The sequence below is a fragment of the Microbacterium proteolyticum genome, assembly GCF_030818075.1.
Lineage (GTDB): Bacteria > Actinomycetota > Actinomycetes > Actinomycetales > Microbacteriaceae > Microbacterium > Microbacterium proteolyticum_A.
On sequence record NZ_JAUSZZ010000001.1, the window covers coordinates 1,835,752 to 2,065,113 of the forward strand.

The following is a 229,362-nucleotide window of genomic DNA, read 5'->3' on the forward strand; positions in this document are numbered from 1 at the left end:
CGGGCACGGCTCCGGATGCCGCCCCCTCGGCCAGGCACAACGGCGACGCCTCACCGAAGGCGCTGGTGAGGGCGACGACGTCGGCGGCGCGGTAGAGCTCGGGCATGTCTTCGCGGAGCCCCAGCGGATGCAGATTCGCTCCGGCATCCACGCCGCTCTCCGCCCGCAGGGCGAGGAAGGCGGGATTGTCGGTGGTCATGCCCGCCCCGCAGACGACGTAGTGCGCCGCCGGTGTGCGGCGCGCGTGGCGGGCGACGGCCCGCAGGAACAGCCCCGGGTCCTTCATCGCGTCGAAGCGCGCGGCGAGCATGATGACGGGCGCGGCTTCCGTGATGCCGAGGTCGGCGCGGATGCGTCGACGCTCGGCGCGCGTGCCCGGGCGGAAGCGGCGCGTGTCGATGCCGTTGCCGATGACCCAGGAGTTCTCGGCGGCGACGCCCGCGCGGGCGTACGCGGCGGCGGTGGACTCCGCGCACGCGATCGTGGCCGTCACGGCGCCCGACGCGGCCGCATCGCCCAGCCAGCCGAGGGCGGGACCCGAATGGGTCGGGTCGGAGCGGTGGAGGCACGCGGCCACGGGGCGGTCGGGGAGAAGCCCCGCGCGCTGCAGGGCGACGACGAGGCTCAGGGGCTGCTCCTTGAGCGACAGGACGACGTCCGCCTCGGCGATGAGCGCCGCGGCGCGGTGCAGTTCCTCACGCGTGAACTCCTCGGGAGCGAGGGGACGGTCCCCGGCGATGCGATCGAAGGTGTCGATGGACACCCCCGCGGCGCGCAGCCGGCGGAAGCGGGTGTCGTCACGCGCGAGTTGCAGGGAGGCGTCGCGTCGGGCCGCCGACGTCAGGGAGAGCACGCGGTGCTGTTGCCGCCCGTCGCGGGCCAGGCCCGCCACCACGTCGGAGTGCAGGATGCGGGCGCCTCCGGCGAAGAAGCCCTCGTACAACGACAGCACACGGACGGGTCGAGTCATCGGGGCGCCTCCGGGGTGGGGATCCAGCACCGCGGTCGCGGTCGTCCCATGCTGCGGTCTCGGCCCCGAGTCGTGGGTTACGCCCGGACGACCATCCAGTGAACGCCCGGTCACGCCCCCGTGCACCGCGAAAACCGACGCGCCGACCCCCGGGGAAAGGGGGCCGACGCGTCGGGGGCGGCTGGTGGGTCAGGTGCGGCGCGTGGGCGCCTCCGCGTCACCGACGACGCGGCGACGCGGCCACGGCCGGCGCGACCGCGGGACGCCGGCACAACACGTACCGGCGTCCCGCGGCGCCCCTCACGCGTCGCGGACGGTGCCCCCGGCATCCTGCGCGCGGTCGCGCACGGTCGAGGCGGCGTCCGCAGACTCGTCTTTGACGTGTGCGACGGCTTCGGTGGCGCGGTCCTTCACAGCGGCCGCGGCATCCTGCACCGGCTCCTTCAGGTCGTCGGCGATCTCCCGGGCGACGTCTTTCGCCTGGTCCACCAGCGGCTGCGCCTTGTCCTTCGCCTTCGCGGCCGCGTCGCGCTCGGCGCTGCTGGCCGGGATGAGCGACGCGAGCACGAGACCGGCGCCGAACGCGACGAGTCCGACGGCGAGAGGATTGCCCTTCGCCTTGTCGGTCGCGTGGTGGGCTGCGTCGCCGGCATGGTGGACGAGATCGGATGCCGCCGACCCGGTGTCGTCGGCGACGCCCATCACGTGATCCCGCACCCGGCCCACAGCGGCCTGCACCTTGTTCTTCTGGCGCTCGACGATCTTCGCGGGCGTCACCTTGTCGGCGAGGGCGTCCACATCGGACCCCAGCTCGGCGCGCGTGCGCTCGATGTCGGCGCGGATGGCCTCCGGTGAATCGGTCATCGGTTCTCCTCGTTCCTGGTGAATGTTTCCGGGATCTCCTGCAGGGTCGCCGCCGTCTGCGGCACGCCCTGCACCTTCTTCAGCTGGGTGCGACCGACCGTGAACAGGATGGCGCCGATCACGGCCCAGATCACGGCGACGATCACGGCCGACCAGCCCTCGCCCACGAGAGTCGCGAGAGCGGCCCACAGGGCGATCGACAGGAAGAGCACGGCCATCCCGGCGGCGTACCCGGCACCGCCCAGCAGGCCTGCGCCCTTCGCCGACTGCGTCGCCGACTCACGGACCTCGGCTTTGGCGAGCGCGAGTTCCTGCCGCATGAGCGTCGACATGTCGCGGGTGACCTCGCCGACGAGCTCGCCGAGCGACGTGGTCGCGGCGCGTCGTTCAGACGGTGTCGGATCGGTCATGCGATCCCTCCTCACGGGTGCCCTCGAGCCGGGCCGCCGACTCGCTGTACAGCGGCGGGTCGCCCCCGTCGACGTCGGCGATCAGTCCGGTGTCGTCCCGGCCCGATCCGACGAACGCGGTGTCGCCGACGACACCGTCGGGGGCCGTGGCCTCGAACGGCGGGGTGCTCGTCGCGACGCCGCCGGCAACGGGCGCCGCTGCGCCGGGCAGCGGAGGCGGGTTCCCGACCGATCGTGCTGCCGCGTCGGCCTGTGCGAAGCGGGGACCACCCAGAGAGCCCGACTCACCCGACGACGACCCGGATGCCGCGCCGGCGGCGATGGCGCGGCTGAGGCGCCCCACCACCACGCCCGCGATGGCGGCGACGGCGATGAAGGTGCCGGGGCGGCGCCGCGCGAACGACGTCACCTCCTGCAGCAGCTGCTGCGGGTCGCGGTCGCCCAGCCATCCGCCCACCGTGGAGAGGTGTCCTGCGGCCCGACGGACCAGGTCACCCGCCATTCCGCCGTTCTCGTCGGCGTCTGCCATGCGTGACAGGTCGCTGCCGATCGAGCCCAGCCCGTCGGCCAGCCGACGCTGCTGGGTCGCCGCCTGGTCCGACAGCTCCCTGCCCGACTGGGAGACGATCTCGCCGAACCTCGCCTTGGCCTCGCCCGCGACGGCGGCCGCCTCGTGCTTGCCGGTCTCGGCGACGCCGCGAGCGGCGTCGCCCGCGGTGCGGGTCACCTCCGATGCCTCGTGCGCAGCGGTCTTCGCCTTCGCGGCCCCGCCGGTGTCCTCGTCGTTCGACATGTTGATCTGCGACATGGTCGCTCCTTCCGTCTGTCTGACGGGCTCCGGTTTAGGGGCGCGAGCAGTGGTCTGCCGCGGGCCTTGCGTCGCCTCCGGTCGCGTGCAACGCGCGAGACGGCCGTCCGTCAGCGCCATCCGGCCAGCGCCATGCCGACGCGCCGGAGCGCAAGCGGCGCGTGCTCCAAGCGGAACTGGGTACGATCGGGCGTCGTGCACACCTCATCCGGGACTTCCGCGTCACCCGTCATCGGGTCGACGCTCGGGCGTGCCCTCCTCGCCTACGGGGAGGCGCGCCGCATCGCCGCGGCCGAGGCGCGCCGCGAGCTGGCCCTCAACGAGCTGGACGCACGCGCTCTGCTCTTCGTCGCCGAGAATCCGGGGGCACGCCCCTCGCACGTGCGCGACCACCTGGGCATCACCTCGGCCGGCGTGACGACCTTGATCGACCGTCTCGTCCAGCGCGGCGCGGTCCGGCGAGACCTCGACGACGACGACCGTCGCGTCAACCACATCACGGCGACGGTCGACCTCGACACCCCGCCCTGGTGCGCGCTGCGCGCCTTCGACGCGCGCATCGAGGAGGCGATCGCCGACGTCGATACCGCCGACGCGAGACGGATGGCCGCCCTCCTGGCTCTGATCGTCGAGGCCGTGGGGCGCTGACGACGTCTTCGGCCGCCCGGTCCTCAGGCCGCCGAGGGGTCGGCCGGGTCCTGCGGTCACCGAGGGTCAGCCCGGTCTTCCGGTGGCCGAGGGGTCAGCCGGGTCCTGCGGTCGCCGAGGGTCAGTCGCGAGCCGCGGCGAGGAAAGCTTCGGAGCGCGCCTGCAGGAAAGAGCAGAGCGCTGCAAGGGTGGAGAGTTCGCCGGCCAGGGCCATCACGCGGCCGGCCGGCAGGGGAGCGGCGTCTTCACGCGGCTCGAAGGTGACGGCCCACTGCGTCGATCCCTCCTCCGCACCGGGTGCGACGTAGAACGTCGTCGACACGCTCCGTAGACGCGCGGCGATCAGACCGGCGTCCTCCCCGTCTTCGCTGTCCTGGGGGATCACGCGGAGAATCGCCGCATCGTCGAAACCGAGGGCGCGGAAATCATCGACCCATGTCTGCAGCGTCGTCATTGTGCGAAACGGCATGGGAATCCCTTCGAGGCGAGTGCCGCGTCGCGGCGCTCCTCATTATGACGGGACAGCTGCGCCTCGACCGGCGTCACGCGCTTCGCTTTGATATCCCACGCTCGGCCTCCCCGGCAGATCTCGCCGCGGAGCCCGCCCGGCAGGTGCGCCCGGCGGACGCAGGCCAGAGCGCGGTCAGGGGCACGGGAATTGCGCGTCGCGGACGGTTCCTCGCGTGTCGCGTCCCTCTTATGCGAAATACGCACCAAAGTCGACGCACAGGTTACGGTGGAATGCGGGTGCGGGGGCGTGGGCTCGATCCGGGGCCCGTTGCGACGACGGCGTGAGAGCGTTCCCATACCTTCTCCACCGGGGCGGCGCAATGGACTTGCCGCACATTCTCGGACGATTTAGGAAACACCCGTGGAGCACACCAACATCGAAACGCGCGACGCGGAGACCGTCGAGCATCTCTGGCAGACCATCGTCCCGGGGGCGCGCATCTCGCGCGCCGAAGCCATCCAGCCGGCGCTCGCCTGGCACGCGGTGTCCGATCCCGGATTCGGTTTCTGCGACTACACGGTGGGCTCCACGATGCTCGTCGAGAACGACCCGCGAGACCAGGTCGTGGTCGGCCGCATCGCAGGTCCCCGGGTGGCGGGGACCTACCGGCGGGAGCGTATCGACACGGCGGTGCCGTTCATGGTCGTAGACCGCCCTCTCGAGGTCGCGTTCACGGGCCGCATCGCCGGCACCGCGGTGTCGTTCGCGCGATCGGAGTTCGACGATGCTGCGCGCCGACTGTCGGGTGACGACACCCTCCGCGTGCGCCCCACCGGCTACGCCCCCGTGAGCGAGCAGCGATTGCGGTACTGGACGCGCACGTGGGAGTTCGCCCGCGACGTGCTGCTGCGCTCGCCCGAGCGCACCCCGATCATCGAACAGCAGGCGCGCGCCTTGATCCTCGAGGCATCCCTCCTCACCTTCCCGACCACGTTCACCGACGCGCTCGCCGCGGGTCGCCCGTCGCGGCCGCTTCCGGCACCGGTGCGTCGCGCCAAGGCCTTCGTCGAGGCGCACGCGGCGGAGCCGGTCGTGCTCGCCGACATCGCCCAGGCGGCGCGCCTGTCGCCTCGCGGCCTGCAGTACGCCTTCCGCGCGGCGACCGGGCGCACCCCCATGCAGTACCTCCGCCGGGTGCGACTCGACGCCGCGCGCGCGGAGCTGCGCAGCGCCGACCCGTCGGTCGAGACCGTCGCCGCCGTCGCGGCCCGATGGGGCTTCTCCAACCTCGGTCGCTTCGCCGCGATGTACCGCGCCGAGTTCGGCGAGACCCCGTCCACGACGCTCCGCTCCTGAGCCGCTCACGACATCGGCGAGGGCAGGACCGGACTGTTCGCTGTCAGTCGGGCCAGCACGCGGTGTGCGAGCTTCATGAACTCGGTCGTGGCGGGGGAGACGGCTCCACCGCGCCGGGTGATGAAGGCGTAGTGCTCGTTGAATGCCGGCGTCAGCGTCGTCCACTGCAGTCCTCGCTCGGCGATCACCGATCGCCCGACGTGGTACGACACGAGAGAGTCGCCCACCCCCTGCGCGGCGAGCTCGAGCGCATGTGTCTGGAACTCGACCTCGATGATGGGGGTCAACGCCCGCCCGGCGGCCTGGGCGCGTTGGAGGATCGACACTCGCAAAGGGTCATCCTGTGACCAGCGCGCCTCGGAAAGGATGAGGGGGCGGGACGCGAGGGTCTCGATCGCGACCGGCTCTGCGGTGTGAGAGGGGTTCCGGGACACATAGACGACCTGGTCGACGAAGACGCTCTGCGAGACGACGAGGTCGCGGTCGTCCACCGGCAGCTGGACCAAGCCCGCCTCGAGCTCGCCCCCTCGCACGGCGTCGGCGACCTCCGCCGAGTTCAGCCCGGTCACACGGATGCGCACTCCCGGGTGCTGCTCATGGAACTCGCGGATGAGGTCGGTCAGCAGATACAGGTGTGCGCTGTTGAAGGTGCCGAACGATACGGTGCCCTCTTCGATGCTCTTGACGCGCCGACCGAAGTCGGCCAGTTCGACCACGTCGTTCACCGCGCGTTCGGCCAGCGGCAGCAGCTGTCGGCCCGCCTCGGTGAGGGTCAGTCTCCGCCCCGTGCGGCTGAATAGGCGCAGACCGAGGTTCTGTTCCAGCACCGCGATCTGCTCCGAGAGGCTGGGTTGTGCAATGCGGTGCTCTGCCGAAGCCGCGGCGAACGTGCCGACGCGGGCGGCGGTGACGAAGTACTCCAGCTGTCGAACGGTGGGGAGGGGCATGCGTGTACTCCAAGGTTTTTCCTGTGCTCACCATAGCGAAACAAGTCTGGCTCTAACGCCGCGTCGTTGGTGCACTGGTTCCAGGTCGTAACCGATACGAACGGAGATAGGGAATGCACGGAACGGCGGGTGTCGCCCTCATCACCGGCGCCGCGAGCGGGATGGGCGCGAGCGCCGTGGCCCTTTTTCTCGAGCGGGGGTACCGGGTTCTGGGAATCGATGTGACGTCGACCTCGGCGCCGCGCGGGTTCGACGCGTCGTACGTCTCGGTCGTCGCCGACGTGCGGTCCCGTCCCGCGCTCGAGCAGGCCATCGACGGCGCCCTCGAACTCGAGGACTCCATCGATGTGGTCGCCAATATCGCGGGCGTCTACCCGCCGACGACGCTCGAGACGTACGACGAGGAGACTTTCCACCGCATCTTCGACATCAACGTGCTCGGCATCCTGAACGTCATCGCCGCGGCCCGTCCGCGGCTGGTCCGCGGGGCCTCGATCGTCAACTTCGCCTCGGTGGACGCGTTCGAGGTCTCGCGCGGACAGCTGCTGTATGGCGCCTCGAAGGCGGCGGTGGTCATGCTCACCAAGTCGCTCGCCCTGGAGCTTGCGGGTGACGGCATCCGCGTCAACGGCATCGCCCCCGGGTGGGTCGCGACCCCGGGGAACGCCGCGACGGGACGAATGGATGCCGCTGCGGCATCCATTCCTCTCGGACGGGTGGCTCAGCCCGAGGAGATCGCCGCGTGGGTGTGGCTCGTCTCACAGCCGGACTACGGCGCCTTCCTGACGGGGGAGACCATTGTGCTCTCCGGCGGGGATGTCCTGCGATGACGGCCCCGCTCGTCGTGCTCACCGGCGCCGCCCGGGGACAGGGGGCTGCCCACGCCGAACTGCTCGTGGGCCGGGGGTACGCCGTCCTCGTCGCGGACGTCCGCGACGAAGAGGGTGAAGCGACCGCGAGAGGCCTGCGCGCCGTGGGAGCCGACGCGACGTACCGGCACCTCGACGTGACGTCCGAGGCCGACTGGTCCGCGCTCGCCGCAGACATCCGCACCAGTGGGGCGTCACTGCGCGGCCTCGTGAACAACGCGGGCATCCTGCGCCATCACGTCATCGCCGAGACGTCTGTCGACGAGTGGGAGCAGCAGTTCGCGGTGAACGCCCGCAGCGCTTTCCTCGGCATCCGGGCTCTTGCTCCGCTCATGGCCGACGGAGGCTCGATCGTCAACGTCTCGTCAACGGCTGCGCTGGTCGGCGCGACCGGCTACGCGGCGTACTCCGCGTCGAAGGCTGCGCTGCTCGGCCTGACCCGCGCCGCCGCCGTCGAATTGGCGCCTCGGGTCCGGGTCAATGCCATCTGTCCCGGCGGCGTCGCCACCGCGATGAACGACGACGAACCCGCGGGAGGGTCGAGCTCGGCCGCTCCGCTCGGCCGGCGCGCCCGGGTCGATGAGATCTCTCCCCTCGTGGCTTATCTCATCAGCGACGACGCCGCTTTCATGACCGGCTCCGCCCTCACCATCGACGGCGGTCTGACCGCCGCGTGAGAACCGCACCACCCGCACCTCGCACCCGACTGCTTCACCCGAACCGCTCCACCCGACCCGAAGGAACAGCACGATGACTCGCCCCCTGCCCCGCCGCTCCATGCTCCGTCGCCCCCTCCCCGCCCTCGCCCTGCTGGCCGTGGCTGGTGTCGCTTTCACCGGCTGCGCGTCTGCCGCTCCTGCCTCCACGGTCGCGGCTGACTGCACGCCGGCGGACGAAGGGCTCACGACCTTCACGGCCGGAACCCTCACCGTCGGCGTTCCTGAGAACCCGCCGTACACCCAGACCGATGGCTCCGGTGGGGCCTCCGGCATCGAGATCGACATCATCGAGAAGCTCGCCGATGCCGAGTGCCTCGCCGTCAGCTACGTGCCGATCACCTACGCCAACGGCATCCCGATGATCACCGAGCAGAAGAAGACCGACATCATCACCGGCGGATGGTACGTCACGCCCACGCGTGCCGAGCAGGTCGGGTTCACCACCCCGACGATGTACGACACCATGGGCGTCGTCTCCAAGGCCGGCATCGACACCGTCGACGAGCTCGAGACGGTCGGCACCGTCGGCACCGGCACGGGCTTCTCGTGGAACGAAGAGCTCGCACCCCTGCTCGGCAGCACGCTGCAGCAGTACCCCGGCACCGTGGAGATGAAGCAGGACCTCGTCGCCGGTCGCATCCAGGCCGCCCTCGACGGCTACGCGGTCGCCGTGGCCGCGTACGCCGACACCGACTACAAGGTCGAGCCCATCCAGGCCGACCCCCGTGTGTCGATCACCCAGTCGAAGCCGCTGATCGCCTTCCCCGTCTCGAAGGACAACTCCGCGCTGTCCGACGCCTTCAGCGCGCTCATCGACGAGTACCGCACCGACGGCACGCTCGCCGACCTGCTGGCCGCCTACGACCTGCCGGCCGACCTGCTGGTGCCCGCCGACGCCGCGGCGACCTCCATTCGATGACCCGCCGGGGCGCCCACCGCGCGCGGGCGCCCCGTTCCCCCAGAGAGGTACCGCATGCCCCAGCTGATCACCGAGGTCAACGAGCTCGCCACCGCGGGCGTCACGATCTCGCACCTGTCGAAGAGCTTCGGCAGCAACCTCGTCCTCGACGACATCTCCATGACCGTCGCGCCCGGGAGCGTCACGGCGCTCATCGGCCCGTCGGGGTCCGGCAAGAGCACGCTCCTGCGGTGCGTGAACCTGCTCGAGCAGCCTGACCGTGGCACGATCACGGTCGGGTCCACGACCATCGAGGCCGGCGCCAAGGTCACCGACCGTGCGCTGCTCGCGCTGCGACGTCAGGTCGGCATGGTGTTCCAGTCCTTCAACCTCTTCCCGCACATGACGGTGCTGCGCAACGTCGCCTACCCGCAGGAGAAGATCCTGGGCCGCTCGCGTGCCGAGGCCGAGGAGCGGGCCCTCACCCTGCTGGAGCGGGTCGGCCTGCGCGACAAGGCGCAGCAGCACCCCGGCCGCTGTTCCGGCGGGCAGCAGCAGCGCATCGCCATCGTGCGGGCGCTCGCCCTGAACCCCCGCGCGATGCTGTTCGACGAGCCCACGAGCGCACTCGACCCCGAGGTGGGCGTCGAGGTCCTCGCGGTGATGCGCGAGCTCGCCGACAGCGGCATGACGATGATCGTCGTCACCCACGAGATGCAGTTCGCGCGGGACGTGTCCGACCACCTCGTGGTGATGGCCGACGGCCACATCATCGAGGAGGGCGACCCTCGCGCGATCATGGCCGCGCCGAGCCAGGAGCGCACGCGCCGCTTCCTCTCGGCCGTCCTGGAGCGCTGAGGTGGAGGCCGTCGTCGCGGTCCTGCTCGGACTGCCCATGACCCTCCTCGTGACCGCCGCCGCTTTCGCGATCGGTCTGGTCGGGGGCATCCCGTTGATGCTCGGCCTGCGCTCGCGCCACCGCGTCGTGCGCCTGGCCGTGCGCTTCGTCGTCGACCTCATCCGCGGCATCCCGCCGATCGTGTGGCTGTTCGTGCTGTTCTTCGGGGTCTCGATCGGTGCGTTGCGGTTCAACGCCCTCGCGGCCGCGATCGTCGGTCTCGGGATCATCTCGGCGGCCTACCTCGCCGAGATCTACCGCGGAGGCTTCGCGACGCTCCCCGCCGGCCAGACCGAGGCGGCCCACGCGCTGGGTCTCGGACGCCGCTCGACCTTCGTCCGGGTGCTGGCGCCCCAGGCGGCCCGCACGGCCCTGCCCTCGGTCACGACGTTCCTGCTCGCGCTACTGAAGGACTCCTCCATCGCCTCCACGATCGGCGTCACCGACATGGTCTTCGCCGCCAACACGTTCGTGCGCCAGAACCCCATGACGGCCGGCCTCACCCCGTTCTTCGTCGCCGCCGCCGTGTACGTGGCGATCAGTATCCCGCTGGCCATCGTCGCTCGCCGGCTCGATGCGCGCATGAGAAGGAGCGCCTGATGGACCTCTCGCTGTACCTGCCGCGCCTGCTCGACGGACTCGGCGTCAGCCTGCAGCTCACCGCTCTCTCGGTCGTCTTCGGGTACGCCCTCGGACTCGTCTTCGCGCTCGGGGTGTCCTCGATCCACCGGGGCCTGCGCTGGCCCGCGCTCGTCGTGGTCGAGGTCGGGCGCGGCATCCCGTCTCTCGTGGTGCTGTACATCGTCTACTACGGCCTGCCCGCGGTGGGGGTGCTCTTCACCAACTTCTGGGCCGCGGCGGCGGGTCTGACCTTCACCGTCGCCGCCTATTCGTCCGAGATGATCCGCGCCGGCATCCAGTCCGTGCCGCGCGGTCAGGGGGGAGGCGGCGGCAGCGCTCGGGCTCTCGCGGCTGCCGACCTTCGCCCGGGTGATCCTCCCGCAGGGTCTGCGCTCGTCGATCCCGGCCCTCATGGGCCTGGCGATCCAGTCGTTCCAGGGGACGTCGCTGGCGTATTCGATCTCGGTCAACGAGCTGATGAGCCAGGCGTACCAGGTGAGCTCGCTCACGTTCGCGTACCTCACCGTCTACGTCGTGACCGGTGTCATCTACGCCGTGGTCGCGGTTCCCGCCACGTGGGCGTCGGTGTGGGTCGAGCACCGTCTCGCGCGAGGTCACGCATGATGCGCCTGACCTGGATCGAGGCGACGGTGGGCGACCCCGCCCACGCGCCCCTGTGGGAGCTGCTCGCACGCCACGTCGAGCGACTGGCCGCCGGGCGCGCGCAGGTGCGTCTGCGTCACGTCGGCACTGACGCCGGCGGCATCCGCACCCCGGCCAACCGACTCCTCAGCGATGCGGCCGTGCTCGCGACGGCTCTCGACGCGCAGGGCGCGAGCGACGCCCTCGTCGTGGGCTGCTGGGGCGCGCCGACCGCGGCCGTCCGAGACGCGGTGTCGGTCCCGGTGTCGACCCTGACGGATGCCGTGGCACGCACCGCCGGCTCTCTCGCCCGGCGCGCGGCCGTCATCACCGTCGCCCCCGTCCTCGCGCCCTTGTTCGCCGACGACCTCGCGGCGCACGGCGCGAGCGGTCCGACCGTGCGGGCCTACGCGCCCGAGTCGACCCTCGCCGACGTCACGCGCGCGGTCATCGACCCCGGTGACCTCATCGCGCGGTTCGACACCGCGGCGCGCTCCGCCGTGGAGGAGGGAGCGGATGCCGTCATCGCGGGCTGCGCCTACCTCGGCGCCCTCTTCGCGGCGCACGGCTATACCGCCGTCGGCGGCGCCCCCGACGTGCCGGTGTGGGACCCCAACGCGCTCGCGATGGAGCACGTGCTCTCGCTCGCACGACTCGCGGAGGCCGGTATCCGCCCGACCGACCGCGGTTACCCCCGACCCCACGGCGACCGGGCGAGAGCGCTCGCCGCCGCCGCCCGACGCCTCGACGGAATCCCGTCACCCGAAAGGACACCCGCATGACCCGTTACTGCGTGATCGGAGCCGGCGCGGCCGGCATCTCGACCCTCCAGCGCCTGCGCGCGGCCGGCTACGACGCCGACTGCTTCGAGAAGACCGACCGGGTCGGCGGTCACTGGCACACCGACTACGACGCGCTGCACCTCATCACCTCGCGCGACATGACCGGCTTCGAGGGCTTCCCCATGCCGAAGGAGTACCCGCACTTCCCGCGCCGCGACCAGGTGCGCACCTACCTCGAGTCGTACGCGCGCGAGCACGGCCTGTACGACGTCATCCGCTTCGAGACCGCGGTGGTCTCGGTCGTGCCGCGCCCGAGCGACGGGCCCACCGGCTCGGCCGGGTGGACGGTCACGCTCCACACCGGCGAGAGCATCGACTACGACGGCGTCTTCGTCGCGAACGGTCACCTCTGGGATGAGAAGGTCCCCGCCATCGCGGCGGACTTCATGGGGACGCAGGTGCACTCCGGCTCGTACCGCAACACCGGCGACATCGAGGGCACGCGTGTGCTCGTGGTGGGAGCGGGCAACTCCGGATGCGACTTGGCCGCCGACGCCGCCCAGCACCGACTGGAGGTCGACATCGTCATCCGCGAGGGCGTGTATTTCCAGCCGAAGAGCTACTTCGGGGTGCCGCGCCAGGAGATCCCCTGGATGGGGCAGTTCGCACCCGATGAGCAGGACCTCATCGCCCGTCTCCTGGCCCGCGTGTCGATCGGCGAGGCGAAGGACTACCCGGGCCTGCCGGAGCCGGCCTACCGCACGCTCGCCGAGGGCCGCACGGTCGTGAACGAGCTGCTGCTGTACTGGGTGCAGCACGGCCGCATCGGCGTGCGCCCGGGCATCGAGCGCATTGAGGGGCGCACCGTGCATTTCGCCGACGGCGAGGCGCGCGAATACGACACGATCCTGTGGGCGACCGGCTTCCACGCCTCGCTGCCGTTCCTGGACGACTCGCTCGTGCCGCGGCGCAACGGCGTTCCGCTGCGATTGGCGGCCGGGATCGTCCCGGTCGGGCTCGACAAGCTGTACTACATCGGCCTCTCCGCGCCGCGCGGTCCGCAGATCCCCGTTTACGGGGTGCAGGCCGCACTCGCGCTGCGCATGCTCGCGCTCCACGAGGCCGCACCGGCCGGGTCCGTCCCGCTGGCGGCGTACCTCGCGGGGCTGCAGGACGACGACGACCGCATCGACATCGTGCGCGCGATCTGGAACGACCAGCTCGCCGACACCGAGCGTCTGCTCGACGCGTTCGTGCTCGCCCAGGCGGAGCCCGCGGTCAGCCCGGTGTGACGCGGCGCCGGGCTTAGTGCCCGGCGCCGAGCCCGCCGGTCAACCGCCCGTGGAACGCCGCGGCAGCCGCGTTCATGCCCTCGAGCTCCACGGTCGTGCCGAGGTGCGCGTACTTGGTCTGCACGGCATCCAGGGCTGCGACCGTCGAAGCGTCCCACACGTGGGAACGCGAGAGGTCGATGACGACGCGCGCCGGGTCGCGGTGGTACGCGAACTTGGTGGTCAGGTCGTTGCTCGACGCGAAGAACAGCTCGCCCTCGACGACGTAGCGGGCGGTCTCGCCGTCAACGGTGCGGGTGACGCTCGTCAGCGAAGCCACACGTCGGGCGAACAGCACGGCGGCGGCGACCACGCCCACACCGACGCCGATCGCGAGGTTGTGCGTCCACACCGTGACCGCCACGGTCAGCAGCATCACGACGGTCTCGCTGACCGGCATCCGGCGGAGGGTCGAGGGGCGGATGCTGTGCCAGTCGAAGGTCGCGACCGACACGACGATCATCACCGCGACGAGCACGGCCATCGGGATGATGGCCACGACGTCGCCGAACACGAGCACGAGGATCAGCAGGAACACGCCCGCGAGGAATGTGGAGATGCGGGTGCGGGCGCCCGAGGCCTTCACGTTGATCATGGTCTGGCCGATCATCGCGCAGCCGCCCATGCCGCCGAACAGGCCCGACAGCACGTTCGCGGCGCCCTGACCGAGCGACTCGCGCGTCTTGGATGACGGGGTGTCGGTGATGTCGTCGACGAGCGCGGCGGTCATGAGCGACTCGAGCAGTCCGACGATCGCCATCGCCACGGCGAAGGGGAAGATGATCCCCAGCGTGTCCAGGGTCAGCGGCACGTTCGGCACCAGCAGGGCGGGAAGGCTCTCGGGCAGCGCGCCCTGGTCGCCGACCGTCGGCACGGAGATGCCGAAGACGACCGCGGCGCCGGTCAGCAGCACGATCGCCACGAGCGGCGCGGGCACGGCCTTCGTCAGCCGCGGCATCAGGTACATGATCGCGAGCCCCGCCGCGGCGATCGGGTAGACCGCCCACGGCACGCCGATCAGCTGCGGCACCTGGGCCGTGAAGATGAGGATCGCCAGCGCGTTCACGAATCCGACCATGACGCTGCGCGGAATGAAGCGCATGAGCTTGGCGACGCCGAGCAGGCCCAGCGCCACCTGCAGGATGCCGCCGAGGATCACTGTCGCGAGCAGGTAGTCGACGCCGTGCTCGCGCGCGACGGGCGCGATGACGAGCGCGATCGCCCCGGTCGCCGCGGAGATCATCGCGGGGCGTCCGCCGAGGAAGGCGATCGCGACCGCCATGACGAACGACGAGAACAAACCCAGCCGCGGGTCGACGCCCGCGATGATCGAGAACGCGATGGCCTCGGGGATGAGGGCGATCGCCACGACGAGTCCGGCGAGCACCTCGCGGGTGAGTAGGCGGGGCGAGCGGAGGGCCTGCAGCACGGTCGGTTCGGGGCGTGCGGCGACGTCTGTCATGGGGAGCTCCCGGGGAGGATGGAACCCGCGCGGAGGCGGGGAAGAATAGAGGGGTCGCGCTCGCGACCGAGAGAGACTCTACCGTAACGAGAGGGTTGCGGGATGGGGGATGCCATGACCGCCGCGCGCCCGATGCAGATCGGTGAGCTCGCCGAGCGCACGGGGCTGTCGATCCGCACGCTCCGTCACTACGACGAGATCGGCCTGCTCCGTCCTTCCGCGCGCAGCGACGGCGGCTTCCGCCTCTACACCGCCGACGACGAGTCACGCCTGCTGCTCATCCGCCGCATGAAGCCGCTGGGCTACTCCCTCGAGCAGATGGGGGAGCTGCTGTCGGTCGTCGACGGGCTGGATGCCCACCCCGCCGACGCCGCGCTCTCCGCACGCCTCGACGACATCCGCGAAGAGGCGGTGCTGCGCCGCGACGACCTGCGTCGCAAGCTCGCCGCCGCCGAGGAGTTCGTCGCCCAGCTGGAGGCGCGATGACCGCCCACGACCTCACGCTCGCGGGCCACGGCATTCGCCTGACCCCCGTGCACCCCGACGACGCCGCCGAAGCCTGGGCGTTGACGGATGCCGCGATGTGGGCCGGCATGACGACCCCGTGGCCCGCGTCGGCGGAGGCGTACGCCGCGCACGTCGAGCGGCAGCGGGCGACGCCGGGGACGCTCGCCTTCGTAGTTCGGGATGCCGAGACCTCCGGCATCCGCGGGTCGACGACGTTCTACGACCACGCGCCCGCGCAGGGGCGGGTCGAGATCGGCACGACATGGTACGGCCGTGCCTTCCAGGGCGGGCGGACGAATCCGGCGACGAAGCTGCTGCTGCTGGAGCACGCGTTCGACGTGTGGGGCCTCAACCGCGTCGCCCTGCGGTGCGACAGCCGGAACGACCGGAGCGCGCGGGCGATCCAGCGTCTCGGCGCCACGCCGGAGGGGCGGCTGCGGCGGCACCGCGTCAACGGCGACGGCAGTGTCGGCGACACCCTCTACTTCTCGATCCTCCGTGAGGAGTGGCCCGCGGTCCGTGCCGGGCTCGAGGAGCGCCTGCGCGACTGAGTGCCGCTTTGCGCGCGCCCGCGTCCGCGCCTGCAGCGCTCCGCGCGCGCCCGCGCCTGCAGCGCCTCCCGCCCGCGCAACGGCATCCCCTCTCGGGTCGCCGACGATCCGCAGCGGAGTCGCCAGGGGTGTGCCGACTCGCGCGATCGGGATGCCGAGGCCCCGCATCCGGCCCCCGCGACCCGGGTGCCTCAGCCCGGCGTCGCGGCCACCCGGCGTCGCGGCCACCCGGGCGCTTCAGTTCGCTGCCGCGGGTGCTCGGCGTCCCGCGCTCGACGCCCCTCAGCCCGCCGCCCGGTCGCCCGGCGTCCGCGCTCTGGGTGCCTCAGCCCGCGGCTGCGGCCGCGCGCCGCCGCGCGATCTCCCGCGCCTCGGCGAACAGCTCGAGGTCGATCTGCACATGCCGGCGTGCGAGTTCCGCGGCCTCGTCGGGGGTGGCGGCGGCGATGGCGGCGACGATCGCATCGTGCTCGCGCGCGGCGCGCGATTCCATGCGCCGGTGGCTCTCGCGGTCGCCCCACGGGTGCGCCGGCGCCGACAGCGAGAGGTGCCGTTCGTGCTCGAGGAGGATGTCGCGCAGCGCCGTGTTGTGCGCGGCGTCGATGATCGACAGGTGCAGCAGGCTGTCGGCGCGCTGCTTGGGGTCGCCCGACTCCGCCGCGTGGAAGTCGGCCAGGCGTGCGCGGATCGCCGTGATGTCGGCATCCGTCCGTCGTTCGGCAGCGAGACGCGCGAGCGAGGCGTGCAGCATCGAGCTGGCCGTGCACGCGTCGACGAGGTCGTCCCACCGCTCGGCGAACCAGCGGTCGACGCCGACGACGACGGCATCCGGCCACTCCTCGACGACGAACGTGCCGCCCGCCCGCCCGCGGCGGCGCTCGATCAGCCCCCGGGTCGACAGATCGTCGAGGGCGGCCCGCACCGTCGTGCGCCCCACGCCCAGCAGCGGCGAGAGGTCGCGCTCGGCCGGGAGGCGCGTGCCGGGCAGGAACTCGCCCACCGCGACCGCGGTGATGAGGCGCTCGGTCACGCGCTCCACCAGGGAGGCGTCGTCGGTGTCGGCCATGGGCTCCCGTCGTTTCCTCCATGTTAATTCCGCTCAAAAGGTTTGCCAACGCACCTTTAAGCGGTCCACGATGACTCCATGCAACACGAGATCACCGTCCCGTTCCGCGACGGATTCACCTGGGCCCGCGTGACCGAGCCCGCTGAGCCCACCGGCAAGGCACCGCTGTTCGTGCTCCACGGCGGCCCGGGGATGGCGCACAACTACGTCGCGAACCTCGACGCGCTCGCCGACCTCACCGGACGCACCGTGGTGCACTACGACCAGATCGGGTGCGGCAAGAGCTCGCACCACCCCGACGCCCCCGCCTCGCAGTGGGTGCCGCAGCTCTTCGTCGACGAGTTCCACAACCTGCGCGAGGCCCTCGGCTTCGACGAGTACCACGTGCTCGGCCAGTCATGGGGCGGCATGCTCGGCGCCGAGATCGCCGTGCGGCAGCCGGAGGGGCTGAGAAGTCTCGAGATCTGCAACTCCCCGGCATCCATGGCCCTTTGGCTCGCGGGCGCCGCGCGCCTGCGCTCCGAGCTGCCCGCCGAAGCCCGCGAGGCGCTCGACCGCCACGAAGCCGACGGCACGCTCGACCACCCCGACTACGTGGATGCCACCCGCGTCTTCTACGAGCGGCACGTGTGCCGCGTGACGCCCATGCCGCAGGATTTCGTCGACAGCGAGCAGCAGATGCTCGCCGACCCGACGGTGTATTTCACGATGAACGGTCCGAACGAGTTCCACGTCGTGGGAACGGGCCGCGACTGGACGATCATCGACCGTCTGCCCCAGGTCGCCGTGCCGACGCTGGTCGTCGCCGGCGAGTTCGACGAGGCCACCCCCGAGACGTGGGAGCCGTTCGTCGAGCACATCCCCGGTGCGACGTCGCACGTGTTCGAGGGGGCCAGCCACTGCACCCACCTCGAGATGCCCGACGTCTTCCGCGGCGTCATCGCCGACTTCCTCGCCCCCTTGCCCTGACGCCTCGCGGCGCATTCCGCGACGCGCCACCCGAACCGGCTCGCCCGCCGAATCCGGCCCACCCGACGCCCCACCCGCACCGCCCGCCCGCACGCAGAACCCCTCACCCCGATCCAGGAGATTCGATGTCGCACACCGCCCCCGAGGCCCAGCAATCGCTGGAGTCCTTCGGCTACAAGCAGGAGCTCAAGCGCTCCATGTCCACTTTCGACCTCGTCGTGTACGGCCTGGTCTTCATGGTGCCGATCGCCCCGTGGGCCATCTTCGGCGTCGTCTACAACGCCGCGAGCGGCATGGTGCCGCTGGTCTACCTCACCGGCGTCGTCGCGATGATCTTCACCGCCCTCGCGTACGCGCAGATGTCGAAGGCGTTCCCCATCGCCGGCTCCGTCTTCTCGTACGTCGGCCGCGGCATCCACCCCACCGTCGGCTTCTTCGCGGGCTGGGCGATCCTGCTCGACTACCTGCTGGTGCCGACCCTGCTCTACGTCTTCGCGGCCTCGTCGATGGCGGGCATCTTCCCCGACGTGCCGCAGTGGATCTGGGCCGTCGCGTTCGTCATCATCAACACCGTCATCAACGTGCTGGGCATCGGCTCGATCAAGATCGCCAACCGCGTGATGCTCGGCATCCAGCTGCTCTTCGTGGTGATCTTCGTCGTCATCGCGATGGTGGCGCTGAGCTCCGGCACGATCCCGGGAGCCGAGTTCACGATGGCGCCGCTCTGGGATGCCGAGAAGGTCAACCCGGCGCTGATCGCCACCGCCCTGTCGATCGCGGTGCTGAGCTTCCTCGGCTTCGACGGCATCTCCACGATGGCCGAGGAGTCCACGGGTGACCGGACCTCCGGCGGACGCGCGATGATCATCGCCCTGCTCGTCGTGGCCGTGCTCTTCATCACGCAGACGTGGTTCGCCAGTGCGCTCGCCGCCGGCACCGTCTCGTTCGGCGACGATGAGGTCAATAACGCCTTCTTCATCCTCGTCGCGAAGGCCGCCGGCTCCGGCTGGGCGACCGCCTTCCTCGCCGTCAACGTCATCGCGGTCGGCATCGCCAACGCGATCGCCGCGCAAGCCGCGACCTCGCGCCTGCTGTACTCGATGAGCCGCGACCGGCGCCTGCCCGCCTTTCTGTCGAAGGTCACCGCGCGTCAGGTGCCCATGGCCGCGATCCTGCTCGTCAGCGGCATCTCGCTCGTGCTCGTGCTGTTCTTCGTCGGTCAGATCGCCGTGATCTCGTCGCTGGTCAACTTCGGCGCGCTGCTCGGCTTCCTGCTCCTGCACGTCTCGGTCGCGGTGTACTACCTCGGCAAGAAGAAGTCGAAGAACTACCTGCTGCACCTCGCGGTTCCGCTGATCGGTTTCCTGATCATCGGCTACGTGCTGCTGAACGCCGACATCACGGCCAAGGTCGGCGGCATCCTGTGGCTCGTCGTCGGCGGCATCGTCTACGTCATCTTCGCGCGCAAGAACGGCGGCGCCACCGGCCCCCTGCCCGAGCACGCCACGGCCACCGCCGGCGAGGGCGGGGGCGAGGTCGCTGCTCGATGACGATCGACCACGTGCTCGGCGCGGAGCTCGGGCGACCGGGCTTCCGCGCCGACGTCGCGCCCGTGCTGCGGCTTCGGCCCGGCACGGGCGCGACGGTGGCGTTCCACACCGACGACGCCGTCTACCGGGAGCTGCACGAGCACGGCGACCTCGCGAAGCTGGCAGCTCCCATCAACCCGGTGACCGGCCCGGTGTACATCGAGGGCGCCGAGCCCGGTGACGCGCTCGCGGTGCACGTGCACGACATCCTGCTGCCGGAGTACGGATGGTCGCAGAGCCTGCCCGGCGCCGGTGCCCTGGCGCACCGCATGCCCGACAGCGTGATGAGCCGGCGCATCCCGATCGACGCCGAGGGGGTGCACGTCACCGACCGCCACGTCGTTCCCCCGCGCCCGATGATCGGCTGCATCGGCACGGCGCCGGCCGCAGGGGTCGGCTCGACGATCATGCCGACGACGGCGCTCGGCGGCAACATGGACCTCACCGACGTCGCCCCGGGCGCGACGGTGTACCTGCCGGTGGAGGTCGAGGGCGGCCTGCTGTCGATCGGCGACATCCACGCGGTCATGGCGCGGGGCGAGTCCTCGTTTGTCGCGATCGAGGCGGCGGGTGTGGCGATCGTCTCGATCGATCTGGTGAAGGATGCCGGCTACCGTGCGCCTCGGGTCGAGACCGCCGACGAGTGGATCTTCGTCGGCCTCGGCGACCCGGTGCAGGAGAGCATCCGCCGCGGCTACGAAGACGTGTTCGACACGCTCGTCGACGTCCACGGCTGGGATCCGATGGACGCCTATGCCGTCATGAGCGCCGTCGTGCACAGCGAGCTGGGCGGGCCCACCGGTTCGGAGGCGCCGGATCCGTTGCATCCCTTCCGCGCGGTCGGCGCGGTGACCCTTCACCGCCTGCCCAAAAGCGTGCTCTGACAGAATCCTCCCGTGACCGACGAGACCACCCCGAGAACTCGACGCACCGCCCGCGTCCTCGTGTTCGACGAGAACGGTGCCCTGCTGCTGATGAAGCAGCACTGGGGTCGGCGGGTGCGCCCGCCGCGCTGGCTCACAGTCGGTGGCGGAATCGATCCGGGGGAGGATGCCGCGACCGCGGCCGTCCGCGAACTGTACGAGGAGACCGGGCTCACGGTGGATGCCGTCGGCGAGCCGGTCGCGTACCGCGACATCGCGCTGCCCCCGGCCGAGGAGTACGAACGTCGGACCGCCGTCTACTTCGTGCTGCGCACCTCGCGCTTCGAGATCGCCCGGGATGCCTGGACGGAGAGCGAGCAGGACGACATCGTCGACGTGCGCTGGTTCACGCCGGCCGAGCTCGCCGCCTCGGACGAGGACTTCGACCCCGAGGACGTGCGCGGCATCCTGGCCGAGCTCGAGGCGGCCGGTCTCGCCTGACGGCGCCCCGCGACGGACGGCGGCGGGGAGAGGGTCGCGCCCGTGTAAGATCGTCTGTTGGAAGTGTGTCCGAGCGGCCTAAGGAGCATGGCTGGAATCCATGTAGGCGGGGTAACTCGCCTCGCAGGTTCAAATCCTGTCACTTCCGCAGAAGAGGCCCCCGGTGAGCGATCGCTCGCCGGGGGCTTCTGCGTGGGGCCTGTCCGGCCGTCACCCGGAGTCCTGGGCCGTGGCCGGGGGCTCACCGGCGGCGCGACGGGGGGCACGTCTTCGCGCTGCACGCTCGACGGCATCCTGCTCAGGCGCCGACCGTCTCGCGCTCCTGCTCCACCGCGCCCGGACGCACGACGAGCGAGCGCGGGAAGAGACGTGCCAGCGCGCGGCGCACCGGCGGAGCCTCGGATCGCAGCCGCGCCGTGGCTCGGTCGACAGCCGCGACGAGCGCGGGCCCGCTCGCGGGGTCGATCGCGTCCTCGGCGTAGCTGACCCGCTCCACCGCCGCGCGCAGCAGGCCGACGTCGTCCTCGTCGACCCCGTGGTCCGCGCTCAGGCGTGCGGCGAACGCGCGCGGGGAATCGGCCCCGGATGCCGGGATGCCGAGGTCCACCGCCTCTTCCTGCAGCGCCCGCCAGGCGGCGACCGGGTCGCCGTCGCGGGCGGCGGACAGCCGTCGACGTCGGCGCGCCGTGCGCACGAGCGACGGCACGATGAGCGTCAGCAGCAGAGCCAGGCCGACGAGGGTGGGCGTCAGCCACGCCGTGGAGGTGCGTCCCACGCCGGTCGAACCGGCGCCGTTCTGGGCGTCGACGTCGGGACGCGCGGCCTGCGACGGCGCGGTCGAGGGCTGCTGCTCGGGCACCGCGGCATCCTGGCCCGGCGTGTCGGGGGTCGTCGAGCCGCCGGAGCCCGAACTGGAGGTGAAGGTCGTCGGCACGCCGAGGCTGTTGGTCGGCTCGAACGGCACCCACCCGATGCCCTCGAAAGACACCTCGGGCCACGCGTGGAGCTGGCCGGAGGTCACGGTGTACTCGGAGCCGCCCTGCTGCGGGCTTCCCGAGGCGGTGCCGGGGAGGTAGCCGATCACGATGCGCGCGGGCAGGCCGAGCGAGCGCGCCATGACGGCGAACGCCGAGGCGTAGTGCACGCAGTAGCCCGCGCGCACCTGCAGGAAATCGGCGACGGCATCCAATCCCGCGCCGTCGAAGCCGGAGTCGACGGGGGCGTCGAGCGAGTAGCGGAACTCGCTGCTGCGGAACCACGTCTGAAGGGCCGCGAGCTGGTCGTACGGCGACTGCGCGCCGGCGGTCACCTCGCGGGCCGTGTCGCCGATGACGGCGGGCACATCCTCGGGCAGGCCGGTCAGGGCCGGGTCGATGTCGGGGCCGCCCGCCGCGCGTGCGCGGATCTGCTCGAGCGTCGGTTGCGGAACGTCGGCCCGCACCTCGTAGACCTGTTCGCGCGTGGACCCCGCGCGCGTGACGACCGTGCGATTCTCCGGCATCCCGAGCCAGTCCCCGGTCAATCCGGTCACCGCGGATGCGGGGTAGGGGACCGGCAGCCAGGGGCTGTCGAGCTGGTCGACCGTCACGGTCGTCGTCTCCTCGTCGACCGCGATGCCCTCGTCGACGGCGACGGGACCGAACACGTCGCCTCCGGTGGGGACGGCGACGGTGTCGGCGCTGTCGGGCTCCCAGACGGCGCCGTCGAAGCGCGAGAGCGTCACCGCGCGCAGGTAGGGGGCGGTCGAGCCGCTCGTGCGCACGCTCAGCACCTCCACCTCGCGCGGTTGGCGCAGGTCGTTGCCGAGTTCGAGGTTGGGGTTGATGGTCGTGCCGATGCCGCCCGTGCCGCCGGTCGCGAAGCGGAGACCCGGCTGCGGCAGGAGCGGGGTCGCGACGACCGCGACGATCACCGCGACGGCGGCGACACCGAGCGCGGTCGCCGACACGCCCACGACCCGCGGAGAACCGGCGCGCGGGGGCGGCGCCGTCGCGGGCGCGGTGCGCGCTCGCGTGTCGACGCGCAGGAGGAACAGCAACGCCGCGGCCAGCAGCACGAAGGCCGCGATGTCGATGTCGGAGGGGATCGCGATCGTGGGGATCAACGACACCGCCACCAATCCGACCCCCGCCAGAAGGGGCATCCGCGCCGTCAGCACGACGTGATCGAGCACCACCGCGAGTCCCGCGACGGCGGCCACCAACAGGAACGACAGGCCCGTCTCCGCGGCCACCGGTGCGACGCCGATGCGGATCTCCTCCGCCGCGCCCGCGAGCAGATCGGGCACGGTGGCGAAGGTGGCCGGCACCGGGATGACCCCCAACAGCGCCGAGGACCGGCCGAAGATCGCCGTCAGCAGCACGACGGCGACCACGATCTCGGCGATGCTCGCGTACACGGCGGGGAGCCGGGCCAGGCGCACGAGCAGGCCCGCGCCCAGCACGGCGGCGCTGACGAAGACCGCCCCCACGGCCCACGCGCCGGGAGCGATGACCGAGAACACCGGCAGCATCGCGGCGACGATCCCGGCGAACAGGCCGATCGTCAACAGCAGCGCATCGCGCCGGCGCCGGTGCGTGCGCAGCACCGTCACGTCAGTGGCCGTCACGGGCGTACCCCTCCTGCATGGCGTCGTCCCACGCGGCGGCGATGTCGCCGCCGGGACGCAGGACGGCCACACGCCACCCCCCGGTGCGGAGCGCGGAGAGGTCGGCGTCCTCGCTCACGACCAGCAGCACCGGCAGCGCCGAGTGGTGGGCCACCCCGCCCAGGGCGATCCGGTCGTCGGTCTCGAGCGCGCCCGTGATGACCACGACGGGTCCCGCGAGGGCCGCGGCGGAGGCCGGCACGACGCGGCGTGCGGAATCGTCGGCGCGGCCGCGCAGCGTGGCGAACTCCGCCGCCGCGGCACGGGCCTCGCCGTCGTCGCCGCCCTCGACCGTATCGATCAGCAGCGTTCCGTCACTGTCGACCACGTCGACGGTGTACCCCTCGTGCACGAGCCGGGCGACCGCCGACACGCACGCCGTCACAGCCGTCTCGAAGCCCGGGTCCGAGCCCGGGGCGTGCGCCGCGAGCGGCGTCCACCGCGAGAGCGCGCGGTCCAACACCACGGTGGCGGCCGGACTCGCCTCCTGCTCCTCCTGGCGGACCATCAGGGTGTCGCGATGCGCGGTGGCCCGCCAATGGATGCGCCGCATCGAGTCGCCCGGAGCGTAGGGCCGCGCGACCAGGTTGTCGGCCCCCTGCCCCAGCTGCAGCGTTGTCGTCTGACGGCTCCCGCCGGCCTCGCCCGCTGCGGGTGGGAGCACGGCCAGGTCGACGATCGCGGGGGCCACGGTGACCGGTGTCGTGCGGCCGAGCGCGAGACGCCGTCGCAGCAGCCCGAACGGATCGGTCACCGTCACCTCGAGCGGGCCCAGAGAATGGATGCCGCGCGTGGCACCGACCACGTCGTAGCGCACCTGCACGGTCGCTCCACCAGCCGACAGCGTCGGGCCCAGGGCCGGCGACGACCCTTCCGCGCGGCCCGCCAGACCCGGCGGCAGGGCGTCGATCCAACGCCCGGGGCCGGTCGGCAGGGCGCTGCGCAGCCCCGCGCGCACCAGCACGGACGCCGGAGCGCCCACCTCCGGCACGTCGGGGGAGACGGCACGCGTGACGGTTCCCGCCCCGCGCGTGAGCAGCAGGGCGATCGCCGAGGCGACCAGGAGGGCCGACAGCAGCGTGGCGAAGTAGAGCACCTCCGGGATGCCGGCGCGCTCGGCGATCACGAAGGCCGCGACCGCGAGCAGCAGCGCCCCCGTTCCCCGCAGGGTGAGAGGCCACCAGCGCCGCACCGCCGAGCTCACTGTCGCGACGCGAGGGGCACCCGCACGCTCGCGGCGATGCGCTCGAGCGCCTCGACCACGACGGCGGCGCCGGCCCGCCCGCCCGCCGCGGAACGGTTCGGGATGAGGCGGTGCGCGAACACCGGCGACAACAGCTCCGTGATGTCGTCGGGGATGACATAGGACCGGCCGTCGAGGGCGGCGCGCACCTTCGCAGCGCGCACGAGCTGCAGCGTCGCGCGGGGGCTCGCCCCGAGGCGGATGTCGGGGTGGGTGCGCGTGGCCTGGGCCAGGGCGACGACGTACTCCTCGAGCGCAGGGGCGACGTGCACGCCGCGCGCCCAGGCGATCATCGCGGTGACGTCCCTGGCCGTCACGACCGGCGTCAGAGCGTCGAGCGGGTTCGTCACGTCGCGCTGGCGCAGCATCAGCGCCTCGGCCGCGGCATCCGGGTATCCCATCGAGATACGCAGCAGGAAGCGGTCGCGCTGCGCCTCGGGGAGCGCATAGGTGCCCTCCATCTCGAACGGGTTCTGCGTCGCCACGACGAGGAACGGCGAGGGCAGCACGTGCGTGCGTCCGTCGACGGTCACCTGCCGTTCCTCCATCGCCTCGAGGAGCGAGGACTGCGTCTTGGGTGAGGAGCGGTTGATCTCGTCGGCGATCACGATGTGCGCGAACACCGCGCCCTGCGTGAACTCGAACTGACGCTGCACGGGGTTGAACACCGAGACGCCGGTGATGTCACCCGGGAGCAGGTCGGGAGTGAACTGGATGCGACGCACGTCGGCGTCGATCGTGGCGGCCAGCGCCCGCGCGAGCATGGTCTTGCCCACGCCCGGCACGTCTTCGATGAGCAGGTGGCCTTCGGCGAGCAGGGCGATCAGGGCACTGCGCACGGCGTGCGGTTTGCCGTCGATCACGCGTCCGACGGATGCCAGGATCTTCCCGGTCAGGCGGGCGAACGCGTCCGCATCGAGCGGGGCATCCAGCACCGCGCGGGCCGGTGCGGAATCGTTTCGGCGCAGCCGTGATGCCGCCTCGGGCGTGACCGTCTCGTCCATGGCATCCCTTGTGTCGCGGGTCGGGGGTGTGGCGCGGGCTGGGCGCGCATCGTCGCCGCCGTGACCTGATCGTAACCTGCACCGCGGACACCCGGGCTCGAATTCGCGGAGCATTCAGCCGTCACTCGGTCGATGCACCGGCCCCTAGGATCGGGGAGCGTTGGTCCACCCGAGGAGCCCGCGCATGTCCGATGCCACCCCGTCCCTGCCCGCCCACACCCACGTGCTCGCCGTCGACATCGGCGGCACCAAGGTCGATGCGGCCGTCGTGTCGATCGACGGGACGGTGGTCCGCGAGAGCGTCTCGCGCCGGACCACCGGCCGACGGGCCGACCGGGCCGAGATCGCGCGCCACGTGCGCGAGGCCGCCGAGGCGGCCCTCGCTGCCGCCCCCGGTTTGAGCGTCGGAGCGATCGGCGTCGGCAGCGCCGGGCCCGTCGACCTCCCCTCGCGCACCGTTTCGCCCTTGAACCTGCCGCTGGCGGCCGGTCTGCCGATCGACGAGGTCCTCGGCGGTCTCGTCGACGGTCCGCTTCACCTCGCCCTCGACGGCACGTGCATCGCGCTGGCCGAGCACTGGCGCGGCGCACTGGTGGGCGCCGACAATGCGATGGCGATCGTGGTGTCCACCGGTGTCGGCGGGGGCTTCGTGCTGGGCGGTCAGCCGGTCACGGGCGCCAGCGGCAATGCCGGACACCTGGGCCAGACGTTCGTGCGCTCGATCGAGGGCGACGAGGTCGTGGCATCCACCCTCGAAGCGGTCGCGGCCGGCCCCGGAACCGTCGCCTGGGCCCAGGCGCAGGGCTGGGTGGGCGAGACCGGTCTCGACCTCGCCGCCGCGCACGCAGCCGGTGACGCGATCGCCATCGCCGCGGTCAGCCGCTCGGCCACCGCGGTCGGACAGGCCATCGCCGCCGCCGCGACCCTCTGCGACCTCGAGGCCGTCGCCATCGCGGGCGGGTTCTCGCAGGTGGCGCCCGACTACATCGATCAGGTGCGCGCGGCGGCGCAGGCCGCCTCGCTGCACGCCTATGCGCGTCGGTGCCGGATCGTGGGGTCGGGGCTCGACGGGGACGGTCCGCTGCTGGGAGCCGCGGCCCTGGCGCTGCAGGCCTGACGGCCCGCGCGTCGCGCGGGCGCCCTGCGCGCTCGGCGGGCGGGCGTGCCGTTGGGCGTACGCTGTGACACGGGTCCGCGCCGCGGTCCAGTGAGCAGGACGGGGGGCCCATGCGCACGGGATCCAACCTGCCCGCCGTGGGCGAATACAACCAGACCCTGGTGCTCGACCTCATCCGCCGCTCGCCCGAGGGTCTCAGCCGCGTCGAGCTGACCGCGCGGACGGGGCTGAGCGCGCAGACGCTGAGCAACGTCACGCGCCGCCTCGCCGACGAGGGGCTCATCGCCGAGGCCGGCAAGGTGATCTCCGGGCCGGGCAAACCGCGCACGCTGCTCAAGCTCGAGCCGAGTTCGCGTTTCGCGGTGGGCGTGCACCTCGACCCCGTCGTCGACACGGCCGTCGTCGTCGACATGGCCGGTGAGGTCGTGGCTCACGACGAGATCGACCGGGTGCAGGGCGCGAGCGCCGCCCAGCTCGTGGCCGGGGTGGGCGAGGCGGTGGATGCGATCGTGAAGCGCGCCGGCATCCCGCGTGCGCGCGTGCTCGGGGTGGGAGTCGCCGCCCCCGGTCCGTTCGATGCCCGCGGGGGACGCCTGCTGAACCCGCCGCTGCTCCCGCAGTGGCACCACGTCAACGTGCGCGAAGACCTGGGCGCGGTGACGGGTCTCCCGGTCATCGTCGAGAAGGACGTCACCGCCGCGATGGTCGGCGAGATGTGGTTCGACCGCTCCGACGTGCTCGCCGACGCGATGTTCCTGTACTACGGGGCCGGCGTCGGTCTGGGCGTCGCCATCTCGGGCTCGCCCGTCCGCGGTCGCACCGGCAACGCCGGGGGCATCGCGCATATCGTCGTGGACGCCCGCGGACCGCGATGCGAGTGCGGATCGCGGGGGTGTCTCGGCGTGTCCATCGAACCCCGGGCCCTGCTCGCGGAGGCCGGGTACGACGCGGTGTCGGGTTCCGACTCCCGTCCCGACCTCGACCGGCTGGTCGCCGACGCGCACGCCGGTCGCGAGCCGGCGGGCACGGTGCTGCGTCGCGCGGGGGAGCGGATCGCCCGCGCTCTCGTGGTGGCGAACAATCTGCTCGACGTCGACGAGGTCGTGCTGGGCGGCCCCGTCTGGGAGCGCCTGGCGGGCGTGTTGAGCGAGACGGTCGCCCGTCGCGTGTCGACCGATCCCGCGTCGACGTCGACCCGGGCGATCGTGGTGCGTCACTCCCGTGTGGGTCCCGATGTCGCCGCCGTGGGCGCGGCGTGCCTCATGCTCGACGGTGCCTTCGCCGCACGACCCGCGCGCATGATGATCGCCATCTGACGCCGCGACCGGCACACGGGAACCCGTCACCGGATCGTTACGGGTGTTCCCTCGGGTTGGACTTGCCGAGTTAGTCAATTTGATTTATAAAAGTTCCTGGCGACGCGGTGTCTCCACCCGAGCAAGGGAGCTTTCATGAAGAAACTGACGATGGCGACCGGTCTTCTGACCGCCACCGCCCTGACCGTGGCCCTGGCCGGCTGCTCCGGCGGCAGCGGCGACGCGGGCGACGGCAAGACCATCCGCGTCGCGTACCAGACCACGGCGACGTTCGACCAGATGCAGACGCTGATGGAGAACGCCAAGAAGCAGTACGAGGCCGCGCACGAGGGCATGACGGTCGAGCTCGTCCCGATCCAGGCCGAGGGCGCCGACTACTACACGAAACTCGCGCTGATGAACAAGTCGGCCAGCACCGCCCCCGACGTGCAGTACGAAGACACGTTCAAGATCCAGTCCGACGCCGCTGCCGGGTACCTGCTTCCGCTGGACGACTACCTCGCGAAGTGGGAGGACTGGTCGCAATTCGCCGAGGGTGCCAAGCAGGCCGGCCTCGGCGCCGACGGCAAGACCTACGGCGTCTCGCTCGGTACCGACACGCGCGGCCTCTGGTACAACAAAGCCATCTTCGCCAACGCCGGCATCTCCGTGCCGTGGCAGCCCAAGACCTGGGCCGACGTCCTCTCGGCGGCTGAGAAGGTCAAGGCCTCCTCGCCCGACGTCGTCCCCCTCAACATCTACTCGGGCAAGGCGGCCGGCGAGGCCGCCTCCATGCAGGGGCTCGAGATGCTCATGTACGGCACCGAGGACACCCTGTACGACACCGACAGCAAGAAGTGGGTCGTCGGCAGCCAGGGCTTCAAGGACTCCCTGCAGTTCGTCTCCGACGTCTACCAGGGCGGCCTCGGTCCCTCGCTGCAGCAGGCGCTCGACCCGAACATCTTCACCAGCGTCACCGCCGACTGGCTGCCCTCGAGCAAGCTCGCCATCGCGATCGACGGCTCGTGGCAGTCGGCCGCCTGGGTCGACGGCGGCACCGCGCCGTGGCCCGAGTGGAGCGACGCCCTCGGCATCGCCGCCATGCCGACGCAGGACGGCCAGGCGCCCGGCACGACGAGCATGTCGGGGGGATGGACGCTCGCCCTCGGCAAGAACTCCAAGAACCCCGACGCCGCGTGGGACTTCCTCTCCACCGCGGTGAACAAGGACAACGCGACCGCGTTCAGCATCGACAACAGCCAGATCGCCGTCCGCGCGGACGTGGCCGAGTCGCCCGAGTACCTCGACGCGAACCCCAGCTTCGAGACCTTCTCCGGCTTCGTCGCCACCACGCACTTCCGCCCGGCGACCGAGGACTACGACAAGATCTCCAACCAGATCCAGGTCGCGATGGAGGCCGTCATGACCGGCCAGTCCAGCGTCTCCGACGCGGCGGCCGCCTACGACCAGGCCGTCATCGGCATCGTCGGCGAAGAGAACACCCAGAAGGGCTGATCGTGACCGCCCTGGCTTCCACCGGGGCGACCGGAACCGACCGGGGGTCGCGCGCGAAGACGCGCGGCCTCCGGTCGTCGGCCCGGGCGCTCCCTCTCCTTCCCGCAGCGATCCTGCTCGCGATCTTCCTGCTCGGCCCGATCCTCGTGTCGCTGTGGGGCTCGCTCACCAACGCCACTCTCTCGGGCTCGACCGCGGTCGCGAGCGAGTTCATCGGGTTCGACAACTACACCCAGCTGTTCAAGGCGCCCGACTTCCCCGTCTCGGTGATCAACACGATCGTCTTCGTGTTCTTCTCCGCCGTGATCGGCCAGAACATCCTCGGCCTCGCTCTGGCGCTCATGATGCGCTCGGGCAACCGCATCGTCGCCGGCGTCGTCGGCACGATCGTCGTGACCGCGTGGGTACTCCCCGAGATCGTCGCCGCGTTCGCCGCCTACGCCTTCTTCCGCGACAACGGCACGCTCAACGCCATCCTCGGCGTCTTCGGCGCGGAACCGGTGAGCTGGCTATTCACCATGCCCGTGCTCATGGTCATCCTCGCCAACATCTGGCGGGGGACCGCGTTCTCGATGATGGTCTACTCGGCGGCCCTCGCCGACGTCCCGCCCGAGATCACCGAGGCTGCCGAGGTCGACGGTGCCGGCGGCATCAAGCGTCTGTTCTTCATCACCATCCCGATGATCCGCTCCACCATCGGCACCAACTCGATGATCGTGACGCTGCAGACCCTCTCGGTCTTCACGCTGATCTTCGTCATGACCGGCGGCGGCCCCGGCACCGCGAGCACGACCCTGCCGATCCTCGCGTACCAGCAGGGTCTGAAGTTCGGCGAACTGGGCTACGGCACCGCGATCGCCACGATCATGCTGCTCATCGGCGCGATCTTCTCCTTCTTCTACGTCCGCGCGCTGCGCGAGGAGGTCTCGTCGTGAGCGCCCTCACATCCGTCTCCGTCTTCTTCTCCGTCCGCGCGCTGCGCGAGGAGGTCTCGTCATGACCGCCACCACCACGCTCACCGAGGTCGCCGGCCCCCACGCCGCCCGGCGCTCGCCGGCGCACACGAAGGCGTCGCTCTCATCGCCGCGCACCCGCGCCCTGCGGGTGCTGAGCAACACGCTGCTGATCGTCATCGGCATCCTGTTCGTGGTGCCGCTGATCTGGCTCGTCACCGCGTCGCTGGACGCGCAGCCGACGCTGGCGATCAAGATGCCCGAGGTCGTCACGCTCGACAACTTCGCGGCCGTGATGAAGCCGGATCTGCTGTTCCTGCCCCTGTGGAACAGCGTGCTGCTGGCCGGCGGCACCGCCGTCGCGACCGTCGTGCTCGCCTCGCTCGCCGCGTACCCGCTGTCGCGGTACAAGATGCGCGTCGGCAAGCCGTTCCTCTACGCCGTGCTGTTCGGCACGTGCCTGCCGATCACGGCGATCATGGTCCCCGTCTACAGCCTCTTCGTGCAGCTGAACCTCATCGACTCCGTCGGCGGCACCATCCTGTTCCTCACCGCGAGCGCGCTGCCGATCGCCATCTGGATGATGAAGAACTTCATGGACGGCGTCCCCGTCGAACTCGAGCACGCCGCCTGGATGGATGGCGCGGGCTCGATGCGCACGCTCGTGCAGATCGTGCTGCCGCTCATGCGCCCGGGCATCGCGGTCGTGTTCATCTTCACGTTCATCCAGGCGTGGGGGAACTTCTTCGTGCCCTTCGTGCTGCTGCTCAGCCCCGACTACCAGCCGGCGGCCGTCAGCATCTTCAACTTCTTCGGGTCGTTCGGAGCCGTGGCCTACGGCCAGCTCGCCGCGTACTCGATCGTCTACTCCCTGCCCGTCCTCGGCCTGTACGTCCTCGTGCAGCGCGGCCTCGGCGGCCCGTCGGCACTCGCCGGCGCGGTCAAGGGCTGACCCTCCTCTCGCCCGCTTCCCCCCACGCAAGGAACCCACTCATGCACGACCGCACCGCGCTCATCGAGATGCGCATCGAACGCTTCATCCGCGAGCGTCTGCTTCCCGCCGTCTATCGCAGCCGTCAGCCGCTCGAGGTGTCCGCGTGGGAGGCCCCGGGCGAGCCCGTGACCTTCGCGGAGGCGCGGGATGCCGACTACCGGCCGTTCGCGATCGGGACGCCGTGGGGCCGGGCGTGGGGGACCACGTGGTTCGCCGTCTCCGGAGAGGTGCCGGCCGCGTGGCGCGACGCCGGTGGCGCCCTGCCCGAGGGAACGATCGCCGAGCTGGTCATCGATCTCGGCTTCACCGCCGGTCAGAGCGGCTTCCAGTGCGAGGCGCTGGTGTGGAACCGCGACGGCGCGCCCATCAAGGGCGTGTCGCCGTTCAACAACGCCACCCCCGCCGCCCTCGACGCCGAGGGCCGCGTCGACGTGCTGGTGGAGGCGGCGTCCAATCCCGACGTCGGAAGCCTCTTCACGTTCGAGCCGACGCACCTGGGCGACCCGGCGACGGCCGGAGACACTCCTCTCTATACGCTGCGCGAGATGTCGATCGGTCTGCGTGACCTCGCGGTGTGGGAGCTGCTGCAGGACTTCCGCCTGCTCCACGGCCTCATCGCCGAGCTCGACGCGACCTCCGCGCGGCGCGCGACCTTGGTGGAGGGGATGGATGCCGCGATCGACGCGGTCGACCCGCACGACGTCTCGGCCACGGCGCAGGCCGGCCGCGACGTGCTCGCCCCGCTGCTCGCCGCGCCCGCGGCATCCAGTGCTCACGTGCTGCACGCCGTCGGTCACGCGCACATCGACTCGGCGTGGCTCTGGCCCGTGCGCGAGACCGCCCGAAAGGTCTCGCGCACGTTCAGCAACGTTCTATCGCTCATGGATGAGGACCCCGACTTCGTCTTCGCGAGCTCGTCGGCCCAGCAGTTCGCGTGGATGAAGGAGCACTACCCGGCGCTCTGGGAGCGACTGAAGGAGCGCGTCATCGAGGGGCGCTTCGTGCCCGTCGGGGGCATGTGGGTCGAGTCCGACACCAACATGGTGGGCGGCGAGGCCATGGCCCGACAGTTCGTCGAGGGCAAGACCTTCTTCCTCGAGGAGTTCGGCATCGACACCGAAGAGGTGTGGCTGCCCGATTCGTTCGGCTACAGCGGAGCGCTCCCGCAGATCATGAAAGCCGCCGGCGCCCGGTGGTTCCTCACGCAGAAGATCTCGTGGAACGAGACCAACCGCATCCCGCACCACACGTTCCGTTGGGAGGGCATCGACGGCTCACGCATCTTCACGCACTTCCCGCCGGTCGACAAGTACAACTCCGAGGTCAGCGCCGCCGACCTCGCGCACGCCGAGCGCAACTTCGCCGACAAGGGGCGCGCCCGCACCTCACTCCTGCCCTACGGATTCGGCGACGGCGGCGGCGGACCCACCCGCGAGATGACCGCGACGATCGCGCGCACGCGCTCGCTCGAGGGCGCGCCGATCGTGAAGCACTCGACCCCGCGCGAGTTCTTCGAGACCGCCGAGGCGGAGTACGCCGACCCGGCCGTGTGGGCGGGGGAGCTGTACCTCGAGTTCCACCGCGGCACGTACACCAGCCAGTTGCGCACGAAGCAGGGCAACCGCCGCAGCGAGCACCTGCTGCGCGAGGCCGAGCTCTGGGCGGCGACCGCGACCGTGCGGACGGGCGCCGAATACCCCGCCGAGGCGTTCCGACGCCTGTGGCGTCTGGTGCTGCTGCAGCAGTTCCACGACATCCTCCCCGGCACCTCGATCGCCTGGGTGCACCGGGATGCCGAGCGCAACTACGAAGCCATCGCCACCGAGCTCGAGCAGATCATCGCCGACAGCCTCCGCGCGCTCGTCGGCACCGGTGAGCGGGCGGTCGTGGCGAACGCCGCACCGCACGCCCGCGTCGGCGCGCCCGCGCTCGCCATCGCCCCGGCCACCGCGGCCGGCGACGTGGCACCCCGCGCCGAGGGAGAGGGATGGGTGCTCGACAACGGCATCGTCCGCGCCGAGGTCGACGGCCGCGGCCTGATCACGTCGCTCGTCGAGGTGGCATCCGGTCGCGAGGTCGTTCCGGCAGGGCAGGTGTCGGGCCAATTCGAGATCTTCCGCGACACCCCCACCCAGTGGGATGCGTGGGACATCGACGAGACCTACCGCCGCCACGCGACCGCCCTCGACAGCGCCGACGCGGTGCGGGTCGACGGCGCGGCGATCGTGGTGGAGCGTACGGTGGGCGACTCCACGATCGTGGAGCGCATCGCCCTCGCGGCGGGCTCGCGCACGGTGCGCCTGTCGCTCGACGTGGACTGGCACGAGCAGCAGAAGCTGCTCAAGCTCCGCGTGCCCGTCGACGTCCACACCGACCGCGCGGCATCCGAGATCCAGTTCGGTCACATCGTGCGCCCGACCCACACGAACACCTCGTGGGACTCCGCGCGCTTCGAGACGGCCGCGCACCGCTGGGTCCGTGTCGCCGAGACCGACTTCGGAGTGGCCGTCACGAACGACTCCACCTACGGTCACGACATCACGCGCCACGAGCGGGAGGCCGGCGGCACGTACTCCCTCGTGCGGTTGTCGATCATCCGTTCGGCGATCTTCCCCGACCCGGGGCAGGACCAGGGCGCGCACCACCTCGAGGTGGGCATCGTCGTGGGAGCCGAGGTCGTGGATGCCGTCACCGAGGGCTATCGGACGAACCTGCCGACGCGTGTCGTCACCGACGCCGCCGAGGAGTCGGTGGCCCCGCTGGTGTCGATCGATGCGCCCGGGGTCGTCGTCGAGGCGATCAAGCTCGCCCAGGACGGTTCCGGAGACGTCGTCGTGCGTCTCTACGAAGCGCTCGGCCAGCGTGCCCACGCCCGCCTCGAGGCCGGGTTCGAGGTCACCGGCGTCATCGAGACCGATCTGCTCGAGCGTGCGGTCGACGCGGCCGCGGTGTCGAGCGCAGCGGGTGGCGTGGTCGATCTCGACCTGCGCCCGTTCCAGCTGGTGACGCTGCGCCTGGCGCGCTGATCCGGGGCCGCGGTGCGGTCGGGGAGGGAGTGCCCTCGGCCGCACCGTCGTTCTCCCCACGAGACCGCGGTGCGGTCGGGACATCGGAGTCCCGGTCGTGCCGTGTTTGCCCGCGAGGCGGGCCCTCCGCGTGATCGGCGGAGGGCCGGGGGCGAGCGGAGGACGAATGCGGCGGCGCACTCAAGTGGTCAGTGCAACACCCTGATTGAGGGGGTGGGCGGTGTTCAGTGTGTTGCGGAGTGTGAAGCGGGAGTTTTGGCGAGGTATCGCGGCGGGATTGTCGACGGCGGATGCGGCGGGGGCGGCGGGCGCGTCGCGGCAGGGTGCGGAGAGATGGTTTCGGGATGCTGGCGGTATGTCACCGTTGTCGTTGTCTGATCCCTCGGGTCGGTTTCTGACCCTTCTCGAGCGTGAGCAGATCGCTGTTGGAGTGGCGCGGGGCGAATCGATCCGTCAGATCGCTCGGGGCCTTGGCCGGCATCCCTCGACGGTGCTGCGGGAGTTGCGTCGCAATCGCGGCAATCTGCCGCGCTACCGGGCGAAACGCACGATGCGCCCGCCCACCCAGTCGGTGTTCTACTCACCCTCGACCGCGCAGGGCCGCGCGGATCGGCGCCTATCGCGCCCTAAGCCATCCAAGCTCGCTTCGCAGCTCTCGCTGCGGGTCGAGGTGCAGCGGCGGTTGAGGCTGGGACACTCCCCGCAGCAGATCAGCCGACGCCTGCGGGTGGACTTCCCGGATGATGAGAGCATGCGCATCTCGCACGAGGCGATCTACCGGTCCCTGTTCGTGCAGGGTCGCGGTGAGTTACGCAACGAGCTCACACGGGCGCTGCGCTCAGGCCGCACCACCCGCAAGCCCCGCGCCCGAACCCAACGTCAAGCGGCCGCAGCGGCCGGGCCAGGAAAGATCCCCGGGATGGTGATGATCTCCGACCGTCCCGCCGAAGCAGAAGATCGCGCCGTCCCCGGCCACTGGGAAGGGGACCTCATCATCGGCAAGGACGGTCTGTCACAGATTGGAACCCTGGTCGAACGCGCCACCCGGTTCGTGATCTTGCTGCACTTGCCCGCCCGCCGAGACGCCGAGACTGTCGCCGATCAGATGATCCAACAAATGCGGCGACTGCCCGACCTGCTGCGACGATCCATCACCTGGGACCAAGGCAAGGAGCTGTCCGCCCACGCCAGGATCACCGTCGAAGCCGACCTGCGCGACGGGGTCTTCTTCTGCGACCCGCACTCACCCTGGCAGCGCGGAACGAACGAGAACACAAACGGCCTGCTCCGGCAATACTTCCCCAAAGGCACCGACCTCTCCGGCTACACCGCCGACTACCTCGACTACGTCGCCACCCAACTCAACGACCGCCCCCGCATGACCCTCGACTGGGCCACCCCCACCGAAGCCCTTGAACGACTACTCTCAACCCCACCAGACAACGGTGTTGCACTGACCGCCTGAAACCGCCGGCGAATCGGTCCTCCGCTCGCCTCTCGTCCTCCGCTCGTCACTCGTCGCGCGCGGGCTCCCGCGCCGTCACACGGCGGCGATCGCCATGAGGCCCACCGACACCGCCATCGCGGCGATCTGCGCGCGGTCCAGCCGCGCCGGCATCCGTTTCGCGACCACGACGGACAGACCCGCGTAGCCGACCGCGATCGCGAGGAGGAACGGAGCCAGAGCCACCCCGTGGGAGTGGCCGGGGGAGCCTCCGTGCGCGCCCATCCCGATCTGCAGCGCGGCCATCACCACCATGCCGAGCGTCGTGTGCAGTGTCATGAGCGCGGGCACGTTCGGCGCGCGGCGCTGGCGTGGCCGGCGCCACACCGCCAGTCCCAGGGCGGCCGCCACCAACAGCGCGGTCCACGCCACCGGTGCGACCACCCCGAACACCGCGGCATCCAGCATCGCAACGAGCATCAGCACGGAGGCCGCGACCTCGGGCGGCCGCACCCGCGCGCGGTCGGCGGCCAGGCAACAGGCACCGACGGCGGCGGGGGCGACCGCCCAGGCGTGGAGGATCTCGCTCATCGCCTCAGCAGTGGCAGCTGGATGCCGGCGCTTCGCCCGCGTGGGGGCCGTGGCCATGCTCGGGCGCTGCGGGCGCGCAGTGCGCCGACGCCGGCGCGGGCACGTTCAGCACGGGGTTGCGCTCGAAGAAGTTGTACGGCTTGAGCGTGAACTTCGCGTAGTCCATCGGCATGACCGGCCAGTCCTCGTTGCGCGGGAAGTGCGTGAGGCCGAAGGTGTGCCAGAGGACGACGTCTTCGCCCACGAGCGGCTCGTCGCCCGCGATGAAGGCCGGGATGCCGGCACCACCGGGGTGCTGGTTGACGAAGTCGCCCGCGGCGTAGCGCTCGTCGGGGTCGTACTTCGTGACGAAGAGGTTCTTCGTGGCGAAGGCGGCACGCGAGGCGATCGAGGAGGCGTCGTCGGCGAGCAGCACGGGCGTCTCGGTCGGAAAGAGCACGTACGAGGTCGCCTGTCCGCGCTCGGTCGTCTTCTCGGTCGAGGCGATCTGCCACACGCGGTTGAGCGCACCGTCGGCGACGCGGCCCGACACCTTCTCGGACGTGATCGGCGTCACTTTCTTGGTGAAGGCGTTGCCGGCCGGGTTGGTCTCGGAGATCGGCACGCGCACGGCGTCGATCTCGTTGACGACGTTGGCGACCCCGTCGACGGTCATGTCCAAGCGTGCCGAGAACAGGTGCTGGTGGTACGGCGCGCCGAGCCCCGGGGCGACCTCGGAAGCGAAGGGGTAGTCCTCACCCGGGTACGCGGAGGTGAACAGGATGCCGGTCAGCTTCGCCTCGCACTCGATGGTGCCGTCGAGGTAGAGGTACCAGTAGAAGCCGTAGTCGTAGTTGCCGACCGTGGTGAAGAACGAGATGACGAGGCGCCGCGAGCGACGGACCTCGCTGGATCCCGTGAAGATGTCGGTGTGCTTCCAGAGGGTGCCGAAGTCCTCCTCGTGCATGCAGACCGCGTTGCGGACGGTGCGCGGCATCCCGTTCTCGTCCGACAGCACGGCGTCGACGTAGGTGATGTCGCCGACGCAGTCGCAGCCGAGCTCGAGCTCGTTCGTGTAGCGGCCGAAGAGGTACTCGCCGGTGTCGAAGTAGTTCTGCCAGAAGCGGTTGGGGGCGGGGTCGGCGTAGGGCACGACCATTTCGCTGATCGAGCCGCGGTACATCACGGGCCGTTCGGCGAACGACAGCTGGCGCAGGATCAGGCCCTCACGGGTGTCGAAACCGATGCGCAGGTCCCATTCGCCCCACGTGACGTGCTCGCCGTCGACGGTGAAGCTCGAGCCCTCGGGCTGGGTGATGACGATGGGCTTCAGGCCCTCCAGCGGCGGGCCCTGCAGCTCGGGGTCGTCGAAGTTGCCGTGCGTCTCGGGCACGGCGAACCCAGGGGTGTCGACGATCTCGATGATCGTGCGGGCGGCGACGTCGATGTAGGCGGTGAGGCCGTCGACGGGGTGCGCCCACGGGTGGTCGGCGGGGTGGTCCTGCCGGAACGCGAAGGTGCGCAGCACCCGGCGGCCCACCTCGTTCTCGTAGCCGTAGTGGCCGGCCGAGAGCGGCACGAGCACGACGTCGGTGGTGGTGAGTCCGCGCGCGGCGAGGGCCGCGACCCACTCGGCGCTCTCGTTCGCGATGATCCCGACCTCCTCGAACTCGGCGTCGAGGATCGGCAGCTGCCCGTCGGAGCCGTCGAGCTCGGTGGAGCGCAGCACCTCTCCGGTCGCGAGCGAGACGACGAGATCGAGCGAGTGGGCGGTGCGCAGGTTCAGCAGCTGCACCCGCGCGCGACGCTCGGGGAGGGCGGTCTCGCCGCGCTCCCAGGCGAGCACCTCGCCCTTCGGCGCTTCGTCGAGGCCGACGTAGGCGAAGCGGGTGGCCTCGTCGATGCCGTCGAGCCCGGCCACGATGGCGTGCACGGCGGTGATCTCTTCGGGGGAGAGGGATGCCAGGGGGTGGGCGGGCGCCGCGGGGGCGACGAAGGCGGTCGAGGTCGGGTCGGTGAGCGTCATGGTGTCTCTCTCAGGTGGAACGGGTGGGACGAGAAGAAGGGGACGGATGCCGCGGCGCGGGCGCGTGGTCACGGCGGCGAACCGTGGCGCGGGCCGCGGCGCCGAGGCCGCGGCGCCGAGGCCGCGGCATCCGGGATCAGCCCGCGATGGTGTCGGTGAGCTTGGCGTAGGCGGCGGGGCGGCGACGGCGGATCCACGCGGCCTGGGCGTAGCCGAGCAGGGGGAACACCGCGACCAGGGCCAGCAGGAACCAGGTGACGGCACCGAAGGTCGGCGCACCGTCGGCGTCGACGTCGCCGACCATGATCGGGAAGTACACGACGATGATCACGGCCGACACCGCGAGCCCCACGAAGCCGAGGGCAGGGGCGACGATCGTGTTCCACACGCGGCGGTCGGCCCGGGTGCGGGCGAAGTACACGATCACGGCGACCGAGGTCGCGGCCATGAGGATCGCGATGGCGAGGGTCGCGACGCCGGCGAACCAGGTGAACACCTGCAGCAGCGGGTCGAGGTTCAGCACCGCGAAGATCACCGTGAGCGCCGCGGCGGTGACCGTCTGCACGATCGACGACACGTGCGGCGAGAGGTGCTTCGCGTGGACGCCGGCCACGCGGTCGGGCAGCACACCCGCGCCCGCCATCGCGTGCTGGTAACGGGTGAGCACGTTGTGGAACGACAGCACGCACGCGAACATCGACGTGAGCAGCAGGACGTTGACGATGATCTCGCCCGCGGTGCCGAGGTAGATCGCGACCGTGCGGAGCATCAGCGTGCCGGGGTCTTCGGCGGCGGCCGCGAGCACGCCGTTCGGGCCCCACGCCATCACGAGGCCCCACGAGGCGAGGGTGTAGAAGACGCCGATGCCGATCACGGCGCCGTAGGTCGCGCGGGGGATCGTCCGGTCGGGGTCGCGGGCCTCGTCGCGGAAGATGGCGGTGGCCTCGAAGCCGATGAACGCCGCGATCGCGAACATGAGACCGACGCCGGGGGAGCCGCTGAGCACGTTCGCCGGTTCGAAGGGCGCGGCGCTCAGGCCCTCGGGGCCGCCGTTGAAGACGACCGCGGCGACGAGCGCGAGCACGATCGCGACCTCGGCCACCAGCAGCACGCCGAGCACCTTGCTCGAGAGGTCGATGTGGCGGTAGCCCAGGATGCCGACGAGCCCGACGACCGCGAATGCGTACAGCCACCACGCGAGGTCGGGTCCGCCGAGGGAGACGACGGTGATCTCGAGCAGGTAGCCGATGTAGCCGTACACCGACACCTGGATGGTCGTGTAGGTCAGCATCGCCGTCCAGGCCGCGGCCAGGCCCGAGGGGCGTCCGAGGCCGTAGCCGATGTAGGTGAAGAACGCGCCGGGGCGGGGGACGTGCCGCGTCATCGCTGCCAGGCCCACCGCGAACAGCAGCAGGATGACGGCGCTGATCGCGTACAGCGTCGGGAAGCCCGCGCCGTTGCCGATCAGGATGCCGAGGGGCGCGGCACCCCCGACGACGGTGAGGGGCGAGGCGGCGGCGACGACCATGAAGACGATCGCCGTGACACCGAGGGAGCCCTGCAGCGTCCGCTTCGCCGACGCCGCCACCCCCTTCGATTCGAGCTGGGTCATGTCGGTTCCTTACGGGTTCGGGTGTGCCACCGAGGTTCCTCCCGGCGCGTTGCCGCGTCGTTGAGCCGGTGTGAAGGTGCGGATGCCGTGAGTGAGACGCGGGCCCGGCGCCGTCTCATTCGGCGACACGCGTTGGAAACACGGGTGTCTCGACGGGGCAACCCCCGCGGCGTACCGTCGGCTGATCCCACGGAGACGACATGACCGCACTCTCCCGCGCCATCGCGCGGCCCACCCCCGTCGCCGGGTTCGGCGAACGCTCCCCGCTGCACGGGCTGGAACGCCGTCGCATCGGCATCGTCGACCTCGCCGCACAGTCGGTGGCGGCGGTCGCCCCCGCGGCGGCGGCCACCACCGTGGTGCTGCTGGTGGCCGGCGTCGCCCCCGGCATGACCGTGGCGGCGATCGTCGCGGCGGCGGTGCTCAGCCTCGCGGTCGCGCGAACCGTCGCCCAGTTCGCGCGGCGTTTCGCCGCGGCGGGGGGCGTCTACACCTACGCCGCTCGGGGTCTCGGCACACGCGCGGGTCTGGGAGCGGGCGCCGCGATCGTCACCGGCTACGCCGCCGTGGCGATGTTCGCGCTGGTCGGCGGCGCCTACTACGCGACGTACCTCCTCGCCGGGCTCTGGCCGGGCCTGAATCGCCCGCTCGCGGCCGCCGGGGCCATCTTCGTACAAACGGCGATCGTCGCGTTCGTGCTCGTGCGCGGCATCCACGTGTCGGCACGGGTCGCGCTCGTCGTCGAGGCGCTCTCGGTCGCGCTGATCGTGGTGCTGCTCACCGTGCTGCTCGTGCACGTCGGACCGATCGACATCCAGGTCGTCTTCGCCGTCCCCACGACCGGTGGTGAGATCCTCGCCATGGCCGCCGGCGCGGTGATCGCGGTGACGGCGTTCGTCGGCTTCGAGTCGGCGACCACCCTGGGGGTCGAAGCCGTGTCGCCGCTGCGCAACGTCCCCCGCGCGATCACCGGCACAGTGATCATCTCGGGGGCGCTGTACGTGCTGGCGGCCGTCACCCAGGTGGCGGGCTTCGACGCGCTCGGCGCCGACCTCGCCGCGAGCGCGTCACCCGTGAACGATCTCGCCACCGCTCACGGTCTGGGCGGGTGGGCCGTCGTCGCCGATGTGGGCATCGCCGCGTCGTTCGTGGCGTGCGCCATCGGGTCGACGACCGCGCTCGTACGCGTGCTGTTCGCGCTGAGCCGCGACGGGGTGCTGCCCGCGCGCATCGGCCGGACGCACCCGCGCTTCGGGACGCCCGCCACAGCCGTCGCGGTCGCGCTCCCGGTGATCGCCGTCATCCCCGTGCTGCTGATCGGCGGCGGTGCCGATATGCGTGACGCGATGCACGTGACGCTGTCGGTCGGAGCAGCCGGATACATCGTCGCGTACATCCTCGTCTGCGTCGCGGCGCCCGTCTTCCTGCATCGCATCGGCGAATCGACGCTCGGCCCCACGGTCGTCTCCGCGCTCGCGGCCGCCGCCCTGACCGCGGCGCTGGTGGCGTTCTTCATCGACGACACCGCGAGCGGCGGGAGCAGTCTGGCCGTGGTCGGGGCTCTCGCCGTCGTGCTCGTGGGAGTCGTGATCGTGCTCCGCCGCCGGCACGGTCCCGGCTCGATCGGCGCGTACGACGAGCCGATCGCGGCCCAGGTGCTCGGGGGCGTCCCCTCGCCGAGGCCCCCGCACGATGGGTGAGGGCGGGGGACCCGCGCTGACCGCACGACAGCCGGGTGCCGTGCATTCGGCGTTGTCGGTGCTCGAGGCCGTCGCGCACCTCGGGGCCGGTGTGACGGCGCAGCGCCTCTCGGCGGAACTGGGCCTGCCTCGCGCCACGACGTATCGCCTGCTGAACCTGCTCGTCGAGGACGAATACCTCGTGCGCACCCCCGATCTGTCGGGCTTCGCGCTCGGCGCGAAGGTCGCCCAGCTCGCTGCGGTGGCCGCCCCGCCGGCGCGACTGTCGTCGGCGGCGCGGGCCGTGGTCGCCGACGCGCGTCGGCGGGTGCGCGGGGGAGTGCACGTCGTGCTCTTCGTGGAGGGGCGCGTCGTCGTCCTCGACGCCGACCCCGACTTCCCCCTCTCCGACCACGCCCGCCTGGCACGCGAACCCGAGCGGTATGCGCTGGGTCGCCTCATGCTCGCCGACGACGGCCACGCGCACGGGCCCGCGGTCGACACCGCCCGCGACGACCTCGCCCGCTGGGGGGCGACCCGTCAGAGCGGTGAGGTCACCCCCACCGCCGGGTGCCTGGCCATCCCGCTGCGCGACGGCGCGGGCGTGCTCGCGGGGGCGGTGGGCTTCTCCGGCCCGCGCCACCGCATCGATGAGCCGGAAGCGGTGCTTTCGGCGCTGGGTCCGACGGCCCGCGAGCTGGGTCCGCTCGTGGTCTGAGAGCCCGCTCCGGCCACGGAGGAAGACGGGCCACGGCTTCGGGTAAGCTGTACACGGCTCTCCGCGTGGCGGCATCCAGGCCAACTCCCCCAGGACGGAAACGTAGCAAGGGTAACCAGGCTCTACCGGGTGCGCGGAGGGTCTTTTTCTTTGCCCCGGCGGTGTTCTGCATCAGCCCGTGCCGTGTGCAGCCGGTCGGGCGACGCGATCGTCGCCACTCCCTCCACACGCGTGATCCGCCCCCGTGCGTGCGTCCGCCGACACGCCCGTCGACACCGCGTTCGCCGTGCTCGCGCCCTCGAACCGCCCTCTCCGCGCTGGGATCAGCGGGGACGGATCTCGCCGGAGCCGCGTGGGATCAGGTCGACGGGCACGACGACACGGCGCGGTGACATCCGGGCGACCCCGTCGAGCGTCTCGAAGAGCATCTCGGCGGCGCGGATGCCGATCTCCTGCGGGCGCTGGGCGATCACGCTGATGCCCGGCTCCATCAGGTCGGCCAAGTCGACGTCGTCGAACCCGATGAGGGCGACGTCGTGGTGCCGTCCCAGTCGGCGCAGGGCGTGCACGGCCCCGATCGTGATGAGGTTCTGCCCGCTGACGATGGCCGTCGGAGGGGCCGGCAATGCCATGAGTTCCAGCACGGCCCGCTCCGCTGCGGCCTGATCGGTGAGATCGCGGACGACGACCGTCGCCGACTCCGGCAGACCGAATTCCGCGATCGCTTCGCGGAAGCCGCGCTCGCGCTCCCGGGCGGTCCAGATGTCGTGCCGGTCCAGAAGGAGGGCGATGGTGCGATGCCCGTAGCCGAGCACGTGACGCGTGGCGAGCGCGGTTCCGCCGACGTTGTCGGCGTGGACGAGGTCGGCGTCGAGGTCGGCGGGCTCGCGGTCGATGAAGACCACCGGCATGGTCGCGGGCACCATCTCTCGCAGATAGCCCTGGCTGCCGGCGATGCACGTGAGGATCAGACCGTCGACCTTGCGGCGCACGAAGGCGCCGACCGCGGCGACCTCGCGGTCCGGGTCGTCGTCGAGGCTCGAGGCGAACACCGCCACGTCGCGGTGGATCGCGAGATCCTCGACGGCGCGATGGATGGTCGCCGAGAACGGGTTCGCGACATTTCCCAGCAGCAGGCCCAGCGACTTCGTGCGCGTCATCGTGCGCCGGAGGTTCGCGGCGTGCGCGTCGGGCTCCCACCGGAGTTCCTCGATGGACGCGCGGATGCGCGCGGCCGTCGCCTTCGCCACGTTGGGCTCGTTGTTGATGACGCGGGAGACCGTCTTGATCCCGACGCCGGCGTGATGCGCGACGTCGCGGATCGTGACTGAGCCCCCGCGGGCATCGGGTCTGCCTGATAACGGTGTCATCGCCCCGCACTCGCTGGATCAATTAATGGTTGCACCTTATCTGTGACTGCGGTACACCTGTCACTGACACCGTTGTCAGTTCGGTTTCGACAGAGCAGTCTCAAACCACGAAGGATCACACCAATGCCGCTGCATTCGAAGTCCCGCGCCCTTCTCGCCGCCGTCGGTCTCGCCGCCGTCGCCGCACTCTCGCTCTCCGGGTGCTCCTCGCCCGCGGGTTCCGCGACCAGCGCCGAACCCGCCGGCGCCGACGAGCAGGTCGGCGTCACCCTCATCGTCAAGACCACCAGCAACCCCTTCTTCGTCTCGATGGAGGATGCGGCTCAGGCGGATGCCGAGAAGGCCACCAACGTCAAGCTCACTCTCGCCGCGGGCAAGAAGGACGGCGACACCGACAGCCAGATCCAGGCCATCGAGAACGCCATCTCGCGCGGCGACAAGGGCATCCTCATCACGCCCAACGGGCCCGCGGTCATCAACGAGATCGAGAAGGCGCGCAACGCCGGTCTGTACGTCATCGCCCTCGACACCGTGCCCGACCCGGCCGACTCCGTCGACATCACCTTCGCCACCGACAACTTCGCCGCGGGCGAGCTCATCGGCCAGTGGACCGCCTCCAAGCTCGACGGCAAGGATGCCAACATCGCGATGCTCGATCTCTTCAGCGATCAGATCGTCACCGTCGACACCGCGCGTGACCAGGGCTTCTTGAAGGGCATGGGCATCGACGTGCCCGACCCCAGCAAGAACGGGTCGGAGGCGCCCTCGGGCAGCTACACCGGCGGCAAGGGCGGCTCCTACACGATCGCCGGTCATCAGGCCACGCAGGGTGCGGAAGACGGCGGGCGCTCGGCGATGGAGACGCTGCTGTCGAAGGACCCGAACATCAACGTCGTCTACACGATCAACGAGCCCGCCGCCTACGGCGCCTACCAGGCGCTGAAGGCCGCGGGCAAGGAGAAGGACGTCATCATCGTCTCGGTCGACGGCGGCTGCACCGGTGTCGGATACGTCAAGGACGGCATCATCGGCGCCACCGCCCAGCAGTACCCGTCGAAGATGGCGTCGCTCGGCATGGAGGCCATCGCCGAGATCGCCCGCGGCGGCGAGGCCCCGCAGCCCACGGACGGCCTCGACTTCTTCAGCACCGGCCAGCAGCTCGTCACCGACCAGCCGCAGACGGGTCTGGAAAGCCTCACGTCCGCCGACGCCGCCAGCACCTGCTGGGGCGAGTGATCCCACGGGGGCGCGCCGCGAGGCGCGCCCCCGACCTCTCACCTGCGATCGGGAAGACCCTCATGTCACAAACGCCGACCCCCCAGACCTCTCCGCCGACATCCGCGCTGCACCTCGCTGACGAGTTCATCGCCCGCCAGACGCCCATGCAGCGCGTGCGCAACATCCTCTACCGCTACCCGGCGATCAGCCCGGCCATCGTCCTCGTCGTCGCCGTCATCGTCTTCGGCATCATCAATCCGCGATTCCTCGCGCCGGCCAACCTCTCGCTCATCACGCAGCAGGTCGCCGTCATCGGCACCCTCGGCGTCGCGCAAACCCTCGTCATCCTCACCGCGGGCATCGACCTGTCGGTCGGGGCGGCCATGATCCTCAGCTCGGTCGTGATGGGCAACGCCGCCGCCGGTCTCGGCGTCCCGGGACCCCTCGCCCTCGTGATCGGTCTGATCGCCGGGGTCCTGACCGGGCTGATCAATGGCATCCTGGTGACCCGGCTGAACCTGCCCCCGTTCATCGTGACGCTGGGCACGCTCAGCATCTTCACCGCCGTCCTGCTGCTGCTCTCCAACGGTGCGACCGTGCAGGGCAGGGACCTGCCCGAGATCCTCACCTTCACGGGCACCACGTTCCACATCGGCGTCGACGTCACCTTCGGCGTGTTCCTGATGATCGTGGTCTACGCCGTCGTCTCGTACGCGCTCGGCCGCACCGCCTGGGGACGCCACGTCTACGCCGTCGGCGACGACAAAGAGGCGGCCCGACTCAGCGGCATCCGGGTCAACCGCGTCCTGCTCAGCGTGTACCTCACGGCGGGCGCCATCGTGGCCGTCGCCGCCTGGATCCAGATCGGCCGTGACTTCGGCTCCAGCCCCAACGCCGCCGTCGACGCCAACCTCAACGCGATCACCGCCGTCGTGATCGGCGGGATCAGCCTCTTCGGTGGGCGCGGCAACGTCTGGGGCACCCTCCTCGGTGCGCTCATCGTCGGCGTGTTCCGCAACGGCCTCGCGCTCGCGGGTCTCGACGTGCTCTACCAGACCCTCGCCGTCGGCATCCTCGTGATCGTCGCCGTCTCGATCGACCAGTGGATTCGGAAGGTTCGCAAGTGAACGCCGCAGCAACCGACACGCGCACGCCCGTCCTCTCGGCCAAGCGCCTCGTCAAGACCTACGGACACGTCGTCGGGCTCGACGGCGTCAGCCTCGACCTGTACCCCGGCGAGGTGCTCGCCATCATCGGCGACAACGGTGCGGGCAAGACCACGCTCATCAAGTGCCTCACGGGGGCGGAGATCCCCGACGGGGGCGAGCTGAGCCTCGACGGCAAGCCCGTGCAGTTCCGCCGGCCCCAGGACGCGCGGGATGCCGGGATCGAGACGGTCTACCAATCGCTCGCGGTCTCGCCCGCGCTCGATGTGGCGGCCAACATGTACCTCGGTCGTGAGATCCGCCGCCCCGGCCCGCTCGGAACGGTCTTCCGCATGCTCGACACCAAGACCATGCGCAAGAACGCCCGTGCCGAGCTCACGCGTCTGGGCATCTCGACCCTGCAGGACGTCACGGTCGCCATCGAGAACCTCTCCGGCGGCCAGCGACAGGCCGTCGCGGTGGCGCGCGCCGCCGCCTTCGGCTCGAAGGTCGTCGTCCTCGACGAGCCGACCGCCGCCCTCGGCGTGCGCGAGTCGAATCAGGTGCTCGAGCTCATCAAGCGCCTGCGCGACAACGGCGTTCCCGTCATCCTGATCAGTCACAACATGCCGCACGTGTTCGAGGTGGCCGACCGCATCCACATCCAGCGTCTGGGCAAGCGGGCCGGCACGATCACCCCGCAGTCGCACACCATGAGCGAGGCCGTCGCCATCATGACGGGCGCGCAGACGCTGTGAGCGCGAAGTACCTGTACGCGGAGTTCCGGGCGCAGCCCGGGCACGCAGACGCGCTCGCCGCGTTGGTCGCGGGGTACGGAAGCGATGTGTCGGGGGAGTCGGGCAACCTCCGCTTCGATGCGCACCGCGTGAGCGAGGACCGCGACCGCTTCTTCGTGTACGAGCAGTACGTCGACGAGGCGGCCTTCCAGGCGCACCTGGCGACACCGCACTGCGCCGCGTTCAACGAGGCGATCGCCCCGCTCGTCGCGGGGGGCGGCTCGACGCTCACATGGCTGGACCCGGTGACGCCGTGAGCGGCGTCACCGGGGCGGTCCTCGTCGTCGGCGAATCCCTCATCGACATCGTCGAGGGCGACGGGGACTCACGGTCGTACGTCGGAGGGAGCCCGCTGAACGTCGCCGTCGGTCTCGCGCGACTCGGCATGACCGTCGACTTCGGCACCGAGTTCGGAGCCGATGACGCCGGCGCCCGCATCGCCGACCGCCTGTCCCGCGACGGCGTGACGCCCATCCAGACGGCGGCGGGCGCGTGGCCGACCTCCACGGCCCGCGCCCGGATCCGACCCGACGGCTCCGCGTCCTACGTCTTCGATCTGGAGTGGCGCTTCGACGCCCCGCCGCGCGCCGACGGGTACGCCATCGTCCACGTCGGATCGGTGGGCGCACTGCGCGAGCCCGGAGCGCACCGCGTGGTCGAGCTGATCGAGAGCCTGCCGGCCGACGTGCTGGTCACCTTCGATCCCAACGTGCGCCCCGCCCTGCTGGCCTCGTCCGAGCGCACGCGCGCCCTCGTCGAGCGCTACGCCGCCCGGGCGAACGTCGTGAAGCTCAGCGACGAGGACGCCGAGTGGCTCTACCCCGACGACCCCGCGTCCGCGCCTGAGCGTCTGCTCGCACGGGGGGCCGGGCTGGTCGTCGTCACGCGCGGCGGCCAGGGCAGCACGATCCACACACCCGCCGTCGAGCTCCCGGTGCCGTCCTTCCCGGTGGAGGTCGTCGACACGATCGGGGCCGGCGACTCGTACATGTCGGGCATCATCGCGGCCCTCGTCCGCGGCGTCGGTGTCGCGGGAGCGGCGACCGGGGCCTTCGACGAATCCGATCTCGCCGAGGTGGGGCGCTTCGCGGCGACCGCGGCCGGCCTCACGGTCAGCCGTGCGGGGGCCGCACCGCCGACCATCGCCGAACTCGACGCGGTCCTGCAGCGGCAGAACCTCGTCGCTCCCTGACCCCGCCCGGCGCGACGCTCCCGACCCGAAAGCGTCGTCGCGCCGGGCGGAACCACGTCGCTCGTTCATCGAGGGATGCCGCGTCGCCCGCAGGACGTGCAGTCCGGCGGCGAGGAGGTCGACGCATGTCACGTGCACACGCGGGTCGCGGTCGAGGTCGCGGCCGGTCCGGTGCAGGCCCGTCCGACCCCGGTCGGGGACGGTGGGTGCGGGCGGAGCCGTCGCGACAGTCATAGTGGTGGGACCAGACGCGGCGCTTGCGTTGACTCGACCTCGAAGCAACGCCGGTGCGATGTCCGGGGTCCGCAATAGGCTGATCGGGTGACGCAGAGCATCTACATCACGTCGGCCGAAGGTCATTCGGGAAAGTCCTCCGTGGCACTGGGCGTGCTCGACGCGCTCAGTCGCGTCACACCGCGGGCGGGGGTGTTCCGCCCGATCGCGCGCTCCACGGCCGAGCGCGACTACGTGCTCGAGATGCTGCTCGACCACGACAGCGTCGATCTCTCCTACGACGACTGCGTGGGCGTCACCTACGACGACGTGCGCGACGACGCCGACGCGGCCCTGGCCCGCATCGTCGAGCGCTACAAGGCCATCGAGGCGCAGTGCGACGCCGTCGTCATCATCGGCAGCGACTACACCGACGTCGGCAGCCCCGCCGAACTCGCGTACAACGCCCGCATCGCCGCCAACCTCGGTGCGCCGGTGCTGCTAGTGCTCGGCGGACGCGCGCAGCAGGGCCACAGCGAGACGCTCGGCCTGTCGGTGCCCCGTACTCCGCAAGAGGTCGGGCAGATCGCCTCCCTCGCGATCTCCGAGCTGCAGCACGAGCGCGCCGCGCTCTTCGCCGTCATCGCCAACCGCGCCGATTCCGATCGGCTCGACGAGGTCGTGGCATCCGTCCGCCACGTCGTCGACACCGCGGTGGTCGACACCGCGGTCGTCGGCGGATCCGCCGAGCGCCGGAGCGTGCCCGTCTGGGCGCTGCCCGAAGACCGGTTCCTCATCGCCCCGTCGATGCGCGGCGTCCTCCGCTCGGTCGAGGGGGAACTCATCAAGGGTGACCCGGCGCTGCTCACCCGCGAGGTGCTGGGCGTCGTCGTGGCGGGCATGTCGATGGTCAACGTGCTGCCGCGGCTGAAGGAGTCCGCGGTCGTCGTCATCCCCGCCGACCGCTCCGAGGTGCTGCTGGCCGCACTGCTCGCCAACGCATCCGGCACCTTCCCGTCGCTGGCGGGGATCGTGCTCAACGGCGGCTTCGAGCTGCCCGACGCGATCGTGCGGCTGATCGACGGCCTCGGGTCGCCGCTGCCGATCATCGCCACCGACCTCGGCACCTACGACACCGCCGTGCGCATCATGAGCACGCGCGGCCGCCTCGCCGCCGACTCCCAGCACCGCTACGACACCGCGCTCGCCCTGTTCGAGCGCCACGTCGATACCGAGCTCCTCACGCGCGAGCTGGGCGTCGCCCGCCCGAGCGTCGTGACCCCGCTGATGTTCGAGTACGGCCTGGTCGACCGCGCGCGCAGCGACAAGCGCCGTATCGTCCTGCCGGAGGGCAACGACGACCGCGTTCTGCGGGCAGCGGCCACGGTGCTCTCGCGCGGCATCGCCGACCTCACCATCCTCGGCGAGCCGATCGAGGTGCGCGGGCGCGCGATCGAGCTCGGCATCGACATCCGCGATGCCGAGGTGCTCAGCCCCTTCGACGCCGTCCACGTCGAGAAGTTCGCCACCGAGTACGCCCGGCTCCGTGCGCACAAGGGCGTCACGCACGCCCAGGCCGCCGACACCGTCACCGACGTGTCGTACTTCGGCACGCTCATGGTGCACCTGGGTCTGGCCGACGGCATGGTGTCGGGCGCGGCCCACACCACCGCCCACACCATCCGTCCGGCCTTCGAGATCATCAAGACCGCGCCCGGCGTCTCGGTCGTCTCGAGCGTGTTCCTCATGGCCCTCGCCGATCGCGTCCTCGTCTACGGCGACTGCGCGGTGATCCCCGACCCCACCAGCGAGCAGCTCGCCGACATCGCGGTCTCGTCGGCCGCGACGGCCGAGCAGTTCGGCATCGCGCCGCGCGTGGCCATGCTGTCGTACTCGACCGGCGAGTCCGGCACGGGTGCCGACGTCGAGAAGGTACGCACCGCCACGGCGCTGGTGCGCGAGCGCGCGCCGGAGCTGCTCGTGGAGGGCCCGATCCAGTACGACGCCGCCGCCGACGCGGCGGTGGCGCGCGCCAAGATGCCCGGATCGCAGGTCGCGGGACGCGCCACCGTGTTCGTCTTCCCCGACCTCAACACGGGCAACAACACCTACAAGGCGGTGCAGCGCTCCGCCGGAGCCGTCGCGATCGGACCGGTGCTGCAGGGGCTGAACAAGCCGATCAACGACCTGTCGCGCGGCGCCCTGGTCGACGACATCGTCAACACCATCGCGATCACCGCGATCCAAGCCCAGGGGAGCGACAAATGAGCGTGGTGCTGGTCGTCAACAGCGGATCCTCCTCCTTCAAGTACCAGCTGCTCGACATGGACCGCGAGCAGGTGCTCGCCTCCGGTCTGGTCGAGCGCATCGGCGACCCTTCGACAGGCTCAGGGACCGGGGGAACGGCGACGCACACGGTGAAGGCTGCCGCCCTCGCCGCCTCCGACGCTCCGGCGCCGACGGTGACGGATGCCACGTACACGATCGAGCGGGAGATCCCCGACCACACCGCGGGTTTCGCCGTCATGCTCGAGGCCTTCGCCGCGCACGGACCCTCGCTCGAGGAACGGGCTCCCGTCGCCGTCGGCCACCGGGTGGTGCACGGCGGAGCGCGGTTCTTCGAGCCGACCGTCGTCACGCCGCTGGTCGAGATCAACATCGACGAGCTGTCGGTGCTCGCCCCCCTTCACAATCCCGCGAACCTGGCGGGCATCGTCGCGGCGAAGAAGGCCTTCCCCGGCGTCCCGCACGTCGCCGTCTTCGACACCGCCTTCCATCAGTCGCTGGCGCCCGAGGCCTACACGTACGCCATCGACCGGGAGCTCGCCGAGGCGCACCGCATCCGGCGTTACGGCTTCCACGGCACGAGCCACAAGTTCGTCAGCGAGGCCGCTGCGGCCTTCGTCGGCCGCCCGCTCGGCGAGCTCAAGCAGATCGTCTTCCACCTCGGCAACGGTGCGTCCGTCGCGGCCATCGAGGGCGGCCGCTCGGTCGACACCTCGATGGGGTTGACCCCGCTCGAGGGCCTCGTCATGGGCACGCGCTCGGGTGATCTCGACCCGGCCGTGCTCTTCCATCTCGCGCGCCGCGCCGACATGTCGATCGCCGACCTCGACACGCTGCTCAACAAGCGCTCGGGGCTCAAGGGCCTCGCCGGTGTCAGCGACATGCGCGACATCGGCGAGCGGCGGGATGCCGGCGACCCGGCCGCGCAATTGGCTTTCGACGTCTACATCCACCGCCTCCGCGCGTACGCCGGCGCCTATCTGGCACAGCTCGACGGGGTCGACGTCATCTCCTTCACGGCCGGGGTGGGCGAGAACTCCATCCGTGTCCGGGAAGAGGCCCTGGCCACGCTCGGTTTCGCGGGCGTCGAGATCGACCCCGAGCGCAACGCGCGGCGCGAGCGCGGCATCCGTCGCATCTCCTCCGACGCATCGCGCGTGACCGTCCTCGTCGTCCCGACCGACGAGGAGCTCGAGATCGCCCGGCAGACCCTGTCGGTCGCGACCTGAGGGCGCGCCCGCCTCGCCTCACCGTGTGGGGCGGCGCGATGCCGGAACCGGTTCCCCCACGGGCCCACCATTACTCTGAGATCACGGCGCGCGAGCGCCGCCACGACCCACCGCGCGATCAGGAGCCGACCCGTGACCGAGACCGCCGATCTGCCCGACCTGACCACGTTCGACGGCGTGCTCTTCGACCTCGACGGGGTGCTCACGCCCACCGCCGAGGTGCACATGCGCGCGTGGAAAGAGATGTTCGACGAGCTGTTCGCGGCGTGGCAGATCGCGCCGGCCTATAGCGATCGCGACTACTTCGAGTACGTCGACGGCAAGAAGCGGTACGACGGCGTGGCGAGCCTGCTGCGCAGCCGCGACGTCGAGGTGCCCTGGGGCGACCCCTCCGACGACCCGTCCGAAGACACCGTCTGCGGCGTCGGCAACCGCAAGAACGAGGTGTTCTCGCGCATCCTGCGCAGCGAGGGCATTCAGCCCTATCCCGGTTCCCTCGCCCTGCTCGACGTGCTCGAGGCGGCCGGAACGCCGATCGCCGTCGTGTCGAGTTCGAAGAACGCGGTCGAGGTGCTGGAGGCCGCCGGCATCCGCGACCGGTTCCCGGTCGTCATGGACGGCGTCGTCGCCGAGCGCGACCACCTGGCCTCCAAGCCCGCTCCCGACGTGTTCGCCGAGGCCGCTCGGATGCTCGGCGTCGACCCCGCTCGATCGGCGGCCGTCGAAGACGCCCTCAGCGGCGTGCGCTCCGCCGCCGCCGCCGGCTACGCGGTGGTCGTCGGTGTCGATCGAGGAGTGGGCGCCGACGACCTGCGCGCCGCCGGCGCCACCGTGGTCGTGGACGACCTCTCGGCGTTCGTAGACTGAGCCGTCGGCTTCGGACGACGACTGCGCCGCACCCGCGGCACCCTCGAGTTCCACCCGCGCGCGGCTCCACCCGACACCGGTCGCGCGTCGACCCGTCCCTCGCCACCGGAAGGCATTCCCGATGATCGATCGCGATCGTTTCCCCATCGACGAGTGGCGCCTCGTCGAGACCCAGTTCTCGCTCGACGACGTGGGGGTCACCGAGACCCTCTTCGCCCTCGGCAACGGCTACCTGGGCCTGCGCGGCAACTCGATCGAGGGTCGGTTCGCCCTCGAGCAGGGCACGTACATCAACGGCTTCCACGAGACGTTCCCGATCCGGCACGCCGAGCAGGCCTACGGCTTCGCCGAGGTCGGCCAGACGATCATCAATGCTCCGGATGCCAAGGTCATGCGCGTCTACGTCGACGACGAGCCCCTCTCGCTCGACGTCGCCGACGTCCGCGAGTACGAGCGCGTGCTCGACATGCGCCAGGGCATCCTGCGCCGGAACCTCCTGTGGGTGACCCCCTCGGGCAAGCACGTGCGCATCGAGGACGAGCGCTTCGTCTCGTTCGACGAGAAGCATCTCGCGGTCCTCCGTCTCACCGTCACCGTGCTCGACGCCGACGCGCCCGTGACCGTGAGCAGCCAGTTGCTGAACCGGCAGGACGGCGAGGGCATCTACGGCGGCTCGCCGATGGCATCCAAGCAGGCCGGATTCGACCCGCGGAAGACCGAGAAGCTCAGCGACCGCGTGCTGCAGCCGCGCGAGTACTGGCAGGACGGCAACCGCTCGGCCCTGAGCTACGAGGTCAGCGAGTCGAAGATGACCCTCGCGGTGATCGCCGACCACCTCGTCGACACGGCGAACGAGTACACCTCGCGCCAGCTCGTCGAGCCCGACATCGCCAAGAACGTCTACCGCGTGCGCGCCCGCGCCGGCGTCCCCACCACGATCACCAAGCTCGTGAGCTACCACACGTCGCGCGGCGTGCCGACGGGTGAACTGCTCGACCGGTGCCGTCGCACGCTCGATCGCGCCGTCGAGACGGGCATCGACGCGCTCTTCGCGCAGCAGATCTCCTGGTACGCCGACTTCTGGGACCGCTCCGACGTGCGCATCGGCGGACACGGCGATCTGCAGCAGGCCACCCGCTGGTGCCTGTTCCAGCTCGCGCAGGCCGCGGCCCGCGCGGACGGTCAGGGCGTTCCCGCCAAGGGCGTGACCGGCTCGGGCTACAGCGGCCACTACTTCTGGGACACCGAGGTGTACGTCCTGCCGTTCCTGGCCTACACGTCGCCCGTCTGGGCGCGCAACGCGCTGCGCATGCGCTACCTCATGCTCCCGGCCGCGCGCAAGCGCGCCCACCAGCTGAACGAGGCCGGGGCGCTGTTCCCCTGGCGCACGATCAACGGCGAGGAGGCCTCGGCCTACTACGCCGCCGGCACCGCGCAGTACCACATCAACGCCGACGTCGCCTTCGCACTGGCGAAGTACGTCCGCGCCACCGGCGACGAGGAGTTCCTCGCGCGCGAGGGCGTCGACATCGCCGTCGACACGGCACGGCTGTGGTCGACGCTGGGGTTCTGGCGCTCCAGCGACGAAGCCTCCGACGGCGAGCACGACTCGTTCCACATCCACGGCGTCACCGGTCCCGACGAGTACACCACGGTCGTCAACGACAACCTGTTCACCAACGTCATGGCCCGCTTCAACCTCCGCTTCGCCGCGCGCACGGTCCGCGACCTCGCCGACACCGATCCCGACGCGTACGCCAAGATGGCCGAGCGGATGAACCTCGACCCCTCCGAACCCGAGCGGTGGGACAAAGCCGCCGAGGCGATGCACATCCCGTTCAGTGAGGCCCTCGGCATCCATCCCCAGGACGCCGTCTTCCTCGAGCGCGAGATCTGGGACCTCGAGAACACCCCGCCCGACCAGCGTCCCCTCCTGCTGCACTTCCACCCGCTGGTGATCTACCGGTACCAGGTGCTGAAGCAGGCCGACGTGGTGCTTGCGCTGTTCCTCCAGGGCAATCACTTCACGGATGCCGAGAAGCTCGCCGACTTCGAGTACTACGACCCGCTGACCACCGGCGATTCGACGCTGTCCGCGGTCGTGCAGTCGATCCTCGCCGCCGAGGTCGGCTACCAGGACCTGGCGCTGGAGTACTTCCGTCAGGCCGCGTTCGTCGACCTGGGCGATCTGCACCACAACGCCGCCGACGGGGTGCACGTCGCGTCGGCCGGGGGCGTGTGGACGGCGCTCGTGAACGGCTTCGGCGGTATGCGCGACCACTTCGGGCTGCTGACGTTCGACCCGCGCCTGCCCGCCGACTGGCCCGAGCTGTCGTACGTGCTGCACTGGCACGGCACCCGTCTCGACGTCACCCTCACCGCCCACGCCCTCACGCTGCGGGCGGGGGGAGAGGGCGCGACGGTGGCCTTCGCCGTGCGCGGCGTGGACTACAGCGTCGCGCCGGGCGAGACGGTGCGCGTGGTGCTGCACGGCCAGGGTCCGGTGCGTCCGGGGCGCCCCTCCATCCGCCAGCTCGAAGGATCGGTGCGCGAGGACGGCACGCTGCTGTCGGTGTCGGTGCCCATCGTCACGGCGGCGATCCCCGTCGTCGGCGAGGAGGACGACGAGCCCATCAAGGTCGGACTCGACGGCGGCTTCTGAGCGACGCGGACGCGGCGACTCCCGGTGGGGGTCGCCGCGTTCGTGCTGTCCGGAGCGACGCGCGTTCTCCGGAGCCGGGGACGGTGCGGCGCTTCCCCGTGACGTGCGGAGGGCGGGGGAGGAGGGGAGGATGCCGGGGGTTTCGGCGTCCTCCGTTGGCTCCTCGTCCTTCCCTGGTCGCGCGTGGGAGTGGGTTTCTGCCCGGGTGCCGTCGTGCGGCGACAGCGGTTTCTCGTCGGCGGTGAGGAGCGGAGGGCGAGGGAGGAGGGGAGGATGCCGGGGGTTTCGGCGTCCTCCGTTCGCCCCTGGTCCTCCCTCGGTCACGCGTGGGAGTGGTCTCGGCGCCCCTTCCCAGCGCCTCTTCCCCGTGTCGTCATGCGGTGCGCTGACCGGCACGGAGGCGATGTCGGAGGGACGCCGTAGGCTGGTGGGGTGACGACAGCCCTGTACCGCCGATACCGCCCGGAGGCGTTCGGCGAGATGATCGGGCAGTCGCAGGTGACCGAGCCGCTCATGACCGCCCTGCGCAGTGATCGCGTGGGTCACGCGTATCTGTTCTCGGGTCCGCGCGGCTGCGGAAAGACCACGTCGGCGCGCATTCTCGCCCGCTGCCTCAACTGCGCCGCCGGCCCCACCGACACCCCGTGCGGCACGTGCGACAGCTGCGTCGAACTGGGCCGCGGCGGTGGCGGATCGCTCGACGTGGTCGAGATCGACGCGGCGAGCCACAACGGTGTCGACGACGCCCGCGATCTGCGTGAGCGCGCGATCTTCGCCCCGGCCCGCGACCGGTTCAAGATCTTCATCCTCGACGAGGCCCACATGGTCACCCAGCAGGGCTTCAACGCCCTGCTCAAGCTCGTCGAAGAGCCGCCGGCGCACGTCAAGTTCATCTTCGCCACCACCGAGCCCGAGAAGGTGCTGGGCACCATCCGCTCGCGCACGCACCACTACCCGTTCCGGCTCGTCCCCCCCGCGGCCATGCTCGAGTACGTCCAGGAGCTGTGCGAAAGCGAAGGCGTGGGCGTCGAAGCCGGCGTGCTGCCGCTCGTCGTCCGCGCCGGCGGCGGGTCGCCGCGCGACACGCTCTCGCTGCTCGATCAATTGATCGCCGGGTCCGATGCGGATGCCGCGGGCGACGTCCTCGTGCGCTACGAGCGCGCCGTGGCGCTGCTCGGCTACACCCACTCCGAACTCCTCGACGAGGTCGTCGACGCCTTCGCGGCCAACGACGGTGGGGGAGCCTTCGCCGCCGTCGACCGCGTCGTGCAGACAGGGCAGGACCCCCGCCGCTTCGTCGACGACCTGTTGGAGCGCCTGCGCGATCTCATCGTCGTCGCGGCGACCGGCGCCGGCGCCTCGGCTGTCCTGCGCGGCGTGCCCGACGACGAACTCGAGCGTATGGCGCGTCAGGCGACCGCGTTCGGCGTGCATCGTCTGTCGCGCACGGCCGACCTCGTCGTGGCCGCACTCGACGAGATGACGGGCGCGACGTCGCCCCGTCTGCAGCTCGAACTGCTCGTGGCCCGCGTCCTCACCCACGCCGGGGTGTCTCACGGCGCTTCCCCCGCCACCGCGCACGATGTCGAAGCGTCGCGCGGCGCATCTGCTGCGGCCCCGCAGCTCGCACCGGCGACCGGCCGCCCCGCCTCGCCCGCCGCGGACATCGCGGCGCCCGGGGGAGGGGATGCCGTGCCGGCGTCGCCGCGGATCTCCCCGCCGACCGTGGCCTCGCCGGGTATCGCGTCGCCGGGCGCGGCGTCGCCGAGCGTGGCCCCGCCTCACGCCGCCTCCCCGCGCGTGGCCTCCCCGGGCTCCCCGTCGTCCGGTGGCGCCTCGCGGGGTGTCGCCTCGCCGGGTGCGGGCGTTCCGCCTGTCGCTCCGCCCGCGGTCGCCTTGCCGACTGGAACCGCTCCTGCTCCAGCCTCGCCGGTCGCCTCTCCCGCGATCGCTTCCCCCGTCGCGTCTCCTGGCGTCGCGTCTCCTGGCGTCGCGTCTCCTGGCGTCGCGTCTCCCGGTGTCGCCTCCCCGGGTGGTGTCTCTCCCGTGGCTCCGGCGACTCCGGCGGCATCCGCGCCCCCGTCTTCCCCGGAGCCCGACGACGACGCACCGCCGCCGTTCACCGACGACGACGCTCCGCCTCCGTACGACGACGACGAACCGTCGAGTGCGCCGGCCGCGCGCGCGCCGGAGCCGCCCATCGCGGCGCCCGACGGAGCCCGCCCGACGCCGGCCGCGCGTTCCGCCCGGGCGTCCGTCGCGGCCGACGTGCATCCTTTCGACGCCGCGCCGACCCCCGAGGCGGCGTCGTCCACGCCCGCCCGCGCCGGGGCGTCCGGCGACGATGCTCCGCCCGTGGCATCCGCGGCCGGCGACGCTCCCGTCGGTCCGTCCGGCGCGCGCGACGACGCCCCGGCGACCGACGACGGCTCGCCGCTCGAACCCTCCGCCCCCACTCCGCCGGTCACCCCCGCGGGGCCGATCGAGCTCGGGCACGTGCGCGACGCATGGCCGGAGGTCCTGGCGCAGCTCGAGGTCGCCAGTCGGCCGTCGTGGCTCGTCGTGTCGACGGCCACCGTGCGCGCCTTCGACGACGACGTCCTGACTCTGTCGTTCCGCACCGCGAGCGACCTCAACGCCTTCAAGACGCGCACCGCCGACGGCGGTCCGAGCGAAGACCTGCGACAGGGGATCCAGGCCGTTCTGGGGGTGCGCGTGAAGTACCTCGCCCGCCTCGAGGGCGACGGTCCCGGCGGGGCCGGCCGCGGCGCGCCCTCACGCGGCCCGTCCGCACCGCCGGCTGCAGCGGACTCCGGCTCGCGCAGCGGACCATCCGGTGGCATGCCGTCCGCTCCGCGTTCGTCGGCTCCCTACGCCGCGGCCGTCACCGAGTGGGCGGTCGCCCCCATCCCGTCCGCCGACGGCTCGACCTCGGCGCCGTCGCCGGCATCCCTTGCTTCAGCCGCCGAGCCGGTTGCGACGGGAGCTGCTGCCCCCGTCGTCTCGACGGCTCTCGCCGTCGATGACGAGCCCGACGACGCATCCGCGCCCTCTGCTGTGTCGGCGGTGCATCCCGGCGTCATCCTGCCCCCGCGCGAGGTCACCCCCTCGGTGCCCGCGCCCGACGAGGTCGACGACGACGACGTCATCCCGCCGGCAGACGACGTCGAAGCGCCGCTGCCCCCGGTCGTCGTGCCGCGCATGGCGCCGCTGAGCGGCGGAGTCCAGCGCTACGGCGAGGCGGTCATCCGCCAGATGCTCGGCGCCACGTACGTGCGCGACGAGCCCTACGAGCCCCCGACGAGGTTCAGCTGATGTACGACGGCATCGTTCAAGACCTGATCGACGAGTTCGGGCGCCTTCCCGGGATCGGACCCAAATCGGCCCAGCGCATCGCGTTCCACATCCTCCAGTCGCCGTCGTTCGACGTCTCGAGGCTCTCGACGCTTCTCGGTGAGATCCGCGACAAGGTGAAGTTCTGCGAGATCTGCGGCAACGTCTCCGAGCAGGAGCGCTGCTCGATCTGTCGCGACCCGCGCCGTAATCCGGCGCTGATCTGCGTCGTCGAAGACGCCAAAGACGTCGCGGCCATCGAGCGCACGCGGGAGTTCCGGGGGCTCTACCACGTCCTCGGCGGCGCGATCAGCCCGATCGCCGGCATCGGCCCCGACGACCTCCGCATCACGCAGCTGATGCAGCGTCTCGCCGACGGCACGGTGCAAGAGGTGATCCTCGCGACCAACCCCAATCTCGAGGGCGAGGCGACGGCCACGTACCTCAGTCGGCTCCTGCACACCCTCGAGATTCGCGTCACTCGGCTGGCATCCGGGCTCCCCGTCGGCGGCGACCTCGAGTACGCCGACGAAGTCACCCTCGGCCGTGCCTTCGAGGGCCGGCGCACGCTCTGACCGACGCCCCCGGTGGCGCACCCGGCTCGTTGTGCGAGAACCGCCGACGTGTCCTGCCGTTGTGCACACCCGGCTCCGGGTCGACGCCGCCGCCCTGTCGTCGAAGAGCCCGCGAGGCGAACCGACCCGCGCCCGCCACTCCCGCGCCCGCTACCCGCGCCCGCTACCCCCGCACCCGCCACCCCCGCGTCTGCGCGCGCTACCCGCGCCCGCGCGCGCCACCCCGCCCCCCGCGCCCGCTACCCCCGCGCCCGCGCCCGCACGCGGGTCACGCTGGACAGGGTCGCGCGCACGGGCTGGCCGAGGTAGATGCCCAGCGACGCGCCGACCGCGAGGGCGATGCCGATGGTCGCGGCACCGGCCAGGGTCGTCACACCCGTCATCAGCACCGCCGCGTCCTCGCCGGACTCGACCACCCCGAGCAGTCCCCGGAACACCGCCGCGCCCGGCACCAGCGGCAGGATGGCCGCGGTCGTGATCGCGACGGACGGCACGTGCAGACGGTAGGCCACGACGATGCCGGCGAAGCTGCCGATGAACGCGCCCACCCCGCTCGCGGCGGCGACCTCGAAGCCGATCGCCGTGGCGCCGACGTACCCCGCCCAGGCGACCAGGCTCAGCGCCGCGCTGACGAAGACGATGCGCCCGCCCGCGCCGTTGTAGACCGCCACCGCGATCGCGATGACCGCCGCGCCGACGAACTGCAGCGTGAGCGGGCCGAGCGGCAGGGCGTTCGACGGCGGCGACATGCCGAGCCCCATCACGCGCACGGTCTCGAGCCCGGCGAGGATGCCGAGCACCACGCCGAGGGTCTGCGTCGTGAGCTCGAGGATGCGACCGGTCGCGGTGAGGGCGAACCCGTCGATGGCATCCTGCGCCGCACCCACCACCGTGAGGCCGGCGAGCATGAGGACGATCCCGGATGCCACGATTACCGACGGCCGGATGTCACCGGCCGCATCGACGCCGGTGTAGCGCAGCAGCGGCGAGAGCGCGGCGAACACGGTCAGGACGAAGCCGCCGGCGATCTGGGCGAAGAAGTACGGCACGCGTGCCCGGGCCATCGCGTGCTGAGTGGTCGCCGCCAGCGCCGCCGCGACGAACGACAGCATCAGCGCCAGCCAGTTCGCCCCGAACATGATCGCGACGCCCGCGGCCAACGACGCCTGCGACGCCACGACGATGGCGGGGCGGTACCGGAACGGCAGGCGGCGGATGGCCCGGCAGCGCGCGACGGCGTCGTCGAGGGCGAGCCCGTCGCGGATCTCCACGACGAGCGCCTGCAGGTTCTGCAGCTTGGCGTGATCGGGGACCGACCCGCGCACCACCCGCAGCAGCGTGGTCGGATTGCTCGCCCCCGGGCGGCTGTGCGCCACGGTGATGGAGTTGTAGGTGACGTCGACGTGCACCGGGTCGAGCCCGTACGACTCGCACACCCGCACGATCGTGAGTGTGACCTCGTTCGCCGGCGCGCCCACGACGAGCATGGTCTCGCCGATGCGGATGGCGAGGTCGAGCACGCGCGTGGCGAACGCCTCGTCGACGACCGGAAGGAGGGTCGTATCGAGGGAGGCCGCGTCGGCAGCGGAATGGGTGAGGCGACGAAGCGAAGACAGCCAGTGGCCGGGGGTGAGCGGCATCGGAACGCTCCAGGGGGGAGGGGGTGGAACCCGACGATCCTATCCGCGGCCGCCGACGTGACCGCCCGGGCGCCCTCGCCGCATGGCGGAGCGGGTATACGCGCGCGACTAGGATGTCCCCTTGGGCGCGGCACGAGCGCCGGCGTCGTCACATCCCGACGCACGACCCTCCGGGAGTTCTCCTCATGGCTCTGATCGTCCAGAAGTACGGCGGTTCGTCCGTCGCCGACGCCGAGAGCATCAAGCGCGTCGCCAAGCGCATCGTCGACACGCGTCGGGCCGGCCACGAGGTCGTCGTCGCCGTCAGCGCGATGGGCGACACCACCGACGAGCTGCTCGACCTCGCGGCGCAGGTCGCCCCGATTCCCGCGCCGCGCGAGCTCGACATGCTGCTGTCGAGTGGCGAGCGCATCTCGATGGCGCTGCTCGCGATGGCGATCCATTCGATGGGCTTCGAGGCCCGTTCGTTCACCGGCAGCCAGGCGGGCATGATCACGGATGCCACGCACGGCGCCGCCCGCATCGTCGACGTCACCCCCGTGCGCCTGCGCGAAGCCCTCGACGAGGGGGCGATCGTCATCGTCGCCGGCTTCCAGGGGTTCAACCGCGACACCCGCGACATCACGACCCTCGGCCGCGGCGGCTCCGACACCACGGCCGTCGCGCTCGCCGCGGCGCTGAAGGCCGACGTGTGCGAGATCTACAGCGATGTCGACGGCATCTTCACCGCCGACCCCCGCGTGGTGCCCCTGGCCCGCAAGCTCGACCGCGTCGGCAGCGAGGAGATGCTCGAGCTCGCGGCCAACGGCGCCAAGGTGCTCTACATCCGCGCCGTCGAATACGCCCGTCGTCACGGCGTGCTCATTCACGCGCGATCCACGTTCAGCTCGGGCGAGGGCACCTGGGTGCTCGACGCCTCCAAGACCTCACCGTTCGTCCCCGAGGGAGCCACCATGGAAGAGCCCATCGTCGCCGGCGTCGCCACCGACCTCAGCCAGGCGAAGATCACCGTCATCGGCGTGCCCGACGTCCCCGGCAAGGCGGCCGACATCTTCAAGATCGTCGCCAAGTCGGGCGCGAACGTCGACATGATCGTGCAGAACGTCTCCGCCGCCGCCACCGGCCGCACCGACATCTCGTTCACCCTGCCCAAGACCGATGCCGCGACGGCGCTGCGCGCCCTCGCCGCCGAGCAGTCCGAGGTCGGCTTCGAGAGCCTCGTGCACGACGACCAGATCGGCAAGCTGTCGGTCGTCGGTGCGGGCATGCGCACGCACTCGGGCGTCTCGGCCACCCTCTTCGAGGCCCTCAGCATGGCGGGGGTCAACATCGAGATGATCTCGACGTCCGAGATCCGCATCTCCGTCGTCGTGCGCGGTGTCGACCTCGCCGAGGCCGCCCGTCTCGTGCACACCGCCTACGGTCTCGACGGCGAGGGCGAAGCCACCGTACACGCCGGCACCGGTCGCTGACGCCGCTGCGCCCGCCGCAGCCGTGCGGAACTCCTGAGTCTCCGCCGCGGCACCGGCCCGCACCCGCGTGATCCCGCCAATTCCCGGCGCATCCCGGTCGATTTCTCCGGAGTTCGGCCCGCTCGCGGCATGAGCGACCAGCCGCTCGCGCTACCCTGACCCGAACGCCGCCGTCGCGGCATCCACCACCCCTACACCCGAGGTACCTCGCATGACCCGCATCTCCGATTCCGGAATCTCCCTCGCCGTCGTCGGCGCCACCGGCCAGGTCGGCACCGTCATGCTCGAGATCCTCGCCGAGCGGTCGTTCCCGATTCGCGAGCTGCGCCTGTTCGCCACGGCGCGCTCCGCCGGCACCTCCGTCGACTTCGCCGGTCACTCCGTCGTCGTGGAGGACGTCGCCACGGCCGACCCCGCCGGCGTCGAGGTCGCCCTGTTCTCCGCCGGCGCCACCGGCAGCCGCGCGCACGCTCCGCGCTTCGCCGCGGCGGGCGCCCTGGTCATCGACAACTCCAGCGCCTGGCGCATGGATGCCGAGGTGCCCCTCGTCGTGAGCGAGGTCAACCCGCACGCGATCGACCAGGCCGTGAAGGGCATCGTCGCCAACCCCAACTGCACCACGATGGCGGCCATGCCCGTGCTGAAGGTGCTCGACGCCGAGGCCGGACTCGAGCGCCTCATCGTCAGCACCTACCAGGCGGTCTCGGGCTCCGGCCTCGCCGGTGCGCAGGAGCTCCTCGGCCAGGTCGAGGGCGTGCTCGCGCAGGGCGACGTCGAGCGGCTCGTCCGCGACGGTTCGGCGCTCGACTTCCCCGAGCCGCAGAAGTACGTCGCCCCCATCGCATTCGATGTCATTCCCTTCGCGGGCAACCTCGTCGACGACGGCCTCAACGAGACCGACGAAGAGAAGAAGCTCCGCAACGAGAGCCGCAAGATCCTCGAGCTCCCCGACCTGCGCGTGGCGGGCACGTGCGTGCGCGTCCCCGTTTTCACGGGCCACTCGCTCAGCATCAACGCCGAGTTCGCCCGCGACATCACGCCCGAACGGGCCCGCGAGCTGCTGGCCGACGCCCCCGGCGTGCGCCTCGAAGAGGTGCCCACGCCTCTCCAGGCCGCCGGCTCCGACCCGAGCTACGTCGGTCGCATCCGTGCCGACCAGTCGGCACCCGAGGGCAAGGGGCTCGTGCTGTTCATCAGCAACGACAACCTGCGCAAGGGCGCGGCGCTGAACGCCGTGCAGATCGCCGAGATCGTCGCGCAGAAGCTCGCCGCGCGCGTCTGAACTCATCGGCATCCGGATGCCGCTGGGCCGGGGTTGTCTCGACATCGAAGGGACAGATCTCTTGATGTCGAGACACCTCACGGCTCGCACCTAGAATCGTCGGGTGACTGAAAACGTCGATGTTCTCCTCATCGGTGGCGGCATCATGTCCGCCACGCTCGGCACTCTGCTGAAGGACCTGCAGCCCGATCTCAAGATCGCCGTGCTGGAACGCCTGAGCGATGTCGCGCAGGAGAGCTCGAACGCCTGGAACAACGCCGGGACCGGCCACGCCGCCCTCTGCGAGCTCAACTACATGCCCGAGGGCAAGGACGGCTCGATGGACCCGTCCAAGGCCGTGGCCATCAACGAGCAGTTCCAGCAGAGCCGGCAGTTGTGGGCGACGCTCGTCGCCGAGGGTGTGCTCGACGAGCCGTCGACCTTCATCAACGCCACTCCGCACATGACCTTCGTGCGCGGCGAGAAGGATGTCGCCTACCTCCGCAAGCGGTACGAGGTGCTCAAGCAGCAGCCGCTGTTCGCCGGCATCGAGTACAGCGAAGACTCGCGCGTCATCAACCAGTGGGCGCCGCTGCTCATGCAGAAGCGTCGGAAGGGCGAGCCCTTCGCCGCCACGCGGGTGCCCGCCGGCACCGATGTCGATTTCGGATCCCTCACGCGCCAGCTGTTCGCCGATCTGCGCGAGAAGGGCGTCGACGTGGCGACGAACCACGACGTCAAGAAGCTCAAAAAGCAGAAGGACGGGTCGTGGGAGGTCTCGTACCGCCACGTCATCGGCGGCACGCCCGGAACGATCAACGCGAAGTTCGTCTTCGTCGGTGCGGGCGGCTGGGCCCTCAAGCTCCTGCAGCGTTCCGGCATCCCCGAGATCAAGGGGTACGGGGTCTTCCCCATCGGCGGGCAGTGGCTCAAGACATCCAACCCCGACATCGTGGCCAAGCACCGGGCCAAGGTGTATTCGCAGGCCTCGGTGGGCGCGCCGCCCATGTCCGTGCCGCACCTCGACACCCGCGTCGTCGACGGCGAGACGTCGCTGCTGTTCGGCCCGTTCGCCACCTTCAGCCCGAAGTTCTTGAAGAACGGCTCGATGCTCGACATCGTCACCCAGGTGCGGCCGCACAACATCCTGCCGATGCTGAAGGTCGCCATCGACAACCCGAGCCTCATCAAGTACCTCGTCGGCGAGCTGCTCAAGACCCACGCCAAGAAGGTCGACAGCCTCCGCGTGTTCATGCCGACCGCGAAGGACGAGGACTGGGAGCTCCTCGATGCCGGTCAACGCGCCCAGGTGATGAAGCGCGACAAGGACAAGGGCGGGGTGCTGCAGTTCGGCACCGAGGTGATCACGTCCGAAGATCGCTCGATCGCGGGCTTGCTCGGGGCGTCGCCGGGTGCGTCGACCGCCGTGTCGATCATGCTCGGCCTCATCAAGACCTGTTTCCCCGACCGGATGCCGGCATGGGAGCCGCGTCTGCGGGAGCTCATCCCCAGCTACGGCGAGACGCTGAACACGCGTCCCGAGGTCGCGCGCAAAGAGCTGGACGTGACGGCTCAGGCGCTCAAGATCAACGCCTGACACCGCTGTGGCGAAGCTGTACTTCCGCTACGGGGCGATGAACTCGGGCAAGTCGACGGCCCTGCTCCAGGCGGCGTACAACTACGAGGAGCGCGGGCAGCGCGTGCTGCTCGCCAAGCCCGAGATCGACACCAAGGGCGCCGATCAGATCGAGAGTCGCCTCGGGGTGTCGCGCGCAGTCGATTTCCTCGTCGGTCCCGACGACGACCTCCGCGGGGCCTTCCAGGCCGCCGCCGGACACGCGCCGGTCGCCTGCCTCCTCGTCGACGAGGCGCAGTTCTTCACGCCGGCGCAGGTCGACGACCTGCTGCGGATCGCGGTCCTCGACGGCATCCCGGTGCTCGCCTACGGCATCCGCACCGATTTCCGCACCGAGGCCTTCCCGGGGTCGGCGCGCCTGCTCGAGATCGCGCACAGCCTCGAGGAGCTCAAGACGATCTGCCGGTGCGGTCGCAAGGCGATCTTCAATGCCCGTCTGGTGGGCGGGCGGTTCGTGTTCGACGGCGATCAGGTGGCCATCGACGAAGGCCAGGTCCAGGGCGAGGTCACGTACGAGTCCATGTGCGCCGTCTGCTACCTGCGCGAGTCCGGCGGGCGGCTCGACGGTCGCTGAGACCCAGGACGCCGGCCCCATCCCGCCCCGCGCCCCCGCGGGCGTGATCTCTGCGCCCCGCGGGCGTGACCGCCCTGCGCCCGCGCGGGCGTGACCGCTCGCCCCGCGCCCCCGCGGGCGTGATCTCTGCGCCCCGCGGGCGTGACCGCCCTGCGCCCGCGCGGGCGTGACCGCCCGCCCTGCGCCCCCGCGGGCGTGACCGCCCGCCCTGCGCCCCCGCGGGCGTGACCGCCCGCCCTGCGCCCCCGCGGGCGTGACCGCCCTGTGCCGCGCGGGCGCCACACACTGACTTGCGGCATATGTACGCACGGGATGCGGTCCGGTGTGCATTCGGCGCACCTCAGCGACCGACCGTCCGACGATCGGAGTCGATGGGCGATGTCGGCGGTGAGCGATAGCCTGGAACCATGCGCGTACTCCTGGCCGGCGGTGCCGGTTACATCGGAACTCACACGGCCGTGGCCCTGCTCGAGGCCGGCCACGACGTCGTCCTCCTCGACGATCTGTCGGGGACGCATGCCGTCGCCGCCGAGCGGGTCGAGCAGATCACCGGCAAGGCCGCACCGCTGGTGGTCGGTGACGCGACCGATGACGCCGTCGTCGCGTCGGCCTTCGACCAGTACGGCCCGATCGATGCGATCATCCACCTCGCCGCGTTCAAGGCCGTCGGCGAGTCGACGCAGAAGCCGCTGGCGTACTACTCCAACAATCTCGACACCACTTTCGCGCTCCTGCGGGTGGGCATCGCCCACGGCATCCGTTCGTTCGTGTTCTCCAGCACCGGCACGGTCTACTCCGACCCCGCCGACCTGCCCTTCACCGAGGAGTCGACCACGAGCGTCGACCTCTCCAACGCCTACAGCAAGTCCAAGCGCATGAACGAGGTCGTGCTCGCCGACGTCGCGCGGGTGAACCCCGAGCTCAACGTGACGGTGCTGCGCTACTTCAACCCGGTGGGCGCCCACCCGTCGGGCCTCATCGGCGAAGACCCCGCCGGCATCCCCAACAACCTGATGCCGTACGTCTCGCGCGTGGCGATCGGTACCCTCGACGAGATCGGCGTCTTCGGCTCCGATTACGACACCCCCGACGGCACAGGTCTGCGCGACTACATCCACGTCGTCGACCTCGCTGAGGGGCACGTGGCGGCTCTCGAGAAGGCGCAGCCCGGGCACCAGGTGTTCAACCTCGGCACCGGCCGCCCGGTGAGCGTGCTGGAGCTGGTGGCATCGTTCGAGAAGGCCGTCGGTCACGAACTGCCCAAGAAGATCCTCGACCGTCGGCCCGGGGACGTCGCCGCGACGTACTGCGACCCGGCGAAGGCGGGCGAGGTTCTCGGGTGGCGCACCCGCCTCACCATCGACGACGCGTGCCGCGACTACTGGAACTGGCAGACCACCAACCCCGCCGGCTACGCCACGACCATCGACGCCTGAGCGTCCGCACGTAGGGTGGTGTTGTCCGGTCACGCCGCGGCCGGGCCGGGAACGGGGGAGGACATGGCCGTCACGGCACCGCGTGCGTGGCAGGTCGTTCTCGAGCGCATCGAGAATGATCTCCGCGACGGACGGCTCAGCCCCGGCGATCGCCTGACGCCCGAGCGCGAACTGGCGACGCAGCTGGGCGTGGGACGCTCCAGCGTGCGCGAAGCCGTGCGCGTGCTGGAGGTTCTCGGGGTGGTGCGCACCGCGACCGGCTCGGGGCCGACGGCCGGGGCCATGATCGTCACCACGCCGCGGGGAGGCCTCGCCGCCTTCCTCCGTCTCCAGGTGGCGGCGAACGGGTTTCCGCTCGCCGACGTCGTGCGCACCCGCATCGTGCTCGAGTGCGACGTCGCCGAACGTCTGGCGCAGACGGATGCCGATCTCTCCGGGGTGCACGAGATGCTCGCGGCGATGGATGCCGACGACCTCAGCCCCGCCGAGTTCCTCGCCCTCGACGCGCGCTTCCACCAGGCGCTCGCCGAGGTGTCGGGCAACGCGGTCGTCTCGGCGATGATGGCCGGGCTGCGCAGCTCCATCGAGGAGTACACGTCGGCCGGCGCCGCCGGTCTCGACGCGTGGCCCCGGATCGTCGAGCGGCTGCGTCGCGAGCACCGTCACATCGTCGACGCGGTGTCGCGCGGGGAGCCCGACGAAGCGAGAGAGGCCGTGCGCGCCCACATCACCGACTACTACACGGACGTGTCCGAGGCTCGGCGCGCCGATACCGAGTCCTCCACGTCCCCCACGCCCTGAGGAGCATTCCGTGACCGATCGACCGGTGCGTCCCCCGCGACCCCAACACGTGCTGCACGTCGTCGCGACGGAGCGGCTGAGTCCGCACCTCGTCCGCATCCGCGCACGCGGAGACGATCTCGCCGCCTTCCGGGAAAGCCCCTACACCGACAAGTACGTGAAGATCACGTTCACGAAGCCGGAGCTCGGGCTCGAGCCGCCCTACGACCTCGCGGTGCTTCGTCAGACCCTCCGCCCCGAAGACCTTCCGGTGACACGCACGTACACGGTGCGAGCCGTCGATGGCGACGAGCTCGCGATCGACTTCGTCGTGCACGGTGACGATGGGCTCGCAGGGCCCTGGGCTGCGCGTGCGCGGGTCGGCGATCGTCTGGTCGTGTCGTCGCCCGGGGGAGCCTACGCGCCCGACCCGGCCGCCGCATGGCACCTGTTCGTCGGCGACGAGTCGGCGATCCCGGCCATCGCGGCCTCATTGGAGTCGCTGGCCCCGGATGCCGTGGGCGCGGCCTTCCTGGAGGTGCAGAACGCGGGGGAGCAGCTCGCGCTCTCCGCCCCGGCGGGGATCGAGATCGTCTGGGTGCACCGCGGCGCGGCCGATGCCGGTGCGACACCGGTACTGGCCGAGGCGGTGGCCGCGTGGCATCCGCTCGACGGACGCGGACAGGTCTTCGCCCATGGAGAGCGCGAGAGTATGAAGGCGCTGCGCGACATCGTGTTCACCCGATGGGGACTGGCGCGAGACCAGGTCTCCCTCTCGGGCTACTGGGCGTACGGCCGCACGGAGGACCGCTTCCAGGCCGAGAAACGCGAGCCGATCGGCCAGATCATCTGAGCGGCCCCGCCGCGGACCTCGCGCCACGCGAGCCGCCGGGCGACGCCCTCTTGACGATGGCGCCGGACAGGCGTCGCGGTGATGAGCGGCGCGGCAGGGCGCCCTCGCTCAGGCGCGGGTGCGCTCGGGAAGCGTGGGGAGGAGCTTCTCGAGGAAGGCTGCGGTGTCTTCCCACCCGTGCACCGCCTGGCATTCGACGCCCATCGCGAGGACGGGGTAGTCGTTGCCGTCGGGGTCGAGGCGGTCGCCGACGAACAGCATGTCGTCGAGGGGGATGCCGGTGGCCTCCACGAGCTTGTTCATGCCGTAGGCCTTGTCGATCCCGCGGTGGGTGATGTCGACCGACGTCGACCCGCCGGAGCGCACCTCGAGGTCGGGGATGCGCGCCGCGACGGCTTCGCGCAGGCTGTTCTTCTTCTCGCCCGTGGGGTCCCATGCCATCTTGGCGTCGAGGGGGGCGGACTGCCCGAGAGCGGAGAACGTGATCTGCGAACCGCGGTCTTCGAGGATCTCGCCCCAGGGCTCGGCCTCCCAGAGTCCGAGTCGCTCGGCCTCCTCGCGCACCGCGGCGAGGGCGCGCTGCTTCTCGTCGTCGGTCAGCGAGTGGGCGTAGACCGTCTCGACGCCGTCGCTGGTGAGACGGTAGTACTGCGTTCCGCACGTGGGCATGAGGTGGAAGCGCGAAAGCACCTCGGGCGCGGCCTGGGGGAGGCGTTCGACGACCTGCGAGCGGAACTGCTGGAGCTGACCGCCCGAGATGATGGCGACCTCGACGCGCTCCGCGAGAGCGAGCAGAAGCTCACCGATGCGAGGGTCGATGGCCGACTTCGAGGGAGCGAGGGTGTCGTCGAGGTCGAAGGCGACGAGGCGGGGCGAGGCGTCGGACACGGTGCTCCTGGAGGTCTCGGGGTCTTGATGCGTCGGTGCCCGTTCGTGCGTGCACGCGTGAGGTGGCGGACGGCCGCGAGGCCGTTGGCGGCCCAGGATGATTCTATGCCGGGTGCTGGGGCGCTCCCGTCGGGCGGATCCCCCGGTCTCGAGCAGGTCCCGCATGGCGGGGCGGCATCGGCCGTCGCCACGGCTCGCCGGCCGCCGACGTGACTCCCGGGCGAGAGCGACCCCACCGACCAAGAAGAGCCTCCCGCGTTTCCGCGGAAGGCTCTCCCTCGTCGACCGAACCGGATTCCCGTGGTTCGAGTGACAGTCGATTGGTCGGGGTGACAGGATTTGAACCTGCGGCCTCGTCGTCCCGAACGACGCGCGCTACCAAGCTGCGCCACACCCCGTGGCAACTTGAAAAGTCTACCCTGTTCCGCGCCCTCCACCGAACCACAGCACGGCTCGGGCGCGTCGCGGGCCCGCGCGACGACGGTTCCCCGGGCGCCGGATCGCCTCGAGATCCCGGCTCCGCGGGCTCCGAGGGGACACGGATGCGCATCCTGGTCGATGCGACGGAGGTTCAGCCCGGAGCCGTCGACGCCGCCCGCGGCCGTCCGAGTCGCCGAAAGCGTCGAGACGGCCGCGGGGCGGCAGTGCGTCACCGCAAGGAAGGCTGATGGTCGCAGACCGTTGCGCGAGTCCTGCTCACATCCGAGGGGTGGAACGCCGTCGCGCGACGGCCCAGGCTGTCACGCCGAGGCCGATGACCGCCACCGCCGCACCCCCGGCGCCGCCCAGCGACGCGGCGCTGATGCCCGTCTGCGCCAATGCCTCGGGGAGGGTCGGCGCCGACGAAGGGGAAGGAGGTGCGGCGGCACGTGTCGGCGCGACCGTCGGCGTCGGCGTCGGCTCCGAGCGGGGCGCCGGAGGCGCGAGCTGCTCGGTCTGCGCGGGAGAGGCGAATCGCTCCTGCCAGCGATAGCCGGTCGGCAGGTGCGGGATCGTCTCGGCATCCTGTGCTTCTCGCTCCACACGCCAGACGGCCGTGTAGACGCCGGGCCCGGGCAGCGACTCCGACGGAATTTCGTAGACGCCGGCGCCAACCTCCGGGTCGGTCCGCAGGTCGAGACGCATCACGGGGGTGAGGTTCGACGGGATCTCCGCCGATTCAGCGGGGTAGGCGCCCGTCCGGTACACGTCGGCGGTCGCGACGACCGCGATGAAGGACCCGTCCGCGTGGCGCGGCCAGACACCGTCCCCCGCCGACACCGTGACGCTGTCGATGAAGCGACCGTCCGCGATGCGCGCGGTGGTCTCGATGCGCGGCGCGAAGAGCACAGGGCGGGGCGTGGCATCCTCCGACGAGAGCGCGAAGGTGGTGGGGTCAGCCGGGCCAGCCGACTCCTGCTGCCCGGGCGTGGAGAAGAAGCGGATCGCTGCCGAACGCACCGAGAAGGACCCCGTTGCACGGACGGTGTAGGGACGGCCGCCGTCCGAGGCGGAGGCGGGCGCGATGATGTCGTACGCCTGTCCGGCGTGGACGTCCGCGCGATCGTTCCGGCCGGTGTCGGCGAACACGGCGTTGTCGAGATGCAGGGTGCCGGTCGCCGAGGGATCGACGTCTGCGGTCACGGTGCCGCGGGTGGGGTCGTCGTCACGAGCGGTGAGCGTCAGCGAACCTCCGACGCGGGGTACGGCGATGGCCTCCGCCTCGGCCAGATAGTGCACGGCCCGTTGCTGCACGGCCTCGCTGTTCTCGGGGCTGGCGCGACGCATGATGAAATCGATCGCCTCGGGGAGGCTCTCGCCGGTGTACCCCCACGAGTGCAGCGTGGTCGCGCGATCGGCGATCGCTTTGACCGCCCATCCGACGCCGGCGGCCTGCACCGGGTCGTCCGTCTGGCCGTAGGTGCCGACGAGGTAGTTGATCGAGATTAGTTGCTGGGGGCTGAGTCCGTTCACGTGCGACGACACCCCGTGGTCGGTGGTGGGATCAGTGGCGACGGGCAGCCCGGGATGGATGCAATAGGTGTGCACGTCGCCGACCCGCATCGAGCCGTGCCAGCCCGTGCGCGAAAGCGGCGCCCAGGTGCCGAAACCCGTGCCGCGCTCGGCAGCCTGGGCGGCGGGAGCGACTCCGAGGCCGCCGAGCAGCGCCGCGATCAGGGTGAGGACGGCGACAGCGCGTCGACGTGGCGGGGATGGGTGATGCATGCGAGGAGTCCCTTCGTTCGAGGAGACTCGATCGTGCGCCAACCAGGTCGCGTCGAAACGGCACGAGGGGCCGATCCGTGTACGGATCGGCCCCTCGTCGCGGTGGGGAGAAGGCTCAGCGGGGGAGCAGCGTGAGCAGCGTCGCCTCCGGGCGGCATCCGAATCGGACCGGCGCGTAGATCGAATGGCCGAGGCCGGCACTGACGTTCAACGGGACGGTCCTGCCCTCGTGCGTCCAGTCGCTCAGGCCTCGGGCCTGATCCAGGGGGATGTCGCAGTTGGACACGAGCGCCTTCCGGCTGAATGGCACCCGCACCTGACCGCCGTGCGTGTGACCTGCCAGCAGCACGTCGGCACCGAGGCCGATGAACGTGTCGAGCGTGCGTCGATAGGGCGCGTGCATCACACCGAGGGTGAGGTCGGCGGCATCCAGGGTGTCGAGGATGGGCGGGATGAGTTCCGGATGGTCCCAGTTGCGGTGACCGTCGTTGACTCCGAACGCCGTCACACGCAGGCCCTTGATCTCCAGCGACACCGCCGTGTCATCGAGGATGCGCCACCCGAGATCGTCGGTGAAGAAGCGATCGAGCGCGTCGACGTCGAGGTGCTTGTGCGCCGGCAGGTTGCCCGAGGGACCCAAGAAGTAGCGGAGCGGGTTGCGCGGAGCGGGCTCCTGGTAATCGTTGGAGCCGTGCACGACCAGACCGGGCACGTCGCGCAGAGGCGAGAAGGCCGTGCGGATGCCGGTGAGCCCGTCACGGTGCCCCAGGTTGTCGCCCGTGTTGACGACGAGGTCGGGGGAGAGCTCCGACAGGCGTGCCATCCACTCCTGCTTGCGGTGCTGCCACGGCGCCATATGGGCGTCGGAGACGTGGAGCACGCGCAGGGGCTCAGCGCCCTTCGGGAGGACCCGCAGCGCGTGATACCGCACGGTGAACAGGTGGCGCTCGATGCCGACACCCCAGACAGCGGCCCCGACAGCCGCCGCCCCCGCGACCCCGAGGGGCGCGAGGGCGGCGGTCACGAGGGGGCGCGTCACGGGCATTCCTTCGCGACGACCGACAGGGCGACCGCCGTGCTCTTGTTCGCGGCGCTCCCGCCCGCGGGACTCGTGCTGACGACCTGACCCTCGGCGGGAGCGTTGGCGTCTCGCTGGCACCCGCCGATCGAGATGTTGCCGAAGCCGGCGCCCGCCAGGGCCGCTCTCGCGGCGTTGACCGTCTGCCCGTCCACGTTGGGTACGGTGCCCTGCTGGCCGTTGCCGGGGTTGATCGTGATGGTGGAGCCGGCCGGCGCGGAACCGCCGTTGGGGCTCTGGGCGGCGACGGTGTCGGGGCCCGAGGCGGAGTCGACGGGGTCGCCCACGGTGACCCGGAAGCCGGCGGCGGTCAGGGTCGATTCCGCGTTGTCGAGGCTCTGTCCCACCACGTTGGGCAGGTCGCGCTGCTGCGTGCGGAGCAGGTTGGACACCGGGTCCGGGAAGCGGTCGCCCCCGTAGAACTCGTTCGCGGCGCTCTGGATGTCGCGGGCGAGCACGTAGCGCATGCTGCTCAGCTGGTTGCCGTTCGCGTACTTGCCGAACAGGTCCTTGTCGCCGTCCCAGTTGCCGACCCAGACCGCGGTGGTCGCGTTGGTCGAGGACTCGATCATCCAGGTCTGGAAGCCCTCGTGCGTGCCGGTCTTACCCATCACGGGGGTGCCGTCGAAGGGGTTGGCATCGACGCCGGTGCCGCCGCGCTGCATCACGCCCTGAAGGGCGTAGGCGGTCGTCGCGGCGATCTCCGGAGTGAGCGCCGACTCGCACTTGCGATCGGGAATGGGACGCTCCTCGCCGTCGGCGGTGGTCACCTTGTCGATGACCTTCGGCTGGCAGCGGGTCCCGCCGTTCGCGACCGTCGCGAAGGCACCGGCCATCGCGAGAGGCGAGACGTTGTCGCTTCCGATCACCTCGTTGGCATTCGCCATGGCGATCTCGTTGCCGTCTCCCGACTGCACGCCGAGGCGCTTGACGACCTTGGCGATGTCGCACAGGTCGAGCTCCGCCGCCATCGCCAGGTAGCCGGTGTTGAGGGAGTCGCGCGTGAACATCATCGGCGTGCCCACGTACCCGGGGTTGCGCGCGAAGTTGTTGATCGTGACGTTGCCCTGATTGACCCAGTTGCCCGTGCAGGAGTTGGTCATGTTGGGCACGGGCCGGAGGCGTCCGTTCAGCGACTCGTTCAGGGAATGGCCCTTCTCGAGCCAGTCCACCAGCGTGAACAACTTGAACGTCGAGCCGACGGGGAAACCGATCGAACCGCCGTTGCTGGAATCGCCCGCGAAGACGATCGAGTTGTACGAGGGGTCCGACTGGGCCAGCTCGGGGTCCTGCGTGAACTTGGTGTTCTGCGCGATCGCGAGGACTCGGCCGGTCTTGGCCTCGAGGCTGACCGCCGTCGAGCCGAACTTCATCCCGTCGACGCTCTGGGGGGTGTTCTCGTTCATCGAGTTCTGCGCGGCGTCCTGCATCCGCCAGTCGAGCGTCGTCTGGATGGTGAGCCCGTCCTGGCGGAGCGCGCGCACGCGGTCGTCCGTCTCGGCCCCGAATGCCGGGTCGTTGAGGATCGTCGAGACGACGTACTGGCAGAAGTACGGCGCCGCAGACGAACCGCAGCCCTGCTGCGTCTCGGAGAGCTTGGGCGTGATCGGCTCGACCGCGTACTGGACGTACTGCTCGTGCGTGATCTTGCCGTCGATCTCCATGCGGCTGAGCACGTACAGCTGACGACCCTTCGTCTCGCTGTAGCCGTCCGCGGCCGCGACCAGCTGCTCCTGCGTGATCTCACCGTTGTCGCGCAGGGTGAACAGGGCCTGGATGGTGTCCTGGTCGACGTCGTCGATCGACCCGTCGGGCTGCTTGTTCGCCGTGGTCCCATCGTTGTAGATGATCGAGCCGTCGGGGCGGTCGATGCGGAACCGGTTGGGATTCTGCACCATGCCGGCGAGGATCGCGGCCTGTCCGACGTTCAGCTCGGAGGCCGACACATCGAAGTAGCGCTTGGCTGCGGCGTCGATGCCGTAGGTCACGCCGCCGAAGTTGGCGATGTTGAGGTAGCCGAGGAGGATCTGATCCTTCGAGAACTCCTTCTCGAGCTGGATGGCGTAGCGCATCTCCTGCAGCTTGCGCTGGTAGCCCTCCGGGCCTTCGGCCTGGACCGCGGCCTCGGCGCACTCCTGCAGAGCCTCGTCACGGGTCTTGCCGACGGGGTCGGCATCGGTGGGCTCGACGGCCTTGGCCTCGCGCTCGCAGCGCTGCACGAGGACGTTCTTGACGTACTGCTGGCTGATCGAGGATCCGCCCTGCGTCTGGCCGTTCGCCGCGTTGTTCAGCAGAGCACGGGTGGTGCCGATCAGGTCGACGCCGCCGTGCTGGTAGTACCGCGGGTCCTCCGAGGACAGCACGGCGTCGTACATGACGGGAGCCACCTGGTCGAAGGTGACGGGGGAGCGGTTCTGGTCGTAGAAGGTCGCCAGCACGCGGTCGCCGGCCATCAGCGTCGTCGGCTGCATGAGCTCGTCGGGCTGCAGATAGCTGGGCATCTTGTCGAAGATGGTGATGGCGCTGGATGCAGCGGCACCGGAGACGGCGATGGCCGGCGTCACGGCGGCGGTGACCAGGAGACCGGCGACCGCGCTGAGTCCGACGAGGCCCAGGATGCCGCCGAGGGCACCGCTAGCCGTACGTTTGTTCTCGGGCATAGGCTTGATGCTAAGCGACGTTGCTGGGCGATGCCTTGAAGGCGTGCGCTCGCGCGCGTACGCCTTCCACCGCGCGCGCACGATCGCTGCCGCGCCCAGCCATCGCCGGGAGCCCGACATGACCACGTGGGAATACCTCACCACTCCGCTACTGATCCACAACACCGCGGCAATCCTCAACAACTGGGGAAAGCAGGGCTGGGAGCTCGTCCAGGTGGTGACGGGACCGGAGGGGGGACTCGTCGCCTACTTCAAGCGTCCGATCGGCGGCGGCACGGCCAACGCCGGACTCGGGGCCGCCGAGGTCGCGGCACGTCAGTTCGAGGGCCAGCAGTGAGCGTCGCGTCGCGCCTCGCCGAACTGGGCGTGGAGGTCCCCTCGGTCGTGCCGCCCGTCGCCGCATACATCCCCGCCAAGCGTCACGGCGATCTCGTGTACACCTCGGGTCAGTTGCCGATGGTGCAGGGGAAACTCCCCGCCACCGGCAAGGTCGGGGAGTCCGAGGGGCTCGTCGATCCGGCGGACGCCAAGACCTACGCGCGTCAGTGTGCCCTGAACGCCCTCGCCGCCGCGGCGGCGCTCGTCGGCGGTGTCGACAACCTCACCGGCGTACTCAAGCTCACCGGCTTCGTGGCATCCGTTCCGGAGTTCACCGGGCAACCGGGCGTCATCAATGGTGCGAGCGAATTCTTCGGCGAGGTTTTCGGGGAGACCGGCGCGCATGCACGTTCGGCGGTCGGTGTGCCGGTCCTTCCCTTGGACAGTCCGGTCGAAGTCGAGGTCGTTTTCTCCGTCATTTGACCGGAAAGCGACATCCTCGACGTCGGCGCGTAACCTATCGCGCTATTCCCTGTTTCAGAAATGTCGCATTGAATGATTAGGGTATTCACGGGGATGCGTAGTCGCGCTTGCCCGACCGGGTGCCTTGGTAGGGCGCATTTTTAGGGGAAAACGGGGAAACATGGACAGGACGAAGAAGCTCTGGGCCGCCGGCGCGACAGCGCTCGCTCTCGCTCTCGGAGCGGGAATCGCCGTTCCGGCGCACGCCGCTGACATCACGGGCGAGGTGAAGGTCACCATCGACCTCTCGTCCCGCAGCAAGACCGAGATCTCGGTGTGGACCAAGAACACGTCGTCGGTCCCGGCGTACGGCACGGCCAGCGTCTTCTACGAGCCCGCCGGGGTTCTGGTCGACTTCGGCCCGAAGCGGTACGCGCCCGGCGAGGTCTGGACGTGGACGCAGACGGCCCCCGGCCACGATTGCGGCGACTTCGACACCAGCACCGCGGTCGCGTTCGGCTCCGAGGATCGTGGCGGAGCGTCCGACTGGACCTCCGGCGAGCTCACCGTCGGCGACCCGCGGGTGACCATCATCGGCTGCGACACCCCGACGCCGACCCCGACGCCGACCGCTTCGCCCACGGCGACGCCGACGGCTTCGCCCACGGCGACGCCGACCGCGTCGCCCACGGCTTCGCCCTCGGCGACGCCGACCGCTTCGCCCACGGCGACGCCGACCGCATCGCCCACGGCGACGGCTTCGCCCACCGCGACGCCGACCGTCACCGCGTCCCCGGCGCCTTCGTCGTCCCCGACGGCCGGCGCGGCCGGCTCGTCGAACGCTCAGCCCGGTAAGGGCTCGCTGGCGGTCACCGGTATGTCCGGCGCCGCTCTGCTGCCGATCGCGCTGATCGCGGCGGGCGTGCTCGCCGTCGGTGCCGTGATCCTGCTGCTGCGTCGTCGCCGCTCGGTCTGACGATCAATCTGAAGCGGGGCCGTTCGAAAGAACGGCCCCGCTTTCGTTCGCCCCGATCAGGAAACGGGAATGATCCCGTTTCGCTTGCTGAGGGCGCTCGGCTCGGTGGCTCTCGCGCTGCTGCGCGTCGGTGTGCCGGTTCCTCCCCGATCGACGACGCTCCGCCGCGCGCCGAAGAATGGGGTCGCGCGCGGCCCTGCACCTCGCGCGGTCGCGTGCGGGCCACGGCGATCGTTCGGCGCTCACCCTGTCGTGCGCCGGCGTCGGCGGTCCGATATGGATGCCGGGCCACCCGGCATCCACACCCGGACCGAGGTCACTTGACCTGGGCGCTGATGACGCTCATGACGGCGGTGTCGGCCAGGGTCGTCGTGTCGCCGACCTCGCGCCCCTCGGCCACATCGCGCAGAAGGCGGCGCATGATCTTGCCCGAGCGCGTCTTCGGCAGCTCGCCCACGATGTACACGTCGCGCGGTCGCGCGATGGGGCCGATCTGCTCGCCGACCCACCGACGAAGCTCGTCTCCGAGTCCCTCCACGGGGTTCTGCTTCAGGTACCTGCTCTTGATGATGACGAACGCCACCACGGCCTGGCCGGTGGTCTCGTCCGACGCGCCGACCACGGCCGCTTCGGCGACGCCCTCGTGGCCCACCAGTGCCGATTCGATCTCGGCCGTCGACAGGCGGTGTCCCGAGACGTTCATCACATCATCGACGCGCCCGAGCAGCCAGACGTCGCCGTCCTCGTCGAGACGGGCACCGTCTCCGGCGAAGTAGTAGCCCTTGTCGGCGAACTTCTCCCAGTACGTCTCGCGATAACGGTCGGGATCGCCCCAGATGCCGCGCAGCATGCTCGGCCAGGGCTCGGTCACCACGAGCAGGCCGCCGCTGCCGGGAGCGACCGGTTCGCCGCTGTCGTCGACGACGGCGATGGAGATGCCCGGCACCGGGACCTGGGCGGAGCCGGGCTTGGTCTCGGTCACTCCGGGCAGAGCCGAGATCATGATGGCCCCGGTCTCGGTCTGCCACCACGTGTCGACGATGGGGGTCTTGTCGCCCCCGATGATCTCGCGGTACCAGACCCACGCCTCGGGGGTTGATGGGCTCGCCGACCGAACCCAGCAACCGCAGCGACGACAGGTCGAACTGCTGCGGAACGTCGCGGCCGATCTTCATGAACGACCGGATGGCCGTCGGAGCGGTGTAGAAGATGGTGACGCCGTGCTTCTCGATCAGCTCCCACCAGCGTCCGGGATGCGGCGTGTCGGGGGTTCCCTCGTACAGCAGCTGCGTCGCGCCGTTGGCGAGAGGTCCGTACGTCACATACGTGTGGCCGGTGATCCAGCCGATGTCGGCCGTGCACCAGTACACATCGGTCTCGGGGTGCACGTCGTGGACGACGCGGTTGGTGAACGCCGCCTGCGTGAGATAGCCGCCCGAGGTGTGCAGGATGCCCTTCGGTTTCCCCGTCGTCCCCGAGGTGTAAAGGATGAACAGCGGCGTCTCGGCAGGGAAGGACCGCGCCTCGTGCTCGGCGGACGCCTGCGGGACGACGTCGTGCCACCACACGTCCCGCTCATCGGTCCACTCGACCTCGTTCCCCCCGCGCTTGACGACGATCACATGCTCGACGGTCTCCTGGATGCCGGAGCCGTTGCGATCGGCGAGGGCCTGGTCGACCGCGGGCTTGAGGGGGGACACCTTGCCCTTGCGCCACCCGCCGTCGGCGGTGATCACGACCTTGGCGCCGGCGTCATCGATCCGGGCGCGGAGACTGTCGGCGGAGAAGCCCCCGAAGACCACCGAGTGCACCGCTCCGATCCGGGCGACGGCGAGCATGGATGCGATGGCCTCCGGGATCATCGGCAGGTACAGGGCGACGCGATCGCCCTGCTCGACACCGAGCCCGGTGAGCACGTTCGCGAGGCGCTTGACCTCGGCCGTGAGCTCGGCGTACGTGACGTTGCGGGTGTCGCCGGGCTCGCCCTCCCAGCGGAGGGCGATGCGCTCGCCGTTGCCCGCCTCCACATGCCGATCGAGGCAGTTGTAGGCGACGTTCAGTTCGCCATCGGCGAACCATTCGGCGAAGGGCGGGGTTCGACCAGTCCAGCACGCGGGTGAACGGCGTGTGCCAGTGCAGGCCGCGGGCCTGTTCGGCCCAGAATCCCTCGCGGTCGGCGGCGGCGCGCTCGTACAGCGCACGATCTGCCACCGCCTCGTCGGCGAATGCGGCCGGCGGCGCGAAACGGCGGGATTCGGAGAGAAGGTGATCGATCTGGCTGCTCATCGCGGCGCTCCTTCGCATCGTGCGACGCCCGCGTCGGTGCCCGGCGTCGTCATCCCGGTCACGCTATCGAGCGGCCCCGACGGCAGCCACCTCCGATAGTTGGCATCCGGAATGTGGCGAAACAGGTGATATATCGGGATGCATGGGTGCGTCGAGTTGTTGTAACTAATTCTCACTGAGTAATCTGGGCACGCCCGAACATCGCTTCCGGCGCTGCGTCCGGGGGGAGCCCCCCAATATTCCTCCGGCGCATGGCGGCATCCCTCGCCCCCCACTGACGGGATGCCGCCCCCTTCTTTTTCCGCCCTCGCGGCGTGCTCTCCGAGCAATTCCTCCCCAGCCACCTGATCCGGTCGGTGGTCCACCGATTCCGTGATCCGGCCCGCGCCACGGCCCGCCTTCTCCCTACGGTCGTCGGCATGTCCTCGATCGACCCGGTAGCACCGACCACCGCCGCCCCCACCGCGATGGCGTGGCGGGATCCGGCGCTGGCGTTCCTCCGTCCGTTCCTCGACGACCCCGCTGTCACCGATCTCTTCATCAACGGTGACAGCGGCCTCTTCGTCGACCGCGGGGAGGGTGCGCAACGCGTGCCCTCATGGCGCGCGAGCGAGGCCGAGGTGCGCCGGGTCGCCATCCGACTGATCGCGCTCGGCGGGCGCCACCTCGACGACGCCTCGCCGTGCGTCGACGTACGCCTGGACCGCGGCGTACGGGTGCACGCCGTTCTCGCGCCCGTCGCAGCGAGGGGCACAACTGTATCGGTGCGCGTGCCGCGCGGGGACGCCCCCGATCTCGCCGAGCTGGAGCGATCGGGCATGCTCTCCGCGACGCAGCGTGCGCACCTGGAGCGCATGGTGGACCTCCGCGAGAACCTCCTCGTCACCGGTGCGACCGGTGCGGGGAAGACGACGCTGTTGACCGCCCTGCTCACGCGCGTGCCGACGACGGAGCGCATCATCACCGTCGAAGAAGTGGCCGAGCTGCGGCCTCGCCACCCGCATCACGTGACGCTCGAGGCCCGCCAGCCCAACATCGAGGGAGCCGGCGGCATCGGGCTCGCCCGGCTCGTCCGCGAGGCGCTGCGCATGCGGCCCGATCGGTTGATCGTCGGCGAGTGCCGGGGCGAGGAACTGCGAGAACTGCTCATGGCGCTCAACACCGGCCACGACGGCGGCGCCGGCACGCTGCACGCGAGCGGCCTGACCGACGTGGCGGCCCGCCTCGAAGCGCTCGGGGCGCTCGCGGGAATGGATGCCGCGGCGACGGCCCGGCAGACCGCGAGCGCGATCGACGCGGTGGTGCACGTCGAGAGGGTCGGGGGGCGACGGCGGGTGTCCGGCTGGGGACGGCCGGTCGTGCGCGGTGGGCGGATCGCGATCGAGCCCGGGCTCTGGTCGTGAGGCGCGGCAGGCGTTCGGTCTCGTCTCGGTCGGATCCGATCGAGACGGTCCTGCGGCTCGCGGTTCTGCTGTCCGCAGGATTGCCGTCGATGAACGCGTGGACGTACCTCGCCGAAGACGGCGACCCCCTCGCGGCGGCAGCGGCACGTGCCGCGACGGCCGGTGACGACGTCGGCGCCGTCCTGGCGACCGGCGGCGACTCCTGGGCCGACATCGCGGCGGTGTGGACCGTGGCGGTCGAGACGGGCGCCCCGCTCGCCGACACTCTGCGCGCGGTCGGGGCGGCGCTCCGCGACGGCGCCGACGTGACGGCCGACGTGCGCGTCGCCCTTGCGGAGCCCGCGGCCACGGCTCGACTGCTCGGGTGGCTGCCGCTGCTCGGCGTCCCGCTCGGCTCCGCGCTCGGATTCGACTCGATCGGGATCCTCCTCACCGATCCGAGGGGTGGGGTGTGCCTCGGTGCCGGTGCGGTTCTCGTTCTCGCGGCGCAGGTATGGACGCGACGCCTTTCGCGTCGGGCCCGGCCCCCGACGGCGGTGCCGGGTCTGCGCGCCGAGTTGTGGGCCGTCGCCCTGTCAGCTGGGACGTCTCCCGACCGCACGCGCACCCTGGTGGATGCCGCGATGCCTGCGGCCGCCTCGGCGGAGTCTCCGGATGACGCTGCACGAACGGTCGCGTTCGCGCAACGGGCGGGTGTGCCTGCGGCCGAGCTGCTCCGGGCCGATGCCTGGCTCGCCCGGCACCGCGCACGAACCGACGGGCGTACCGCGGCGGCACGGCTGTCCACGCGCCTGCTGCTGCCGCTGGGGGTCTGCACACTCCCCGCCTTCCTGCTTCTCGGCGTCGCACCGATGATTCTCGGAATCCTCCGAACGGGGGCGCTGCCGTGATCTCGGCCGCCCCGCCCTCGCCACGCCTGCACGCCTCGTTCCTGCTCCCTCGACACACTCACCTCATATACATAGGAGTCCTCATGTCCGCTTTCGCATCCTTCTTCCGCCCCGTCGGCACGACGCCCGGCCTGCCGCCGCTGACGACCGCCCGCGCCGGCGCGCTCTTTCTCGACGACCGTGGCGCGGCGACGGCCGAGTACGCGATCGCGACGATGGCGGCCGCCGCCTTCGCCGGGCTGCTGGTCGTCATCATGCGCAGCGACGAGGTGCGCGGCATCCTCACCGACCTCGTTCGTCGCGCGCTGACCGTGCAATGATCCGGCGGGTACTCGACGACCGGGGCGCGGTCACCGCGGAGTTCGCAGTCGCGGTTCCGGCCGTCCTCGTCGTCCTGACTCTCGGCGTCGGGGTCCTGGGCTCGGCGGCCGCGACCGTGCGGCTGCAGCATGCCGCGACCGAAGCCGCGCGCCTCGTCGGTCGTGGCGACGACGCGGCGCTCGCCCCGCTGACGGGGAGCGGCGCGACGGCGTCGATGGATCGTCGGGACGGGCTCGTGTGCGTGTCGGCTTCCGCGGCGGTGCCCGGGCCGCTCCCTCTCCCGCCCGTGACCGCGAGCGCTTGCGCGCTCGACGGAGGCCGTTGATGGCGGGGACCGTCGCCACCGTCGGCGTCGTCGCCGCGCTGGCGGCTGTCACCGTCTCGCTCGCGGTCGTCGGCGGCGCGGTCGTCGAGGCCCGGCGCGTGGCCGGTGTGGCGGACGCGGCCGCCCTCGCCGCCGCGGACGCGGCGAGCGGTGCGGTGTCCGGTTCGCCCTGCGAACGCGCGGATCAGGTCGCTGAGGTGAGTGGACTGCGCGTGGACACGTGCGAGATGGAGGGGCTGATCGCGACCATCACCGTCGGCGGGGCGTACGGTGGAATTCCGCTCGATGCGCGCTCGCGGGCCGGACCTCCGGATGCGACCGCCCCGTGAGGCCTCCCTGAACCCGAACAGGGAGGCGTGTGTATGGTGTGCATCGAAGAAAGGACCCCAGTGGCAAACGGCAAGAAGCTCGTCATCGTCGAGTCTCCGACGAAGATGAAGTCGATCCAGGGATACCTCGGCGACGAGTACGAAGTGCTCAGCTCGGTCGGGCACATCCGCGATCTCGCATCCAAGAAGGAGATCCCGGCCGACAAGAAGGCGGCGTACGGAAAATACTCCATCGACGTCGAGAACGACTTCGACCCCTTCTATGTGGTGAACGACCGCAAGACCAAGACGGTCGCCGAGCTCAAGCGCGCGCTCAAGGGTGCCGATGAAGTCCTGCTGGCCACTGATGGCGACCGCGAGGGCGAGGCCATCGCCTGGCACCTGCGGGAGGTCCTCAAGCCCAAGGTTCCCGTGCGCCGCATGGTGTTCCACGAGATCACCAAGGACGCCATCCGCGATGCGGTGAACCACACGCGCGACCTGGACGAGTCGCTCGTCGACGCGCAGGAGACCCGCCGCGTGCTCGACCGCCTCTACGGCTGGGATGTCTCCCCGGTCCTGTGGCGCAAGGTCGGCTCGGGGCGCGAGGGCACCGCGCTCAGCGCCGGCCGCGTGCAGTCCGCCGCGACCCGGATGGTCGTCGAGCGCGAGCGCGAACGCATGGCGTTCGTCTCGGCCTCCTACTGGGACGTCGAGGCCCTCGCCTCGCGGGCCGGCTCGTCCTTCACCACCCGCCTGAACCGTCTCGACGGCGCCCCCATCGCCCGCGGCGGCGACTACGACGACAACGGTCAGCTGAAGAAGGCCGTCGTCGTGCTCGACGAAGCCCAGGCGCGCGAGCTCGCGGCGGCCATCACCGCGGCCGGGCGTGCCACCGTGGCCAAGGTCGAGGCCAAGCCGGGCACGCGCAGCCCCCGTGCACCTTTCACGACCTCCACGATGCAGCAGGAGGCCGGTCGCAAGCTCTCGATGAGCGCCAAGCACGCCATGGGCGTCGCGCAGCGGCTCTACGAGAAGGGTTTCATCACCTATATGCGTACCGACTCGGTCGCCCTCTCGGGTCAGGCCGTCTCGGCGGCACGCGCGCAGGCGGTGGCGCTGTACGGCGACAAGGCCGTGCCCGCCAACCCGCGTGTGTACAAGAGCAAGTCGAAGAACGCGCAGGAGGCCCACGAGGCCATCCGTCCCTCCGGCGACACCTTCCGCACGCCGGCGTCGTTGGCGTCCTCGCTCGACCGCGACGAGCAGAAGCTCTACGACCTGATCTGGAAGCGCACCGTCGCCAGTCAGATGGCGGATGCCAAGTACGAGACGACGACGGTCACCCTCACCGTGGACGCGGCGGAACGGGTCGCGGAGTTCACGGCATCCGGAACCGTCTACACGTTCAAGGGCTTCCTCGAGGCGTACGAAGAGGGCGCCGACGAGAAGCGCAACGACGACGACGCCGACCAGTCGCTGCCGGCCGTCTCGGTGGGCGACGAGCTCGCTGTCAGCGAGGTCGAGCCGAAGGGCCACAGCACCTCGCCGAAGCCCCGTTACACCGAGGCCAGCCTGGTGAAGGCCCTCGAAGAGAAGGGCATCGGCCGGCCCTCGACGTTCGCCAGCATCATCGGTGTGATCCTCGACCGCGGGTACGTCACCAAACGCGGTCAGGCCCTCGTGCCGAGCTGGCTCGCCTTCAGCGTGGTGCGACTGCTCGAGGAGCACTTCGCCGACCTCGTCGACTACGACTTCACGGCAGCGCTCGAAGACGACCTCGACGCGATCGCCCGTGGTGAGCAGCGCCGCACGGAGTGGTTGAAGTCGTTCTACTTCGGCTCCGAGAAGCAGGTGGGCCTGCGCCACATCGTCGACAACCTCGGCGAGATCGACGCACGCGAGCTGAACTCCACGCGCATCACCGACACCGCGACCCTGCGCTTCGGAAAATACGGGCCGTACCTCGAGGTGAACACCCCCGGGGCCGACGCCGAGGCGAAGCCGCGCATCGTGAACATCCCGGAAGATCTCGCGCCCGACGAGCTCACCCCCGAGAAGGCGCAGGAGCTCATCGACGCACCGGTGGCCGGCGACCGGGTGCTGGGAGAGAATCCCGACAACGGCAAGCTCGTCGTCGTGAAGGACGGCCGCTTCGGCCCCTACGTGCAAGAGGTGGATGCCGAAGAGCCCGACGAGGTCGATCAGGTCACCGGCGAGGTGGTGGAGCAGCCCAAGAAGCGGGGGGCCAAGGCCGCCGCGGCGCCCAAGCCGCGCACCGCGTCGCTGTTCCGCTCGATGTCGGTCGACACGATCGATCTCGGTACCGCCCTTCAGCTGCTGTCATTGCCTCGGATCGTCGGCGCCGACCCCGCGACCGGGGAAGAGATCACCGCGCAGAACGGACGGTTCGGTCCCTATCTCAAGAAGGGCACCGATTCGCGCTCGCTCGACAACGAGCAGCAGATCTTCGACATCACCCTGGATGAGGCGGTCGCGAAGTACGCCGAACCCAAGTACGGTGCACGCCGTGCCTCGAGTGCACTGAAGGAGTTCGACGCCGACCCGGTGAGCGGCAAGCCCCTCCGGCTCAAGGACGGACGCTTCGGCCCGTACGTGACCGACGGCGAGACCAACGCCACGGTCCCGCGCGGCGAGAACGCCCTGGAGATCACCTTCGAGCGTGCCGTCGAGCTGATCGCCGACAAGCGTGCGAAGGGCCCCGCGCCCAAGAAGGCGACCACGGCGCGCAAGACCACGGCGGCGAAGCCGGCGGCGGCGAAGACCACCGCGGCGAAGACGACCGCGGCGAAGACGACGGCGGCGAAGACGACGGCGAAGACCACCGCGACGAGGACGCCGGCAGCCCGGACCACCGCGACCAAGACGGCCGCGGCCAAGACCACTGCCACGACGGCTGCGGCGACGAAGACCGCCGCAGCGAAGACCGCCGCAGCGCCGGCTTCCGCGAGCACCTCGACCACGCGCAAGGCGCCGGCGAAGAAGTCGTGACCGATCACCTCGCCCGGCCGCTGCACCTCCCACGGGCGGCGGCGGCCGGGGGGCCGGGGCTGTTCATCACCTTCGAGGGCGGCGACGGGGCGGGGAAGACCACCCAGGCCACGCTGCTCGAGCAGTGGGTGACGGCGCGGGGCCGCGCGGTCGTCCGCACGCGCGAGCCCGGCGGTACCGAGGTCGGGGTGCGCATCCGCGACATCGTCCTGCATCACCGCGGCCACATCGACCCCCGCGCTGAGGCGCTGCTCTACGCAGCGGATCGCGCGCATCACATCGCGACGTACGTGCGCCCGGCTGTCGCGCGCGGCGACGTCGTCATCCAGGACCGGTATCTCGATTCGTCCGTCGCCTACCAGGGCGCGGGGCGTGTTCTGGATGCCGACGACGTGCGCGCGCTGTCGCTCTGGGCGACCGATGGGCTGCTTCCGGACCTGACGGTGCTGCTCGATCTCGATCCGGCCGCAGCGCGGCGCCGCCTGGACGCGGACGAAAAGCCGTTCGACCGCCTCGAGGCCGAGAAGGAGGAGTTCCACGCGCGCGTGCGTGCCGGCTTCCTCGCCCTCGCCGACGCTGAACCCGAGCGCTTCCTCGTTCTCGATGCGGAAGCGGCCCCCGACGACCTCGCCGCACGTGTGCGCGAAGCCGTCGCCCACCGCCTCGACTGACCCGCGCACGCGCAGCCGTCGCCCACCGCCTCGACTGACCCGCGCACGCGCGGCCCGGGCGATGCACAGTCGACCGCCAGCAGCGGTGTCCGACGCCCCGATTAGGCTGGGCCCATGTCCGTCGCCCTCGATCCGTCCCCGTCGGCCGCCGGCACGGCACCGTTCCCATGGGATGCCGTGTGGGGGCAGGACGAGGCCGTCGAGACGTTGCGCGCCGCGGCATCCGATCCCGCCGCCCTCGCACACGCGTGGCTGATCACAGGGCCTCCGGGGTCGGGGCGATCCACCCTCGCGTACGCCTTCGCGGCTGCCCTGATCGCCGACCCGGGAGATGAACGCGCCCAGCAGCAGGTGCTCGCGCGCACGCACCCCGATCTGACCGCTCTGCGGACCGAGCAGGTCGTCATCCGCATCGACGAGGCGCGTCGTCTCGTCGAGCGGGCGTCGTTCGCCCCCTCGCTCGGCCGTCACCGCGTGATCGTGGTCGAAGACGCCGATCGCATGGCCGAGCGCACCTCGAACGTGCTGCTGAAAGCCCTCGAAGAGCCACCCGAGAAGACGGTCTGGGTGCTGTGCGCGCCGAGCGACGCCGACCTGCTCCCCACCATCCGCTCGCGGGTGCGGGTGCTACGGCTGCGCGAGCCGACCGTCGCCGACGTGGCGGCGCTGATCGTGGAGCGCACCGGGGTCGCCGCGGAGGTCGCCGAGGAGTCGGCGCGCCATGCGCAGCGTCACATCGGCATGGCGCAGCGTCTCGCGACCGACGACGACGCGCGCGCCCGCCGGGCCGAGACCCTCGACGCCGTGCTCGCCGTACGGGGGATCGGCGACGCCGTCGACGTCGCCGGTCGCATCGTGCGTCTCGCGACGGACGACGCCAAGGCCCTCACCGCCACGCGTGACGAGGAGGAGCGCCGCGCGCTGTTGCGCATGCTCGGCGTCGCCGAAGGTGCCGCCGTCCCGCCGTCGGTGCGTGGCCAGGTCAACGCGCTCGAAGACGACCAGAAGCGCCGCGCCACGCGCAGCCTGCGCGACGGCATCGATCGCGTGCTCACCGACCTGCAATCGCTGTTCCGCGACGTGGTGATGATCCAGTACGGTCGCGAGTCCGACCTGGTCAACGGCGAGCGGATCGATGCCCTCCGTGCTCTGGCGGCCGAGTGGACGCCTGCGCGCACGCTCGGCGTGCTCGATCGCATCTCGGTGACGCGCCGCAACCTCGAGCAGAACGCCGCCCCGCTGCTGGCACTCGAGAGTCTCATGATCACCGTCGCGAACGGTTCCGCGCCGTGAGCCTTCGTCGTCGCGTGACCGCGGCGGTTGCCGGGCTGACGGGCCTCGCCCTGGCACTATCGGGCTGCCTCTACGCGCAGATCCCGCCGATGGCGCCCGATACGGCGCGCTCGCTCGCGCCGCAGACCGACAGCGTCGACGCCGACCTCCTGCCGTATTACGGCCAGACGCTCACGTGGACCGACTGCGGCAGCGCCGGCTTCGACTGCACCACGGTCACCGCTCCGCGCGACTACGCCGACCCGTCGGCCGGTGACCTGCAGTTGGCGGTCATCCGCCATCGCGCCACGTCGGGCGAGCCCCTCGGTTCGCTTCTGACCAACCCCGGCGGGCCCGGAGTGAGCGGGGTGGACACGGTGCGCGACTCGCTCTCGCTCGTCGCCGACGAGAACCTCACCGCTGCGTACGACGTCATCGGCTTCGATCCGCGCGGGGTCGGTCAGTCCTCCGCTGTCACCTGCTACGACGCCGCCGGGATGGACGCCTTCCTGTACGACATCCCTCCGGGCGCGCGGGGGAGCGAGGAACGCAATGCCGAGCTCGAGAAGCGTCAGACCGATTTCGCGCAGGCGTGCGAGAGGGGGAGCGACGGCCTCCTGCCCCACATCTCCACCGAGAACGCCGCGCGCGACATGGACCTCCTGCGCGCCGTGCTCGGAGACGCCACGCTGAACTATCTGGGCTTCTCGTACGGTTCGCTCCTGGGCGCCACGTACGCCGGTCTCTTCCCCGAGCGGGTCGGGCGCATGGTGCTCGACGGGGGCATCGACCCGAGCCTCGACGGCAGCGCGAGCGGGATCGCGCAGGCGGTCGGGTTCGAGAACGCCCTGCGCGCCTTCATGGCCGACTGTCTGACGCGATCCGACTGCCCCTTCGCCGACTCCGTCGACGACGCGATGAGCGACCTCACGTCGCTGCTCGAACGGGTCGATGCGCGGCCCATCGCCGGTGGCGACGGTCGGCGTCTCGGCGCGGACACCCTCGTCACGGCGGTGCTCGCGGCGCTCTACAGCGACCAGAGCTGGCCGTACCTGCGCGTCGCCCTCACCGGCGCGCAGAACGGCGACGCGACCGTCGCGTTCCAGCTGGCGGACTTCTACAACGGCCGTGAGAACGGGCAGTATCCCAGCAACACGCTCGAGGCGCTCCGGGCCTACAACTGCGTGGACTTCCCCGACGAGGGCGACAGCGACGACGCGGCCCTGCAGAAGGAACTGGAGCAGAAGGCGCCGGTGATCGCACCGTACTGGCTCGGTCCGGACCCCTGCGCCGCATGGCCCGCGCCGCCCACCGGCACCCGCGCCCCGATCACCGCGCCCGGCTCGCCGCCGATCCTCGTGCTGGGCACGACCGGCGACCCCGCCACGCCCTACACGGAGGCGCAGGCTCTCGCCTCCCAGCTCTCGCAGGGCGTCCTGGTCACCTACGTCGGCGAGGGGCACCTGGCGTACAACAAGGGCAACGCGTGCGTGAACGGGGCGGTCGACGACTATCTCGTGAACGGCGTCGTCCCCGACGCGGGGCTGCGCTGCGACTAGCGCTCCCGCCTAGGCTTGTGTTGTCACACCCCGAGGAGACCCCTATGACCGCGCCCATCGCCGACCTGGCGAGCTACATCGACCACACGCTGCTGAAGCCCGAGGCCACCCGTGCCGACGTCGAGCGACTCATCGCCGAGGGGGCGGAGCTCGGCACCTACAGCGTCTGCATCTCGCCGTCGTTCCTACCGGTCGAGCTGCCCGAGGGTCTCAAGCTGGCCGTCGTCTGCGGCTTCCCCAGCGGCAAGCACCACGCGGAGGTCAAGGCGGCGGAGGCGGCGCTGTCGGTCGCCCAGGGCGCCGATGAGATCGACATGGTCATCGACGTGGGCGCCGCCGTCGAGGGCCGCTACGACGCGGTCGAGGCCGAGATCCGCGCGGTGCGCCTGGCGGCTCCGGCGCCGACCGTGCTGAAAGTCATCATCGAGTCCGCCGCCTTGTCGGACGACGCGATCATCGCGGTCTGCGAGGCCGCCGTCGCCGCGGGAGCGGACTTCGTCAAGACATCGACGGGTTTCCACCCCGCCGGCGGGGCGAGCGTCCACGCGGTCGAACTCATGAAGCGCACGGTCGGCGATCGTGCCGAGGTCAAGGCATCCGGAGGGGTGCGCACCCGCGCTGCCGCCGAGGAGATGATCGCCGCGGGAGCGACGCGTCTGGGCCTGTCGTCCAGCCGCGACATCCTCGCCGACCGATCCGCCACCGGCGACTACTGACCCCCGTGCCCCGCGTGTGCGCGGGAGCCTGGGAAGCATGTAAGATCGATGATCGTGCACGCGACAGCGCGCACATGCCGCCTTAGCTCAGACGGCAGAGCGATTCACTCGTAATGAATAGGTCAAGGGTTCGATTCCCTTAGGCGGCTCCGAAGGCCCCCACCCGCTTCCACCGGGTGGGGGTCTTTCTCATCCCTGCACCGACGTCTCCGCCCGCCCCGGGTCTTGATCAGATCGGACGGGCCCGGATGCCGTGTCCTCTCGCGGACGGGGAGGGAAGCCCCATGCGACCCGCCCGATAGGCTGGAGCCCCGCGCCACCCGAAGCCGCGGTGCCCGTCCGCTACCCGCTGGAGTCTGCCGTGTCGAACGCCGTCGACGCTCTGATCGAGATCTTCACGTGGGTCGGCCTGGGTGCGGGGCTGCTGTTGGCGGTCGCCGCGGTGATCCTGCTGCTCGCCGATGGAACGTGGCTGCCCGCGCGCGCGGTCGTCGAGCGCGTCGCAGACGGGCGTGTGGTGCGGTGGTTCGATGACGAGGGCGGGGTCAACGAAGCACCCCTTTCGGCGCATGACGACGCCAAGATCGGCTCGGCCGACATGGCCGACATCTTCTACCGGCGGGGGAGTGCGAACCGCATGCGCCTGACGCGATCATCCCCCGTGGTGCGTTTCGTCTCGCTGCTCGCGGCGGGGGTCCTGACGCTGGGGCTCGTGGCGTTCATCGTCTCGATCGTGCTGTTGTTCGCCCGCGGCTGAGGCGCTCGCCGCCACCGCCCCCCGGGCGCCGCGACGTCGGCGCTGCGCGCACCGCCCGCGCACCTCGCCCGCGGGACCGGCGACGCGCGTAGGCTCGGGTCATGACTCGCGCCCTCTTCATCGTCGACGTGCAGAACGACTTCACCGAGCGTGGAGCACTGGGAGTCGTCGGCGGCGACGCGGTCGCCGAGCGCATCTCGCGCTATCTGGAGGTCCATGCGGACGAGTACACCGTCGTCGTCGCCTCGCGCGACTGGCACCACGGCGATGACGACAACGGCGGCCACTTCTCCGCCACCCCCGATTTCGTCGACAGTTGGCCGGTGCACTGCGTGGGCGGCACGTTCGGCGCCGAGTACGACGAGGTGTTCGACACGACGCGCGTCACCCACCACCTGAAGAAGGGGCAGGGCAAGCCCGCGTACTCGCTGTTCGAGGGCGTTTCCGACGAGGGCGAGACGGCCGCAACGATCCTCGACGCGCGCGGCATCCGCGACATCGACATCGCGGGCATCGCCACCGATTACTGCGTGCGGGCATCAGCGCTCGACGCCCTGGCCTCGGGGCGTGGCGTGCGGGTGCTCACCGACCTGATCGCGGGCGTGCATCCCGTCTCCAGCGCTGCCGCCTTGACTGAGATCGAGGCCGCGGGCGCCCAGCTCACGGCATCCGGGGACTGAACCCGCTCGACTCGGTAGGGCGTCGTCCGTCCGCGGGACGGTGATCGTGCCCGTCGTCTCCGCGCCGCGCGCTGGTGACGCGAAGAACACGGCGTGCTCGCCGAGAAGGCGCCTCGCCCTCGTCCGCCCAGACCTGACCGTCCCCGCCGGTGGGGATCGACTCACGGATGCTGGCGGCGACTTGTCCGGACCGTCCCGTCGGCGGGAGCAGCCCACCGGCGACGGCGCTCAGGCGTTCGCGGCGGATGTCGGAGGAGCGCACGCTCGTCGAACGCGATCGATGGAGCAGACGTCGGCCCGTGGTGGCCGTCAGGAGGACACGGTGACGAGCGTTCGCTGCCACCCGCTGGAGCCGTCGGGGGCGATCGGGGCCTGATCCTGGATCTGCAGGTTGCCCTGCTTGTCAGTCGCGCGGACGGCGATGTAGTGCGATCCGGGCTCGGCGTTCCAGTCCAGCCTCCACTGCACCCACGACTGGTCGTTGATGGGGGTCGACAGCTGCGTCTCCTGCCAGTCGCCGTCGTCGATGCTGACCTCGACCTTCTGCACGCCCACGGGCTGCGCCCACGCCATTCCGGCGATGACGACGGTGCCGGCGGTAACCGGTGTGCCGAGCTTCGGGGTGTCCACGCGCGACGACATTTTGATCGGGGCCTCGGCGGAGTACCCGCGCGGCGTCCAGTACGCCTCGTCCTGATCGAACCGGGTGACCGTCAGCTTGGTCACCCACTTCGTGGCCGACACGTAGCCGTACAGACCCGGCACGACCATGCGCACGGGGAAACCGTGCTCGAAGGGCAGGGGCTCCCCGTTCATGGCGACGGCGAAGATGGCATCCAGGTTGTCGTCGGTGAGCGACGACAGGGGAGTGGATGCCGTGTACCCGTCGACGCTCTCGGAGAGCACCATGTCGGCGTCGGCCTGCACTCCGGCCATGCGCAGCACGTCGCGGATGGGGACGCCCGTCCAGATGGCGTTGCCGACCAAGCCGCCGCCGACCTCGTTGGACACGCAGGTGAGGGTCACGCCGTACTCGTCGAGGCCCATGCCGACGAGGTCGTCGAAGCTGAGCTCGATCGGGGTGTCGACCATGCCCTCGATCGACAGACGCCAGGTGGTCGGATCGACGTTGGGGACGGTGAGCGCGGTGTCGACGCGGTAGAAGTCGCCGTTGGGGGTGATGATCGGGGTCAGCCCGTCGATGTCGAGGTCCGCTCCGGCCGGCACGGTGACCGTCGTCCGGGCCGCGGGCAGACGCAGCGCATCACGTGCCGCGGCGACCGAGGCCGTCGTGGCGTTCAGCACGCGGGCTCCGACCCCGACGACGACGGCGCCGACGGCCGTGAGACCGGTCAGGAGCAGGAACTGACGGCGGTTCGCGCCCGCCTTGTGCGCGTCGCGCGCGCTCGCCGCACGGATCCAGCGCCGCAGGCGCGAGATGCTCAGCAGCAGGACCACGATGCCCACGACGGTGCCGAGAACCGGGGGGAGCCAGGCCAGCGCGCCGGCGCCGGCACGCGTGAGGATGGCGGCCGTGGCGAGGATCCCGCCGATGCCGATCAGCACCGCGCCGACGAAGCGGAACCGGTACTCCAGGATGCCGGCGACCGCCGAAGCGACCGCCGCCCCCAGCCCGACACCGACGAGGAGGGCGATCTTGTCGGACTCCCCGAAGAGGGTGATGGCGAGTTCTTTCAACGGCCGGGGGACGATGTCGACGATGAAGGAGCCGACCGCGAGCACGGGGCTCGCGGAGCGGGCGACGAGGGCGGCGAACATCTCGGCGACGGCGAGGAGCACGGCGGCGGCGACGATGCCCGCGAATGCCGCCCACGGCCAGGCGTGCGGTCGACGCACGGTGGGGGCCTCGGTGGTCCGGGCCGCGGTGTCGGTAGTCATGGCATCCCTCGTTTCCGCGGTCCGCGCACGCGCGATCCGCCTCACCAGGTCTTCGGAACGGCAGCGGGATCGGATGCCGCCCCGGCGGGCCGCGGCCGGCGCTCACTCCGGCAGGAAGGTCACCGGAAGACCGGCGATCGGGAGCCCCGAGGCCTCGATCGCGGTCACGATGGCGCGGTGTTCGTCCGCGGGGGCCACGACCTGGACCTTGTCGACGCCGTCGATCGGAGTGCCGCTCCCGCCGACGAAGAACCCGGTCACCCCGTGCTCGGACGACAGCCGGCGCAGAAGCGTTCCGTATGCGGCGCCCTCGTCCGCGCGGACCTCCACCCCCAGCGTCGCCCCGCCCACGTCGGTGAGGACGCCGGATGCCAGCCCGGCCGCCTCCCGGACGGCGTCGACCTGCGCGACGAGCGGGATGAGTTCGTCGAGCTGTGCGTCGATCGACGAGAGGGCGAAGCGGCCGTCGTCCCCCGTGACGGCCTGCACGGTCGCTCCGGGCACGACACGGTCGAGCGCGCCGACGAGGGACGGTGCCTCGAAACCGAAGGTGGGGCATACGTCCACAGGATCGGAGAACAGCGAGACGAGGCCGTCGGAGGCGGTCTCCAGCTGGAACTCCCACTGAACGGCCTCGGGGTGACCGGAGGTGCAGGCCACCTCGACCACGGCGGGGAGTGCTGCGGCATCCGCCGTCACCGAGATCCACGACGACGGGTCGGAGAACGTGGGCGCCTCCACCCATCGTTCCTTCTCGAGGGCCTCGACACCGGCGACGGCTGCGATGTCCGCACCGAGCGCGTCGAAAGCGGCGGTCGGACGGTCGAAGTGCGTCTCGTCGATCATCCACCCGAGAAGGACGAGGCCGCCCCCGCACGCGAGGATCGCCGCCCCGATCACGGCGGCGATCCCGATGCGCGTCCTGTTCGACTGCGGCATCCCTCGCCCCCCGTCGTGCGGATTCCCACCGTAGAGTCGGGACGTTAACGCGAGGCGAACGAGGGGAGAATCAGCGGTTCTGCCGCTGCTTCAGCACCTTCGCCGCGACCTTCCGGCGGATCTTCTGCACCTTCGGGTCCTTCCAGACCCGGTAGGCGACCGTACCGGCCGCGACGGCGCGGCCGAGGGCCGTGCGTGCGAGCACCGCCCCCGCGAGGCCCACTGCTCCGGTTCCGATCCAGCGTCCGACACCCATGCTGATTCCTTTCGTCGGGTCGTGAGATTCCAGCCAACGCGACGCGGACGGAGCCGGGGTGGCCGTTGCGTGATGCAGCCTGTTGTGCTGTGTCGCGTTGCGGCCCACGGCCGTCCCCGGCCGAGGACGAGGGCGCGTCAGGCGATGCGCTCGCCCACGGGGGCGGCGAATGCGTCGAGCGCCGTGATCACGTCATCCGTCAGCGATGTCGTACTCGCCGCGACGGCGTCGTCGATCTGGCTCGGACGCGAGGCGCCGATGATCGCGGTCGTGACGACGGAGTCGCGCAGCACCCAGGCCACCGCGAGCTGGGGGATCGACAGACCGGCCTCGCGGGCGACGCCGTCGATGCCGCGAATGCGCGCGAGATAGTCGTCGGTGAGTGCGGACTCGTTCAGGAAGCGGCTGTCGGCGGCGCGCGAGTCGGCCGGCACGGTGCCGTCGAGGTACTTCCCGGTCAACAGCCCCTGCGCGAGCGGTGAGAAGACGGCGCTCCCGACGGCGAGTTCGCGAAGCGCCGGGAACAGCTCCGCCTCGGGGGTGCGATCGAAGAGCGAGTACCGCGGCTGGTGGACGAACAGCCGCACGCCCTCGGCCGCGAGCAGATCGTGCGCGCGGCGGGTGAGGTCGGCGGGGTAGTTCGAGATGCCGACGTAGAGCGCCTTTCCGCTGCGGACGATGTCGGCCAGGGCGTGGACCGTCTCCTCCAGCGGCGTTTCGGGGTCGACGCGGTGGGAGTAGAACACGTCGACGTAGTCGGTGCGCATGCGGGTGAGGCTCTGCTCGAGCGAACGGACCAGGTACTTGCGTGACCCGCCGTCACCGTACGGGCCCGGCCACATGTCGTAGCCGGCCTTGGTCGAGACGAACAGTTCCTCGCGGTACCGGCGCAGATCGGTGTCGAGCACCGTGCCGAACGTGGTCTCCGCCGACCCGTACGGCGGGCCGTAGTTGTTGGCGAGGTCGATGTGCACCACGCCCCGATCGAATGCGTGGCGCAGGATCTCGCGCTGGGTGTCGAGCGGGCGGGCGGTCCCAAAGTTCTGCCACAACCCGAGCGAGATGCGGGGGAGCGGGATGCCGCTCGCCCCCGCGCGCTGGAAGAGCACGTCGTCGTAGCGGGTGGGGGAGGCCTCGAACGGAGAGGTCAGGCGGGGGTCATCGGCGGCGATGGGCATGCCTCCGACTCTGCCATGCCGGACGTGGTGCGTTGCGGTGCGTGCGCGTGGCGCGCGGTGGCGCGCGCGCGTGCGTGTGGCGCGTGTGGCCGGTGTGACGCGAGGCGCGGTGGCGCCTGGCGCGGAACGCCCGGATCGGAGGCCGCTGCGTCCGGCCCGGGCGTTCCGCGACGGTCAGGACGCCGCGCCCGCCAGTTCCTCGCGCAGCAGGCGGGCTCCCGCCGAGAGCGCGCTGATCTTGTCGAGGGCGACCGGGCGCGGCAGGGGCGCCATTCCGCAGTTGGAGCTCGGGATCAGCTTGTCGGCATCGACGAACCGGAGCGCACGGCGCAGGGTCTCGGCGACCTCCTCCGGCGTCTCGATGCGTTCGCTGGCGACATCGAGGGCGCCGAGCATGACCTTCTTGCCGCGAAGGAGTTCGACGAGGTCGATCGGCACGTTCGACCGGTGGCTCTCGAGCGAGATGATGTCGATGCTCGACTGCTGCAGCAGCGGGAACGACTCCTCGTACTGACGCCACTCCGACCCCAGCGTGGCTTTCCAGTCGGTGTTCGCCTTGATCCCGTAGCCGTAGCAGATGTGCACGACCGTCTGCGCGCGCAGGCCCTCGACGGCACGTTCCAGGGCGGCGATGCCCCACTCCTTCATCTCGTCGAAGAAGACGTTGAACGCGGGCTCGTCGAACTGGATGATGTCGACGCCGGCGGCCTCCAATTCGCGCGCTTCCTGGTTGAGGATCGTGGCGAACTCCCACGCCAACTTCTCGCGGCTGTTGTAGTGCCGGTCGGCCAGGGTGTCGATCATCGTCATGGGCCCCGGCAGAGCCCATTTGATCGGCCGGTCGGTCTGCGTGCGCAGGAACGCCGCGTCGTCGACGAACACCGGTGCGCGTCGGCTCACCTCGCCGACGACCGTGGGGACGCTCGCGTCGTAGCGGTCACGGATGCGGACGGTCTCGCGGTGCTCGAAGTCCACGCCGTCGAGGTGCTCGATGAACGTCGTCACGAAGTGCTGACGGGTCTGCTCGCCGTCGCTGATGATGTCGAGGCCGCGCAGCTCCTGCTCCTGCACGACCGCGCGCAGCGCGTCGCGCTTGCCCTCGACGAGCACGTCGCCCTCGAGCTCCCACGGCGACCACAGCACCTCGGGCTTGGCGAGCCAGGAGGGCTTGGGGAGGCTGCCGACGGTGGAGGTGGGCAGGAGCGTTGTCACGGCGGTGGATCCTTCGCGGGTCATCGGGTGGCGAGCGAGTAGTGGGCGGCCCACTCGTCGAGGATTCGGCGGTGCGGCTTCACGAAGTGCTCCTCGGCGTAGCGGCCCTGGGTGACGGCGAGCTGGCTGCGCTCGACCCGGTCGTACGTGACCTCGGTCGGCTCGAAGTCCGCCGCCTCGAGACTGGGCTGGTAGACCTCGCCGGCGGGTGTGCGGGCGTTGTAGATCTCGGGCCGGTAGATCTTCTGGAACGTCTCCATGGTCGCGACCGTGCCGATGAGCTGGAGGTCGGAGTAGTCAGCCAGCAGGTCGCCGCGGAAGTAGAACGCCAGCGGCGCCACGCTTCCGCGCGGCATGAAGTAGCGCACCTGCAGACCCATCTTCCCGAAGTACTCGTCGGTGAGAGAGGAAGTGGCATCCTGTGCGTACTCCACGCCCAGGGCGGGGTGCACGACGCCGGTGCGCCGGTAGGTGCGGCTGGTGGAGACGCTGATGCAGATGACGGGCGGGAGCGGGAAGCGTTCGCGGTAGGCGTCGGAGGCGAGGAAGTGCTGGAAGATCTTGCCGTGCAGGTCGCCGAAGTCATCCGGCACGGTGAAACCGCCGGCGGCCGCCTGGGCGGCGGGGAGCACCACGCTGAAGTCGTAATCGCGCAGGTACGACGAGAAGTTGTTGCCGACGATTCCCTGGTGACGTTCTCCGGTGAGCGTGTCGACGATGTGCACATCGAGCACCTCGATCACGGGAAGCTCCTCGTCGGCACCATCGGAGAAATGCAGCTGCACCGAGATGATGTCCAGCTCGACGCGGTACCGGTCGCCGCGCGGGTTCTCGGCCGACGCGAGATCGTTGAGTCGGCGATCGATCATCGTCAGGGCGTTGCGCAGGTTCTGCTGCCGATCGGCGCCGCGCGCGAGGTTGGCGAAGTTCGTCGTGACGCGGGAGGTCTCGGCGGGTGCATAGTCTTCGTCGAAGCGAGTGGTCGTGATGCTGAACGTGATGTCGTTCGCCATGGGATGCCAATCCGGGTGCGGGGAGGCCGCGCACGGGCCTCGCGAAAGTCGGTGCATCCATCGTGCAGCGGGCGCGCGGTCATCGGGTAATTCCGCGCCGCTATGTCCTGCTATAGCCTCGCCCTATGTCAAGGCGGTCGAGCGGCATCACGCTGCAACAGCTTCAGTACTTCATCGAGGTGGCGGCCGAGGGATCGATCAGCGCCGCTGCCGACCTGCTGTTCGTCGCGCAACCCACCATGTCGGCGGCGATGCGCGAGCTGGAGACCCGCGTGGGTCGAGACCTGCTCACGCGCTCCGCGCGGGGCGTGACGCTCACGAGCGACGGCGTGGAGTTCCTCGGCTACGCCCGTCAGGTGGTCGAGCAGGCGGAGCTGCTCGAGCAGCGCTACCTCGGGAGACCTCCGTCGAGGCGACTGCTCGGGATCTCGGCACAGCACTATTCCTTCGTCGTCGACGCATTCGTGCGCATGGTGCGAGCGACGGATGCCGCCGAGTACGAGTTCTCCCTCCGAGAGACGCGGACCTTCGACATCATCGAAGACGTCCGCACGCTCCGCAGCGAGATCGGAATCCTGTTCCGCAATGATTTCAATCGCAATGTCATCGACAAGCTGCTGCGGGACTCCGGACTGGCGTTTCACCCGCTCTTCGTGGCCGAACCGCACATCTTCGTCTCGCGCCGGAACCCCCTGGCATCCCGCCCTCGCGCGACTCTGGACGACCTCGCCGATCTTCCCCGGTTGACGTTCGACCAGGGGGCGAACAACTCGTTCTACTTCGCCGAGGAGATCCTCTCCACCCTGTCGAGCAGGCAGGAGATCCGCGTCTCAGATCGCGCCACGATCTTCAACCTCATGATCGGTCTGGACGGGTACACGATCTCGACGGGCATCATCAGCGACGATCTCGACCCCGAGATCGTCGCGGTGCCCCTGGATGTCGACGAGCGCATCGAGATCGGCTGGATCGGCCGCAGCGCCATCCCCCTGACCGAGCAGGCGCAGCGCTACCTCGTCGAGGTGCGCGACGTGGTCGCCGGCTTCGGGGTGGCGCTGCTGGGCTGAGGACGCGGTGTGCGAGCGGGTGAACGGGTCGAGCGAGCCGGCTCTCGCATCCTCAGCGGCCGTGGCCAGACACTCCTCCGATCGCGACGCATAAACGACCGCCGGCGCTCCTCGCGCCGGCGGTCGTCTGTTCTGCCGGGTCAGGACTCGCGCGTACGGCGCGGGATGATGCGCATGACGGCGGTGCCGGCGGCGATGAGGGCGAAGGCCGCCAGGCCGAGCCAGACCGAGTTGAAACCGGTCATGGCGAGCGCACCAGCGCCGACGCCCGCTCCGGTGGACGATGCGATGTTGTTGTACATGGTGTTCTCCGTTTCACCAGTCGCGCCGACGTCGTGTCAGCGCATCCAGGTATGCCTTGGTGTGGACGACTTGCAGGAAGAGATCGATGATCAGCTCGTACATCAGACCGGCGACGAGCATGTAGCGCCAGCCGCGGTAGCGCACCGTGACGATGCGCTCGATGACGAAGATCGCCGTGACACCGAGCCAGAAGGGCTGGATCGAGAAGCTGTCGAAGAACAGCGCGTACACGATCGTGCCGAGGTAGATGTAGGTGATGAGGCACCCGAGCATCGTGAGGATCTGCCGGCCCCAGTAGGGCCACGTGATGCGGGTGAGTCCGTACTGCACGCAGTTCTCCACCGCGCCCCGCTTCCACCGCAGTCGCTGCTTCCACAGATCCTTCCAGGTGGGCATGATCTCGGTGACGAGCGTGCAGCCGGCGGGGCTCAGGACGTCGTAGCCGAGGTGACGGATGGCGAAGGTCAGCTCGTTGTCCTCGGTGAGCACCGAGGTGTCATAGACGCCGCCGCGGCCGTCACCGGCGGGGAGTTGGCCGGCCAGACGGGCCTTGCCGATCTGCCGGAGCATGCCGGCCTTCATGACCGCCGCGGTCCCGGTGACGACGAGGCACTTGCCGTTCAGGCGCTGCACGTCGCGGGCGTAGCGCGCATACTCGTTCCGCTGCAGGTGACCGACGAAGCCGCCGCCCTCGCTCCCGCGGAAGACGCCTCCCACGGCGCCGATCTTCCCGCGCAGATTCTTTCGGGCGATCTCCAGGAAGTCCGGGTCCAGGGCGGAGTCGGCATCCTGCACGAGCACCAGGTCGTCCTCGCGCAGATGCAGCAGAGCCTCGGCCAGGAACTGGTTGAGGGCGCCGGCCTTCTTGTGGGTGTTGCCGGTCGTGATGAAGACCTCGGCGCCGTGCGCGCGGGCGATCTCGACCGTGCGGTCGGTGCAGTTGTCAGCGATCACGACGATGTGGTCCGGCGGTGAGGTCTGGTTCTTGAGGCCCTCGATCGCGGCGGCGATGCCCGCCTCTTCGTTGTGGGCGGGAAGCGCGGCCACCAGTCCGCCGGTGCGCCGGGCGGCGCGGCGGCGGCGGCCGGGAACGGCGACCGGGGACTCCTCGGCCGCGGGGAGCGCGGCGGTGAGGAAAGCTGCGCCCGAGCGCTCGGCCGGATCCGTCGGCGACCCGTCGTGTCCGGTGACGGGCGTGGACGCCCGACGACGCGTGCTCCGCGAGCGCCGCGTCGGAGCGACCTCGGGCAGCGCCTCCCACGATGAACGACGAGGCGAGGCCGGGGCATGCGTACGGGAGCGCAGAGAGGTGGCCATCACCGGGGTCCTTTCCGTCGATGGCGCACCGAAGAACGCACCGAAGAGGGGTGTCGACGTGCGACGGCTGCGTTGCCGCTGACACGAGCGTCGCGAGCCTGGGCGGCTTCGACGCCATCGAATCTATGCGGCGGAATGCGAGGTGAAGGAAACTCGCGCTGAGGGTGACCTCAAGGTTGAAAAAAGAAAGAATGGGCGATCTTTGGAAGACGTTGCGCGTTTTATCAGCTTCTGCTCAGATTCGCATAAGGTCGATTTAATCGACCGCGATGCGCGACTGTTGCATTGCTGCCCGACATTCTCGAGACAGGACACGCCGTGTTGCCTCATTCCTCCGTCCTTTCGCGCCCGTTCGCGGCTGTGCTCGCCCTCGTGGTTCTGGTCGGGCTCGCTGCTGCACCGACCGGTGCCGTCGCCGCGGAGACCGCCGAAGCAGCCACTCCGGCCGCCGTCCTCGCCTCCGCTCCCGCGGACGCCGCAGGGTGGACCACTCTCTTCCGTGACGAATTCGACGGGTCGGCCGGTTCGCCGGTCGGTTCGCAGTGGGAACCAGAGGTGGGCACGTGGGGGACGGGCGCCGTCGACCGCACCACGGCCTCCACCGCCAACGTCTTCCTCGACGGCACCGGTGCCCTCGCCATTCGTGCACTTCGCGATTCGGCGGGGGAGTGGACCTCGGGCCGGATCATCACGGCCGACAAGTCGTTCGCCGCTCCGACGGGTGGGCGCCTGCTCATGACGGCATCCGTTCGTCTGCCCTCCGTCGTGGATCCGATCGGGTACTGGTCGGCGTTCTGGGCCCTGGGTCGCGATGCGAACGGTCAGATCGACTGGCCGCGCACCGGTGAGCTCGACATGCTCGAGGCGGTCAACGGGACCCCGCAGGTGATCCAGACGCTGCATTGCGACCTGCCGGACGGGGGTGCGTGTGATGAGCCGTACGGCATCACCAGCGGGCTGCAGGACTGTGCCGAATGCCTCACGGGTTTCCACGACTATTCCGTTCTGATCGATCGCTCCATTTCCGGAGCGGAGCGGCTCGAATTCTTCATCGACGGCGTGGTCACCCACACCATCGAAGAGGCCGTGGTCGGCGAGAGCGCGTGGGATGCCGCCATTCCGAACGCCTATTTCCTGGTGCTGAATCTCGCGATCGGGGGCGGCCTGCCCAACGGCGTCTGCGGGTGCGACAGCGCTGCCGCGCCGAAGACCTCCGGCGGCACGATGTCGGTCGATCACGTCGCGGTGTACCGCTCGAACCCGCCCGTCGCCCCCACACCGACTCCGACGCCCGCGCCCGCGGCCCCGACCATCAGCGGCGACCCGACGGTCGGCTCCACCCTCGTCGCGGCGTCCGGCCGTGACGTTCCGGTGACGTACCAGTGGTCGTCCGACGGTGCCGCGATCAGCGGCGCGACGAGCAGCTCGTTGACGCTGCCCGCGTCGACCGTCGGCACGCGCATCACCGTGACGGTGGCGGCACCGGACGGATCGAGCGCCGCGACATCGCTGCCGACGGCGCCCGTCGCCGCGGGCACGCTCGGGGCTGTGACTCCGACGGTCACCGGCACGGCCAAGGTGGGGTCGACCTTGACGGCATCTCCCGGGACGTGGACGCCGAGTCCGGTCACCCTGACCTACCGCTGGAAGGCCGACGGTGTCGACATCTCCGGCGCGACGGGCAAGACGCTGAAGCTCGCCAAGGCCCAGATCGGCAAGCGCATCACCGTCACGGTCACCGGCGCCAAGGCGGGGTACACCACCGCGCAGCGCACCTCGGCGTCCACGGCGGCGGTCGTGCGCTGAGATGCAGCAGAGGGGGCGGTCGCGTCCGCGCCGAGCACGCGCGGGCGCGACGGCCTCGGCGTGCGGAGAGAGGTCGGGTGGACGCCGAAGTCAGCCGCGATCTGTCTAACGGTCGCACCGGGCCCCACGACCGCGCACGACGTCGTCGGAGAACTCGCTCAAGGGCACCCTCTCGAGCGACTTGACTCAGATGCCGCCTACCGGTGCGGTAGGCCCCTCCGCAGACGGCCAAGATCGCGATTGCGATTCCTCGTCGCCCCGGCCGTGATCAGACGGCACCCGGTCGAGTCGCAGCACGATGCGGCGATCTCGGCGTAGACCAAGCGGATCGCCCGGCGCCGGGGCGTCGAGAAAAACCTCGCGCTGGATCTCACGGACTTCGGCAGCGCGCGCGGCGGCCGGATGAAACGCCTCATCGAAGGTGCTGATCGTCCCCGACAGCGCCGATCGCGGACCTGAGCCGTCTCGTCTGCGCCGTCGCCGGTCCGCGATTCCCACGGACACCATCAGGGTGATCGCGGCGGTGACCAACAGGACGGTGATGATCTCGTTGGTGGTCATATCGCCAGGACCCTTCCGCCGCCGGCTCCGACCCACAGTCTCCCAGGTTCTCCTCGGAGGGCAAGCGAGCGAGCAACCAGGCCGGACGTGACAACCCCGTGCCGAGCAGATTGCGATGGCCTCGCGGGCGCAGCAGGAGGAGAACCCCCTCGATCTGGCCGCGGACGTCGCCCCGGGAAGGCTGCACCGCGCGCGAATGGCCTGGGAGGCGGCGACTCTCGCGAACATCGCTCTCAGCGATATTGCGGGTAACGCTGACGTGGTGGGGCTTGTTCAAAGGTACTCGAATAATTCGACAGGGGTGGTGAAGCTGCGCCAACTGGCAAATCTGAAGCCGTGCCGGGTTGTGATGGACAGCCGCCCCGTACCTCGCCGAGCTCGACGGCTGACCGACGCAGAGAAGATGGCGTTTGTTGAGGGCTACAAGCAGGGAGAGCTGGTCGCAGATCTGGCCCGTCAGCTTGGAGTGCATCGCACGACGCTCGACATGCTGGTTGCTCGTTTGGAGCTGAGCCGGGTAGATCCAAATGAGGTGCCGGCGAAGGTACGTGATGACCTGGTTGAGAAGTACCGGGCGGGGGAGTCCCTAGCTGCGATCGGCGATCGGCTCGGGTTCAGCGCCAACAAGGTGCAGCGGCTGCTCGTGTCGATGGGTGAACCGATCCGCCCACGGGGCCCAAGGAAGCCAACGGTTACGAGCGAGCAGATCCAGCAGATGGTCTCGCGGTATGAGCAGGGCGAGGCGATCTCAGCCATCGCAGACTCCGCTGGAGTGAGCTATGCGCAGACGAGGTCGTGCCTGATGGAGGCAGGCGTTCAGATGCGGCCGCGCGGGGGAGTGCGGTGAGCTAGGCGGCCTTCTTCTTCTCGGCTTTGTCTCGCGCGATGGCAAGAAGTACACGGGATAACTTGTCGAAGTCGACATCCGGTCTAACGAGTGCTTCGGTGCGGATGACAAATGACTTGTTGGTGCGCCTCCTGCCAGGAGTCTTTTTCGGTGGCGGTGGTGCCGACTCAAGCTGCGCAATGACCTTGCTGAACTGGGCATACGCCTTGCCGGCACGGTGGGGGAGGCTTGGCCACTTCGCCGTGACCGCCTGGCGATACGTGACAGCCTGATCTTCCGTGAGGTCCATGCTGGGTTGGTACAAGCCCGGTGTCCTGCCCGCCATCGTCCTCTTGCGGTGCGATAGTGATCCGGCCTGCGATGTAGTGCTCTTTTTGCTCGAACTCGTTCACCCACGCTTCAAGTTGCTCCCGAGAACAGCGGGGCGGCGAAGCGTCAATGTCGTGCATGCAGAAAGTCTCACATTCACGCACCGAGCAAATCGACCCCGCCGATGGTGTCCATTCCTGCGAGCGCACGCCGCCGCGCTGCCGTCGCGCGGCTAGGTCTTCGCAGCCTCGGCGATGCTAGATGGTGTCGAAGCGGATGTCGTCCTCGTCGTAATCGGTCGCTATACCCGGTAGCCAAACGTGGGGGTCGACGTCCGCGGTTTGAGCGATGAGCGGGACAGTGGAAACGGAGATGACGATGGATGTCGTGGTCGTCACGAAGAAGCTGAGTCGGTGGCCGCCGTCGGCGGTGACGTTGAGGAAGCCGCCTGCGGCGCGGGCGGCTCGGAGGGTTTGCTCCCGCAGGTCATCGAGGCTCTCGAGCGGGCCGAGCGCGAAGCTCGTGCCGTCGACTGTGACGGTGACCCGCTCGATGCTGTTGCCCATGCGCGGACGGTATGTCGGCCTGCCATCAGATTCGCCCGGGGTTGCGTTGAGGGAGTCCGCATGGCACACTTCGCGCGTCAGTGGCGGGGCACGTATAGGGGCACAAGGCGAGGGCGCGCACCAGGGGTGTCGGGCAGCGCCTCGCCGGGAAACCTTGCTCCCAGGTCCCGCCGCTCGCCGCTCGCCCCCACCTGACGGCGGTGCCCGGGAGCGTGCCCACAAGGGCGGTCAAGCGTGTGACTCGCACTCGCGAGCGTGGTCGCCACGGTGAGCGATCCAGAGGGCGCTCTTGACGTCGTCAGGAGCGTCGAGCGAGGCGAGCGAAGCGGATCCCCCATCCAACCGCAGCCCACTGCCTCTCAGCGCTGAGGGTCGCAAATCCGATGACTCGGCGGGCACACCCCCGCAACGAAGTCGTCCTCCAGCTGCCTCCAGCTGACCCGCGCGACTTCTTCTTCTTGCTTCGAGAGTATCTCGGGGATGGACTCATGCATCCCGCGCGTTGACCACGGGCGGCCGGCTGGGTGTCTTTGCTGCGGTTCGGCTACGGCGTCGCCGGTGTTTGCTCGAATGTGATCAGGCCAGCCTCGCGGGCGATGGCGTCGGCTCGAGATGCTTCTGCCTCTGCTGCTGCCGCCAGCCTGGCGTGCGCGGTGAGGTGATCCTTTTGGATCTTCGCGGTGATGGCTGCGAGGTGGTCGGCGAGGAATGTTGCCAAGCCGGATTTCAGTTCTTCGAGATTGGTGTTCGCGATTTCGAGGCGCCGGTCCGACACGCGGAGCGTGACCGAAGGATAGCCAGCGTCAGAGAGGGCCTGTTGGGTCGTTGGGGAGTGCAGTGCGGTCACTTCTTCTGCCTGTGGGCGGCGGTTGAAGACGGCGTCGACCTGGTAGGTGTTGGGCGCGGTCAGTGTCCCGAGTCTGGGCGGCAGCGATCCAGGGAGAACGGACGTGAGGCCGAGGGGGTTCGGGTATGCCGAGGGGGTGGGCGTTGTGTGCGGCTTTGATGCTGTGGAGGACGTGTCGGTGGTCATGGGTCTCGGGGACCCCTCTCTGGGGTTGCGTGTCCGCGGGGGCGCAGAGGCCGCCTAGGAGGCGCGTCGGCGGTTGCGGGTTCGGATGAGTCCGAAGATGAGGGTGCCGATGAAGAGCACGATGCCGATGATGGCGAGCCATAGCAGGCCCTCGAACGTGAATCCCACGATCGTCAGCACCGCCCAAGCGACGAGGAGGATGACGAGTGTGAGCCACATGTTTGTGACTCTACGCCTAATATTCGAGTTGGGTGTCAATTCTTTTGCCCAAAAAAGAGGGCGGGCTGGAATTGAGATTTTGGGAAGAGTTGCTCCACGCAATTTCGGGGCGAGCGAGCACGCATCGACAGTTGCCCGATTTGCGAAATCTGCCGTCGCATAGTGTCGCGGTCATCGGCACGCAATATCTCGTGAACGACGTCGAGCGTCAGGACGTCGGTGATCGTCTCTACGTGTTGCGCTCCGGCAAGCTGCGCGAGGGCAGGGCAAGGTCGGTGGCCGTCTTCTCGAACGGTCGAAACCTGGGTCGTTTGTCCCCCGAGGCAGCTCAGCCGCTGGCGGCGGCGCTTGCGAAGCTGGGCGGTGCCGCCGTGGTGAACGGAACGGGTGTGCGCACAAGCGGGATCCGCCTGTGGGTCGACGTCCCTGACACGGACGCGCTGAACGCCTTCGCAGCATATTGGCAGCTTCGAGAATAGTTCGCGAAATTCCGGCGAATATCAAAAAGTAAGACCGCCGCTGAGAGTCATATATACGAAAGTGAACATACGACGCGCGTAACCTGTTGGTAAGTCCTCGGCGACCGCCATCGGCTTCAGGCCTCACCGGTCACGACGAAACCGAGGAATGGAAATGCGCTCACCGGTCATTGAATCCCGACTGGGTCCTATTCGCCAGACCTACGCAGGGACGACGGAGTTCCCCCCGATGGCGAAGGCCTACACCGAGCTGTCTCAGGTCGTTCGAGAGACCGGTCTCCTGCTGCGTGCACAGCGCTTCTACGCCGTCGTCGGCCTCGTGCTCGCGGTCGGATTCGCCGGGGCCATCGCCGGGTTCGTCCTCTTCGGCGACAGTTGGTATCAGCTGCTCATCGCTGCCGCACTGGGCGTCCTGTTCACCCAGGTGGCATTCCTCGCCCACGAGGCCGCGCACAAGCAGATCCTCGCCTCCGGTCCCGGGAACGAACGCCTCGCGCTGTGGCTGGGAGCCGGCGTCGTCGGTCTGAGCATGTCGTGGTGGGGCGCGAAGCACACCCGCCACCACGCCAACCCGAACCGCGTCGGCAAGGACCCGGACATCGAGGTCGACACGGTCTCCTTCCTCGAGGCCGACGCGGCGAAAGCACGTGGCTTGCGGCGATGGATCACCCAGAGGCAGGGCTGGCTCTTCTTCCCCCTCCTCACGCTCGAGGGCGCCAACCTTCACTTCCTCGCGTTCAGACACCTTCTCTCCCGCGGCGAGGTGAAGGGACGCCGCCGCGAGCTCGCGATCCTCGCGCTTCGGTTCTCGGTCTTCGTCGCCCCGGTGTTCGTCTTCCTTCCTCTCGGGATGGCGTTCGCGTTCCTGGGCGTCCAGCTCGCCGTGTTCGGCGTGTACATGGGCGCATCGTTCGCCCCCAATCACAAGGGCATGGCCGTCATCGCCCCGAACGCGAAGCTCGACTTCTTCAGCAAGCAGGTCCGCACCTCACGCAACATCACCGGCGGGTGGTGGGCGACGTGGCTCATGGGCGGCCTCAACTACCAGATCGAGCATCACCTGTTCCCGAACATGCCCCGGCCGCATCTGAGCCGGGCCCGCGCGATCGTCAAGGAACACAGCGAGACACTGAACGTCCCCTACGTCGAGACCAGTCTCTGGCGTTCGTATGGCATCGTCATCGCATATCTCAACCGTGTCGGCCTCGCGGCCCGCGACCCCTTCGAGTGCCCCATGACCTCCGCGGCCGCCCGAGCCTGATGCGCGACGTCCAACGTCACGGATGCCACGTGCCAGTAGCCGCGTCGGTTGCAGTCGGCAGGTGTACCCGGACGATGGGCCGTCTCGGGATCGTCTATCGTCACGCTTGCCGCGCGCGTAGAGTCCAGCTATGAGCGGCGCATCGACGGACGACGAAGACGGCAACACCTCGGGTGAGTCGCGACGCAGCCGTGCCCGGCGGATACGGTGGACGACGGCGACCGGTGAGCATCGGCAGGGCTATGCCGCGACCAATGAGACACAAGCTCGGCGCGATGCGGAGATCGAACGCGACAGGCTTTCGACCGACGACGAGGTTGCGCGGGAACACTGGGATGACGATGGCGGACCGAATCTGCCTCCACATCCGCCAAGTACTCGATCTCATTCGCCTCATCCCATCAAGCATTTCCCACCTCTCTGAGCGAGGTGCGCTGGCCTGATGATCCCCCAACGTTCCGCTTGCCTGGACTGCAGTCACCATGCCGTCGGAATACACAGTCAACGGTGATCCGCGACGGCTTCCACTGAGATCGCAGCGATGGGTCGAGAGATGAGTCCAGCGACTGTCGTACGGGAGCCGGCCACACCCCGCAGAGTGAAGGCGGAGAGTGGGGCTTGTTCAGAGGTACTCGAATAATTCGACAGGGGTGGCGAAGCTCCATCAGCTGGCGAATCTGGAGCCAAGCCGAGTCGCAGCGGCCAGCCGCCCTGTACCCCGCCGAGCTCGACGATTGACTGACGCGGAGAAGCTGGTGTTCGTTGACGGCTACAAGCGAGGAGATCCGGTCGCTGATCTTGCTCGTCAGCTTGGGGTGCATCGCACGACGCTCGACACGTTGGTTGCGCGCTTGAAGCTGAGTCGGGTAGATCCAAATGAGGTGCCGGCGAAGCTACGTGATTCCTTAGTTGAGAAGTATCGGGCGGGGGAGTCCCTAGCTGCGATCGGTGAAGAGTATGGGTTCAGCGCTAATAAGGTACAGCGGTTGCTCGTGTCGATGGGTGAACCGATCCGGCCACGTGGCCCAAAGAAGCCGACAATCACTGACGAGAAGGTCCAGCGGATGGTCTCGCGGTACGAGCAAGGCGAGGCGATTGCAGCTATAGCAGCATCAGCCGGCGTCAGCTACGCGCAGACCAGAGCATGCTTGCTCAATGCAGGCATACAGATGCGGTCGCGCGGGGGAGCGCGATAAATCGCGCCACCAGGAACGACCCGGCGCCCGCGGCTCCGCGCCGCTTGCGTCCAACGACAGCACCCCTCCTGAAGGAGGTTCAGGGTGGGACCAAGCCCGCGACAGCTGTAGTGCCCCGTTCACGCGCGGTGCGCCGAACGAGCACCTCGCGGCATCCGCCACGGTTTGCGCATCTAGGCTGCGAACAGGTAGGCCCAGAACTTCTTCGCTGGGCCGGAGACGAGCTTCTTCCACCTATTTCGTACTCCCCACCGAAGCTCCCGCGCGAATTTGCGGACGACGCCGGTTTTGAGGTCCGCCTCAATACGCGCACGGTGAGCGTATTCAGCGTCCAGGTCCTTTCTCATCTGAAGCGCCATGCGAGCGACACGGCGAGAGTGTCTGGGTATCCGTTCCCCGCGGAGCCAAGCGGCGACGGTTTCGAAGCCGGCCCACGCCATCTGTGCATACCCCCACCGAGGGACGGTCCACGGACTTAGCCCCTCACGGTCCGCACGCGAAAGCGCTCCGAGTCCATCCATCAGTTCAAGCGTGGCGGTTCGATGTCTTCCTTGTCCGCCGGCCATATTGGCTGCGCCAGCCGCGAGTCCGTTTGCGACGACGTCCCATTGCTCCTCGTAGGGTGTGCACTCATTACCAAATCCCGCCTCTGCCTCGGTCGAGTTCGCGTACTCAGCAAACCCGTAGAAGGCCATCATGACCTTCTGGACCTCCTCGCGAACTACCCGGGTCTGTTCATCGCGACGTCGCGCCCTCTCGTTGAAGAGAGTGATGCTTTGAGCAATGAGCACGCCAACGAGAGCAAAGGTGGGCACCGCCATAGCCACCCACAGCGGCGTCGAGGCTTCCATACGCTTGAGGGTATCGGTCATCGCGATCGGCCAGGCAACACCTTGAGGCACCACGCCGGCCGCGCCACGAATCGTTGGAGGTTGCGCCGGATATTGTCCGGCGGCAACCCCTGGATTCCGTGTCAGGATGAAGCGAGAGCAGCGTCGAGAGTCGAAGCGAACCCTGTTCTTCCCTCCCTCAGAAACTGAAAGAACGCGTCATAGTCGCGTGGGGTTAAGAAGTGGAACGCGTACTTTTCTGTGCCCAGCATCGCGTTCAGCACAGCGAAGTGAGCGGTTGCCGCCACAAATTTCGCGCGATTCTCATCTGACGGCTCATCGATCTCGTCGTCTCCCTTGATCTCGACGACTAGGATTCGACCTTTCGTCGCGATGAAGAAGTCCGGATTAAAGTGGCCTCGCCGAAAGTGTTCTCCCTTCCGCCATCCGAATTCGATCGAATAGAAATCCTGGTCCGTCGATTTGATCCAACCGGAGGTGACCGCGGCGTTCTCAGGTTTAATCAAGTCTTTCACAAACACCCGCTCGGGGCGATGGTTCGCGATAGCAATGTTCAGTGGCGTCTTGAAGTGGAACTTGTTCGATACTTCTTCGACTGCAGAGCGAGGCAAAGAATCGTCTTCGAGAACGTCGTTCAGCACCCGCCGCGTCTCTTCATCGCTAAGCGACGCTGAATCTTCGTCTGCGAAGACAGTGGCATCGCCTCGTCGAAGCCCCGAGACGCTGATGCTGTCACGATGACGCTGAGCCGTCGACAGTTTCACAAGCTCGTTCGGCTTTGAAACATACCTCACCGTATGGCTCGACTTTCGATGCACCACTCCGAAGGCTGCCTGTAGCCTCTGACGGTTGTCCTCACTCACCAAGTCATCCGTTTCGCCCACGCGCTTCAATGATTCGCGAATCAGCTCGCGCAGCCAGACGACTGAGTATTTGCTTGCGTAGTCGGTCGACTCTTCGAGGTCGATCGCGCGGAATTTGGAGTGGATGTGCTCAGCAACCTCATCGACGGAGAACATCTTGTAGCGAATGAGAGTACGCTTCTCACGCTGACTCCCCGTGACCACGCGGCTGTAGGTGGTCTCACGCTCTAGCTGCGACACTTGGGAAGCCAGCGAAACGTAGCCTTTCGAGAAGTCGTACTCCTCCGGGGCATTGTGCTCTTCGGATTCCTGGGACTTGCTGTAATCGATGTTCTCAATCTCGAAGTTGTAGTCCACTTCCTTATCTGAGACCTGCGAGACAAGACGGTTCTCGATTTCGAGAACCTCGTCGACAAGGTGGCGTATTCGAGATGACCACGCATCATGATTAAAGACCGTTAGTACAGGTCTTTCGCCGCGATACGAGTCAGGCACGCGTAACCCTCGACCTAGCACCTGTGCGATGAGCAGTTTGCTCGAGAACGCCCTTTCCTCATGAGGCACCACTTGGAAGACGTTCTTCACATCCCAACCCTCCGTAAGCATGCTCACCGAGACGATCCACTCGACAGCGCTGTCCGCCTGATCCACGGAAGCGAGCTGAACGACGTTCCGCTTATGGTCCGGATCTGAGGTGACCGTCAAGACTTTCGCCGCCGCTTGATCCTGCGGGAGCTCCTCAATCGACGCGAGGAAGGAGACGAGGTCACTGGCGAGGCGCTTTGCGGCCGCAATGTCCCGCGTCACGAGCAATGTGAGGGGCTTTACCTTCCGGTAAAACTGCTGATTGCTCTGATGGTTGTCATAGACCTTCTGGAACTTCTCGTCCCGCGCGCCCGTCGAGTCTTCCGCGACGTAATCGATAGTTTTTACTACGCCCGCATCGATGGCCTCGCGGAGGGAGTATCGGAAGACAACATCCGGGAAGTAGGCGTCGTCCACGTAACAAGTTCCGGAAACACCCACCACGTAGCGAAAGCCGATGTCGTTGGCCCCCACGAACTCCGCCCAACGGCGCATGTCGCCGTTGGAGGAGTAAAGGTGATGGGCCTCATCGTTGAGGATCAAGGTGCGGGCGCCCTTACCCACCAACGTGGGGCGAATCGAGCTGCGCGACGAGGCGAAGGTCGCGTGGTAGTTCTCGACGCAAAACGGCGCCAGGCACGATTGACTCGGTGCCGTTGATAATCGCCGGCGCCTGGTACACCGAAGCGGAAGGCATCGCCGCCCGCAGCGCCTCGCTAGAGGCGAGACTCTTGAACTTGTCGGTCAGCCCCGCCTCGATCGTCAAGGAAGGGCAAAGCACGACAACCTGATCCACCGCCCCAATCCCGAGCATGATGGCAGCGATGCCGTACATCACGTAGCTCTTCCCCGTACCCGTTGCCAGGTCAAGACTGCAAGAAAGCTGATCGGGGAAGAGCAACTTTCGCTCTGCCGCAGCCTCTCCGCCGTAAACGTCCTTCAGCGTGGGGCTGGCATCAAGGTTCTCCCGCATCAGAGCGCGGAGGTTCGGGTAACGCTCCCCAAGCAAGTACCGAAGGGTTACGCGGATCGCGTCTTTCTGGTAGTCGCGCGTCGAGCAAAGTGCGTCCAAGAACGGCTCGTAAGGCGTGAGGTCCAGAACGGTAGGGTCGATCGCCTTGGTCACGTTGAGCACGAGGTCGGTGTTGGTGACGGACGCTACGGCCACTGACACTAGCTGACACCGTCCGATTTGGTGACGGGTTCGCGCACGATGAATGAGTCGCGAGCCTTCACCTCCGTGTACTCGTTACCAAACACATCGAGATAGACGATCATCGCGAAGTCCCCCAAGCTCTTGCCGCTCAACTCGATCTTCCAGTCGCTGTCCTCGAGCTCGGCAGCGAACTTTACCTCGTCCAGCACGAACGGCGGCGCTGAGTCCGAGTCTGCTGCCTGATCATACGGATAGTCGAAGTCGATCAGGACCGCCGCCAGAGTTTTTCGATTACCTCGTGCCGTGACTCCACGGGCCAACGCTTCGCTGTTGAACTCCTCGATGCGCACAAACGCGACCTCGGAATCGCCGTTCTGTTCTCGCCAGTAGTCGCATCGCACGGAAGGCTGCTGAATGAAATCGAAGCCCACGGCGTCGACGGTGCGGTTCACATCGTCCGCATCAATCGGCTGGCGCAACGCCTCGAAGGGGCGGTCGTGCAGCTCGTTCACTATCGAGTACGGAATCCGCAGGACGTAGTAGCGGACTTCACCGTGGTCGATGTAGTCCTCAAGGAACGCGACGCTCGCAGCGGGGGCAATGATGAAGACATCGGCGCTGGATCGGCTCCCGATCTGCGAGTGGAGATTGTCTATGAACCCGTGATCGAGAACAACGCCACCGTCTTGCCTGTGATTGAAGACGAGGACGTCCGCGCCGTTTCGGTAGCCGTCAAGCTCGATCCCAGCGACCTTGTGTGGATCGTCCACGCACCCAAAGAGGTTCAGGGCGAAGAACCGCCAGTCGAGCCACGCGAGGTCGCGAAGTCGAGCGAAGTCATAAAGGCCAGCATTGCTAAGCGTGAAGGGCGACGCCGAGAGCGATCGACCCTTGTTGCCGATGTTCGCCTTTAGGCTCAACATCCGCTTTTGGATTGTATAAACAGCAAGCTTGCCGGAGTCAATTGCGATCCATCGACGCCCCAGCTTCTCCGCGACCGCGGGCGTTGTTCCCGAACCAGCGAATGCGTCCAGCACAAGGTCGCCTGGTTTCGTAGTTGCGCTAATGATGCGTTCGAGGAGCGCCTCTGGCTTCTGCGTGGGGTACCGCTGATTCTGGCTGCGGTCCGCAGGCTGAAGCATGGACATCCGCCACACATCGTCAACGGCCTTTGTATCTGTCTCCTGGTATATGACCTTGCCGTCCGAGCCCCTCACGTTGACGAGCTTCTGCGTCTCTTTGTTCCACTTGCGAGCGAGCTGTTTAACGGGACCTTCCAGGCGCAACTCCTTCAACGGCGTGAAGTTGAAAGTCGACGTCTTCGAGTACCAGTAGATGACGTCGTGATTTGAGGCGAACCTTTTAACGTTGCCCTGCATCTTGTTGTAGTAGTGCCAAACGATTTCGTTTCGGAAGTTGCGTTCCCCGAAGACTTCGTCCATGAGCACCTTGACGTAATGCCCCTTCTTGGAGTCGAGGTGCACAAAAATCGATCCATCATCAGATAGAAGCTCGCGAAGCATAATCAGGCGGCGACGCAGGAACTCGAGGAAGGCCGCGCCGACCACACGATCCTGGTACGCCCTCTCCTCGTCGCCCCCAACGAAATCGCGAGCTGAAGCGAACGGTGGGTCAATGTAGATCAGGCGGGCACCGGGCTGGCCATCAGCACTTTTAAGTTCGCCGCTGCGCTTCAGGTCAAGCAGCGTCTTTGCGGCTTGGAGGTTGTCTCCGAAGATCAGGCGGTTGGCCCACCCCGAACCCGGAGGGGCGCCAAACTCGCGGATCACCTGGAGAGGAACGGCCATCGTATTTGCGATGACGTCTTCCTCGCGCTCCTTCCCGACGTACGTGAGCTCGTACTCGTGCCGATCAGGCGGGAAAAGCGAGCTCTTGTACTCGCGCGGTAGGTCCTCGCCTCTTGCCAGCAGTTCTGCCAGATGGGCACGCTCGTCCGTCGATAGTCCGCTCATAGCTCGTCTCTCGCGCCAGGGTTGTGAAGGTGTGGGCGCCTGCCGTCATGATACGAGTGACCACCGACACCCCACGTCTTGGGCCGACGTCAAGTAGATTCTCGACGTCGGCCGCAGCGCCTGGCTGGGCGGTGAGCACGGCGATCTAGGGCGTGTCTGACAATGTCTTGGTCCAGGTGATGGTGGCGTGGATGAGGACGGCGGCGCGGAATACGACCGCCAACTTGTCGTAGCGGGTGGCGAGGCCTCGCCATTGCTTGGTGTGGCAAAACCGCCGCTCGATGACGTTGCGGTTGCGGTAGTCATCGGCGTCGAGCCCGACGGGCCTGCCGCCGCGGGATCCGCGGCGTTTGCGGTGACCTTGCTGGTCACGCGGTTCCGGGATCACGGCCTTGATTCCCCGGCCGCGCAGGTGCGCTCGAATCGCGCGCGACGAGTACGCCTTGTCGCCGCGGACCGCATTCGGACGTGTGCGAGTGAAGCGCCCTGGGTCTGATGGAGACTCGCGCTATTTGATTCCGACCAGCTGATCGCGGTCGGCTTGGACAGCATAGAACGCGTTCTCGAACTCGGCGGGCGGGACGTCGCCGAGGTAGCCGTGGAGGCGCTCGGTGTTGTGCCAGTGGACCCAGCCGAGGGTCGCGAGCTCGAGATCCTCGACGGTCTTCCACGGCCCGGATCGTGCCGGCCCGCGGACGAGTTCGGCCTTGAAGTACCCATTGACTGTCTCGGCCAGGGCGTTGTCATAGCTGTCGCCGACGGTCCCGATCGACGGGGTGGCGCCGATCTCCGCGAGCCGCTCCCCGTAGCGAATCGACGTGAATTGAGAGCCCGCATCGCTGTGACACCGCAGGTCCGCGTGGCGGTGCCCGCGGGACCAGCGTGCCATCTCGATCGCGTCGAGGACCATCTCGGTACGCATGTGCGACGCGACCCGCCACCCCACGATCATCCGACTGAACGCGTCGACGATGAAGCAGACGTAAGCGACGCCAGCCCACGTCGGCACGAACGTCAAATCGGTCACCCAAAGCCGGTTCGGTGCGGTCGAGGTGAACTCCCGCCGCACCAGATCCGGGTGTCTGGCCGATGTCGGATCCGCCCTGGTGGTCTTGACCCGCTTCGAACGTCTCACGCCCTCGATCCCGGCTGCCCGCATCAGCCGCGCGGTCTGATCCCGTCCGATCATGATCCCGACGCGTCCGGCAGCCTTCCAAAGCTTGCGGACCCCGTAGACCCGGTAGTTCACGTCCCACAACTGCACCAGCTGCGGGATCAGCTCTTCGTCGCGGACGGCGCGAGCTGACGGGGAACGGGTCTTGGCGGCGTAATAGCTGCTCGGAGCCACCTGCAGCAATCTGCAGATGAGCTCGACTCCGAGCCGGCGACCATCGACCAGGTCGTCCTTGTTCGCGTCGATGAACGCGACTACTTCCGGTAGTGGCGGTCGAGCTCCGCCCCGAAGAAAGACGCGGCCCGCTTCAGCACCTCGTTGGCGCGGCGCAGCTCCCGGTTCTCCTGCTCCAGCTCCCGGATCCGCTGCGCCTCCGTGGTGCTCACGCCCGCGGTGACGCCGTCGTCGATGTCGGCCCGCTTCACCCACATCCGCACGGACTCGACCCCATAGCCGAGCTGCGTAGCGACCCGCTGCACCGTCCCCTGGGTGACTCCGAGCTCGGCGCGCAGCGTCCTCACCATCCGCACCGCGGCGGCCTTCTCCTCATCCGAATACCCACGCGTCGTCGGCTTCCCGATCGCCTGTTCCTTCGGCATAACCCCATCCTCGTTTCCAAGGTCAGGAGCCTCCAACAAACCCAGGGCGCTTCATTCCTCCTTTGTGCGCGCGACCGGGAACCGGGATGGTTCTCGTGGAATCGCGGAGCACAAACGAGGGGGCTGGGCCTCAATCGGGGGAATGGTCGGGGCGGCCGGCGAGCTGCGTCCTTACGTGGACGTGCTCGAGCCGGCCGCCGGGGTAGAGGCGGTGCCTCAGGTTGTCGTGGCCTTCGCCCGCGGCGTCTTCGGCGCTGGGGTGGCATCGAAGATGGCGGCGATGGCGTCGCGTTTGCCTGCTGCCTCGCGTTCGATCTCGTCGCGGACGTCTTGTGCGCGGCGTTGGATGGCTGGGTCGGCTTTGGTTGTGTCGATCCAGGCTTCGATGGCGAGGCGGACTTCGTCGGTGACGGTCCGGTCGTTGAGCTGGGCGATGATGTCCAGCTGGGTGCGGGTGGACTCGTTGAGTCTCACCGCGAGGGGTTTGATCGGGCCGTAGCCGAGTCCATTGGCGGACGCGGGCGTGGCGGGTGTGGTGGTGGCGTTGGACTCGCTCATGAGCGGGTCACCTCCTTGACGGGTGCGGCCGAGAACTCAGGACGAATTCTCTACAGACCGCAGACCGGCAACGAAGTGCGTGGGAGCGGGTGCCAGAACTGAACTGCAGCACCCGCTGTATCCAGTGAACGACGGAACGCGCGGGGTGCCAACCGTCCGATCGAACAGCGCCGCCTATCCCCCAATCTGCTGCCGCCTCCGTATCGGAGCGCGGCGGCACCTCGCCGGGCAAGTCACATCGCCCAACCACCCATGGCGTCGCGGTTAGCCTAGGTGTTGTGGCTGGGGAGGTTGGGGGCGCGTGAGGCGGGTGTGCCGTTGATGGCGGTGTGGGGTCGGTGGTGATTGTAGTGATGCAGCCAGGGGGCGAATGCGGCTGTTCGTTCGGTTTCTGATCGGTAGGCGCGGGCGTAGGCCCATTCCTCGAGGAGGGTGCGGTTGAGGCGTTCGACTTTTCCGTTCGTCTGGGGTCGGTAGGGGCGGGTGCGAACGTGGCGGATGGGGCCGAGGGCGTCGCGGAAGGCGTGCGAGCGGTAGCCCGTGCCGTTGTCGGTCATGACGGCTTTGACGTCGATGCCGGCGTCGGTGAACCAGGCGTGGGCGCGGGTCCAGAACGCGGTCACAGTGTCTTTGCGTTCGTCGTCGAGGATCTCTGAATACGCCAGGGCGGGAGTGGTCGTCGACGGCGGAGTGGATGAAGGCGTATCCGTGGCCGATGCCGCGGCGGTTCTTCTTGCCCGCCTGGGGGCCGTGGATGCGGTGTCCGCCTCCGTCGGGGATACGTCCGAGCTTCTTGACATCCATGTGCACCAGATCGCCGGGGGCGGCAGCTTCGTACCGGTTCGTTGTGGCGCGGCTGGTTTTGATCCGCACCCCCGTGCCGGGATCGGTCCATCGCAACGGCGGGCACCCGTAACGACGCAGGATCGCTTGCACCGTGGAGCGGTTCAGCCGCAGCTGCGCGGCGATACGCGCCGGCCCCCACCGTTTCGACACCCGCAGATTCACCACCCGCCGCTCCACCCGCCGGCAGGTGCGGTTCGGGTTCACGCGGGGCCGGGAGGAGCGATCCACCATGCCCGCCCGGCTTCGCGGTAGCGGTGAGCCCAGCGGGCCGCGGTGGTGACGCCGACACCGAAACGATCGGCGGCGCGGTGCAGAGGCCACTCGTCGTCGACGATCAAACGGGCAAGGCGCAGCCTGCCAGCGGGCGCAAGAACAGCGTTAGCGTGGGACATCGAGGACCTTCTGGTTTGGGAGCGGTCAGTTGTGGTGACTCCACTCCACCAGAAGGTCCTCGCCTACGCTCACGTCCCTAACCACCCAGGTCAGAACACCTAGGGCTTTCGCACTTACCGCTCGTGAGGCTGTGTGGGGAACGGGGAAAGTGCCCCTGACTTGGGAGAATAGGGCTTGTCTAGAGTCTTTTTCGTCCCCAAGAAGGAGCAATTTCGAGGTAGAGAGTACCGGAGCGTATCCACGCATTCATGTCGATGCCGCGTCGGTGTCCGCAGTCGGTCAGGCGGGTGGCGTCCTGCTGACCGAAACGGTCCGCGCGACGGGCCTGGACCGGGCGCTGTCGGAGGCCTTGGCGCCGTGGCGTAAGCCATTCGCGGTCGACGATCCAGGCAAGGTCATTACGGACCTCGCAATCGCTCTCGCGTTGGGGGCGATGCTCTCGCGGACATCGGCGTGCTACGTGAGAAGCTCGGAGTGTTCGGACGCGTCGTATCCGATCCCACATCGTCCCGCACGATTGCGGCTCTCTCTGTGGATCCGAGTCGCGAAAGACACCGGCCTACGCAACCTGCCGCTGCACGGGTTCGATCAGAACCGGATCTGGTGCCACCTCGTCTCTCGGCCACCCCGACCAACAGACCCGACGATGGGAACCGAGACGACTCCGCCTCCGCCTCTTAAACATCCCCGCAGCGGTCGCACGCACCGGCAGACGCACCACCCTGCACCTCTCCAGCCAGACGCGATGGGCTGCAATGACTCTCGCCACAATCAGCCGGCTCCGCGCTCACGCGAGAGCTCGCGGCTGACACCGCGGACCCCACGCCCACCCACGACACAGAACACCCCGGCCTGGAAACCCGCCCAGCAGCGACGAGCGACTCAATGTCGTACCCGCAGACCAGAATCAGACCCGCACGAGCGCACCGACGCTCAGCCCACTCACCCCAGAAGCCCGCTGAAAGATCGAGGCTAGAGGCGCCCTCTAGTCGATCGCATCACTGAGGTCAAGGTTCTTGTCGAGGCAGCTGAAGTTGCTCTTGTGATACGTCGCATCATTCCGATAGCGTGCGAGTCACCTGAGCATCTCCTATTTAGTGCCTAGGTGATACATCCAAATCAAAAGTTGGGGGGCAACGTGAGAAATTTCGGTCGGCGCGTGGCGGCTTCGGTGGGCGCTGTCGCGCTCGCCGCAGCTGGCACGACTTTGCTGGCGACACCGGCGATGGCATCCATCGGCGAGTGCTCGAGCGGCAGCTTCTGCCTCTGGGATAACCCAGACCAAGATGCGTACTTGTACGGCAACAGTGGTAACGCGAGGTACGTCGGCAACTCGGCGAATGATCGTGCTTCATCGATCTACAACCACGGCAATTACTGCGACATCCGCTACTGGGAACACGCAGATTACGGCGGGTACTACGGCGACCTCGCCCGGGGTAACTCCTACAACAATCTCGGCGCTAAGTGGATCGTGGGTCCGTCTATGACATGGACGGATCGGATCTCTTCGTTCTACTGGGTGTGCTGAAGCGACGACTAATGAGGCCCGGGGGGTCGAGTGATTCGGCCCCCCGGGCCTCTCAGCTACGGTGTTTCAAAAATGACGTCGCGCGTGAACGATGTGTAAAAAATATCCGATGTAAACTCTCATGTGGAGTCCGCAAACAGTTCAAAGCAGGGGGGGGCACGAACATGACTTTTCGAGGACGCAGGTACGCGCTTGGGATGGCCGCAGCAAGCGTCATGGTGCTAGCTGGGTGTTCTACTACTACTGATTACAGTGGAGTGGAGTTGAAGTCGGGTTTAGCAGAACTCGACCCGAGTAGTCAAACCGTGACATACCCGCTCGACGCCTATCAGCTAAGCGCGAGTGATGATAGAACCGTTCGCTACGCTGAGGATCTACTTGTGCGAGACTGCGTCGAAGAAAAAAGCAGTGACGCCGACGTCGAGATCGTTGACCGGCGGAAACTTGGTAACGAAACGACGGTTCCCTCGTCCTTCGGGCTTTGGGATCCGGAGCGTGCAGCACGTTATGGCTATTCGGACCCGCCGATGAGCGACACTATGCAAAACCTCCTTGCGCTCAACTCGAGCATGCCATCTAATGTTCAGGCGCTCTGGTCTTCCTGTTTGTCGAGCGTCGACTTCGCCTCGCACGGTCTCGATACGAGCTTCCTGTCGAGCGACACAAATCTGGCCGCTCGCGGCTACAACGAGGCCGTTGGGCAGGCCAGCGCCACCTCGGAGTGGTCTGATGTGCGCGAACGATGGATCGACTGCGTGTCGGATGAGGGCCTCGTCCCCGATGAAATGACCTTGGCAGGCATCGAGGGAGTAGCGGAGATGGGTTCGGAGCAACAAATTCGGGCCGCACTGGTCGATGTGAGCTGCAAGAAGGACGTTGACTTTGTGCAGACTCTTGCCGACATCATCGGTAGTTACCAAATGGTTTACATCGAGCAAAACGAGTCCGCTCTGGTGGAGCAGCAGTCGAGGGCAAAGGGCGTTCTAGACGCTGCGGCGGTTGTGATCTCACAGCATGGTGGCTGAAACCCATCGTCGACGACGGCGAGCCCGTCCGCACCGATGGATGATCACAGTAACAATAGTCTCGATCGGGTTGCTCGCAGTAGCTTTCTGCGCCGGGTACACGCTCCAAGCTGGTCAGCGTCAGATCGCAGATAACGCCGTCGCCGAGATTGAGGTGTCCGCGTCCGCTGTAGATCGGACACCAAGCTTGCCTCCCTCTATCGCGACTCTTCAGTCTTCACCCGATGTCGTGGTTTCTTCCTGGATACCGGAGGGCGCGCAGCGAGCGGTCATCACGGACGTGCCAATCCAAGTAGCGAACGCAGTTCCGAATGCCCAACCCCTCATTGCGGTTTCGGGTACTCCTGTCTTTGGCCTCGAAATTTCCCTACAGCCATATAGGGACATGAGACTGGGCATGTCAGGGCCCGATATCGCGGGCCTCAATGCCGCGCTCTCTAAAGCTGGCTATGCGGTAGACGCGAATGCCGAAAAATTCGACACAGGCACTCAAGAGGCTATCGCGCAAATGTTTCAGAAGTTTGGATACATCGCTCCAGGTGACCCGGCGGGTGCGACTCTACCATTGGCGCAGATTGTGCGTCTTACTTCTACAGAATCGATCGTTTCGAAGGTGAGTTCAAAAGGTGCGGAAGTGAGCATCGGGTCGCCAATCTTCGAAGCTGTTTCTCCTGTGAGTGAAGTCACCGTTCGCGTCGATGTTGTTTCGAGTGAGGAGTTGTCGAATGGCACTGTAGCGACCATCGATATCCCCGGGCTCTCGGACAGCCAGCGCGGGACGGTGGTCGACGTAAGCGAATTTAGGGAAGCAGACGGTACTGAGAGCGGGAGCGATTTCCCTGGCAAAGATGTTCGAATCAGGTTGGATGTCCCATTAACGGGCGTCACCGGTGCTGTTGCATCCGTAAAATTTTCGCTGGATAGCGAGCCGAAGGTGGCGGTGCCGCTCATCGCCATCCGATCAGACTCGGGCTCGGAGTACGTAGAGCGCCGCGATACCAGCGGCGAATATAAGAGGGTCGATGTCGAGGTATCGTCTGAGGAATCTGGTTGGGCGCTGCTCGCGTCGGGATCTATCGCAGCGGGCGATACAGTTCGAATCACGCCATGACAAAAAAAGTATTACTTGAGTTACGTGGCGTCACGCGTCGGTACGGGGCTGAGACCACCTCGGCCGTCGCAGTTGACGGTGTTGACCTCAAGATATGCGAAGGAGAGTTTGTCGTAATCACTGGTCCGTCAGGGTCAGGGAAGTCAACCCTGCTGAACATTCTGGGCCTTCTTGATAAGCCCGACAGCGGTGAATATGCGATCGAGGGCAGAAGCTGCGCGGAGCTATCGGGCGCCGAGCTCGATAGGCTCCGCGGTGTCGAGTTTGGCTTCATATTCCAGGAATCATATGGAGTCGATGCTCGAACAGTGCAGGAGAACGTTGAACTACCGCTGATGTTGCGCGGCCTAGCGAGCGCGGAACGGCGGCGCCTAGCATTAGATGCAATTGCCAAGGTGGGCCTTTCGAAACGCAAGGCTCATGCTGTGATGAACCTGTCCGGCGGAGAGCGGCAGCGCATGGCAATAGCGCGCGCGATCGCAAGTCAACCCAAAGTATTGCTCGTCGACGAGCCCACAGGGAGTTTGGATTCGACTAACGCTGCAGGAATCGAAAAACTTCTTCTATCGCTGAACGACGACGGCGCCACTATCGTTGTTGTGACTCACGACGGACACCTCGCCTCCATCGCGAAGCGGATGATTACTCTTCGCGATGGGAAAGTGGTCTCAGATACCACCGATGCTACCAATGTGCCCTCGCCCTCTCACCTTAATCTTCAGCCGCACCACGCAAGCGCATCGCGCCTCGATCGGTTACGGGACCGCTTCCTCGACAGTCTAGCTAGTGTGGCCGAAAGAGGATCAAAAAGTCTTTTCAACATAGCTGTCATCGGGCTAGGCATTGCAGGTGTCGTGGCAGGGCTCGGCGTAAGTGCTTCCGCGAGTTCGGACGTAACCGCTATATTTAACGACGCTGCACTCGACGAAGTTCGCATTGGGACGGAGACGACCGACCCGCCAGTGACGAAGGACGACGTCGCTTCGGTCCTGAAGATACCCGGGGTAAGAGCAGCTGGGCTGTTTTACAATGTCTCTGACGGACGCCTGACGGCGACGCGTCTCCCTCCGACGGTTTCTCAGACAACGAGATTCTCAGGGACAATGATCGGGTGCTCTGCGGGTACTCTAGCGGTGCTTGGCGTTGCAAACTCCGAGGATTGGGAGGATCTTTTCGAGAATGAGGAGATGGCGACGCGACTAGTTCTTGTCGGGCGCAGTGCCGCCGATTCACTTGGTATCTCGAATGCTTCGCCCGGGGTTCAAGTATGGATAGAAGGAGTCTCCTACGACGTCGTAGGAATAGTTTCAGGCGATCGTACTCATTCGAATCTGGACAACTCTCTCATCTTCCCAAACGCGGCGGTAGATAGACGTTTGAGCCCTGGGCTTACCCCCACCTTGGTGATTCAAACAGAACCGGGGCTGGCTCACGCCGTCGCTCAAGCCGTTCCGATAACTCTCGATCCGACGGACCCGACTAGATACACCGCGCAGAGCACCGCCGACCTGGCGGAACTGCGCACTGCCGTGAGTGCGAGTCTCGGCGGTTGGTTTCTCGTCATTGCCGCGATCCTTCTCGTCGTTGCCTGTTTGTCAACGTCAAGTTCCCTCAGCGCAGCGGTGCTGTACAGGCGACGCGAGATTGGACTTCGTAGAGCTTTAGGATCCTCTCGTGCCTCAATTGCCTGGTTGTTCATGCGTGAGGGGGTCATAATCGGCATCGTAGGAGGATTGGTTGGTTGCTCGGTCGGGGTCAGCACACTCGTCATGATGGCGACGTTACAGGGGTGGGCTCTCAGCCTTTCCTGGCTGCAGATCACGGCTGGGGTTGCCCTGGGCGGGCTAACCGGGGCCATATCCTCGGTTGGCGGAGCAATTAGGGGCGCTCGGCTTGCCCCGGCTCAGGCGCTCCGCGAGTAGAGACCTAGGCGGTGAGCCTACGGCGACCACCTAACGCAGCCATTTCCATCGCGGCGCGCCGGGCGTGTCTCCCCGATACGCGCTCGCCTCTGTTACGCTGACGATCAGATTTGACTCGATCTTTCGGCGCTCGCGATTCCTCGACGAAAAACATGGCTCGTCCTCCGTCGCCGGTTCGCGTGAGCGGAACTTTGAGGTTTACTCGGGATCCACATCACATCTGAATACGTAGAAGACGGAGCTTGACCCGGTTTCCCGGACGGTTCTTGTGTGTTGATCATGTCGCGATTTCGCCGGTGGTGTGAAGGGCTTCGTAGTCGGCGGGGCTGAGGTAGTCGAGCGCGGAGTGCTGGCGGCGGGGGTTGTAGAAGCCCTCGATCCATTCGAACATCGCCGACGCGAGTTGCGTCCTTGAGTCCCAGTTCGTGCGGTCCAGCAGCTCCCGTTGCATCGTCGACCAGAAGCTCTCGATGAGAGCGTTGTCGACGCTGGAGGCGACTCTGCCCATCGATCCGAGGAGTCCGGCTTGGCGCAGCCGGTGTCCGAAGAGCCAGCTGGTGTATTGCGCTCCGCGGTCGGAGTGAACCATGGTTCCGGGTTCGGGCTGGCGCCGCCAGCGGGCCATCTCGAGCGCGTCCACGACGATCTCCGCGGTGATCCGATCCGAGATCGACCACTCCACGATCCGACGCGAGAACGCGTCGATCACCGCGGCGCAGTAGACCCATCCGTCTCTCGCTTGGATTCCAGCAGTCGTCGCAAGGCCTAGCGGAGAGGTGTTGCAGTGGCGGAGAAGAAGTACACCGACGAGCAGAAGGATGAGTTCTTCCGAGTTCTTGACCGAGGCGGGACCGTTCGCGCGGCGGCACGAGCGGCTGGGGTCCACGAGAACGCCGGATACAACTGGCTGCGCAAGACTGGGCTGACGATGCAGCGGGCGACCCCGCGCATCTACCCGCCGGAATTGAAGGAGCAGTTCCTGCGGCTTGTTCGCGAGCGTCAGATCATCTCGACCGTCGCACGCGAGCTGGGTATCCACCGCCCCACCGCGTACGCGTGGGCGCGGAAGGCGGGAATCTCTACGAGCGAAGCACGCCGGGTCAACCTCCGACGCGAGGAGTTCCTCCGTCTGAGGGCGGCGGGGCTTACGCGCGCGGAAGCCCGGGCACGAGTCGGCGCAGACGCCAGGTCGGCAACCGATTGGGACAAGGGCATCACCATCATCAGCCGCGGAAGGATCTACCCCGACGGTCGCATCGTGCGTTACCCCGAGCAGAACAATGGGGACGTGTCCGAACGAAGATCCCGTGCGATCGGCGGAAGCGTCGATCTGAACATCGTGGAGAAGGTCATCCACGGTCGATACGTCAGCCTTCTCGAGCGAGAACAGCTCCAGGACCTGCGCCGGGCCGGGCTTTCGATACGACGGATTGCGGAGGAGATGGGCCGGTCGCCGTCGACGATCAGCCGGGAGCTACGTCGCAACACGGTCTCCACCCGCGGATACATGCCCCACACCCGCGCACCGACTCTCGGTCAGGCGGCGAGCCAGACCGCGTCAGCCGAAGATCCTCGCCCACGCTGCACTTCGCTCCTACGTGCAGACCAAACTTGAGATGAAGTGGTCGCCGCAACAGATCAGTCACCGACTGGTCAAGGACTTTCCGGCGGCTCCGGAGATGCGCGTGAGCACCGAGACGATCTATCAGGCGATCTACGTCCACGCCCGCGGTGAGCTCAAGCGATCACTCGGACAGCAACTGCGGCGCGGTCGGGTTGCGCGTAAACCACACCGGCAGGCCGACGCGCGGCGTCCACGATTCGTCGATCCGATGAACGCCATCAGCAACCGACCGCCCGTCGTCGATTCCCGCGACATCCCAGGGCATTGGAAGGGAGACCTCATCATTGGAGCGTTGGGCGGCTCCGCGATGGCCACGTTGGTCGAGCGATCCACACGCTTCGTGATGCTGGGACATCTCGGGCGGGACCGGACCGCGGAAGCCGTCCGTGACTCGCTCATCGCGACCGTTCGAGATCTGCCTTCATCATTGCGGGGCAGCCTGACCTGGGACCAGGGCGCGGAGATGGCAGAACATCGCGCCTTCACCACCGCGACGGACTTCGAGGTCTACTTCGCCGATGCCGGCTCACCTTGGCAACGCGGCAGCAACGAGAACACCAATGGTCTCCTCCGGCAGTACTTTCCCAAGGGCACGGATCTCGCCGCGCACAGCGCCAACGACCTTCTGGCCGTCGCTCAGGAACTCAACGGACGCCCACGCAAATCGCTGGACTGGGACACCCCGGCCGAGCTAATGGCTGCTTTACTGAAGGCCTCGTGATCAACGTGTTGCGACGACTGCTGGAATCCAAGCCGTCTTGTGTTCGGTGATATCGGTCAGCCAGAGCCGGGTCGGCGCATCAGCTCGGAACTGCCACTTCACGAGATCCTCGTGGGTGGCGGTGTCAGGCTTCCACGCCTGTCGCTTCCGACGATGCGAGACGCCGACCAGCCCGTCGAGTCGCATCAGCCTCGCTACGCGCTTGCGGCCCACTTGAACACCGAGGCCCAGCCGCAGCTCCGCCAGCACCCGTGGGGCGCCGTAGGTCGCTCGGGAGGCGGAGTGGATGCGACGGATCGTCATCGTAAGCGTGGCGTCCGCGATCGCTCGCGGCGACGGTAGTCGAGAAGCCCATTCGTAGTAACCGGAGGTGGACACATTCAGGAACCGGCAGGCCACCGCGACAGGGATTCCGTCCGCGGCGAGCTCCTGGACCAGCCGGAACCCTATTTTGGGAGCACGTTCTCTCTCGCGAAGTACGCCGACGCACGCTTGAGGATCTCGATCTCCATCTCCAGCACCCGATTCCGGCGCCGCAGCTCGACGAGTTCCTTGTGCTCATCGGAGGTGGCACCGGCCTTGCGGCCGGAGTCGATCGCGTCGCGGTTCATCCAGCTCCGAAGGCACGATTCGCTGATGCCGAGATCACGAGCGGTCTGCCCGACGGGGTTGCCCTGGGCGACAAGATCCAGGGCTCGACGCCGGAACTCCGGCGGGTGGGCAGCAGGCATCTCACGGACTCCTTCCGAGACGATCATCGCCTCAACTCAGGTGTTCGGGAAACCGGGTCAAGCTCCCCCTGCAACTAAACCGTCTCCGCGGACGTCAGCCTCCGCAGTGGGGCCCGCTTTGAAATCACAAAGGCTTGGCGGAGCAATCTCGCAAGACGGCGCGGAGACACTTTACATGTGGCGCTTAATTAGTTGGCGGCGGCTTTGTACGCGTCGATGACCGTTCCGGGAACCCGGCCACGGTCGCTGACCGTGTGCCCGTTGGCGCGGGCCCACTCACGCACAGCAGCGAGGTCAACATCGCTCTTCGGACGGGAGGACTGGCTAGCGCGAGTTGACGGGCCGGTCTTCACGGAGCGGGCTGCGTCGACGTAGGGCGTGAGCGCCTTGTAGAACTTGTCGGCGTTCGTGTCGGAGAGGTCGATCTCGTAAGCGCGTCCTTCGATCGAGAAGGTGATCTGCTTCCCTTCGCCGTTGTCGATGACGGTGCCGTCGAGGTCGTCGATGAGCTGTGCGATGTGTTTGGTAGCCATGATGAGCGAAACCTTACACGCGTATATAACGATTTCCAGGGAATGTCACGGATCAAACCACGCCTAATCAGCCGTGGGTGCCGGTACTAGGACGTTCAAGTCATCGAGATTGGTGGTTCCGCCGGGGTGACGCGTGAGGATGAGTGCGTCGTGGCCGAAGGTTCCGCCGTCGATCTTGGTGATGGTCCAGTTCTTGCTGGCGTATTCGGGGACGCGGAGCACGGTGTCGCCGGTAGAAATGCCGGGAGCGCGGTCACCGGTCGCTGCGACGATGACATCTTTTCCTGCACTGGTTTCGATCCAGGCGTACCCGTTCCACATGGCGAGAATGTCTTGGACGCCGGCGTCGGCTGTCTTCTGCGCGTCGACGACATATATATCGGTGTTGTCAACGCTGCGCACGACAAGCCCGGTCTTGTCTGACAGCTTACGGTCGTCCCACACCGATAGCCGGAACGCTGACTCACCGGTGAGCGGGTCTACCGCGTAGCTGACGACGTCGTCGGGGAGTACGCGTGGGGCGCCGGTTTCGTTGTCGAGGAACTTGACGCGGTAGCGTTCGGCGGATTTCGGCGACCGTTCCGTCGTTACAACGTAAGGCGTATCGCCCTCGGCGGAGACAGTTGAGACGCGGCCACTCGTCCACTTGATGCTGCCGTCGGTGGGATCGAGGGCGGTCAGTGCGTCCTGCCAGTCGAGGGCGACCCAGCCGTTTGCGAGTGAGGCGCCGGTCTTGGCTGGTTCTTCTGTCCCTGTTACCCGCCAGGTCTCTGTCGCGGTGGTGACGTCGTAGCCGAGGGCGGCGTAGGTGCCGCCCGCGAGTTCGGTAGTGAAGACGGCGGTGCCGTTCACGACGGTGAAGTAGCGGCTGGGAGTGGCGCCGCCGAGGTCGCCGGGCTCGTACGGGGTGCCGGTGATGTCGCTGGGGAGGTCGGTGCGGGAGAGTTCGGTGCCGGTGTCGTTGTAGACGCGCATCTGGATCTTGTCGGGGGTGGCGTTCAGGCCGGACGCTTCGGTAGCGATGTACACGAGCGCGACGGCGACGGGATCGGCGTCCTCGTCTTGTTCAACCGCCCAGCTGACGCCTTCAACGGTTTCCCCAGGTTCAACATTGAGGGCGATGCTCGCCGGGTCTTGCTGCGCCGTGGAATAGAGGGTGGCCATGCCCCGGGTGTCCCCGCGCATGAGAACAATGTGTGCGCCGGACGCTTCGATGACGTCACTTTCGAGGGCGACATCTTCGAAGACGATGGCGGGCTCGGCCGCGGGCGACGGAACTTGCGCCGTGGTGTCTACCCCAGCCGGCGGGACGGGTTGAGCAGGGTCGCTCGCGCTGCAGGACGCCACCATCAGCGTCAGGGCGAGGACCATGGGGGCAAGGGCGACGGATGGTGCGGGTTTCATACGGGTCTCCGACCGAGAGGGCGTCACAACGCAGATCGTTGTCGCTGAGGATTGGGCGTGCTTACGGCGTTGCCAGACGTGCGCTGGGCTGGGTGTGGGATTTAGAAGGCACCCCAGAGGTCCCATCGGCCCGCGATGACGGCGAATGCGCCGGTAGGGACGCCGATTTGTTCGGCGGTGGCGGCGTCGAGGACGTACGTCTGCGCACCGGGCATTTCCGGCTCCGGTCCGCGGAACGAGACACCCGTTTCAATGACGTCCGGTTCCCACCCGGCCGCGGTGAGGGCGTCCCGCACGGATGTGACGTCGTCTGCGGACGGGCTGAGAACTACACCCGTGACCTGCGTCGACTCGACGACGGAACTGTAGGCCGAGATCACGCAGTCGACCCGGGTGCCGTCCAGAGCGCCCGGTGGAAGCAGGGCGGCGAGGTCAGCTGGTGTGGCCTCCTGCACGGTGTAGTTGCCTGGGTGGTCCCGTCCCGTCGACGATGACTCCAGCGAGGCGGAGTAGTTCTCGAGCAACGTCGCGCACGCGGCACTCACCTCATCCGGGCTGGCCGATGCTGACTCCGCCGGGGCATCGAGGCCACTCGTCGATTCCGACGGCGCAGCGCAGCTGGCGAGGGTCGCCAGCGCGAGCGCTGTGGTCACCGCGAGCGCGATGCGGCGTAGCGGGTCTGTGCTCTGGCAGGCGTCGGCGCAGCCTCTCATCTACTTCTCTTCCTTGGCGCGGCGGTGCATGACGTGGCACGGGACGGCGATGACGAGGCCGATGATGGTGGCGAGGAGCGCCGGGAGGTACTCGTTCGGGTAGTAGCCGATGACGACGAGTTTGACGATTCCGGCGAAGCAGATGATGAGGCCGAGGATGGTGCCGGCCATCCAGAGGGCTGCAGCGTTCATGATGTCCGTCTCTCTCTGCGTCAGATGGACGCGAGAAGAGCGGGCAGCAGCCCGAAGGGGTTCTTGAAGAGGATCCAGAACACCACGCCGCCGACGATGGTCAGGATCGGCATGAACTTTGAGCGGCCCGTCCGAAGAGCGAGCAGCAGCGTGATCACGCCGACCGCAAGCGCGCCGATGGGCAGCAGGATGGTGAGGAAGATCCCGACGTACATCAGGGCCGTGGAGAACAGCCCGCCGATGGCGTCCTTGGTGGCTTCGATGGCGAGGGAGGATGCTTCGGACGCGATCTCGCGACCAGCCGACGGCCGGGGGTTCTCGGAGCTCATAGGTAGGGTCCTTTCGGGTGTGCAGGTGGCGCGTGTCGGAGATGGCAGTTACAAAGTCGCGGACTGCCGGGTCCGGCTCGTCCGGGGAGGGTTCAGGGGCGGGCGTCGCAGTTCTCGCGGACGTAGGTGTCGACGCGGGAGATGGCGCCGCTGTTGAGCAGCGCGGTGGAGAGGGAGCCGAGCCAGTTGCCGTTGCTGGCGTTGTCTTCCTGCTTCTTCCAGGTCTCCGCCACCGACTCTACGTCCGCCTGGATCTCGGACGGGGCGACCGTGGCCAGTTCGTCCCACATGATTTTCAGATCCCCCACCGCCCCGACAGCAGAGAACAGTCCGCCGAGGCTGCCGCCGTCGGCGCTGTTCATCTGCTCGAGATAGGCCGTCTTGTGCTTATCCATGGTCGAGCAGAACGCCTCCACGCTCCGGGTCGGAGCACAGCCCGTCACCACCACCGTCACCGCCGTGAGGATGACGACGGCGCTTGTCTCGCTAGACCCGCGCGGGATGGGTCGAGGGTGCATGGCTCCTCCTTCCGCGAACCATTCGCGGCTCGCTACTTATGAGTAGCACATGTGCCAGGCTTGCTCCATACACAAGACGTTCCGAGGTGCACTGGCCGGGCGCGATCTGTCGACGCGTGGGGGCAAGCGCGGGTGTCGACTGTCGCCTCCGGTGCCGTCAGATCCACGTCGACAGATGTCTTCCGTTCCGCGGGCGTCGGGCACTACGGTGCGAGACCGCGCACCCGCGTCGACGTGGGCGGACTTGGGGGAAGAAAACGTGACTGTAGGAGACGCCGTAGATGACACCGACAAGGAAGAGCGTTGCCCGCCCTGGTGCGTAGCCGACCACCAACACCAAGGCAACGCCGACCAGCGCTGGCACTACAGCGCGTGCGTCGAGCTGCCGCTTGTCGAACTCGCCCCGTTGGGCGGTGTGCCCGGAGAAAAGCTGGTGGACACGGCGGTGGCGTTCGATGTCGCGCTTGAGCGACCTTGGGGTTCGACGACCGCCTATGTTCTGCTCGGCGTCGGGTCCGAACGGGTTCGCACCTTCTGCCTAACGCTCGAGAGCGCCGAGCGGCTTGTCGCGGCCGTGCAGGACGCGGTCCGCGTTGGGAAGCGCAGCGCGTAGCATCGGTCCGCGCTACTTATCAGTCTGTAGATTGATAAGTAGCGCGGCGATGTGCTGAGGGGATGGAAGGCGACCTTCAGCGCACACTCGGGCGCAACCTCCGCGCCCATAGGCAGAAGCTCGGCCTCAGCCAGGAGCAGTTCGCCGAGAAGCTGGGGTACCACCGGACTTACATTGGGGGGATCGAGCAAGGGCTACGGAACTTGAGTCTGCGATCAGTCGAACGGCTCGCCGCGGACTTGCACGTAGATCCGCTTGAGCTTCTCAGAACACCCGAGCAACACGATGAGGCTAACCTCTCAGGTGAGGACGGTGCGCCTAAGCTGCAATACGCGCGATCCCGTGTGCCGGGAGAGTGAATTCACACCGAAAGGAAGACGTGTCTGAGCAGGAGAAGATCGCCCATCTGAGCATGATTCAGCAAGTGATCAATCGAATGGCATCTAATTCAGCCGCCACGAAAACATGGAGCCTCACGCTATCAGCGGCCCTCGTGGCCGTGGCGATATCTTTCGACACACTTTTCATCTTTGGCCTCGCTATATCCGTACCGCTCGTTGGGTTTTGGTACCTAGACGCCTACTATCTACGCCTCGAAAGATCATTTCGTAAACTTTACGTGTCGGCGGCTAACGACACCCCCCAGGTCGGAGCATTCTCGCTTGACTCGACACCATATATGCCCGGAGTACCTTCAATTTTGCGAACTATGGCGAGCGCTTCCGTAGGGCCATTTTACTTAACGCTGATTATTGCGACGACGGTAGTGGCGGCAATTGCGTCGCTAGCACCGAGGTGATTTGTCACTCGGGCGGAGCGATAATGCGCAAGAATGAATCGGCGCCTGGATGAAACTTGTAACTTGAGTCTCGGACCTCCCACTCGATCCCGCGTCGAGAAAGTTCACTCTGCACCACATTCAAATGCCTCGTCGCATCACCATAGAAACCCACTAATGGGTAGATCCGTACTTCCGCGCGGGCTAGGCGGACCATTTCCAGCGTTATTCTGACGTGGGCTTCAGGCGACAATGATGCTGCGTGCGTGAATAGAAAGTGAGACGAGAGTACCGTGTCGAACGCGCGGCTCGGAATATTCGTATTTGGCATGCTATGTGAAATGTAGCGCTCCGGGGCTTCCATGAGATGATTCAAGAAGGCGGCAGCTGAAGTCAGTCGAGTAAGGCCGTGAGACTCCCGCCCCGTGAAAAAACCATCCCATTGAAATGAACTCACCTGAGCGTTCACATTCTCCCACGCCTCCGCAACGCCCCCAATCGCTCGATCGACAACCGCGTAGAGATCTAGCGAATACAAGGGATCAAGCGCAACAGCGTCATAGCCAAGATGGCACGCCTCCGCAGTGAAGCTAGCGGCGCCTGCGGCTACATCGAGCAGTTGTGACCGGAGTTCAAGGTCCCCCAAATTGAACATCATCACATACTCGGCGAAACTCCTTGCACTTACAAACATCAGGTTCCCGGGATGCCGGTCTTTTGGGACTTGTAGTCTTCGAATAGTTCCGCGACATCAGCGGCGATTCTAGACCGCTGGTACCGTCTGGAGGCGCTCATGCTGTCTATCAGCCGCTGCAACCATTGAAAATGCCACGCAGTTCGAAAATCAACAGGGGCGTCGAAGACGGGTCTCAAAGCTAGAGGTACAGCGTCGAGATTGTCTGACTTAAGGTATGCGGTAGCCAGGTGAATACATGCGATCAATTTATCTGAGTAAGACCGATCCTCTGGATCGCCGTGAGCAAAAAGCCTCACTGCGGTCTCCGAGTTTTCAGCCGCTTCTGGCGCATGGGTCGAGTCGAGCCCAAGGAGTGCACTGCCGGCATAGTAGTGAAGCTTCGATAGAGGGAATTTGAAGATTCCTACCTCGAATTTCTCGCTCTTAACATTGGAAGCAAAAGCCTCCTCCGCGAGTCGCACGGCTTCAATAGTGGCCTCCTCCGCGTGTTGCTCGGAGTGCCCAAGGGAGTTCTGTGCGTGCAGGCGGGCAGCCGCCGAACTACTGAGCGAAAGGCGCAAAGCGTTCTCTGTCACTGCAAGACTCTGGTCAAACGAGCCCTCGAAGCGCAAAATCATAGCCTGAGTGCCCGCACCCCAGGCAAATAAGGCTTCCGCGTCACCCATGCGAGCACTCTTCTGCATAGCGAGCGCATGTTGATAGGACGTTTGGGTATCACCAAGATCGAGCGTTGCATACGAGAGCAAGCCCGAGCATTGTGCATATATTCGATAAAGATCAGTCAGCTCAGAAGGCGACCGCGTCGCTTCTATCGCCGTCTGGACCTGAGCTCTAACGGTAGTCGTCTTCTCAAGAATTATCTGCGGGGCCGTGTTTGCGTACGCTCTCGATAGCCCAGTTGCTTCCCGCGCCCACAGATCGATTAGCGAAGAATCCAAGTCCCCCATGTTCATTTTTACGAAAGCTAGCGAGTCGAGTGCTGCCTTGCGGGAGGCGCTGAGGTACCGAGAACTGCTCATGTCGCTCTCCTCGTAATGAGTGCGCGGTGGAAATGAAACTGAATTCGATTGATCTTGAGGGTCCAGATCTGAAGCGGCTGCTTTCCCCACGAGTTGCTCGCGTAATGCTCGTCGAGCTTCTGATTCGTCCAGATTACGAAGGTCGACCCTCAACAGGTCTCCGTACAACGCTGGGAGGTCGATATCTTCGACCTGGAGAGCGACAATCCTAATTCTCTCCGCCCTCGAGAGTCCGTAGGCGGCTCTGAACTCGTCATTCGTCCAGCGTTCAACGTCGAAATAGTCGCGAGTTAGCAGCGACAGGAATACTGTCGCCGATCTCAAGGAAGCGTTGATCTGTGTCTGAAGTTCGTCGCCAGCTCTCCAAGTTGTGACATCGCGAATTGCGCTCAGCCCGAGCGACGTTATCTCAGCTTCCACCCAGTCGGCCCATGCATTCGCGGCTGCAGTATATGAGATAAATACCGAGCGATTGTGCGCCTTAGACGGAAACTTCGACATCCCGCTCGGAGGAGACAAACCCGCCAACTTCCGCATACCCCGGGCCACTAGGGCGACCGCGAACTACTGAGCCCACCCCGTGTAGTACAGATATTTCTCGCCCGAGAGTTGCGGCCAGCTTCATCACGCCTGAACCGTTCGCCTCATCCTCCGGAATACCCCAATCAGCCGCGAAGGTTCTTGCTCTCACCATGCCGCTCGGCTCATCTGACCACGACCACAAAACTGTGTAGCCTTGTGAGGGGTCCAAGGGTCCGGTTAGATCCTCTACCGCCTCAGCGCTTGGCAGCCTCTCAAACATCCACGGCGGCGTGGAAATTAAAGCAGATCGAACCCAAGTTCCTCGGTTGTCATTCCAGGCTTCAACCCGGCCCGCGCGAGTCTCCACACTCGTAACCTCTTGATCGCCGATTTCCGAGATGTAGTTGACTGCACCGACGAGGGCGTGCCCGGCGAAATCTATTTCCGTTTGCGGAGTGAATATTCGCACGGATGGAACCGTGAATGATGTGATAAATATGGTTTCGCTGAAGCCTGTCGCTAGCGATATACGCTGACGCAGGTCGTCATCATAATCCGGAGAGTCGGCGACCAGGCCGACGGGATTCCCGAACTGGCCATCTTTGTTGGCGAAAACACGTCGAACGCTAACGTGGACAGATCTCATATTGCTCCATTCTACATCTAGTAGTCAAATAGTTCAAAGTTTCTATATAGATTTCGAGGAATTCTGGAAATTCGCGTTGCGGCGGGCCCATCAGAATTTGCTTCGTCAGTGGGTGAGCAGCGAGCTTGACTGCCCAGCGTGCAGCAGTCGGTGTCAGCGCCTACGCAGATCCTCTCGGTCAATAGGTCAATCGTCAACCGCCAACGTGACAATGGGCCTCCCGGCAGAGGGACGACGCTCGCACTCCCGCGGGGTTCGCCTGAACACGCAGGCTGAGGTCCCACCTTCTGACGAGTCGGCATCGTTTGCGTCGCGCGTGCGTTGATGTCGGGTACGCAGAAGAGGTCGATCTGGTGGCAGTACCGCATGGAACCGGACTGCAGTCAGGCTCCCTAGGCCGCACGTCCAGTTTCCTTCGTGAGACGACCGCCCCGACGAACTGAAGTCCCGCGCGCATGGCACATGGCTTGCTTTGCTCGAGAGCCTCGCATTGATTCGCTCGGAACGTGCGAAACGCAGCCGCGCATGTGTGCACTACTCGATGTCCTGGCCCGTGTCCCTCACGAGATTTTTCGACCTCTTCGACGCCGCAAGAAGGTGGTCGTACAGATGAGCACCCCCTACGGCTGCCCTTGCCTGCCTCGGCAGGTGGTACCAGTCCGCAATCTGGTCCCATTCCGCATCGATGAGCCTCATGTAGTCCTCGCAGGCAGCCAGCATCAGGTGTGGCTGGCTCGCCGCGCGTTGCTCTTCGATCTGTACGTCTGCGGCCTGGGCGATCTGTTGTTGCCACTGCGCGTGGAGGGCCTGGCCGCGGGGGAACGCAAGGACGATTTCCCAGAAGTGGTCGAGTTCTTCGCCGCCGCTGGCGGCTAGTTGTCGCCTCAGCCAGGCCTCGTCGTCGCGGAAGAAGTCGTTATGCCAGCCGATCCGGTACACCGCGTCTGCGATCGCCTGTTCCGTGTCGGGGTCTGACGCGAGCCAGAGCCCGCCGTGCTTGCTGATGAACCGTTTCCGCTCGAGGAGGAACTTGACGTAGAAGTGGAGTGCTTCTCGCGCCTGGCTGCGGGCGTATTCGACCGGGTCGTACGCCTGTTCGCTGTTCTCGTCCCACGGCAGGTGCGGGAGTGGTTCGTCCTGGTAATGGGCGATGGCGGCTTCGATGGCTGCGGCGAGACCGGACACGGGTGTCCAGATGCGGTAGTACGCCTCGAACCGTTCGACCCACTGAACGGCCAGGCGGCTGTCAGCGGGGTGCCGCTTCGACTCCATGGCAATCTTGGCCTGTCGGAGCCGCGCGTCATGAGCCTGTTCGAGGATGGCTTCAACGACCTGTCCGAGGAGCTCGCGTTCGGGCTTCTTCCGGAATGTCTCGGCTACAAGTCCGTACTGCTCCGCGGCGCTCTTGCGGCGCTGACCCGAGCTCCACAGTGCAGTGCCCGGGTACAGGCCGAGCGAGTACTCCGCCGCTTCCTGCAGCGAGCCGCCGCCGAGCGCGTCTACGGCGTTGCGCAGCAGGCGAACGATCGGCGCAGGTTCAGCATCAGCCCCGTCGGTGAGGTCACACAGCACAGCCATGCGCCGCAGCGCCTGCGGCTGTAGTGCGCGGAGCCGGCCGATGCCGAGGGCGCGTACCTGCAGGACGTCCTCGAGCACCTCGTCAAAGGTGGGTGTGACTTCCCCCGTCATGCCCTCATATTGCCCGACTTCACCGACTATTGCCCCGTTCCTGACCTTCGTCGTGCCCACCCCATGCGACGCACGCCTCAGTTAGCTGAGAACAGCGAGAAACACTCGCTCTCGAGGAGGGAGAGAACATGGCAATGGACATCGTGCCGCTGTTCGGGTCGGTCACGACCCAGAGCGGTGGCAAGCTGAGCGGCAGCCTGGCGCGCCAGGCCAAGCGTCAGCAGGAAGAGATCGAGCTGCGCACCGAGCGCTTCGCGGTCGAGGAGCAGGCCCGCGCGTTTCTGGCCTCGCAGGCGATGAGCAATGTCTCGGTGCTTGTGTTGCAGGCCCGAGCGCACATCGCCGTCGACCCCGGCGGTGCAGACATCTACGAGGGACTCATCCGCGGACACGCGGCGGGTTCCGCTAACCGTTTGAGCCGGTTCTGATGACCATCCTCGACATCTTCTGGGGCGTGCTTGTCTTCGTGTTCTGGGTGGGCGTTGGTGTTGGCCTGCTGTACGTCCTGGCCCTCGCCATCGACTACGTCGATACCTGGCTGACCGTGCGGCAGCAGGAGCGCCGCGCGGAGATCGAGCGAGCACTCGAACGGAAGCAGGCGGAACTCCGTCGTACCGTGCTGGCGCTCGCTGATGCTCTTGCCGAAGAGCGGGTCGCTGCGCTGAAGACGAGCGAGCAGATGGTCGCTCGCGCTTATCTCACGACCGGCCGCGTGCCGTAGAGGGAGGGAAGCCTGGGGCGACGGTGGCCTCCGTCACCGTCGCCCTAGAGTTCTCTTCACAAGAGAGGCCACCTCGCCTGGACGCGGGCGAATTCTTGGATCCGTCTTTACGGAATCCATGTTGGAGCGACCGGACGGTTTACGAACCGTGCCGGGTCCGTCATAAGTAAGGGCAGCAGTCCCAGCGGTCCGCCCGAACCCCCTCACCACGAGCGGTGTTCGGCGTGCCCGCATTCTTCACTTCGGCTGCCGAAAGGAGGATTCACATGTCCGAGAACAACATCATCGTCACCACCACGCCGCCGGAGGACGCCCCGCCTGGCGCGTCGACCACGGCGGAGACGTTCGTCACGATCATCGCCGACCCGCCGTGGGGCAACTCGGGGCAGAAGGGCAAGTACGGCGCGATCTCCCACTACGACCTGATGTCGATCGACCGCATCGCCGCCATGCCCGTCTGCGACCTCGCAGCCGACAACGCCCACCTCTACCTCTGGTGCTACCCGGCGGTCCGCCGCATCGCCGAGGAGGTCATGGAGGCCTGGGGGTTCCGCTTCGTGGACGAGTTCATCTGGGGCAAGGACCAGATGGGCCTGGGCCAGTACTTCCGCCACGCCCACGAGACGCTGCTGCTCGGCGTGAAAGGAAGCCTCCCGGTGACATTCCGCGGCCAACGGTCGTTCGCGATGCTGCCCCGCCAGGCCCACTCCCACAAGCCCGAAGAGGTGCACGTCATGGTGCAGCGGATGAGCCCCGGCCCCTACCTGGAGCTTTTCGCCCGTCGCCCGTTCCCGGGCTTCAAGGTCTGGGGCAACGAGGTCGACTCCGACGTCTCCATCCCGGGCTACCCGGTGCCGAGCGACCCGACCACGCCGTCGGAGGTGCCCCATGCCTGACACCACCGCCCATGCCTCTCGCCACCTGAAGGAGTCTGTTCGTGTCGTCGCCGGAGAAGGGTCCCGTGGCCCGGTTCGTGTCCGCCGCGTGGGCGGTGCTGTTCGCCTGCATCATGCTCTGGGCCGCCGTCTGGATCATCCGACAGATCATCTGGTGGCTGGTCGCCCTCGCGGTGGTCGCCGTCCTGATCTGGGTCGCCGCCCTGCTCCTTCGGTGGCGGCGCGACCGGTGGCTTCGGTAGGGGGCCGCTCATGACCGGCTCATCGCAGCCGCGCCGTGGCCGTGGCCGTCCGCGCCGCGAGTACCGCATCCGCGTTCGCGCCGAACGCCGCGAGAAGCCTGACTACGACAAGCTCGCCCGCGCCCTGCTCGAACACGCCGCCATGGAACAGGCGAAGAAGACGCCGCCCGTTCCCGAGCCCACCGTCGACGGCGCGCCCGTGGTCGTCGACGAGGACATCTCCCCGCCGATGAGCGACACCGACAAGCCCGACACCGAGACGGACGGAGGGCGCCCATGACCGAGGCCTGGCGTCAGCTGCACTGGCCGCGCCCCTTCGACGCCACCGCGGCCCTCGGGTTTCTCGAAACGCTTGCGGCGGATGAGGCGCGTGGGCCGGTGGTGTTCGAGGCCCGGAGTGAGGCTGGTGTCATCCGGCATCTGCTCGGTGGGCACCGCGTCACCGTCTCCAGCGTCGGCAGCAGCCTGCGCCGTCTCCTTCCCGGCGTCTCGGTCACGGAGCTCGATGGCGCCCGCGTCCCGGTGGAGCGGGCTGGGCGGGTGCGGATCCGTCAGCGCCACCTGGGCCTGAGTCTCGATACGTCAGGGGCGGCGCTACGCGCGCTCTACTCGGCGTTGTCGCAGGCCACCGGAAAGGGCGACGTGCTCGTGCTCCAGGTGATCCTGGGCGCAAGTGTCCCGCCGCAGCCGATGCCGGCGTTCACGCCGGACCCGAACCTGACCATCTTCGACCTCGTCACCGTCGGCACCCGCCCCGCCCAACCCGAGGTCCGCGCTGACCTGCGCGACAAGCTCGCCCAGTACCGCTTCCGCGCCACCATCCGCGTCGGTGTCACCGCCGCCAGCCCGGTGCGCCGCCGTCTTCTGGTGCACGCTGTACTGGCAGCCCTCCGGCAACTCCAGACCGGGTCGACCCGTATTGACCTGGTCTCCGGTCGCCCGGACCTGGTCGACTTGGCGGTCATCCCGGCGAAGAAGCCGCTGCGCCTCACCGCCGCCGAGGCCCTCTGCCTCGTCGGGTGGCCCACCGGCGACGGCCCGCTGGCGGGCATGCCGCCGATCTACCCGCGCCTACTCAGCCCGCCGACCGGGGTGACGCCCAGCATCGAGCGGGTGTTCGCCCGCACCACCGCACCCGGCCCGAGCCTCCCTGTCGGGATCTCCATGAAAGACGCCGTCCGGCACACCCACATCATGGGGCCGAACGGCGTGGGGAAGAGCACGGTGATGGTCAACTTGATCGCCGCCGACATCGCCGCAGGCAGAAGCGTCGTCGTCATCGATGCCAAACGCGACCTCGCCATGGACACCCTCACCGTCATCCCCGACCACCGAGCCGGGGACGTCGTCGTCCTGGACCCGATCAGCCCCGAACCGGTCGGCCTGAACCCGTTCGCCGGAGCCGGGGACGATGCGCCCCTCGTCGCCGACCGGCTCCTTGCCGTGTTTCGGAGCTTGTTCCCGTCGGCGTTCGGCCCGCGCACCAGCGACGCCGTCCACGCCTCACTCCTCACCCTCGCCGGCATGACCGGCTCCACCCTGGCCGACCTTCCCCGGCTCCTCATGGATGACCCGTTCCGTCGCCGCCACACGGCGGGACTGCCTGACCCGTCGCTGGTGGAGTTCTGGGCCCAGTACGACGCCCTTACCCCGGGCGCGAAGGCGAACATGGTCGGCCCCGTCCTGACCCGGCTGCGGCAGTTCCTGCTGCGCCCCAGCATCCGTGCCGTCCTCGACCAACCCACCCCGCGCTTCAACCTCCGCGACCTCTTCGACAAACCTCGGATCCTGATCGTCCCCCTCAACCGGGGGCTGCTCGGCCCGGTCGCCGCCGAGCTGGTCGGGTCGCTACTCGTATCGCAGCTGTGGCAGCTGACGCTGGCTCGGGCAGGGGTGCCGAAGGAGCAGCGCCGCCCGGTGTCGATCTACCTCGACGAAGCACAGATGTTCGTCAAGCAGGAGTCCGACCTCGGTGAAGCGCTGGAGCAGTCCCGGTCGATGAACGTCGCCTGGCACCTCGCCCACCAACACCGCGCCCAGCTACCGGCGAGCCTGCTGGCCGGCATCGCCGCCAACGCGCGCAACAAGATCCAGTTCCAAGCCGACCCCACCGACGCCGCCGCCGTCACCAAATACTCCTCGCTGACGCCCGAGGACGTGATGAAGCTGCCCCCGTACCACGTCTACGTCGACCTGCTCGCCGGTGGGGTGCAGTCCGGCTGGTTCTCGGCCATCACCCTGCCACCCCCAGCCGCGGTATCCCACCCGGACTGCATCCTCGCCGAAAGCCACGCCCGCTACGGCGCACACCCCACCACCACCCCCAACGACAACGACAACGATGACCCGACGGGTGAGAAAACAAGTAATGAAACCGGCATCACCCCGAGAGGTAACGGCTCGAGTGAAGTTCCGGACGACGAGCCCATCGGCCGCCGCCCACGAGGTGAAGCATGACCGCCGAACTCGCACTCATCAGAAGAGGAGCGGGCTGTCCGGTCGCTCGTCCGGTCGACCGTCCAGTCGCCGGAACTTCGCACCCCGTTCTCCCGCGTGATCCCGGGGCTTTTGGGCCGAGTTGGGAGCGGACTACTCCGCCCCTGGCGGAGTCCCTGAACGCCCACCAACTCGCCAAGCCCCAGGGAGACGGTCCCCACCACGGTGACGTCCATCGAGGGCACGGAGACCACGCCGACCATGACGCCCGCAGCGACCACGAAGGCCATCAAGACCGTGTCGGTTGCGAAGGGGGACGGTCATGATGATGCGCCTCCCGCGGACCGGTGCTGGACCGTCGAAGCTGGTGCTGCTGCGCACGGAGCTCTCGCCCCGTGATGACGACATCCTCCAGTTCCTGAGTACCCACCGGTACGCCACCACCACCCAGCTGCGGGACGTGTTCTTCGCCGGCCACGCCACCGCCACCGCCGGCACCCGGGCCTGCATCCGCGTCCTGCACCGGCTCCTGCACCACCGGCTGGTGGCTCGTCTGGAGCGCCGCGTCGGTGGCACCGCCCGTGGGTCCGCCGCCAGCATCTGGTACCTCGACGCCCCCGGTGAACGCCTCACCCGGCCCGAAGGTGCGCGCCGTCGCCGCTTCGCGAGCGCCTCCACCCCGTTCCTGGCCCACACCCTGGCCGTCACCGACGCCCACGTCGCCCTCATCACTGGAGCCCGCACCGGCGCCTTCACCCTCGAACGCGTCACCCTCGAGCCCGACTCGTGGCGACCATTCCTCAGCGATCGTGGTGTGGCCACCATCCTGAAGCCCGACCTCACCGTCCACCTGGCAACGGCCGAGTACGACGATCACTGGTACATCGAGGTCGACCTCGGCACCGAGAGCATCCCCGTCCTGCTCGCCAAGTGCGCCGCGTACGCCGTCTACCGTGCCACCGGCCGCGCGCAGACGGAGCACGGCGTCTTCCCCCGGGTCCTCTGGCTCCTGCCCACACCCGCCCGCACGGCCCGCCTCGAGGCGGCTATCCAGGACGACTCACGCCTCGACGACCGGCTCTTCCTCTGCACCACACCCGACCAGCTCCTCACCGTCCTCAGCGACCCGGACGATCCCGAAGACAAAGCCGCATCACCTCACCCCGAAAGGAGGACCCCATGAGCCCCGAACTGCCACCCCCGCCCGACCGCCACCCACAACCGCAAGACGGCGACGACCGCTTCGGCCCCGAAGCCGCCGCCTCCGTCGAACGATCGCTCGCGCAGCTGAAAGACCCCGACGACGCCCTCCGGATCCTGCACGGCGTGAAAGAGAACGGCGCCGCCTTCGCCGCGTACCTCCTGCTCGAGGACACCAACCTCGCCGCCGAGAACCTGACCGACACCTTCCACGACGCCTACGTCGACGCCTGGGAAACCTTCGCCGAGTTCCGCCGCGACGTCCTCGAAGGCCTTGGCTGGCTCGACGCCGTGAAGAAGGTCATGAACGAGCAGGGGATCCCCGACGACCACCTCACCTGGAACCACACCGTTATCGACGGGCGCATCTTCGACACCTACGACACCGTCCGCCTCGACGGCTGGTGGCACGTCTTCTACAAGTAGAGACTTCCGGCCCCGGTGACGGGGGCGGGTACCGGCTCGCCCACCGGGTGAGGAAAAACTAAACAGACCGGAAACACCCCGGCGGCCCCGGCCGACCTCATGAAAGGAGGCGACCATGCAAAGCACCAACACCAACAAGACAGGTTCGGACAGGAGGGACGACGAGGTCGCCGCCTTGATCCTCATCGAGAACACGCTGACCGGACGATCACCAGCCCGGTACGGAAGCCTCACGGTTGACGAACAGTGCGAGATCGCAGAAGCCGAAGCCCAGCGCCACGGCCTGAATCTCCGTCGTCTAATCACCCTGTGGGACGTCCCACGCTGGGACCGGGGATCGCGCCTGACCAACATGCTCGACTGCATCAAGGAGCAACCCGCGCACATCCTCATCGTGCCGAGCCCCTTGTACCGCGGATTCACGAAGACCGCCATCAGAAAGCACCAACGCGTGCTCGAACGACACGGCACCACTCTCCTGATCGCGGAGCAGTGAGGTCACCCCGCGGGGCCAGACGCGCAGCCAGCCGCCTGGCCCCACGCCCCATCACGGCACCACCCGGGCCTGCTACCGGCTGGGTTTTTCCCCAGATGATGATGCAAATTCCACATCACCACACATCTCGACTTAAGAGGTGAAGTGAGCGTAAATCAAGGAGCTACGTCCGCCACGAAGCGGGCAGAAAGGAGGCACTTATGATGCATGAAACTTCCGCAACCACGACCGACGTGGATCACTCGCCGGAGCGTGGCGCCCAGGTCGTGGACATCGAGCGTTTCGCGAACGCGCCGCAGATGCGTCGCGGCAGAACTCAGGGCAGCACGGCAACTGGAGTACCAGGTGCTGAGCGGGGGGTGCGCGCCGTCGTCTACCTTCGCGTAAGCAGCAAAAAACAAGTAGACACGGACTACGACCCGGAGGGCATCTCACTGCCCGCGCAGCGTCTGGCGTGCCACAAGAAGGTCGAGCAGATGGGGCTCGAGATCGTGGGGGAGTACGTCGACGCGGGGCTGTCCGGCACCGAGGCCGCCGGTCGCCCGTGCTTCCAGCAGATGCTCGAACGCATTCGCGCCGAGCGAGACGTCGACTACGTCATCGTCTACAAGCTGTCCCGCCTCCACCGGAATCGGTACGACGAAGCCTTCACCATGATGCAGTTGCAGCAGCGCGGCGTCACTCTAGTCTCGGCGACGGAAAGTATTGATGGCAGCCCGGTAGGTCAGCTCATGCAGGGCATCCTATCGGCCTTCAACCAGTACCGCTCTGCGGAGGATGGCGCGGATATCGCCTACAAGCTGGGCGAGAAGGCCAAGAAGGGCGGCACCGTTTTCATGGCGCCGCTTGGATACATAAACACCGGGGAGAGGGTCGCGGACCGCGAGATCCGAGTGGTGAAGCCCGACCCCGACCGAGCCCACCTGATCAAGCTGGCCTTTGAGCTCTACGCGACGGGAAGCTACAGCATTCCGGCGCTGGCCGACGAGCTGTACCTGCGGGGGCTCACGACGCGGGCATCCGCGCGTCGGTCGTCCAAGCAGCTCTCCGACAACCAGCTGCTACGACTGCTGCAAGATCCGTACTACCTCGGCTTCACCCGCTTCAAAGGCGACATCTACCCAGGGCGTCACGAGCCGCTCGTAGATGGTGACCTCTTCGGCCGTGTACAAGACGTTGTTGCAGCTCGGGCAACGGGGGAGCGGCAGCGTGTTCATCATCACTACTTGAAGAGCACCCTGTACTGCGGTCACTGCTTCGCAACCGACAAGACATACGGGCGCGTGATCATCGCGCACGTCAACGGCCGCGGCGGGACGTACGACTACTTCTTCTGCCGCCGGAGCCAGGAGAAGTTGTGCGATGCGCCGTACATGCAGATGGCTCGCATCGAGGATGCAGTCGAACGGTACTGGGGGCGCCTCCGGGTCAGCGCTGGCTTCATCGAGGCAGCTCGTGCCGGACTACGCCGAACGGTCGAGAGCGATCAAGCGACTGCACGGTCGCTGCACACGCAACTGACCGAGAATTTGCAAAAGCTGGCGCAGCAGGAGGAGAACCTCGTCGATCTGGCCGCCGATGGCACGTTACCCCGCGAAGTCGTGCAGAAGCGTATGAACGGCATCCTCCGCAACCGGGCGGCGATGAGTGCGCGCCTCGAGAAGACGGAGCAGAAACTGTCAGCGGTCGTCGACTATCTCGACGCGGCGCTCTCGCTTCTAGCGCGGCCGGGGGAGTTGTACGCAAACGCGACCGACGAACAGCGCCGGATGCTGAACCAGGCCGTCTTTTCACGCATCTACGTGCATGTTGATGAGGTGACCGAGGTTGAGTTCAACGAACCGTTCGACATGCTCATGGCAGCAGGGGAGCTGTTCGACAACCCAACGAAAACCGCCCCTGAGGACAGGGGCGGGGATGTTTCTACGGAGGCAGCGACTCTCGCGAACATCGCTCTCGGCGATATTTCGAGTAACGCTGATGTGGTGGGCCCCGTGGGGCTCGAACCCACGACCCGCGGATTAAAAGTCCGATGCTCTACCGACTGAGCTAGAGGCCCTCGGCATCCACCCTACCGGCCACGGCGGGACGTTCGTGTTCACCGGGCATGCATCCCGCCGTGCCCGGATGCCGCCATCACCGAGGGGACGACACGACCCGGATCGGTCGTGCTCCGCCCACCGCGCGTCACGGCGCGTCCGCGCGACAGCCCGGAACAGGTATGCCCGCCCCGCGTGACCGGCGTGACCGGCGTGACCGGCGCGCCCGCGCGACAGCCCGGAACAGGTATGCCCACCCGGCGTCACGGCGCGTCCGCGCGACAGCCCGGAAGAGCGATGCCCGCCCCGCGTCACCGGCGCCTCCGCGCGACGACCGGAACAGGTGCGCCCCCGACGCCGATGAGCCCACCGGCGGGGGCCTGCAGGGCGCGAGCGCTCGCTCTGCGACGTCGGCGACGAGCAGCACGGTCGCACCCGTCCCGGCGGAGCCAAGAACGGGGGATGCCGCCGGGGGCGCCGCCGGGGAGACGACACCGATCGGACCGGCGGTCGCGGTGCCGGTGAGAAGGGCTGCCACGACCACGACGCGCCGGTGGCATCCGGTGCACCTCGCACACGAACGAGAGCGAGCGCCGAACCCCCTCGCCTGGGGTCCGGCGCTCGCCGTCAGGGTCGGTCGATCATCGACCGATCGAAAACGCGATGACTCGCGCTTCCGAGGACTTACATCGGGGGCATCAGCACCGTGTCGATGAGGTAGACCGTGGCGTTGGCGGTCTGGACGCCACCGCAGATCACGTTGGCGTCGTTGACCGTGATCGAGTCGCCCGAGCCGGCGACCGTGACGTCCTGGCCCTCGACGGTGGTCTGTGCGCCGTCGATGTCGTCGGGCGCGATCTGTCCGGGGACCACGTGGTACGTGAGGATCTTGGTCAGCAGGTCGGTGTCGGTCTTGAGCGTCTCGATGGTGGCGGAGTCGATCTTCGCGAACGCGTCGTCGGTGGGAGCGAAGACGGTGAACTCGGCGCCGTTCAGCGTGTCGACCAGGTTCACGTTGGGGTTCAGCTGACCGCTGACGGCCGCGGTGAGCGTGGTGAGCAGCGGGTTGTTCGAGGCGGCGACGGCGACCGGGTCGGCGGCCATGCCCTCGACCGAGCCCGCACCCGAGGGAACGGCGGCGGCGTAGTCCGCGCAGCCGGGGCCGACGAGGTTGGCGGCCGGGTCCATCGCGGACGACGAGGCCGACATCGAGGGCGACGCCTCCATGGAGGGGGCGGTGCTCTCTTCGGTGGTCGAGCCACCCGAGGTGGTGCCGCCCGAACAGGCGGTGAGAGCGAAGGCCGAACCCAGAACGAGGGCGAGACCGGCGACGACAGGCTTCTTGGTGGTGAGCATGACATTCCTCCGTATCGTTCGGATCGCCTCTGCGACCCGTCAGGACACCCCGGTGCGAGGGGCGGTGAGCCGTGGAGCGGCTTACACAGGGTCTTCGAGACCCCCCGGGGAACGGATTGGAGAATCTCCCGGATCGAGGTGCCCCGCCGCCCTTCGGGTGCCGAAAAAGGCCCGGTCGGAGCCTATTAAATATTCGTCCGAATATTTTCTCATCCCCGTCTCGCTGTCTGCCCGCAGGGCGGATCCGCAGAGCCCGTCCCGTCCGTTCCCCGCGCCCGTACAGGAAACGCATGGGCTGTACGGAATGATGGATGCCATGGTGATCGACGGATTCGATATGCCCGATGAGGGGCTCGAGAAGATCGATCACATCGGCATCCTGTTGCAGCGCGTCGCCGGGGGTGACCGTTCGGCCTTCGCCGAGGTGTACGACTCTCTCGCGCCGCGTGCGTTCGGTCTCATCCTGCGCGTGCTCGTCGACCGATCGCAGAGCGAAGAGGTGCTGCAGGAGGTCTTCCTCGAAATCTGGCAATCCGCCGCGCGTTTCACTCCGAACAGAGGTCAGGGGAGGTCGTGGGTGCTCACGATCGCGCACCGGCGAGCGGTGGACCGCGTGCGGTCGTCGCAGTCGAGTGCTGATCGTGATGTGCGCGCGGGCTTCCGCGATATGGACGTCGCGTACGACCATGTCTCCGAGCGAGTCGAACTGAAGATGGAAGGGCGGCGCGTCGTCGATGCACTGGCGACGCTCCCCGATGCCCAGAAGGAAGCGCTCACGCTGGCCTACTTCGGTGGGTACAGCCAGAGCGAGATCGCTACCCTCGTCGGGGCGCCGCTCGGTACGGTCAAAACACGGATGCGCGATGGCCTGTCGCGTTTGAGGATGGAGATGGGGGTGGACAAGTGAACGAGAGGGATTTCGCCGACCTCGCCGTCGGGCACGCGCTCAATGCGCTCACCGAGGCGGATGAACGCGCGTACCAGGAGGCTCTCGCGGGTCATCCGCACTGGGACCGCCACGTACGCGGGGCGTCGGACGCCGTCACCGCGCTGAGCTCCACCGTCGAGCCCGTCGAGCCGCCGCCCTCGGTCCGGGCCTCGGTCTTCGCACGCATCTCCGCCCTGCCGCAGCAGTCGTCCGCCCCGCTCGACTCCGCGGTCGACGATGAGGACTATGCCGCCGCCGACCGCGCTGAGGTGGCTTTCGAGCGCGAGGCGGTCGCCGAGACGGCGTCCGCGGCATCCGGATGGGGCGCGCGTCGCTGGTTCGCGCTCGCAGCCTCGTTCGCCGCCGTGCTCGTGCTGGGGTTCGGTGCCGTCACCGTGAGCCAGCTCCTCGCCCCTCCCGCGGCGGTGGTTGCCCTCCAGCAGATCGAGGATGCCCCTGACGCGCAGTCCGCTTCGGCGACCATGCCGGACGGAACGGTCGCCACGGCGCACTGGTCGCCGTCGTTGGGACAGAGCGTGCTCGTGACGGACGACATGCCCGCGCCGGCTGAGGGGAAGACGTACGAGCTGTGGTTCGTGCGCGGCGAGACACCGATCGCTGCGGGCACCTTCGAGCCCGATGCCGACGGCCACGCCACCGCGGTGCTGCAAGGGGAGATGCGGATCGGCGACGTCATCGCGGTGACCGTCGAACCCGATGGCGGGTCACCCGACGGCACGCCGAGCACGACCCCGGTCGTCGCCGTCGCCACGGCCTGACCCGCGGAAGGGGCCGGCCCCCGGGCGCGCGGCGACGGCCTAGCCTGGAGCGATGAGCGATTCCCCCCGCGAGTTCCACAAGCCCGTGCGGCGCCCCGCCGAGCTTTTCGATCGTCTCTTCGCCGCCGACGATCCGGCGGAGGTCTCTCGCGTCGCCCACAGCACCGCACACGCGCTGCTGTCGCGGGTGCGCGCCGACCCGTCGGTCGACGTCGTGGAGCGGCTCGTCGCCTTCACCGACGATCACGGCATCGACGACATCGCGGAGTTGTGGTCGCGCTCGCCGGCGCGCTCCCTCCCGGGTGCGCTCTGGCGGCTGTACCTGCTGCAGCTGATGATCCATGACGATTCCGCGACCGCGGCGCTGCTGTACGAGCGCGGACGCGCCGAGATGACGACGGTGGATGCCGTGGTGGCGGGCGCTCCCGCGCCGGCAGGGCCGGAGGAGCTCGTGCAGTTGATCGACACGATCCTGCGCGGTCTGTTCGAAGGCGACTTCGCCGTCGCCCTCGACCGAGCCGCCGCTTTCTGCCGCGTTCAGGCCGCCGGGTCCACCCACCTGGCCGATGACTACGAGAACACCGAGTCGGAGCGGGCCACGGCCCTCACGACGCGCGCGCTGCGGCTGGCGACGTACGCCGACGATCTGTCGGCGTGCGCGGCTCTGTGGCGCCGTGATGCGCTGACGTGAGCGGGGGATGCCGAAGGCGAGAGCCGGCGGCTCAGAAGGCCGACGTCCCGACGACGTCAGACCGTCGAGGACAAAGAAAGTGCCGGACCGCAGAACGCCTCTCGGCGCATGGCCGCTCATAGCGGCAGAAGATGGAGCCCGGGGTTACTGCGGCCCGGCTGTAAAAGTGTAACAAGGCGGCGCCGGAGACATTCCCTCCGCACGCCCCGTTGACAAGGCCCGGGCGTGTCGGATGCGCCGCGTAGGCTCGCAGTATGGCCTGGCGCTTCGCTCTCCGCATCGACCCCGTGGCATCCGATGATCGGAGGGAGTCGTTCGACGACACCCTGCGGGTCATCGATCCCGGTGCCCCCGCGCTCCCGGTCGGAGAACTGAGCGCGCAACGCGGCGACGGCATCTTCGAGTCGCTCGGCGTGGTGGGCGGGCATCCGCAGGAGGTCGGCCCGCACCTCGAACGGCTCGTCCACTCGGCACAGCTCTGCGAACTCCCGACTCCCCACCTGGCCCAGTGGCGCGCCGCCATCGAGCGGGTGGCCGCCGAAGCGGGCGAGGGCGAGAGCGTCATCAAGCTCGTCCTCAGCCGCGGGGTCGACGGCGGCGCGTCCCCGACGGCGTGGATCACGCTCGCCGACGCCCCCGACAACGCACGCGCCCGCTCCGAGGGGGTGCGCATCGCGACGCTCGACCGCGGGTACGCCCTCGATGTGCCCGCCCGGGCGCCGTGGCTGCTCCTGGGCGCGAAGACGCTGTCGTACGCGACGAACATGGCCGCCATCCGCGAGGCCCAGCGCCGCGGGGCCGACGACGCCGTGTTCGTCTCGAGTGACGGGTACGTGCTGGAGGCGCCGACGGCATCCGTCGTCCTGCGCTTCGGGGACCGGTTCGTCACGCCGACGCCGAGCGCCGGCATCCTGCACGGCACGACCCAGTTGAGCCTGTTCGCGCACCTGGAGCAGCGTGGCTTCGCGACGGCGTACGACACCGTCACCACCGCGCAGCTCGCGGAGGCGGATGCCGCGTGGTTGCTGTCGAGCGTGCGTCTGGCCGCACCCGTGGCAGCGGTGGACGGGCAGCCGATGGCGATCGATCGGGCGTTCACCGATGAGCTCAATGCGTACCTGCTGAGCCCGCGCGACTGAACGGCGCTCCCGGACGGGGCGGCGCTCCGCGCGGGATCCCGCCGCAGCCCGGCCACGCCCTCGCGCGGCCCCGCCCGCCCGGCCACGCCAGCCCGGTCACGCCCTCGCGCGGCCCCGCCGTCGCCGAAACAGCCGTCGGCGGCATCCGGATACACGAAAGCCCCGCCGAAGCGGGGCTCTCGCGGACGCGCGGCTTATCCGAAGCGGCCCGAGACGTAGTCCTCGGTCGCCTGCACGGAGGGCGTGGTGAAGATCGTCGAGGTGTCGTTGTACTCGATGAGCTTGCCGGGCTTGCCGGTGCCGGCGATGTTGAAGAACGCCGTCTTGTCGCTCACGCGCGACGCCTGCTGCATGTTGTGCGTGACGATGACGACCGTGTAGTCGCTCTTCAGTTCGTCGATGAGCTCCTCGATCGCGTACGTCGAGATGGGGTCGAGAGCCGAGCACGGCTCGTCCATCAGGATGACGTCGGGAGAGACCGCGATCGCGCGCGCGATGCACAGACGCTGCTGCTGACCACCCGACAGTCCCGAGCCGGGCTTGTCGAGTCGGTCCTTGACCTCGTTCCAGAGGTTGGCGCCCTTCAGCGACTTCTCCACCAGGTCGTCGGAGTCGGACTTGGTGATTCGGCGGTTGTTCAGCTTCACGCCCGCCAGCACGTTCTCGCGGATCGACATGGTCGGGAACGGGTTGGGGCGCTGGAACACCATGCCCACCTGACGACGCACGAGCACGGGGTCGACACCCGGGCCGTAGAGATCGTCGCCGTCCAGCAGCACGCGACCCTCGACGCGGGCCTTGGGGATGACCTCGTGCATGCGGTTCAGCGTGCGCAGGAACGTGGACTTGCCGCAGCCCGAGGGGCCGATGAACGCGGTGACGCTGCGCGGCTCGATCTCGAGGGAGACGCCCTCGACGGCGAGGAAGTCGCCGTAGTAGACGTTGAGGTCGTTGACTTCGATGCTCTTTGACACGGGATTCTTTCTTTCGGGTCAGCGACCGGTCTTGGGGGCGAAGAACTTGGCGATGGAGCGCGCCACGAGGTTCAGCAGCATGACGATCACGATGAGCGTCAGTGCCGACGCCCAGGCGCGGCCGATGAAGGCCTCGGCCGGGATGCCCTGGTTCATGTACTGCGTGTAGGTGAACACCGGCAGGGTCTGCATGCGCCCGTCGAACAGGTCGTAGTTCATGGATGCCGTGAATCCGGCGGTGATGAGCAGCGGCGCCGTCTCGCCGATGACGCGCGAGATCGAGAGCATCACGCCGGTGGTGATACCCGCGATGGCGGTGGGAAGGACCACCTTGGCGATGGTCAGCCACTTCGGCACGCCGAGGGCGTACGACGCCTCGCGCAGCTCGTTCGGGACGAGGCGGAGCATCTCCTCGGTGGAGCGGACCACCACGGGGATCATCAGCACCGCCAGCGCGATCGATCCCATGATGCCCAGGCGGATGCCGGGGCCGAGGAAGAGCGCGAACAGGGCGTACGCGAACAGGCCCGCCACGATCGAGGGGATGCCGGTCATCACGTCGACGAGGAAGGTGATGCCGCGGGCGAGACGGTTGTTCTGCCCGTACTCGATCAGGTAGATCGCGGTGAAGATGCCGATCGGGATGGAGATGACGGCCGCGGCGAGCGTGATCAGGACGGTGCCGACGATGGCGTGCAGCGCGCCGCCGCCTTCACCGACGACGTTGCGCATCGAGGAGCTGAAGAACTCGCCGCTCCAGCTCGGCGCGCCCAGGGTGACCACCGTGAAGGCGACCGACACCAGGGGGACCATCGCGATGAGGAACGCGAGTGTGACGACGCCCGTCACGAGCCGGTCGACGGCCTTGCGGCGTCCCTCGACGATGGTCGAGATGACGGTGATGAGCACGAGGTAGACGAGGGCCGACAGGATCAGCCAGCCGGGGACGTTGAGCCCGGCGCCGGAGGCGGCGGCCAGAACGGCGAAGATCACGCCGACGATGGCGATCGAACCCGCCAGCAGCGCCCAGGGGGCCCACTTCGGAAGGCGCCCCGTGGTCAGGCTCGCCGAACGCGCGGGCGGCGTGGTCGGGCGCGGGGGAGAGATGGTCGCGGTCATGGTCAGTTGGCCCCCGAGAACTCTTTGCGACGGCTCACGATGTAACGGGCGAGCGCGTTCACGGCGAAGGTGACGATGAAGAGGATGAGTCCGGTGGCGATGAGAACGTTGACGTTCGTGCCATAGGCCTCGGGGAACGTGAGGGCGATGTTCGCGGCGATCGTGGAGGGGTTGCCCGCGGTGAACAAGGCGAACGTCACCCCGCCCGAGACCGAGAGGACCATCGCGACGGCCATGGTCTCGCCGAGGGCGCGACCGAGACCGAGCATGGCGGCCGAGACGATGCCGCTGCGGGCGAACGGGAAGACCGCCATGCAGATCATCTCCCAGCGCGTGGAGCCGAGAGCGAGCGCGGCCTCCTCGTGCAGGGTGGGCGTCTGGAGGAAGATCTCGCGGCAGATCGCGGTGATGATCGGGGTCACCATGACGGCGAGCACGATCGACGCGGTGAAGATGGTGCGGCCGGTGCTAGAGACGGGACCGGAGAAGAGCGGGAACCAGCCGGCGTTGTCGACGAACCACGAGTAGACGGGCTGGACGGCCGGAGCCAGTACCCCGATACCCCAGAGGCCGAAGACGACCGAGGGCACGGCTGCGAGCAGGTCGACGACGTAGCCGAGGGCCTGCGCGAGGCGGCGAGGAGCGTAGTGGGAGATGAAGAGGGCGACGCCGATCGACAGCGGGACCGCCATGAGGAGGGCGAGCGCGGCCGCCCAGACGGTCCCGAAGACGAGGGGCCCCACGTAGGACCAGAAGCTGTCGCCGAGAATCGAGGCGTCTTCGCCGGTGGCGACGAACGCGGGGAGCGACTGGATGATCAGGAAGACGGCGACCGCGGCGAGGGTCACGAGGATCATTGAGCCGGCGAAGAGTGCGGTACCGGAGAACCAGCGATCGCCCGGGCGGGTCTTCGCGGTCGGCGCTCCAGTCGAGGTGACCTCGGGTGTGGTGGTCATTTCGTCGATTCTGTGCGATGGGCGGGGACCGCACGAGGTGCCCGACCCCACGTGAACGCGGGACCGGGCACCTCAGCGGATTACTTGATGGCCTCGATGGCGGTCGTGACCTGCTCGCGCAGCGTGTCCGAGATCGGGGCGGAGCCGGCGGCCGACGCGGCGGCGTCCTGGCCCTCCTCGCTGGCGGCGTAGGTGAAGAAGCCCTTCACCAGCTCGGCGGTGGCGGCGTCCTTGTACTCGGCGCACCCGATGAGGTAGCTGACGAGGACGATGGGGTACACGCCGGCCTCGGTGGAGGTGCGGTCGAGCTTGATCGCGATGTCGGTCGCGGCACGGCCTTCCTCCTCCGGCGACGCGTCGACGATGGCGGCGGCGGCCTCCGGCGAGTACGACACGAAGTCGCTGCCGACCTGGATGGCGACGGTGCCGAGGTTGCCGGCGCGCGAGGCGTCGGCGTAGCCGATGGTGCCCTGGCCACCCTCGACGGCCGAGATGACCCCCGAGGTGCCCTGAGCGGCCTCGCCGCCGAGCGCCGGCCACTCCTCGACCGAGCCGGCGGTCCACACGTCGGGCGCCGTCTTGCCGAGGTAGTCGGTGAAGTTGCCCGTGGTGCCCGACTTGTCGGAGCGGTGGACCGGGGTGATCGCGGTCGCGGGGAGCGAGACGCCGGAGTTGAGTGCGGCGATCGCCGGGTCGTTCCAGGTGGTGATCTGGCCCGCGAAGATCTTGGCGAGGGTGGTCGCGTCGAGGTTCAGCGAGTCGATGCCCTCGAGGTTGAACACCACGGCGATGGGCGAGATGTAGGTGGGCAGCTCGACGAGGTCGCTACCGTCGGCGCAGCCGTCGAAGGGGCCGGCGGTGATCTCGTCGACCTTGAAGGCGCGGTCGGAGCCGGCGAACTGCACGGCGCCGGCCTGGAACGACTCGCGGCCGGTGCCCGAACCGGAGGGGTCGTAGTCGATGGTGAGGTCGGGGTTGGCGGTCTGCAGACCCTGGGTCCACGCCTGGACGGCCACTTCCTGCGACGAAGCGCCGCCGCCGACCAGGGTGCCGGTGAGGGAGGAGGCGCCCGCGGGAGCCTCGGACGAACCGCCGCTGGAGGCGCCGCCCTCGTTCGAGGCGCAGCCGGCGAGGGCGAGGGAGGCCACTGCGGCCACGGCGCCCAGCTGGGCGAATCGGGAGATCTTCACTGTGTGAATCCTTCGGGTGTCGGGAACACGAACCCGGTGCAGGGTTCGTCGGGAAAGGTAACCTTCGACCCTTAAGAGACTGCGCCCCTCGGGTGAACGGGAGGTGAACCGGGGTGGCCGTTCCGACGCGTTCTCCTGGGGGTTGTACTGTTCACCCCCGTGACGACCCCCGCCTCCGCCCCTCAGGCTCCCCTCGATCGACGGGATGCCGCCGCGCCCGCGCGCACCCTCATCGACATCCTCGCCGAGGTCGCCGCACGGCATCCCGAGGCCTCCGCCATCGACGACGGGTCGGGCGCTCTCAGCTACCGCGAGCTGCTCGCGCGGGTCTGGCGCACCGCCGCGGCGTTGCACGAGGCGGGCGTCCGCCGCGGCGACCGGGTCGGGGTGCGCATGCCGTCGGGGTCGAAGGAGCTGTACGTGTCGATCCTCGCCGTGATGGCCGCCGGGGCCGCCTACGTGCCGGTGGATGCCGACGACCCCGACGAACGGGCGCGGCTCGTGTTCGGCGAAGCGGCGGTGCGCGGGATCATCGGCGGCGACGGCGAGTTCGTCGCGGACGACGACGATCTCGTGCGCCTCTACGACGGTGCGGCGCCCCACCCGAGCACCAACGCCGTCCCCGTCGTCGCGCCCCCCACCGTCGACGACGACGCCTGGATCATCTTCACCTCCGGTTCCACCGGCGTGCCGAAGGGCGTCGCGGTCTCGCATCGCTCGGCCGCGGCGTTCGTCGAGGCCGAGGCGCGCATCTTCCTCCGGGAGGAGCCGCTGGGCCCCGGGGACCGTGTGCTCGCGGGGCTCTCGGTCGCGTTCGACGCCTCGTGCGAGGAGATGTGGCTGGCCTGGGGACACGGGGCCTGCCTCGTGCCGGCGCCGCGCTCCCTCGTCCGCTCGGGCGAAGACCTTGCGCCGTGGCTGCTTCGTCAGGGGATCACGGTGGTCTCCACCGTTCCCACCCTCGCCGCGATGTGGCCGGCCGACTCGATCGAGAACGTGCGTCTGCTCATCTTCGGCGGCGAGGCGTGCCCGCCGGAGCTCGCCGCCCGGCTCGTCGCCGACGGCCGCGAGGTGTGGAACACCTACGGGCCCACCGAGGCCACGGTGGTCGCCTGCGCCGCCCCGCTCGACGGTTCCCTGCCCGTGCGCATCGGTCTGCCCCTCGACGGGTGGGCCCTGGCGGTGGTGGATGCCGAGGGGCTCCCCGTGCTGGAGGGACAGGTCGGCGAGCTCATCATCGGCGGTGTCGGCCTGGCCCGCTACCTCGATCCGGCCAAGGATGCCGAGAAGTACGCGCCCATGCCCACCCTCGGGTGGGAGCGCGCCTACCGCTCCGGCGATCTCGTGCGCTTCGAATCCGAGGGGCTGGTGTTCCAGGGCCGCGCCGACGATCAGGTCAAGGTGGGCGGCCGGCGCATCGAGCTGGGCGAGGTCGAGTCGGCGCTGCAGGATCTGGCGGGCGTCAGCGCCGCGACGGTGGCTGTGCGCACGACGGAGGCCGGCGTCCCGGTGCTCGTGGGCTACCTCGTCCTGGACGAGGGCGTCGAGCTCGATCGCGGAGCTGCGCGCTCCGCGCTCGCCGAGCGCCTTCCGGCCGCCACCATCCCCCTGCTCGGCGTCGTCGACGCCCTGCCCGTGCGCACGTCGGGCAAGGTCGACCGGGCTGCCCTCCCGTGGCCGCTCCCCGGGGTCGACGCGCCCGCCGCCACCGACTTCTCCGACGATGAGGCGTGGCTCGCCGAGCAGTGGCAGGCCGTCCTCGGGCTGGCCGTCACCGAGCGCAAGGCCGACTTCTTCGATCTGGGCGGTGGCTCGCTCGCCGCCGCGCAGCTCGTCTCGCGCATCCGCGCGCGGGTGCCGGAGTTCTCCGTCGCCGACATCTACGACGTTCCGCGCCTGGGGGCGATGGCCAAGGCGCTCGGCCCTCAGCTGGCCGACGAGACGCCTCTCGAGTTCCATCGCGCCGCGCCGACGCCCCGCAGGACCCAGTGGGCGCAGACCCTCCTCGGTGCGCCGCTGTTCATCCTGTCGGGTGTGCGCTGGCTGCTGTACCTGCTGACGGCGTCGGCGATCCTGCAGCTCCTACCCGGCTTCGAGATGCTGCCGAGCGTGCCGTGGCCGGTGCTCGCGGTGGGCCTGCTCGTCTTCGCCACACCGTTCGGGCGCATGGCGATCGCCGTGGCATCCGCCCGGATACTGCTGGCGGGACTGCAGCCCGGTGACTATCCCCGCGGCGGCTGGGTGCACATCCGGCTGTGGCTGGCCGAACAGATCGCGGATCAGGTGGATGCCGTCGGCCTGGCCGGAGCGCCCTGGGTGTCGTACTACGCGCGGGCGTTGGGCGCGCGGATCGGGCGCAACGTCGATCTGCACACGCTGCCGCCCGTCACAGGCATGCTCGAGGTGGGGGACGGCGCCTCGATCGAGCCCGAAGTCGACCTGACCGGGTATTGGATCGACGGCGACCTCGTGCGCATCGGCGAGGTGCGCATCGGCGCGGATGCCACGGTGGGGGCGCGCTCCACCCTGGCTCCCGGCACGCGGATCGGGCGCCGGGCGGAGATCGCCCCGGGATCCGCGGTGTTCGGACGCGTCAAGGCCGACCAGTCGTGGGCGGGCTCGCCCGCCGTGCGCGTCGGCGGCACCGCGAAGGGATGGCCGACCGAACGCCCGCCGGCGCCGACGCGCTGGCTCTGGGCCTACGCCGCATCCGCGGTCGTGCTCGCCCTCCTTCCGCTGGCGGCGTTCACCGTGGGTGGTCTGGTCATCGCGCAGGGGATGCGCGGGGCGGGGGACCTGGCTCGGGCGGCCGCTCAGGCTTTCGCCTGGCTCGTGCCCGCCGTCGCCGTTACGGGCCTGGTGTTCGCGGCATCCGTCGTCGTCCTCGTGCGCCTGCTGTCGATCGGACTCGTCGAGGGCACGCATCCGGTACGCAGCCGCGTCGCGTGGCAGGCGTGGAGCATCGAACGCCTTCTGGATGCCGCGCGCACGATCCTCTTCCCGCTGTACTCGTCGCTGTTCACCCCGGTCTGGCTGCGGATGCTCGGCGCCCGCGTCGGCCGCGACGTCGAGGCATCCACGGTCCTGCTCATCCCCTCGATGGCGCGGATCGAGGACGGCGCGTTCCTCGCCGACGACACGCTGGTGGCTTCCTACGAATTGCGGGCGGGATGGCTGCGGCTCGGTCCGGTGCGCATCGGCAAGCGCGCGTTCCTCGGCAACTCCGGTATGGCCGCTCCCGGGCACCGCGTGCCGCGCGACGGGCTCGTCGCCGTGCTGTCGGCGGCGCCGCCGAAGGCCAAAGCAGGCTCGTCGTGGCTGGGGTCGCCTGCAGTGCGGCTGCGGCGGCTGTCGGCCGAGGGCGATGAGTCGCGCACGTACAACCCCGGGCCGGCGCTCCGTCTCGCCCGGACGGTGTGGGAGCTGTGCCGTTTCGTTCCCGTCGTCGTCACCTGCGGTATCGGCTTGGCCGTGCTGTTCACGCTCGCGGCGCTGTGGGAGGCCACCGGGCCCATCTGGACGCTGCTGCTGTCGGGTGTCGTGCTGCTGGCGGCCGGGGCGGTCGCGGCCGGCGTGTCGACCGCGGCGAAGTGGGTGATCGTCGGCGTCATCCGGGCGGGTGAACAGCCGCTGTGGTCGAGCTTCGTGTGGCGCACCGAGGTGTCCGACACGTTCACCGAGATGGTCGCCGCGCCCTGGTTCGCCCGCGCCGCCGCCGGCACGCCCGCGCTCGCCGTGTGGCTGCGAACCCTCGGCGCGAAGATCGGGCGGGGAGTGTGGTGCGACAGCTACTGGTTGCCTGAGCCCGACCTGGTGACGCTGGGGGACGCGTCGACGGTCAATCGCGGGTGCGTCGTTCAGACGCACCTGTTCCATGATCGAATCATGAGCATGGATACCGTCGAGTTGGAGCCCGGGTCGACCCTCGGTCCCCACAGCGTCGTGCTGCCCGCGTCCACCCTGGGGGCGCACGCCACCGTGGGACCGGCGTCCCTTGTCATGCGCGGTGAGACGGTGCCGGTCGGCTCGCGCTGGAGCGGCAACCCCATCGGCCCGTGGCGTGCGGTGAAGGTGCGCTCCTACCAGTCGACGACGTGAGCGACCCGTACGCCCCGCAGAGCGGTGACACCTCGTACGCCGTGCGGTCATACGACCTCACGCTGGGCTATCGCGTCCGCACGAACCGCCTCGAGGGTGTGGCGCGCATCGTGGCGGTGGCCCGCGAGCCGCTGAGCTCGATCGCGCTCGACCTGGTGGGGTTGCGGACCTCGCGCGTGCGCGTCGGTGGCGCCACGGCGCGGTTCTCCGCCGGTCCGCGCGTGCTGCGGGTGACGCTTCCGCGGCCGGTCGTCGCGGATGCCGTGTTCGACGTCGAGGTGGTCTATGCGGGCGCGCCGTCCCCGCGCCGTTCGCGCTGGGGTGCGGTCGGATGGGAGGAACTGACCGACGGCGCCCTCGTCGCGGGGCAGCCCATCGGCGCTCCCACCTGGTTCCCATGCAACGACCGCCCCGACGATCGCGCGCGGATGCGCATGGAGATCACCGTCGACGAGGGGTACGCCGTGGCGGCGACCGGTGTCGCCGGTCCCTCGACGCGGCGGGGTGGTCGGGTGACCACGACGTTCACGTCCGACGTTCCGACGGCGACGTACCTCGCGGCTGTCCACGTCGGTCGCTACCGGACGCGCACGCTGGCCGGTGGGGGAGGGGATGCCGTGCCCGCGGTCAGCGTCACCGCGCCGCCGGCATTGGATGCGGCCGTGGACCGCGCGTTCGCGGCGGTGCCCGACATGCTGCGGGTGTTCGGGCGGCTCTTCGGGCCCTACCCGCAGGAGACGTGCACGCTCGTGGTGACGGCCGACGAGCTCGAGATCCCGCTCGAAGCGCAGGGCCTCGCCGTGTTCGGCATGAACCACCTGGTGCCGGCCGCGCAGCGGCTGGTGGCGCACGAACTCGCCCACCAGTGGTTCGGCAACAGCGTCGGCATCGCGCGATGGCGCGACATCTGGCTCAACGAAGGGTTCGCCTGTTATGCCGAGTGGCTGTGGTCGGACGCCTCGGGCGGTCCTTCGGTGGCCACGTGCATCGCGGACCATTACGCCCGCCTCGCCACCAAGCCTCGGGGCCTGCTGCTGTCCGACCCGGGGCCCGACGACATGTTCGACGACCGGGTCTACAAGCGCGGGGCGCTTGCTCTCCACGCCCTGCGCCGGACGCTGGGCGACACGGCGTTCTTCGACCTCGTACGCGGCTGGACGTCGCAGCACCGGCACGCTCTGGTGACGACGGACGATTTCCGCGCCGCCGTCGAGCGCGTGGGGGGAGCGGATGCCGTGGCGGTGCTGTCGCGGTGGATCGACGACCTGGCGCTGCCCGCGCGGCCCTGAGCGTCAGTCGGTCGCGTCGGGTCACTCGCTCCAGCCGCGCACCCGGTGGACGACGAACGACTTCGGATAGGACCCGCCGGGGGCGTCCACTTCGAAGATGTCGATCATGAGTGCGAGGGGGTAGTCGGGTGCCTGCTCGAGGCGTCTCAGAACGACTCCCTCGCATCCGATGATCGTTTCACCGGCACCCCACACGACTGTCCACGTGTGCGGCCGACCGGCGTCGAAGGGGAGCGCGACCTCGGTCATGTCGGTGGCCAGGCGCGGGTCGTGGTGGGCCTTGATGCCGCTGCGCGCACGGGCGGCGGTGGCGGTCACGGCATCCGCGTCGATCTCGAACAGGCAGATCTCGCCCGAGTCCTCCGGCGACAGGTGCTCGGTGCCGACCAGCCACGCCGCGACCATGCAGCCGCTGTCGCGGGTGGCCGAGAGCGTGACGTCGACGCGACCCCGAGCGGGGGCGAAGAGCAACGACGTCGGGGTCTCCGTGCGAACCGCGAGATCGGTGCGATGACGATGCATGCCTCGCCCGGACTCCTGGGCTCCCGGCGTCGCTTGTGCGAGCCGGGCTGAGGGCAAGTCCCGTCAGTACCCGACCCCCGCGCGTTCGCGGGCGCACCGCGCAGTGTCGAGGTCGGTGCGCTGAGTGCCGGCGCGACTGGCGCGTGGGTTCGGTGCGCGCGCGAGCGCGGCCTCGGAACGCAGGGTCCGGGCGGTGTCAGAACGGTGGGGGTGGTCCTTCTTCGGGGTCGGGTGGGGGTGGGTCGTCGGGGAGGAAGCGGGCGGTGGGGGAGTAGGGGAGGGGTTCGTCGGTGTAGGTGCGGCCGGTGGGGCTGGTCCATTCGAGGACTCCGCCGGGGAGTTGCTTCACCTGCCAGCGGGTGAGGTGTTTCTGGGTGTGGTGGCGTTGGCAGAGGTGGGCGAGGTTGGTGATGGTGGTGGGGCCGCCGAGGGCGTGGTCGTGGGTGTGGTCGACTTCGCATCGGGTGGCGGGGGTGGTGCAGCCGGGGAAACGGCAGGTGCGGTCGCGGGCGCGGAGGTGGCGGTCGATGGCGGTGGTGCGGTGGTAGGTGTCGGTGTGCAGGACGGCGCCGGTGATGGGGTGGGTGATGACGCGGTCCCAGGGCAGGGTGGTCGTTTCGGTGAGGGTGCGGGCGGTGGTGGCGTCGAGGGGGCCGTGCCCGACGAGCTCGGCCGGGTCGAGGTTCTCGTTGCCGGGGGTGAGCAGGGTGAGGGCGGGGACGATGACTTGGATGCGGGCGCGGATGGTTCCGAGGGTGCCGGGGCCGTCGTCGGTGCGGGTGGGGTCGGCGTCGGGTGCGGCGGTGAGCAGCAGGTCGGCGAGGATGTCGGCGCGGAGGTGAGCGGTGGTGCGCTCGTCGGTGAGGGTCGCGGCGGTGGTGGTGGACTGTGTGTTTCGTCGGACTGTGTCGGTGCTGGCGGTGGGGTCCGCTGAGTCCGCGCCGGCGTCGGGTGCGTCGGTGGCAGCTGCCGCGATGCCGGTGCGGGTGTCGATGATGGCGCGTGCTTGTTGGGTGAGGCGGTCGTAGATGCCGACGGCCAGGACGGTGGGGAGGGTGGCGATGAGGTCGGACATGCCGTCGTGGCCGGTGACGATGCGGACGCAGCGGGTGTCGCGGCCGCGCTGGTGGCGTTCGGTGATGGTGGTGGGGTGCAGGCGTTCGGCGAGGACGGTCAGGCGTGCGCGCAGGCGGCCGGGGCTGAGCCGGTCGGCGGTGGCCACGGCGAGCAGGTCGAACTCCGCCCGCGCGTCGGTGGGGAGGGGGGAGCCGATGTCGGCGATGGCGTGCACGTGGGCGCGGGTGAGGGCCCCGGCTTCCCACGCGGTGAGGGTGTGCGAATAGTCGTCGACGAGGGTCATCGCCCGCCCGATCTGGGTCTGCACGGTGCGGTCGGAGAGGTTTTCGGCGGCGGCGATCTCGGAGGCGACTTCGCGGAGGGCGAGTTCGGCGGCGCGGGCGGTGGCGCGCTGGTCGGCCATCACGTCGAGGGCGAGGTGCCCGGCCGCAGCGAGGGCGCGGGTGTGGGCGGCCTCGGCGGCGGCGAGGGCGGCGCCGGTTGCGAGGACGTCGTCGAGCACCGCGGACAGGGCCGCGGGCCCGCCTTTCGTGGCTGTCGGGACGACGCGTTTGTGCATGTGTGCATGCTAGCTGTGACCTGCGACATCGCCCCCGGTCAGAGGGCCTTTCTGGGGAGGAACGAGCGAACCGGCGGGATGTGGAGGAGGGGCGCCAACCGCGGGTAGAACGGTGCCATCCAGTGGGCTGCTTTCCCACGTAAAGGGCGGCGGTGGCTCGACAGGCCCAGCCACAGGCGCCGAGGTGAGAAAGGGGCTTCGACAGGCTCAGCCACCAGCGTCGCTCATGGGGGCGGCGGCTTCTCGCGCCTCAGCCGCCGGCACCGCGATGGCGAATGCGGCGCCGACAGGCTCAGCCAGCAGCGACGCGTTCAGAGCCTGGTGGCTTCCCGACGTCGGTCTCTTCGAGGGCGGGCCGAGGCCGCCGACGACGTGCGCTGACGCCGCCGACACCGCGTGCCGGACGGCTTCGGCGCCTTGTGCGCCGACGGCGCTACACGTCACCGAACGACCAGTGCTGCCACGACGCCCTCGGGACCCTCGAGGTCCCATCCGCGCCACTCCACCGGTGCGCACTCGTCGTCGTTGCGCGCACGCCCCTGCTCGTTGTGGCTTCGCGGGGAAATCGACGCCGTCCACCCCTCTGCGTCGGCGACGACGCGGATGCGGCCGGGGTCGACCGACAGACCCCGCCCATCCGCCTTGAGCACCGCCTCCGTCCGTGCCCAGGCGCGCGCGTCCGCCGCGTCGGGCAGCACCTGCTCGATCCCCGCGGCGTCCGCCGGGAGGGCTTCGGCGCCGATCCGCACGCGGACGCTAGGCGGCACGCGCTCGATCCCCCCGGCGTCCGCCGGGACGGCGTCGGTGCCGATCCGCGCGCGGACGCCGGGCAGCACGCGCTCGATCCCCTCGGCGTCCGTCGGGACGGCATCGGCGCCGATCCGCGCGCGGACGTCGGGCAGCACGCGCTCCATCCCCGCGGCGCCCGCCGAGACGGCATCGGCGCCGACCCGCGCGCGAACGCCGGGCAGCACGCGCTCGAGCCCCGCGGCATCCGCCGGGACGGCATCGATCCCAATGCGGACGTGCTCCCGAGTCACCGCGACCACCGCCCACCCCGGCACGTACGACACCGACACCGCGGCATCCGCACCGAGAACCCGGATGCGACCGTGGTCGCCGCCGCACGACGAACACCTCGAGACGAATGACGCCTCCGGGAGCAGCTCGGTCAGAAGGTCGCGCGACACCCGGCGACGGTTCGTTCCCGGCGGCACCTCGCGCCAGGAGACACGGATGCCGGGGGGAAGTATCACACCCGTGGTTCGTGCGTCTCGATGGCGACGATGCCCGCACCCGGATGCTCGACCGGCACGTGCACGACCGAGAAGGCGCCGGTGTCGAGCGTCGAGGCGCTGCCGAGGTAGGACCCTCTCATCGTGCCCGTCGCGAGGGCGAGCTCGTGCAGGAGGTCGGGCAGCACCGGGCCGTGGCTGGTCAACACCACGGGCTTGCGCGCGCGCACCTGCTGCCCGATGACGGTCCGCGTGTCCGCGCGCCCCTTCTCCCAGGCGTCCTGGCTGATGTCTCTGCACACCTGGACGCGTTGGCCGATCGCGTGCGCGATGGGGGTGGCGGTACGCAGGCACCGCTCGGCGGGACTGGACACCACGCGTCGCACGCCGAAGGCCAGCAGCGGTCCCACGATGGCCTCGGCCTGCTTGCGACCGCGGGCGGTGAGTGGCCGGTCGCTGTCGACGCCGTCCCACTCGTCGCGCGCGCGCGCCTTGCCGTGACGCAGCACCACGATCGGGAAGGTCGGCAGCACCTCTTCATCCACCAGCCGGGCGAATTCGTCCAGGATCTCGATGTCGACGGGGTAGCTGAGATGCTTGCGCGCCTTCTTCAGGCTCACCCACTCGATGGCCGCGACCTCTTTGTTGGGCACGAACGACGACGTGCGAACCGCCGCGTCCGTGGCCTCGGCCGCCCAGTAGTGCACGATCTTCGTCCGCGAGTTCGGCATCCGGTAGCGCGAGACCCCCACGGGGACGCCGAGGGCGACACGGATGCCGGTCTCCTCGCGGATTTCGCGCACGGCGGTCTCGGCGAGGGTCTCGCCAGGATCCACCTTGCCCTTCGGCAGGGTCAGATCGCGATACTTCGTCCGGTGGATGAGGAGGACGCGGAGTTTGCCTTCGGCCCGACGCCATACGACGCCGCCCGCTGCGTAGACCGCGGTCTCCGTCACCGGGCCGTCCGAGCGCGGCGCTTGCGCTGCACGCGCGCCATCGTGTACTCCTGCAGGTCGACCAACGGGGTCCCGTCGGCGGCGAGGCTGTGGCGGGTCCATTCGCCCTCCGGCCCCAGATGCCATGAGCTCGTGCCGTCGTCCATCGCGAGATCGAACAGGGTGGTCAGCTCCCGCAGCTGGCTCTCGTCGACGACGCGCACGAGGGCCTCGACGCGGCGGTCGAGATTGCGGTGCATCATGTCGGCGCTGCCGATGTAGACCTGCGGGTCGCCGTCGTTCGCGAAGCTGAAGATGCGGGAGTGCTCGAGGTAGCGGCCGAGGATGGAACGCACCGTGATGTTCTCGCTCATGCCCGGAACGCCCGGCTTGATGGAGCAGATGCCGCGCACCCACACCTCCACGGGGACGCCCGCCTGGCTCGCACGGTAGAGCGCGTCGATGATCTGCTCGTCGACCATCGAGTTGACCTTGATCCGCACCCCCGAGGGCTTGCCCTCGAGCGCGTTGCGCCGTTCCTTGTCGATGTGGCGCAGCAGCCCCTTGCGCAGGTGCAGAGGCGCCACCAGCAGCCGCTTGAACTTCTTCTCGATCGCGTAGCCGCTGAGCTCGTTGAACAGGCGGGTCAGATCGCGACCCACCTGGTCATCCACCGTGAAGAGCCCGAAGTCCTCGTAGATGCGGCTCGTCTTGGGGTTGTAGTTCCCTGTGCCGACGTGGCTGTAGTGGCGCAGACGCCCCTCTTCCTCGCGGATGACGAGGGCGAGCTTGCAGTGCGTCTTGAGCCCGACGAGCCCGTACACGACGTGCACTCCGGCCTTCTCGAGCTTGCGGGCCCAGACGATGTTGTTGGCCTCGTCGAAGCGCGCCTTGACCTCCACCAGCGCCAGGACCTGCTTGCCCGCCTCCGCGGCGTCGATGAGCGCCTGCACGATCGGGCTGTCGCCCGACGTGCGGTACAGCGTCTGCTTGATGGCCAGCACGTGCGGGTCGCGGGCCGCCTGCTCGAGGAAGGCCTGCACGCTCGTCGCGAACGACTCGTACGGGTGGTGCACCAGCACGTCGGCCTTGCGGATCGCCCGGAACAGGTCGGCGCGGCCGTTCTGCTCCGGCGGCTGGAAGGCCAGGGCCGTCTTGGGCACGTGCGGCGGGTAGTGCAGGTCGGGTCGATCGATGCGCGACAGATCGAACAGGCCCCGAAGGTCGAGGCTCCCGGGCAGGCGGTAGACCTCCTGCTCGGTGATGTCGAGCTCGCTCAGCAGGAGTGAGCGGGTGACGTCGTCCATGTCCTCGGTGATCTCGAGACGGATCGGCGGACCGAAACGGCGGCGCAGCAGCTCCGCCTCGAGGGCCTGGATGAGGTTCTCCGTCTCGTCCTCCTCGATCGTCATGTCCTCGTTGCGGGTGAGGCGGAACGCGTGATGATCGAGCACCTCCATCCCCGGGAAGAGGTCTCCCAGGTGGTTGGAGATGAGTTCCTCGAGCGGGAGGTAGCGGATTCCCGGTCCCTCTCCCTGCACCTCGACGAATCGGGGCAGCATGGGCGGCACCTTCAGGCGCGCGAACTCCTGGCGTCCGGTGCGGGCGTTGCGGATGCGGACGGCGAGGTTGAGCGAAAGCCCGGAGATGTAGGGGAACGGGTGCGCGGGGTCGACGGCGAGCGGCATCAGCACGGGGAAGACGTTGCGCTGGAAGTACTCGGTGAGTCGCGCGGCGGTGTGGTCGTCGAGCGAATCCCAGGTGACGACTTCGATGCCGGCTTCGGCCAGGGCCGGGCGCACCTTGTCGGTCCACGCCGCCGCGTGGCGCAACTGGAGGCGGTGGGCCTCGGCGGAGATGTCGGCGAGCACGTCCAACGGCGCGCGGCCGACGTTGGTCGGGACGGCGAGACCGGTCACGATGCGGCGCTTCAGGCCGGCGACGCGCACCATGAAGAACTCGTCGAGGTTGCTGGCGAAGATCGCGAGGAAGTTGGCGCGCTCGAGCACGGGCACGGCGGGGTCTTCGGCGAGCTCGAGGACACGCTGGTTGAACGCCAGCCAGCTCAGCTCGCGGTCGAGGTACCGGTGATCCGGCAGCTGGTCGTCTTCGGCCTCGACGGCCTCATCGAAGTCGTCGTCGTCGGCGTCGCCGAGGCCGGCATCCAGCGCGTCGTGTTCCATCATCCCCACATCATTGCAGGGGTCGGTGACACCGGAGTGAACGCGCGGTATGCGCGGGTCAGACGGCGGCGGATGCCGCGACGGGGGCGTCGTCCTCGTACACGTTGAAGCGATAGCCCACGTTGCGCACGGTGCCGATGAGCTGCTCCAGGTCGCCGAGCTTCGCCCGAAGACGGCGCACGTGCACATCGACGGTGCGGGTGCCGCCGAAGTAGTCGTAGCCCCAGACCTCGCTCAGCAGCTGCTCGCGCGTGAAGACACGGGAGGGATGCGTGGCGAAGAAGTGCAGGAGCTGGAACTCCTTGTAAGTCAGGTCGAGCGGCTTGCCGTGCACCTTCGCCGAGTACGACGACTCGTCGATGGTGATGCCCGAGGTCTGGATGCGGGTCGAGACCTGGTCTGCGGTGCGCCGCCCCATGGCCAGGCGGATCCGGGCGTCGATCTCGGCGGGACCGGCGGCCACGAGCACGACGTCGTCGATGCCCCAGTCGGTGGAGACGGCGGTGAGGCCGCCCTCGGTGACGACCAGGATGAGCGGCGCCTCGATGCCGGTGGTCGTCATGATCTTGCACAGCGACTTCGCGCCGACCAGGTCGAAACGGGCGTCGACGAAGATCACGTCGGCGCTCGGAGCGTTCACCAACTGCGCCGCCTCGGCCGGGATCTGCCGGACACGGTGGCTCAGCAATTCGAGCGCGGGCAAGGCAGCTCCGCCGCCGGGGGCGGAGCTGAGTACCAGAAGCTGTGCCAAGAGAACCTCCCGTGCGGCGTGTCGCGCACCCGATCATCTTAGGGTGACGAGGCCGAAGCCCTCATCACCGGTGTCGCGCGTGCGCCGAGTCGAGGTCCTGCGCGATGATGGGGGCATGTCGACTCCCGACCTCGCTCCGCGCCGGACCATCGCCGGCGTCGTCGCGATCTGGGTGCTCGCCGCCGTGGCGGGCGTGGCGATCGGCCTGTTCGCTCCCGCGCCGTGGCGCGCGCAGTGGGTCGCGGTGGCCCTGGGCGGATGCGTGATCGTGGCGTTCGCTGTCCAGCTCTGGTACGGCCGTTCGCAGGCCTTCATCCAGCGGATGGCATTGAGTTCGGCGGGCGCTCTCGTGGTGCTCGCTGTCATCACCCTCGGTTTCGGTCTGGCTTCCCTCGTCTCGGGCTAGAGTTGGAACATGGACCTCCTCGCGCTCGAACTGTTCTTCGTGGGACTTCTCGGCCTCGCCTCGCTGGCGATCGCCTTCGTGTCCGGAACGGTCATCTGGAACCTCTACCGCGGCCAGCGCTGAGCGCGCCGTGATCGAGATCCCGACCGGTCTTCCGGCCGACCTCGTTCCCCTGTCGTGGCTCGTCGGCGTCTGGGAGGGCACCGGCGTGATCGATTACGACGCGGACGGTCGCACCTACTCGGGTGAGTTCGCCCACCGCGTCAGCTTCAGCCACGACGGCGGAGCCTTCCTCAACTACTCCGCCGACGCCTGGCTCCTCGTCGGCGACGAGCGGCGGCCGCTCGTGTCGGAGATCGGATACTGGCGGCTGTCCCGACCCGTCGGTGACGCCGACGCGGGCCCCGCGCTCCTGCCCGGCGTCGGCCCCGGTGTCACCCGCACGGCCGACGACGTCGAGGCACTGCGCAACGCCGACGGCGGCTTCGACATCGAGGTGAGCCTCGCCCACGCCGACGGCGTCCTCGAGCTCTACGTCGGACAGGTGAAGGGCCCCCGCATCGATCTGGCGACGGATGCCGTCGTGCGCACCGCCGGCGCCAAGCCGTACACCGCCGCGACCCGCCTGTACGGGCTCGTCGACAACCACCTCCTGTGGGCGTGGGACATCGCCGCCCTGGGGCGCGAGCTCGGCTCGCACGCCTCCGCGCGTCTCGCCCGGGCGGAGTGAGCATGGTCTCCCTCAGCGAGGTCCCCGGTGCCGTCGTCGACGAACGGGGCCTGCGTCACGTCGGGTCACCCGTCGCCGAGCAGCGACGTCTAGCGTCCGGGTCCGCCCTCGCGCCCCTCGGCGATCGTCGTGTCATCTCCGTCGCCGGAGAAGACCGCCGCAGCTGGCTGGACTCGCTGTCGTCTCAAGCGCTGACCCATCTCCCGGCGGGTGTGTCCACAGAACTGCTCATCCTCGATCCGCAGGGGCGCGTCGAGCATGCGGCCGCGGTCATCGACGACGGCGAGACGACGTGGCTCCTCGTCGATGCGTCCGACGCCGAGGCGCTGGCATCCTGGCTCACGCGTATGCGGTTCCGCCTGCGCGTGGAGGTGCGCGACCGCTCCGACGACCTGTTCGTCGTCGGTGGCACCCGTGCCGCCGTCGGGCAGCTGCGCACCGTCGCGCCCGTCTGGGTCGACCCGTGGCCCGAGGTGTCGCCAGGCGGCTGGGCCTACGCTCGCACCGAGCCGCATCCCGGCGCCGAGCGCGACTGGGCCGAGGCGATCGTGGATGCCGCGGAGTTCGAGCGGCTGATCGGCGCCGCGGCGCGGGGCGAGTCCGCGCTGGCGGGTCTGGATGCCGTCGAGGCGCTGCGCGTCGCCGCGTGGCGGCCGCGTGTCGGCGTCGACGCCGACGAACGGCTGCTGCCGCACGAGATGGATTGGCTGCGCACCGCGGTGCACCTGTCGAAGGGGGTGCTACCGCGGTCAGGAGACCGTGGCGAAGGTCCACAACCTCGGGCACCCGCCGCGTCGTGTGGTGGCGCTGCAGCTCGACGGCAGCGACAACGTGCTGCCCGCCCGCGGGGATGCCGTGCGTGCGGGCGACAGCGTGATCGGTGCGATCACGTCGGTCGCCGTGCATCACGAGGAGGGGCCGATCGCTCTGGCCCTGGTCAAGCGCACTGCTCCCGAGGGAGTGCCCCTCGTCGTCGACACCGCCGACGGCCCGCTCGCCGCCGCGGCTGAGACGGTCGTGCCCGCGGACGCCGGAGCGACCGCGGCCGTCCCGCGGTTGCCGCGCCTCGGACGCCGGCGCGCGACGGAATGACCGGCGACGACGCCTCGACGACCGTCGGGGTCGTCGTCCCCCGCTCGCGCCTGCGGTCCACGCTCGGCCGACGCGTGGTGCGGGTGCGCGAGTCGCTCCCCGCGATCTCGCAGATCGTCGTCGCCGCGACCGCGGCGTACGCGTTCGCCCACTTCGTGCTCGGACATCAGGTGCCGCTGCTGGCGGCGACGGTGACGGTGTCGAGCCTCGGGCTCGTGCGGGACGCCCGTCCCTGGCGGGTGGCCGAGACGGTGATGGGCATGCTGGTCGGCATCCTCATCGCCGAGGTCGTCCTCGTGACGGCGGGCACCGGCTGGTGGCAGATCGCGGTCGCGATGACGGTGACGATGCTGGTGGCGCGCTTCCTCTCCCCGCAGCCGGCGTTCGCCCTCGCCGCGGTGGTGCAGTCGCTCATCGCCCTCGTGCTCGTCACGGGCGTGCCGTTCCTCCGGCTGGTCGACGGCGCCATCGGCGGGCTGGCCGCGCTCATCGTCACCGCTCTCATTCCGCGGACGCTGCGACGCACCGAACTGCGCGATGCCGACGAGCTTTTCGACGCGCTCGACGTCGCGATGTCGACCATCGTGCGGGCGCTGCGCAAGGGGGATCGTGCACGGGCGGAGAGGGGCCTCGAGCGTGCTCGGTCGCTGCAGACGTACGTCGACGCGTGGAGCGGGTCGCTCGAATCGGGGCGCGAGGTGGCGCGCATCTCGCCGTTCCTCCGCCACCAGCGCACCGAGTTGCAGCGCCACGAGCGGGTGCGCGGGGCGATGGACCTGACCACCCGCAACCTGCGGGTCGTCGCCCGGCGCGCCGCGTACTTGTGCGCCGACGGTGAGACCCGGCCTGTGCCGGCCGACCTGCTCTCCGAACTCGCCCGCGGCGCCGCGCTGGTGCGCGACTGCCTCGACGACATCTCCGCCGAGCCGGCGGCGCGAGCCGCGCTGGTCGCGATCACCCGTCGACTCGACCCGGCCGCCCTGCTGCCGGACGGCGGTGTCGGCGAGCTCAACCTCGTCGCCGCGATGCGTCCGCTCGCGGTCGACCTGCTGACGGCGGCCGGCATGCCGTCGGCGGAGGCGCGGGCGCTGCTGCCGCGGATCTGACGCTCCGCGGGGGCTCCGGCGTCCGGAAGACGTCCACCGCGACGCCTGACAGGAGGGTGCATCGGCCCGCGCGGTCAGCGCGGCGCCACGGCGTCCCACGCGACGCCGACCTCGCCGAGTCGCCAGCGATCGCGCCGGACGAGCGGCCAGCCGGCATCCGCCATCGCCTGCATCGCGGTACGCCAGCGGTGCGCGGCGCCGAAAGGAGCCACCACCGCGGCGCGCCTCCATTCCCGTTCGAGGGATGCCACGAACGCGTGCACCCGTTCGCCCTCGACGTTGCGATGGATCAGCGCCTTGGGCAACCGCTCGGCGGCGACCACGGGGGAGTCCAGGCCCGCCAGCCGCAGGGAGACGGTGAGACTGCGCGGCACGGCATCCGCTCCCACCTCCACCCATGTCACGATCCGCCCGATCTCATCGCACGTGCCCTCGACGAGGATGCCGTCGGGTTGAAGGCGTGCGCACATACGGGCCCAGGCGTCGGCGACGTCCGGCTCGTCGTACTGACGCAGGACGTTCATCGCCCGGATGACCGCGGGTCGACGCCCGCGGTCGGTGGGGACCTCGAAACCGCCGCGGGCGAACGAGACACCGGCGACCCCGGCGGCCTGCGCGCGGGCGCGGGCGACCCGGTCCGCGTCGATCTCGAGGCCGAGCACCGTGGCATCCGGTCTCTCGCGCGTCAGGCGCGCGTGCAGTTCCAGCGGGGTGACGGCACTCGCACCGAATCCCAGATCGACGACGAGCGGATCGTCGGTCCGGCGCAGCGCCGGATGCCGGGCGATCCAGCGATCGACGCGGCGGAGGCGGTTGACCCCGGTCGTGCCGCGGGTGGGCCGGCCGACGGGGGAGGAGCTCACTCCCGACATGATGCCAGTCGCGGCTGCGGGCCGATGCCCGCGCGTCGATAGCATGGACCCATGCCTCACACGCTGATCCTCCTCCGCCACGGGCAGAGCGAGTGGAACAAGACCAACCAGTTCACCGGCTGGGTCGACGTGCGACTCACCGACCAGGGCAAGGCCGAGGCGAAGCGCGGCGGCGAGCTGCTCGCCGAGTCCGGCGTGCTCCCCGACGTGCTGCACACCTCTGTGCTCAGCCGTGCCATCCAGACCGCGAACATCGCCCTCGACGCCGCCGACCGCCTGTGGATCCCGGTCAAGCGGTCGTGGCGCCTGAACGAGCGTCACTACGGTGCCCTGCAGGGCAAGGACAAGGCGCAGACGCTCGAGGAGTTCGGCAACGAGCAGTTCATGCTGTGGCGTCGTTCGTTCGACGTGCCGCCGCCGCCCCTGCCCGCCGACGACCAGTACAGCCAGGTCGGCGACCCCCGCTACGTCGGCATCGACGGCGAGGTGCCCGACACCGAGTCGCTGAAGATCGTCATCGACCGCATGCTGCCGTACTGGCACAGCGACATCGTGCCCGACCTGCAGGCCGGCAAGACGGTGCTCGTGACCGCGCACGGCAACTCGCTGCGCGGCCTCGTCAAGCACCTCGAGGGCATCAGCGACGCCGACATCGCGGAGCTGAACATCCCCACCGGCATCCCGCTCGTCTACCGGCTCAACGACGACCTCACCCCGGTCGGCCCGGGCGAGTACCTCGACCCGGAGGCCGCCGCGGCCGGTGCCGCTGCCGTCGCCGCGCAGGGCAACAAGCACTGACACCGTCACGAAGAAGGGGGTGGATGCCGACCGGCATCCACCCCCTTCTTCGACTCCGCGTCAGATGACCGGCGACGGCTCGTGCGCGGACTCGTCGTCGGCGCCGGCCCAGTCGCCGGTGGCGAGGTAGATGACCTTCTTCGCCACCGAGACGGCGTGGTCGGCGAAACGCTCGTGGTAGCGGCTGGCGAGAGTCGCGTCGACCGTGGCCGTGGCCTCGCCCTTCCACGAGTCGCCCAGGACCTTCTCGAACACGCTGAGGTGCAGTTCGTCGATGTCGTCGTCGGCGTCGCGGATCGACTCGGCGATGCGCAGGTCCTGCGTGCGCAGCAGTTCCGCGAGCTTGCGGGCGACCTCGACGTCCAGCTCGCCCATGCGCGTGAAGGTGCTCTTCAGCCCCTTGGGGATCGCGCGCTCGGGGAAGCGCGAGCGCGCGAGCTGAGCGATGTGCTCGGCCATGTCGCCCATGCGCTCGAGCGACGCGCTGACGCGCAGGGCGGTGACCACGATGCGCAGGTCGCGGGCCACGGGCTGCTGGCGCGCGAGGATCTCGATGGCCAGCTCGTCGAGCTCGACGGCCTTGTCGTCGATGATGGCGTCGGCCTCGATGACTTCTTCCGCGAGGGCGACGTCACTCGTGCCGAAAGCGCGGGTGGCGCGGTCGATCGCGATCGTCACCAGGTCGGCGATCTCGACCAGGCGACTCTGAACGTCCTCGAGGGACTGGTGGAATACTTCGCGCATGGCGGGTACCTTCCTCGTCGGCGGCACGGCACGCAGATGTCCCGCAACCCTCGGGGATTCTTCCCAGCGAAGGTTAACGAGCGGTGCTGTGACAGTGAATAGTAGCCCCTGCGCGCCCGCCGGCGGGGGTGAACGGCGGGTGAAGCCACAGGCTCGCGTTTACGCTGGAGCAATGGAACAACCGCAGCTCGCGCTGCTCTCGCTCCTTGCCGGTCTCCTCATCGGAGCCGCGGTGGTCGGCCTCGTCGTCGGCGCGCTGCGGGCCCGTGACCGCTCCCTGGCTGAGACGTCCGTCGACGTGCCGGAGGGCGTGGATGCCGTGCTCGAGGCGATGGACGACCCCGCATTCGTGTGCGACATGTCCTCGACGGTGCTGGCATTGTCGCCCGCCGCCCGGGTGTTCGGCCTGCAGACCGGGGAAGTGGTCGCCAGTGACGATCTCAAGCGCGTGACCCGTCTCGCGCGCGACACCGGCGCCGGCGTCGCGGAGAACCTGCGGCTGCGCCGCGGAGCCGCTCCCGCCGAACCGCGGCTGGTCGCGGTGCGGGCGACCTCCATCTCGGGCCGGCTGACCCTCGTGGTCCTCCGCGACATCACGGAGCGCGAGCGGGTGGAGGAGATGCGCCGGGATTTCGTGGCCAACACCAGCCACGAGCTGAAGACGCCGGTGGGTGCGGTGAGTCTGCTGGCCGAGGCGATCGAATCCGCTGCCGACGACCCCGACCAGGTGCGCCATTTCGCCACGCGCATGCAGGCGGAGGTGGCCCGGTTGAGCGCGCTGGTCACTCGCATCCTGAGTCTGTCGCGCCTGCAGGCCTCGGAGGAGCTGCGCGAGGTGCGCGACGTGTCGATCGACGAGGTCGTCACCGCCGCGGTCGAGGCGCACACCGTGCAGGCCGATTCGGCGCAGGTCGTCGTGGTCCGCGGCGGCACCAAGGGTCTGTGGGTGCGCGGGGAGCCGCAGATCCTCACGGAGGCCGTCGGCAACCTCATCGCCAACGCCATCGCCTACTCGCCGAAGGGCTCGAAGGTCGGGGTGGGGATCAAGCTCGACGCCGACGTCGTGGAGATCGCCGTCACCGACCGCGGCATCGGCATCCCCGAGAGCGATCAGCACCGGGTGTTCGAGCGGTTCTACCGGGCCGACCAGGCGCGGTCGCGCCGCACCGGCGGCACCGGACTGGGCCTGTCGATCGTCAAGCACGCCGTGCAGCGCCACGGTGGCGAGGTCCGGCTGTGGTCGCGCCCCGACCGGGGTTCGACCTTTACCATCCGCCTTCCTCTGTCCGAGACCCCGGATCTCGACATCGTCAAACCGAAACAGCGTCGCAAGGGCCGCAAGGCTGTCGCGTCGACTGCCGTACCCGTGAAAGAAGACACCGCATGACCCGCGTTCTGATCGTCGAGGACGAGCCCGACCTGGCCGACCCGCTGGCCTACCTGCTGCGGCGGGAGGGCTACGAGGTCGAGATCGCCGAGGACGGCGCCCTCGCTCTCACGGCGTTCCGCGAGCGCGGCGCCGACATCCTGCTGCTGGATCTCATGCTTCCCGGGATGCCGGGCACCGAGGTGTGCCGGCAGCTGCGGCTGACCTCGCAGGTGCCGATCATCATGCTGACCGCGAAGGACTCCGAGGTCGACATCGTGGTCGGACTCGAGCTCGGAGCCGACGACTACGTCACCAAGCCGTACTCGACGCGCGAACTGCTGGCCCGCATGCGCGCGGTGCTGCGTCGACGCACTCCGGAGGACGCCGACCTCGACGACCGGGTGCTGGCCGCCGGTCGGGTGACCCTCGACATCGACCGCCACACGGTCGCGGTCGACGGCGGAGAGATCAACATGCCGTTGAAGGAGTTCGAGCTCCTCGAGGTACTCATGCGCAACGCCGGACGCGTGCTCACGCGCGGTCAGCTCATCGACCGGGTCTGGGGCACGGACTACTTCGGCGACACCAAGACGCTCGACGTGCACATCAAGCGCATCCGCTCGCGCATCGAGCAGAACCCGAGCGAGCCGAGCATGCTCGTGACCGTGCGCGGATTGGGGTACCGCTTCGAGGCGTGATCAGCGCAGACGACGAAGGCGCCGACGGAAGTCCGTCGGCGCCTTCGTCGTCGTCCCGATCAGTCGGCCGGGGTCGGCGTGGCCGTCGGGGTGGGCGTGGCGGTGTTGGTCGGGATCGGGGCGATCGAGACGGTCGCCTCCGGCGTCGGCGCGAGCGGCGCGAGGTACTCGAGGGCGCCGTCGAGGACGGGGACCTGGATCAGGGAGCCCTCGCCGTCGCCGGACTGGAAGTACACCGGCACGGTGGAGCCGGGGACGGCGTCGATGTCGTCGAGGCGGAGCGGCGCGACATCGCTGACGGGGTCGCCGAGGCTGAGGGTGCGACCGGCCGGCACGTTGAGCGCGGCACGGACGGCGGAGGAGCCCTCGCCGACCTCGATGCGCAGTTCCACCTGCTCGGCGGTGTCGTTCACGATGGCCGCGACGAGGTTGCCGGTCGTGCCGTCGTCGTTGGCGACGATCAGGGCGTTGCGGACCGCCAGAGGCCCGGACTCGGCGGGGACGTTCACGCCGTCCGAGGCCGAGTACTCGATCGTGGTCGCCTGCGGAGCGATGAGGTTGCACCCCGTCGTGCCCAGCAGAACAGCGGCACCCACGGCCATGGACGCGATGAGGCGCGTTTTCACGGATCCTCCAAGATCGACGGACGGCATCCCTCTCATCCTACGGGGTCCGCGGCGACGGTCCGGGTCGTCGCCGCGCGCGCCCGCGCGCCCCCGCCCGCGCGGGGCCGCGCGGCGCGCACGGGAGGGGGAGGAGCACAGGGAGGGCCGAACCTTAGCGCATGCGGGCCTGTGGTATCCTGGATGTTGCCGAAAGGACATAACTCCATGCTTTTTGAGGTTGGCGAGACCGTCGTTTACCCGCACCATGGCGCGGCCACGATCATCGAGGTCAAAGAACGCGTCATCAAGGGCGAGACGAAGAAGTACCTGAAGCTCAACGTCACGCAGGGAGACCTCGTCATCGAGGTCCCGGCCGACAACGTCGATCTCGTCGGCGTTCGCGACGTGATCGGCAGGGAGGGTCTCGACCGCGTGTTCGAGGTGCTGCGCGCGCCCTTCACCGAGGAGCCGACCAACTGGTCGCGCCGCTACAAGGCGAACCTCGAGAAGCTGGCGTCGGGCGACGTGATCAAGGTCAGCGAGGTCGTGCGCGACCTCTGGCGTCGCGATCAGGACCGCGGTCTGTCCGCCGGTGAGAAGCGCATGCTCGCCAAGGCGCGTCAGATCCTCGTGTCGGAGCTGGCGCTCGCCGAGAAGACCGACGAAGACCGCGCGAGCGTCGTGCTCGACGAGGTCCTCGCGTCCTGATCTGCTCGGGTGTCGCCGTCGCGCTAGCGTGAGCGGGTGACTCTCACCCCTGTGCCGCGCCTCGCTGTCATCGTCGTCGCCGCCGGGTCCGGTACCCGCCTTCGCGGCGGGGCGCCGAAAGCGTTCGTGGGTCTCGGGACGCGATCGATCCTGCATCGTTGCCTGCTCGGCGTCTTCGCGGGGCCGCTCGCGCAGGTCGTCGTCGTCGTTCCCGAGGGGTACGAGGGCGATGCCCTCACCGATGCCCGGGATGCCGCGGGCCCCGCCGCCGATCTGCTCACCGTCGTGACCGGCGGTGCCACCCGTCAGCAGTCGGTTTCGGCTGGTGTCGCGGCGCTGTGGGCGGATGTCGCGGTCGTGCTCGTTCACGACGCCGCGCGCGCGCTGACTCCCCCCGCGGTGTTCGAGCGTGTCGCCGCGGCCGTCGACGCGGGCGCCGCGGCCGTCATCCCGACGCTGCCCGTGGTCGACACCATCAAGCGGGTGGATGCCGACGGCCGCGTGGTCGGCGGTGTCGACCGCTCCGAGCTGGCCGCCGCGCAGACCCCCCAGGGATTTCGGCGGGCCGTCCTCGAGGAGGCGCTCAGCGGTGCCGAGACGGACCACACGGACGACGCCGCGGCCGTCGCGGCAGCGGGTCACGCCGTCGTCACGGTGGCCGGCGACGAGGCGTCGTTCAAGATCACGACGGCCCCCGACCTCGAGCGCGCCCGGTCGATGATGCAGGGCGCGCCCGCGGCATCCGCTCCGCCGACGCCCCGCGACCTCCTGCCGCGCGTGGGGATCGGCACCGACGTGCACGGCTTCGGCGGCGAGGGGACCCTCTGGCTCGCCGGCCTCGAGTGGCCGGGGGAGCAGGCCCTGTCGGGGCACTCCGACGGTGACGCCGTGGCGCACGCGATCGTCGACGCGCTGCTGGCGGCGGCCGGTCTCGGCGACATCGGCACCCACTTCGGCACCGATCGCCCCGAGTTTGCCGGCGCCCACGCCGAGGCCTTCCTGGCCCACACGGTGGGTCTGCTGGCCGCGGCGGGCTGGCGGGTCGGCAACGTCTCCGTGCAGGTGCAGGCCAATCGTCCGCGCTTCGCCGCGCGCCGTGTGGAGGCCGAGCAGGCGCTCTCGCAGGCGCTGGGGGGAGCGGCGGTGTCGGTCAGCGCCACCACCACCGACGGCCTCGGGTTCACCGGCCGGACCGAGGGCGTCGCCGCCTTCGCCACGGCCCTCGTCGTGCCCGCTTAGAGCTCGCGGGTCATGAAGGTCGACAGCGGGTCGGGCACGTACGGCGGGAACGCCTCGCACTCGCGGAACCCCTCGCTGGCGTACAGACCGCGCGCCGCGGCGAAGTCGTCGGTGCTCCCCGTCTCGAGCCACAGACTCCGGATGCCGCGCTCCGCGGCATCCTCCATGATGTGCCGCAGCATCGCCCGGCCGATGCCCTGCCCGAGGAAGCGCTGGACCACGCGCATCGACTTCAGCTCCGCGCGCTCGTGCCCCAGGTCTTTGCACGCGCCGATCCCGGCGAGCTCGTCGTCGACCCACGCCGACCACACGGTGATGCCGTCGGCCATGAGACGGTCCGCGTCGAGGGCGTGCACGCTCTCGGCGGGGGTGTTCTCGAGCATGGCCGCCATGTGCGCCGCGACCAGGGCGCGGGTCTCGGCACCGGTGAGATCGTCGGGACGGATGAGCAGCGGCATACCGGCACCGTATCGGCCGCGTGTTTCCCCCAGGTGTCGGCCATGGGGTGGCCGGTAGGCTTGAGCAGTGACTGTTCGGCTGTACGACTCGAAGGCGCAGGATCTGCGCGACTTCGTCCCTCTCGACCCCTCGAACGTCACCGTCTACGTCTGCGGCCCCACCGTGCAGTCGGGTCCGCACATCGGGCACGTGCGCGCGGCGCTCGCGTTCGACCTCCTGCGCCGCTGGCTGACGCACCGCTACGGTCGGGTCACGTTCGTGCGCAACGTCACCGATATCGACGACAAGGTCCTGGCCAACGCCACCGCCGAGGAGCCGTGGTGGGCGCTGGCCTACCGCATGGAGCTCGAGTTCTCGCGGGCGTACGCCGCCATCGGCATCCTTCCCCCGACCTACGAACCGCGCGCGACGGCCTCGGTGACGCAGATGCAGGAGCTCATCGCCGAGCTCATCGACCGCGGCCACGCCTACCCGGCAGCGGGCGACGTGTATTTCGACGTGCGGTCGTGGCCCGCCTACGGCGAGCTCACCCGGCAGAGTCTGGATGCCATGGAACCCGCCGCCGACGCCGATCCCCGCGGCAAGCGCGATCCTCGCGACTTCGCGCTGTGGAAGGGCGCGAAAGAGGGCGAGCCCGCCTCGGCCACCTGGTCCTCGCCGTGGGGCACGGGGCGGCCCGGCTGGCACATCGAGTGCTCGGCGATGTCGCGTCGCTACCTCGGTCCGGAGTTCGACATCCACGGGGGCGGCCTCGACCTGCGTTTCCCCCACCACGAGAACGAGATCGCGCAGTCGACCGCTGCGGGTGACGCCTTCGCCCGCTACTGGGTGCACAACGGCCTCGTGACCGTCGACGGGCAGAAGATGTCGAAGTCGCTCGGGAACTTCACCCTCGCCGCCGACGTGCTCGCGGACCACGACCCGCGGGTCGTGCGCTACGCCCTCGCCGCGGCGCACTACCGGTCGAACCTCGACGTCTCCGACCGCGCGTTCGCCGAGGCGGCCAGTGCGCTCGACCGGATCTCGACCTTCCGCGAGCGCGTGCTCCGCGCCACCGACGCCGACCCGCTCGCGGCCGTGCCGGGCGAGGTGCCCGCCGACTTCGCCGCCGCCATGGACGACGACCTCGGCGTGCCGCAGGCTCTCGCGGTGCTGCACGAGACCGTCCGGGCGGGCAACGCCGCCATCGACGGCGGAGACACGGGGGCCGCGCTCGCGGCGCACCGTGCGGTCGTCGCGATGCTCGGCATCCTGGGTCTGGATGCCGTCGAGCCCGCCGTCGCGACCGGATCGACAGACGCGGCGCTCGACGCCCTCGTGCAGGAGATGATCGCGCAGCGCGCCCGCGCCCGCGCCGACAAGGACTGGGCGGCTGCCGATCGCATCCGCGATGCCGTCGCCGCCGCAGGAATCACGCTGGAGGACACTCCGGCCGGAACGCATTGGAGTATCGATGGCTAAGCCTGGACGCCCGGGAGCACGCAACCCCGGCAAGAAGAAGGGACCCCTCAAGGGCACCGGCGGACACTCCCGCAAGGCGCTCGAGGGACGCGGACCCACCCCGAAGGCCGAGGACCGCGCCTGGCACCCCGCCGGTAAGCGCAAGGCCGCCGAGGAGCGCTATGCCGCAGCGGGCGGCAAAGGTCGCCCCGGCGTCCGCGCGGTGGGTAGCAACAGCAACCGCAAGAGCCCCAAGGCGTCCGACGACACCGAGACGGTCACCGGTCGCAACTCGGTGCTCGAAGCACTGCGGGCGAAGATCCCCGCCACCGCGATGTACATTGCGCAGCGCGTGGAGATGGACGACCGCGTGAAGGAGATGCTGTCGATCGCGACGAACCGCGGCATCCCGGTGCTCGAGGTCACGCGTCCCGAGCTCGACCGCATGGCGGGCTTCGACGGCGTGCACCAGGGCGTGGCGCTCAAGGTACCGCCGTACACCTACGCGCACCCGCAGGACCTGCTCGAGCAGATCCTCGACCGCGGCGAGCTGCCGCTGCTCGTCGCGCTCGACGGCGTCACCGACCCGCGCAACCTCGGCGCGATCATCCGCTCCACCGGTGCGTTCGGCGGTCAGGGTCTCATCATCCCGCAGCGTCGCTCGGCCAGCGTCAACTCCGCCGCCTGGAAGACCAGCGCCGGCGCCGCGGCCCGCATCCCCGTCGCCCTCGCCGCGAACCTCACCGCGACGCTGAAGGAGTTCAAGAAGCAGGGCGTGTTCGTACTCGGCCTCGACGGCGACGGCGACGTGTCCCTGCCTGCGCTCGAGCTCGCCGATCGCCCCGTCGTGATCGTGGTCGGCTCCGAGGGCAAGGGCCTGTCGCGCCTGGTCACCGAGACCTGCGACCAGGTCGTCTCGATCCCCATCTCCACAGCGACCGAATCGCTCAACGCCGGCATCGCGGCATCCGTCGCCCTGTATCAGGTGTCGACGCTGCGCGGCGCGCGCTGATCCGCCCTGAGGAAGGAAGAAGCATGACCCGCATCGCCGTCATCGGAGGCACCGGCTACGCCGGCAGCCACATCGTCGCCGAGGCCGTCCGCCGCGGCCACACGGTGGTCTCGATCGCCCGCTCGGTGCCCACCGAGCGCATCGAGGGGGCCACCTATCTCGAGGGCACCGTCCTGGACGTTCCCGGCCTGGTCGCCCAGCTCGAGGGCGTGGAGGTCGTCGTCTCGGCTGCCGCTCCGCGCGGCGACATGGCGGGCAAGCTCCGTCCCGCGATCGCCGAGCTCGCGACGGCGCTGCCCGAGGGCGTCCGCCTGGGCGTCGTCGGCGGCGCCGGCGGGTCGCTGGTGGCCGAGGGCGGACCCCGCCTCATCGACACCGACGGCTTCGCCGAGGAGTACAAGCCCGAGGCGCGCGAGGCCATCGGCATCCTCGAAGACCTACAGGCCGACGACACCGGCCGTGACTGGTTCTACGTGCATCCCGCCGGTGGGTTCGGCTCGTGGGCACCGGGGGAGCGCACCGGCTCCTACCGCGACGGCGGCGACGTGCTCGTCGTCGACGACAACGGCGACTCCTTCATCGGCGGGGCCGACTTCGCCGTGGCGATCCTCGACGAGATCGAGGACCGGAAGCACACGCGGGAGCGTTTCACCGTCGGCTACTGAGCGTTCCGCGCGGCGCGAGGCCGTGGCATCCCGAGTTCTCTCCGGATGCCACGGCCTCGGGCGTTCCGGAGTCACGTCACGGCGCGGCTCGGCGGTGGCGCGTCGCGAGATCACACGATCCGCGCGACGTCACAGGATGCGCGGGGCAGCGACCGTGTGACCGTGTGATCTGGTGCGGGGTCCCGCGCTCGAGGCGGCGACTCAGACGAGGTCGCGCCAGTCGACCAGGTCGGTGTCGGTGGTGGGGACCTCGCCCGTGGCGGGGGCGTCGGAGTCGGAGACGGTGGGGATCGACATCGTGTCGGTGGGCGGGCCCATCACGGTCGCCTCGTCGCGCCGATGGCGCAGGACGTCGTCGATGTAGCTGCTGACCACCTCGGCCAGGGGCACGGAACGGCCGCGCGCCTGCGACATGTACCACCGGTGCTCCAGCACCTGGTGGAACACCTCAGCGGGTTCGAGCTTCGCGCGCAGGTCCCACGGGATGGCCATGACGATCGGTTCGAAGACGCGAGTGAGCCATTCGTGGGCCACCATCTCCTCGTCGGCGCCGAGGCGCGACACGCGCGCCCGGAACTCGTCGAGGTCGTTGAGCAGGCGACGCGCCTGATTCTCCTCGACATCGAGTCCGGTCAGGCGCAGCAGGCGTCGCTGGTGGTGCCCGGCATCCACGACCTTCGGCTGGATCGACACCTGCGTGCCATCGCTGGCTGTGCGGATGGACATCTCGCCGATGTCGAAGCCGAGGGCGTTCAGACGGTGGACGCGCTCGGTGATGCGCCACGACTCGTCGACGGCGAACGACTCCTTGTCGGTGAGGGCGCCCCAGAGGGAGTGGTACGAAGACACCAGACCGTCGGCGATGGCGATGGCATCCACACCGCCCTCCAGTCGGCCGCCGGCCTCGAGGTCCATGATCTCGCCCGCGATGTTCGTCCGTGCGATGTCGAGATCGTGCGCCCGCTGGCCGGGGCTCAGGCGGTTGCCGTGCAACTCGCCCGTCTCGGCGTCCACCAGGTAGGCGGCGAACTCCCCGGCGTCGCGGCGGAACAGCGTGTTCGACAGCGACACGTCACCCCAGTAGAAGCCGACGTTGTGCAGGCGCACCAGGAGGACGGCCAGGGCGTCGACCAGGCGCGTCGCCGTGTGCGGGCGCAGCACCTGCGTGAACAGGGCGCGGTAGGGGAGCGAGAACCGGAGGTGCGCGGTCACGAGGGCGGCCGGCAGGGGGCGCCCCGAGGCGTCGGTGCGCCCGGCGATCACGGCCACGCGGTCCACGCACGGGGCGGCGAGCCTGTCGAGGTTGCCGAGCATGTCGTACTCGCGGCGTGCCATCTCCTCCGTCGTCTCCTTGATGGCGACGACCCGGCCCGACAGGTTCGCGAAGCGGACGAGGTGGCGGGAGATGCCCTTGGGGAGGGCCACGATGTGGCTGCTCGGCCAGTCGCCGAGCCCCGTCGACCAGGGCAACTGCAGAAGGCCCGGGTCGACCGAGCTGGCGGTGATGCTGAGGGATTCGGACACGAGGCCTCCGAAAAGTGCGGCGCGCCCCCGGCCCCGAGGAATCGGGGACCGGAGACGCGCCGGGTCGATGAGTGGATCAGGCCGAGGCGATGGCCCGGTCGGTCAGGCGGTCGCCCGACTCGAGGTCGAACACGTGCACGTGTCCGGGGACCGGCGCCAGAACGACCGTCTCACCGGCGTTCGGGTGACGGCGACCATCGACGCGCGCGACCAGGTCGGTGCGCTTGCCGTTGATGTCGGTGTGACCGTAGAGGTACCCGTCGGCGCCGAGCTCCTCGACGAGGTCGACGACGACCTTGAGGCCACGGCCGTCGGCGGGAGCCACCTGGATGTCTTCCGGACGAACGCCGATGGTCACTTCGGAGCCGTGCGCCTTGCCGATGGTGTCGGCCTCGACCGGGACCACGAGGTCGCCGAAGCGGACGCCGCCCTCGGCCAGGTCGGCGGTGAAGAGGTTCATCGCGGGGGAGCCGATGAAGCCGGCCACGAAGACGTTCTTGGGGGTCTCGTACAGGTCGCGCGGGGTGCCGACCTGCTGGAGGATGCCGTCCTTGAGCACCGCGATGCGGTCGCCCATGGTGAGGGCCTCGGTCTGGTCGTGCGTGACGTACACCGTGGTGACACCGAGACGACGCTGCAGCGACGCGATCTGCGTGCGCGTCTGGACGCGCAGCTTGGCGTCGAGGTTCGACAGCGGCTCGTCCATGAGGAACACCTGCGGCTGGCGGACGATCGCGCGGCCCATGGCGACGCGCTGACGCTGACCACCCGAGAGTGCCTTCGGCTTGCGCGTGAGGTACTGCTCCAGGTCGAGGAGCTTGGCGGCCTCGAGCACGCGCGCCGCGCGCTCCTCCTTGCCGACACCGGCGATCTTGAGCGCGAAGCCCATGTTCTCGGCGACGGTCATGTGCGGGTACAGCGCGTAGTTCTGGAAGACCATCGCAATGTCGCGGTCCTTGGGCGGCACGTCGGTCACGTCGCGGTCGCCGATGAGGATGCGGCCCGAGTTGACCTCTTCGAGGCCGGCCAGCATGCGCAGCGACGTGGACTTTCCGCAGCCGGAGGGGCCGACGAGAACCAGGAACTCGCCGTCGGCGACGTCGAGGTTCAGCTTGTCGACCGCGGCACGGGTGCCACCGGGGTACAGACGGGTTGCGTTGTCGAATGTGACGGACGCCATTGTTTCTTCTCCTTCACCGGCAGGTACGTGCCGGACGATCCGTAGTGAATGGAAAACGGGGGCGACCCCGTATGCGCGCGACAGTGCACGCAGGGTCAGTATGGCACGTGTCTGGTCATTTCTCAGCCAGCCTGGCTACCATCGGTGCTCGTTCGCCCACCCGTGCGGACCCCCATTTCTTACGGCGAACGGCCGTGCCCGGAAGGTTTCATGTCCCACGACTCCTCAGCGAATTCGCCCGCCGAACGCGATCGTCGCGAGGCGGTGCGCGAGAAGGCGCAGCAGGTCAAGGCGAAGCAGACGCGCTGGCGGATCGCGCGGCGATCCGCGATCGCCGTCGGTGCGGTCGCGGTGATCGGCATCGGCGCCGCGGGCGTCTCCGCCGCTCTCACGTCCCACGAGGGCCGATCGCAGGCGCTGCCGGATGCGGCCGCCGACGACGGCTTCCTCGTCACCACCGCGTCGCAGGTGGCGAACCCCCTGGCCGATCAGACCGTCGACGGGACGGCGGCCACCATGGCCGCGCAGGCGTCGGCGACCCCCACGGCCGAGCCCACGCCCGAGCCGACCACCACGGCCGCACCCGTCGACATCCGCGTCTACGTCGACTACCTCTCGCCCGAAGCGCGAGAGTTCCAGTCCGCCAACGCCTCCCAGCTGTCGAAGTGGGTCGGCGACGACGCCGCCACCCTCACCTACTATCCGGTGGCCATGCTCACGTCCAAGTCGAACGGCACGAAGTACAGCCTGCGTGCGGCCGGCGCCGCCGCGTGCGTCGCCACGCATGCGTCGGATCGCTTCTTCGCCTTCAATCACGAACTCCTCACCAACCAGCCCGCGGTGGACACCGACGGCTACAGCGACCAGCAGCTGGCCGACATGGCGCAGGGGGCGGGCGTGAGCGACGTTCCGACCGTGCGCTCGTGCATCGAGGACGAGACCTACACCGGCTGGGCGAAGGCCGCCACCGACCGTGCGATCAAGGGACTCCCCGGCACGAAGGGACAGGCGCTCACCGCCACAGCGACCGTGCTGGTGAACGGGACGCCCTACGTCGGGAACATGGATGACGCGAAGGAGTTCGCGCAGTTCGTGCTGACCGTCGACAGCAACGCGTACTACTCGACCGCCACCCCCACTCCGTCGACCACCCCCGCGGGCTGATCGAATCCCTCGCGGTCGCGACTGTGTGCGATTCTGGAGTCATGGACGACGAGCTCGAGGACTCCCCGCCGCGGCGGTCCCGTGGTCAGCTGGAGGCCTGGGTGCAGGAGTTCCGCGATCAGGGGCATGTCGTCGCGGGGAGCATCAAAGTGGTCGAGCAAGAGGATGCCGACGGTCAAGACACCGGCCTCGTCGTCATGACGCTGTCGAACGCCGCGGCGGCGGTGTACATGCAGCCGAAGGGGTACGACGAGCCCCTCTGGGAGGCGACGCTCACCGCGCGCCCCGATGACCTCACACTGTCACCGCACGAGATGGCCAGCCTCGCGGCCGAGATCGTCGTTGCGGGCAATCTGTGCTCGTTCCTCCAGTTCAAGTCGCTGGACTGGGATCGCCGCAGCGGCAGACACGACGAGTGAACGGCCCCGGGTCCTAGACTCGTCATCCGAGACGCTTCACGGCGTCCCGCCGGCTTGGCGCAATTGGTAGCGCACCGTACTTGTAATACGGGGGTTGCAGGTTCGAGTCCTGTAGCCGGCACGCATTGTTTTTTCGGGGGGCGGTGCGACGTTGGTGCATTCGTAACGTGGGCGACGCATGCATTGCGTACTTTGGTTCAGCGACTGTTCGACACCCCGTCGCCGAAAGTCTGGAGCTGCACGTGACCGACATTTCTCGACGGGCCGCGATGTCCCTCTTCCTGCTGGTTCCGGTGGCCGCCGTCGCGGCGTGCGCTCCGGACGGCGGCCCCGAGCCCGCCCCGGAATCCCCGTCGGCGCTGCCCACCAGCGACGTCGGCGTCATCGCGCCTGCGGCGGCGACCACACCGCCGCAGATCCCCGACGCCGGGGGCGTGTTCGGGCCCACCGGTCAGCACTGGCCGTCGCGGACGCCCCGGCCGTACGACGCATTCGACGCCAGCGTCGAATGCGAGTGCTCCTGGGAGGACATCGCCGCGGCGATCGCAGCCGTCGACGCCGCTGCCCCGGACGGGGCGGCGCGCGTCCTGGTGCGCCCGGGCACGCTGGTGGGAAACGGTGCGGGATCGACGTCCGAAGCGGTGCTGGAGAAGATCGGACGGGAGGGCCGTGCGTCGCGCGTCCTGGTGATCCCGCGCGACGGCATCGGGTCGGTGACCCTGGACGGATCCATCCGGATCGACGCCGTCGTCGGGGTGGCGTTCGCGGGATTCTGGTCCTTCCCGCGGAGCGTCGTCCTGACCTCGACGCGGGACTTCGCATGGGCGTGGTCGAAGGGGCAGGCTTTCAACATCACCTCCGGCGCCAGCGGTCCCAGCGATGACGTGGAGCTCGTGGAGTGCGTGACTCCCGAGGCGTCCTCGGGCGACTCCGACACCTGGGCGTTCCGCACGGCCGACAACCCGTACAGCAACCTGAGCGTGCGCGGGTGCTATCTCGCCCCGACGTACAAGCCCGATGGCTCATCGGCCCACTGCGACACCCTGCAGCTGTCCGGCAACTCCGACAAGGAGGGCCTCCTTATGGAGGACACTGTGCTCTTCGCCTCGACGAACGCGGGCTTCATCCCCTCCGCGGGGGCGGACGGGCGTGGTGTTCGACCACAGTCTGCTGGTGGGCGGAGATCGGATGCTCGAGCGCTATCCGCTGCCCGACGGGGCCAACGACTTCACGTCGGGCCTGCCGGCCGCCGTCAACGCCGCCGGGTCGGTCGATCAGATGAGCGCGAAGGATTCCGTGTTCGTCGGCGGTGTGCGGGGCACCTTCCTGGAGGTCGAGAATTCGACGATCTCGGCCGCGGAGCCTCCCGAGGCGACCAGCGGGTCGTTCACGTCCGATCCCTCTCTGCGAGACATCGACGCGGAGTGGCTCGAGGCGAACGCGCCGATGCCGACGGACGAGCGTCTCGCGCAGATCTGGGTTCTCCGGTGAGCCGAGGAACGGGCGGTCCCGAGGTCGCCGTCGCGCTGGCCTCCGACAGCGTCATGAGCCTCGGTCTGGCGGCAGCGACGCAGTCGGTGTGCCGCCGCGTCCAGGAGCACGGCGGCCGCGCGACCGTCTACGTCGTTGACTGCGGTGTTCCCGCTCGCGCTCGTCGCCGCATCGCCGCCTCCGCCGCGAAGGCGGGCGGCCGCGTGGAGTGGCTGCCGGTGCAGGGTGCGGCAGCCAGCCTGCTGCGCCAGCTCAGCACCTCGTCCTCGCGTCCGTACCCACCCGCCGCCTACGCTCGGCTGCTGCTGCCCGCGCTGCTGCCCCCCTCGCTCGAGAGGGTCGTCTATCTGGACGCGGACATGGTCGTGCGGCACGACATCCTTCCCCTGTGGCGGGAACCGTTCGACGGTGATGTCCTCTTCGCCGTGCGTGATCTTCCTCTCGACAACGGCAACGCGGCGAGAATCGCCCGCACGGTCGATCAGAAGAAGTACCCGTACAGTGCCGAGAACACCTATTTCCAGTCGGGGCTGCTGGTCATCGACCTCGCCACCTTCCGCGCGGAGAAGATCGCCGAGAAGGCATTCACCTTCCTCGCGGAGCACCCCACCATGCAGTTCCCCGATCAGGATGCCCTGAACGCCCTGCTGTCGACGAGGACGCGGCTGATCGATCCTCGGTGGAACCAGATGACCGCGGTCTTCGCCTACCCGCACTCTCCGATCGAGCCGTCCCCCTTCGAGCCCGACGAGCTGTCCGCGCTGCAGGAGGACCCGCACATCGTCCATTACTCGGGCCGCCCCAAGCCCTGGGAGCAGGGGTGCGAGCACCCTCTCGTCGACGAGTGGTTCGACTCGCTGGACGATACGTCGTGGCGCGGGTGGCGGCCGAACCTGAAGAGCACCGTTCTGTCGAAGATCCCGCGTGCCGTCCGCGTCGCCCGGAAGAAAATAGCCCGACTCCGGAGGATTCATTAGCCAGTAGGCGGTCGTATCCACGATTTTTTGTCGGCGTAACGCGGGGCGATGTTTCGTCGATTAAATTATGTCTATGACCGACATCAGCCGGAGGTCTTTCATTGGACTCCTCTCCGCCGTTCCCCTCGTAGCCGCATCGACGGTCGCTGCCCCGCAGGGTGCGTTCGCCGCCACTTCCACGCTGTACTCCGACACCTACGGACCGGACGGTTCGCACTGGCCGAGCCGAACCCCGCGCCCGACCGACACGTTCGTCAAGACGATCGAATGCGACTGCAATTGGACGGCGATCGGGAACGCCATCACGTCGCTGAAGGACGTCTCGAAGAACGACAACGTGCGCATCCTGGTCCGCCCGGGGCGCCTGGCGGGCAACGGTGCCGGGTCTTCCTCGCGTCCCGTGCTGGAGCGGATCGGGCAGACCGGCCGCGGTCGCCGCATCCTGATCATGCCCCGCGACGGATCGCAGAGCATCACCTTCGACGCCTCCATCCGCATGGACCGCGTCTCCGGCGTGAGCTTCGTGGGGTTCTGGACGTTCCCCTCTTCGTTGGTCCTCACCGGTGTGTCCGACTTCGCCTGGGCCTGGTCGAAGGGGCGTGCGTTCAACGTCTCGACGAACAGCACGGCCGCCGTGTCGGATGTCGAGTTCGTCGAGTGCGTGACGCCCGAATCGCAGCTCACCGAGTCCGACGCGTGGGCGTTCCGCACGGCCGGGTCCACGGTGACGAATCTCTCCGTGGTGGGCTGCTACATCGCGTCGATGTACAAGCCGGAGGGTTCGACGGCGCACCTCGACACGCTGCAGTTGTCCGGCAGCCACTCGCTGAAGAACGTCGTCATGGAGGACACGGTGATCTTCGCGTCCACGAATGCGGCTTTCATTCCCACGGAATTGGCGACCGGAGTCCGTTTCGATCATTCCCTGCTCGTGGCCGGGGCCTCGATGCTCAAGCGGTATCCGCTGCCCGCCGGGTCGAAATTGTCTTCTGTTTACCCGCAAGCCGCCAACGGGTCGGGAACCAATGGCGTTCTGTCCGCGCGGGACTCCATTATGATCGGATCAGTCCCGGGGGTGTGGGCGGCCGTCGAGAATGCACACACCTCTGCGGCGAAGACATATGCAAATTCCGGGGGATGGACGTACGACCCCACGCTGTCGGATGTCTCCTCCGCGTGGTTGGATTCGCGTACGCCGATGCCTACAGACGAATACCTGAGGTCCGTGTGGAAAATCTGACTGCATCCCCGCCGCGGCGGCGAAGGTTACGCCGCGGTGAGACGAGGTCTTCGTGAGCATCGTTCGTCGTCTGGCGAAGCCTCTGCAGTCGGAACGGCTCATCCGCTCCGTCGATCGGGTTCTCATCCGGTCGCGCCCGCGCCCCGGCGGGACGAACCACGTCCTGCTCGCTCCGCCGGGTCGGGGCAACATCGGCGACCAGGCCCTCGTCGAGGCTTTCGTCGAGGCAGTCGACGGGCCCGTCGTGGTGCTGACCCGCTCCACCCGCGACTTCGACGTCCCGGCGGCGCTCGCCTCCCGCATGCGCCTGGTTCCCCTGCCCGCTCTCGTCTACGGCTCCGCCGTGGGTCATGCCCGTGACGTGCGGACGCTCACGAAGGAACTGGGCTCGGCGCGGTCGTTCTCGGTGATCGGCGCCGACATCATGGACGGCGCCTATGTGCTCCGCGCGTCGGTCAATCGCGCCGCTCTCGCCGAGCGCCTGGCCCGGCTGGGGTGGCCCACCCGCATCGTGGGCTTCAGCTGGAACTCCGCTCCGCACGCGCGCGCCGTCCAGGCGCTTCGGCGCGCCGGCGATGCGGGCGTGCGCCTCTACCTCCGCGACCCCCGGTCCGCCGCGCGGGCCCGCGCCGACGGGCTCCCCGTCATCGACAGCGCTGACATCGTCTTCTCGGCGTCGTCGCGCGACGACGGCATCGTGCAGCGCCTGCTGCCCGACCTGGGCGACGGACGACTCGCCCTCGTGAACGCCTCCGGTCTGGTCGGCGACCGGCTGCCCGCCTACGGCCGGGTGATCGAGGCGCTGCGGGCTGCGGGCCACACGGTGCTGGTCGTGCCGCACGTGTCCCGTCACGGAGCCGACGACCTGCCGCTGTGCGAGGCCCTCGTCGAGGCCGCAGGCGATCCGCAGGTCCAGCTCGTCCCGCGCCTGCTCGCCCCGACCGAGATCCGCGGCCTGGCCGCGCGCGCAGCGATCACCGTGACGGGCCGCATGCACCTCGCGGTGATGTCGCTCATGGCGGGCACGCCGGCGGTGACCGTGGCGACCCAGGGCAAGGTCGAGGGGCTGATGGACCTGTTCGGCGCGCCGGAACTGTGCGTGTCGCCGGGGTCGTCGTTCGACGCCGATCTGACCACGGCGGTCGCTACAGTGATCGAACGGGAGGGCGAGCTGCGCTCGCGGATCCTGGCCGCACGCGACGACGTCCGGCGGTTGTCCGAGCGCAATGTCGAAGGTCTGTGACGGGGGACGCACGATGAATGCCATGACGCTCCTGGAGTACGCCACCCGAGCGCGCGACGCCGGTTACACGAAGGTCGCGTCGACGGGTTTCGCCGAGTTCGGTCGGGGCTCGCGCATCATGCTGCCCTTCCGCGCCGGTAATCCGCAGAAGGTGTCGGTCGGGCGCAACGTCCTCATCGGGCCGTCGTCGTGGTTCATGGTGCCGAGGCTGGATGCCCCGGGACCCGTCATCCACCTGCATGATCGTGTGCGCATGAACCAGACCTCGATCACCGCCGTTCAGGAGGTCGTCATCGAGGAGGCCGCGGAGCTGGCGCGCGGGGTCTACATCTCCGACCACATGCACGGTTTCGACGACCCGGACACCCCGATCCGCGACCAGCCCCTCGAACGCGTCGCACCCGTCCGGATCGGACGCGGGGCGTGGCTGGGACAGAACGTGGTCGTGATGCCGGGTGTCACCATCGGAGCAGGCGCCGTCGTCGGCGCGAACGCCGTCGTGACCTCCGACATCCCGCCGCGATGCGTGGCCGTGGGTGCGCCGGCCCGTGTCATCCGGGAGCTCGTGCCGTGACCCGGGACGTCGTCTTCACCTTCTCGTACGAGACGTACGCGGACGCCCTCGCGCGCGGCATGATGCGGCCCCCGGACCGGATCCTGCAGACGCTGATGTCGTCGGACGAGGTGGGGACGCTCCTGGTCGCCAATCCGTTCCGTTCCGTCGCGAGCATCGTGGCGCGGACGGTGCGCCGCAGCGACGCACGGTCCGGGGGACCTGAGCACTTGATCACGCCCGCTCGGATCGCGCGGCGTGACCCCACCGATCTGTCCGCCGTCGTGCGGACCTACCGCGCATACGACGATCGACTGCGCGCTGCTGCAGCCCGTGCGGGGCTGCAGCGGCCGGCGGTGGTGACGACCAATCCGTTGGCCGCCGCCTTCTGCCGTTTCGGCTGGGCCGATACGGTGACGTACTTCGGGCGCGACGACTGGTTGAGCTCGAAGGCCCACGAGCAGTACTGGCCGGCCTACGCCGCCGCCTATCGGCAGATCAGCGACAGCGAGATCGGCGTGGCCGCCGTGTCGCAGCAGATCATCGACCGCATCGCTCCGCGCGGACCGGCCGTCGTGGTGCCCAACGGCGTCGACCCGGCCGAATGGGAGGGTCCGGCGCCGGCCGCTCCGCCGTGGCTGGATGCCATCCCCGGTCCCCGCGCGATCTACGTGGGGACGATCGACGATCGCCTCGACGTGGAGGGGGTCGCCGCCCTCGCAGCGGACCGCCCCGACCTGCACATCGTCTTGCTCGGGCCGACGCCCGACCTGGAGTACACGCGGGCACTCCGCGATGTGCCGAATGTGCATCAGCATCCCGGTGTGGGCCGTGCCGAACTCGTCGCGGCGCTGCGGAACTGCGACGTCTCGCTGCTCTCGCATCGCCGCACGGCCCTGACCGAGGCGATGAGCCCGTTGAAGGTGTACGAGTACCTGGCCGCGGGGCTCCCCGTGGTGTCCATCGACCTGCCCCCGGTGCGCGACATCCACGAACGGGTGACGTTCGCACCCAGCACCTCGGAGATGGCCCCGTTCGTCGACGAAGCGCTCGCGCGGGGTCCGCTCGACGGGAGCGAACGAGAGGCCTTCATCGCCGCCAACAGCTGGCGCTCGCGTCACCGCGCGGTGCTCGACCTCGCGCTGCGTTCGTCGGCCGACGCGCGGGGGATGACGCCCGCTCACGCGTGACGTCGGGCGGTGGCGCCTGAGGGTTGCGCCGCTTCACGTCGTCGCGCCGGACGGCATCCGCCTGCGTGAGGTCGAGCGGTGGCGCCTGTGGGCCGCGTCGCTTCAGGGCGCGCGCGGGGGACGGTATCCGCTCAGGCGGGAGGTCGGGTGGTGCCGCCGGAGGGCTGCGCCGCTTCAGGGCGCGCGGGGGACGGCATCCGCTCAGGCGCGAGGTCGGGCCGAGGGCTGCGCCGCCTCAGGTCGCGCGGGGGGACGGCATCCGCTCACGCGTGACGACTCCCGGTGTCGGCGACGATCTCGGCTCGTCCGGGCGAAGGCCCGAGCCGGCTCCCCGCGTTCGGGAGCCGGCTCGTGAGACGTGTCGCGGTCGGCTCAGCGCCGATCGCGCCTCACTCGGTGAGAGCCTTCTGGGCCGCGGGCCACGCGGCCGCGGCGAGGGCCGCCTGGCCGGCCAGCGAAGGGTGGAAGCGGTCCACCTCGGAGATGTCGTCGGGGGAGAAGGCGACCTGCGACACGGCCCCGTCGTCGGAGACGCACCCGGTAACGGCAGCGCACGCCTCGACGATCGCCGCGTTGTACCCGGCGAGGGTGTCGACCACGTCCTCCCGGCGCTGCACGTCGGCGGCGGCATCCGAGTCGGCATCGCCCAGCAGCGTGCTGCACGAGGGGCTCTGGTTCCACAGGCGCACGGTCGCGGGGTCGCTCCGGCCCCCCTCCCACAGCTGCAGGAGGTCGGGGATCGAGTACGCCACGATGGGTGCCTCCGGCACGCCCGCGCGGATGGTCTCGAGCAGCTCTCGATACGACGCGCCGAATTCGCCGACGGGGGTGATCTGAGACACGTCGCTCGCGCACACGTCGTTGCTGCCGACCTCCACGAGGACGAGATCGGCGGTCTGACCGCGGGCGTTCTGCACCGCATCGACACGATCGGCCACGCGCGCACCCGGCCGTGCCAGCGAGAGCGGGGTGATCTCGTCGGTGCCCGTCGCCGCCGCGATGCGCTGGACGATCGAGTCGACGGCGGTGTCATCGCCGAAGGCCCAGGATGCCGAGGGACAGGCGTCGCGCGTGCCGCACGCCGACATGCCCACCGAGATCGAGTCGCCGACCACCGCGACCGACGTCACCGGACGCAGGTCGCCGACGGCCTCGGACGGTGCGGGCGACTCCGTCGGTGCCGCCGACGTGCACGCGGTCAGCAGGAGGATCAGGCCACCGCCGAGCGCACCCGTGATCGGGAATCTGCGGCTCATCGTCGGTCCCTTCGCCGGGGGCCGGGTTCGAGCGTGGTCTTGATCTCGCCGACCGAGGGCTCGGTCGCGCCCAGCACCGCAGCGGGGGAGTCGGTGGGAGTGGCCTCCGCCGCGATCTCCTCCGACGAAGGCTCGCTGGCGGCGGGGCGCGGAGCGGGCTTGCGCGCCTGCTTCACGAAGTCGAACATCATCCGGTAGTCGCGACGGTATCCCGGGACGATCCACAGGATGCCGAAGACGGCGAGCCCGGCGAGGCCCCCGGCGACCACCTGCACGATGGCGAGCCAGTCGGACAGGAGGTGCGTGACGCCCCACGCGACGCCGTACGCCAGACCCGCGGCGATCGCCGGGCGGATCAGCGGCAGGCCGACGTCGACTCCGCTGCGCAGGAACGTTCCGTGGCTGGCCACGAGGAACCCGGGGACGAGCAGAGCCAGGGTGACCAGGCCGTACAGCAGCGCGAGGCCGTTGACCCCGTTCCACGCGACACCCACGAAGAACGCCGCGATCACGATGGGGCGGGTGACGGCGTAGTAGACCAGCTGCCGGTGCGCGCGACCGAGGCTGATGTAGATCCATCCGTTGACGTTGCCGACGGCCTGCGCCACGCCGGCGAGGGCGAGCAGGGCGAAGACGTCCGCCGCGAGCTCCCAGCCCGGGCCCAGCAGCAGCAGGATCAGCGGATGGGCGACGGCGGCGGCGATCGCGTAGACGGGAAGGGCAAGGTAGCCGATGACGACCATCGCGTTGCGGATGTACCGGCGGTAGCGCTCGCCGTCGTCCTGCAGGCGGCTGAGCACGGGCAGCGCGACGCGGCCGAGCGGCGCGGTCAGCTGCTGCTGCGGCAGGAGGAAGAGCGCGTAGGCGCGCGAGTACTGGCCGAGGGCGGCGGCGCCCAGCTGCTGACCGATCACGACGTTGTCGAGATTCCGCGAGGCGTAGTTGAGCAGCTGCACGCCGAAGATGCTTCCCCCGGTGGTCATCAGGGGACGGATGTCCTTGCCGACGCGGGGGCGACCCCACTTCGGTTTGGCCGCGACCCACAGCGCGATGAGGCGGTACACCTGACCGGCGCCGGCGAACACCACGAGCGACCAGACCCCGAACCCGAGGAGGGCGGCGACGACCGACAGCGCCACTCCGACGGCCATGGCGATGATGTCGATGATGGCGAGCGTGCCGAAGCGGAGGTCTCTCTGCACCGAGGCCTGCAGCGGCATGCAGAGGCCGTTGATGAGCAGGGTCGGGGCGATGGCGAGCGTCAGGACCGTCAGGCGCGGTTCGCCGTACATCAGGGCGATCAGCGGAGCGCAGGCGGCGATACCCACCATGAGGACCGTGCCGAGGATCGCCGAGAACCACAGCAGCGACCGCCACTGGTCCTCGGACAGTTTCTTGGCCTGGAGGATCGCGCCGGTCATGCCGAAGTCGCGGACCAGGTCGGCGACGCCGACGATGGCCATGATCATGGCCACGAGACCGAAGTCCGACTGGTCCAGCAGACGCGCCAACAGCATCGTGGAGATGAGCTGGAGGGCCGTCTTGATCCACAGGCCGCCCGCGGTCACGGCGGCGCCGCGCGACGCCTTGTGCTTGAGGTCACTGGTCATCGACGAGCCGCCTCTCGCAGCGTCGCGTCGCGGTCCCAGGCGACAGGTCCATCGGGGCGGCGACGTGCGATGAGTTTCGGCAGGATGTATCCCCAGACGTAGAACGGGAAGGCGGGCCACAGGCGTGGCGACCGGGCGACGCGGCCGAGGAGCCCGCGACGGTTGCGCTCGCGCGCGCCGTCGGGCAGCTGGCGGTTGCCGAGCTCGATGCGAACGCCGCGGCGTACGAGGGTGCGCATATCGCGCGGTGCGTGGACGGTGAAGGACTCGTCGGCGAGCGTCATCCGCTCGTCGGGCTGGAATCGCAACTGCACGAAGCGATCGTCGGCGACGACATCGGGGAAGGCGTCCCAGCGGGCGCGTCCCGCCTCGTTGACCGCATAGACACCCGAGCCCACGTGGCCGCTGCTGCGGTAGTCCGAGGTCGCCCAGATGCGCGTGTGGCATCGCACGGGCAGCGTGCTGCCCGTCGCGTCCACGCGCAGGGTGGGCGCGGCGGCGCGTGGCGACGGCGTCGACGACAACACCTCGGCAAGGGCTCGGAGAGCGGAGACGTCGAGCTCGACGTCGGCGTCGATGTACGCGCGCGGGAACACCGTCGCGCGCTCATCGCCGGCGTTCAGTGCCGCGATCTTGGACCCCTCGGCGATCTCCACCACCGTGACACCCGACACCGCGGCGGCCTGCGCCGCGGTGTCGTCCTGGCATCCATTGGCCACGACCACGACCTCGAACTCCCCGGGCTCGGCGCCTCGCAGCATCCGCACGAGGGAGCGTCGCACGAGAGGTCCTTCGTCGTGCGCCGGGATCACGATCGACAGCCGCGGCGTCACGCGATCGCCCCGGACGCGGCCTCCGCGCGGGGCCAGCGGACGAGGAGACCCTCGCCGGCGGCACGGGCGCGCAGCGCGGGCGGGCTGGACGTCAGCAGCCACGCCCCGACGGCGAGCAGCATCGAATAGACGAAGAAGGTCTGCATGAATCCGAACGCGTCGTAGAAGAACAGGGCGGCGGTGTACCCGGCGCCGCTGAGGACGAGCGTGAACGCGAGCATCGCGTAACGAGGCTCGTCGCGGGCCGTGGTGAACGCCCACGCCAGCATCATCAGAAGCGGGGCGAGGATGAAGATGGCCAGTCCCACGATGCCGACGGCGCCGACTTCGAGAAGGGTTCCGAGCACCTGGTTGTCGAGGATGTACGCGTTCTGGAACTCACCCGTGACGATACGACTGCCCAGGCCCGTGCCGAAGAACGGATGCGCAGCGGCCTGCTCGAGCGAGGGCCCCAGGTCGGCCAGACGGCCCGCGCCGCGGAAGCCGGGGGAGGTCTGCTGGGAGGCGATCAGACCGTCGATGTCGAGGAACGACAGCACGAGGGTGCCGAAGACCTTGGGCAGCGCGGCCATGCCGACAGCGAGAGCCGGGATGCTGAGGGCGAGAAGCGTCACTCCGAGCCACGGACGCAGGAGCAGCACCAGCAGGAACATGACGCCCAGCACGATCATGGCCGTGCGGGAGACGGCCGCCATGATGCCGAGCAGCAGGAAGATGATCGCGATGGAATAGATGAGGCGTCGCGACCACTCGTTGCGGGGCCAGCGGCCGTAGCGGGCAAGGTAGATGGCCACCGGGATGAGGATGGCGAACATCACCGACAGGGCGATCGGGTGCTGCGACGAGGCGAACGAGCGATAGCCGCCCGCGCGGAACGCCTCGGTCTCCTGTGCGATCGGCACGAGGGGCAGGAAGGTGTCGAGGCGCCAGAAGAGGTTGACCCGTGTGACGCGTTCCAGCGTCGCGAAGACCGAGACGACGGTGCCGCACCACACCAGCGCCGTCATGAGACCCATCGCGATGGTCTCGGTGCTGATGATCTGGCGGACGATGAAGAACACCGACAGCAGCAGCACCCAGTTCACGATCGCGCCGATGGCACCGGATGCAAGTCCTTCCTCGACGAGCTCGGTCCCGTTCATCGGGATCGAGATGATCATCGAGACGAAGAAGAGCCCGAAGGGCCATCCGAACCCGACCGGCTTCCACTTGCGATTCTGGTCCAGGAGCAGCGCCGCCACCATGCCGAGGAACATCAGCAAGAGCACGAGACGGTATGCCTCGAGCTGGAACGGCAGCGGGATGGGGAGCGCGTAGCGACGGATGGGGATGAACATCAACACGGCGACGAGGATGCCGAGCCACCCGATCCACGACGTGAGGATGCGTCGCGCAAGTACTGCGAGCGCGACGAAGATCATGATCCCGCCGGCTGCGACCGGTGGCAGGAAGATCACGGAGACGGCGGCGATCGCGACCAGGATCACCGTGGCGAGGACGGCTCGCCCGAGGGGGATGGCGACGTCGTCGTCGGTTTCGGGCGTCGTCGTCCGGGCGGACGACTCGGGAGCCGCGTCGAGCGGCTCCCGAGTCAGCGACGTGCGCATCGACACGGAAGGAGCTCCGGGTCTCAGGCGTTGCTGCGGAGCTGTGCAGCCTCCGCACGCGTGGAGCGGGTGCGCGTGCGCGTGGGACCGGACTCGTCTTCCGTGCTGCCGAGCAGGTCCTCCACCGTCAGGTCGGACTCGGACGTGGAGTCCGACGCGTCGGCGTCGGCCGCCGTCGTGGCCTCACCGCGGGTGCGACCGGCCTTGAGAGCGCGCTTGCGCTCACGCGAGGCGCGCGAGCCGGCGATGATGTAGGCGGTCGCCACGAAAAGCAGGAACACTCCGAGGAAGGTCACGACCACCGGGATGGCGGGGTTCGAGCCCTCCGTCGCGGCGGCGGGCTTCTCGTCGATCGTCGTCAGGATCACGCGGTTGGACGGGTCGATCTGCGCGGCGTCCTGATCGGCCACGACCTGCGCCTCGAAGGACTGCGCGGCCACGCGGGAGATCTGTTCGGCACGCTCGGGCGAGGTCGCGGTTCCGACGACCTCGATGATCGGAAGCACGTAACGACCGGCGAAAGCCTCGTCACCACCGGGCTGGGTCGTACGACGCAGAGCGGTCAGGGTCTCGCCGTCGGCGAACGCGCCGACCTGGCTCTCGACCGTCGCGCGCATGTCCTGGCCGCTGATCAGGTACGCGTACAGGATCGCCCGGTTGGTCAGGTCGACGTTCTCGGGCGAGGTGACGCCCTCCTGGATCTCCTGGCCGGGGATCACGGCCTGGTACAGCGGCTGGTCCGGTCCGTTCAGCAGCAGGGTCGTGCCTGCGCGGTACGTCTGCTCGGCGCGGGGCTGGATGTCGCCGTTGTTGATCGTGAAGCCAGCGAAGAATGCAGCCACAGCGGCGACGACGGCGCCCACCACGAGGAGCCACTTGCTCTTCCAAAGAATGCGCAGATACGTGGGAACTTCCATTGTCTCTTCCTCCGGCCGCCCGCGGGGGCGACTTGTTACTTGGGCCACCGATGGCATGTGGGAGGATCGCCGAAGACAACTTCGACCAGTCGTACTGATCGCCCCCCTGCTTACAGTATGGGGGCAAGGCGTAGCGATTGCGATTGCGGGCGTGTTACGTCGTCGAGTCGTTCACATGGATTTCAGCCGCTCAACTTGCACGAAGGGCGACGCGTTGTTCAGAGTGGACATCGGGGAGCGGCACGTAATGCAATCGGCATCTCGCCAAACAGGGGGAAATCATGCGGGTGTTGTTCTCTTTCCCGCACGCCTTGGGGGCGCCCGGGATCGGATGGACGGCCTGGAACCAGGTCGACGGTCTGGCCCGCCTCGGTCATGACATCCACGTCGTCGCGGCGAGCGTCGCCCGGCCCGTGCCGTCCGGCGTCCGCGTCACCGAGACGCTCGCGATCGGCGGGAAGCGCATCCCGCACCGCGCCGTCGGACGCGATCGCGCCTTCGCCTGGCACGACGCGCGGGCAGCGCGTCTGGTCGCCGACGGCGGGTACGACCTCGTCCACCTCTGGCCCACGGGTCCTGGCCGCACGGCACAGGCGGCGCGCGCTCAGCGCATCGCGGTGGTGCGGGAGGCCCCGAACACGCACACCGAATACGCGTGGAAGGTCGTCGGCGACGAGGTCGCCGCGCTCGGACTCGCCGGCGAGGTGGACACCGCCCACACCGCGAACGCACTCCGTCTGCGCATGGAGCAGGCGGACTGGGAGGCGGCCACGGCCATCCTCGCGCCGTCCGACTTCGTCGCCCGCACTTTCCGGGAGGCGGGTTTCAGTGACGACCGCATCCTCCGGCACCGCTACGGTTTCCTCCCGGGCTCGCGCAGAACGCGCCCGCGGTCGGCATCCGCTGCGCCGCTGCGCGCCGTCTACGTCGGGCTCGGCGAACCGCGCAAGGGTCTGCACTACGCCCTCGAGGCGTGGCTCGCCTCCGAGGCCAGCCGAGACGGCACCTTCACGATCGTGGGCCGCATGCTCCCGGCCTACGCGGAGCTGCTGGCGCCCCAGCTCGCGCACCCGAGCGTGCGCGTGATCGGCTTCAGCCATCACGTGGACGCCGCACTCGCGGCATCCGATGTGCTGCTGCTTCCCACGATCGAGGAGGGGTCCGCCCTCGTGACGTACGAGGCGCAGGCCCAGGGCTGCGTCCCCCTCGTGTCGACCGCGTCCGGCGCGGTCCTCGACGACGGCGTCCACGGCTTCTTCCACACCCCGCGTGACGTGGCATCCCTCACCGACCACCTCGACCTCGTCGCCCGCGACCGGGAGGCGTTGGCGCGCATGAGCGCCGCGGCGATCGATCACAGCGCTCAGCTGACCTGGGATGCCGCCGCGCGGGTGCTCGCCGATTGCTACGAAAGTGCGCGTGAGCGCGCCAACATGAACGGAACCCATGCCTGGCCCCGCTGATATCTCGGTCATCGTCTGCACACGCAACCGTCCCGAGCACCTGCGGCGGGCGCTGGCCGCCATCCGCGACGTCACGCCGTCGGAGACCGAGGTCATCGTCGTCGACAGCGCCTCCGACACGTCCGAGACCCGCGAGGTCGCCGAGCAGTTCGGCGTCGTCTACGTGCGCTCCGGCAAGGGCCTCTCCGTGGCACGGAATGTGGGCATCACCACGTCCCAGCGACCTTTCGTCATCTTCACCGACGACGACTGCCTCCCGACCCCGCAGTGGATCGAACAGGTGCTGCCGCACTTCGAGGACCCGTCGGTCGGCGTCGTCACCGGGTGGATGATGCATCACACCGACACAGCGGACGACGCCGTGTACCACCGTCGACCTCTCTATCGCACGCCCATCGAGGGCCTGGATGCCGGCCACGGCGCGGTGATGGCGTTCCGGCGACCGCTGCTGCTGCGCATCGGCGGGTTCGACGACGTCATGGGTGCCGGCCAGCGCTGGGCGGGCGCCGAAGACCTCGACATCTTCGTCCGCATCCTCCGTGCCGGATCGATCATCGTGCACGAGAAGAAGTGCGTGGTCACCCACGCGAACGATCGCGAGGGCGAGGAGTACGTCAGCCTCTACCGCGGGTACGGTCTCGGACTCGGCGCCCTGGTGGCGAAGTGGCTACGGGTCGATCCCGCGTTCGGCACGCAGCTGGCCTGGCGTCTGGCCGGCCGCTCGGCCGCCCGCATCGCGCGCGCCGAGATACGACACCGCCCCAGTTCTCACGAGCGTGCGATGCTGGGCGGCATCGTGACGGGTGCGCGCGAAGCGCGGCGACTGCCCCTGGTCGGGGAGCGGTTCGTGCCCCCGTGGTCGAAGGGCCCGATGCCGACGCTGCGAGACGCGGAGCCCGCCGCCGTGTCGAGTTCGGGGGTGCCGGTCGCCCCCACCGCGTCCGTCGAGCTGCTGCGCATCCTCGACGAGACGCACGTCGCGACCAGCATCCAGTTCGAGGCCATGCACACCCGTGCCGTGCTCGTCCTCGAGGGGGATCCCCTCCTGGACGCCGACGGGCGCATCGACCGGGAGAAGGTCCTCGAGGCCATGCGGCGCATCGTGGAGCGCGTACCCGAGCTGACGCTGCGCGTCATGCGGTCACCGCTCGGTCTCACGGCGCCCGCGTGGGTGCCGGCGACGGACTTCGACGTGCGCGACCACGTGTTCTTCCACGACGAGCCGAGCGAACTCCGCGGCGACCTGCTGACCTGGCTGAGTGCGGGGGACCGCGGTCTGCTGCCCATGGATCGCCCGCTCTGGGACATCACCTTCACGCCGCTGACCACGGGGGAGGTCGCCCTCGGGGTGCGCCTGCACCATGCGAACGGCGACGCCAAGTGGCTGTTCAACATGTTCACGACCCTGACCGATCGCACCGCGGACGGCTACGAGCCCGCGACGTCGACACCGTCGGACAGGCCCGCTCGCCGTGCGCCGCGCACGCGGGCGATGATCCCCGTCCACGCCGCCCGCAGCTGGTTGCGCGAGCAGCCCACGGTCGAGGCCGCCTGGCGCGAGTACTGGCGCAAGCCCTTCGTGAAGAGGGCCAAGCGGATGGTCGGACGCAACATCCGCCCCTTCAAAGAACTGCTGATCGAGCGTCGTGGTCTCCGCGCCACCTTCCTGCCGCCCGCGGCCGACGCGTTCTTCGTGGTGGACGTGCCGACGACGAAGCGTCGCGCGTCGGCACTGGGCGGGACGCTGAGCGATCTGCTGGTGGCCGCCTCCGTGCGCAGCGTCGACGACGACCGCGACGGCATCGACGTCATCGTGCCGGTCTCGCACCGCAAGCGCGGCGATGAGGCGATCCGCAACCACATCAGTCTGGTCCGGGTGCACACGGTGCCCTCCAGCGGTCTCGCCGAGGTGGTCTCGTCGGTGCGGACGCAGGTCGCCGCGCACGTGCGCGGCGAATCCGTGGAGGACCAGCCGAGCGGCCGCTCGATCGGTTATGTGACGGTCGTCCCGTGGGCGCGCGAGTCGCGCTCGTTCGCGGGAGCGCGGATCGTGACGCCGATCGTCCTGCCCGCAGCCGACCGGCGCGACGAGCTGTCGGCGTTCGCCACCGTCTACGGCGACAAGATGATCGTTTCGACCACGACACGAGCCGAGCTCGACACAGAGGGCATGACCCATCGCCTGCGCGCGATTCTCGAAGGGGCGGACGAATGAGCCGGATCAGGAAAGCACTCACCGCGGCGGCGTCGCTCGTCGACCCGCGCGTCTATCTGCACGGTCTTCGGGTGCTGCACTACTACGGGTACTCCCACGTGTCCCAGGTGCGCAAACTCGACCGGGGCGCGAACGTGACCTTCGCCCCCAACGTGTCGTTCCGCAACGCCGAGCGCATCACCATCGGTGCCGGTACGCGCATCGGCGAGCATTCGACGATCTGGGCCGGCAACTCCACCGGCCGCATCACCTTCGGGGAGAAGGCGCTGCTCGCGCCTCGCGTGACGGTGACCGCCTCCAACTACGGCATCGTCCAGGGCATCCCCCCGATGGATCAGGCCAAGGTCGAGGATGACATCGTCATCGGCGCCGGCACGTGGCTCGGGGCCGATGTCGTCGTGCTCGCCGGCGTGCACATCGGCGACGGGGCGATCATCGCCGCCGGCGCGGTCGTGACGAAGGACATCCCGGCCGACGCCATCGCGGGCGGCGTTCCGGCGAAGGTGCTGGCGTACCGCACGCAATCCGGTGTTCCGGCTCGTGCCGCCGGGGCCGTTGCATGAGCGCCCCCACCGTCGACGCCATCATCGTCAACTACAACACCCGTGAGCGCACGCTGGAGGCCATCGCCTCCCTCGTCGACCTCGACCTGCCCTGGCTGGGCGTGGTGCTGGTCGACAACGGTTCCGTCGACGGATCGGTCGAGGCCATCCGCGCGGCGTACCCTTCCGTCCAGGTCCTCGACGCCGGCGAGAACCTCGGCTTCGCCCGCGCGGTGAACCGGGGAGTCGACGCCTCAAGGGCCGACTACGTGATGCTCTTCAACCCCGACGCCTCGGCGATGCCCGGGTCGATGGAGGCGCTCGTCGGTTTCGCCGAGGCCCATCCCGAGAACGGGATCTACGGCGGTCGCACGGTGGATGAGCACGGCACGCTCGACCCGTCGTCGTGCTGGGGTGCACCCAGCCTGTGGTCGCTGCTGTGTTACGCCACCGGGGCGTCGGCGATCGCGAAGAAGTCGACGCTGTTCGACCCCGAGTCGCTCGGCCGGTGGAAGCGCGACACGGTCCGCGAAGTCCCGATCGTCACCGGGTGCCTGCTGCTCGCCCGCCGCGACACGTGGCACCGCATCGGCGGCATGGACGAGCGCTTCTTCCTCTACGGGGAGGATGCCGAGTTCTCGACCCGCGCATGGCGTCGAGGTCTGCGACCGGTGATCGTGCCCGACGCGGTCATCAGGCACGACGTGGGCGGCTCGAGCAGCTCCAGCGGACGACGCCTCGCGATGGTCCTCGCGGGCAAGGTGACCTATTTCACCTCCGTGTGGTCGACTCCCGTCGCGCTGCTGGCCACTCTGCTGCTCCAAGCCGGGGTCGGCCTGCGTGCGCTGTTGGAGGCCCTCCGGCGCAGCGATCGCAACGCGTACCGCGAAGCCTGGGCGCACCGCCGTTCCTGGCGTCGCGGCTACCCGGCGGCGGAGCGGACGCTGTTCGGCCGCACACCGTCGGCGGATGCTCGTCGCCCCCTCGTCGTGCAGGCCGAACCGGCCTTCCGCACGGCCCACGCCAACCCGTACACCGCTGATCTGTACCGCGCACTGCAGCGGCGTGGGGCGGTCGTGCACGACCTGCACTACGGACGCCTGCTGACGCAGCGGACCGACGTCATCCACCTGCACTGGCCGGACCTGTCGTTCCTCTCCGGCCCTCGTCGGTACCGCCACGTCGCCCGTCTCGGCCTGTTCTACGGCAGCCTCGCGCTGATCCGCCGCCGCGGCACTGTGCTGGTGTGGACGGTGCACAACGTGGCCGCGCACGAAGAACGCTCCAGCGCGAAGCTGCGGGCCGTCGCCGAGCGACTGCTGCTGAAGAACGTCGACGGCATCATCTCGTTGACCGCGCAGGGCATCGACAGCGCGCGCACCGCATTTCCCGCGCTGGGCTCCGTTCCCGCCGCAGTGGTTCCGCACGGCCACTACCGGGATGCGTACGACTTCTCCGTCGGACGTGCCGAGGCGCGCGAGCGCCTGGGCCTGGACGGCGACCGCCCCGGTGATCGTCAGCGTCGGTCAGATCCGCCGGTACAAGAACGTGCCGCACCTCATCCGCACGTTCCGCGAGGCCGGGATCGACGCCACTCTGCTCATCGCCGGCAAGCCGTCCCCGACCGACCTGGAGGACGAGATCCGCGAGGCCGCCCGCGGGGACGAGCGGGTCGTTTTCGACGCCCGTTTCCTGCCCGACGACGACATCGTCGCGGCGCTCGCCGCCGCCGACCTCGTGGTGCTGCCGTACGCGAAGATCGAGAATTCCGGTTCCGCCGTGCTGGCCGTCTCCGCCGACCGCCCCGTGCTCGTGCCCCGCCTGGGCGCCATGAGCGAATTGCAGGAGCAGGTCGGGGAGGAATGGGTCCGGCTGTACGACGGCGAGTTGACCACCGCCGCTTTGACGGATGCATTGGCGTGGGCGCGCGAGGCCGACCGGCCGCCACGTGCCGACCTTGCCGCCCTGGATTGGGATGCGATCGCTGAAGAGACGCTGAAGGTATATCAAAGAGTTCAGGTCTCGTCACGATCGTGAAACGTTCTGCGCGTATTCTTAGCCGCGGGCGGGATTCTATGCCTCCGCCATTTCTTTTGGGGTAGGGGCTTCATGGTTCTTTCGTTCTTCCGTCCTGCGACCGCGGTGGCGGCGGTCGCCGCGATCGTCCTCGCGGGGGTGGGCGCTGCGACGTCGGCGTCGGCTGCCACGCGTCCGGCCGGCGATTACGTCATCTCTCTGGCCGACGGCGTCGACGCGGCGGCGCTCGCCGCGCGTTACGGCGTCGATGTCGACGAACGGTACACGGCCGCGCTCAACGGTTTCGCCGCCACGCTGACCGCGGCCGAGGCGACCGCGCTGGCGAACGACCGTCGCGTCGGCGCGCTGACGGCCGATGTCGAGATCCAGGGCTTCGCCCAGGCCGACACGCCCACCCCGAAGACGGTGCAGGCGGACAAGGCGCCCGTCAGTGCGGGCGACGGGGTGCAGAAGGCGTGGACGGGTCCGGGCGGTCGCCGTGATCGACTCCGGGGTCAATCCGCACATCGACTACAACCTGGCCAAGGCGGTCAACTGCCTCGGTTTCAGCGACGAGTTGGACGGCAACGGTCACGGCACCGGCGTCTCGGGCTACATGGCGGCCTACGACAACGACTTCGGAACGGTCGGCGTCGCCCCCGGCGCACCCATCTACTCGGTGCGCGTGATGGATTCGAAGAACAAGGGCACGCTGTCGTCGCTGCTGTGCGGCCTGGACTGGGTGGCCGCCAACGCGAAGACCTACAACATCAAGGTCGCCAATATGAGCCTCGGCTTCGACGGCACCGATGACGAGAACTGTGGCTACAGCAACGGCGACGCGCTGCACCAGGCCGTGTGCCGCGTGGTGAACGGAGGCGTGGTCATCGTGGCGGCGGGCGGCAACAGCGCCGCCGACCTCGCAGGGACCCTTCCGGGCGCCTACAACGAGGTGATCACGGCCACGAACATGGCCGACTACGACGGCAAGCCGGGCGGGCTGGCGGCGAGTACGTGCGGCTTGAGTACGCGCGATGACTCCCCGTGGCTCAACACCAACTACGCCGTGTCCGCTGCCGACAAGGCGCACACGGTCGCGGCTCCCGGCACGTGCCCGTACACGACCCTCAAGGGCGACCGCTTCGGCTACATCCAGTCCGGCACGAGTATGGCCACCGCCGTCGTCAGCGGTGTCGTCCTCGACTGCTTCGCCACGGGGAGCTGCGCCGGCATGGCGCCCGCGCAGGTCAGCCGTCAGATCGTCGCCCAGGCGACCGCGGCGGATGCCAACGTTCGCACCTGGTCGGGAAGCCCGTCGGCCGCGGGATCGTCGCCGAGCAAGTACTACGGCTACCTGGCGAGCGTGACACCCACGACGGCCGGCACGAGCCCGACGCCGACTCCGACGGCCTCGCCGACTCCGACGCCCTCGCCGACGCCGACCGCTTCGCCGACGCCGACCGCTTCGCCGACGCCGACCGCTTCGCCGACGGCCTCGCCGACGCCGACCGTCTCGCCGACGCCGACCGTCTCGCCGACGCCGACCGTCTCGCCGACGCCGACCGCTTCGCCGACGCCGACGCCGACGCCGACGCCGACGCCGACGCCGACCGCTTCGCCGACGCCGACCGTCACGCCGACCCCGACCCCGACGGCCTCGCCCACGCCGACCGTCACGCCGACCCCGACCGTCACGCCGACCCCGACGGCCTCGCCGACGCCGACCCCGACCAAGGACACGATCGCGCCGACGACGACGATCGTCAGCCCGACCTCCGGGTCCGTGGTCTCGGGGACCGGAGAACTCGTCGCCACCGCGAGCGACAACGTCGGTGTCACCGCCGTGAGCTTCTGGGCCGGGACGACCAAGCTGGGCGACGGCGTCCAGGGTGCCGACGGTCGCTGGCGTCAGACGCTGGATTCGACGAAGTACCCGTCGGGCTCTTACCAGATCCGAGCCCGCGCCACCGATGCCGCCGGGAACATCGGGTGGAGTGCCATCGTGAAGGTGACACTGCGTAACTGACCGTGTGAGCGGCGGGGACCTTCGGGCCCCGCCGCTCATGTGTCGGAAGTCGGGTTCGCCGGGGACGTGGATCCGGTGACCATCATTCTCTGGGGGTAGATCGTGCTGGACATCAACGCATCCGCAATCGTGCGGAGCAAGCTCGCCGAGCAGTCGGATCGAAGGGGAAGCCGGCGCATGTGCCCCCCTGGTGCGGCGGGAACGGCGGGACCGCAGTGAGCGCCCGGCAGCCGGCACCGCATCGGCTCGACCTGACGGCGCGTACGCCGCGGAAGCTGTTGCTGGCCGCGTCGACGGGCGGACACATCGCGCAGTTGGTGCGCCTGGCACCGGGCCTCGGAGCGACGGACGACTCGCTGTGGGTGAGCTTCGATTCCCAGCAGACCCGGTCCCTGCTGCGCGGCAAGCGCACGCTGCTGGTGCCCTACATCAAGCCTCGGGACTGGCGCGGCACCCTCACCGCGGTGAAGCACATCGACCGGGCGCTGGCCGAAGAGCAGTTCGACGCCGCCGTGAGCACCGGGGCCGCTCTGGCCCTCGCCGCCCTTCCGACGGCCCGGCGCCGGGGAATCCCCGCCCTGTACATCGAAAGCGTCTCGCGCGTGCTGGGTCCGTCGATGTCCGGCCGGTTGCTGTCGCTCAGCCGCCTCACCGAGACACGCACCCAGCATCGTTCGTGGGCGGGGGGACGGTGGGGACTTCACCCGAGTGTGCTCGAGACCTTCACCATCGAGGATCGACCGGCTCCGCAGGGCCGGCCGCTGAGGATCTTCGTGACCCTCGGCACGATCCAGGGCTATCGCTTCGACAGCCTCATCGACTCCCTCCTGGCCACCGGCCTCGTCGGTGACGACACCACGTGGCAGCTCGGGTTCACGACCCGCGACGACCTCCCCGGTCGCGTCGTCCAGGACATGGATGCCGCGGCCTTCGACCGGGAGATCCGCGAAGCCGACGTGGTGGTCACGCACGCCGGGGTGGGAACGATCCTCGGCCTGCTCGAGGCGGGGGTGTATCCCGTCGCCGTCGTGCGTCGCAGCAGCAGAGGCGAGCACGTCGACGACCACCAGGCGCAGATCGCCGGGCTGATGAACGAGTCGCACATCGGAACCGCGGTGGAGGCCGACGAGCTCACGGCGGAGGTGCTCCTCGAGGCCGCGCACCGTCGTATCGTCGGCGAAGACGGCGAGCTCGCCTCTCGCCGCGTCTGATCGGCCGCTCGAACGCTGCGACGCCGGTGGGGACGCCCGTCCGGCCGGCGTCGCGTGGGCCGCATCGTCAGGGCCGCGTCATCCGGCCGTGGATGTCTGCGGAGCACGCGGCATGCTCCCCCCTCATCGGCTGACGGGATTCGGTCGGGGGTAGGCCCGGCCGCGCTCACGACAGCGCCCGTGCCAGTTCGACGAGGAAGATCCCTCCCGCCGCGACCGTGACGAGTCCCGCCAGCAGCGCACCGCTGATCGCCGCCCACCGCAGGGGGCCCGGTCGGGTGGCCGCCTCCCACGCGAACAGCAGTGCGGAGACACCCGCCGCCAGCACCGCCAGATCGCCGACGAGGCCGGCGGGTGCGAGGACGACGGCCGCCATCGCCGCCGTCCCGGCCAGAAGAGCGCCGAGGTGACGACCGCTGCTGCGCGCGGATGCGCCGTCCGCTTTCGACATCGTCGTCTCCTCCTCAGCGCAGGCGGACGCGGAGCCAGCGCATCCGATGGGCGCCGAGGGTGAGGCCCGTGCCGAGCCACACCGGGACGCTGTCGACGATGTCCAGGGCTTCCGGCGCGAGCCCCGACAGGGTGAGTGCGTCGATCTCGACCGCCGAGTCGGCGACGTTGGCCAGCACGAGGACGGCGAAGCCGTTCTCCCCGGGGCGGAGGAAGGCCACCACTGATGCCACCCGGGCGTCGAAGGCGACGAGGGCGTTGCCCGCGAACTCGGGCGTGGACCGACGCACGGCCAGAAGTCGCGACAGGCGCGCGAACACGCGGCCGGCCGGGGTGTTGGCATCCGTCCGGTCCGCGTAGTTCTGGTGGGGGCGGAACGGGCGGTGAACCCACCGGCTGTCGCCCGCCTCCTCGGGCCGGCTCGCGTAGCCGTAGTCGTTGAGCTGGGCCACCTCGTCGCCGAGGTACAGCAGCGGGATGCCGCCGGTCGACAACGCCAGCGCGTGCGCGAGGATGACGCGGTCCTCTCCGCCGGCGTCACCCGCTTCGACGCCGGCGAGGGATGCCGTGGTGCCCGTGACGCGGGCGTCTCCGGTGCGGGGGTTCTCCTGGAACGGCACGCCGCGCGCGAAGGTGCCCTGCGTGCGCCCCACGTAGAAGTCGTTGAGGAACCGCCGGTGCGGATAACCCTCGATGCCGAGCTCGGCGGCATCCTCGTCGGCGAAGGTCCAGCCGATGTCGTCGTGGCTGCGTACGTAGTTCACCCACGCCGCGCCCTCGGGAAGCGCGTGGCGACGCTCGAGCGCCTGCTGCAGCAGGCGGCCATCGCGGGTGGCGAGGGCCTCCCACGTCAGGGCCATCTGCAGCGGGTTGTAGGAGATCTGGCACTCGTCGGGCGAGATGTACGAGATCACCTCGTCGGGGTGCACGATCGCCTCCGACTTGAACAGCAGCCCCGGGGCGGCCATGCGCAGCACGGCGTTGAACGCCTGCAGGAGCAGGTGCGCCTCGGGCAGCGACTCGCACGTCGTGCCCAGCTGCTTCCAGATGAAGGCGACGGCATCCATCCGCAGGATCTCGACGCCCTGGTTCGCCAGGAACAGCATCTCGCCCGCCATCGCCTCGAAGACCGCGGGATTGGCGTAGTTGAGGTCCCACTGGAAGTGGTAGAACGTCGCCCAGACCCAGCGGCCGTCGTCGAGCTGGACGAACGAGCCGGGGTGGTCGTCGGGGAAGATCTCGCGCGTGGTCCGCTCGTAGGCGTCGGGCATCTCGCGGTCGGGGTAGATGAGGTAGAAGTCCTCGAACCCGGGTTCGCCGGCCACGGCCTTCTGCGCCCACTCGTGCTCGTTGCTGGTGTGGTTGAAGATGAAGTCGACCACGAGCGAGATCCCCGCGCGGCGGAGGTCGGCGGCGAGCGCGGCCAGCTCCTCCATCGTGCCGAGTGCGGGGTTCACCCGGCGGTAGCTCGACACCGCGTAGCCGCCGTCGCTGTTGCCCTCGGGGCTCTCGAACAGCGGCATGAGGTGCAGATAGGTCAGCCCCAGTTCGCGGAAGTAGGGGATGGCGTCCCGGATGCCGCTGAGTCCGCCCGCATAGCGATCGACGTAGCAGACGCCGCCGAGCATGTGCTCGCTCTCGAACCAGTCGGGGGAGCTCTGGCGCTCACGATCGAGTGACTTCAGCGCGCGCGGGCGTTCGGTCCAGGAGCGCCCGGCGAGCTCGACGACCGATGCCAGTCGCTCCAGGCCGTCCGAGCGCTCGCCGTAGAGGCGCACGAACAGCTCGTGCAGGCGGGGCAGGTGCAGTTCGGCGTGCGCGAGGAATTCACGGTCGGCGCCGGCGCTGTTCAGATCACCGAGGATGCGCGAGACATCGTGGGGGCCGGGGTTGAGCTGGGTCACGGGTGACAGCCTGACGTATCCGAGCGGGTGAGGGCGACATCGACGTGCCCGCGTGCCGGGTTCGGTGACCGCGCATCGGCGATGATGGGGCGATGAAGCCAGGCTCCGTTCACCGCCGTACCCGTGTCATCACCGCTACGGCCGGCCTCGTGGTCGTCATGATGTACGCCGTCGTCGCGCTCTTGCAGATCCTCGTGTGGAACCCGGAGGCGGCGGTGCCCGGCCTGACCGCGGCCGAGGTGTGGCGCGAAGTGGGGGAGGCGAACCAGGGCCCGCCCAACGCGTTCGTCGTCGCGGTCATCGCCGCAGGCCCCGTGCTCGGTCTCGTCTTCCTGCTGGTGTTCGCCCTGACCGACGCCGACGTCTGGGCCGTCGTCTCCGCCTACCTCGCTCTGCTCCTCCTCGGGATCGCTGGGTACTTCGTCGCGTCGTTCGGCCCGGGTATGGGCCTCGCCGACACCTACGGCATCAGTGGCGGCGACGGCGCCTACGGCGGCGCCGCCCTCGGCGCGGTGAGCCTGCTCGCGATGCTCGCGCTCCTCGCGATCTTCACGGGCGGGGTGATCCGCGGCCGACGCGCGCGGAGGGCCTCTGTCGTCGTCTGACGAAAAGCGTGTCACGCATGTGGTACAAAATGTGCTAGAAAGGTGATACGAAAGGTGGTCGCCATGAGCCCCGAATATCTCCGGAACGCGTGGACCCGGATGCTGCAGTCGTCTCCGTCCGAGGTCATCTGGGGCCTGCTGTCGTCGACGCTGATCTGCATCGCGCTCGGCGCGGTGATCGCCCTCCTTCTGACACGGGTGCGCCGCGGTAGGCGGAGCGCGGACTCCGCCTCTCAGGCGGACCGCGTCGCTCTCGGCGCGATCTCCCTCGTCGTCGCGGCGGTGTGGATCGGCGACATTGCGCTGCGCGGCTACGCCTTCGACATGTCCGCCACCGTGTCGTGGTGGCGGTTCGCCCTGGCCCCAACGGTGGCCGCGGCGGGATTGGCCGTATGGGTCGTGACGCGCCGAACGGCGCAACCCCGTCGTACCCTGGACGCCGCGTCGGCGACCAGGCGTACGTGGACGACGTTCGGGCCGCACCGGGGCATCCGGGTGCTGGCCGCGGCTGTAGCCGTCACCGGGGGAATCGTCGTCGTCTTCGGCCGGATGTCGACGGCATTGGATCCCGGGCTGTCCGCCCACATCGCCTGGGAAGTGCCGAACGTCGCGGCGCCGCCGATCGTGATGGTCTTTCCCGGTTGGGCCTACGGCATCCCGATGCTGGCAGGCGTGGTCGCACTGGGCGCCGGCGTCGTGCTCGCCCTGCATCGAAACGCCCTGCGGCCGTACTCCGATGGAGCGCGGCTCGACCTCGAGCGTTCAGGCCGTTCCGACGTCGCCCGCGACATCGTGGCATTGGGGGTCGCGACCGTTCTGGTCGTGCTCGGCGGGATGCTGCACATGGCGCGCTCCGCAGCCACGACCAGCATGACCGTCGTGATGGAGTCGGGGCGCGAAGAGACGGTCGACGTCGCGCTCCCGCACGCCGACCTGATCATGGCGGGAGGACTTGCCGCGCCGATCCTCGAGATCGCGGGGTGCGTGCTGCTGACACTGCTCGTGCTCCGCGCCGCCGCAATCGTGAGCGCCCGACACCGATTCCCTGCCCGGCTGGTAGAGGCGGCGACGTGATGGATGCCGTCTCGTCGAGACCCCGAGAGGCCGGATCTCCCACCGACCTGCACGGGTTCCTCCGCGGTCTGATCGCATCGGGCCGACTCGGAGCGGGGGAGAAGCTGCCGACGGTGCGGCAGGCGGCCGCCGACTTCGGTGTGGCTCCCGGTACCGTGCAGAAGGCTTACCGTGCTCTGGAGAGCGAGGGGCTCATCGTCAGCCGGGTGGGGTCGGGAACGCGGGTCGCGGCGGGCGTCTCCGCACTGTCGGCCGACCTCACGCGGCGCCTTCGCGAGCTCGTCGACGTGGCCGTCAGCGAGGGGGTGACGACCGAGACCCTCACCGATGTCCTCCGTCTGATGGCGGACGACGCCCGATCGACCTGATCGCGAACGACGACCGCGGCCCGCGTCGTACGATCGACGGTGGCCCGATCGCCGGGCACGAGGGGGAGAGCGGTGTCGGAGCGCGGTGCGATCGGCGTGGCCGTCGGGGGAGCAGTGCTCATCGGCGCGCTCACGGCGCTGCAGGCGAGAATCAACGGCTCGCTCGGAGCGGAACTCGGCGACGGATTCGTGGCGGCGGCGGTGTCGTTCGGCTCAGGTCTGGTGATCCTGGTCGCGCTGTCGGTCCTGCTGCCCGAGGGGCGTCGCGGGTTCGGGCGCCTGGTCGACGGCATCCGGTCACGCACCGTTCCCGTGTGGATGCTGCTGGGCGGTCTCGTGGGCGCGTTCACCGTGGCGAGCCAGGGGCTGACGGTGGCGACGATCGGTGTCGCGCTGTTCACGGTCGGCTTCGTGGCCGGGCAGACCACCGGGGGGCTCGTGCTCGACCGCGTGGGGTACGGACCCGCCGGCGTCGTTCCCGTCACGATGCGCCGGCTCATCGGCGCGGCACTGGCCGTCGCGGGAGTCGTCGTCTGCCTGTCGGGCGACGCGCTGGGGGGCGTGCCGCTGTGGATGTTGGTCGTCCCCGCCGTCGCGGGCGCCGGGGTCGCCTGGCAGCAGGGCACGAACGGCCGCCTACGCGTACGGGTCGAGAGTCCGTTGACGGCGACGCTGGTCAACTTCATCGGCGGCACGATCGTGCTCCTGATCGCCGCCGTCGTGCACGTCGCCGCCGTCGGGGCGCCGCGTGCCGTGCCGAGCGAACCCTGGCTCTACGCCGGGGGCGCGGTCGGCGTGATCTACATCTTCTTGTCGTCGGTGGTGGTCCGTCACACCGGCGTGCTGCTGCTGGTGACTCGGGTCGGTGGTGGGCCTGTTGAGCACCTCCGTGGTGCTCGACGCGTTCTGGCCCGCGCCGGCGGCTCCCTCCACCCCGGTGGCCGTGCTGGCGGCCGCGGTCGCCATCGCCGGCGTCGTCGTCGCTGCGGTGCCGTGGCGGCGCAGACGCGACTGACTCCGGCGCGCGGCGGGTCGTGCGCCGTCGCTGTGTCCCGGGCGGGTGGTGCTCCGCGATGCCCGGGGCGGTCACCGGCACCAACGACGACGCCGCCCGGAGGAACCCCCGGGCGGCGTCAGCACTCGCGCGCGATTACCCGCGTGCGTGGTCGACCGCGCGCCGCTTCTTCCCTCCGGGCATGCGCGAGATGTGCTTCGCGGCATCCACTGTCTTGCGTCGCACGGGGCGCGTACGCGGCGGCTTGCCGCCGACGTAGAGCCATCCGAGCAGCACCTCGCCCTTCTTCAGGCCGTGGGCCTTGGCGAGCGCCTTGCTGCGCGTGTTGTCGTCGGTGCGCCAGAACACGCCGAAGCCCGCCTCGTCGAGCACGAGGCTCAGCATGTGGGCGACTCCGGATGCCGTGGCCTCCTGCTCCCAGGCGGGGATCTTCTTGGACGAGACGTCGGCCACGAGGGCGATGATCAGCGGCGCGCGGCGGGGCTTCGACGAATACCCCTTCTTGCCGTCGGCCTTGTTCAGCGCACGCGCGAGAAGATCGCGGTCGCTCCCGCGGATCTCGATGATGCGCCACGGGCGCAGCGTCTTGTGGTCGGCGACGCGACCGGCCGCGGCGACGAACGCCTCCAGCTCGGGACCGGTGGGGGCGAGGTCGGTGACCTTCGACCACGACCGGCGGTCGCGCATCGCCTCGAGAGCGCTCACGCCTTCTCTTCCGGGGTGAAGCTCAGCGACAGCGAGTTCATGCAGTAACGGTCGCCGGTGGGCGTGCCGAAGCCGTCGGGGAAGACATGGCCGAGGTGCGATCCGCAGTTCGCGCACCGCACCTCGGTGCGCTGCATGCCGTGGCTGTTGTCATCGATCAGCTCGACGGCTTCGGGACGCACCGACTCGTAGAAGCTCGGCCACCCGCAGTGCGAGTCGAACTTGGTTCCGCTCTGGAACAGCTCCGCTCCGCACGCGGCACAGGTGTACAGACCGGCGCGGCTCTCGTCGAGCAGCTCACCGGTCCAGGCGCGCTCGGTCCCGGCCTGACGGAGCACCGCGTACTGTTCGGGCGACAGTTCTGCGCGCCACTGGTCGTCGGACTTGTCGACGGCATAAGTCATTGGATCTTCCCTTCTCCGGCATCCATTCTGTCGTGCCCGCGAGCGGTCAGGTCGGCCCGGCATAATCTGCGGGATGGATCAGGATGCCGTGACCGCCGTCATCGCCAGATTCGGGCGCTTCGCCCGTGAGGAGGCGCCCGGTCGGTCGGCGACCTACGAGGCGTGGGCGCACCGGGTGGTCGATGATCCGGCGGTGGCGACGGCGCTCGCCGAGGTGGGGCCGACGCGTCGTCAACCCCCGCTCGTGTTCGCCGTCCTGCGGCTCCTCGGCGCCCCGATGGACGATGTCGACGCCTGGGCGTCGTGGGTCGTCGCGCACGCCCGCGAGATCGCCGCCGAATGCGCCCGGCGGAGCGTGCAGACGAACGAGCCGCTGCGGTGCGCGGCCCTGCTGCCGGCGCTCGCGCTGATCGACGGGCCCATCGCCCTGCTCGAGGTGGGCGCCAGCGCGGGGCTGTGCCTGTATCCCGATCGATACTCCTACCGGTACCGGCGCGGCGGCGGGACCGTCGCCCTCGATCCCGTCGCGGGCGTCAGTCCCGTCGTGCTTCGGTGCGAACTCGAGGGCGCACCGGAATTGCGGATGCCGGAGGTCGTGTGGCGCGCCGGCATCGACCTGAACCCGCTCGACGTCGACCGCGCCGAGGACCGGTCGTGGCTGATGAACCTGGTCTGGCCGGGCGAGGAGGAGCGGCGTGAGCGCATCGCGAGGGCGATCGACGTCGCCGCCGGCGACCCGCCGCTGCTCGTGTCCGGCGACGGCGCCGACGCGTTGCCGGCCCTCGCCGCGCAGGCGCCGGCCGGCGCGACCCTGGTCGTCACGACCCCCGGCGTCCTCGCGCACGTCCCCGCCCCGCACCGCGCCGCCGTGATCGACGCGGCACGAGCGGCGGGGCGATGGGTCACCCTCGACGCGCCGTCGCTCCACGACGGCTGGACGCGCCCCGTCGCATCCGTGCGCGGCGGATTCTCGCTCGCCGTCGACGGCGAGGTCGTCGCGGAGGTCGATCCGCTCGGGGCCTGGGTGGCGTGGCATCCGGGATCTCCGGCGGAGCGCGGTTAGCGTGGCTGCGTGACCCTTTCCGACCGCGAACTCGCCTACCTCGCTTTCGAGGGTGAATGGCGACGGCATGCGGGTGCGAAAGAGGAGGCGATCCGTGCCGAGTTCGGCGTGACGCCCGCCCGGTACTACCAGGTGCTCGGTCGACTCATCGACACCCCCGAGGCCCTCGCCCACGACCCCATGCTCGTGCGGCGACTGCGTCGTCGCCGCGATGACGCCGCGGACCGGCACCGTTCCCGCCTGGGTCGCGTGTCGTCGCGCTGACGGGGCGCCGAAGGTCTCACCGGTAGCATCGTTCAATGGCCAGATCGACCTTCCCTCGGGATCGCTTCGACGACCTGCCCGATCCGTCCGGCCGTGTGGGTGCCCACCGAGCCGAGAACCCACGACTGCGCGGCTGGATCGTCTTCCTCTGGGCGGCCATCGCCACGCTCGTCCTGATCATCGTCGGCATCTTCGGCACCCTGGTCGTGTCGGGGCGCATCTCCTCCGGCGCGGATCCCGTGCCGGCCCCCACCCCGACGGCGGAGGCGACGACCCCGGCCGTCGTCGACACCTCGTACTCGGTGGTCGTCCTCAACGGCACCGGCGACGAGGGGCTCGCGGGCACCCTGCGCGACCGCCTGATCCAAGCCGGCTGGTCCGGTGACGCGGTCGAGACGGGCGACTCCGACAGCACCGACTTCGCCCAGACCACGGTGTTCTACCTCCGCGACGCCGATGAGGCGGCCGCCGAGGGGCTCGCCGAGACGATCGGTGGCGCCGCGGTGGGGCAGAGCGACTTCCTGCAGCCTTCCGACGACCCGAACACCCCCGATGACGAGAGCGCCGTGAAGCGCCTGGTCGTGGTGATCGGCGTCGACCGAGCGGCCGGTCAGGCCTCCGAATCGCCCGCCTCCTGACCCCGCGCGGACCGCGTGTTTCCGCGGCGTAACAACTTGACTCCGCGCGCGTCAACAATGCTCGGGAACCCTCTTTGGGCGGCATCCTCCGTGGTTACGATGACCTCGTCATTCAGCAACAGGAGATTCGCATGACGCAGGGCACTGTCAAATGGTTCAACGCCGAGAAGGGCTTCGGCTTCATCACCGTGGCTGACGGTCAGGACGTCTTCGTCCACTACTCCAGCATCGAGATGCCGGGCTTCCGCGTCCTCGAGGAGGGGCAGACGGTCGAGTTCACCGTCGGCAGCGGTCAGAAGGGCCCCCAGGCGGAGTCCGTTCGCCTCGCGTGAACCGCTGAACCGCACGCCACCGAACGCCGTGGCATCCGTCATCCGGATGCCACGGCGTTCGTCGTTCTCCCGAGTCCACATGGCTTGCACTCCCTAGGGGCGAGTGCCAGAATGAGTTAGCACTCGCTTTCGTCGAGTGCCAAAATCTGGAAGTCACCCGTCCGGGAGGGACGACAAACTTATGGCAAAGATCATCGCTTTCGACGAAGAGGCCCGCCGCGGCCTCGAGCGTGGCCTCAACACGCTGGCCGACGCCGTCAAGGTGACCCTGGGCCCCCGCGGTCGCAACGTCGTGCTGGAGAAGAAGTGGGGCGCCCCCACGATCACGAACGACGGCGTGTCGATCGCCAAGGAGATCGAGCTCGACGACCCGTACGAGAAGATCGGCGCCGAGCTGGTCAAGGAGGTCGCCAAGAAGACCGACGACGTCGCGGGCGACGGCACCACCACCGCCACCGTTCTCGCCCAGGCGCTCGTGCGCGAGGGCCTTCGCAACGTCGCCGCCGGCGCCGACCCCATCAGCCTGAAGAAGGGCATCGAGAAGGCCGTCAAGGCCGTCACCGACGAGCTTCTCGCCTCGGCCAAGGAGGTCGAGTCCAAGGAGCAGATCGCCGCCACCGCGTCGATCTCCGCCGCTGACCCCGCGATCGGCGAGCTCATCGCCGAGGCCATCGACAAGGTGGGCAAGGAAGGCGTCGTCACCGTCGAGGAGAGCAACACCTTCGGCACCGAGCTCGAGCTCACCGAGGGCATGCGCTTCGACAAGGGCTACATCAACCCCTACTTCGTCACCGACCCGGAGCGTCAGGAAGCGGTCTTTGAAGACCCCTACATCCTGATCGCGAACCAGAAGATCTCCAACATCAAGGACCTTCTGCCCATCGTCGACAAGGTGATCCAGGAGGGCAAGGAGCTCCTCATCATCGCCGAGGATGTCGAGGGCGAAGCGCTCGCGACCCTGGTTCTGAACAAGATCCGCGGCATCTTCAAGTCGGTCGCCGTCAAGGCTCCCGGCTTCGGCGACCGGCGCAAGGCGCAGCTGCAGGACATCGCGATCCTCACCGGCGGCCAGGTCATCACCGAAGAGGTGGGCCTCAAGCTCGAGAACGCGACCGTCGACCTGCTCGGCCGTGCGCGCAAGGTCATCATCACCAAGGACGAGACCACGATCGTCGAGGGTGCCGGTGAGTCGGAGCTGATCGAGGGTCGCGTGACCCAGATCCGCCGCGAGATCGAGAACACCGACAGCGACTACGACCGCGAGAAGCTCCAGGAGCGCCTTGCGAAGCTCGCCGGTGGCGTCGCCGTCATCAAGGCGGGCGCGGCCACCGAGGTCGAGCTCAAGGAGCGCAAGCACCGCATCGAAGACGCCGTGCGCAACGCCAAGGCGGCAGTGGAAGAGGGTGTCGTCGCCGGTGGTGGCGTCGCGCTGATCCAGGCCGGCAAGTCCGCTCTGGGCAACCTCGAGCTCGTTGGTGACGAGGCGACGGGTGCGAACATCGTCCGCGTCGCCATCGAGGCTCCGCTCAAGCAGATCGCGCTCAACGCGGGTCTCGAGCCCGGTGTCGTGGCCAACAAGGTCTCCGAGCTCCCCGTCGGCCACGGCCTCAACGCCGCGACCGGCGAGTACGGTGACCTCTTCGCCCAGGGCATCATCGACCCCGCCAAGGTGACGCGCTCCGCGCTGCAGAACGCCGCGTCGATCGCCGGTCTCTTCCTCACCACCGAGGCCGTCGTCGCCGACAAGCCCGAGAAGGCCGCCGCTCCCGCGGGCGACCCGACGGGCGGCATGGACTTCTGATCCACGCCTGACGCATGCAGAACGCCCCCTCCCTCGGGAGGGGGCGTTCTGCATGCGCGCGACCTCGCCGCCGCGTGCCTGCGCGGTGACTTTCGCCTTATGCTCGCGCGTCGGCCGCTGCGGCGTGCATGTGGCGCAAGTCACGCGGGGAGTAGGGAGCCGGGGTGCGGGGCTCGGTCAGGCGCGGTGACTTTCGCCATATGCTCGCGCGGCGGCCGCTGCGGCGTGCATGTGGCGCAAGTCACGAGGCGAGCGGGGCGCGGGGCTCGGGGAGCGGGGCGCGGGGTTCGGTCAGGCGCGGTGACTTTCGCCATGTGCTCGCGCGGCGGCCGCTGCGGCGTGCATGTGGCGCAAGTCACGAGGGGAGTAGGGAGCGGGGTGCGGGGCTCGGTCAGGCGCGGTGACTTTCGCCATATGCTCGCGCGGCGGCCGCTGCGGCGTGCATTTGGCGCAAGTCACGCGGGGAGGAGGGAGCGGGGTGCGGGGCTCGGTCAGGCGCGGTGACTTTCGCCATATGCTCGCGCGGCGGCCGCTGCGGCGTGCATGTGGCGCAAGTCACGAGGCGAGCGGGGCGCGGGGCTCGGGGAGCGGGGCGCGGGGTTCGGTCAGGCGCGGTGACTTTCGCCATGTGCTCGCGCGGCGGCCGCCTCGGCGTGCATGTGGCGCAAGTCACGAGGGGAGTAGGGAGCGGGGTGCGGGGCTCGGTCAGGCGCGGTGACTTTCGCCATATGCTCGCGCGGCGGCCGCCTCGGCGTGCATATGGCGCAAGTCACGAGGGGAGCGGGGCGAGGGGAGCGGGGCGCGGGGAGGAGGGAGCGGGGCGCGGGGAGGAAGGCGCGGGGCTCGGTCAGGCGAGAGGCAGGCAGACGTCGGTGACGAGGTCCGCCGCCGAGACGCGGTCGGGAGTCGTCAGGTAGACATTGAAGGCGTGCGCGGCGAGGGTTCCGTCCGAGCGCGGGTTCAGGCCGTCCTCGACCAGCCGCGCGTTGATCAGGTCGTGCGCGCGGCTGATCTGGTCGTACGGGCCGAGAACACGTGCGATGAGGCAGTCCCGCGCGGGGAGGTCGATGATCTCCAGCGGGGCGTTCACCGTCGTTCCGGCGACGACCGGGAGGAAGATCGACAGATCGACGTCGTGCTCGACGAATTGGTCGTCGTGCTCGATGACGCCGCAGGGCCCGATCGGGGTGATCGAGCGCTCCGCGAGCAGCGGCATGAGCCGGCCCCACAGCTGCCCTTCGTCGGCGTAGGAGCCGACGGTGCCGCGCAAAGCGACGGCGGTCAGCGCGGGAACGGTGGTGCGGGTGAGTGTGATGGACATGGTCGGGTCTCCGTGGTCGAGTAAGCGGGCGATGAGCGACACTCTCGCCTCGGCGACGCGGACCTCCTCCTGGAGCTCCGCCCGCTGCAGGTGCAGCGCGCGCGTCCAGGCCGGTGTGCCGCGTGCCGCGAGGAGGGCGCCGATGGCGGAGACGCCGAAGCCGACGTCGCGCAGATCGCGGACGGCGGCTGCATCGGCCAGCTGGTGCGGGGCATATCGCCGGTATCCGGTCCAGGGGTCGATGTCAGCGGGAACGAGGACGCCGTGCGTGTCGTAGTGACGGAGCATCCGCACCGACAGTCGGGTCAGCGAACTGAACCGTCCGATGGTCATCAGCTGCGAGGTCTCGGCCATGTCCTCATCGTGACGGCTCACATCGTGTGAGAGTCAACTCGACGCGAGCGTCAGGTCGACGGCCCGAGGTCGGCGGGCAGGCGCTCGAGCGGCTGGGTCTCGATGAGCGCGTGTTCCTGCGCGTCCCGGCGGTCGGCGAGGGGGAGCGACACGCGGAAGGTGGCGCCGCCGCCGGGTGTATCGCGCACCTCGACGGTTCCGTGCAGCAGATCGACGATGGATGCCACGATCGACAGGCCGAGGCCCGACCCCCCGGTCTCGCGGGTGCGCGACGTGTCGGCCCGCCAGAAGCGCTGGAAGATCTGGTCGCGGATCTGTTCGGGCACGCCCTCGCCATGGTCGATGATCTCGATCCAGCCCATGTCGTTCCTGGTGTCGACGCCCACCCGCAGCCCGATCGGGGAGTCGTCGGCGGTGAACCGACGGGCGTTGCCGAGGAGGTTGGCCACCACCTGACGCACCTTGTTCTCGTCGCCGAGAACGATGGGAGCCACCGGCGGGGTCCGCACGACCGCGGCCGGAGGCTGCGCGGGGCTGGAGGACGCGGCGTCGGCGGGCGAAGACGACGTCTCGGTGGCATCCTTCGGCCTGCGTCGCAGACGCGACAGGGTCGCCCCCGCGATGGCCATGGCGGAGGTGGTCGGCGCCGCGCGGCGTCGGTGGGCGGCGGTGGCCGCGTCGTCGCCGGCGTCCAGGAGCGGATCGAGGCTCATGGTGGGCAGGACGATCTCATGGCGCGACGTCGTGTCGTCCACCGTGACCTCGCGCTGCGGCGACGTGACGCGCAGGTCGAGGGCTGCGTCCCGGGCGATCGGCCGCAGATCGAGAGCGGTGATGGTGACGTCGCGCCGCTCGTCGAGTCGGGCGAGGGCGAGGAGGTCTTCCACGAGCGCTCCCATGCGGATCGCCTCCTTCTCGATGCGCTCCATCGACTGCGCGACGTCCTCGTCGGAGCGGATCGCCCCCATCCGGTAGAGCTCGGCGTAGCCGCGCATCGTGACGAGGGGGGTGCGCAGCTCGTGGCTGGCGTCGCCGATGAATCGGCGCATCTGCCGGAGCGTGGCATCCCGCTGCACCAGGGCGCCGTCGATGCGCGCGAGCATCGCGTTGATCGCGGTCTTGAGCCGGCCCACCTCGGTGTCGGGGACGATGTCCGTGAGACGCTGGCTGAAATCGCCGGCGGCGATGTCCATCGCCGTCGTCTCCACCTGACGGAGGTTGCGGAAGGCCAGGGTCACCAGCCACCGGGTCAACAGGGCGGTCGCGATCAGGATGAGCAGGGCGACGAAGGCGTAGATGCCGATGTACGCGGCGACGATCCGGTCCGTCGGCGCCAGCGGTTGGATCACCATCTGCGTGTAGACGCCCGGGCTCCCGTTGACCTGGAGCACCCCGACGCGGGCGAGGAAGTGCTGGCCGGATTCGCCGTCGGTCAGCTCGATGCGCCGGTCGATCTGCCCGTACATCTGCTCGAGGGTGAACGTCGAGGGCAGTTCGGGCAGCGCCTTCGACGGCGTGCCGTTGTAGAACGCCTCCCGTTGCCCGTCCTGCCCGTAGACGACGACCATCGACCCGATCTGCGGCGCATTGTCGATCGGGGTGAACTGGATGTTCCCGTCGACCGGTGTCATCGTGAAGACGCTGTCGGCGATGTTACCGGCGGCCTGCTGCGCGAGCTGCTCGTCGAGGTTGTTCACCAGCGTCGTGCGCAGGAAGACCATCGTGCCCACGCCCGCCGTGAACAGCCCGATCGCCAAGAGCACGACGGTGACGCCGGTGACCTTGGTGCGAAGACTCAGGCCGCGCCACCAGCGCGTGAGGGCATCGTCGGGATGCGACAGGGGGGATGCCTTTCGCTCAGGCGGTCTTGCCCGACTTCAGCATGTAGCCGAAGCCGCGCTTGGTCTGGATCAGCGGCTCGGAGGAGTGCGGGTCGATCTTGCGGCGGAGGTAGGAGATGTAGCTCTCGACGATCCCCGCGTCGCCGTTGAAGTCGTACTCCCAGACGTGGTCGAGGATCTGCGCCTTCGACAGCACGCGATTGGGGTTGAGCATCAGGTAGCGCAGGAGCTTGAACTCGGTGGGGCTGAGATCGATGGACACGTCGCCCACACTGACGTCGTGGGTGTCCTGGTCCATGGTCAGCTCGCCCGTGCGGATGATCGACTCCTCGTCGGCCTGCATCGTGCGGCGCAGAATGGCCTGGATACGGGCGACGATCTCGTCGAGGCTGAAGGGCTTGGTGACGTAGTCGTCGCCGCCGGCGTTCAGGCCCTCGATCTTGTCCTCGGTCTCGTCCTTGGCGGTGAGGAAGAGGATGGGCGCGGTGTATCCCGCGCCGCGGAGCCGCTTGGTGACGCTGAAGCCGTTCATGTCGGGCAGCATCACATCGAGCACGATGAGATCGGGTTCCTCCTCGAGCACGGCCGAGATCGTCTGCGCGCCGTTGGCCACGGCCCGCACCTGGAACCCGGCGAAGCGCAGGCTCGTGATGAGCAGGTCGCGGATGTTCGGTTCGTCGTCGACGACGAGGATGCGAGGTGCAGTCATGACCTCATTATCGTGAAGCGACCCAGCAATCCGCTGGATGTGGTCCCGATGGGCGCGCCCTGGTATGGATCAGGCTGCGGCGGCGTCGATCCCGTCGGCATCCAGGATCGTGTACGAGTACCCCTGCTCGGCGAGGAAGCGCTGGCGGTTCTGTGCGAAATCCTGGTCGACGGTGTCACGGGCGATGAGCGTGTAGAAGCTGGCCGTGTGGTTCGACTGCTTCGGCCGCAGCAGGCGTCCGAGGCGCTGAGCCTCTTCCTGGCGGGACCCGAATGATCCCGACACCTGGATCGCGACGGAGGCCTCGGGCAGGTCGACCGAGAAGTTCGCGACCTTCGACACCACCAGCAGGGGGATGCTGCCGTCGCGGAACCCCTGGAAGAGCTCCTCGCGCTCGGGGATGGGCGTGGATCCCGTGATCTGCGGCGCCCCCAGGGCCTCGGCGAGTTCGTCGATCTGGTCGAGGTACTGCCCGATGACGAGAACGCGCTCGCCGGGATGCCGCTCCACCAGACGGCGCGCGACGTCGATCTTGGCCGGCGCGGTGGCCGCGAGACGGTAGCGGTCCTCGTCCGCGGCGGCCGCGTATTCGAGGCGTTCGCCCGCGGGGAGGTCGATGCGCACCTCGTAGCAGGCAGCGGGGGAGATGAAGCCCTGCGCCTCGATCTCCTTCCACGGCGCGTCGAAGCGCTTGGGGCCGATGAGGCTGAAGACGTCGCCTTCGCGCCCGTCTTCGCGCACGAGCGTCGCGGTGAGCCCCAGACGCCGACGCGCCTGCAGGTCGGCGGTCAGCTTGAAGACCGGTGCCGGGAGGAGGTGCACCTCGTCGTAGAGCACGAGGCCCCAATCGAGGGCGTCCAGCAGCGCCAGGTGGGCGTACTGGCCTTTCCGCTTGGCCGTGAGGATCTGGTAGGTCGCGATGGTGACGGGCTTGATCTCCTTGACCTGGCCCGAGTACTCGCCGATCTCCTCCGGCGTCAGGGTCGTCCGCCGCAGCAGCTCGTCGCGCCACTGGCGTGCGCTGACGGTGTTGGTGACGAGGATCAGCGTCGTCGTGCGGGTGTCGGCCATGGCTCCCGCGCCGACGAGGGTCTTGCCGGCCCCGCAGGGAAGCACCACGACGCCCGAGCCGCCCTCGGAGAACGAATCGACCGCCTGCCGCTGGTAGGGCCGCAGGCTCCAGCCGTCTTCGGCGAGGTCGATCGGGTGGGGAGTGCCGGGGGTGTAGCCCGCGAGGTCTTCCGCGGGCCAGCCGATCTTGAGCAGTTCCTGCTTGATGTGCCCCCGCGCCCAGGCATCGACGAGGTAGCTGTCCGGGGTGGGGTGGCCGATCAGCAACGGCGCGATGCGCTTGTTGCGCGACACCTCGCTCAGCACGGCGGCATCCGATGAGCGGAGGACGAGCTCTTTGTCGTCGTTGCGCTCGATCACGAGGCGCCCGTACCGTTCGACGGTCTCGCGGATGTCGGTGCTCACCGACGCGGGCACCGGGAAACGCGACCACCGGTCGAGGGTGTCGAGCATCGCGGCGGCGTCGTGTCCGGCCGCGCGGGCGTTCCACAGACCCAGGCGCGTGATGCGGTAGGTGTGGATGTGCTCGGGGGCGCGTTCGAGTTCAGCGAAGACCGCGAGCTCGTGTCGCGCCGTCTCCGCCTGGGGGTGTGCGACCTCCAGGAGCACGGTGCGGTCGCTCTGCACGATGAGGGGACCGTCAGCCATAGCGTTCGATTCTACCGGCGTCGAGCCGCGCCCGGCCGACGACGCCGCGAGTCGGTGTCACTCGACGGGGGCGACGCCGTCGATGTGCGACAGCGGCAGTGTTCGTTCGACATCGGCACCGCGATCCCGGCCGCGCAGACGTCCTCCGCCCAAGCCCGTCGCCTCCAAGCGGAACACGCGGGTCGAGCCGTCGGGGAGGCGGACGGAGACGTCGATGACCGCGCGGGCGCGAACGGCCTGGTCGAGCTCGCGTTCGAGCCACGCGGCATCCGAGTCGCCCACGCCCGCGCGCAGGCGCCGCAGCAGGTCGGTATAGGTCTCGACCGGGTCGGACGAGGGCTGCGCGTCGGCGGAGAGCTTCGCCCGCTCCAGGGCGCGCGGGCGACCGTCGGCGTCGACGGCCACGGCGGGATAGTGGGCATCGGTGAGCGCCCAGAACACCACGTCGCTCGACACGTGCGAGACGAGTTCGTCGTCATCGGTGCGCGAGAGGGCGATCGAGCGCAGCGACTGGTCGATCTCCATCGAGCGCAGCAGCGTCTCGTCGTCGGTCACCACTCGCGTGAGGCGGGTGGCGGGATCGCTCATCACACGGACGCGACCGTGCTCGGCCGCCGTGCGCTCGATGACATAGGCGAGAGGCTGCGGAAGACCAGTGAGCGAAATGCCGGTGAGGAACTCCCGGAGCGAGTCCGCGGTCTCGCCCGCCGTGATCGCGGCGCCGATGGACGCGGCGCTGAAGCGGTAGCTGGAGGCCTGGGCTCGTGATTCCCGTGCGGCCATCCCGCGCAACCGGACGTCGAGGTGGGGAGCGAGCGGCCCCGGTGCGATGGCCGTCAGATCGTTCTGCAGGTAGACGCGGTCGACCTCGGGCGGCAGCAGATCGCGCAGCGCCGAGACGTCGACGTCGCCGCCGCGCGCGAGCGGCTCGGCCCACGGAGCGACGCGCCCCGCGGCATCCAGGACACCCCATCGCACCAGCCGGCGCGTCCACAACTCGGCGCGATCGGGTCCCTCGGGGTCGAACGGGGTGGCACCGGCCCACTCCTCGACGGGCAGCCATTCCCCGCCGGCGGCGCGGTAGGCGCGGGGGAGGGCATCGCGCAGCGCCACCGCGGTGCGCTTCCAGCGTTCGAGGGTCGGCAGGCGGAGCCACTCGCGACCGGTCGGCGAGACGAGCCAGGCCCGGTCGTTCGCGCCCAGCAGGCCGACCTCCGCCGCGAGCCCGACGAGCAGGTCGGCATCCGCGGGCGTCGACACCGCACCGGCGTCGACGAGGCGACGTCTCTCGGTCGCCCCGAGCGATCCCGACCCGATACGTCCGAGTGGCGCCTCGAGTGTCTGCAGCAGGATGTCGGCCACCGACGCGGCGTGGGTGAACGCGGCCTCGGCGGCGGCGGCCGTCGCGACCGCGGCGGGTGCGGGTGCCGGGTCGGTGGCATCCGGGATGCCGTCGGGAAGGGCCTCGCGGACGGCTTCGGCCACGGTCGGGAACGGTCGACCGTCCTCGCCCACCAGGGCACGCGCGGCGAGGTCGTCGTGCGCCGGCCCGGTCACCGGGGTGCCGGCGACCGCCGCGGCGAGGCTCTCCGACTCGGTCCGGGTGAGGGCCGGCAATGCCCTGGCCACGGAAGCGGGGTCGAGCAGGGCTTCCGCGGCGTCGAACATGTCGCGCCACGTGACCGACGGCGAGATCTGCCGGTCGGAGAACAGTCGTGCGAGCTGGTCGTCGGAACGCGCGCTCAACGACACAGCCAGTGCGCGTTGAGCGGAGGTCTCGGGCACGTCAGCGAGCCCTGTTGGCCCGGGCCCTTCGGACGAAGCTCATGATGAGGACGGCCAGCAGGCATCCGAACGCCACCGGGGGCGTGATGAGGACGAGAAGGCTGACCACCGGCCAGACACCGGATGCCAGGTCGGCACCCGCGGTGGAACCGATGATGATGGCGAAGAAGCACACCAGCGCCAGGACGAGCAGCCCCAGCGACATGAACGCGAGGATGCGGTCGATGCGGCGGACGGGGAGATCGTCGCCCGGCGTGCGGCGACCGGGGGTGCGGGTGCTCATCGGCCACAGCCTACTGCCTGCCGCAGGTGTCGTAGGCTGGAAGACCGGGATCCGATCGGCTCCCGCGTTCCGCCGCGCGATCGCGCACACACTCAGCGAGGTGTCCATGCCCACCGGCAAGGTCAGGTTCTACGACGACGAGAAGGGCTTCGGCTTCATCAGCACCGATGACGGCCAGGACGTGTTCCTGCACGCCACGGCTCTGCCCGCCGGAACCCCCGCGCCCAAGGCGGGGACGCGGCTCGAGTTCGGCGTCGCCGACGGCAAGCGCGGTCTGCAGGCGCTGTCGGTGCGCGTGCTCGACGCCCCCGTCAGCCTGTCGAAGCGCTCCCGCAAGCCCGCCGACGACATGGCGATCATCGTCGAAGACCTCGTCAAGCTCCTCGACGGCATCGGCGGCGACCTTCGCCGGGGACGCTACCCCAGCGGCCCGCACGCGCAGAAGATCGCGGCCGTGCTGCGCAAGGTCGCCGATGACTTCGAAGCCTGAGCAGGTCGCCGACGAGCGCCTCACCGGCGCGCACGACCTGGCGCTCGCCGCGCTGCACGAGATCACGCCCGCCGACACCGTCGGTCCCGCGGCCGGCTACACGCCGGAGGACGACGGCGTGGTGTCGTTGCGATTCCACACGCGTCTGTCGGGTTATCCGGGATGGTTCTGGACGGTGAGCGTCGCCGTGGTCGACGACGCCGAGCCGACGGTGCTCGAAGCCGAACTGCTCCCCGGTGACGGCGCGCTCCTCGCGCCCGACTGGGTGCCGTGGGCGACGCGTCTCGCCGAGTATCACGCGGCGCAGGCCGCCGCGGTGGCGGACGACGAGGAGGATGACCTCGACGACGACGTGGATGACGACGACGCCGACCATGACGACGACGGCCCGGACGACGACGAAGAGGACGAGGAGCCCAAGGCCCGCTTCCACGCCGGCGACCTGGACGGCGTCGACATCGACGAGCTGGACGCCGACCGTGCCGACGAGTCGGAGGACGACGAGGGCGACCTCGACGACGACGACGAGATCGACCTCGACGAGGATCGAGACGAGGGCGACCGCAGCTACTGATCGCAACGACGAAGGCCGTCCCGCACGATGCGGGACGGCCTTCGTCGTTGCGGGCGTCAGGCCTCAGGCAGGTGCGCGATCGTGTAGTCGATCGCGCCGATGAGGCGCCGGACGTCGGAGGGCTCGATCGAGACGAAGGTCGCGACCCTCAGCTGGTTGCGCCCGAGCTTGCGATAGGGCTCGGTGTCGACGATGCCGTTGGCGCGCAGGCTCTTCGCGATGGCCGCCGCGTCGATGCTGTCGTCGAAATCGATGGTGACCACGACGGGGGAGCGGTCGGCGGGATCGGTGACGAAGGGGGTGGCCACCGCACTCGCGTCGGCCCACTCGTACAGCGCGGTCGAGGACTCCGCGGTGCGCGCCCCCGCCCACGACAGGCCGCCGTTGTCGAGGATCCAGCCCAGCTGCTCATCGAGCAGCAGGAGCGTCGCGACCGCCGGGGTGTTGAGCGTCTGCTGGAGCCGCGAATTGTCCACGGCGTTCTTCAGGCTCAAGAACTCCGGGATGTAGCGGTCGGATGCCGCGATGCGCTCGATGCGCTCGATCGCGGCCGGCGAGACGGCGGCGTACCAGAGTCCGCCGTCGGAGCCGAGGTTCTTCTGCGGGGCGAAGTAGTAGACGTCGGCCTGCGTCACGTCGAAGTCGATGCCCCCGGCGGCGCTGGTGGCGTCGATGACGGTGAGTGCTCCGGCATCCGCGTGGACGCGCTCGATCGGGGCGGAGACACCGGTGGAGGTCTCGTTGTGGGGCCAGGCGTAGACGTCGACGCCTTCGACGGCCTCGGCCACCGTGCGGGTGCCCGGCTCGGCCTTGCGGACGTCGGGCGCCTGCAGCCACGGCGCAGCAGCCGCGGAAGCGAACTTGCCGCCGAATTCGCCGAAGACGAGGTTCTGGCTGCGGTTCTCGATCAGACCGAAGGCGGCGGCATCCCAGAAGGCGGTCGATCCGCCGTTGCCGAGGATGATCTCGTAGCCGTCCGGGAGCCGGAACAGCTGCGCCAGCCGCTCGCGCGTGCTGGCGACGAGGTTCTTCACCGGCGCCTGGCGGTGCGAGGTGCCGAGCAGGGACGCCCCGCGGGTGACGAGGGCCTCGAGCTGCGCACCGCGCACTTTCGAGGGGCCGCACCCGAAGCGACCGTCGGCGGGCAGGAGATCGGTGGGGAGTTCCACGTGCGGCATGGGACCGATTCTAAGGTCCTGCCGCAGAGAGTCCCGCGCTCGTGTCGGAGGGGGTCGGTAGGCTGGAGAGACCTGCCGCGCGACATCGAGGACACCCGAATGACCGACCTGATCGACACCACCGAGATGTACCTGCGCACCATCCTCGAACTCGAGGAAGAGAAGATCGTGCCTCTGCGCGCGCGCATCTCCGAGCGTCTCGGGCACTCCGGACCCACCGTGTCGCAGACCGTGGGGCGCATGGAGCGCGACGGTCTCGTCGTCGTCTCCGAAGACCGGCGGCTCGAGCTCACCGACGACGGCCGGCAGAAGGCCGTCGACGTCATGCGCAAGCACCGCCTCGCCGAGCGTCTGCTCAGCGACGTCATCGGCCTCGATTGGGCGTACGTGCACGATGAGGCCTGCCGGTGGGAGCACGTCATGAGCGAGCAGGTCGAGCGCCGGCTCGTCGAGCTGCTCGGTCACCCCACCGAATCGCCGTACGGCAACCCGATCCCCGGTCTCGACCAGCTCGGCGACGCCGCGACCGCCACCTTCGACGATGGCGTGGTGGGACTCGTGCGCAAGCTGACGGAAGCCGGCGGCCCCATCACCGGCACGATCCGGCGTCTGGCCGAGCCCGCGCAGGTCGACCCCGAACTGCTGCAGCAGCTCAAGGCCGCTGGGGTACTGCCCGGCAAGCGCGGCGATTACCGCTTCAACGACGGGTACGTTCTCGTGCAGATGGAAGGCGTCGACGAGGGCCTCGAGCTGCCCGTCGAGGTCGCCTCGCACATCTTCCTCGTCGCTGCCGACTGAGTCCGGCGCGTCTCACCCGGGTGTTCGCCCGGAGGACCTGTCCGAAGCGTGACATGTTCGTTATCTTCAGGTAGCCTCAAGACGTCCACAGGCTGGAAGCCCGCCGTCGGACCCCTCGCGGTTTGCCTCATCGGCTCGTCGTCCGCAGAGGGTCAAGCCCGC

General features: G+C 69.1%; 209 protein-coding genes, 5 tRNA genes, 1 other RNA gene, 12 pseudogenes and 1 other annotated feature (1 of these 228 only partly in view). Of the genes and pseudogenes, 136 read left to right on the plus strand and 91 right to left on the minus strand.

Going from position 1 to position 229,362, the window contains the following annotated elements; translation table 11 throughout:
• From QE392_RS08500 to QE392_RS08515, 4 genes are all read right to left on the minus strand, one after another.
• Positions 1-970 carry the 5' portion of a glycosyltransferase gene (locus QE392_RS08500; RefSeq protein ID WP_307450646.1) on the minus strand. It extends 227 nt beyond the left edge of the window, so 970 of the gene's 1,197 nt are visible here — the first part of the coding sequence; it begins with the start codon at positions 968-970; its stop codon lies beyond the left edge, outside the window.
• 300 nt (positions 971-1,270) lie between these two features.
• The gene (locus QE392_RS08505) at positions 1,271-1,834 is read right to left on the minus strand and encodes a DUF3618 domain-containing protein (RefSeq protein ID WP_307450648.1); all 564 of its coding nucleotides are present in this window, start codon (positions 1,832-1,834) and stop codon (positions 1,271-1,273) included.
• On the minus strand, positions 1,831-2,244 hold the full coding sequence (locus QE392_RS08510; RefSeq protein ID WP_307450650.1) for a phage holin family protein: 414 nt from the start codon (positions 2,242-2,244) through the stop codon (positions 1,831-1,833). Before QE392_RS08510 ends, QE392_RS08505 begins: the two co-directional genes overlap by 4 nt.
• The gene (locus QE392_RS08515; protein WP_307450653.1) at positions 2,222-3,052 is read right to left on the minus strand and encodes a hypothetical protein; all 831 of its coding nucleotides are present in this window, start codon (positions 3,050-3,052) and stop codon (positions 2,222-2,224) included. Before QE392_RS08515 ends, QE392_RS08510 begins: the two co-directional genes overlap by 23 nt.
• Positions 3,053-3,247: 195 nt before the next feature.
• On the opposite strand from QE392_RS08515, the gene QE392_RS08520 reads away from it, so the two are divergent.
• Positions 3,248-3,700, plus strand: coding sequence for a MarR family transcriptional regulator (locus QE392_RS08520; RefSeq protein ID WP_307450655.1), 453 nt, complete (start codon positions 3,248-3,250; stop codon positions 3,698-3,700).
• Between the two features lie 121 nt (positions 3,701-3,821).
• On the opposite strand, the gene QE392_RS08525 is transcribed toward QE392_RS08520, so the two are convergent.
• Entirely contained in the window at positions 3,822-4,169 is a 348-nt protein-coding gene (locus tag QE392_RS08525) for a hypothetical protein (RefSeq protein WP_307450658.1), read from the minus strand.
• Positions 4,170-4,571: 402 nt separating this feature from the next.
• Here QE392_RS08525 and QE392_RS08530 point away from each other — a divergent pair, with 402 nt between their 5' ends.
• Positions 4,572-5,507 carry an AraC family transcriptional regulator gene (locus QE392_RS08530; protein WP_307450660.1) on the plus strand — a complete coding sequence of 312 codons (936 nt, stop codon included), beginning with the start codon at positions 4,572-4,574 and terminating at the stop codon, positions 5,505-5,507.
• A gap of 5 nt (positions 5,508-5,512) precedes the next feature.
• Here the strand turns inward: QE392_RS08530 and QE392_RS08535 are convergent, their stop codons facing one another.
• Positions 5,513-6,454, minus strand: coding sequence for a LysR family transcriptional regulator (locus QE392_RS08535; RefSeq protein ID WP_307450663.1), 942 nt, complete (start codon positions 6,452-6,454; stop codon positions 5,513-5,515).
• Positions 6,455-6,567: 113 nt separating this feature from the next.
• On the opposite strand from QE392_RS08535, the gene QE392_RS08540 reads away from it, so the two are divergent.
• The 9 genes and pseudogenes from QE392_RS08540 to QE392_RS08580 all read left to right on the plus strand — a co-directional run bounded on the left by QE392_RS08540 (position 6,568) and on the right by QE392_RS08580 (position 13,175).
• Positions 6,568-7,284, plus strand: coding sequence for an SDR family NAD(P)-dependent oxidoreductase (locus tag QE392_RS08540; protein WP_307450665.1), 717 nt, complete (start codon positions 6,568-6,570; stop codon positions 7,282-7,284).
• The gene (locus tag QE392_RS08545; protein WP_307450667.1) at positions 7,281-8,000 is read left to right on the plus strand and encodes an SDR family NAD(P)-dependent oxidoreductase; all 720 of its coding nucleotides are present in this window, start codon (positions 7,281-7,283) and stop codon (positions 7,998-8,000) included. The genes QE392_RS08540 and QE392_RS08545 overlap by 4 nt, the downstream gene beginning before the upstream one ends.
• Before the next feature lie 73 nt (positions 8,001-8,073).
• A complete protein-coding gene (locus QE392_RS08550) occupies positions 8,074-8,961 on the plus strand; it encodes a substrate-binding periplasmic protein (protein ID WP_307450669.1) in 888 nt (295 codons plus the stop codon).
• A 54-nt stretch (positions 8,962-9,015) separates the two neighbouring features.
• On the plus strand, positions 9,016-9,798 hold the full coding sequence (locus tag QE392_RS08555; protein WP_307450671.1) for an amino acid ABC transporter ATP-binding protein: 783 nt from the start codon (positions 9,016-9,018) through the stop codon (positions 9,796-9,798).
• A gap of 1 nt (position 9,799) precedes the next feature.
• Entirely contained in the window at positions 9,800-10,438 is a 639-nt protein-coding gene (locus tag QE392_RS08560) for an amino acid ABC transporter permease (protein ID WP_307450673.1), read from the plus strand.
• Positions 10,438-10,713, plus strand: a pseudogene (locus tag QE392_RS08565) (ABC transporter permease subunit); the annotation flags it as partial. The gene QE392_RS08560 and the pseudogene QE392_RS08565, both read left to right, overlap by 1 nt.
• A 115-nt stretch (positions 10,714-10,828) precedes the next feature.
• Entirely contained in the window at positions 10,829-11,083 is a 255-nt protein-coding gene (locus tag QE392_RS08570; protein WP_307454068.1) for a hypothetical protein, read from the plus strand.
• Positions 11,080-11,883, plus strand: a complete 804-nt coding sequence (locus QE392_RS08575; RefSeq protein ID WP_307454071.1) for an aspartate/glutamate racemase family protein — start codon at positions 11,080-11,082, stop codon at positions 11,881-11,883. The genes QE392_RS08570 and QE392_RS08575 overlap by 4 nt, the downstream gene beginning before the upstream one ends.
• Positions 11,880-13,175 (plus strand): flavin-containing monooxygenase, encoded by a 1,296-nt coding sequence (locus tag QE392_RS08580; protein ID WP_307450675.1) that lies wholly within the window; start codon positions 11,880-11,882, stop codon positions 13,173-13,175. Before QE392_RS08575 ends, QE392_RS08580 begins: the two co-directional genes overlap by 4 nt.
• Before the next feature lie 13 nt (positions 13,176-13,188).
• Here QE392_RS08580 and QE392_RS08585 read toward each other — a convergent pair whose 3' ends face one another.
• Positions 13,189-14,676, minus strand: a complete 1,488-nt coding sequence (locus tag QE392_RS08585) for a SulP family inorganic anion transporter (protein WP_307450676.1) — start codon at positions 14,674-14,676, stop codon at positions 13,189-13,191.
• Between the two features lie 114 nt (positions 14,677-14,790).
• Here QE392_RS08585 and QE392_RS08590 point away from each other — a divergent pair, with 114 nt between their 5' ends.
• Entirely contained in the window at positions 14,791-15,162 is a 372-nt protein-coding gene (locus tag QE392_RS08590) for a MerR family transcriptional regulator (RefSeq protein ID WP_307450678.1), read from the plus strand.
• The gene (locus QE392_RS08595; RefSeq protein WP_307450680.1) at positions 15,159-15,734 is read left to right on the plus strand and encodes a GNAT family N-acetyltransferase; all 576 of its coding nucleotides are present in this window, start codon (positions 15,159-15,161) and stop codon (positions 15,732-15,734) included. The genes QE392_RS08590 and QE392_RS08595 overlap by 4 nt, the downstream gene beginning before the upstream one ends.
• A gap of 325 nt (positions 15,735-16,059) precedes the next feature.
• Here QE392_RS08595 and QE392_RS08600 read toward each other — a convergent pair whose 3' ends face one another.
• Positions 16,060-16,800, minus strand: coding sequence for a FadR/GntR family transcriptional regulator (locus QE392_RS08600; protein ID WP_307450682.1), 741 nt, complete (start codon positions 16,798-16,800; stop codon positions 16,060-16,062).
• A gap of 78 nt (positions 16,801-16,878) precedes the next feature.
• Between QE392_RS08600 and QE392_RS08605 the strand changes: the two genes are divergently transcribed.
• The 5 genes from QE392_RS08605 (at position 16,879) to QE392_RS08625 (ending at position 20,870) form a co-directional block, all read left to right on the plus strand.
• Positions 16,879-17,769, plus strand: coding sequence for a proline iminopeptidase-family hydrolase (locus tag QE392_RS08605; RefSeq protein ID WP_307450684.1), 891 nt, complete (start codon positions 16,879-16,881; stop codon positions 17,767-17,769).
• A 125-nt stretch (positions 17,770-17,894) separates the two neighbouring features.
• A complete protein-coding gene (locus tag QE392_RS08610; RefSeq protein WP_307450687.1) occupies positions 17,895-19,319 on the plus strand; it encodes an APC family permease in 1,425 nt (474 codons plus the stop codon).
• A complete protein-coding gene (locus tag QE392_RS08615) occupies positions 19,316-20,242 on the plus strand; it encodes an acetamidase/formamidase family protein (protein ID WP_307450689.1) in 927 nt (308 codons plus the stop codon). The genes QE392_RS08610 and QE392_RS08615 overlap by 4 nt, the downstream gene beginning before the upstream one ends.
• Before the next feature lie 12 nt (positions 20,243-20,254).
• Positions 20,255-20,722 carry an NUDIX hydrolase gene (locus QE392_RS08620; RefSeq protein ID WP_307450692.1) on the plus strand — a complete coding sequence of 156 codons (468 nt, stop codon included), beginning with the start codon at positions 20,255-20,257 and terminating at the stop codon, positions 20,720-20,722.
• A 59-nt stretch (positions 20,723-20,781) separates the two neighbouring features.
• Positions 20,782-20,870 (plus strand) — tRNA-Ser (locus QE392_RS08625).
• A 150-nt stretch (positions 20,871-21,020) separates the two neighbouring features.
• On the opposite strand, the gene QE392_RS08630 is transcribed toward QE392_RS08625, so the two are convergent.
• Genes QE392_RS08630 through QE392_RS08640 form a run of 3 tightly spaced genes read right to left on the minus strand, consistent with a single transcriptional unit; the run spans position 21,021 to position 25,616 of the window.
• Complete coding sequence (locus QE392_RS08630) at positions 21,021-23,330, minus strand: transglutaminase TgpA family protein (protein WP_307450694.1); 2,310 nt, start codon at positions 23,328-23,330, stop codon at positions 21,021-21,023.
• Complete coding sequence (locus QE392_RS08635) at positions 23,317-24,573, minus strand: DUF58 domain-containing protein (RefSeq protein WP_307450696.1); 1,257 nt, start codon at positions 24,571-24,573, stop codon at positions 23,317-23,319. The genes QE392_RS08630 and QE392_RS08635 overlap by 14 nt, the downstream gene beginning before the upstream one ends.
• A complete protein-coding gene (locus QE392_RS08640; RefSeq protein WP_307450698.1) occupies positions 24,570-25,616 on the minus strand; it encodes an AAA family ATPase in 1,047 nt (348 codons plus the stop codon). The genes QE392_RS08635 and QE392_RS08640 overlap by 4 nt, the downstream gene beginning before the upstream one ends.
• A gap of 184 nt (positions 25,617-25,800) precedes the next feature.
• On the opposite strand from QE392_RS08640, the gene QE392_RS08645 reads away from it, so the two are divergent.
• From QE392_RS08645 to QE392_RS08675, 7 genes are all read left to right on the plus strand, one after another.
• Positions 25,801-26,733, plus strand: a complete 933-nt coding sequence (locus QE392_RS08645) for an ROK family protein (RefSeq protein ID WP_307450700.1) — start codon at positions 25,801-25,803, stop codon at positions 26,731-26,733.
• Between the two features lie 110 nt (positions 26,734-26,843).
• The gene (locus tag QE392_RS08650) at positions 26,844-28,049 is read left to right on the plus strand and encodes an ROK family transcriptional regulator (protein WP_307450702.1); all 1,206 of its coding nucleotides are present in this window, start codon (positions 26,844-26,846) and stop codon (positions 28,047-28,049) included.
• 135 nt (positions 28,050-28,184) lie between these two features.
• Positions 28,185-29,543, plus strand: coding sequence for an extracellular solute-binding protein (locus QE392_RS08655; protein WP_307450704.1), 1,359 nt, complete (start codon positions 28,185-28,187; stop codon positions 29,541-29,543).
• 2 nt (positions 29,544-29,545) lie between these two features.
• Positions 29,546-30,478 carry a carbohydrate ABC transporter permease gene (locus QE392_RS08660; protein WP_307450706.1) on the plus strand — a complete coding sequence of 311 codons (933 nt, stop codon included), beginning with the start codon at positions 29,546-29,548 and terminating at the stop codon, positions 30,476-30,478.
• Between the two features lie 61 nt (positions 30,479-30,539).
• Complete coding sequence (locus QE392_RS08665; RefSeq protein ID WP_307450708.1) at positions 30,540-31,448, plus strand: carbohydrate ABC transporter permease; 909 nt, start codon at positions 30,540-30,542, stop codon at positions 31,446-31,448.
• A gap of 41 nt (positions 31,449-31,489) precedes the next feature.
• Positions 31,490-34,516 carry an alpha-mannosidase gene (locus tag QE392_RS08670; protein WP_307450711.1) on the plus strand — a complete coding sequence of 1,009 codons (3,027 nt, stop codon included), beginning with the start codon at positions 31,490-31,492 and terminating at the stop codon, positions 34,514-34,516.
• Positions 34,517-34,721: 205 nt separating this feature from the next.
• Positions 34,722-35,981, plus strand: coding sequence for an IS30 family transposase (locus QE392_RS08675; RefSeq protein WP_444875307.1), 1,260 nt, complete (start codon positions 34,722-34,724; stop codon positions 35,979-35,981).
• A 75-nt stretch (positions 35,982-36,056) separates the two neighbouring features.
• Here QE392_RS08675 and QE392_RS08680 read toward each other — a convergent pair whose 3' ends face one another.
• From QE392_RS08680 to QE392_RS08690, 3 genes are all read right to left on the minus strand, one after another.
• Entirely contained in the window at positions 36,057-36,551 is a 495-nt protein-coding gene (locus QE392_RS08680; RefSeq protein ID WP_307450712.1) for a hypothetical protein, read from the minus strand.
• 4 nt (positions 36,552-36,555) lie between these two features.
• Positions 36,556-38,556 (minus strand): primary-amine oxidase, encoded by a 2,001-nt coding sequence (locus QE392_RS08685; RefSeq protein WP_307450714.1) that lies wholly within the window; start codon positions 38,554-38,556, stop codon positions 36,556-36,558.
• 136 nt (positions 38,557-38,692) lie between these two features.
• Positions 38,693-40,168, minus strand: coding sequence for an APC family permease (locus QE392_RS08690; protein ID WP_307450717.1), 1,476 nt, complete (start codon positions 40,166-40,168; stop codon positions 38,693-38,695).
• Between the two features lie 200 nt (positions 40,169-40,368).
• On the opposite strand from QE392_RS08690, the gene QE392_RS08695 reads away from it, so the two are divergent.
• The 3 genes from QE392_RS08695 (at position 40,369) to ffs (ending at position 42,714) form a co-directional block, all read left to right on the plus strand.
• Positions 40,369-41,868: an APC family permease gene (locus QE392_RS08695; RefSeq protein WP_307450720.1), complete on the plus strand. Its 1,500-nt coding sequence runs from the start codon at positions 40,369-40,371 to the stop codon at positions 41,866-41,868.
• Positions 41,869-41,908: 40 nt separating this feature from the next.
• The gene (locus QE392_RS08700) at positions 41,909-42,565 is read left to right on the plus strand and encodes a helix-turn-helix domain-containing protein (RefSeq protein WP_307450722.1); all 657 of its coding nucleotides are present in this window, start codon (positions 41,909-41,911) and stop codon (positions 42,563-42,565) included.
• Between the two features lie 52 nt (positions 42,566-42,617).
• Positions 42,618-42,714, plus strand: an RNA gene (ffs, locus tag QE392_RS08705) — signal recognition particle sRNA small type.
• A gap of 174 nt (positions 42,715-42,888) precedes the next feature.
• Here the strand turns inward: ffs and QE392_RS08710 are convergent.
• Complete coding sequence (locus QE392_RS08710; protein WP_307450725.1) at positions 42,889-43,935, minus strand: LacI family DNA-binding transcriptional regulator; 1,047 nt, start codon at positions 43,933-43,935, stop codon at positions 42,889-42,891.
• A 123-nt stretch (positions 43,936-44,058) separates the two neighbouring features.
• Here QE392_RS08710 and QE392_RS08715 point away from each other — a divergent pair, with 123 nt between their 5' ends.
• The 11 genes from QE392_RS08715 to recR all read left to right on the plus strand — a co-directional run bounded on the left by QE392_RS08715 (position 44,059) and on the right by recR (position 59,452).
• Positions 44,059-45,171, plus strand: a complete 1,113-nt coding sequence (locus QE392_RS08715; RefSeq protein ID WP_307450727.1) for a substrate-binding domain-containing protein — start codon at positions 44,059-44,061, stop codon at positions 45,169-45,171.
• Between the two features lie 62 nt (positions 45,172-45,233).
• A complete protein-coding gene (locus QE392_RS08720) occupies positions 45,234-46,280 on the plus strand; it encodes an ABC transporter permease (RefSeq protein WP_307450729.1) in 1,047 nt (348 codons plus the stop codon).
• The gene (locus tag QE392_RS08725; protein WP_307450732.1) at positions 46,277-47,056 is read left to right on the plus strand and encodes an ATP-binding cassette domain-containing protein; all 780 of its coding nucleotides are present in this window, start codon (positions 46,277-46,279) and stop codon (positions 47,054-47,056) included. Before QE392_RS08720 ends, QE392_RS08725 begins: the two co-directional genes overlap by 4 nt.
• Entirely contained in the window at positions 47,053-47,352 is a 300-nt protein-coding gene (locus tag QE392_RS08730; RefSeq protein ID WP_307450734.1) for a putative quinol monooxygenase, read from the plus strand. Before QE392_RS08725 ends, QE392_RS08730 begins: the two co-directional genes overlap by 4 nt.
• A complete protein-coding gene (locus QE392_RS08735) occupies positions 47,349-48,287 on the plus strand; it encodes a carbohydrate kinase family protein (protein ID WP_307450736.1) in 939 nt (312 codons plus the stop codon). Before QE392_RS08730 ends, QE392_RS08735 begins: the two co-directional genes overlap by 4 nt.
• 321 nt (positions 48,288-48,608) lie before the next feature.
• Positions 48,609-50,768, plus strand: coding sequence for a phosphate acetyltransferase (gene pta, locus QE392_RS08740; protein WP_307450738.1), 2,160 nt, complete (start codon positions 48,609-48,611; stop codon positions 50,766-50,768).
• Positions 50,765-52,015, plus strand: a complete 1,251-nt coding sequence (locus QE392_RS08745) for an acetate/propionate family kinase (protein ID WP_307450740.1) — start codon at positions 50,765-50,767, stop codon at positions 52,013-52,015. Before pta ends, QE392_RS08745 begins: the two co-directional genes overlap by 4 nt.
• A 132-nt stretch (positions 52,016-52,147) precedes the next feature.
• On the plus strand, positions 52,148-52,882 hold the full coding sequence (locus tag QE392_RS08750) for an HAD family hydrolase (protein WP_307450742.1): 735 nt from the start codon (positions 52,148-52,150) through the stop codon (positions 52,880-52,882).
• A 121-nt stretch (positions 52,883-53,003) separates the two neighbouring features.
• Positions 53,004-55,544, plus strand: a complete 2,541-nt coding sequence (locus tag QE392_RS08755; protein ID WP_307450744.1) for a glycoside hydrolase family 65 protein — start codon at positions 53,004-53,006, stop codon at positions 55,542-55,544.
• A 432-nt stretch (positions 55,545-55,976) separates the two neighbouring features.
• Positions 55,977-58,859, plus strand: a complete 2,883-nt coding sequence (locus tag QE392_RS08760) for a DNA polymerase III subunit gamma and tau (RefSeq protein ID WP_307450746.1) — start codon at positions 55,977-55,979, stop codon at positions 58,857-58,859.
• Positions 58,859-59,452 carry a recombination mediator RecR gene (recR, locus tag QE392_RS08765; RefSeq protein ID WP_307450748.1) on the plus strand — a complete coding sequence of 198 codons (594 nt, stop codon included), beginning with the start codon at positions 58,859-58,861 and terminating at the stop codon, positions 59,450-59,452. Before QE392_RS08760 ends, recR begins: the two co-directional genes overlap by 1 nt.
• Before the next feature lie 239 nt (positions 59,453-59,691).
• Here recR and QE392_RS08770 read toward each other — a convergent pair whose 3' ends face one another.
• Entirely contained in the window at positions 59,692-61,092 is a 1,401-nt protein-coding gene (locus QE392_RS08770; protein ID WP_307450750.1) for a threonine/serine exporter family protein, read from the minus strand.
• 185 nt (positions 61,093-61,277) lie between these two features.
• On the opposite strand from QE392_RS08770, the gene QE392_RS08775 reads away from it, so the two are divergent.
• The 7 genes from QE392_RS08775 to QE392_RS08805 all read left to right on the plus strand — a co-directional run bounded on the left by QE392_RS08775 (position 61,278) and on the right by QE392_RS08805 (position 69,104).
• On the plus strand, positions 61,278-62,564 hold the full coding sequence (locus QE392_RS08775) for an aspartate kinase (protein ID WP_307450752.1): 1,287 nt from the start codon (positions 61,278-61,280) through the stop codon (positions 62,562-62,564).
• Positions 62,565-62,775: 211 nt separating this feature from the next.
• Positions 62,776-63,846: an aspartate-semialdehyde dehydrogenase gene (locus tag QE392_RS08780; protein ID WP_307450754.1), complete on the plus strand. Its 1,071-nt coding sequence runs from the start codon at positions 62,776-62,778 to the stop codon at positions 63,844-63,846.
• Between the two features lie 103 nt (positions 63,847-63,949).
• A complete protein-coding gene (locus QE392_RS08785; protein WP_307450757.1) occupies positions 63,950-65,422 on the plus strand; it encodes a malate:quinone oxidoreductase in 1,473 nt (490 codons plus the stop codon).
• 7 nt (positions 65,423-65,429) lie between these two features.
• The gene (locus QE392_RS08790; RefSeq protein WP_307450759.1) at positions 65,430-66,035 is read left to right on the plus strand and encodes a thymidine kinase; all 606 of its coding nucleotides are present in this window, start codon (positions 65,430-65,432) and stop codon (positions 66,033-66,035) included.
• Positions 66,036-66,442: 407 nt separating this feature from the next.
• The gene (gene galE, locus QE392_RS08795; protein WP_307450761.1) at positions 66,443-67,471 is read left to right on the plus strand and encodes a UDP-glucose 4-epimerase GalE; all 1,029 of its coding nucleotides are present in this window, start codon (positions 66,443-66,445) and stop codon (positions 67,469-67,471) included.
• A 63-nt stretch (positions 67,472-67,534) separates the two neighbouring features.
• Positions 67,535-68,272, plus strand: a complete 738-nt coding sequence (locus QE392_RS08800; RefSeq protein ID WP_307450764.1) for a FadR/GntR family transcriptional regulator — start codon at positions 67,535-67,537, stop codon at positions 68,270-68,272.
• Positions 68,273-68,282: 10 nt separating this feature from the next.
• Positions 68,283-69,104: a siderophore-interacting protein gene (locus tag QE392_RS08805; RefSeq protein ID WP_307450766.1), complete on the plus strand. Its 822-nt coding sequence runs from the start codon at positions 68,283-68,285 to the stop codon at positions 69,102-69,104.
• 108 nt (positions 69,105-69,212) lie between these two features.
• Here the strand turns inward: QE392_RS08805 and QE392_RS08810 are convergent, their stop codons facing one another.
• The 5 genes from QE392_RS08810 to QE392_RS08830 form a co-directional block, all read right to left on the minus strand.
• The gene (locus tag QE392_RS08810) at positions 69,213-69,992 is read right to left on the minus strand and encodes an HAD-IIB family hydrolase (protein WP_307450768.1); all 780 of its coding nucleotides are present in this window, start codon (positions 69,990-69,992) and stop codon (positions 69,213-69,215) included.
• A 321-nt stretch (positions 69,993-70,313) separates the two neighbouring features.
• Positions 70,314-70,390 (minus strand) — tRNA-Pro (locus QE392_RS08815).
• Positions 70,391-70,688: 298 nt separating this feature from the next.
• The gene (locus QE392_RS08820) at positions 70,689-72,197 is read right to left on the minus strand and encodes a hypothetical protein (protein ID WP_307450770.1); all 1,509 of its coding nucleotides are present in this window, start codon (positions 72,195-72,197) and stop codon (positions 70,689-70,691) included.
• A gap of 115 nt (positions 72,198-72,312) precedes the next feature.
• On the minus strand, positions 72,313-73,236 hold the full coding sequence (locus QE392_RS08825; protein WP_307450772.1) for a metallophosphoesterase: 924 nt from the start codon (positions 73,234-73,236) through the stop codon (positions 72,313-72,315).
• Positions 73,233-75,935 (minus strand): transglycosylase domain-containing protein, encoded by a 2,703-nt coding sequence (locus QE392_RS08830; RefSeq protein WP_307450774.1) that lies wholly within the window; start codon positions 75,933-75,935, stop codon positions 73,233-73,235. The genes QE392_RS08825 and QE392_RS08830 overlap by 4 nt, the downstream gene beginning before the upstream one ends.
• 118 nt (positions 75,936-76,053) lie before the next feature.
• Here QE392_RS08830 and QE392_RS08835 point away from each other — a divergent pair, with 118 nt between their 5' ends.
• From QE392_RS08835 to QE392_RS08845, 3 genes are all read left to right on the plus strand, one after another.
• Positions 76,054-76,272, plus strand: coding sequence for a hypothetical protein (locus QE392_RS08835; protein WP_307450776.1), 219 nt, complete (start codon positions 76,054-76,056; stop codon positions 76,270-76,272).
• The gene (locus tag QE392_RS08840) at positions 76,269-76,736 is read left to right on the plus strand and encodes a RidA family protein (protein WP_307450779.1); all 468 of its coding nucleotides are present in this window, start codon (positions 76,269-76,271) and stop codon (positions 76,734-76,736) included. The genes QE392_RS08835 and QE392_RS08840 overlap by 4 nt, the downstream gene beginning before the upstream one ends.
• Positions 76,737-76,896: 160 nt before the next feature.
• Positions 76,897-77,691 carry a hypothetical protein gene (locus tag QE392_RS08845; RefSeq protein ID WP_307450782.1) on the plus strand — a complete coding sequence of 265 codons (795 nt, stop codon included), beginning with the start codon at positions 76,897-76,899 and terminating at the stop codon, positions 77,689-77,691.
• Between the two features lie 316 nt (positions 77,692-78,007).
• On the opposite strand, the pseudogene acs reads toward QE392_RS08845, so the two are convergent.
• Positions 78,008-79,977 (minus strand): annotated as a pseudogene (gene acs, locus QE392_RS08850) (acetate--CoA ligase).
• A 419-nt stretch (positions 79,978-80,396) separates the two neighbouring features.
• On the opposite strand from acs, the gene QE392_RS08855 reads away from it, so the two are divergent.
• The 13 genes from QE392_RS08855 (at position 80,397) to QE392_RS08915 (ending at position 91,891) form a co-directional block, all read left to right on the plus strand.
• Positions 80,397-81,380: a TadA family conjugal transfer-associated ATPase gene (locus QE392_RS08855; protein WP_373426453.1), complete on the plus strand. Its 984-nt coding sequence runs from the start codon at positions 80,397-80,399 to the stop codon at positions 81,378-81,380.
• Complete coding sequence (locus QE392_RS08860) at positions 81,377-82,270, plus strand: type II secretion system F family protein (protein ID WP_307450784.1); 894 nt, start codon at positions 81,377-81,379, stop codon at positions 82,268-82,270. Before QE392_RS08855 ends, QE392_RS08860 begins: the two co-directional genes overlap by 4 nt.
• 83 nt (positions 82,271-82,353) lie before the next feature.
• On the plus strand, positions 82,354-82,590 hold the full coding sequence (locus QE392_RS08865; RefSeq protein ID WP_307450785.1) for a DUF4244 domain-containing protein: 237 nt from the start codon (positions 82,354-82,356) through the stop codon (positions 82,588-82,590).
• A complete protein-coding gene (locus tag QE392_RS08870; RefSeq protein ID WP_307450786.1) occupies positions 82,587-82,916 on the plus strand; it encodes a TadE family type IV pilus minor pilin in 330 nt (109 codons plus the stop codon). Before QE392_RS08865 ends, QE392_RS08870 begins: the two co-directional genes overlap by 4 nt.
• Complete coding sequence (locus QE392_RS08875) at positions 82,916-83,245, plus strand: Rv3654c family TadE-like protein (RefSeq protein WP_307450788.1); 330 nt, start codon at positions 82,916-82,918, stop codon at positions 83,243-83,245. The genes QE392_RS08870 and QE392_RS08875 overlap by 1 nt, the downstream gene beginning before the upstream one ends.
• 60 nt (positions 83,246-83,305) lie before the next feature.
• The gene (topA, locus tag QE392_RS08880) at positions 83,306-86,236 is read left to right on the plus strand and encodes a type I DNA topoisomerase (RefSeq protein ID WP_307450790.1); all 2,931 of its coding nucleotides are present in this window, start codon (positions 83,306-83,308) and stop codon (positions 86,234-86,236) included.
• A complete protein-coding gene (gene tmk, locus QE392_RS08885; protein ID WP_307450793.1) occupies positions 86,233-86,907 on the plus strand; it encodes a dTMP kinase in 675 nt (224 codons plus the stop codon). Before topA ends, tmk begins: the two co-directional genes overlap by 4 nt.
• A 114-nt stretch (positions 86,908-87,021) precedes the next feature.
• The gene (locus QE392_RS08890) at positions 87,022-88,200 is read left to right on the plus strand and encodes a DNA polymerase III subunit delta' (protein WP_307450795.1); all 1,179 of its coding nucleotides are present in this window, start codon (positions 87,022-87,024) and stop codon (positions 88,198-88,200) included.
• 14 nt (positions 88,201-88,214) lie between these two features.
• Complete coding sequence (locus tag QE392_RS08895) at positions 88,215-89,738, plus strand: alpha/beta hydrolase (protein WP_307450798.1); 1,524 nt, start codon at positions 88,215-88,217, stop codon at positions 89,736-89,738.
• A gap of 44 nt (positions 89,739-89,782) precedes the next feature.
• Positions 89,783-90,454 carry a deoxyribose-phosphate aldolase gene (deoC, locus tag QE392_RS08900; protein ID WP_307450799.1) on the plus strand — a complete coding sequence of 224 codons (672 nt, stop codon included), beginning with the start codon at positions 89,783-89,785 and terminating at the stop codon, positions 90,452-90,454.
• A gap of 76 nt (positions 90,455-90,530) precedes the next feature.
• A tRNA-Thr gene (locus tag QE392_RS08905) sits at positions 90,531-90,603 on the plus strand.
• A 212-nt stretch (positions 90,604-90,815) separates the two neighbouring features.
• Entirely contained in the window at positions 90,816-91,211 is a 396-nt protein-coding gene (locus QE392_RS08910) for a hypothetical protein (protein WP_307450801.1), read from the plus strand.
• A gap of 101 nt (positions 91,212-91,312) precedes the next feature.
• On the plus strand, positions 91,313-91,891 hold the full coding sequence (locus QE392_RS08915) for an isochorismatase family protein (protein WP_307450803.1): 579 nt from the start codon (positions 91,313-91,315) through the stop codon (positions 91,889-91,891).
• A gap of 309 nt (positions 91,892-92,200) precedes the next feature.
• Here QE392_RS08915 and QE392_RS08920 read toward each other — a convergent pair whose 3' ends face one another.
• The 6 genes from QE392_RS08920 to QE392_RS08945 form a co-directional block, all read right to left on the minus strand.
• Positions 92,201-93,790, minus strand: coding sequence for a molybdopterin-dependent oxidoreductase (locus QE392_RS08920; protein WP_307450805.1), 1,590 nt, complete (start codon positions 93,788-93,790; stop codon positions 92,201-92,203).
• Between the two features lie 102 nt (positions 93,791-93,892).
• Positions 93,893-94,729, minus strand: a complete 837-nt coding sequence (locus QE392_RS08925) for a hypothetical protein (RefSeq protein WP_307450807.1) — start codon at positions 94,727-94,729, stop codon at positions 93,893-93,895.
• 70 nt (positions 94,730-94,799) lie between these two features.
• Positions 94,800-94,985, minus strand: coding sequence for a hypothetical protein (locus QE392_RS08930; RefSeq protein ID WP_307450809.1), 186 nt, complete (start codon positions 94,983-94,985; stop codon positions 94,800-94,802).
• A 137-nt stretch (positions 94,986-95,122) separates the two neighbouring features.
• Entirely contained in the window at positions 95,123-96,163 is a 1,041-nt protein-coding gene (locus QE392_RS08935) for an aldo/keto reductase (protein ID WP_307450811.1), read from the minus strand.
• 174 nt (positions 96,164-96,337) lie between these two features.
• On the minus strand, positions 96,338-97,375 hold the full coding sequence (locus QE392_RS08940; protein WP_307450813.1) for a methionine synthase: 1,038 nt from the start codon (positions 97,373-97,375) through the stop codon (positions 96,338-96,340).
• A gap of 20 nt (positions 97,376-97,395) precedes the next feature.
• The gene (locus QE392_RS08945) at positions 97,396-98,388 is read right to left on the minus strand and encodes a putative oxygenase MesX (RefSeq protein WP_307450815.1); all 993 of its coding nucleotides are present in this window, start codon (positions 98,386-98,388) and stop codon (positions 97,396-97,398) included.
• A gap of 125 nt (positions 98,389-98,513) precedes the next feature.
• Between QE392_RS08945 and QE392_RS08950 the strand changes: the two genes are divergently transcribed.
• Positions 98,514-99,455 carry a LysR family transcriptional regulator gene (locus tag QE392_RS08950; RefSeq protein ID WP_307450817.1) on the plus strand — a complete coding sequence of 314 codons (942 nt, stop codon included), beginning with the start codon at positions 98,514-98,516 and terminating at the stop codon, positions 99,453-99,455.
• Between the two features lie 140 nt (positions 99,456-99,595).
• On the opposite strand, the gene QE392_RS08955 is transcribed toward QE392_RS08950, so the two are convergent.
• Positions 99,596-99,757 carry a hypothetical protein gene (locus tag QE392_RS08955; protein ID WP_307450818.1) on the minus strand — a complete coding sequence of 54 codons (162 nt, stop codon included), beginning with the start codon at positions 99,755-99,757 and terminating at the stop codon, positions 99,596-99,598.
• Positions 99,758-99,770: 13 nt separating this feature from the next.
• Positions 99,771-101,075, minus strand: coding sequence for a glycosyltransferase family 2 protein (locus QE392_RS08960; RefSeq protein WP_307450819.1), 1,305 nt, complete (start codon positions 101,073-101,075; stop codon positions 99,771-99,773).
• Between the two features lie 321 nt (positions 101,076-101,396).
• Between QE392_RS08960 and QE392_RS08965 the strand changes: the two genes are divergently transcribed.
• Positions 101,397-102,881, plus strand: coding sequence for a family 16 glycosylhydrolase (locus tag QE392_RS08965; protein WP_307450821.1), 1,485 nt, complete (start codon positions 101,397-101,399; stop codon positions 102,879-102,881).
• Between the two features lie 186 nt (positions 102,882-103,067).
• Here QE392_RS08965 and QE392_RS08970 read toward each other — a convergent pair whose 3' ends face one another.
• On the minus strand, positions 103,068-103,442 hold the full coding sequence (locus QE392_RS08970) for a hypothetical protein (RefSeq protein ID WP_307450823.1): 375 nt from the start codon (positions 103,440-103,442) through the stop codon (positions 103,068-103,070).
• Positions 103,443-103,557: 115 nt separating this feature from the next.
• On the opposite strand from QE392_RS08970, the gene QE392_RS08975 reads away from it, so the two are divergent.
• Positions 103,558-104,289 carry a helix-turn-helix domain-containing protein gene (locus QE392_RS08975; protein WP_307450826.1) on the plus strand — a complete coding sequence of 244 codons (732 nt, stop codon included), beginning with the start codon at positions 103,558-103,560 and terminating at the stop codon, positions 104,287-104,289.
• 1 nt (position 104,290) lies between these two features.
• Here the strand turns inward: QE392_RS08975 and QE392_RS08980 are convergent, their stop codons facing one another.
• From QE392_RS08980 to QE392_RS08995, 4 genes are all read right to left on the minus strand, one after another.
• Positions 104,291-104,578 (minus strand): hypothetical protein, encoded by a 288-nt coding sequence (locus QE392_RS08980; RefSeq protein ID WP_275801639.1) that lies wholly within the window; start codon positions 104,576-104,578, stop codon positions 104,291-104,293.
• A 277-nt stretch (positions 104,579-104,855) separates the two neighbouring features.
• Positions 104,856-105,164 carry a hypothetical protein gene (locus QE392_RS08985; RefSeq protein ID WP_307450828.1) on the minus strand — a complete coding sequence of 103 codons (309 nt, stop codon included), beginning with the start codon at positions 105,162-105,164 and terminating at the stop codon, positions 104,856-104,858.
• A gap of 544 nt (positions 105,165-105,708) precedes the next feature.
• Positions 105,709-106,197, minus strand: a complete 489-nt coding sequence (locus QE392_RS08990) for a hypothetical protein (RefSeq protein ID WP_307450830.1) — start codon at positions 106,195-106,197, stop codon at positions 105,709-105,711.
• Positions 106,198-106,251: 54 nt separating this feature from the next.
• Entirely contained in the window at positions 106,252-106,416 is a 165-nt protein-coding gene (locus QE392_RS08995; RefSeq protein WP_275801642.1) for a hypothetical protein, read from the minus strand.
• A gap of 32 nt (positions 106,417-106,448) precedes the next feature.
• Between QE392_RS08995 and QE392_RS09000 the strand changes: the two genes are divergently transcribed.
• From QE392_RS09000 to QE392_RS17525, 4 genes are all read left to right on the plus strand, one after another.
• Positions 106,449-106,895: a hypothetical protein gene (locus tag QE392_RS09000; RefSeq protein ID WP_275801643.1), complete on the plus strand. Its 447-nt coding sequence runs from the start codon at positions 106,449-106,451 to the stop codon at positions 106,893-106,895.
• A 148-nt stretch (positions 106,896-107,043) separates the two neighbouring features.
• A complete protein-coding gene (locus tag QE392_RS09005) occupies positions 107,044-108,156 on the plus strand; it encodes a fatty acid desaturase family protein (protein WP_373426454.1) in 1,113 nt (370 codons plus the stop codon).
• 130 nt (positions 108,157-108,286) lie between these two features.
• Entirely contained in the window at positions 108,287-108,580 is a 294-nt protein-coding gene (locus tag QE392_RS09010; RefSeq protein WP_307450836.1) for a hypothetical protein, read from the plus strand.
• A gap of 457 nt (positions 108,581-109,037) precedes the next feature.
• Positions 109,038-109,352: a helix-turn-helix domain-containing protein gene (locus QE392_RS17525; protein WP_373426498.1), complete on the plus strand. Its 315-nt coding sequence runs from the start codon at positions 109,038-109,040 to the stop codon at positions 109,350-109,352.
• Positions 109,353-109,525: 173 nt separating this feature from the next.
• Here QE392_RS17525 and QE392_RS09015 read toward each other — a convergent pair whose 3' ends face one another.
• The 8 genes and pseudogenes from QE392_RS09015 to QE392_RS09050 all read right to left on the minus strand — a co-directional run bounded on the left by QE392_RS09015 (position 109,526) and on the right by QE392_RS09050 (position 118,349).
• Positions 109,526-110,224, minus strand: a complete 699-nt coding sequence (locus tag QE392_RS09015) for a hypothetical protein (RefSeq protein WP_307450839.1) — start codon at positions 110,222-110,224, stop codon at positions 109,526-109,528.
• A gap of 101 nt (positions 110,225-110,325) precedes the next feature.
• The gene (locus QE392_RS09020; protein ID WP_307450841.1) at positions 110,326-112,194 is read right to left on the minus strand and encodes a DEAD/DEAH box helicase; all 1,869 of its coding nucleotides are present in this window, start codon (positions 112,192-112,194) and stop codon (positions 110,326-110,328) included.
• Positions 112,195-112,207: 13 nt separating this feature from the next.
• Complete coding sequence (locus QE392_RS09025; protein WP_307450843.1) at positions 112,208-112,819, minus strand: DEAD/DEAH box helicase family protein; 612 nt, start codon at positions 112,817-112,819, stop codon at positions 112,208-112,210.
• Between the two features lie 5 nt (positions 112,820-112,824).
• Positions 112,825-114,780 carry a site-specific DNA-methyltransferase gene (locus tag QE392_RS09030; RefSeq protein ID WP_307450845.1) on the minus strand — a complete coding sequence of 652 codons (1,956 nt, stop codon included), beginning with the start codon at positions 114,778-114,780 and terminating at the stop codon, positions 112,825-112,827.
• Positions 114,781-114,925: 145 nt separating this feature from the next.
• A pseudogene (locus QE392_RS09035) lies at positions 114,926-115,270 on the minus strand (transposase); the annotation flags it as partial.
• Positions 115,271-115,288: 18 nt separating this feature from the next.
• Positions 115,289-116,553, minus strand: a protein-coding gene (locus tag QE392_RS09040; protein ID WP_307450848.1) for an IS3 family transposase whose coding sequence is annotated in 2 segments (ribosomal slippage) — positions 115,289-116,250 and positions 116,250-116,553 — 1,266 coding nt in all. Because the reading frame shifts where the segments join, the coding sequence is not laid out codon by codon here.
• Positions 116,120-116,254: a sequence feature (AL1L pseudoknot), on the minus strand. (Overlaps the previous gene by 135 nt.)
• Before the next feature lie 216 nt (positions 116,554-116,769).
• Entirely contained in the window at positions 116,770-117,111 is a 342-nt protein-coding gene (locus tag QE392_RS09045) for a hypothetical protein (RefSeq protein WP_307450850.1), read from the minus strand.
• A 269-nt stretch (positions 117,112-117,380) separates the two neighbouring features.
• Positions 117,381-118,349 (minus strand): annotated as a pseudogene (locus QE392_RS09050) (IS481 family transposase).
• A 245-nt stretch (positions 118,350-118,594) separates the two neighbouring features.
• Here QE392_RS09050 and QE392_RS09055 point away from each other — a divergent pair.
• The 5 genes and pseudogenes from QE392_RS09055 to QE392_RS09075 all read left to right on the plus strand — a co-directional run.
• Positions 118,595-118,896 (plus strand): annotated as a pseudogene (locus QE392_RS09055) (transposase); the annotation flags it as partial.
• A gap of 613 nt (positions 118,897-119,509) precedes the next feature.
• Positions 119,510-119,881 carry a peptidase inhibitor family I36 protein gene (locus tag QE392_RS09060; RefSeq protein WP_307450852.1) on the plus strand — a complete coding sequence of 124 codons (372 nt, stop codon included), beginning with the start codon at positions 119,510-119,512 and terminating at the stop codon, positions 119,879-119,881.
• 257 nt (positions 119,882-120,138) lie between these two features.
• Positions 120,139-120,906, plus strand: a complete 768-nt coding sequence (locus QE392_RS09065) for a hypothetical protein (RefSeq protein ID WP_307450854.1) — start codon at positions 120,139-120,141, stop codon at positions 120,904-120,906.
• A gap of 385 nt (positions 120,907-121,291) precedes the next feature.
• On the plus strand, positions 121,292-122,017 hold the full coding sequence (locus tag QE392_RS09070) for a hypothetical protein (protein WP_307450856.1): 726 nt from the start codon (positions 121,292-121,294) through the stop codon (positions 122,015-122,017).
• On the plus strand, positions 122,014-123,939 hold the full coding sequence (locus tag QE392_RS09075; RefSeq protein ID WP_307450858.1) for an ABC transporter ATP-binding protein/permease: 1,926 nt from the start codon (positions 122,014-122,016) through the stop codon (positions 123,937-123,939). The genes QE392_RS09070 and QE392_RS09075 overlap by 4 nt, the downstream gene beginning before the upstream one ends.
• 277 nt (positions 123,940-124,216) lie before the next feature.
• On the opposite strand, the gene QE392_RS09080 is transcribed toward QE392_RS09075, so the two are convergent.
• A complete protein-coding gene (locus tag QE392_RS09080; RefSeq protein WP_444875308.1) occupies positions 124,217-124,759 on the minus strand; it encodes an IS3 family transposase in 543 nt (180 codons plus the stop codon).
• Here QE392_RS09080 and QE392_RS17585 point away from each other — a divergent pair.
• Positions 124,724-124,867 (plus strand): annotated as a pseudogene (locus QE392_RS17585) (transposase); the annotation flags it as partial. The gene QE392_RS09080 and the pseudogene QE392_RS17585 sit on opposite strands and share 36 nt — an antisense overlap.
• Positions 124,868-126,284: pseudogene (locus QE392_RS09090) on the plus strand (IS30 family transposase).
• Here QE392_RS09090 and QE392_RS09095 read toward each other — a convergent pair.
• The 8 genes from QE392_RS09095 to QE392_RS09130 form a co-directional block, all read right to left on the minus strand.
• A complete protein-coding gene (locus QE392_RS09095) occupies positions 126,285-126,662 on the minus strand; it encodes an IS3 family transposase (protein WP_307450862.1) in 378 nt (125 codons plus the stop codon).
• A 68-nt stretch (positions 126,663-126,730) separates the two neighbouring features.
• The gene (locus QE392_RS09100) at positions 126,731-127,015 is read right to left on the minus strand and encodes a transposase (protein WP_307450864.1); all 285 of its coding nucleotides are present in this window, start codon (positions 127,013-127,015) and stop codon (positions 126,731-126,733) included.
• 188 nt (positions 127,016-127,203) lie between these two features.
• Positions 127,204-127,548, minus strand: coding sequence for a histone-like nucleoid-structuring protein Lsr2 (locus tag QE392_RS09105; protein ID WP_307450866.1), 345 nt, complete (start codon positions 127,546-127,548; stop codon positions 127,204-127,206).
• 63 nt (positions 127,549-127,611) lie between these two features.
• Entirely contained in the window at positions 127,612-128,919 is a 1,308-nt protein-coding gene (locus QE392_RS09110) for a hypothetical protein (protein WP_307450868.1), read from the minus strand.
• Positions 128,920-129,053: 134 nt separating this feature from the next.
• A complete protein-coding gene (locus QE392_RS09115) occupies positions 129,054-129,605 on the minus strand; it encodes a hypothetical protein (RefSeq protein ID WP_307450870.1) in 552 nt (183 codons plus the stop codon).
• A gap of 60 nt (positions 129,606-129,665) precedes the next feature.
• The gene (locus QE392_RS09120) at positions 129,666-129,935 is read right to left on the minus strand and encodes a MotA/TolQ/ExbB proton channel family protein (RefSeq protein ID WP_307454077.1); all 270 of its coding nucleotides are present in this window, start codon (positions 129,933-129,935) and stop codon (positions 129,666-129,668) included.
• On the minus strand, positions 129,878-130,186 hold the full coding sequence (locus QE392_RS09125; RefSeq protein WP_307450872.1) for a hypothetical protein: 309 nt from the start codon (positions 130,184-130,186) through the stop codon (positions 129,878-129,880). Before QE392_RS09125 ends, QE392_RS09120 begins: the two co-directional genes overlap by 58 nt.
• A 92-nt stretch (positions 130,187-130,278) precedes the next feature.
• On the minus strand, positions 130,279-130,704 hold the full coding sequence (locus tag QE392_RS09130; RefSeq protein WP_307450874.1) for a hypothetical protein: 426 nt from the start codon (positions 130,702-130,704) through the stop codon (positions 130,279-130,281).
• 259 nt (positions 130,705-130,963) lie between these two features.
• Here QE392_RS09130 and QE392_RS09135 point away from each other — a divergent pair, with 259 nt between their 5' ends.
• Positions 130,964-131,317 (plus strand): DUF6907 domain-containing protein, encoded by a 354-nt coding sequence (locus QE392_RS09135; protein ID WP_307450875.1) that lies wholly within the window; start codon positions 130,964-130,966, stop codon positions 131,315-131,317.
• 62 nt (positions 131,318-131,379) lie between these two features.
• On the plus strand, positions 131,380-131,676 hold the full coding sequence (locus tag QE392_RS17530; RefSeq protein WP_373426455.1) for a helix-turn-helix domain-containing protein: 297 nt from the start codon (positions 131,380-131,382) through the stop codon (positions 131,674-131,676).
• 444 nt (positions 131,677-132,120) lie between these two features.
• On the opposite strand, the gene QE392_RS09140 is transcribed toward QE392_RS17530, so the two are convergent.
• From QE392_RS09140 to QE392_RS09155, 4 genes are all read right to left on the minus strand, one after another.
• The gene (locus tag QE392_RS09140; protein ID WP_307450877.1) at positions 132,121-132,756 is read right to left on the minus strand and encodes a hypothetical protein; all 636 of its coding nucleotides are present in this window, start codon (positions 132,754-132,756) and stop codon (positions 132,121-132,123) included.
• Between the two features lie 32 nt (positions 132,757-132,788).
• The gene (locus QE392_RS09145; protein WP_307450879.1) at positions 132,789-134,312 is read right to left on the minus strand and encodes a toll/interleukin-1 receptor domain-containing protein; all 1,524 of its coding nucleotides are present in this window, start codon (positions 134,310-134,312) and stop codon (positions 132,789-132,791) included.
• Complete coding sequence (locus QE392_RS09150) at positions 134,293-134,979, minus strand: PhzF family phenazine biosynthesis protein (RefSeq protein ID WP_307450880.1); 687 nt, start codon at positions 134,977-134,979, stop codon at positions 134,293-134,295. The genes QE392_RS09145 and QE392_RS09150 overlap by 20 nt, the downstream gene beginning before the upstream one ends.
• A 534-nt stretch (positions 134,980-135,513) precedes the next feature.
• The gene (locus QE392_RS09155) at positions 135,514-136,668 is read right to left on the minus strand and encodes a hypothetical protein (protein ID WP_307450882.1); all 1,155 of its coding nucleotides are present in this window, start codon (positions 136,666-136,668) and stop codon (positions 135,514-135,516) included.
• A gap of 128 nt (positions 136,669-136,796) precedes the next feature.
• On the opposite strand from QE392_RS09155, the gene QE392_RS09160 reads away from it, so the two are divergent.
• The 10 genes and pseudogenes from QE392_RS09160 to QE392_RS17535 all read left to right on the plus strand — a co-directional run.
• Positions 136,797-137,096, plus strand: coding sequence for a hypothetical protein (locus QE392_RS09160; protein WP_307450884.1), 300 nt, complete (start codon positions 136,797-136,799; stop codon positions 137,094-137,096).
• Positions 137,096-137,389, plus strand: coding sequence for a hypothetical protein (locus QE392_RS09165; RefSeq protein WP_307450886.1), 294 nt, complete (start codon positions 137,096-137,098; stop codon positions 137,387-137,389). Before QE392_RS09160 ends, QE392_RS09165 begins: the two co-directional genes overlap by 1 nt.
• 266 nt (positions 137,390-137,655) lie before the next feature.
• Positions 137,656-138,285, plus strand: a complete 630-nt coding sequence (locus QE392_RS09170) for an MT-A70 family methyltransferase (protein WP_307450888.1) — start codon at positions 137,656-137,658, stop codon at positions 138,283-138,285.
• 65 nt (positions 138,286-138,350) lie between these two features.
• A complete protein-coding gene (locus QE392_RS09175; protein WP_307450889.1) occupies positions 138,351-138,527 on the plus strand; it encodes a hypothetical protein in 177 nt (58 codons plus the stop codon).
• A 10-nt stretch (positions 138,528-138,537) separates the two neighbouring features.
• On the plus strand, positions 138,538-138,807 hold the full coding sequence (locus QE392_RS09180; protein WP_307450891.1) for a hypothetical protein: 270 nt from the start codon (positions 138,538-138,540) through the stop codon (positions 138,805-138,807).
• Entirely contained in the window at positions 138,804-140,984 is a 2,181-nt protein-coding gene (locus QE392_RS09185; RefSeq protein ID WP_307450893.1) for a type IV secretory system conjugative DNA transfer family protein, read from the plus strand. Before QE392_RS09180 ends, QE392_RS09185 begins: the two co-directional genes overlap by 4 nt.
• Before the next feature lie 301 nt (positions 140,985-141,285).
• Positions 141,286-142,146: a replication-relaxation family protein gene (locus QE392_RS09190; RefSeq protein WP_307450895.1), complete on the plus strand. Its 861-nt coding sequence runs from the start codon at positions 141,286-141,288 to the stop codon at positions 142,144-142,146.
• Positions 142,143-142,589 carry a hypothetical protein gene (locus tag QE392_RS09195; RefSeq protein WP_307450897.1) on the plus strand — a complete coding sequence of 149 codons (447 nt, stop codon included), beginning with the start codon at positions 142,143-142,145 and terminating at the stop codon, positions 142,587-142,589. Before QE392_RS09190 ends, QE392_RS09195 begins: the two co-directional genes overlap by 4 nt.
• A 115-nt stretch (positions 142,590-142,704) precedes the next feature.
• Positions 142,705-143,085 carry a hypothetical protein gene (locus tag QE392_RS09200; protein WP_307450899.1) on the plus strand — a complete coding sequence of 127 codons (381 nt, stop codon included), beginning with the start codon at positions 142,705-142,707 and terminating at the stop codon, positions 143,083-143,085.
• A gap of 299 nt (positions 143,086-143,384) precedes the next feature.
• Positions 143,385-144,257: pseudogene (locus QE392_RS17535) on the plus strand (recombinase family protein); the annotation flags it as partial.
• Between the two features lie 811 nt (positions 144,258-145,068).
• Here the strand turns inward: QE392_RS17535 and QE392_RS09210 are convergent.
• Both QE392_RS09210 and QE392_RS09215 read right to left on the minus strand, forming a co-directional pair.
• Positions 145,069-145,144: transfer RNA gene (locus QE392_RS09210), tRNA-Lys, on the minus strand.
• 664 nt (positions 145,145-145,808) lie between these two features.
• Complete coding sequence (locus QE392_RS09215; protein ID WP_307450904.1) at positions 145,809-146,480, minus strand: fasciclin domain-containing protein; 672 nt, start codon at positions 146,478-146,480, stop codon at positions 145,809-145,811.
• Positions 146,481-146,784: 304 nt separating this feature from the next.
• On the opposite strand from QE392_RS09215, the gene sigK reads away from it, so the two are divergent.
• From sigK to QE392_RS09235, 4 genes are all read left to right on the plus strand, one after another.
• The gene (gene sigK / locus QE392_RS09220) at positions 146,785-147,387 is read left to right on the plus strand and encodes an ECF RNA polymerase sigma factor SigK (RefSeq protein WP_307454080.1); all 603 of its coding nucleotides are present in this window, start codon (positions 146,785-146,787) and stop codon (positions 147,385-147,387) included.
• The gene (locus tag QE392_RS09225) at positions 147,384-148,187 is read left to right on the plus strand and encodes an anti-sigma factor (protein ID WP_307450906.1); all 804 of its coding nucleotides are present in this window, start codon (positions 147,384-147,386) and stop codon (positions 148,185-148,187) included. Before sigK ends, QE392_RS09225 begins: the two co-directional genes overlap by 4 nt.
• 52 nt (positions 148,188-148,239) lie before the next feature.
• A complete protein-coding gene (locus QE392_RS09230) occupies positions 148,240-148,878 on the plus strand; it encodes a DNA-directed RNA polymerase subunit beta (protein ID WP_307450907.1) in 639 nt (212 codons plus the stop codon).
• A gap of 254 nt (positions 148,879-149,132) precedes the next feature.
• Positions 149,133-150,017, plus strand: a complete 885-nt coding sequence (locus QE392_RS09235; protein ID WP_307450908.1) for an aminodeoxychorismate lyase — start codon at positions 149,133-149,135, stop codon at positions 150,015-150,017.
• Positions 150,018-150,211: 194 nt separating this feature from the next.
• Here the strand turns inward: QE392_RS09235 and pstB are convergent, their stop codons facing one another.
• The 4 genes from pstB to pstS form a co-directional block, all read right to left on the minus strand.
• Entirely contained in the window at positions 150,212-150,991 is a 780-nt protein-coding gene (pstB, locus tag QE392_RS09240; protein ID WP_307328618.1) for a phosphate ABC transporter ATP-binding protein PstB, read from the minus strand.
• Between the two features lie 18 nt (positions 150,992-151,009).
• Complete coding sequence (pstA, locus tag QE392_RS09245; RefSeq protein WP_307450909.1) at positions 151,010-152,110, minus strand: phosphate ABC transporter permease PstA; 1,101 nt, start codon at positions 152,108-152,110, stop codon at positions 151,010-151,012.
• Between the two features lie 2 nt (positions 152,111-152,112).
• Positions 152,113-153,066, minus strand: coding sequence for a phosphate ABC transporter permease subunit PstC (gene pstC, locus QE392_RS09250; RefSeq protein ID WP_307328621.1), 954 nt, complete (start codon positions 153,064-153,066; stop codon positions 152,113-152,115).
• Positions 153,067-153,146: 80 nt separating this feature from the next.
• Complete coding sequence (pstS, locus tag QE392_RS09255; protein ID WP_307450911.1) at positions 153,147-154,256, minus strand: phosphate ABC transporter substrate-binding protein PstS; 1,110 nt, start codon at positions 154,254-154,256, stop codon at positions 153,147-153,149.
• A 159-nt stretch (positions 154,257-154,415) separates the two neighbouring features.
• On the opposite strand from pstS, the gene QE392_RS09260 reads away from it, so the two are divergent.
• Positions 154,416-158,354 (plus strand): Pls/PosA family non-ribosomal peptide synthetase, encoded by a 3,939-nt coding sequence (locus QE392_RS09260; RefSeq protein ID WP_307450913.1) that lies wholly within the window; start codon positions 154,416-154,418, stop codon positions 158,352-158,354.
• A complete protein-coding gene (locus QE392_RS09265) occupies positions 158,351-159,643 on the plus strand; it encodes a M1 family metallopeptidase (protein ID WP_307450915.1) in 1,293 nt (430 codons plus the stop codon). The genes QE392_RS09260 and QE392_RS09265 overlap by 4 nt, the downstream gene beginning before the upstream one ends.
• Positions 159,644-159,664: 21 nt before the next feature.
• Here QE392_RS09265 and QE392_RS09270 read toward each other — a convergent pair whose 3' ends face one another.
• The 6 genes from QE392_RS09270 to QE392_RS09295 all read right to left on the minus strand — a co-directional run bounded on the left by QE392_RS09270 (position 159,665) and on the right by QE392_RS09295 (position 166,905).
• Positions 159,665-160,165 carry a hypothetical protein gene (locus QE392_RS09270; protein ID WP_307450916.1) on the minus strand — a complete coding sequence of 167 codons (501 nt, stop codon included), beginning with the start codon at positions 160,163-160,165 and terminating at the stop codon, positions 159,665-159,667.
• 196 nt (positions 160,166-160,361) lie between these two features.
• The gene (locus tag QE392_RS09275; protein ID WP_307450918.1) at positions 160,362-161,801 is read right to left on the minus strand and encodes an HNH endonuclease signature motif containing protein; all 1,440 of its coding nucleotides are present in this window, start codon (positions 161,799-161,801) and stop codon (positions 160,362-160,364) included.
• A gap of 440 nt (positions 161,802-162,241) precedes the next feature.
• Positions 162,242-162,991, minus strand: a complete 750-nt coding sequence (locus QE392_RS09280) for a hypothetical protein (RefSeq protein ID WP_307450920.1) — start codon at positions 162,989-162,991, stop codon at positions 162,242-162,244.
• A 62-nt stretch (positions 162,992-163,053) separates the two neighbouring features.
• Positions 163,054-163,992 (minus strand): NUDIX hydrolase, encoded by a 939-nt coding sequence (locus QE392_RS09285; protein ID WP_307450922.1) that lies wholly within the window; start codon positions 163,990-163,992, stop codon positions 163,054-163,056.
• Positions 163,989-166,157: an RNA degradosome polyphosphate kinase gene (locus QE392_RS09290; RefSeq protein WP_307450924.1), complete on the minus strand. Its 2,169-nt coding sequence runs from the start codon at positions 166,155-166,157 to the stop codon at positions 163,989-163,991. The genes QE392_RS09285 and QE392_RS09290 overlap by 4 nt, the downstream gene beginning before the upstream one ends.
• Positions 166,158-166,212: 55 nt before the next feature.
• Positions 166,213-166,905 (minus strand): response regulator transcription factor, encoded by a 693-nt coding sequence (locus QE392_RS09295; RefSeq protein WP_307450927.1) that lies wholly within the window; start codon positions 166,903-166,905, stop codon positions 166,213-166,215.
• Between the two features lie 115 nt (positions 166,906-167,020).
• On the opposite strand from QE392_RS09295, the gene QE392_RS09300 reads away from it, so the two are divergent.
• The 4 genes and pseudogenes from QE392_RS09300 to QE392_RS09315 all read left to right on the plus strand — a co-directional run bounded on the left by QE392_RS09300 (position 167,021) and on the right by QE392_RS09315 (position 170,239).
• Entirely contained in the window at positions 167,021-167,311 is a 291-nt protein-coding gene (locus QE392_RS09300; RefSeq protein WP_307450929.1) for a hypothetical protein, read from the plus strand.
• Positions 167,312-167,441: 130 nt separating this feature from the next.
• Positions 167,442-168,041, plus strand: a complete 600-nt coding sequence (locus QE392_RS09305) for an FABP family protein (protein ID WP_307450931.1) — start codon at positions 167,442-167,444, stop codon at positions 168,039-168,041.
• Positions 168,042-168,043: 2 nt separating this feature from the next.
• Positions 168,044-169,133 (plus strand): annotated as a pseudogene (ygfZ, locus tag QE392_RS09310) (CAF17-like 4Fe-4S cluster assembly/insertion protein YgfZ).
• The gene (locus QE392_RS09315) at positions 169,130-170,239 is read left to right on the plus strand and encodes an FUSC family protein (RefSeq protein WP_307450933.1); all 1,110 of its coding nucleotides are present in this window, start codon (positions 169,130-169,132) and stop codon (positions 170,237-170,239) included. Before ygfZ ends, QE392_RS09315 begins: the two are co-directional and overlap by 4 nt.
• 74 nt (positions 170,240-170,313) lie before the next feature.
• On the opposite strand, the gene QE392_RS09320 is transcribed toward QE392_RS09315, so the two are convergent.
• A complete protein-coding gene (locus QE392_RS09320) occupies positions 170,314-171,111 on the minus strand; it encodes a class I SAM-dependent methyltransferase (RefSeq protein ID WP_307450935.1) in 798 nt (265 codons plus the stop codon).
• 51 nt (positions 171,112-171,162) lie between these two features.
• Here QE392_RS09320 and QE392_RS09325 point away from each other — a divergent pair, with 51 nt between their 5' ends.
• The gene (locus QE392_RS09325; RefSeq protein ID WP_307450937.1) at positions 171,163-171,909 is read left to right on the plus strand and encodes a phosphoglyceromutase; all 747 of its coding nucleotides are present in this window, start codon (positions 171,163-171,165) and stop codon (positions 171,907-171,909) included.
• 60 nt (positions 171,910-171,969) lie between these two features.
• Here the strand turns inward: QE392_RS09325 and phoU are convergent, their stop codons facing one another.
• Positions 171,970-172,653 carry a phosphate signaling complex protein PhoU gene (gene phoU / locus QE392_RS09330; RefSeq protein ID WP_307450939.1) on the minus strand — a complete coding sequence of 228 codons (684 nt, stop codon included), beginning with the start codon at positions 172,651-172,653 and terminating at the stop codon, positions 171,970-171,972.
• 172 nt (positions 172,654-172,825) lie between these two features.
• On the opposite strand from phoU, the gene QE392_RS09335 reads away from it, so the two are divergent.
• Together QE392_RS09335 and QE392_RS09340 are read left to right on the plus strand one after the other, a co-directional pair.
• On the plus strand, positions 172,826-174,040 hold the full coding sequence (locus tag QE392_RS09335; protein ID WP_307450942.1) for a sensor histidine kinase: 1,215 nt from the start codon (positions 172,826-172,828) through the stop codon (positions 174,038-174,040).
• A complete protein-coding gene (locus QE392_RS09340) occupies positions 174,037-174,720 on the plus strand; it encodes a response regulator transcription factor (protein WP_307450943.1) in 684 nt (227 codons plus the stop codon). Before QE392_RS09335 ends, QE392_RS09340 begins: the two co-directional genes overlap by 4 nt.
• 59 nt (positions 174,721-174,779) lie before the next feature.
• On the opposite strand, the gene QE392_RS09345 is transcribed toward QE392_RS09340, so the two are convergent.
• Positions 174,780-175,346: a DNA modification methylase gene (locus QE392_RS09345; RefSeq protein ID WP_307450945.1), complete on the minus strand. Its 567-nt coding sequence runs from the start codon at positions 175,344-175,346 to the stop codon at positions 174,780-174,782.
• A gap of 204 nt (positions 175,347-175,550) precedes the next feature.
• On the opposite strand from QE392_RS09345, the gene QE392_RS09350 reads away from it, so the two are divergent.
• Together QE392_RS09350 and ispD are read left to right on the plus strand one after the other, a co-directional pair.
• Positions 175,551-176,033, plus strand: coding sequence for a CarD family transcriptional regulator (locus QE392_RS09350; protein WP_058233016.1), 483 nt, complete (start codon positions 175,551-175,553; stop codon positions 176,031-176,033).
• 36 nt (positions 176,034-176,069) lie between these two features.
• The gene (ispD, locus tag QE392_RS09355) at positions 176,070-177,272 is read left to right on the plus strand and encodes a 2-C-methyl-D-erythritol 4-phosphate cytidylyltransferase (RefSeq protein ID WP_307450948.1); all 1,203 of its coding nucleotides are present in this window, start codon (positions 176,070-176,072) and stop codon (positions 177,270-177,272) included.
• On the opposite strand, the gene QE392_RS09360 is transcribed toward ispD, so the two are convergent.
• A complete protein-coding gene (locus tag QE392_RS09360) occupies positions 177,269-177,730 on the minus strand; it encodes a GNAT family N-acetyltransferase (protein ID WP_307450949.1) in 462 nt (153 codons plus the stop codon). The genes ispD and QE392_RS09360 overlap by 4 nt on opposite strands.
• Before the next feature lie 67 nt (positions 177,731-177,797).
• On the opposite strand from QE392_RS09360, the gene cysS reads away from it, so the two are divergent.
• From cysS to QE392_RS09375, 3 genes are read left to right on the plus strand one after another with little or no spacing between them, the layout of a single operon-like run.
• A complete protein-coding gene (gene cysS / locus QE392_RS09365; protein WP_307450951.1) occupies positions 177,798-179,192 on the plus strand; it encodes a cysteine--tRNA ligase in 1,395 nt (464 codons plus the stop codon).
• The gene (gene rlmB / locus QE392_RS09370) at positions 179,185-180,183 is read left to right on the plus strand and encodes a 23S rRNA (guanosine(2251)-2'-O)-methyltransferase RlmB (protein ID WP_307450954.1); all 999 of its coding nucleotides are present in this window, start codon (positions 179,185-179,187) and stop codon (positions 180,181-180,183) included. The genes cysS and rlmB overlap by 8 nt, the downstream gene beginning before the upstream one ends.
• 23 nt (positions 180,184-180,206) lie before the next feature.
• Complete coding sequence (locus QE392_RS09375; protein WP_307450956.1) at positions 180,207-180,848, plus strand: NAD(P)-dependent oxidoreductase; 642 nt, start codon at positions 180,207-180,209, stop codon at positions 180,846-180,848.
• A 201-nt stretch (positions 180,849-181,049) separates the two neighbouring features.
• Here the strand turns inward: QE392_RS09375 and QE392_RS09380 are convergent, their stop codons facing one another.
• Positions 181,050-182,372, minus strand: a complete 1,323-nt coding sequence (locus QE392_RS09380) for a DUF4032 domain-containing protein (RefSeq protein ID WP_307450958.1) — start codon at positions 182,370-182,372, stop codon at positions 181,050-181,052.
• Between the two features lie 76 nt (positions 182,373-182,448).
• Positions 182,449-183,552 carry an ABC transporter ATP-binding protein gene (locus tag QE392_RS09385; protein WP_307328694.1) on the minus strand — a complete coding sequence of 368 codons (1,104 nt, stop codon included), beginning with the start codon at positions 183,550-183,552 and terminating at the stop codon, positions 182,449-182,451.
• Between the two features lie 210 nt (positions 183,553-183,762).
• On the opposite strand from QE392_RS09385, the gene QE392_RS09390 reads away from it, so the two are divergent.
• From QE392_RS09390 to QE392_RS09400, 3 genes are all read left to right on the plus strand, one after another.
• The gene (locus QE392_RS09390; protein ID WP_307450961.1) at positions 183,763-184,716 is read left to right on the plus strand and encodes a DsbA family protein; all 954 of its coding nucleotides are present in this window, start codon (positions 183,763-183,765) and stop codon (positions 184,714-184,716) included.
• Between the two features lie 41 nt (positions 184,717-184,757).
• Complete coding sequence (locus QE392_RS09395; protein WP_307450963.1) at positions 184,758-185,135, plus strand: hypothetical protein; 378 nt, start codon at positions 184,758-184,760, stop codon at positions 185,133-185,135.
• A 48-nt stretch (positions 185,136-185,183) separates the two neighbouring features.
• A tRNA-Thr gene (locus QE392_RS09400) sits at positions 185,184-185,256 on the plus strand.
• A gap of 330 nt (positions 185,257-185,586) precedes the next feature.
• Here the strand turns inward: QE392_RS09400 and QE392_RS09405 are convergent.
• On the minus strand, positions 185,587-186,072 hold the full coding sequence (locus QE392_RS09405; protein ID WP_307450967.1) for a hypothetical protein: 486 nt from the start codon (positions 186,070-186,072) through the stop codon (positions 185,587-185,589).
• A 215-nt stretch (positions 186,073-186,287) separates the two neighbouring features.
• Here QE392_RS09405 and QE392_RS09410 point away from each other — a divergent pair, with 215 nt between their 5' ends.
• The 6 genes from QE392_RS09410 to QE392_RS09435 all read left to right on the plus strand — a co-directional run bounded on the left by QE392_RS09410 (position 186,288) and on the right by QE392_RS09435 (position 191,829).
• Positions 186,288-186,626 carry a hypothetical protein gene (locus tag QE392_RS09410; protein ID WP_307450970.1) on the plus strand — a complete coding sequence of 113 codons (339 nt, stop codon included), beginning with the start codon at positions 186,288-186,290 and terminating at the stop codon, positions 186,624-186,626.
• A complete protein-coding gene (locus QE392_RS09415; protein ID WP_307450973.1) occupies positions 186,623-187,603 on the plus strand; it encodes a glycosyltransferase family 8 protein in 981 nt (326 codons plus the stop codon). The genes QE392_RS09410 and QE392_RS09415 overlap by 4 nt, the downstream gene beginning before the upstream one ends.
• A 73-nt stretch (positions 187,604-187,676) precedes the next feature.
• Entirely contained in the window at positions 187,677-188,843 is a 1,167-nt protein-coding gene (locus QE392_RS09420; protein ID WP_307450974.1) for a hypothetical protein, read from the plus strand.
• A 52-nt stretch (positions 188,844-188,895) separates the two neighbouring features.
• Positions 188,896-190,086 carry a polysaccharide pyruvyl transferase family protein gene (locus tag QE392_RS09425; protein WP_307450977.1) on the plus strand — a complete coding sequence of 397 codons (1,191 nt, stop codon included), beginning with the start codon at positions 188,896-188,898 and terminating at the stop codon, positions 190,084-190,086.
• A 22-nt stretch (positions 190,087-190,108) separates the two neighbouring features.
• A complete protein-coding gene (locus QE392_RS09430) occupies positions 190,109-190,660 on the plus strand; it encodes an acyltransferase (RefSeq protein ID WP_307450979.1) in 552 nt (183 codons plus the stop codon).
• Complete coding sequence (locus QE392_RS09435; RefSeq protein ID WP_307450981.1) at positions 190,657-191,829, plus strand: glycosyltransferase family protein; 1,173 nt, start codon at positions 190,657-190,659, stop codon at positions 191,827-191,829. The genes QE392_RS09430 and QE392_RS09435 overlap by 4 nt, the downstream gene beginning before the upstream one ends.
• 389 nt (positions 191,830-192,218) lie before the next feature.
• On the opposite strand, the gene QE392_RS09440 is transcribed toward QE392_RS09435, so the two are convergent.
• From QE392_RS09440 to QE392_RS09460, 5 genes are read right to left on the minus strand one after another with little or no spacing between them, the layout of a single operon-like run.
• Positions 192,219-193,085, minus strand: coding sequence for an SGNH/GDSL hydrolase family protein (locus QE392_RS09440; RefSeq protein ID WP_307450983.1), 867 nt, complete (start codon positions 193,083-193,085; stop codon positions 192,219-192,221).
• Positions 193,082-194,695 carry a lipopolysaccharide biosynthesis protein gene (locus QE392_RS09445; RefSeq protein WP_307450985.1) on the minus strand — a complete coding sequence of 538 codons (1,614 nt, stop codon included), beginning with the start codon at positions 194,693-194,695 and terminating at the stop codon, positions 193,082-193,084. The genes QE392_RS09440 and QE392_RS09445 overlap by 4 nt, the downstream gene beginning before the upstream one ends.
• Complete coding sequence (locus tag QE392_RS09450) at positions 194,692-195,630, minus strand: glycosyltransferase (protein WP_307450986.1); 939 nt, start codon at positions 195,628-195,630, stop codon at positions 194,692-194,694. The genes QE392_RS09445 and QE392_RS09450 overlap by 4 nt, the downstream gene beginning before the upstream one ends.
• Positions 195,525-197,141: an O-antigen ligase family protein gene (locus QE392_RS09455; protein WP_307450988.1), complete on the minus strand. Its 1,617-nt coding sequence runs from the start codon at positions 197,139-197,141 to the stop codon at positions 195,525-195,527. Before QE392_RS09455 ends, QE392_RS09450 begins: the two co-directional genes overlap by 106 nt.
• Before the next feature lie 17 nt (positions 197,142-197,158).
• A complete protein-coding gene (locus QE392_RS09460) occupies positions 197,159-198,052 on the minus strand; it encodes a hypothetical protein (RefSeq protein ID WP_307450990.1) in 894 nt (297 codons plus the stop codon).
• 290 nt (positions 198,053-198,342) lie between these two features.
• Between QE392_RS09460 and QE392_RS09465 the strand changes: the two genes are divergently transcribed.
• From QE392_RS09465 to QE392_RS09490, 8 genes and pseudogenes are all read left to right on the plus strand, one after another.
• Entirely contained in the window at positions 198,343-199,515 is a 1,173-nt protein-coding gene (locus QE392_RS09465) for a glycosyltransferase family 4 protein (RefSeq protein WP_307450992.1), read from the plus strand.
• Positions 199,499-201,730 carry a glycosyltransferase gene (locus tag QE392_RS09470; protein WP_307450994.1) on the plus strand — a complete coding sequence of 744 codons (2,232 nt, stop codon included), beginning with the start codon at positions 199,499-199,501 and terminating at the stop codon, positions 201,728-201,730. Before QE392_RS09465 ends, QE392_RS09470 begins: the two co-directional genes overlap by 17 nt.
• Positions 201,727-202,293, plus strand: a complete 567-nt coding sequence (locus tag QE392_RS09475) for an acyltransferase (protein WP_307450996.1) — start codon at positions 201,727-201,729, stop codon at positions 202,291-202,293. Before QE392_RS09470 ends, QE392_RS09475 begins: the two co-directional genes overlap by 4 nt.
• A pseudogene (locus QE392_RS17540) lies at positions 202,290-202,964 on the plus strand (glycosyltransferase family 2 protein); the annotation flags it as partial. The gene QE392_RS09475 and the pseudogene QE392_RS17540, both read left to right, overlap by 4 nt.
• A 748-nt stretch (positions 202,965-203,712) precedes the next feature.
• Complete coding sequence (locus QE392_RS17545) at positions 203,713-204,309, plus strand: glycosyltransferase (RefSeq protein ID WP_373426499.1); 597 nt, start codon at positions 203,713-203,715, stop codon at positions 204,307-204,309.
• 72 nt (positions 204,310-204,381) lie between these two features.
• Positions 204,382-204,660: pseudogene (locus QE392_RS17550) on the plus strand (protease inhibitor I9 family protein); the annotation flags it as partial.
• A gap of 127 nt (positions 204,661-204,787) precedes the next feature.
• Positions 204,788-206,314, plus strand: a complete 1,527-nt coding sequence (locus tag QE392_RS09485; RefSeq protein WP_307451001.1) for a S8 family serine peptidase — start codon at positions 204,788-204,790, stop codon at positions 206,312-206,314.
• Between the two features lie 215 nt (positions 206,315-206,529).
• The gene (locus tag QE392_RS09490) at positions 206,530-207,525 is read left to right on the plus strand and encodes a glycosyltransferase (protein ID WP_307451003.1); all 996 of its coding nucleotides are present in this window, start codon (positions 206,530-206,532) and stop codon (positions 207,523-207,525) included.
• A gap of 166 nt (positions 207,526-207,691) precedes the next feature.
• Here QE392_RS09490 and QE392_RS09495 read toward each other — a convergent pair whose 3' ends face one another.
• Positions 207,692-207,976: a hypothetical protein gene (locus tag QE392_RS09495; protein WP_307451006.1), complete on the minus strand. Its 285-nt coding sequence runs from the start codon at positions 207,974-207,976 to the stop codon at positions 207,692-207,694.
• A gap of 13 nt (positions 207,977-207,989) precedes the next feature.
• Complete coding sequence (locus QE392_RS09500; protein ID WP_373426456.1) at positions 207,990-209,879, minus strand: alpha-amylase family protein; 1,890 nt, start codon at positions 209,877-209,879, stop codon at positions 207,990-207,992.
• A gap of 92 nt (positions 209,880-209,971) precedes the next feature.
• On the opposite strand from QE392_RS09500, the gene QE392_RS09505 reads away from it, so the two are divergent.
• The 5 genes and pseudogenes from QE392_RS09505 to QE392_RS09525 all read left to right on the plus strand — a co-directional run bounded on the left by QE392_RS09505 (position 209,972) and on the right by QE392_RS09525 (position 212,941).
• A complete protein-coding gene (locus QE392_RS09505; RefSeq protein WP_307451008.1) occupies positions 209,972-210,484 on the plus strand; it encodes a hypothetical protein in 513 nt (170 codons plus the stop codon).
• Between the two features lie 63 nt (positions 210,485-210,547).
• Positions 210,548-211,558, plus strand: coding sequence for a hypothetical protein (locus QE392_RS09510; RefSeq protein ID WP_307451011.1), 1,011 nt, complete (start codon positions 210,548-210,550; stop codon positions 211,556-211,558).
• Positions 211,558-211,926 (plus strand): GntR family transcriptional regulator, encoded by a 369-nt coding sequence (locus tag QE392_RS09515; RefSeq protein ID WP_307454087.1) that lies wholly within the window; start codon positions 211,558-211,560, stop codon positions 211,924-211,926. The genes QE392_RS09510 and QE392_RS09515 overlap by 1 nt, the downstream gene beginning before the upstream one ends.
• Before the next feature lie 114 nt (positions 211,927-212,040).
• Positions 212,041-212,724: pseudogene (locus QE392_RS09520) on the plus strand (DMT family transporter); the annotation flags it as partial.
• Positions 212,725-212,803: 79 nt separating this feature from the next.
• Entirely contained in the window at positions 212,804-212,941 is a 138-nt protein-coding gene (locus QE392_RS09525; RefSeq protein WP_307451013.1) for a hypothetical protein, read from the plus strand.
• Positions 212,942-213,076: 135 nt separating this feature from the next.
• On the opposite strand, the gene QE392_RS09530 is transcribed toward QE392_RS09525, so the two are convergent.
• Complete coding sequence (locus QE392_RS09530) at positions 213,077-213,628, minus strand: nitroreductase family protein (protein WP_307454090.1); 552 nt, start codon at positions 213,626-213,628, stop codon at positions 213,077-213,079.
• A gap of 14 nt (positions 213,629-213,642) precedes the next feature.
• On the minus strand, positions 213,643-214,050 hold the full coding sequence (msrB, locus tag QE392_RS09535; protein WP_373426457.1) for a peptide-methionine (R)-S-oxide reductase MsrB: 408 nt from the start codon (positions 214,048-214,050) through the stop codon (positions 213,643-213,645).
• Positions 214,051-214,123: 73 nt separating this feature from the next.
• On the opposite strand from msrB, the gene QE392_RS09540 reads away from it, so the two are divergent.
• The 5 genes from QE392_RS09540 (at position 214,124) to groL (ending at position 218,148) form a co-directional block, all read left to right on the plus strand.
• Positions 214,124-215,113, plus strand: a complete 990-nt coding sequence (locus QE392_RS09540; protein WP_307451015.1) for a DUF2332 family protein — start codon at positions 214,124-214,126, stop codon at positions 215,111-215,113.
• A 9-nt stretch (positions 215,114-215,122) separates the two neighbouring features.
• Positions 215,123-215,377 carry a DUF3263 domain-containing protein gene (locus tag QE392_RS09545; RefSeq protein WP_307451018.1) on the plus strand — a complete coding sequence of 85 codons (255 nt, stop codon included), beginning with the start codon at positions 215,123-215,125 and terminating at the stop codon, positions 215,375-215,377.
• Positions 215,378-215,412: 35 nt separating this feature from the next.
• The gene (locus QE392_RS09550) at positions 215,413-216,015 is read left to right on the plus strand and encodes a LytR C-terminal domain-containing protein (RefSeq protein WP_307451022.1); all 603 of its coding nucleotides are present in this window, start codon (positions 215,413-215,415) and stop codon (positions 216,013-216,015) included.
• A gap of 131 nt (positions 216,016-216,146) precedes the next feature.
• Positions 216,147-216,347 (plus strand): cold-shock protein, encoded by a 201-nt coding sequence (locus tag QE392_RS09555; RefSeq protein ID WP_307451025.1) that lies wholly within the window; start codon positions 216,147-216,149, stop codon positions 216,345-216,347.
• Positions 216,348-216,528: 181 nt separating this feature from the next.
• Complete coding sequence (gene groL, locus QE392_RS09560) at positions 216,529-218,148, plus strand: chaperonin GroEL (RefSeq protein ID WP_307451028.1); 1,620 nt, start codon at positions 216,529-216,531, stop codon at positions 218,146-218,148.
• An 847-nt stretch (positions 218,149-218,995) separates the two neighbouring features.
• Here groL and QE392_RS09565 read toward each other — a convergent pair.
• The 6 genes from QE392_RS09565 to QE392_RS09590 form a co-directional block, all read right to left on the minus strand.
• Complete coding sequence (locus tag QE392_RS09565; RefSeq protein ID WP_307451030.1) at positions 218,996-219,823, minus strand: MerR family transcriptional regulator; 828 nt, start codon at positions 219,821-219,823, stop codon at positions 218,996-218,998.
• A gap of 50 nt (positions 219,824-219,873) precedes the next feature.
• Positions 219,874-221,544, minus strand: a complete 1,671-nt coding sequence (locus QE392_RS09570) for a sensor histidine kinase (RefSeq protein ID WP_373426500.1) — start codon at positions 221,542-221,544, stop codon at positions 219,874-219,876.
• Positions 221,545-221,680: 136 nt separating this feature from the next.
• Positions 221,681-222,373 carry a response regulator transcription factor gene (locus tag QE392_RS09575; RefSeq protein WP_055956651.1) on the minus strand — a complete coding sequence of 231 codons (693 nt, stop codon included), beginning with the start codon at positions 222,371-222,373 and terminating at the stop codon, positions 221,681-221,683.
• 69 nt (positions 222,374-222,442) lie between these two features.
• Positions 222,443-224,092: a DNA repair helicase XPB gene (locus tag QE392_RS09580; protein ID WP_307451034.1), complete on the minus strand. Its 1,650-nt coding sequence runs from the start codon at positions 224,090-224,092 to the stop codon at positions 222,443-222,445.
• A gap of 57 nt (positions 224,093-224,149) precedes the next feature.
• The gene (locus QE392_RS09585) at positions 224,150-225,877 is read right to left on the minus strand and encodes a helicase-associated domain-containing protein (protein WP_307451036.1); all 1,728 of its coding nucleotides are present in this window, start codon (positions 225,875-225,877) and stop codon (positions 224,150-224,152) included.
• Position 225,878: 1 nt separating this feature from the next.
• On the minus strand, positions 225,879-226,160 hold the full coding sequence (locus QE392_RS09590) for a multidrug ABC transporter ATPase (RefSeq protein ID WP_307451038.1): 282 nt from the start codon (positions 226,158-226,160) through the stop codon (positions 225,879-225,881).
• Positions 226,161-226,266: 106 nt separating this feature from the next.
• Here QE392_RS09590 and QE392_RS09595 point away from each other — a divergent pair, with 106 nt between their 5' ends.
• Complete coding sequence (locus tag QE392_RS09595) at positions 226,267-226,650, plus strand: cold-shock protein (RefSeq protein WP_307454093.1); 384 nt, start codon at positions 226,267-226,269, stop codon at positions 226,648-226,650.
• Positions 226,634-227,224, plus strand: a complete 591-nt coding sequence (locus QE392_RS09600; protein ID WP_307451041.1) for a DUF3027 domain-containing protein — start codon at positions 226,634-226,636, stop codon at positions 227,222-227,224. Before QE392_RS09595 ends, QE392_RS09600 begins: the two co-directional genes overlap by 17 nt.
• 56 nt (positions 227,225-227,280) lie before the next feature.
• On the opposite strand, the gene serC is transcribed toward QE392_RS09600, so the two are convergent.
• Positions 227,281-228,402 (minus strand): phosphoserine transaminase, encoded by a 1,122-nt coding sequence (gene serC, locus QE392_RS09605; RefSeq protein WP_307451043.1) that lies wholly within the window; start codon positions 228,400-228,402, stop codon positions 227,281-227,283.
• A 99-nt stretch (positions 228,403-228,501) separates the two neighbouring features.
• On the opposite strand from serC, the gene QE392_RS09610 reads away from it, so the two are divergent.
• Positions 228,502-229,200 carry a metal-dependent transcriptional regulator gene (locus tag QE392_RS09610; RefSeq protein WP_307451045.1) on the plus strand — a complete coding sequence of 233 codons (699 nt, stop codon included), beginning with the start codon at positions 228,502-228,504 and terminating at the stop codon, positions 229,198-229,200.
• Positions 229,201-229,362: the final 162 nt, after the last annotated feature.

Coding starts and splice junctions, on each gene's coding strand:
- QE392_RS08505 (WP_307450648.1), bottom strand. CDS start 1,834: ATGACCGATTCACCGGAGGCCATCCGCGCCGACATCGAGCGCACGCGC.
- QE392_RS08510 (WP_307450650.1), bottom strand. CDS start 2,244: ATGACCGATCCGACACCGTCTGAACGACGCGCCGCGACCACGTCGCTC.
- QE392_RS08515 (WP_307450653.1), bottom strand. CDS start 3,052: ATGTCGCAGATCAACATGTCGAACGACGAGGACACCGGCGGGGCCGCG.
- QE392_RS08525 (WP_307450658.1), bottom strand. CDS start 4,169: ATGCCGTTTCGCACAATGACGACGCTGCAGACATGGGTCGATGATTTC.
- QE392_RS08535 (WP_307450663.1), bottom strand. CDS start 6,454: ATGCCCCTCCCCACCGTTCGACAGCTGGAGTACTTCGTCACCGCCGCC.
- QE392_RS08540 (WP_307450665.1), top strand. CDS start 6,568: ATGCACGGAACGGCGGGTGTCGCCCTCATCACCGGCGCCGCGAGCGGG.
- QE392_RS08545 (WP_307450667.1), top strand. CDS start 7,281: ATGACGGCCCCGCTCGTCGTGCTCACCGGCGCCGCCCGGGGACAGGGG.
- QE392_RS08550 (WP_307450669.1), top strand. CDS start 8,074: ATGACTCGCCCCCTGCCCCGCCGCTCCATGCTCCGTCGCCCCCTCCCC.
- QE392_RS08555 (WP_307450671.1), top strand. CDS start 9,016: ATGCCCCAGCTGATCACCGAGGTCAACGAGCTCGCCACCGCGGGCGTC.
- QE392_RS08575 (WP_307454071.1), top strand. CDS start 11,080: ATGATGCGCCTGACCTGGATCGAGGCGACGGTGGGCGACCCCGCCCAC.
- QE392_RS08580 (WP_307450675.1), top strand. CDS start 11,880: ATGACCCGTTACTGCGTGATCGGAGCCGGCGCGGCCGGCATCTCGACC.
- QE392_RS08585 (WP_307450676.1), bottom strand. CDS start 14,676: ATGACAGACGTCGCCGCACGCCCCGAACCGACCGTGCTGCAGGCCCTC.
- QE392_RS08590 (WP_307450678.1), top strand. CDS start 14,791: ATGACCGCCGCGCGCCCGATGCAGATCGGTGAGCTCGCCGAGCGCACG.
- QE392_RS08595 (WP_307450680.1), top strand. CDS start 15,159: ATGACCGCCCACGACCTCACGCTCGCGGGCCACGGCATTCGCCTGACC.
- QE392_RS08600 (WP_307450682.1), bottom strand. CDS start 16,800: ATGGCCGACACCGACGACGCCTCCCTGGTGGAGCGCGTGACCGAGCGC.
- QE392_RS08605 (WP_307450684.1), top strand. CDS start 16,879: ATGCAACACGAGATCACCGTCCCGTTCCGCGACGGATTCACCTGGGCC.
- QE392_RS08610 (WP_307450687.1), top strand. CDS start 17,895: ATGTCGCACACCGCCCCCGAGGCCCAGCAATCGCTGGAGTCCTTCGGC.
- QE392_RS08615 (WP_307450689.1), top strand. CDS start 19,316: ATGACGATCGACCACGTGCTCGGCGCGGAGCTCGGGCGACCGGGCTTC.
- QE392_RS08640 (WP_307450698.1), bottom strand. CDS start 25,616: ATGGACGAGACGGTCACGCCCGAGGCGGCATCACGGCTGCGCCGAAAC.
- QE392_RS08645 (WP_307450700.1), top strand. CDS start 25,801: ATGTCCGATGCCACCCCGTCCCTGCCCGCCCACACCCACGTGCTCGCC.
- QE392_RS08650 (WP_307450702.1), top strand. CDS start 26,844: ATGCGCACGGGATCCAACCTGCCCGCCGTGGGCGAATACAACCAGACC.
- QE392_RS08655 (WP_307450704.1), top strand. CDS start 28,185: ATGAAGAAACTGACGATGGCGACCGGTCTTCTGACCGCCACCGCCCTG.
- QE392_RS08665 (WP_307450708.1), top strand. CDS start 30,540: ATGACCGCCACCACCACGCTCACCGAGGTCGCCGGCCCCCACGCCGCC.
- QE392_RS08670 (WP_307450711.1), top strand. CDS start 31,490: ATGCACGACCGCACCGCGCTCATCGAGATGCGCATCGAACGCTTCATC.
- QE392_RS08680 (WP_307450712.1), bottom strand. CDS start 36,551: ATGAGCGAGATCCTCCACGCCTGGGCGGTCGCCCCCGCCGCCGTCGGT.
- QE392_RS08685 (WP_307450714.1), bottom strand. CDS start 38,556: ATGACGCTCACCGACCCGACCTCGACCGCCTTCGTCGCCCCCGCGGCG.
- QE392_RS08690 (WP_307450717.1), bottom strand. CDS start 40,168: ATGACCCAGCTCGAATCGAAGGGGGTGGCGGCGTCGGCGAAGCGGACG.
- QE392_RS08695 (WP_307450720.1), top strand. CDS start 40,369: ATGACCGCACTCTCCCGCGCCATCGCGCGGCCCACCCCCGTCGCCGGG.
- QE392_RS08710 (WP_307450725.1), bottom strand. CDS start 43,935: ATGACACCGTTATCAGGCAGACCCGATGCCCGCGGGGGCTCAGTCACG.
- QE392_RS08715 (WP_307450727.1), top strand. CDS start 44,059: ATGCCGCTGCATTCGAAGTCCCGCGCCCTTCTCGCCGCCGTCGGTCTC.
- QE392_RS08720 (WP_307450729.1), top strand. CDS start 45,234: ATGTCACAAACGCCGACCCCCCAGACCTCTCCGCCGACATCCGCGCTG.
- QE392_RS08745 (WP_307450740.1), top strand. CDS start 50,765: ATGAGCGTGGTGCTGGTCGTCAACAGCGGATCCTCCTCCTTCAAGTAC.
- QE392_RS08755 (WP_307450744.1), top strand. CDS start 53,004: ATGATCGATCGCGATCGTTTCCCCATCGACGAGTGGCGCCTCGTCGAG.
- recR (WP_307450748.1), top strand. CDS start 58,859: ATGTACGACGGCATCGTTCAAGACCTGATCGACGAGTTCGGGCGCCTT.
- QE392_RS08770 (WP_307450750.1), bottom strand. CDS start 61,092: ATGCCGCTCACCCCCGGCCACTGGCTGTCTTCGCTTCGTCGCCTCACC.
- QE392_RS08775 (WP_307450752.1), top strand. CDS start 61,278: ATGGCTCTGATCGTCCAGAAGTACGGCGGTTCGTCCGTCGCCGACGCC.
- QE392_RS08780 (WP_307450754.1), top strand. CDS start 62,776: ATGACCCGCATCTCCGATTCCGGAATCTCCCTCGCCGTCGTCGGCGCC.
- galE (WP_307450761.1), top strand. CDS start 66,443: ATGCGCGTACTCCTGGCCGGCGGTGCCGGTTACATCGGAACTCACACG.
- QE392_RS08800 (WP_307450764.1), top strand. CDS start 67,535: ATGGCCGTCACGGCACCGCGTGCGTGGCAGGTCGTTCTCGAGCGCATC.
- QE392_RS08820 (WP_307450770.1), bottom strand. CDS start 72,197: ATGCATCACCCATCCCCGCCACGTCGACGCGCTGTCGCCGTCCTCACC.
- QE392_RS08830 (WP_307450774.1), bottom strand. CDS start 75,935: ATGCCCGAGAACAAACGTACGGCTAGCGGTGCCCTCGGCGGCATCCTG.
- QE392_RS08835 (WP_307450776.1), top strand. CDS start 76,054: ATGACCACGTGGGAATACCTCACCACTCCGCTACTGATCCACAACACC.
- QE392_RS08845 (WP_307450782.1), top strand. CDS start 76,897: ATGGACAGGACGAAGAAGCTCTGGGCCGCCGGCGCGACAGCGCTCGCT.
- QE392_RS08855 (WP_373426453.1), top strand. CDS start 80,397: ATGTCCTCGATCGACCCGGTAGCACCGACCACCGCCGCCCCCACCGCG.
- QE392_RS08865 (WP_307450785.1), top strand. CDS start 82,354: ATGTCCGCTTTCGCATCCTTCTTCCGCCCCGTCGGCACGACGCCCGGC.
- QE392_RS08870 (WP_307450786.1), top strand. CDS start 82,587: ATGATCCGGCGGGTACTCGACGACCGGGGCGCGGTCACCGCGGAGTTC.
- QE392_RS08875 (WP_307450788.1), top strand. CDS start 82,916: ATGGCGGGGACCGTCGCCACCGTCGGCGTCGTCGCCGCGCTGGCGGCT.
- QE392_RS08890 (WP_307450795.1), top strand. CDS start 87,022: ATGTCCGTCGCCCTCGATCCGTCCCCGTCGGCCGCCGGCACGGCACCG.
- deoC (WP_307450799.1), top strand. CDS start 89,783: ATGACCGCGCCCATCGCCGACCTGGCGAGCTACATCGACCACACGCTG.
- QE392_RS08915 (WP_307450803.1), top strand. CDS start 91,313: ATGACTCGCGCCCTCTTCATCGTCGACGTGCAGAACGACTTCACCGAG.
- QE392_RS08920 (WP_307450805.1), bottom strand. CDS start 93,790: ATGACTACCGACACCGCGGCCCGGACCACCGAGGCCCCCACCGTGCGT.
- QE392_RS08925 (WP_307450807.1), bottom strand. CDS start 94,729: ATGCCGCAGTCGAACAGGACGCGCATCGGGATCGCCGCCGTGATCGGG.
- QE392_RS08930 (WP_307450809.1), bottom strand. CDS start 94,985: ATGGGTGTCGGACGCTGGATCGGAACCGGAGCAGTGGGCCTCGCGGGG.
- QE392_RS08935 (WP_307450811.1), bottom strand. CDS start 96,163: ATGCCCATCGCCGCCGATGACCCCCGCCTGACCTCTCCGTTCGAGGCC.
- QE392_RS08945 (WP_307450815.1), bottom strand. CDS start 98,388: ATGGCGAACGACATCACGTTCAGCATCACGACCACTCGCTTCGACGAA.
- QE392_RS08950 (WP_307450817.1), top strand. CDS start 98,514: ATGTCAAGGCGGTCGAGCGGCATCACGCTGCAACAGCTTCAGTACTTC.
- QE392_RS08955 (WP_307450818.1), bottom strand. CDS start 99,757: ATGTACAACAACATCGCATCGTCCACCGGAGCGGGCGTCGGCGCTGGT.
- QE392_RS08960 (WP_307450819.1), bottom strand. CDS start 101,075: ATGGCCACCTCTCTGCGCTCCCGTACGCATGCCCCGGCCTCGCCTCGT.
- QE392_RS08970 (WP_307450823.1), bottom strand. CDS start 103,442: ATGACCACCAACGAGATCATCACCGTCCTGTTGGTCACCGCCGCGATC.
- QE392_RS08975 (WP_307450826.1), top strand. CDS start 103,558: ATGGCCTCGCGGGCGCAGCAGGAGGAGAACCCCCTCGATCTGGCCGCG.
- QE392_RS08980 (WP_275801639.1), bottom strand. CDS start 104,578: ATGGACCTCACGGAAGATCAGGCTGTCACGTATCGCCAGGCGGTCACG.
- QE392_RS08985 (WP_307450828.1), bottom strand. CDS start 105,164: ATGGGCAACAGCATCGAGCGGGTCACCGTCACAGTCGACGGCACGAGC.
- QE392_RS08990 (WP_307450830.1), bottom strand. CDS start 106,197: ATGACCACCGACACGTCCTCCACAGCATCAAAGCCGCACACAACGCCC.
- QE392_RS08995 (WP_275801642.1), bottom strand. CDS start 106,416: ATGTGGCTCACACTCGTCATCCTCCTCGTCGCTTGGGCGGTGCTGACG.
- QE392_RS09005 (WP_373426454.1), top strand. CDS start 107,044: ATGGAAATGCGCTCACCGGTCATTGAATCCCGACTGGGTCCTATTCGC.
- QE392_RS09010 (WP_307450836.1), top strand. CDS start 108,287: ATGAGCGGCGCATCGACGGACGACGAAGACGGCAACACCTCGGGTGAG.
- QE392_RS09015 (WP_307450839.1), bottom strand. CDS start 110,224: ATGACCGATACCCTCAAGCGTATGGAAGCCTCGACGCCGCTGTGGGTG.
- QE392_RS09030 (WP_307450845.1), bottom strand. CDS start 114,780: ATGAGCGGACTATCGACGGACGAGCGTGCCCATCTGGCAGAACTGCTG.
- QE392_RS09045 (WP_307450850.1), bottom strand. CDS start 117,111: ATGAGCGAGTCCAACGCCACCACCACACCCGCCACGCCCGCGTCCGCC.
- QE392_RS09070 (WP_307450856.1), top strand. CDS start 121,292: ATGAGACTGGGCATGTCAGGGCCCGATATCGCGGGCCTCAATGCCGCG.
- QE392_RS09075 (WP_307450858.1), top strand. CDS start 122,014: ATGACAAAAAAAGTATTACTTGAGTTACGTGGCGTCACGCGTCGGTAC.
- QE392_RS09100 (WP_307450864.1), bottom strand. CDS start 127,015: ATGCCTGCTGCCCACCCGCCGGAGTTCCGGCGTCGAGCCCTGGATCTT.
- QE392_RS09105 (WP_307450866.1), bottom strand. CDS start 127,548: ATGGCTACCAAACACATCGCACAGCTCATCGACGACCTCGACGGCACC.
- QE392_RS09110 (WP_307450868.1), bottom strand. CDS start 128,919: ATGGTCCTCGCCCTGACGCTGATGGTGGCGTCCTGCAGCGCGAGCGAC.
- QE392_RS09125 (WP_307450872.1), bottom strand. CDS start 130,186: ATGAGCTCCGAGAACCCCCGGCCGTCGGCTGGTCGCGAGATCGCGTCC.
- QE392_RS09130 (WP_307450874.1), bottom strand. CDS start 130,704: ATGCACCCTCGACCCATCCCGCGCGGGTCTAGCGAGACAAGCGCCGTC.
- QE392_RS17530 (WP_373426455.1), top strand. CDS start 131,380: ATGGAAGGCGACCTTCAGCGCACACTCGGGCGCAACCTCCGCGCCCAT.
- QE392_RS09145 (WP_307450879.1), bottom strand. CDS start 134,312: ATGTCGAAGTTTCCGTCTAAGGCGCACAATCGCTCGGTATTTATCTCA.
- QE392_RS09150 (WP_307450880.1), bottom strand. CDS start 134,979: ATGAGATCTGTCCACGTTAGCGTTCGACGTGTTTTCGCCAACAAAGAT.
- QE392_RS09155 (WP_307450882.1), bottom strand. CDS start 136,668: ATGACGGGGGAAGTCACACCCACCTTTGACGAGGTGCTCGAGGACGTC.
- QE392_RS09160 (WP_307450884.1), top strand. CDS start 136,797: ATGGCAATGGACATCGTGCCGCTGTTCGGGTCGGTCACGACCCAGAGC.
- QE392_RS09165 (WP_307450886.1), top strand. CDS start 137,096: ATGACCATCCTCGACATCTTCTGGGGCGTGCTTGTCTTCGTGTTCTGG.
- QE392_RS09170 (WP_307450888.1), top strand. CDS start 137,656: ATGTCCGAGAACAACATCATCGTCACCACCACGCCGCCGGAGGACGCC.
- QE392_RS09180 (WP_307450891.1), top strand. CDS start 138,538: ATGACCGGCTCATCGCAGCCGCGCCGTGGCCGTGGCCGTCCGCGCCGC.
- QE392_RS09185 (WP_307450893.1), top strand. CDS start 138,804: ATGACCGAGGCCTGGCGTCAGCTGCACTGGCCGCGCCCCTTCGACGCC.
- QE392_RS09190 (WP_307450895.1), top strand. CDS start 141,286: ATGATGATGCGCCTCCCGCGGACCGGTGCTGGACCGTCGAAGCTGGTG.
- QE392_RS09195 (WP_307450897.1), top strand. CDS start 142,143: ATGAGCCCCGAACTGCCACCCCCGCCCGACCGCCACCCACAACCGCAA.
- QE392_RS09200 (WP_307450899.1), top strand. CDS start 142,705: ATGCAAAGCACCAACACCAACAAGACAGGTTCGGACAGGAGGGACGAC.
- QE392_RS09215 (WP_307450904.1), bottom strand. CDS start 146,480: ATGCTCACCACCAAGAAGCCTGTCGTCGCCGGTCTCGCCCTCGTTCTG.
- sigK (WP_307454080.1), top strand. CDS start 146,785: ATGATGGATGCCATGGTGATCGACGGATTCGATATGCCCGATGAGGGG.
- QE392_RS09230 (WP_307450907.1), top strand. CDS start 148,240: ATGAGCGATTCCCCCCGCGAGTTCCACAAGCCCGTGCGGCGCCCCGCC.
- QE392_RS09235 (WP_307450908.1), top strand. CDS start 149,133: ATGGCCTGGCGCTTCGCTCTCCGCATCGACCCCGTGGCATCCGATGAT.
- pstA (WP_307450909.1), bottom strand. CDS start 152,110: ATGACCGCGACCATCTCTCCCCCGCGCCCGACCACGCCGCCCGCGCGT.
- pstC (WP_307328621.1), bottom strand. CDS start 153,066: ATGACCACCACACCCGAGGTCACCTCGACTGGAGCGCCGACCGCGAAG.
- QE392_RS09270 (WP_307450916.1), bottom strand. CDS start 160,165: ATGCATCGTCATCGCACCGATCTCGCGGTTCGCACGGAGACCCCGACG.
- QE392_RS09275 (WP_307450918.1), bottom strand. CDS start 161,801: ATGCACAAACGCGTCGTCCCGACAGCCACGAAAGGCGGGCCCGCGGCC.
- QE392_RS09290 (WP_307450924.1), bottom strand. CDS start 166,157: ATGATGGAACACGACGCGCTGGATGCCGGCCTCGGCGACGCCGACGAC.
- QE392_RS09300 (WP_307450929.1), top strand. CDS start 167,021: ATGTCGACTCCCGACCTCGCTCCGCGCCGGACCATCGCCGGCGTCGTC.
- QE392_RS09315 (WP_307450933.1), top strand. CDS start 169,130: ATGACCGGCGACGACGCCTCGACGACCGTCGGGGTCGTCGTCCCCCGC.
- QE392_RS09320 (WP_307450935.1), bottom strand. CDS start 171,111: ATGTCGGGAGTGAGCTCCTCCCCCGTCGGCCGGCCCACCCGCGGCACG.
- QE392_RS09325 (WP_307450937.1), top strand. CDS start 171,163: ATGCCTCACACGCTGATCCTCCTCCGCCACGGGCAGAGCGAGTGGAAC.
- phoU (WP_307450939.1), bottom strand. CDS start 172,653: ATGCGCGAAGTATTCCACCAGTCCCTCGAGGACGTTCAGAGTCGCCTG.
- QE392_RS09335 (WP_307450942.1), top strand. CDS start 172,826: ATGGAACAACCGCAGCTCGCGCTGCTCTCGCTCCTTGCCGGTCTCCTC.
- QE392_RS09340 (WP_307450943.1), top strand. CDS start 174,037: ATGACCCGCGTTCTGATCGTCGAGGACGAGCCCGACCTGGCCGACCCG.
- QE392_RS09350 (WP_058233016.1), top strand. CDS start 175,551: ATGCTTTTTGAGGTTGGCGAGACCGTCGTTTACCCGCACCATGGCGCG.
- QE392_RS09360 (WP_307450949.1), bottom strand. CDS start 177,730: ATGCCGCTGCTCATCCGTCCCGACGATCTCACCGGTGCCGAGACCCGC.
- rlmB (WP_307450954.1), top strand. CDS start 179,185: ATGGCTAAGCCTGGACGCCCGGGAGCACGCAACCCCGGCAAGAAGAAG.
- QE392_RS09375 (WP_307450956.1), top strand. CDS start 180,207: ATGACCCGCATCGCCGTCATCGGAGGCACCGGCTACGCCGGCAGCCAC.
- QE392_RS09385 (WP_307328694.1), bottom strand. CDS start 183,552: ATGGCGTCCGTCACATTCGACAACGCAACCCGTCTGTACCCCGGTGGC.
- QE392_RS09390 (WP_307450961.1), top strand. CDS start 183,763: ATGTCCCACGACTCCTCAGCGAATTCGCCCGCCGAACGCGATCGTCGC.
- QE392_RS09395 (WP_307450963.1), top strand. CDS start 184,758: ATGGACGACGAGCTCGAGGACTCCCCGCCGCGGCGGTCCCGTGGTCAG.
- QE392_RS09420 (WP_307450974.1), top strand. CDS start 187,677: ATGACCGACATCAGCCGGAGGTCTTTCATTGGACTCCTCTCCGCCGTT.
- QE392_RS09430 (WP_307450979.1), top strand. CDS start 190,109: ATGACGCTCCTGGAGTACGCCACCCGAGCGCGCGACGCCGGTTACACG.
- QE392_RS09440 (WP_307450983.1), bottom strand. CDS start 193,085: ATGAGCCGCAGATTCCCGATCACGGGTGCGCTCGGCGGTGGCCTGATC.
- QE392_RS09445 (WP_307450985.1), bottom strand. CDS start 194,695: ATGACCAGTGACCTCAAGCACAAGGCGTCGCGCGGCGCCGCCGTGACC.
- QE392_RS09460 (WP_307450990.1), bottom strand. CDS start 198,052: ATGGAAGTTCCCACGTATCTGCGCATTCTTTGGAAGAGCAAGTGGCTC.
- QE392_RS09470 (WP_307450994.1), top strand. CDS start 199,499: ATGCCTGGCCCCGCTGATATCTCGGTCATCGTCTGCACACGCAACCGT.
- QE392_RS09475 (WP_307450996.1), top strand. CDS start 201,727: ATGAGCCGGATCAGGAAAGCACTCACCGCGGCGGCGTCGCTCGTCGAC.
- QE392_RS17545 (WP_373426499.1), top strand. CDS start 203,713: ATGCGTACGACTTCTCCGTCGGACGTGCCGAGGCGCGCGAGCGCCTGG.
- QE392_RS09495 (WP_307451006.1), bottom strand. CDS start 207,976: ATGTCGAAAGCGGACGGCGCATCCGCGCGCAGCAGCGGTCGTCACCTC.
- QE392_RS09505 (WP_307451008.1), top strand. CDS start 209,972: ATGAAGCCAGGCTCCGTTCACCGCCGTACCCGTGTCATCACCGCTACG.
- QE392_RS09510 (WP_307451011.1), top strand. CDS start 210,548: ATGAGCCCCGAATATCTCCGGAACGCGTGGACCCGGATGCTGCAGTCG.
- QE392_RS09515 (WP_307454087.1), top strand. CDS start 211,558: ATGGATGCCGTCTCGTCGAGACCCCGAGAGGCCGGATCTCCCACCGAC.
- QE392_RS09530 (WP_307454090.1), bottom strand. CDS start 213,628: ATGCGCGACCGCCGGTCGTGGTCGAAGGTCACCGACCTCGCCCCCACC.
- msrB (WP_373426457.1), bottom strand. CDS start 214,050: ATGACTTATGCCGTCGACAAGTCCGACGACCAGTGGCGCGCAGAACTG.
- QE392_RS09540 (WP_307451015.1), top strand. CDS start 214,124: ATGGATCAGGATGCCGTGACCGCCGTCATCGCCAGATTCGGGCGCTTC.
- QE392_RS09550 (WP_307451022.1), top strand. CDS start 215,413: ATGGCCAGATCGACCTTCCCTCGGGATCGCTTCGACGACCTGCCCGAT.
- QE392_RS09555 (WP_307451025.1), top strand. CDS start 216,147: ATGACGCAGGGCACTGTCAAATGGTTCAACGCCGAGAAGGGCTTCGGC.
- groL (WP_307451028.1), top strand. CDS start 216,529: ATGGCAAAGATCATCGCTTTCGACGAAGAGGCCCGCCGCGGCCTCGAG.
- QE392_RS09565 (WP_307451030.1), bottom strand. CDS start 219,823: ATGGCCGAGACCTCGCAGCTGATGACCATCGGACGGTTCAGTTCGCTG.
- QE392_RS09570 (WP_373426500.1), bottom strand. CDS start 221,544: ATGGTCTTCCTGCGCACGACGCTGGTGAACAACCTCGACGAGCAGCTC.
- QE392_RS09575 (WP_055956651.1), bottom strand. CDS start 222,373: ATGACTGCACCTCGCATCCTCGTCGTCGACGACGAACCGAACATCCGC.
- QE392_RS09580 (WP_307451034.1), bottom strand. CDS start 224,092: ATGGCTGACGGTCCCCTCATCGTGCAGAGCGACCGCACCGTGCTCCTG.
- QE392_RS09590 (WP_307451038.1), bottom strand. CDS start 226,160: ATGAGCACCCGCACCCCCGGTCGCCGCACGCCGGGCGACGATCTCCCC.
- QE392_RS09595 (WP_307454093.1), top strand. CDS start 226,267: ATGCCCACCGGCAAGGTCAGGTTCTACGACGACGAGAAGGGCTTCGGC.
- QE392_RS09600 (WP_307451041.1), top strand. CDS start 226,634: ATGACTTCGAAGCCTGAGCAGGTCGCCGACGAGCGCCTCACCGGCGCG.
- serC (WP_307451043.1), bottom strand. CDS start 228,402: ATGCCGCACGTGGAACTCCCCACCGATCTCCTGCCCGCCGACGGTCGC.
- QE392_RS09610 (WP_307451045.1), top strand. CDS start 228,502: ATGACCGACCTGATCGACACCACCGAGATGTACCTGCGCACCATCCTC.